Annotated in this window: 202 protein-coding genes, 2 pseudogenes and 1 other annotated feature (1 of these 205 running past the window's edge); of the genes and pseudogenes, 134 read left to right on the top strand and 70 right to left on the bottom strand. The window is 42.4% G+C overall.

Features of this window, described 5'->3' with window-relative positions; all coding sequences use genetic code 11:
- Positions 1-335: 335 nt before the first annotated feature.
- A complete protein-coding gene (locus tag RXV91_RS07145; protein WP_316439301.1) occupies positions 336-995 on the bottom strand; it encodes a hypothetical protein in 660 nt (219 codons plus the stop codon).
- A gap of 280 nt (positions 996-1,275) precedes the next feature.
- Between RXV91_RS07145 and RXV91_RS07140 the strand changes: the two genes are divergently transcribed.
- A complete protein-coding gene (locus RXV91_RS07140) occupies positions 1,276-1,536 on the top strand; it encodes a DUF2187 domain-containing protein (RefSeq protein ID WP_316439300.1) in 261 nt (86 codons plus the stop codon).
- Between the two features lie 217 nt (positions 1,537-1,753).
- Positions 1,754-3,169 carry an MFS transporter gene (locus RXV91_RS07135; RefSeq protein WP_316439299.1) on the top strand — a complete coding sequence of 472 codons (1,416 nt, stop codon included), beginning with the start codon at positions 1,754-1,756 and terminating at the stop codon, positions 3,167-3,169.
- 216 nt (positions 3,170-3,385) lie between these two features.
- Here the strand turns inward: RXV91_RS07135 and RXV91_RS07130 are convergent, their stop codons facing one another.
- Positions 3,386-4,294 (bottom strand): metal ABC transporter solute-binding protein, Zn/Mn family, encoded by a 909-nt coding sequence (locus tag RXV91_RS07130; RefSeq protein ID WP_316439298.1) that lies wholly within the window; start codon positions 4,292-4,294, stop codon positions 3,386-3,388.
- Positions 4,295-4,464: 170 nt separating this feature from the next.
- Here RXV91_RS07130 and RXV91_RS07125 point away from each other — a divergent pair, with 170 nt between their 5' ends.
- Positions 4,465-4,998 carry a CvpA family protein gene (locus tag RXV91_RS07125; RefSeq protein ID WP_316439297.1) on the top strand — a complete coding sequence of 178 codons (534 nt, stop codon included), beginning with the start codon at positions 4,465-4,467 and terminating at the stop codon, positions 4,996-4,998.
- Positions 4,999-5,017: 19 nt separating this feature from the next.
- On the opposite strand, the gene RXV91_RS07120 is transcribed toward RXV91_RS07125, so the two are convergent.
- Positions 5,018-5,176 (bottom strand): hypothetical protein, encoded by a 159-nt coding sequence (locus RXV91_RS07120; RefSeq protein ID WP_316439296.1) that lies wholly within the window; start codon positions 5,174-5,176, stop codon positions 5,018-5,020.
- Positions 5,177-5,222: 46 nt separating this feature from the next.
- Here RXV91_RS07120 and folB point away from each other — a divergent pair, with 46 nt between their 5' ends.
- From folB to RXV91_RS07085, 7 genes are read left to right on the top strand one after another with little or no spacing between them, the layout of a single operon-like run.
- On the top strand, positions 5,223-5,591 hold the full coding sequence (gene folB / locus RXV91_RS07115; RefSeq protein ID WP_033609992.1) for a dihydroneopterin aldolase: 369 nt from the start codon (positions 5,223-5,225) through the stop codon (positions 5,589-5,591).
- On the top strand, positions 5,581-6,093 hold the full coding sequence (gene folK / locus RXV91_RS07110; protein ID WP_316439295.1) for a 2-amino-4-hydroxy-6-hydroxymethyldihydropteridine diphosphokinase: 513 nt from the start codon (positions 5,581-5,583) through the stop codon (positions 6,091-6,093). Before folB ends, folK begins: the two co-directional genes overlap by 11 nt.
- Positions 6,086-6,655 (top strand): GTP cyclohydrolase I FolE, encoded by a 570-nt coding sequence (gene folE / locus RXV91_RS07105; protein WP_316439294.1) that lies wholly within the window; start codon positions 6,086-6,088, stop codon positions 6,653-6,655. Before folK ends, folE begins: the two co-directional genes overlap by 8 nt.
- An 8-nt stretch (positions 6,656-6,663) precedes the next feature.
- Positions 6,664-8,028, top strand: a complete 1,365-nt coding sequence (locus RXV91_RS07100) for a glutamate ligase domain-containing protein (protein ID WP_316439293.1) — start codon at positions 6,664-6,666, stop codon at positions 8,026-8,028.
- The gene (locus RXV91_RS07095) at positions 8,025-8,612 is read left to right on the top strand and encodes a non-canonical purine NTP pyrophosphatase (protein ID WP_316439292.1); all 588 of its coding nucleotides are present in this window, start codon (positions 8,025-8,027) and stop codon (positions 8,610-8,612) included. The genes RXV91_RS07100 and RXV91_RS07095 overlap by 4 nt, the downstream gene beginning before the upstream one ends.
- 24 nt (positions 8,613-8,636) lie before the next feature.
- A complete protein-coding gene (gene folP, locus RXV91_RS07090) occupies positions 8,637-9,785 on the top strand; it encodes a dihydropteroate synthase (protein ID WP_316439291.1) in 1,149 nt (382 codons plus the stop codon).
- The gene (locus RXV91_RS07085; protein ID WP_316439290.1) at positions 9,757-10,305 is read left to right on the top strand and encodes a DNA-3-methyladenine glycosylase I; all 549 of its coding nucleotides are present in this window, start codon (positions 9,757-9,759) and stop codon (positions 10,303-10,305) included. Before folP ends, RXV91_RS07085 begins: the two co-directional genes overlap by 29 nt.
- Positions 10,306-10,638: 333 nt before the next feature.
- Here RXV91_RS07085 and RXV91_RS07080 read toward each other — a convergent pair whose 3' ends face one another.
- Positions 10,639-10,806, bottom strand: coding sequence for a hypothetical protein (locus RXV91_RS07080; protein WP_003642510.1), 168 nt, complete (start codon positions 10,804-10,806; stop codon positions 10,639-10,641).
- Between the two features lie 509 nt (positions 10,807-11,315).
- On the opposite strand from RXV91_RS07080, the gene RXV91_RS07075 reads away from it, so the two are divergent.
- Together RXV91_RS07075 and RXV91_RS07070 are read left to right on the top strand one after the other, a co-directional pair.
- Positions 11,316-11,549: a hypothetical protein gene (locus RXV91_RS07075; protein ID WP_015381027.1), complete on the top strand. Its 234-nt coding sequence runs from the start codon at positions 11,316-11,318 to the stop codon at positions 11,547-11,549.
- A 122-nt stretch (positions 11,550-11,671) separates the two neighbouring features.
- On the top strand, positions 11,672-12,265 hold the full coding sequence (locus RXV91_RS07070) for a helix-turn-helix domain-containing protein (protein WP_015381026.1): 594 nt from the start codon (positions 11,672-11,674) through the stop codon (positions 12,263-12,265).
- A gap of 185 nt (positions 12,266-12,450) precedes the next feature.
- On the opposite strand, the gene RXV91_RS07065 is transcribed toward RXV91_RS07070, so the two are convergent.
- The gene (locus tag RXV91_RS07065; protein ID WP_316439289.1) at positions 12,451-13,338 is read right to left on the bottom strand and encodes a cation diffusion facilitator family transporter; all 888 of its coding nucleotides are present in this window, start codon (positions 13,336-13,338) and stop codon (positions 12,451-12,453) included.
- Between the two features lie 138 nt (positions 13,339-13,476).
- On the opposite strand from RXV91_RS07065, the gene RXV91_RS07060 reads away from it, so the two are divergent.
- The 4 genes from RXV91_RS07060 to RXV91_RS07045 all read left to right on the top strand — a co-directional run bounded on the left by RXV91_RS07060 (position 13,477) and on the right by RXV91_RS07045 (position 15,810).
- Positions 13,477-13,821, top strand: a complete 345-nt coding sequence (locus tag RXV91_RS07060; protein WP_316439318.1) for a metalloregulator ArsR/SmtB family transcription factor — start codon at positions 13,477-13,479, stop codon at positions 13,819-13,821.
- Between the two features lie 284 nt (positions 13,822-14,105).
- On the top strand, positions 14,106-14,744 hold the full coding sequence (locus RXV91_RS07055) for a hemolysin III family protein (protein WP_316439288.1): 639 nt from the start codon (positions 14,106-14,108) through the stop codon (positions 14,742-14,744).
- A 359-nt stretch (positions 14,745-15,103) separates the two neighbouring features.
- Positions 15,104-15,412: a multidrug efflux SMR transporter gene (locus tag RXV91_RS07050; protein WP_003642504.1), complete on the top strand. Its 309-nt coding sequence runs from the start codon at positions 15,104-15,106 to the stop codon at positions 15,410-15,412.
- Between the two features lie 14 nt (positions 15,413-15,426).
- The gene (locus RXV91_RS07045; protein WP_316439317.1) at positions 15,427-15,810 is read left to right on the top strand and encodes a multidrug efflux SMR transporter; all 384 of its coding nucleotides are present in this window, start codon (positions 15,427-15,429) and stop codon (positions 15,808-15,810) included.
- A gap of 85 nt (positions 15,811-15,895) precedes the next feature.
- Here the strand turns inward: RXV91_RS07045 and RXV91_RS07040 are convergent, their stop codons facing one another.
- Entirely contained in the window at positions 15,896-17,014 is a 1,119-nt protein-coding gene (locus RXV91_RS07040; protein ID WP_316439287.1) for a vitamin B12 independent methionine synthase, read from the bottom strand.
- 464 nt (positions 17,015-17,478) lie between these two features.
- On the opposite strand from RXV91_RS07040, the gene RXV91_RS07035 reads away from it, so the two are divergent.
- Positions 17,479-18,525, top strand: a complete 1,047-nt coding sequence (locus tag RXV91_RS07035) for an AI-2E family transporter (RefSeq protein WP_316439286.1) — start codon at positions 17,479-17,481, stop codon at positions 18,523-18,525.
- Positions 18,526-18,853: 328 nt separating this feature from the next.
- On the top strand, positions 18,854-19,798 hold the full coding sequence (locus tag RXV91_RS07030; RefSeq protein ID WP_316439285.1) for a cation diffusion facilitator family transporter: 945 nt from the start codon (positions 18,854-18,856) through the stop codon (positions 19,796-19,798).
- Positions 19,799-19,871: 73 nt separating this feature from the next.
- On the opposite strand, the gene RXV91_RS07025 is transcribed toward RXV91_RS07030, so the two are convergent.
- The 3 genes from RXV91_RS07025 to RXV91_RS07015 form a co-directional block, all read right to left on the bottom strand.
- Entirely contained in the window at positions 19,872-21,914 is a 2,043-nt protein-coding gene (locus RXV91_RS07025; protein WP_316439284.1) for a KUP/HAK/KT family potassium transporter, read from the bottom strand.
- 261 nt (positions 21,915-22,175) lie between these two features.
- Positions 22,176-23,600, bottom strand: a complete 1,425-nt coding sequence (locus tag RXV91_RS07020) for an amino acid permease (protein ID WP_316439283.1) — start codon at positions 23,598-23,600, stop codon at positions 22,176-22,178.
- A gap of 349 nt (positions 23,601-23,949) precedes the next feature.
- The gene (locus RXV91_RS07015; protein WP_165493435.1) at positions 23,950-24,099 is read right to left on the bottom strand and encodes a hypothetical protein; all 150 of its coding nucleotides are present in this window, start codon (positions 24,097-24,099) and stop codon (positions 23,950-23,952) included.
- 135 nt (positions 24,100-24,234) lie between these two features.
- Here RXV91_RS07015 and cls point away from each other — a divergent pair, with 135 nt between their 5' ends.
- Positions 24,235-25,683, top strand: coding sequence for a cardiolipin synthase (cls, locus tag RXV91_RS07010; protein ID WP_021730731.1), 1,449 nt, complete (start codon positions 24,235-24,237; stop codon positions 25,681-25,683).
- Between the two features lie 79 nt (positions 25,684-25,762).
- On the opposite strand, the gene RXV91_RS07005 is transcribed toward cls, so the two are convergent.
- The 3 genes from RXV91_RS07005 to RXV91_RS06995 form a co-directional block, all read right to left on the bottom strand.
- Positions 25,763-26,548 carry a tyrosine-protein phosphatase gene (locus RXV91_RS07005; protein WP_316439282.1) on the bottom strand — a complete coding sequence of 262 codons (786 nt, stop codon included), beginning with the start codon at positions 26,546-26,548 and terminating at the stop codon, positions 25,763-25,765.
- Between the two features lie 157 nt (positions 26,549-26,705).
- Positions 26,706-27,677: a GMP reductase gene (locus tag RXV91_RS07000; protein WP_316439316.1), complete on the bottom strand. Its 972-nt coding sequence runs from the start codon at positions 27,675-27,677 to the stop codon at positions 26,706-26,708.
- A gap of 48 nt (positions 27,678-27,725) precedes the next feature.
- Positions 27,726-29,015: an adenylosuccinate synthase gene (locus RXV91_RS06995; protein ID WP_316439281.1), complete on the bottom strand. Its 1,290-nt coding sequence runs from the start codon at positions 29,013-29,015 to the stop codon at positions 27,726-27,728.
- Positions 29,016-29,331: 316 nt separating this feature from the next.
- Here RXV91_RS06995 and purB point away from each other — a divergent pair, with 316 nt between their 5' ends.
- A complete protein-coding gene (purB, locus tag RXV91_RS06990) occupies positions 29,332-30,630 on the top strand; it encodes an adenylosuccinate lyase (RefSeq protein WP_021730735.1) in 1,299 nt (432 codons plus the stop codon).
- Positions 30,631-30,852: 222 nt separating this feature from the next.
- On the opposite strand, the gene RXV91_RS06985 is transcribed toward purB, so the two are convergent.
- A complete protein-coding gene (locus RXV91_RS06985; RefSeq protein WP_316439280.1) occupies positions 30,853-31,182 on the bottom strand; it encodes a bacteriocin immunity protein in 330 nt (109 codons plus the stop codon).
- Between the two features lie 193 nt (positions 31,183-31,375).
- Entirely contained in the window at positions 31,376-32,710 is a 1,335-nt protein-coding gene (locus tag RXV91_RS06980; protein WP_316439279.1) for an NAD(P)/FAD-dependent oxidoreductase, read from the bottom strand.
- Positions 32,711-32,845: 135 nt separating this feature from the next.
- Between RXV91_RS06980 and RXV91_RS06975 the strand changes: the two genes are divergently transcribed.
- Positions 32,846-33,964, top strand: a complete 1,119-nt coding sequence (locus RXV91_RS06975) for a glycerate kinase (protein WP_316439278.1) — start codon at positions 32,846-32,848, stop codon at positions 33,962-33,964.
- 82 nt (positions 33,965-34,046) lie between these two features.
- Here RXV91_RS06975 and RXV91_RS06970 read toward each other — a convergent pair whose 3' ends face one another.
- The 4 genes from RXV91_RS06970 to RXV91_RS06955 all read right to left on the bottom strand — a co-directional run bounded on the left by RXV91_RS06970 (position 34,047) and on the right by RXV91_RS06955 (position 38,937).
- A complete protein-coding gene (locus RXV91_RS06970) occupies positions 34,047-34,988 on the bottom strand; it encodes an alpha/beta hydrolase (RefSeq protein WP_316439277.1) in 942 nt (313 codons plus the stop codon).
- 359 nt (positions 34,989-35,347) lie between these two features.
- A complete protein-coding gene (locus tag RXV91_RS06965; RefSeq protein WP_316439276.1) occupies positions 35,348-36,223 on the bottom strand; it encodes a phytoene/squalene synthase family protein in 876 nt (291 codons plus the stop codon).
- A complete protein-coding gene (locus RXV91_RS06960; protein ID WP_316439275.1) occupies positions 36,204-37,700 on the bottom strand; it encodes a phytoene desaturase family protein in 1,497 nt (498 codons plus the stop codon). The genes RXV91_RS06965 and RXV91_RS06960 overlap by 20 nt, the downstream gene beginning before the upstream one ends.
- Before the next feature lie 538 nt (positions 37,701-38,238).
- Positions 38,239-38,937: a zinc metallopeptidase gene (locus RXV91_RS06955; RefSeq protein ID WP_316439274.1), complete on the bottom strand. Its 699-nt coding sequence runs from the start codon at positions 38,935-38,937 to the stop codon at positions 38,239-38,241.
- Positions 38,938-39,105: 168 nt separating this feature from the next.
- Here RXV91_RS06955 and RXV91_RS06950 point away from each other — a divergent pair, with 168 nt between their 5' ends.
- The 4 genes from RXV91_RS06950 (at position 39,106) to RXV91_RS06935 (ending at position 42,052) form a co-directional block, all read left to right on the top strand.
- Entirely contained in the window at positions 39,106-39,273 is a 168-nt protein-coding gene (locus RXV91_RS06950; protein WP_316439273.1) for a hypothetical protein, read from the top strand.
- Positions 39,274-39,867: 594 nt separating this feature from the next.
- A complete protein-coding gene (locus RXV91_RS06945; RefSeq protein WP_316439272.1) occupies positions 39,868-40,707 on the top strand; it encodes a DegV family protein in 840 nt (279 codons plus the stop codon).
- A 177-nt stretch (positions 40,708-40,884) separates the two neighbouring features.
- A complete protein-coding gene (locus RXV91_RS06940) occupies positions 40,885-41,613 on the top strand; it encodes an LrgB family protein (RefSeq protein ID WP_021730744.1) in 729 nt (242 codons plus the stop codon).
- Positions 41,614-41,632: 19 nt separating this feature from the next.
- On the top strand, positions 41,633-42,052 hold the full coding sequence (locus RXV91_RS06935) for a CidA/LrgA family protein (protein ID WP_316439271.1): 420 nt from the start codon (positions 41,633-41,635) through the stop codon (positions 42,050-42,052).
- Between the two features lie 437 nt (positions 42,053-42,489).
- On the opposite strand, the gene RXV91_RS06930 is transcribed toward RXV91_RS06935, so the two are convergent.
- Entirely contained in the window at positions 42,490-43,041 is a 552-nt protein-coding gene (locus RXV91_RS06930; RefSeq protein WP_316439270.1) for a GNAT family protein, read from the bottom strand.
- 482 nt (positions 43,042-43,523) lie between these two features.
- Here RXV91_RS06930 and RXV91_RS06925 point away from each other — a divergent pair, with 482 nt between their 5' ends.
- From RXV91_RS06925 to RXV91_RS06910, 4 genes are all read left to right on the top strand, one after another.
- Positions 43,524-44,378, top strand: coding sequence for a metallophosphoesterase (locus RXV91_RS06925; protein WP_316439269.1), 855 nt, complete (start codon positions 43,524-43,526; stop codon positions 44,376-44,378).
- A gap of 49 nt (positions 44,379-44,427) precedes the next feature.
- Positions 44,428-44,667, top strand: coding sequence for a PLDc N-terminal domain-containing protein (locus RXV91_RS06920; RefSeq protein ID WP_316439268.1), 240 nt, complete (start codon positions 44,428-44,430; stop codon positions 44,665-44,667).
- Positions 44,668-44,869: 202 nt separating this feature from the next.
- A complete protein-coding gene (locus RXV91_RS06915) occupies positions 44,870-45,226 on the top strand; it encodes a bacteriocin immunity protein (protein WP_316439267.1) in 357 nt (118 codons plus the stop codon).
- Positions 45,227-45,402: 176 nt separating this feature from the next.
- Entirely contained in the window at positions 45,403-45,759 is a 357-nt protein-coding gene (locus tag RXV91_RS06910) for a YxeA family protein (protein ID WP_316439266.1), read from the top strand.
- A 162-nt stretch (positions 45,760-45,921) separates the two neighbouring features.
- On the opposite strand, the pseudogene RXV91_RS06905 reads toward RXV91_RS06910, so the two are convergent.
- A pseudogene (locus RXV91_RS06905) lies at positions 45,922-47,188 on the bottom strand (transposase).
- Between the two features lie 184 nt (positions 47,189-47,372).
- Positions 47,373-47,855 carry a Fur family transcriptional regulator gene (locus RXV91_RS06900; protein ID WP_316439265.1) on the bottom strand — a complete coding sequence of 161 codons (483 nt, stop codon included), beginning with the start codon at positions 47,853-47,855 and terminating at the stop codon, positions 47,373-47,375.
- Positions 47,856-48,045: 190 nt separating this feature from the next.
- Here RXV91_RS06900 and RXV91_RS06895 point away from each other — a divergent pair, with 190 nt between their 5' ends.
- The gene (locus RXV91_RS06895) at positions 48,046-48,645 is read left to right on the top strand and encodes a hypothetical protein (RefSeq protein ID WP_316439264.1); all 600 of its coding nucleotides are present in this window, start codon (positions 48,046-48,048) and stop codon (positions 48,643-48,645) included.
- A 151-nt stretch (positions 48,646-48,796) separates the two neighbouring features.
- On the opposite strand, the gene RXV91_RS06890 is transcribed toward RXV91_RS06895, so the two are convergent.
- Positions 48,797-50,086, bottom strand: a complete 1,290-nt coding sequence (locus tag RXV91_RS06890) for a hypothetical protein (RefSeq protein WP_316439263.1) — start codon at positions 50,084-50,086, stop codon at positions 48,797-48,799.
- Between the two features lie 560 nt (positions 50,087-50,646).
- On the opposite strand from RXV91_RS06890, the gene RXV91_RS06885 reads away from it, so the two are divergent.
- From RXV91_RS06885 to RXV91_RS06825, 13 genes are all read left to right on the top strand, one after another.
- Positions 50,647-51,198 carry an NADPH-dependent FMN reductase gene (locus tag RXV91_RS06885; protein ID WP_316439262.1) on the top strand — a complete coding sequence of 184 codons (552 nt, stop codon included), beginning with the start codon at positions 50,647-50,649 and terminating at the stop codon, positions 51,196-51,198.
- A 34-nt stretch (positions 51,199-51,232) separates the two neighbouring features.
- Positions 51,233-51,490: a hypothetical protein gene (locus tag RXV91_RS06880; protein ID WP_316439261.1), complete on the top strand. Its 258-nt coding sequence runs from the start codon at positions 51,233-51,235 to the stop codon at positions 51,488-51,490.
- A gap of 104 nt (positions 51,491-51,594) precedes the next feature.
- Positions 51,595-52,125, top strand: a complete 531-nt coding sequence (locus RXV91_RS06875; RefSeq protein ID WP_316439260.1) for an endonuclease III — start codon at positions 51,595-51,597, stop codon at positions 52,123-52,125.
- A 398-nt stretch (positions 52,126-52,523) separates the two neighbouring features.
- The gene (locus tag RXV91_RS06870) at positions 52,524-54,518 is read left to right on the top strand and encodes a glucose PTS transporter subunit IIA (RefSeq protein WP_316439259.1); all 1,995 of its coding nucleotides are present in this window, start codon (positions 52,524-52,526) and stop codon (positions 54,516-54,518) included.
- A gap of 221 nt (positions 54,519-54,739) precedes the next feature.
- On the top strand, positions 54,740-55,606 hold the full coding sequence (locus RXV91_RS06865) for an SDR family oxidoreductase (RefSeq protein ID WP_396426753.1): 867 nt from the start codon (positions 54,740-54,742) through the stop codon (positions 55,604-55,606).
- A gap of 90 nt (positions 55,607-55,696) precedes the next feature.
- Positions 55,697-56,155, top strand: coding sequence for a MerR family transcriptional regulator (locus RXV91_RS06860; RefSeq protein WP_316439257.1), 459 nt, complete (start codon positions 55,697-55,699; stop codon positions 56,153-56,155).
- A 688-nt stretch (positions 56,156-56,843) separates the two neighbouring features.
- On the top strand, positions 56,844-58,460 hold the full coding sequence (locus tag RXV91_RS06855) for a BglG family transcription antiterminator (RefSeq protein ID WP_396426752.1): 1,617 nt from the start codon (positions 56,844-56,846) through the stop codon (positions 58,458-58,460).
- Between the two features lie 15 nt (positions 58,461-58,475).
- Complete coding sequence (locus RXV91_RS06850) at positions 58,476-58,937, top strand: fructose PTS transporter subunit IIA (RefSeq protein ID WP_316439255.1); 462 nt, start codon at positions 58,476-58,478, stop codon at positions 58,935-58,937.
- A 16-nt stretch (positions 58,938-58,953) separates the two neighbouring features.
- Complete coding sequence (locus RXV91_RS06845) at positions 58,954-59,274, top strand: PTS fructose transporter subunit IIB (RefSeq protein ID WP_003642461.1); 321 nt, start codon at positions 58,954-58,956, stop codon at positions 59,272-59,274.
- 32 nt (positions 59,275-59,306) lie between these two features.
- Entirely contained in the window at positions 59,307-60,407 is a 1,101-nt protein-coding gene (locus tag RXV91_RS06840; protein WP_003642460.1) for a PTS fructose transporter subunit IIC, read from the top strand.
- An 81-nt stretch (positions 60,408-60,488) separates the two neighbouring features.
- Positions 60,489-63,119 (top strand): glycoside hydrolase family 38 C-terminal domain-containing protein, encoded by a 2,631-nt coding sequence (locus RXV91_RS06835; protein WP_316439254.1) that lies wholly within the window; start codon positions 60,489-60,491, stop codon positions 63,117-63,119.
- 3 nt (positions 63,120-63,122) lie between these two features.
- Positions 63,123-63,986: an ROK family protein gene (locus tag RXV91_RS06830; RefSeq protein ID WP_316439253.1), complete on the top strand. Its 864-nt coding sequence runs from the start codon at positions 63,123-63,125 to the stop codon at positions 63,984-63,986.
- A gap of 266 nt (positions 63,987-64,252) precedes the next feature.
- Positions 64,253-65,065 carry a Cof-type HAD-IIB family hydrolase gene (locus RXV91_RS06825; RefSeq protein ID WP_316439252.1) on the top strand — a complete coding sequence of 271 codons (813 nt, stop codon included), beginning with the start codon at positions 64,253-64,255 and terminating at the stop codon, positions 65,063-65,065.
- A gap of 147 nt (positions 65,066-65,212) precedes the next feature.
- Here the strand turns inward: RXV91_RS06825 and RXV91_RS06820 are convergent, their stop codons facing one another.
- The 3 genes from RXV91_RS06820 to rlmD form a co-directional block, all read right to left on the bottom strand.
- Complete coding sequence (locus RXV91_RS06820; protein ID WP_316439251.1) at positions 65,213-66,064, bottom strand: NAD(P)H-binding protein; 852 nt, start codon at positions 66,062-66,064, stop codon at positions 65,213-65,215.
- Between the two features lie 313 nt (positions 66,065-66,377).
- On the bottom strand, positions 66,378-66,821 hold the full coding sequence (locus RXV91_RS06815) for a hypothetical protein (RefSeq protein ID WP_251898964.1): 444 nt from the start codon (positions 66,819-66,821) through the stop codon (positions 66,378-66,380).
- 42 nt (positions 66,822-66,863) lie between these two features.
- Positions 66,864-68,309, bottom strand: a complete 1,446-nt coding sequence (rlmD, locus tag RXV91_RS06810; RefSeq protein WP_316439250.1) for a 23S rRNA (uracil(1939)-C(5))-methyltransferase RlmD — start codon at positions 68,307-68,309, stop codon at positions 66,864-66,866.
- Between the two features lie 149 nt (positions 68,310-68,458).
- Between rlmD and RXV91_RS06805 the strand changes: the two genes are divergently transcribed.
- The 3 genes from RXV91_RS06805 (at position 68,459) to RXV91_RS06795 (ending at position 71,022) form a co-directional block, all read left to right on the top strand.
- On the top strand, positions 68,459-69,109 hold the full coding sequence (locus tag RXV91_RS06805) for an ATP-binding cassette domain-containing protein (protein WP_316439249.1): 651 nt from the start codon (positions 68,459-68,461) through the stop codon (positions 69,107-69,109).
- Positions 69,106-69,861, top strand: coding sequence for an ABC transporter permease (locus RXV91_RS06800; protein ID WP_021731082.1), 756 nt, complete (start codon positions 69,106-69,108; stop codon positions 69,859-69,861). Before RXV91_RS06805 ends, RXV91_RS06800 begins: the two co-directional genes overlap by 4 nt.
- A gap of 75 nt (positions 69,862-69,936) precedes the next feature.
- Complete coding sequence (locus RXV91_RS06795) at positions 69,937-71,022, top strand: YdcF family protein (protein WP_316439248.1); 1,086 nt, start codon at positions 69,937-69,939, stop codon at positions 71,020-71,022.
- Between the two features lie 176 nt (positions 71,023-71,198).
- On the opposite strand, the gene RXV91_RS06790 is transcribed toward RXV91_RS06795, so the two are convergent.
- Positions 71,199-72,134: an HTH domain-containing protein gene (locus tag RXV91_RS06790; RefSeq protein WP_316439247.1), complete on the bottom strand. Its 936-nt coding sequence runs from the start codon at positions 72,132-72,134 to the stop codon at positions 71,199-71,201.
- Positions 72,135-72,243: 109 nt separating this feature from the next.
- Here RXV91_RS06790 and RXV91_RS06785 point away from each other — a divergent pair, with 109 nt between their 5' ends.
- Entirely contained in the window at positions 72,244-72,720 is a 477-nt protein-coding gene (locus tag RXV91_RS06785) for a GyrI-like domain-containing protein (protein ID WP_316439246.1), read from the top strand.
- Between the two features lie 158 nt (positions 72,721-72,878).
- Here RXV91_RS06785 and RXV91_RS06780 read toward each other — a convergent pair whose 3' ends face one another.
- The 8 genes from RXV91_RS06780 to RXV91_RS06745 form a co-directional block, all read right to left on the bottom strand.
- Positions 72,879-73,814, bottom strand: coding sequence for a DUF4097 family beta strand repeat-containing protein (locus RXV91_RS06780; RefSeq protein ID WP_316439245.1), 936 nt, complete (start codon positions 73,812-73,814; stop codon positions 72,879-72,881).
- Complete coding sequence (locus RXV91_RS06775; RefSeq protein ID WP_316439244.1) at positions 73,798-74,436, bottom strand: HAAS signaling domain-containing protein; 639 nt, start codon at positions 74,434-74,436, stop codon at positions 73,798-73,800. The genes RXV91_RS06780 and RXV91_RS06775 overlap by 17 nt, the downstream gene beginning before the upstream one ends.
- Positions 74,433-74,750, bottom strand: a complete 318-nt coding sequence (locus tag RXV91_RS06770; RefSeq protein ID WP_021731092.1) for a PadR family transcriptional regulator — start codon at positions 74,748-74,750, stop codon at positions 74,433-74,435. Before RXV91_RS06770 ends, RXV91_RS06775 begins: the two co-directional genes overlap by 4 nt.
- A gap of 374 nt (positions 74,751-75,124) precedes the next feature.
- Positions 75,125-75,940 carry a transporter substrate-binding domain-containing protein gene (locus tag RXV91_RS06765; RefSeq protein ID WP_316439243.1) on the bottom strand — a complete coding sequence of 272 codons (816 nt, stop codon included), beginning with the start codon at positions 75,938-75,940 and terminating at the stop codon, positions 75,125-75,127.
- A 53-nt stretch (positions 75,941-75,993) separates the two neighbouring features.
- Positions 75,994-76,226: a binding site (T-box leader), on the bottom strand.
- Positions 76,227-76,435: 209 nt separating this feature from the next.
- Positions 76,436-77,197, bottom strand: coding sequence for an amino acid ABC transporter ATP-binding protein (locus RXV91_RS06760; RefSeq protein WP_316439242.1), 762 nt, complete (start codon positions 77,195-77,197; stop codon positions 76,436-76,438).
- 11 nt (positions 77,198-77,208) lie between these two features.
- Positions 77,209-77,916 carry an amino acid ABC transporter permease gene (locus RXV91_RS06755; protein ID WP_021731096.1) on the bottom strand — a complete coding sequence of 236 codons (708 nt, stop codon included), beginning with the start codon at positions 77,914-77,916 and terminating at the stop codon, positions 77,209-77,211.
- 66 nt (positions 77,917-77,982) lie between these two features.
- Positions 77,983-78,786 (bottom strand): transporter substrate-binding domain-containing protein, encoded by an 804-nt coding sequence (locus tag RXV91_RS06750; protein ID WP_316439241.1) that lies wholly within the window; start codon positions 78,784-78,786, stop codon positions 77,983-77,985.
- A gap of 302 nt (positions 78,787-79,088) precedes the next feature.
- Positions 79,089-80,315 (bottom strand): PLP-dependent aminotransferase family protein, encoded by a 1,227-nt coding sequence (locus RXV91_RS06745; protein ID WP_316439240.1) that lies wholly within the window; start codon positions 80,313-80,315, stop codon positions 79,089-79,091.
- Between the two features lie 138 nt (positions 80,316-80,453).
- Between RXV91_RS06745 and RXV91_RS06740 the strand changes: the two genes are divergently transcribed.
- Positions 80,454-81,350: a LysR family transcriptional regulator gene (locus RXV91_RS06740; RefSeq protein WP_316439239.1), complete on the top strand. Its 897-nt coding sequence runs from the start codon at positions 80,454-80,456 to the stop codon at positions 81,348-81,350.
- Between the two features lie 461 nt (positions 81,351-81,811).
- On the opposite strand, the gene RXV91_RS06735 is transcribed toward RXV91_RS06740, so the two are convergent.
- Positions 81,812-82,645, bottom strand: a complete 834-nt coding sequence (locus RXV91_RS06735) for an alpha/beta hydrolase (protein WP_316439238.1) — start codon at positions 82,643-82,645, stop codon at positions 81,812-81,814.
- 729 nt (positions 82,646-83,374) lie between these two features.
- On the opposite strand from RXV91_RS06735, the gene RXV91_RS06730 reads away from it, so the two are divergent.
- From RXV91_RS06730 to RXV91_RS06670, 13 genes are all read left to right on the top strand, one after another.
- Positions 83,375-84,658 carry a nucleoside transporter C-terminal domain-containing protein gene (locus tag RXV91_RS06730; RefSeq protein ID WP_316439237.1) on the top strand — a complete coding sequence of 428 codons (1,284 nt, stop codon included), beginning with the start codon at positions 83,375-83,377 and terminating at the stop codon, positions 84,656-84,658.
- A gap of 339 nt (positions 84,659-84,997) precedes the next feature.
- On the top strand, positions 84,998-85,732 hold the full coding sequence (rsmG, locus tag RXV91_RS06725; protein WP_316439236.1) for a 16S rRNA (guanine(527)-N(7))-methyltransferase RsmG: 735 nt from the start codon (positions 84,998-85,000) through the stop codon (positions 85,730-85,732).
- A 17-nt stretch (positions 85,733-85,749) separates the two neighbouring features.
- Positions 85,750-86,601, top strand: a complete 852-nt coding sequence (gene noc, locus RXV91_RS06720; protein ID WP_316439235.1) for a nucleoid occlusion protein — start codon at positions 85,750-85,752, stop codon at positions 86,599-86,601.
- A 2-nt stretch (positions 86,602-86,603) separates the two neighbouring features.
- Entirely contained in the window at positions 86,604-87,371 is a 768-nt protein-coding gene (locus tag RXV91_RS06715; RefSeq protein WP_316439234.1) for an AAA family ATPase, read from the top strand.
- Positions 87,361-88,251, top strand: a complete 891-nt coding sequence (locus RXV91_RS06710; protein ID WP_316439233.1) for a ParB/RepB/Spo0J family partition protein — start codon at positions 87,361-87,363, stop codon at positions 88,249-88,251. The genes RXV91_RS06715 and RXV91_RS06710 overlap by 11 nt, the downstream gene beginning before the upstream one ends.
- 24 nt (positions 88,252-88,275) lie before the next feature.
- Entirely contained in the window at positions 88,276-88,467 is a 192-nt protein-coding gene (locus RXV91_RS06705) for a DUF951 domain-containing protein (protein WP_003639829.1), read from the top strand.
- Between the two features lie 29 nt (positions 88,468-88,496).
- Positions 88,497-89,597 (top strand): redox-regulated ATPase YchF, encoded by a 1,101-nt coding sequence (ychF, locus tag RXV91_RS06700; RefSeq protein WP_316439232.1) that lies wholly within the window; start codon positions 88,497-88,499, stop codon positions 89,595-89,597.
- A 21-nt stretch (positions 89,598-89,618) separates the two neighbouring features.
- A complete protein-coding gene (locus tag RXV91_RS06695; RefSeq protein WP_033610820.1) occupies positions 89,619-90,344 on the top strand; it encodes a DUF1129 domain-containing protein in 726 nt (241 codons plus the stop codon).
- Between the two features lie 332 nt (positions 90,345-90,676).
- Positions 90,677-91,828 (top strand): IMP dehydrogenase, encoded by a 1,152-nt coding sequence (locus tag RXV91_RS06690; protein WP_316439231.1) that lies wholly within the window; start codon positions 90,677-90,679, stop codon positions 91,826-91,828.
- A 583-nt stretch (positions 91,829-92,411) separates the two neighbouring features.
- The gene (locus tag RXV91_RS06685; protein WP_316439230.1) at positions 92,412-93,101 is read left to right on the top strand and encodes a YoaK family protein; all 690 of its coding nucleotides are present in this window, start codon (positions 92,412-92,414) and stop codon (positions 93,099-93,101) included.
- A gap of 90 nt (positions 93,102-93,191) precedes the next feature.
- Positions 93,192-93,881, top strand: a complete 690-nt coding sequence (locus RXV91_RS06680; RefSeq protein WP_316439229.1) for a response regulator transcription factor — start codon at positions 93,192-93,194, stop codon at positions 93,879-93,881.
- A gap of 16 nt (positions 93,882-93,897) precedes the next feature.
- The gene (locus tag RXV91_RS06675) at positions 93,898-95,058 is read left to right on the top strand and encodes a HAMP domain-containing sensor histidine kinase (protein ID WP_316439228.1); all 1,161 of its coding nucleotides are present in this window, start codon (positions 93,898-93,900) and stop codon (positions 95,056-95,058) included.
- Between the two features lie 69 nt (positions 95,059-95,127).
- Positions 95,128-96,462 carry a D-alanyl-D-alanine carboxypeptidase family protein gene (locus RXV91_RS06670; RefSeq protein ID WP_316439227.1) on the top strand — a complete coding sequence of 445 codons (1,335 nt, stop codon included), beginning with the start codon at positions 95,128-95,130 and terminating at the stop codon, positions 96,460-96,462.
- Positions 96,463-96,604: 142 nt separating this feature from the next.
- On the opposite strand, the gene RXV91_RS06665 is transcribed toward RXV91_RS06670, so the two are convergent.
- Entirely contained in the window at positions 96,605-97,279 is a 675-nt protein-coding gene (locus RXV91_RS06665; RefSeq protein ID WP_316439226.1) for a GDSL-type esterase/lipase family protein, read from the bottom strand.
- 131 nt (positions 97,280-97,410) lie between these two features.
- On the opposite strand from RXV91_RS06665, the gene RXV91_RS06660 reads away from it, so the two are divergent.
- The 5 genes from RXV91_RS06660 (at position 97,411) to RXV91_RS06640 (ending at position 100,610) form a co-directional block, all read left to right on the top strand.
- A complete protein-coding gene (locus RXV91_RS06660; RefSeq protein ID WP_316439225.1) occupies positions 97,411-97,824 on the top strand; it encodes a MarR family transcriptional regulator in 414 nt (137 codons plus the stop codon).
- A 221-nt stretch (positions 97,825-98,045) separates the two neighbouring features.
- Positions 98,046-98,543 (top strand): N-acetyltransferase family protein, encoded by a 498-nt coding sequence (locus RXV91_RS06655; protein ID WP_316439224.1) that lies wholly within the window; start codon positions 98,046-98,048, stop codon positions 98,541-98,543.
- Between the two features lie 136 nt (positions 98,544-98,679).
- Positions 98,680-99,465, top strand: coding sequence for an AzlC family ABC transporter permease (locus RXV91_RS06650; RefSeq protein WP_033609395.1), 786 nt, complete (start codon positions 98,680-98,682; stop codon positions 99,463-99,465).
- A gap of 20 nt (positions 99,466-99,485) precedes the next feature.
- Positions 99,486-99,836: an AzlD domain-containing protein gene (locus tag RXV91_RS06645; protein WP_003639819.1), complete on the top strand. Its 351-nt coding sequence runs from the start codon at positions 99,486-99,488 to the stop codon at positions 99,834-99,836.
- A 57-nt stretch (positions 99,837-99,893) separates the two neighbouring features.
- Entirely contained in the window at positions 99,894-100,610 is a 717-nt protein-coding gene (locus RXV91_RS06640; protein WP_316439315.1) for a sulfite exporter TauE/SafE family protein, read from the top strand.
- A gap of 159 nt (positions 100,611-100,769) precedes the next feature.
- Here the strand turns inward: RXV91_RS06640 and RXV91_RS06635 are convergent, their stop codons facing one another.
- From RXV91_RS06635 to RXV91_RS06625, 3 genes are read right to left on the bottom strand one after another with little or no spacing between them, the layout of a single operon-like run.
- Positions 100,770-101,204, bottom strand: coding sequence for a hypothetical protein (locus RXV91_RS06635; RefSeq protein WP_316439223.1), 435 nt, complete (start codon positions 101,202-101,204; stop codon positions 100,770-100,772).
- A gap of 50 nt (positions 101,205-101,254) precedes the next feature.
- Positions 101,255-101,824 (bottom strand): DUF4352 domain-containing protein, encoded by a 570-nt coding sequence (locus tag RXV91_RS06630; protein ID WP_316439222.1) that lies wholly within the window; start codon positions 101,822-101,824, stop codon positions 101,255-101,257.
- A gap of 8 nt (positions 101,825-101,832) precedes the next feature.
- Positions 101,833-102,195: a DUF4064 domain-containing protein gene (locus tag RXV91_RS06625; RefSeq protein WP_316439221.1), complete on the bottom strand. Its 363-nt coding sequence runs from the start codon at positions 102,193-102,195 to the stop codon at positions 101,833-101,835.
- 64 nt (positions 102,196-102,259) lie between these two features.
- Here RXV91_RS06625 and RXV91_RS06620 point away from each other — a divergent pair, with 64 nt between their 5' ends.
- Positions 102,260-103,321 (top strand): protein kinase domain-containing protein, encoded by a 1,062-nt coding sequence (locus RXV91_RS06620; RefSeq protein ID WP_316439220.1) that lies wholly within the window; start codon positions 102,260-102,262, stop codon positions 103,319-103,321.
- A 421-nt stretch (positions 103,322-103,742) separates the two neighbouring features.
- Here the strand turns inward: RXV91_RS06620 and RXV91_RS06615 are convergent, their stop codons facing one another.
- Positions 103,743-104,567, bottom strand: coding sequence for an SDR family NAD(P)-dependent oxidoreductase (locus RXV91_RS06615; RefSeq protein WP_316439314.1), 825 nt, complete (start codon positions 104,565-104,567; stop codon positions 103,743-103,745).
- A 163-nt stretch (positions 104,568-104,730) separates the two neighbouring features.
- Between RXV91_RS06615 and RXV91_RS06610 the strand changes: the two genes are divergently transcribed.
- Positions 104,731-105,252, top strand: a complete 522-nt coding sequence (locus RXV91_RS06610) for a TetR/AcrR family transcriptional regulator (protein ID WP_316439219.1) — start codon at positions 104,731-104,733, stop codon at positions 105,250-105,252.
- Between the two features lie 373 nt (positions 105,253-105,625).
- On the opposite strand, the gene RXV91_RS06605 is transcribed toward RXV91_RS06610, so the two are convergent.
- Complete coding sequence (locus tag RXV91_RS06605; RefSeq protein ID WP_316439218.1) at positions 105,626-106,819, bottom strand: cyclopropane-fatty-acyl-phospholipid synthase family protein; 1,194 nt, start codon at positions 106,817-106,819, stop codon at positions 105,626-105,628.
- 142 nt (positions 106,820-106,961) lie between these two features.
- On the opposite strand from RXV91_RS06605, the gene RXV91_RS06600 reads away from it, so the two are divergent.
- The 6 genes from RXV91_RS06600 to RXV91_RS06575 all read left to right on the top strand — a co-directional run bounded on the left by RXV91_RS06600 (position 106,962) and on the right by RXV91_RS06575 (position 112,389).
- A complete protein-coding gene (locus RXV91_RS06600) occupies positions 106,962-108,002 on the top strand; it encodes a cell surface protein (RefSeq protein WP_316439217.1) in 1,041 nt (346 codons plus the stop codon).
- 372 nt (positions 108,003-108,374) lie between these two features.
- On the top strand, positions 108,375-109,529 hold the full coding sequence (locus RXV91_RS06595; protein ID WP_316439216.1) for an ROK family protein: 1,155 nt from the start codon (positions 108,375-108,377) through the stop codon (positions 109,527-109,529).
- A 155-nt stretch (positions 109,530-109,684) separates the two neighbouring features.
- Positions 109,685-110,758 carry an AI-2E family transporter gene (locus RXV91_RS06590; protein ID WP_316439215.1) on the top strand — a complete coding sequence of 358 codons (1,074 nt, stop codon included), beginning with the start codon at positions 109,685-109,687 and terminating at the stop codon, positions 110,756-110,758.
- 75 nt (positions 110,759-110,833) lie between these two features.
- Complete coding sequence (locus RXV91_RS06585) at positions 110,834-111,526, top strand: 2,3-diphosphoglycerate-dependent phosphoglycerate mutase (RefSeq protein WP_003642405.1); 693 nt, start codon at positions 110,834-110,836, stop codon at positions 111,524-111,526.
- A 153-nt stretch (positions 111,527-111,679) separates the two neighbouring features.
- Positions 111,680-111,928, top strand: coding sequence for a hypothetical protein (locus RXV91_RS06580; RefSeq protein ID WP_251899046.1), 249 nt, complete (start codon positions 111,680-111,682; stop codon positions 111,926-111,928).
- 68 nt (positions 111,929-111,996) lie between these two features.
- Positions 111,997-112,389 carry a hypothetical protein gene (locus tag RXV91_RS06575; RefSeq protein WP_316439214.1) on the top strand — a complete coding sequence of 131 codons (393 nt, stop codon included), beginning with the start codon at positions 111,997-111,999 and terminating at the stop codon, positions 112,387-112,389.
- Positions 112,390-112,752: 363 nt separating this feature from the next.
- Here RXV91_RS06575 and RXV91_RS06570 read toward each other — a convergent pair whose 3' ends face one another.
- A complete protein-coding gene (locus tag RXV91_RS06570) occupies positions 112,753-113,661 on the bottom strand; it encodes a HAMP domain-containing sensor histidine kinase (RefSeq protein WP_316439213.1) in 909 nt (302 codons plus the stop codon).
- A 13-nt stretch (positions 113,662-113,674) separates the two neighbouring features.
- The gene (locus tag RXV91_RS06565) at positions 113,675-114,349 is read right to left on the bottom strand and encodes a response regulator transcription factor (protein WP_316439212.1); all 675 of its coding nucleotides are present in this window, start codon (positions 114,347-114,349) and stop codon (positions 113,675-113,677) included.
- A 152-nt stretch (positions 114,350-114,501) separates the two neighbouring features.
- Here RXV91_RS06565 and RXV91_RS06560 point away from each other — a divergent pair, with 152 nt between their 5' ends.
- The 6 genes from RXV91_RS06560 to RXV91_RS06535 all read left to right on the top strand — a co-directional run bounded on the left by RXV91_RS06560 (position 114,502) and on the right by RXV91_RS06535 (position 119,420).
- Complete coding sequence (locus RXV91_RS06560; protein WP_316439313.1) at positions 114,502-115,416, top strand: ABC transporter ATP-binding protein; 915 nt, start codon at positions 114,502-114,504, stop codon at positions 115,414-115,416.
- A gap of 1 nt (position 115,417) precedes the next feature.
- Positions 115,418-116,188, top strand: a complete 771-nt coding sequence (locus RXV91_RS06555; RefSeq protein ID WP_316439211.1) for an ABC transporter permease — start codon at positions 115,418-115,420, stop codon at positions 116,186-116,188.
- A gap of 556 nt (positions 116,189-116,744) precedes the next feature.
- Complete coding sequence (locus tag RXV91_RS06550; RefSeq protein WP_316439210.1) at positions 116,745-117,512, top strand: hypothetical protein; 768 nt, start codon at positions 116,745-116,747, stop codon at positions 117,510-117,512.
- Positions 117,513-118,170: 658 nt separating this feature from the next.
- Positions 118,171-118,653: a helix-turn-helix domain-containing protein gene (locus tag RXV91_RS06545; RefSeq protein ID WP_316439209.1), complete on the top strand. Its 483-nt coding sequence runs from the start codon at positions 118,171-118,173 to the stop codon at positions 118,651-118,653.
- Positions 118,654-118,704: 51 nt separating this feature from the next.
- Entirely contained in the window at positions 118,705-119,088 is a 384-nt protein-coding gene (locus RXV91_RS06540) for an IS3 family transposase (protein WP_316439208.1), read from the top strand.
- A gap of 26 nt (positions 119,089-119,114) precedes the next feature.
- Positions 119,115-119,420: an IS3 family transposase gene (locus RXV91_RS06535; protein WP_316439207.1), complete on the top strand. Its 306-nt coding sequence runs from the start codon at positions 119,115-119,117 to the stop codon at positions 119,418-119,420.
- A 176-nt stretch (positions 119,421-119,596) separates the two neighbouring features.
- Here the strand turns inward: RXV91_RS06535 and RXV91_RS06530 are convergent, their stop codons facing one another.
- Positions 119,597-120,685: an Ldh family oxidoreductase gene (locus RXV91_RS06530; protein ID WP_316439206.1), complete on the bottom strand. Its 1,089-nt coding sequence runs from the start codon at positions 120,683-120,685 to the stop codon at positions 119,597-119,599.
- A 465-nt stretch (positions 120,686-121,150) separates the two neighbouring features.
- On the opposite strand from RXV91_RS06530, the gene RXV91_RS06525 reads away from it, so the two are divergent.
- The 5 genes from RXV91_RS06525 to RXV91_RS06505 all read left to right on the top strand — a co-directional run bounded on the left by RXV91_RS06525 (position 121,151) and on the right by RXV91_RS06505 (position 125,115).
- Complete coding sequence (locus RXV91_RS06525) at positions 121,151-122,002, top strand: SDR family oxidoreductase (protein WP_316439205.1); 852 nt, start codon at positions 121,151-121,153, stop codon at positions 122,000-122,002.
- A gap of 19 nt (positions 122,003-122,021) precedes the next feature.
- Positions 122,022-123,062 (top strand): zinc-dependent alcohol dehydrogenase family protein, encoded by a 1,041-nt coding sequence (locus RXV91_RS06520; protein WP_316439204.1) that lies wholly within the window; start codon positions 122,022-122,024, stop codon positions 123,060-123,062.
- A gap of 9 nt (positions 123,063-123,071) precedes the next feature.
- Complete coding sequence (locus RXV91_RS06515) at positions 123,072-123,683, top strand: NAD(P)H-binding protein (protein WP_316439203.1); 612 nt, start codon at positions 123,072-123,074, stop codon at positions 123,681-123,683.
- An 85-nt stretch (positions 123,684-123,768) separates the two neighbouring features.
- A complete protein-coding gene (locus tag RXV91_RS06510; protein ID WP_021730759.1) occupies positions 123,769-124,647 on the top strand; it encodes a LysR family transcriptional regulator in 879 nt (292 codons plus the stop codon).
- 96 nt (positions 124,648-124,743) lie between these two features.
- Positions 124,744-125,115, top strand: a complete 372-nt coding sequence (locus tag RXV91_RS06505) for a nuclear transport factor 2 family protein (protein ID WP_316439202.1) — start codon at positions 124,744-124,746, stop codon at positions 125,113-125,115.
- A 378-nt stretch (positions 125,116-125,493) separates the two neighbouring features.
- Here RXV91_RS06505 and RXV91_RS06500 read toward each other — a convergent pair whose 3' ends face one another.
- The 3 genes from RXV91_RS06500 to RXV91_RS06490 all read right to left on the bottom strand — a co-directional run bounded on the left by RXV91_RS06500 (position 125,494) and on the right by RXV91_RS06490 (position 127,630).
- Positions 125,494-125,985 (bottom strand): hypothetical protein, encoded by a 492-nt coding sequence (locus RXV91_RS06500; protein WP_316439201.1) that lies wholly within the window; start codon positions 125,983-125,985, stop codon positions 125,494-125,496.
- A 169-nt stretch (positions 125,986-126,154) separates the two neighbouring features.
- Positions 126,155-127,108: an aldo/keto reductase gene (locus tag RXV91_RS06495; protein ID WP_316439200.1), complete on the bottom strand. Its 954-nt coding sequence runs from the start codon at positions 127,106-127,108 to the stop codon at positions 126,155-126,157.
- 30 nt (positions 127,109-127,138) lie between these two features.
- Positions 127,139-127,630: an RpiB/LacA/LacB family sugar-phosphate isomerase gene (locus RXV91_RS06490; RefSeq protein WP_316439199.1), complete on the bottom strand. Its 492-nt coding sequence runs from the start codon at positions 127,628-127,630 to the stop codon at positions 127,139-127,141.
- A 300-nt stretch (positions 127,631-127,930) separates the two neighbouring features.
- Here RXV91_RS06490 and RXV91_RS06485 point away from each other — a divergent pair, with 300 nt between their 5' ends.
- The 9 genes from RXV91_RS06485 (at position 127,931) to RXV91_RS06445 (ending at position 136,398) form a co-directional block, all read left to right on the top strand.
- Complete coding sequence (locus RXV91_RS06485; RefSeq protein ID WP_316439198.1) at positions 127,931-128,413, top strand: MerR family transcriptional regulator; 483 nt, start codon at positions 127,931-127,933, stop codon at positions 128,411-128,413.
- Positions 128,414-129,237: 824 nt separating this feature from the next.
- A complete protein-coding gene (locus tag RXV91_RS06480) occupies positions 129,238-129,363 on the top strand; it encodes a hypothetical protein (protein ID WP_316439197.1) in 126 nt (41 codons plus the stop codon).
- Positions 129,364-129,633, top strand: a complete 270-nt coding sequence (locus RXV91_RS06475) for a hypothetical protein (protein WP_316439196.1) — start codon at positions 129,364-129,366, stop codon at positions 129,631-129,633.
- A gap of 427 nt (positions 129,634-130,060) precedes the next feature.
- Positions 130,061-130,327, top strand: coding sequence for a Mor transcription activator family protein (locus RXV91_RS06470; protein ID WP_316439195.1), 267 nt, complete (start codon positions 130,061-130,063; stop codon positions 130,325-130,327).
- A gap of 34 nt (positions 130,328-130,361) precedes the next feature.
- Positions 130,362-130,757 carry a hypothetical protein gene (locus RXV91_RS06465; protein WP_316439194.1) on the top strand — a complete coding sequence of 132 codons (396 nt, stop codon included), beginning with the start codon at positions 130,362-130,364 and terminating at the stop codon, positions 130,755-130,757.
- 171 nt (positions 130,758-130,928) lie between these two features.
- Complete coding sequence (locus tag RXV91_RS06460; RefSeq protein WP_316439193.1) at positions 130,929-131,750, top strand: zinc-ribbon domain-containing protein; 822 nt, start codon at positions 130,929-130,931, stop codon at positions 131,748-131,750.
- 46 nt (positions 131,751-131,796) lie between these two features.
- The gene (locus RXV91_RS06455; RefSeq protein ID WP_316439192.1) at positions 131,797-132,900 is read left to right on the top strand and encodes a hypothetical protein; all 1,104 of its coding nucleotides are present in this window, start codon (positions 131,797-131,799) and stop codon (positions 132,898-132,900) included.
- Between the two features lie 478 nt (positions 132,901-133,378).
- Positions 133,379-135,049, top strand: a complete 1,671-nt coding sequence (locus RXV91_RS06450) for a hypothetical protein (protein WP_316439191.1) — start codon at positions 133,379-133,381, stop codon at positions 135,047-135,049.
- Between the two features lie 11 nt (positions 135,050-135,060).
- Positions 135,061-136,398 (top strand): hypothetical protein, encoded by a 1,338-nt coding sequence (locus tag RXV91_RS06445; RefSeq protein ID WP_316439190.1) that lies wholly within the window; start codon positions 135,061-135,063, stop codon positions 136,396-136,398.
- A 57-nt stretch (positions 136,399-136,455) separates the two neighbouring features.
- Here RXV91_RS06445 and RXV91_RS06440 read toward each other — a convergent pair whose 3' ends face one another.
- Complete coding sequence (locus RXV91_RS06440) at positions 136,456-137,403, bottom strand: WYL domain-containing protein (RefSeq protein WP_316439189.1); 948 nt, start codon at positions 137,401-137,403, stop codon at positions 136,456-136,458.
- A 313-nt stretch (positions 137,404-137,716) separates the two neighbouring features.
- Here RXV91_RS06440 and RXV91_RS06435 point away from each other — a divergent pair, with 313 nt between their 5' ends.
- The 5 genes from RXV91_RS06435 to RXV91_RS06415 all read left to right on the top strand — a co-directional run bounded on the left by RXV91_RS06435 (position 137,717) and on the right by RXV91_RS06415 (position 142,025).
- Positions 137,717-137,989: a Mor transcription activator family protein gene (locus RXV91_RS06435; protein WP_131510399.1), complete on the top strand. Its 273-nt coding sequence runs from the start codon at positions 137,717-137,719 to the stop codon at positions 137,987-137,989.
- A gap of 209 nt (positions 137,990-138,198) precedes the next feature.
- Positions 138,199-138,474 carry a Mor transcription activator family protein gene (locus RXV91_RS06430; RefSeq protein WP_316439188.1) on the top strand — a complete coding sequence of 92 codons (276 nt, stop codon included), beginning with the start codon at positions 138,199-138,201 and terminating at the stop codon, positions 138,472-138,474.
- 7 nt (positions 138,475-138,481) lie between these two features.
- Positions 138,482-139,168, top strand: coding sequence for a double zinc ribbon domain-containing protein (locus RXV91_RS06425; RefSeq protein WP_316439187.1), 687 nt, complete (start codon positions 138,482-138,484; stop codon positions 139,166-139,168).
- Between the two features lie 15 nt (positions 139,169-139,183).
- Complete coding sequence (locus RXV91_RS06420; RefSeq protein WP_316439186.1) at positions 139,184-140,887, top strand: serine hydrolase; 1,704 nt, start codon at positions 139,184-139,186, stop codon at positions 140,885-140,887.
- 13 nt (positions 140,888-140,900) lie between these two features.
- Positions 140,901-142,025 carry a PrsW family intramembrane metalloprotease gene (locus RXV91_RS06415; protein WP_316439185.1) on the top strand — a complete coding sequence of 375 codons (1,125 nt, stop codon included), beginning with the start codon at positions 140,901-140,903 and terminating at the stop codon, positions 142,023-142,025.
- 962 nt (positions 142,026-142,987) lie between these two features.
- Here RXV91_RS06415 and RXV91_RS06410 read toward each other — a convergent pair.
- Positions 142,988-143,576: pseudogene (locus RXV91_RS06410) on the bottom strand (type 1 glutamine amidotransferase family protein).
- 109 nt (positions 143,577-143,685) lie between these two features.
- Between RXV91_RS06410 and RXV91_RS06405 the strand changes: the two are divergent.
- Together RXV91_RS06405 and RXV91_RS06400 are read left to right on the top strand one after the other, a co-directional pair.
- Positions 143,686-143,922 (top strand): DUF3781 domain-containing protein, encoded by a 237-nt coding sequence (locus RXV91_RS06405; protein WP_316439184.1) that lies wholly within the window; start codon positions 143,686-143,688, stop codon positions 143,920-143,922.
- A gap of 67 nt (positions 143,923-143,989) precedes the next feature.
- On the top strand, positions 143,990-144,304 hold the full coding sequence (locus tag RXV91_RS06400; protein ID WP_316439183.1) for a MazG-like protein: 315 nt from the start codon (positions 143,990-143,992) through the stop codon (positions 144,302-144,304).
- A 200-nt stretch (positions 144,305-144,504) separates the two neighbouring features.
- On the opposite strand, the gene RXV91_RS06395 is transcribed toward RXV91_RS06400, so the two are convergent.
- The 3 genes from RXV91_RS06395 to RXV91_RS06385 form a co-directional block, all read right to left on the bottom strand.
- Positions 144,505-145,770: a DUF805 domain-containing protein gene (locus tag RXV91_RS06395; protein ID WP_316439182.1), complete on the bottom strand. Its 1,266-nt coding sequence runs from the start codon at positions 145,768-145,770 to the stop codon at positions 144,505-144,507.
- Between the two features lie 423 nt (positions 145,771-146,193).
- Positions 146,194-146,562 (bottom strand): YxeA family protein, encoded by a 369-nt coding sequence (locus RXV91_RS06390; RefSeq protein WP_316439181.1) that lies wholly within the window; start codon positions 146,560-146,562, stop codon positions 146,194-146,196.
- 139 nt (positions 146,563-146,701) lie between these two features.
- On the bottom strand, positions 146,702-147,064 hold the full coding sequence (locus RXV91_RS06385) for a MerR family transcriptional regulator (RefSeq protein ID WP_396426750.1): 363 nt from the start codon (positions 147,062-147,064) through the stop codon (positions 146,702-146,704).
- 88 nt (positions 147,065-147,152) lie between these two features.
- Between RXV91_RS06385 and RXV91_RS06380 the strand changes: the two genes are divergently transcribed.
- Positions 147,153-147,533 (top strand): carboxymuconolactone decarboxylase family protein, encoded by a 381-nt coding sequence (locus tag RXV91_RS06380; protein ID WP_316439312.1) that lies wholly within the window; start codon positions 147,153-147,155, stop codon positions 147,531-147,533.
- A 136-nt stretch (positions 147,534-147,669) separates the two neighbouring features.
- On the opposite strand, the gene RXV91_RS06375 is transcribed toward RXV91_RS06380, so the two are convergent.
- Complete coding sequence (locus RXV91_RS06375) at positions 147,670-148,614, bottom strand: zinc-binding dehydrogenase (protein ID WP_316439179.1); 945 nt, start codon at positions 148,612-148,614, stop codon at positions 147,670-147,672.
- Positions 148,615-148,706: 92 nt separating this feature from the next.
- Here RXV91_RS06375 and RXV91_RS06370 point away from each other — a divergent pair, with 92 nt between their 5' ends.
- The 6 genes from RXV91_RS06370 (at position 148,707) to RXV91_RS06345 (ending at position 154,497) form a co-directional block, all read left to right on the top strand.
- Positions 148,707-149,510, top strand: a complete 804-nt coding sequence (locus RXV91_RS06370; RefSeq protein WP_316439178.1) for a MerR family transcriptional regulator — start codon at positions 148,707-148,709, stop codon at positions 149,508-149,510.
- Between the two features lie 276 nt (positions 149,511-149,786).
- On the top strand, positions 149,787-149,999 hold the full coding sequence (locus tag RXV91_RS06365) for a hypothetical protein (protein WP_316439177.1): 213 nt from the start codon (positions 149,787-149,789) through the stop codon (positions 149,997-149,999).
- A 322-nt stretch (positions 150,000-150,321) separates the two neighbouring features.
- The gene (locus tag RXV91_RS06360) at positions 150,322-150,816 is read left to right on the top strand and encodes a hypothetical protein (RefSeq protein WP_316439176.1); all 495 of its coding nucleotides are present in this window, start codon (positions 150,322-150,324) and stop codon (positions 150,814-150,816) included.
- A gap of 21 nt (positions 150,817-150,837) precedes the next feature.
- Entirely contained in the window at positions 150,838-152,196 is a 1,359-nt protein-coding gene (celB, locus tag RXV91_RS06355; RefSeq protein WP_316439175.1) for a PTS cellobiose transporter subunit IIC, read from the top strand.
- Positions 152,197-152,256: 60 nt separating this feature from the next.
- Positions 152,257-153,690 carry a 6-phospho-beta-glucosidase gene (locus RXV91_RS06350; protein ID WP_316439174.1) on the top strand — a complete coding sequence of 478 codons (1,434 nt, stop codon included), beginning with the start codon at positions 152,257-152,259 and terminating at the stop codon, positions 153,688-153,690.
- Between the two features lie 81 nt (positions 153,691-153,771).
- Entirely contained in the window at positions 153,772-154,497 is a 726-nt protein-coding gene (locus RXV91_RS06345; RefSeq protein WP_316439173.1) for a GntR family transcriptional regulator, read from the top strand.
- Between the two features lie 120 nt (positions 154,498-154,617).
- Here the strand turns inward: RXV91_RS06345 and RXV91_RS06340 are convergent, their stop codons facing one another.
- The 3 genes from RXV91_RS06340 to RXV91_RS06330 all read right to left on the bottom strand — a co-directional run bounded on the left by RXV91_RS06340 (position 154,618) and on the right by RXV91_RS06330 (position 160,620).
- The gene (locus tag RXV91_RS06340) at positions 154,618-155,085 is read right to left on the bottom strand and encodes a DNA starvation/stationary phase protection protein (protein ID WP_316439172.1); all 468 of its coding nucleotides are present in this window, start codon (positions 155,083-155,085) and stop codon (positions 154,618-154,620) included.
- 207 nt (positions 155,086-155,292) lie between these two features.
- Complete coding sequence (locus RXV91_RS06335; protein ID WP_316439171.1) at positions 155,293-158,661, bottom strand: MucBP domain-containing protein; 3,369 nt, start codon at positions 158,659-158,661, stop codon at positions 155,293-155,295.
- A gap of 477 nt (positions 158,662-159,138) precedes the next feature.
- Entirely contained in the window at positions 159,139-160,620 is a 1,482-nt protein-coding gene (locus RXV91_RS06330) for an FAD-dependent oxidoreductase (protein ID WP_316439170.1), read from the bottom strand.
- Between the two features lie 170 nt (positions 160,621-160,790).
- Here RXV91_RS06330 and RXV91_RS06325 point away from each other — a divergent pair, with 170 nt between their 5' ends.
- Both RXV91_RS06325 and RXV91_RS06320 read left to right on the top strand, forming a co-directional pair.
- On the top strand, positions 160,791-161,678 hold the full coding sequence (locus tag RXV91_RS06325; protein WP_316439311.1) for a LysR family transcriptional regulator: 888 nt from the start codon (positions 160,791-160,793) through the stop codon (positions 161,676-161,678).
- A gap of 132 nt (positions 161,679-161,810) precedes the next feature.
- Positions 161,811-162,647, top strand: coding sequence for an SDR family NAD(P)-dependent oxidoreductase (locus RXV91_RS06320; RefSeq protein ID WP_316439169.1), 837 nt, complete (start codon positions 161,811-161,813; stop codon positions 162,645-162,647).
- 8 nt (positions 162,648-162,655) lie between these two features.
- Here the strand turns inward: RXV91_RS06320 and RXV91_RS06315 are convergent, their stop codons facing one another.
- Positions 162,656-163,075: a MerR family transcriptional regulator gene (locus RXV91_RS06315; RefSeq protein ID WP_316439168.1), complete on the bottom strand. Its 420-nt coding sequence runs from the start codon at positions 163,073-163,075 to the stop codon at positions 162,656-162,658.
- Positions 163,076-163,232: 157 nt separating this feature from the next.
- The gene (locus tag RXV91_RS06310; RefSeq protein ID WP_316439167.1) at positions 163,233-163,877 is read right to left on the bottom strand and encodes a TetR/AcrR family transcriptional regulator; all 645 of its coding nucleotides are present in this window, start codon (positions 163,875-163,877) and stop codon (positions 163,233-163,235) included.
- A 99-nt stretch (positions 163,878-163,976) separates the two neighbouring features.
- Between RXV91_RS06310 and RXV91_RS06305 the strand changes: the two genes are divergently transcribed.
- The 3 genes from RXV91_RS06305 to RXV91_RS06295 all read left to right on the top strand — a co-directional run bounded on the left by RXV91_RS06305 (position 163,977) and on the right by RXV91_RS06295 (position 167,828).
- Positions 163,977-164,981: an NAD-dependent epimerase/dehydratase family protein gene (locus tag RXV91_RS06305; RefSeq protein WP_316439166.1), complete on the top strand. Its 1,005-nt coding sequence runs from the start codon at positions 163,977-163,979 to the stop codon at positions 164,979-164,981.
- Between the two features lie 140 nt (positions 164,982-165,121).
- On the top strand, positions 165,122-165,946 hold the full coding sequence (gene nudC, locus RXV91_RS06300; RefSeq protein ID WP_316439165.1) for an NAD(+) diphosphatase: 825 nt from the start codon (positions 165,122-165,124) through the stop codon (positions 165,944-165,946).
- A 280-nt stretch (positions 165,947-166,226) separates the two neighbouring features.
- A complete protein-coding gene (locus RXV91_RS06295) occupies positions 166,227-167,828 on the top strand; it encodes a sodium:proton antiporter (protein WP_316439164.1) in 1,602 nt (533 codons plus the stop codon).
- A 252-nt stretch (positions 167,829-168,080) separates the two neighbouring features.
- Here RXV91_RS06295 and RXV91_RS06290 read toward each other — a convergent pair whose 3' ends face one another.
- Positions 168,081-168,938 carry a LysR substrate-binding domain-containing protein gene (locus tag RXV91_RS06290; protein WP_316439163.1) on the bottom strand — a complete coding sequence of 286 codons (858 nt, stop codon included), beginning with the start codon at positions 168,936-168,938 and terminating at the stop codon, positions 168,081-168,083.
- Between the two features lie 119 nt (positions 168,939-169,057).
- On the opposite strand from RXV91_RS06290, the gene RXV91_RS06285 reads away from it, so the two are divergent.
- The 10 genes from RXV91_RS06285 to RXV91_RS06240 all read left to right on the top strand — a co-directional run bounded on the left by RXV91_RS06285 (position 169,058) and on the right by RXV91_RS06240 (position 181,035).
- A complete protein-coding gene (locus RXV91_RS06285; protein WP_316439162.1) occupies positions 169,058-169,900 on the top strand; it encodes an alpha/beta hydrolase in 843 nt (280 codons plus the stop codon).
- A gap of 284 nt (positions 169,901-170,184) precedes the next feature.
- Positions 170,185-170,454, top strand: coding sequence for a hypothetical protein (locus tag RXV91_RS06280; protein ID WP_316439161.1), 270 nt, complete (start codon positions 170,185-170,187; stop codon positions 170,452-170,454).
- Positions 170,455-170,633: 179 nt separating this feature from the next.
- Positions 170,634-170,831: a hypothetical protein gene (locus RXV91_RS06275; protein WP_316439160.1), complete on the top strand. Its 198-nt coding sequence runs from the start codon at positions 170,634-170,636 to the stop codon at positions 170,829-170,831.
- A gap of 1,033 nt (positions 170,832-171,864) precedes the next feature.
- Complete coding sequence (locus tag RXV91_RS06270; RefSeq protein WP_316439159.1) at positions 171,865-174,039, top strand: BspA family leucine-rich repeat surface protein; 2,175 nt, start codon at positions 171,865-171,867, stop codon at positions 174,037-174,039.
- A 560-nt stretch (positions 174,040-174,599) separates the two neighbouring features.
- Complete coding sequence (locus RXV91_RS06265) at positions 174,600-175,031, top strand: hypothetical protein (RefSeq protein ID WP_316439158.1); 432 nt, start codon at positions 174,600-174,602, stop codon at positions 175,029-175,031.
- A gap of 62 nt (positions 175,032-175,093) precedes the next feature.
- The gene (locus RXV91_RS06260; protein WP_316439157.1) at positions 175,094-177,430 is read left to right on the top strand and encodes a BspA family leucine-rich repeat surface protein; all 2,337 of its coding nucleotides are present in this window, start codon (positions 175,094-175,096) and stop codon (positions 177,428-177,430) included.
- A 52-nt stretch (positions 177,431-177,482) separates the two neighbouring features.
- The gene (locus RXV91_RS06255) at positions 177,483-178,046 is read left to right on the top strand and encodes a WxL domain-containing protein (RefSeq protein ID WP_316439156.1); all 564 of its coding nucleotides are present in this window, start codon (positions 177,483-177,485) and stop codon (positions 178,044-178,046) included.
- Positions 178,047-178,124: 78 nt separating this feature from the next.
- Positions 178,125-179,171 carry a DUF916 and DUF3324 domain-containing protein gene (locus RXV91_RS06250; protein WP_316439155.1) on the top strand — a complete coding sequence of 349 codons (1,047 nt, stop codon included), beginning with the start codon at positions 178,125-178,127 and terminating at the stop codon, positions 179,169-179,171.
- A gap of 456 nt (positions 179,172-179,627) precedes the next feature.
- Positions 179,628-180,569, top strand: a complete 942-nt coding sequence (locus RXV91_RS06245; protein ID WP_316439154.1) for a KxYKxGKxW signal peptide domain-containing protein — start codon at positions 179,628-179,630, stop codon at positions 180,567-180,569.
- Positions 180,496-181,035, top strand: coding sequence for a hypothetical protein (locus RXV91_RS06240; RefSeq protein ID WP_316439153.1), 540 nt, complete (start codon positions 180,496-180,498; stop codon positions 181,033-181,035). Before RXV91_RS06245 ends, RXV91_RS06240 begins: the two co-directional genes overlap by 74 nt.
- Before the next feature lie 96 nt (positions 181,036-181,131).
- Here RXV91_RS06240 and RXV91_RS06235 read toward each other — a convergent pair whose 3' ends face one another.
- Complete coding sequence (locus RXV91_RS06235) at positions 181,132-181,512, bottom strand: MerR family transcriptional regulator (protein ID WP_316439152.1); 381 nt, start codon at positions 181,510-181,512, stop codon at positions 181,132-181,134.
- A 10-nt stretch (positions 181,513-181,522) separates the two neighbouring features.
- Positions 181,523-182,320 carry an SDR family NAD(P)-dependent oxidoreductase gene (locus RXV91_RS06230; RefSeq protein WP_316439151.1) on the bottom strand — a complete coding sequence of 266 codons (798 nt, stop codon included), beginning with the start codon at positions 182,318-182,320 and terminating at the stop codon, positions 181,523-181,525.
- A gap of 317 nt (positions 182,321-182,637) precedes the next feature.
- On the opposite strand from RXV91_RS06230, the gene RXV91_RS06225 reads away from it, so the two are divergent.
- Both RXV91_RS06225 and RXV91_RS06220 read left to right on the top strand, forming a co-directional pair.
- Positions 182,638-183,084 carry a DapH/DapD/GlmU-related protein gene (locus RXV91_RS06225; RefSeq protein ID WP_316439150.1) on the top strand — a complete coding sequence of 149 codons (447 nt, stop codon included), beginning with the start codon at positions 182,638-182,640 and terminating at the stop codon, positions 183,082-183,084.
- A 25-nt stretch (positions 183,085-183,109) separates the two neighbouring features.
- The gene (locus RXV91_RS06220; protein WP_316439149.1) at positions 183,110-183,856 is read left to right on the top strand and encodes an SDR family oxidoreductase; all 747 of its coding nucleotides are present in this window, start codon (positions 183,110-183,112) and stop codon (positions 183,854-183,856) included.
- Between the two features lie 187 nt (positions 183,857-184,043).
- Here RXV91_RS06220 and RXV91_RS06215 read toward each other — a convergent pair whose 3' ends face one another.
- From RXV91_RS06215 to RXV91_RS06205, 3 genes are read right to left on the bottom strand one after another with little or no spacing between them, the layout of a single operon-like run.
- A complete protein-coding gene (locus RXV91_RS06215; protein WP_316439148.1) occupies positions 184,044-185,039 on the bottom strand; it encodes an iron ABC transporter permease in 996 nt (331 codons plus the stop codon).
- Positions 185,036-186,034 carry an iron ABC transporter permease gene (locus tag RXV91_RS06210; RefSeq protein ID WP_316439147.1) on the bottom strand — a complete coding sequence of 333 codons (999 nt, stop codon included), beginning with the start codon at positions 186,032-186,034 and terminating at the stop codon, positions 185,036-185,038. Before RXV91_RS06210 ends, RXV91_RS06215 begins: the two co-directional genes overlap by 4 nt.
- Entirely contained in the window at positions 186,031-186,825 is a 795-nt protein-coding gene (locus RXV91_RS06205) for an ABC transporter ATP-binding protein (RefSeq protein ID WP_316439146.1), read from the bottom strand. The genes RXV91_RS06210 and RXV91_RS06205 overlap by 4 nt, the downstream gene beginning before the upstream one ends.
- 237 nt (positions 186,826-187,062) lie before the next feature.
- Here RXV91_RS06205 and RXV91_RS06200 point away from each other — a divergent pair, with 237 nt between their 5' ends.
- Positions 187,063-187,992 carry an ABC transporter substrate-binding protein gene (locus tag RXV91_RS06200; protein WP_072535361.1) on the top strand — a complete coding sequence of 310 codons (930 nt, stop codon included), beginning with the start codon at positions 187,063-187,065 and terminating at the stop codon, positions 187,990-187,992.
- A 120-nt stretch (positions 187,993-188,112) separates the two neighbouring features.
- Here the strand turns inward: RXV91_RS06200 and RXV91_RS06195 are convergent, their stop codons facing one another.
- Positions 188,113-188,712, bottom strand: coding sequence for a TetR/AcrR family transcriptional regulator (locus RXV91_RS06195; RefSeq protein WP_003642348.1), 600 nt, complete (start codon positions 188,710-188,712; stop codon positions 188,113-188,115).
- Positions 188,713-188,829: 117 nt separating this feature from the next.
- On the opposite strand from RXV91_RS06195, the gene RXV91_RS06190 reads away from it, so the two are divergent.
- The 5 genes from RXV91_RS06190 (at position 188,830) to RXV91_RS06170 (ending at position 194,286) form a co-directional block, all read left to right on the top strand.
- A complete protein-coding gene (locus RXV91_RS06190) occupies positions 188,830-190,308 on the top strand; it encodes a DHA2 family efflux MFS transporter permease subunit (protein WP_316439145.1) in 1,479 nt (492 codons plus the stop codon).
- Positions 190,309-190,639: 331 nt separating this feature from the next.
- A complete protein-coding gene (locus RXV91_RS06185) occupies positions 190,640-190,879 on the top strand; it encodes a hypothetical protein (protein WP_316439144.1) in 240 nt (79 codons plus the stop codon).
- Positions 190,880-191,247: 368 nt separating this feature from the next.
- The gene (locus RXV91_RS06180) at positions 191,248-191,700 is read left to right on the top strand and encodes a MarR family transcriptional regulator (protein WP_316439143.1); all 453 of its coding nucleotides are present in this window, start codon (positions 191,248-191,250) and stop codon (positions 191,698-191,700) included.
- A 67-nt stretch (positions 191,701-191,767) separates the two neighbouring features.
- Positions 191,768-193,183 carry an MDR family MFS transporter gene (locus tag RXV91_RS06175; RefSeq protein ID WP_316439142.1) on the top strand — a complete coding sequence of 472 codons (1,416 nt, stop codon included), beginning with the start codon at positions 191,768-191,770 and terminating at the stop codon, positions 193,181-193,183.
- 149 nt (positions 193,184-193,332) lie between these two features.
- Positions 193,333-194,286: an aldo/keto reductase gene (locus tag RXV91_RS06170; protein WP_316439141.1), complete on the top strand. Its 954-nt coding sequence runs from the start codon at positions 193,333-193,335 to the stop codon at positions 194,284-194,286.
- 174 nt (positions 194,287-194,460) lie between these two features.
- On the opposite strand, the gene RXV91_RS06165 is transcribed toward RXV91_RS06170, so the two are convergent.
- Positions 194,461-195,501 carry an aldehyde reductase gene (locus RXV91_RS06165; protein WP_316439140.1) on the bottom strand — a complete coding sequence of 347 codons (1,041 nt, stop codon included), beginning with the start codon at positions 195,499-195,501 and terminating at the stop codon, positions 194,461-194,463.
- Positions 195,502-195,627: 126 nt separating this feature from the next.
- Here RXV91_RS06165 and RXV91_RS06160 point away from each other — a divergent pair, with 126 nt between their 5' ends.
- Positions 195,628-196,194, top strand: a complete 567-nt coding sequence (locus tag RXV91_RS06160; RefSeq protein ID WP_063723956.1) for a TetR/AcrR family transcriptional regulator — start codon at positions 195,628-195,630, stop codon at positions 196,192-196,194.
- A 158-nt stretch (positions 196,195-196,352) separates the two neighbouring features.
- Here RXV91_RS06160 and RXV91_RS06155 read toward each other — a convergent pair whose 3' ends face one another.
- Positions 196,353-197,081: an SDR family oxidoreductase gene (locus RXV91_RS06155; RefSeq protein ID WP_063723955.1), complete on the bottom strand. Its 729-nt coding sequence runs from the start codon at positions 197,079-197,081 to the stop codon at positions 196,353-196,355.
- A 132-nt stretch (positions 197,082-197,213) separates the two neighbouring features.
- Here RXV91_RS06155 and RXV91_RS06150 point away from each other — a divergent pair, with 132 nt between their 5' ends.
- Positions 197,214-197,579 carry a helix-turn-helix domain-containing protein gene (locus RXV91_RS06150; protein WP_053267558.1) on the top strand — a complete coding sequence of 122 codons (366 nt, stop codon included), beginning with the start codon at positions 197,214-197,216 and terminating at the stop codon, positions 197,577-197,579.
- A gap of 283 nt (positions 197,580-197,862) precedes the next feature.
- Here the strand turns inward: RXV91_RS06150 and RXV91_RS06145 are convergent, their stop codons facing one another.
- Entirely contained in the window at positions 197,863-198,147 is a 285-nt protein-coding gene (locus RXV91_RS06145) for a DUF1905 domain-containing protein (protein WP_316439139.1), read from the bottom strand.
- A 285-nt stretch (positions 198,148-198,432) separates the two neighbouring features.
- Between RXV91_RS06145 and RXV91_RS06140 the strand changes: the two genes are divergently transcribed.
- Positions 198,433-201,048: an SH3 domain-containing protein gene (locus RXV91_RS06140; protein WP_316439138.1), complete on the top strand. Its 2,616-nt coding sequence runs from the start codon at positions 198,433-198,435 to the stop codon at positions 201,046-201,048.
- Positions 201,049-201,396: 348 nt separating this feature from the next.
- Here RXV91_RS06140 and RXV91_RS06135 read toward each other — a convergent pair whose 3' ends face one another.
- Together RXV91_RS06135 and RXV91_RS06130 are read right to left on the bottom strand one after the other, a co-directional pair.
- Positions 201,397-202,809, bottom strand: coding sequence for an NAD-dependent succinate-semialdehyde dehydrogenase (locus tag RXV91_RS06135; protein WP_316439137.1), 1,413 nt, complete (start codon positions 202,807-202,809; stop codon positions 201,397-201,399).
- A gap of 38 nt (positions 202,810-202,847) precedes the next feature.
- On the bottom strand, positions 202,848-202,943 hold the 3' end of the coding sequence (locus tag RXV91_RS06130) for an NAD(P)H-binding protein (protein ID WP_316439136.1). It continues 819 nt past the right edge of the window; 96 of the gene's 915 nt are visible here — the last part of the coding sequence; its start codon lies beyond the right edge, outside the window — the gene reads right to left on this strand; its stop codon occupies positions 202,848-202,850.

Here is a 202,943-nt window from a genome sequence, read left to right as displayed (position 1 = left end):
CGAACACAGAAGTTAAGCTTCTTAGCGCCGAGAGTAGTTGGGGGATCGCTCCCTGCGAGGGTAGGACGTTGCCATGCAACCTAAGGAATCGTTAATTCGATTCCTTTTTTTGTTGCAAAAAACATTGTAAGCACTTAATAAGATGATGCCTATTTTCGCCTCCGCTTTTTTGGTATGCTTAGCATATCAATTAACGGAGGTTTTCCAATGCATAACCAAATTGTTCCGTAAGCACTTAATAAGATGATGTATTGAAAGTAAGCTGTAAATATTATTTTTAATATCCATTTAGCTCATTGAAAAACCTATAAGCTGTATTCAGCCTATAGGTTTTTTCATTTGCTTATTTCGTCGGCAGATTGCTTGGGTAGCTTGAGGTCAAACCAGTTAACATTAAGATAATCATTAGGGAAAGTTTCAATATAGGTTGTTGAGAACCAATCCAGTAAATGGATACCAGCCTCTGTTACATATAATTTGAAGGTGTTATCTGTGGAATGACTAGCAATTAGTGCTTGTGCGTATAGTCGGCGGAGGACTCGGTTATAATCTTCTTCAAAAGCGTGTAACACGACTTGTTTTCCCCGCGGACGACCCAATAGCTGATAAAAGACCATTCCCTGGCTTGCTTCTGAAAAAATCGTATAGGAATCGTCAATTTGAAATTCTGTTCCATGTTGTTTAGCGAAAACAATCATTGAAAGTGCAAGATAATCATGGTAATTAAATTGAAGCCAGCTTGCTCGGCGGAGAAAGTCACTGAGCTTTTCTGTTAATTGGACCTTGTCGGTATAGTCAAACATGGGAATTGACATAAAAACACTAAATGCTTTATGTGTACTAAGACGGATTGCTAGAAATTCGCCCTGATTATTACCTAACAGAACATAGGCCGATTCACTTTTTTTGGTAGTGTGAAAGCTAATTATTCGTTGGTCGTTTGTTAAAACTGATGCAAGTACCACTCTGATTTGGATTTCTTGATGATCCTTCATACTGGAAGTTCCTTCGTGTTAATAAAAATATTTATTTAGTCTAACAGCCAAACCGATGTTTTTATAGTGCTCATAGGCATTATTAAGGGCATATTGATTGATTTTACATTCAACTATAGAGCTAACCAACAATTTGTTTATAGATCAGGTTTAATGTTATTTAATTTGGACGGTATCCGTCGCAACCATGTAAAAATCCTGTAAATTCGGGGGCAATAATTGTTATTCTAGCGGTTACGTGCTATGTTATTAGCATATTTTATGAAGTGGAGTGATAGTTATGGCTCAGATTATTGTGGGGGATCGGGTTAAATGTCAGAAGAATGGCAATACCGATTATGATTTTTATGCTAAAGTTGAAAAAGTTTATGAGAACTCCGCCTTCGTCACAATTACCCATTATGATTTACGGGATGATATCAACGTGGCTGAACTTCAATATCGAGCGGTAATTGCCTTGAAGAAGATGAAACTCGCTAAGCCAACAGCTAGTGAAGCGAAACAGTTACAGGCCGTTAGTGCTGCCATGCTCGCTGAATAATTAATAATGCTCAACGCCGTATAATTCCAGTACGGCGTTTTTTATTGGCTAGTAATCCATACTTGGTAAGCGGCATTAATTAATTGCGTACATAGCTTTGTTTGGACTGGCAAACTTTTTTGTTGGTAATTTCGCACTTACCCTGTACATCACTAATTGGAATGGTACAATAGATATTAGCAGTTAATAACTGTTCTAAAGTGAGGAGGAGTTTTTAATGCAGACAGCTGATCAAGATATAACGTTAACGGGGCATCGTCGTTTTTGGTTTATTTTTACCCTGTTGCTTGGAACCTGGACAATGTCAATCAGCCAGTCTTCCTTGTCGACGGTATACCCAACGTTTATGCGGGACTTTGGTATCTCCGCATCGACAGTTCAATGGCTAACAACAGGTTTTATGTTAACCATGGTCGTGATGATGCCAATTAGCCCATGGTTGCTGAATAATATTGGTTTTAAGCAATTATTTTTAGCCGTCCTGGTTCTGTTCGACGTCGGCTCGATTATTATTTATTTTGCGCCCAGTTTTGGTGTGATGATGGTTGGTCGCTTAATCAAAGCAGCAGCCGTGGGGATCTTATTTCCTTCATACCAATCCATTCTATTAACGATAACACCTGAAGAAAAGCGGGGCAGTACGATGGGCGTAGCCGGTTTGGTAATGGGATCAGCTTTAGCTTCTGGTCCGATTATTTCTGGTGTTGTCTTGAAATTCACGGATTGGCATGGTCTATTCGCCGTATTCATTACCGTAGCAACTTTATTAATTTTAATCAGTTTTGTGACAATTAAGGATGTGATGGTTAACAAGCCATCTAAGTTAGACTTGCTCTCAATTGTGACATTACTGGGCTTTGCTGGAATTTTATACGTCGTTAATGAGATTGGCAAACCGAACGTTAATTGGACGTTAGGCTGGTTACTGTTAGTGATTTCAATATTCGCCGTGGCTTACTTTGCCTATCGCCAATTTCACTTGGAAACACCGTTACTGGAATTACGCGTATTAAAGACATTTAATTATGACTTAGCCATTTTCCTAACAGCTATTTCATACGTAGCTTTGATTGTTGTAACGATTATTTTCCCGTTGTACTATCAAGGTATCTTGAAGGTCTCACCGTTCGTTTCTGGTATGTCATTAGTTCCCGGTGCGGTGTTGCTAAGCATCTTGAATCCACTAACTGGTAAACTGGCTGAGAAGATTGGCTACAAACAAATTATGCTTCTAGGAATGAGTATGATTGTTGTTGGCTGGCTGATCTTAGCGTTGATCAACACGGAATTGAGCCTCTTAACGATGATTTTACTCGCCGCTTTAATTGAAGGCGGAAATGCCTTCGTCATGATGCCGGCCGTGACACTGGGCGCTAATTCGTTGCCTGACGAGTTAATTTCCCATGGGACGGCTGTAATTACGACGGTTCGCCAGATTCTTGGTTCGGCTGGTGTGGCGGTGACAACCTTGGTCTTGTCTAATGTGACGCTTGCGCAGAAACAGGCGGGCGTATCAACCATGGTTGCCAATTTGCGTGGCTACCACACAGTTTTCTGGATGATGTTAGGTATTGAAGTAATTGGACTGATCTTAGCGTTACTCTTACATGATGGTCGTAAGCAGACTCATTAGGATAAGCTAATTTAGGTGTCAAAGCGTGCCATATTGGCAACATCAGTCATTCAACTTTAATAAAGCAATGCTAAAACTCGTTATTAGATATCGGTTAGTTGCAATAGTGAAGACCACCATTCTAGATTTAAGAATGATGGTCTTTTTTACCTAAGTGATGCTATCGTAATTTTTGTCTTGATAAGAAATGGTGGTGCGCGTCAATTAAGACTTGCTTTATTTAGCTGTTGTTTTTTGAATTTTTGCCAATTGGCGATACTGACTTAACATCCAACTTTGATAAGTCTGGTTGGCGGGTAACGTTTCAGTGACTTTAAGCACTGGAACGTGGTACTGTTTAGCGAGTTTGACCATATTGGTTACTAAGTTACTATCGGTCTGAGTATTTTCAACAAACAAGGCAATCCGATGGTGCTTAATGTCTTGTTGCATCTGCTGAATATCCTTAGGTGATGGGTCCGAGCCCTCTTCAATTGCATGTGCGAAATGGGTATTACTGATGCGGTACCCAATGGCCTTCAGCGAATAATCAAAGACTGGTTCACTGACTGCGACCCGCTGATTATTTGCTCGCTGTTTTAGCTGGTTAATAGTGGTTGTTATGGCCTTAGCATTTGCTTGATATTTCTTAGCTTGTTGGTAAAAATAATGCTTGTGTTGGGGTTGAATCTTGCTGAGATCAGCTGCAATTTTAGTCGCCAACTTTGGCATGATCGCTGGGTCATACCAAACGTGTTCATTAGCGCCATCAGTTTTATTAGCGACATCCGTGCCAACCGCGATCACTCGTGCACCCTTGGCTTTATTGACAGTGAGTTTTTCCATCCAGTCGTCATAGCCGAGACCATTGTAAATAATCAGTTGCGCATTACTAGCTTGTTTGGCTGTATTGACGGTTGGCTCGTAATCGTGCGGATCAACACTTGGTCGATCAATAATTGATGTCACTTGACCATATTTTCCCGCCACTGCTTTAGCCGTCTGACCGTAAAAGTCGAGGCTGGCCATGATATTAATTTTGTTGTTAGTTGTTTTACTAGGTGCTGACGTACTTTGACAGCCGGCCAATAGTCCACCGATTCCTAGTAGTAATGCCAAATAAATCCATATCCGTCGGTTAACCATGTTTTGTAACCCCATTTTCTTTAAATCGTAACCATTACTGTTAACTTTACCGAAAGAAGTCGCGGCCGTCAAGTCTTTAAGATATGGTTTAGACTAGGTTAAAACTAACCGCTTGTGGTAAAAAGCTGGTAGAATAAGCGTACCTGAAAAACGGAAGGCGGGGAACGCAGATGATATTTACGATTGTGATTTTAATTTTACTAGCAAGCGCAATTTTTCGCGGGTTTCATCGTGGATTTGTGATTGAAATGCTGCATTTGATTGGTACTGTGGTAGTATTATTATTTGCGCGACTACTTTATCAGCCTTTTGGAACGATGATTAGTAATTTTTTGGCAAATTTACATTTAATTGACGCTTCAGTTGTTAGTACCCTGATTATTAACTTGGTGGCCTTCTTTGTGTTAATTTCGATAGGCTGGTCGGTCATTCGTTTACTTGGTCGGGTTTCACGGAGTATTACATGGCTGCCAGTCATCAAGCAAGTCAATAGTGTCGCGGGTGGCGTCGTGTCGTTTGTTGTGACCTATTTAGTTATTTTTGTGGCGTTATCGTTGGCTAATTTAGTTAATACTAACTTTATTCAGACGCAAATGGCGCAGTCACCACTAGCCACATATATTGTTAAGCAGACTCCTGGTTTGACTAGTCATTATCTCAGTAATTTGATTAAATTTAATGATGGAACGACCGCGGATTCTTAAAGGAAAGCACGGGTTTAATTCAAATGTAAATCAAGATGGAGGCGTAACTGGCTTTTAGTCCAGAAACGTCTTTTTTGATGGCTTGAATACTTGATGTCGCACTTTTTTCGGTTCCCGAACGATTACTAGTTTTTATGGCGTTATTTGGCTGATTACTATCATATTGATCGTCCTTCATGCTATGATTGTAAGTAAAAATGAGCAAGAAAGAGGCTGGGAGACTTATGGGCATGATTCGAATTAATAACTTACGATTTCACACGTTTAACGGGGTACTCCCGGAAGAACGGCGTAACGGTCAACAACTAGGGCTAGATATTGCCATTAAATATCCCATCGAAACGAAGGTTCAACATGATGACGTCCATGAGACGATTAATTATGCAGCCGTGCGCAACGTGGTCGATGACTTTGTAACGACTCATTCATACAAGTTGATTGAATCGCTAGCAAATCACTTATTACAAGCATTACTGACGAGTTTTCCAACGGTGGATGCGATCAATATTAAGATTCGTAAATACAGTGTTCCCATGCCCGGAATCTTTGATAATGTGGAAATTGAGGTGGAGGGGACGCCGGATGGTAAGTAGTGAAGAACGAGTTTATTTGAGTGTTGGGTCCAATATTCATCCCCGCGTCCAAAATATTCAGCAGGCCCTTAGTCGATTACGGGTGGTCAATGGCGTCAACGTGATTGCTGAATCTCATTGGTATGAGACACAGCCATGGGGTAATCGTGATCAAGCGAACTTTTACAATGTCTCGGTGGCCTTGACAACTAGCTTAACCCCGGACGAACTATTGGATGAATTACATACAATTGAGCAAGCTGGTCACCGCCAGCGCTTGATTCATTGGGGACCACGCACAATTGATTTAGATATTATTTTCTGGGGCAATCAGCAAATCAACACACCAGTGCTGACGATTCCGCATGCGCAGGCGGCTAAGCGTAACTTTGTGTTATTGCCAACCGCTGAAATTGCGAGAGCTGATCCGTTGGTAGGGCCCCAAGTGGCCCAATTGATTGCGGCCAATCAGGATCAGAGTTGGATTAAAAAAGTAAGAAATGTGAGTGAGTTAGATGATTGATGAGAAGAACCAAGCAAAGATTGAACACGCGGTACGCGAAATTTTAAGTGCGGTCGGTGAAGATCCTGACCGACCAGGATTGGTCGAAACACCAGCACGAGTTGCACGGATGTATGCGGAAGTCTTTGCGACTAAGACCGCCGCACCATTTGACAATTATAAGTTGTTCAAGGTTGAGAATCCGACCGAAATGGTGTTACTTAAAGATATTCCGTTCTATTCAATGTGTGAGCATCATCTGTTGCCGTTCTTTGGAACGGTTCAAGTTGCTTATGTGCCACAACATGAACAGGTCATTGGGTTAAGCAAAATTCCCAGGTTGATCGATTATTGCAGTCAACAGCCCAATGTTCAGGAACGCTTGACAGTTTCGATTGCGACGGAATTACAACGGATTCTTGATCCGGCTGGAATTGCGGTCTCAATCACGGCCCGGCACATGTGCATGGAGATGCGGGGCGTCAGCAAGCCGGGGGTGCATACTGAAAGTAGCTACTACAATGGCCAATTTAAGACGGATTTAGACTTGAAACGAGAATTTTTACAACGAATTGCAAAGTAGGTGATTGAGTGGACGCATCGGCAATTGAACAGCGATATCAAGACTTATTGTCTCAGCTGAACCAGGCAATGCTTGCTAATAATCATCAGCGCGTTCCGTTACTACGGCGAATCATGGCCCATCTTGGTCACCCCGACCATTACTATCACGTCATTCATATTGCGGGAACTAATGGAAAAGGGTCTACGGGAGCCATGTTGGCCAGTATTTTGCGGGCGCAAGGGTACCAAGTTGGGCGTTTTAGTAGCCCTGCAATCAATGATGCACGTGAACAACTGCAATGTAATGGAACCTGGATTGGTCCGGCAGAATTTATTGATACGTATGATGAGATTTTACCAGTATTACAAAATATGGGACTGGATGCTAGTGACGTGTCTATTTTTGAATGGTTCTTTCTCATTAGTGTCGTTTGGTTTCGTAATCAGGGCGTGCAGTGGGCGGTCATTGAAGCCGGCTTGGGTGGCTTGTATGATGCGACTAACGCCTTAGCCAGTCCCCAACTAACGGTGTTTACTAAGATTGCCCTCGATCACACCGCCATTCTTGGGCCCACGATTACTGCGATTGCGCAGAACAAGGCTAAGATTATTAAGCCTCACACCACGGTTGTCACGTTGAATGACCAGCATCCAGATGCCCTGGCCGTCTTACAGACCGAAGCGCTCAATCAAGGTGTCCGGCTAGTGACCGCTAAACACGCGCAACTGACGGTGACTGAGCAAACACTCACGCAAACGGTCGTTGATGTGCATAGTCAGCTATTTAATTGGACTCAGTTAACGGTCGGACTGAGCGGTACTTATCAGTTACAAAATTTGCGACTGGTTCTGACAGTGGTTACGGTGTTGCAACAGCAACAAGTTAACTTGACAAACGGCGCGATTCGTCGTGGGCTGCAACATGTCAACTTACCGGGCCGACTGACCGTGTTGCAGGAACAGCCATTAATTATTGCCGATGGTGCGCATAATCCGGATGGTATAACAGCGCTAGTCGCCAGTATTAAACAATTGCTAGCTGATCGCCAGCTGATTTGGGTCGTAGGGGTCTTGCAAGATAAAGCCTATCCTAAAATGCTTGCTAAAATATTGCCAGCAGCTGAGATTCTTATTACGAATACCCCGGCGAATCCCGAGCGAGCGTTATCTGCTACTAAGCTGGCGCAAACGGCCACAAACTTATTGACACCAGCATTTATGGCGGCGACCAATTTGACGCAACTGCCAACTATTCTGACGGCCACAACGATTACGGATGCACTGGCCCAAGCAAAACAACAAGCGACAGCTAATAGCGTAATTATTGTGACAGGGTCATTTTACGTTATTCGTGAGTTACAACAGGCTGGCTGGCCGGGGTTGGGCCAATGATGAATACTTGGTTGATTGCATCTAATAATGAGGGGAAAAGTCGCGATTTGATTGCCTGTTTAGATTATTATGGCTTAACCGCTCACCAGTACTTGTCCAGGTATCCCCGACTAACCTTTCCGACTGAAACGACGACTAGTTACAGTGACAACGCCGTGGCTAAGGCCCGTTTTGGCGCGCAACAACTAGGTGTGCCGGTTATTGCGGATGACAGTGGCTTAGAAATCCCGGCGTTACCAGATTTATTAGGGGTAACAACGGCACGGGACTTAGGCGTGGCAGTCGGCGGTTCTGATCGTAATCAAGCGATTTTAGCGGCGCTACGCGATGTTCCTAGTGCTCAGCGACATGCCGTGATGCGCGCAACGTTAGCGGCTGCTTGGCCAGATGGTCGGACCGTGGTCGTACAAGCGGCCGTCGCTGGTTATATCGCGCAATCCCAAGTTGGCCGCTATTCTGGCGGATTCGATCGGATCTTCTGGTTACCCTGCTATGGCAAGACTTTGGCCGAATTACCAACAACGTGGCGCATCCCACTGACGCACCGGGGACAAGCCGCCTTAAAATTAATCACAAAACTTTAAAAATTGGAAGGATCGGTGGAGTAGATGTTAGTACAAGATATCACCAGTTCATTAGCACAAGCAACGGATTTTGCGAGTCAGGCGTTGAATACCCAAGTTCAACGACAACAACAATTAGTTTTGCGTTTTAGTGATTATAATCGGGAGCAGCAGCAAGGCTTAACCCAACTTTGTCAGCAATTAGATGGAGTTGTTCAGGCTAGTCCTGAACAGTTAACAGTTTTATTGAATCAGGCGGCTGGCCGCCAGCTGGCTCACCAGTGGTCGCTGGTCTTTACGGATCAAGCAATCGTTCAAATCCAATTGACTCAAATTATGAAACAATATGATGTTTTCTGGCAGGCCGGTGAGCATCGTTTTAACCTCACGAAAAAGCCGATGATTTATGGCATCATGAATATCACACCCGACTCCTTTTTTGATGGTGGTCAGTACAAGACTAAGGATGATGTGCTCAACCACGTGGATGAGATGTTACAGGCGGGTGCCGATGTGATTGAGGTGAACGGACAAACGACGCGACCTGGTTTCACTGAAGTCACACCAGAAGTCGAATTAGAGCGGACATTGCCATATATTCGGGCAATCAAGGAACGATTCCCAGAAGCAGTGTTAGCAGTCGACACTTATAAGTACGATGTCATGCAAGCCGTCTTGGAAGCGGGTGTCAGCATTATTAATGATGTGAATGCCTTTACGGATGATCCCCGGAAGCTCAAATTGATGGCTGACAGTCGCGTCGGCTTACTGACGATGCACAGTAGTCGTGAGCAGGAGTATACTGATTTGACGAGCAGTATGCGGGACTTTTTTGAGCAGAATCTAGCAACGCTCACAAGTCATGGAATTGATATTGAACGGATTGCTTTGGATCAAGGAATTGGCTATTCACAAGTCGCACATGGTGAGCAGGATTACGTGATGATGCGAAATATTGACGAATTTAATTATTTGCGACGCCCAATGATGGTAGCTATTTCGCGGAAAGGCTACTTAGGTTTGTTGCTAGGATTGAAGAAGGAAGATCGGTTACCGATGACGTTGGTGACCGAAGCAGCGATGATGCTTAAGGGTGGCCGGATCATCCGGGTCCACGATGTGGCTGAAACCAAACAATTGATCACGCTGTTAGGCCGGATTGAGAATGGCTATTGGTTATCGAATAATGATTAGTCCGGATGATTTTGACGATATTACGGCGAATGGGGTTAAGGACTACGATGCTTACTTCGGTACTCCCACGTACGATGATCACGTTTTATTTGAATTGTTAGTGGTTGGAATCTTACAAGTGGGTTTAGGCTGGCGGGTCGCGGCTAGTCAGTTACCAGTATTGCGGCAACATATGGCGGGGCTGCGGGCAGACGCCGTAGCCGCCCTGGACGAACCGGATTTTGAACGGTTGATGATTACGCCCAATGTGATGCACAATGGGCGTAAGTTACGTGCAATTATTCAGGATGCGCGTGCCATTCAACAGTTACAGGCCGAGTATGGTAGCTTTAGTAACTACCTGTGGGCGTTTGTCGATGCGACGCCGGTCATTATGCCGGCGCCCGATGATGAATTACCGACGCGCTCACCCCTGGGCGCCCGCGTTGCGAAGGATTTACACCGGCATGGTTTGACCTTCGTTGGACCAGTCGTCACCCACATGTTTTTGTTGGCGGCGGGATTGATTAAATTGAATTAGGTAGAATTAGGCTGGCGGATGCTGGCCTTTTTTATTTGCTTATGCCTGCGTATTTTTGTGAGTATCAATGTGTGAATGTAAGCAAGGTGGGTGCTTTAATCCGGAGTGGTTATGGGCAGTGTGATTATTAGTCCCATCGCAATATGAAGCGCAAGTTCACAATGAGGGTAAGCGGCAAAAACATATTTGAATGGTCGGTGATACTGGCGTGTAGAACCAGTCTAACCGTTTTCTAAGCAATAGTGAAGTTAGCAAAAAAACGTCGCAAGAGCAAGTTGTAATGGTCTTGTGACGTGTTTTAGAATGAGTTGATTTTGTATCCCTCTGACACGACTAGCGGTTAGCGGTCGTCGAGTCTGGCAACAGCCACATCGTTACCAAGCCAATCAGCCAGGCCACTAAGAAGAACGCCATGGCAGCTGGTAATTGATAGCCAAGCAACCATTGGCATAACAAGATAAGCGTGATAATGATACCGATAACGCGATTGATGATGCTCATGTAAGTGCCTCCTAGGTGGTTAGCTAAGAATGAAGTGAACCAGATTATCTGAATTAATAAATATTACTTAAATTATATAATGAATGACGTTATGTGTGCTGCAATGTGCGTTAATGTCTTAATTTAACGTACGAACGTTGAAAAATGCTGAATATTTGAAAAAACGATACCGCTGAGGTTGCGGTATCGTTGAACCTGTGACTGGTAATTAGCATCGTAGTGTGACTAACTCGGATACTGGTTAGTGATAACTACTTCTAGTACCATAACGTTTCAGCAAACGGTATAGCGTTTGGCGCATAGATTTTGAATGAATAAGCGTTATCCACAAAAATCATGCTCACTGCATCAGACTGATGGTTATACTGTGCTAAATGCCCAGCATGAGCGGGTTAATTGCATGTCTGGAAAATACAGACTAGTTTTTTTACTTAAGAAGGTTGTATTTATCTGATAAGACACCTATTATAAATTGCAAATATAAGTAAGACATTTAGGAGTGATTGGTTATGATTAATCTTGTTTTCTACAAATACTACAGATTCTGGGCTGCAATCGTTTTACTATTGCTAAGCGCTAACGTTTATCCAGCAATTGTTAACGGTAATGTCTTAGGTCGCGAATTTTGGCGAAATGGCACAAATCTGATTAATCTTGTTTTTGTAATTGTTGCTATTGGCTTTTTAATTCAAGTGTTGTTTTTTAAGAAAGGTGAGCCGCGTGCGAATGAACGTGCATTTTGATCAGGTCATGGTAAAAAAGCATGATTTTTAATCGCGTTATGGCAACCAAAGTATGAGGGAGTAGTCGAAAGTCTGATATGAAATTCTCTGAAAAACTAAAAGTGTGTAGGAAGCACGCACAATTGACACAATCGCAAGTGGCCGAACAATTACATGTATCGCGCAAAACAATCTCAGGCTGGGAAAATGACCACAGTTTTCCCGATGTTGGCAGTTTAGTTCAATTGAGTGATATTTATGACGTTCGGCTAGACGATTTAATGCGGGATGATCACTTACTGGCTTATTATAAGGAAGCAGAACGACTTCATCAGAAGAGCCGAAAATGGGTGGTCGTCTCGTATCGATGCAATTTCTTGTTACTGGTACTTGGCTACATTGACTATTTGCGGCCGTTTGGAATACGAACGTTTTTGGTACCGTTTTTAGTACTGGTGAACGCCATGGTATTATTGTCGTATTTTTCAGATTGGCAGCGGTTCAAGTCAGGTAAATTGCGTGTCGGTATCGTCATCACGGTGTTTATTGCATTTATTGCTGAGATTCTGATCAATACAATAGTACCGAGTTATCTGAACGAGTTAGCACATGCCGTTGATGATGGCCCCGCTGCGATAATTGGTGAAGTGGCCGGTCGCTTGCTGGTCACATCAATACTGATATTAAGTTTGGTATTAGCTATCTTTTTGAAGCCAAAACAACGAGAACGGTCGTAGTTTACCGAGCTAGTCAATATTGATGAGTTTGGAAGTGAGCCGTGGCGTCTCAAACTAACGAAAATGTGTAAGACAAAAAACGACCGCATGCTATTAAGCATGCGGTCGTTTAAGGCGGAAGAGATAGTTTATACAGAAACAGATTCGATTTGGATGCTGTGTATCATAACTTAACTCACGATGAACTAAATCGAACTATCCGTTGTTTCATAATCCACCTTGCCAAGTTCAATCTGAATCGTGATATGAGTTAGTGGAAACTGGGCGCTTAGGTCCTTGTTCAGTTGTTCCAAAAAGGCATTATTGTCAGCTAATGTTGAACGACAGAGATGGACGGTCATGGCTGTTTCAGTAGTACTCATGCCCCAAATGTGTAAATCGTGAATCTGGTTGACGGTGGGCTGGCTGGTTAAATAATCAGCGATTGCTTGGCGGTCAACATTGTTTGGTACAGCTTCTAGTGAATAATTCATCGCATCTCGTAAGAGTCCCCAAGTACCAATCAAAATCACGACGGCAATTAGCAGGGAAACGACAGGATCAAGCCAGAACCAGCCAGTCTTCAAAATAACGAAGCCGGCAATCACCACACCGACTGAAACCCCGGCGTCGGCGGCCATGTGAAGAAAAGCGCCCTTAATATTGAGATCGTGCTTTTGACCCTTCATAAAGAGCAATGCGGTAAAGCCATTAATGACGACCCCAACAGCGGCGACGATGATGACGTCCCATTCGGCGACGGGGCCGGGATTACTGAGGCGTTGAATGGCTTCGACTGAAATGGCCCCGATAGCGACTAGTAAAAAGACGGCGTTGAAGAGGGCAGCCAAGATTGACGAGCTTTTGTATCCATATGTGTACTTATCGTTGGCGCTTTTTTGTCCAAGCCAGATTGCCAGCCAGGAGATCAGTAAACCGAGGACGTCACTGAGATTATGTCCCGCATCGGCGACCAAGGCCAGTGAGCCGCTCGCAAAACCGTAGCCAGCTTCCAAGACAATGAATGCAGTATTTAGGGCGACCCCAATCTTGAAGGCACTTGTCTGTTGTTGTATTTGATGGCTGTGTGCCATATGAATCACCTACTTCTTAGTTGAATTTATCCTTGTTATGGCTATAATTTAAATATGAACGAGCAAACATATGAATGTCCGTTCATGTGTATTGTAACACGCTTACATGACAATCTCAATTAGAAATTGGAGTTTATGATGGAAAATGAAATGGACCATGAAATGATCGTCAAACGGCTGGCTGAACTGATGCCACCGACTACTGAGCTCAATCGGATTACCGCAATTTTTAAGGCGCTGGGTGATCCAACCCGCGCCCGAATCATCTACGCGTTGGCAGTATCTAAGCTGAGTGTGGGTGAACTGGCGACGGGATTAGCCCTGACACAGTCGAATGTGTCTCATCAGTTAACGGTCCTCAAACAATTAAAATTAGTGGTGGGGACGCGTAGTGGGCGTAACGTGCACTACCAGTTGGCCGATAAACATATCATTAGTATTTTTCAGCAAGTTGCGGCTCATGCCGAAGAAGCCGGCGATTAGCTCGAATATGAGCTATTACCGATTAGTTATGATGAGTAGGGTAGCTCCGTGGATTCTCGTTGGGTTTGGTCTAGGTTAAACGGTGTCAATGATTTTAAAGAACGGTACGATTACATTCAGTATAGAATTGTGTTTAATATAACACTGCGAAATGACTAATTTTGCAGTGTTATTTTTTAATCAGTTACGCTTTTGTTAATTACCTAGTTTTATAAACTAGATGTATTGATATTTACACCATGTGATGGTATGCTGGTGTCAACAATAAATATGAGGTGATTAACATGGCACAGTCGGCACGACAATATCAAATAACAAATGAAGTCCTTAACTCAGTAACTCATGGGATTGGGATTGTTTTAAGTATCGTTGCATTTGTCTTTTTGATGCTCAAGGCATATGCGGATGGGCAGACCCTAGAATGGGTGGCGTTTATTATTTATGGTTGTTCGTTGTTTGTACTGTATACTTGTTCAACGTTATTTCACGGCTTATATTTTACACGCGCCCGCGAAGTATTCCGTATCTTTGATCACAGTGGCGTGTATGTGCTGATTGCTGGAACTTACACGCCTTACAGTTTACTGGCGATCAAAGGTTGGTTGGGCTGGACGATCTTGTTAACGATTTGGACTTTGGCGATTGCTGGGATTACGGTTAATGCCGTATGGCCCGGACGTCTGAAAAAGGTCGAAACGGTCATTTATGTGTTGATGGGGTGGATGTGTCTTGCCGGTGGTCGGCAGTTATGGAACCATTTAGGCGTCACGGGCTTCTGGTTATTAGTTGCCGGGGGCGTTGCGTTTACCTTGGGTGCCTTACTATATAGTTTCCCACGGATTAAATATTTACACGTCATTTGGCATCTATTCGTGATGGTGGGAACGACGTTGATGTTTTTCTCAATTTATTTCTATATTTAAGGATGACTGTGGGGACTGGCTGACGAGCTGGTCCTTTTTTGCTATAGATGTGGGGGAGAGAACCGTATTTGGTTCACAGGTAACGGTTTAAATAATTTCATGTGGTACTGGCACAATGTCTTCTAAATTAGGTTGGTATCCGAGCAGCAGTTAGTGCGTACGACCGTTGTCTGAATTAGTCACCGTCACTCAGCTAACAATAGTTTTGAAATCAACTGGCTAGCTCGCAATAGCCTAGTACAGAACAGGCTTTATTTTTGTCATCAAACTGTAATCAGCCAGGCGTATCTTTTGATTGCCTTTTTAAATAAACTTCCGTAGAATAGTAGGACAACGAAATTTTTAGTGAGGTGATTAAGATGGCATACGGGTTATTATTTGGTGGCATTTTCATGGAAGTTTTAGGGAGCTTTTTCTTAAAGCGTGCAAACGGTTTTCGGAACTTAATACCAACGATAATGGTGTTGGTTGGATATTTTAGTTCGTTAGTCCTTGTAACGCTTGCAATGCAACGCCTGCCGTTAGGGGTGACGTATGCCATGTGGGCTGGACTGGGCACGTTTGCAACCGTTATTTTAGCGGTCGTCGTTTACCGTGAACGGCTCAGTCTTTCACGTCTGAGTGGCTTAATTGCAATTGTAGTCGGGGCGATTTTACTGAACATTTAAATCAAGGGGGAATGATGATGCGTGCATGGATTCAATTAGTTATTGCGATTGGCGTTGAAATTGCGGGGACCAGCTTGTTGAAGTTATCGGCTGGATTTAAGTACCCCTTGGTTGGAATTGTGGGCATGTTACTATACGGCCTAGCGATTTTTAGTTTCTCACGGGCATTGAACAAAATCCCACTGAGTGTTGGTTATGCAATCTGGGCCGGAGTCGGCACAGCTGCGACCGGCCTGATTGGAATTTGGGCGTTTGGCGAAATCTTGACGGGATTGAAAACGTTGGGATTCATGGCTATTATTACGGGTGTGATTCTATTGAACATGCCTGCTAAGGCGACTAAACCGGCTACTGCGACGCCGCGCTTGGCACGGTGGCGGACCCGGTTTAACCGGTAATTAAAAAGATCGCGAATCTGGATGACTTTTAAAGCAACTAGGCTTGAAAATCATCGTTTGATTCGCGATCTTTTTGGTTATTCAGCTAGGCTTCTGGCCAGATTTCCTTAGCCGTACCAATGACTAACGCCAACTTGGCCCACTGTTGAGCCTCAGTTAACTGGTTACCTTCTTCAGTTGAAGCAAAGCCACATTGGGTCGATAGTGCTAGATTACGCAATGGCACCTTAGTGGTCGCAGCTTGAACTCGTTCTTTGATCACAGTGGTCTTTTCCAATTCTGGAAACTTAGAGGTAACCAGACCTAATACGATGCGTTTGTGATCATCGTGATTCCAAATCTGGTCTAAGACTTCGAAGCCACCTGCCCGTTCGTTATCATATTCCAAGAACAGCCCATCATAGTTAAGCTGGCCAAGGTAGGGTGCGACCACGTCGTAACTGCCCGAGAAGAGGTACGTGGACTTAAAGTTACCCCGACAGATGTGGGTCGTGACGGTCAAGTCGTCCGGTAGGTCAGCTAAGGCTGCGTTGATCACTTTGACGGCATCGGTCGCCCACTTAGTATAGGTCGCGTGGTCAGCTTCAGGGTCATTAAGTTTGCTGATCAAGAAGGCCCACGTCGTATCATCTAACTGAATGTAGCGACATCCAAGGTCGTAAAAATGTTGAATCGTGTCGTGGTATGCTTGGGCGAGATCATCTAAATAAGCGTCCCAGCTATCATAGAATTTGGTCCAATTGTCACTCCGATTATCGCGGAATAACATGGTTGGTGATGGGATTGTTTGTTTAGCGAGTACACCAGCGGGCACGATTGATTGTAAGTATTCAAAGGCAGCAAAGAACGGATGGTCGGGATTATACGCGACTTTGCCAATCAGTTCAGCGTTATCCGTTCGAGTATGGTCCCCCTTGAACTTATAGCTTTGATGGTAGTCGTACTTGCCAACACCAGTTAAGCCCCACAGGAAATCTAAGTGCCACCAGCTGCGTGAAAATTCGCCATCGGTCACGGCTTTAAGCCCGAGCTTAACTTGTTCAGCGACCACTCGTTTGATTTCGGTGTGTTGGATTTCAAGTTCTTGATCACGCGTAATGGTACCGGCGGCTAATTGTTCATGAGCCTTTTTCAAACTAGCGGGGCGCAGTAGGCTACCGACGACATCAAAGCGGAATGGGGCGGTTAAAGTTGTGGTTGTCATTAAATATCAAACTCCTTAAATTTTATTAGGAACGAAAAAAGCGTCGTCCTGAATAATGTTAATCATTATTCAGGACGACGTTGGGCCGTGGTACCACCTGAGTTCTAGGCTAGTGAACTAGTCTACTCGATACAGCTGCCATAAGCTTTTGGCAATTGCTAACGCGGGTAACGGTTGTTAAACCGGCTTTAGTTAATGCTGGTTACCTTAGTGCTCACCAGACACTCACCAAAACGAACTAGGGAGAAGACCATCTTCATTGGTTGTGCCGGTACCGTTTCACCAACCCGATACTCGCTGAACAGCGACACCAATTACTCATCTTTTAATCGTTCTTTAATTATTGACACTTATCATACTGGTAATTATTTTAAATGTCAAATTTAATTTAAGGCCGGAATCGGTGGGCGGGATTAATCCATAGTCATGCTATAATGCAAGTAACATGCGATTGGGGGCAAATTATGGATAGAATCATTCGTTTTTTTAAGCGGGATGACGTTGACTTGTACTTAACGTTGGCGTTATTAATCATCATTATTTATTTAATGCGGGGATTTGCGACGGTTGTTTTATTAACGACGATTTTTGCGTATTTGGGCATTAAGCTTAGTCGGTGGTTAAACCTCCGAACGCACTTACCTTATTGGATTGCCGTCATTGTGGTCTACGTCGGCGTGATTGCGTTGTTTATCGGTGCGTTATCGTACGCGGCACCTACCCTGGTCGATCAGTTGAAGGTCATTCCGGATATGCTGGCTAAAGCAATCACCAATCACCCGGTATTGAATAAGAATATTGATAAATGGGTCAACCAAGCTATTCATAGTAGTGAATTGATTCAAAACGGGAAGGCGTTACTCGTCACCGGTATTAAAGGACTGAGTGAGGTTGGAACTGGCTTTACGCACGTCTTAATGGCAATCTTTTTGAGTTTTATCTTTGCAGTTTCGCGGGGACGAATGATGGTCTTTGGCCGCCAGTTCTTGCAGTCGAAGTTTAAAAAGTTCTTCACGAACGTTTACTATTTAACGCATAAATTCGTTATGATTCTGGGGCGGATTATTGAAACGCAACTGGTGATTTGTACGATCAATACGATTTTGATGACGATTGGATTCATGATTATTGGGATGCCAAGTATCATGGTGTTGTCGATCATTGTCTTTATCCTAGGCTTAGTGCCGGTGGCTGGCGTGTTGATTTCAATGATTCCGCTAACCTTACTGGGGTTTGCGTCGGGTGGCTTGATTCGGGTTGTCTGGATCATCGTGTTGGTTATTTTGATTCACGCCTTCGAGTCTTATTTCCTTCATCCACGGCTAATGGCGGACCGGACTGATTTACCAGTCTTTGTCACTTTTATTACGTTGATTATTATGGAAAGTCTATTAGGGGCCTGGGGCTTGATCATTGGGATTCCAATTGTTTCATTCTTCCTAGACATTTTGGGTGTGCAGAATTCTGAGCCGCGACGCGTGACGTCTCAAATAGAGAAACGTGAACCTTAGTGTGATTGTAACTGGACTTTACCGGTAGCAGGCTTTGTATGGGGTCGGGTGATTTATATGAACAGTAGCTTGTGACTGCGCGTAAAGGTTATCAAGGATAATTGTAAGCTGGTATCTTCGAAGTGGATTACTTTCGAAGGTGCCAGCTTTAATTAATTACTGCTTAAAGATGCTGATAGTGACAATTACAAGTCAGACTGTTAGTGTTAAGCTATCAGCGTTCTAGGTGGTATAAGGTTGACTTATTACGACTAAGTGTTAGAGTGAGCGGTTGGAATCTGTTTAAGAGGAGACGATTACGATTAATCAATCAAATAATCAACATCCCGTGTTAGATGGCTGGCAAGAAATTGAAGCTGACCAAATTAAGCGAATGCAAGGTGCGTTGTGGCATCTGTTGGGCAATGCGATAGCATATTTAAGTCTATTTGTAATCGAACTAGTGCTTGCAACGATTGGTCATTCGCAATCTTTGCACGCGGATGCGTTTAATAATTTTGCGGGTATTGTTTCATCGGGGTTGTTATCGCTTGGTATCTGGGGTGGCATTCATAATCATCAATCACATCAAAGTAAAGTGACCGCTTTGGACGGCTGGGAGGCCGAACGTCGTAATCGATTGATGCGATTTCGTTTACAAGACTTATTCACGTTAATGAGTGGGGTCGTTATGTTAGTTATGGCGGTACAAGTTATTGTGAGTGGTGTTAGTAATTTGTTTAAGTCACACACCGTTCAAGCAGTGAGCGGTGTAACTGTTTGGGGAGCTGCAATCGCGAGCATCGTTATGTTAGTCGTCTGGTACTTTAATCGTCGCGGAGGGCAACAATTAGATAATTCGACGCTATTGGCTGCGGCAAAGGATAGTCTTAGTGATGCGTTAACGAGCATTGGCACTTTAATCTCATTAAGTGGGGTCTTACTATTCAAATTTGCTTGGTTAGATAGTGTTGCGAGTATCGTGATTGGATTCTTTATTTTTGCCGCTGGGTTACAAATTTTTCGGGACAGTGGGTTGCAGCTAATTAATTACAGTGATCCACAAGTTGAAAAAAATTATATTAATACGATTCAACAAATTGATGGTGTGAATCAGGTCAATGCAATTGATGTCCAGTATTCTGGGAGCTTAGTGGCCTTGTCGCTGGTTATAGCAGTGTCACCACGAATGACAGTGGCAGCCAGCTTTCAGCTCAGTGAAAGGATCGAGCAAGTGATGCGAAATCAGTATGGCATTATTGACACTAAGGTAATGTTTATGCCGCAAACATAAGTGTGTTGACTGATAGATTTTAATAAATAAAAGACTAGTTTCAAGGTTGAATTCCTTGAAACTAGTCTTTTATTTATGGTTGGTGCGAATTCCGTTGTGGGGTGCGGGCATGGTGGACCGTCAAATTCGTTAGTGTGGCGTCCGTTGCTGGTTTCGTGAATAATGGAATCGTCTCTTCCAAGACATCGCTAAACGCTAAGCCGTACCAGATAGCAGGAGATGGGGTGATGTTTTGTAGTAGGACGCGGCCACCAATTAGTAGTCGATCGAACTGGCCCATCGTTGGGTTGCTAGCAAGGTCCATGATCTGCTGATTCTGAACGACAAATTTAAAATCGCCAACTTGACGGGGTTGCGTGATTCCGTAACGGGAATATTGAGGATCGATGCTGTGATCGGCAATTAAGTTCGTGACAATTTGGCGCAAGTATAAATTAATGTGTTGTGATTTACGGAAGCCTAAGTTGAGTCGAACCTCCACGATATTTCGAGTGCCTAGCATGTCAACACTGTAACTACAATCATAAGGTCGGTTGGTTTCATTAATGGTAATAAACCAGTAAACCTTAGCGCGTTTAGGTCGCTTATCTAAAATCGAGTACAGAATTGACCGTTTAACCCGGTGCTGGTGGTCAACTTTAGCCAAGTAGACTAAGTTCGTTGCAAATACTGGCAGGTGATCATCATGGCTTAACTGGATCAGTTGATTACGGTAATCTAGCAGACTAATCTGTTCATTTGCTTGGTTGTAACGCAAACGCCGGCGATTACCAAAGAACCAAACGACCATAATCAAGAAAATGACGAGGGTCAGCCCCAAGGTCAAATAGCCACCGTGGATAAACTTGGTCAGACTGGCGGTTAAAAAGACGGTCTCCAGGGCGCCGAAGCCGAATAATAAAGCTAGCGATAATGTTCGGTGGCCCTTCATCTGAATCCACTGGCTGAGCAAGATGGTCGTCATCAACATCGTTAAGGTGATGGCTAACCCATACGCCGCTTCCATGTGGGCGGAAGTTTGAAAGAGCCAAACGATTCCTAAGGTGACCAGACAGAGCAACCAGTTAATCGCGCCAATGTAAATCTGGCTGCGAACATTACTAGGATGTTTGATAATCATACGGGGTAAGAACTTTAAACCGACTGCTTCGTCAACTAAGGTATAAGAACCCGTAATCAAGGCCTGTGACGCAATGATGGCTGCGGCCGTGGCTAAGATAATCATTGCAATTTGACCGCCCGCAGGAACCATGGCATAGAATGGATTGACGTTAGTGGCGTCGCGCCAAGCGGCATCTTGATAATGGTTTAACATCCAAGCCCCTTGACCAAGATAATTAAGAATCAGGGTCGTGTATACAAATGGCCAAGTGGCGTCGATGTTGGCTTTGCCAACGTGGCCCATATCGGAATACAAGGCCTCGGCTCCAGTGGTTGCTAGGAAGACGCTACCAAGAATGAAAATCCCCATTTTATTAGCCGGATTGAATAAGACTTGCACGGCGTAAACTGGTGAGAAGGCTTTGAGAATGACGGGTGCCTGACTGATGTTGATCAGACCGAAGATGCCAATGATGGTGAACCAGAGTAGCATCATGGGACCGAATGACCGACCAACGACGGCAGTACCAAACCCTTGAATCATAAAGAGAACTAGTAAAATAACCGTAACGGTTAGAGGCACGAGCCACGGGTACTGGGAAAAAGCCCCCAGTTTGGGTAATCCTTTTAAGCCTTCAACTGCTGATGTGACTGTCACAGCAGGTGTTAGGGTGCCATCTGCTAACAAAGCGGCGCCGCCAATCAACGCGACGAAAATTAACCATTTGGCCCGGTGACGAACCAGCGCATACAGGGCGAAAATGCCACCTTCATGATGATTATCAGCGCGTAAAGCAATCAGGACGTACTTTACCGTTGTAATGAGCATCAACGTCCAAAAGATTAATGAAACACTGCCGATAACATAATCAGGAGTTGCATTCTTAAGTTGCCCCGCGTCATTGATCAGAGCGTTCATGACGTATAGCGGTGACGTTCCGATGTCCCCATACACGACGCCTAATGTGATTAACATGCCAATCAATGAACGTTCCTGAATCCGTTGCTTACGCATGAGTTATTGACCCCCACTTCAATTAGAACTGTGACTCATACTATACTAGTTTTTTTCAAAAGGAGTTAACCAGACAAACTAGAAATTTGCTCATGTTAACAAGTTTCAACTTACGTTTCGTTAGGTGAACTTTACTTCAAGTTGAGTACAGTAAGTGATTCGGTTGTTTGTACTTTGGGGATAAAAAATGGGCCGTTTCATTCCAGTTGATAACGCTGAAATGAAGCGACCTATTAGTTTTGAAATTATTAGTCTAGTCAATTATTTCTCATCAGTGGCTGTATCCGTCTTCAACTGGGAGTGTTTAACGGAATAACCAAAGTAAACGATCATGCCGATGGCTAACCATACCACGAAGCGGATCCAAGTGACAGGCTTCAGGTTGATTAGTAGGAAGACACAACAGATGATTGACATGATTGGTACAAACGGGACCAACGGCGTTTTGAAGGGACGCCGAAGATCTGGTTGTGTTTTACGTAGCCGTAAGATGGAGAAGGAAACTAGGGTAAAGGCAGTCAAAGTACCGATATTCACCAGTTCAGCTAAGTCAGCTAATGGAATAAAGCCACCCATGATTGCGGCAATCGACCCAAACAAGACGGTTGATTTAAGTGGTGCACCGGTTTTGGCGCTAATATCGCTAAAGACATGGGGGAGTAATCCATCCCGCGACATGGAGAAGGAAATCCGAGTTTGACCGTAGAGACAGACTAACATTACAGTGGTCATGCCAAGAATCGCGCCAAGGTCAATGATTCCGGCCATCCAATTTTGACCGGAGTAAATAAGAACGGCCGAGATCGGATGATCAATGTACTTGGCAAACGTTTCAAATGGAACCACGCCAGTCATGATGGCTGATACAGCCACGTAGAGAATGGTACAGATACCAAGAGACAGTAACATGGAACGTGGGAGTGTTTTGGACGGTTCCAATGTTTCTTCAACGCTAGATGAAATGGCGTCAAAACCGATGAAGGCGAAGAAAACGCTAGAAGCTGCGCCGAAGACCCCTTTGAAGCCAAACGGTAATAACGGACTCCAGTTTGCTGGCTTGATGAAGCGCACCGCGGTAAAGATGAATAAAAGAACAACGGCTAATTTAATCACTACCATGATGTTATTGACGCGTTTAGTTTCTTTGACCCCGAGAGACAATAAAGTGGTAATCAGGATAATAATGGTGAAGGCCGGCAGATTAAAATAGCTGGTCACACCAGGGACGGAACCTGCGGCGGCGGAAAGAACTGTGGGTAGTTTTAACCCGAAGCCTGCTAGAAATGATTGAAAATAGCCTGACCAACCAGCGGACACGGTCGAAACTGCGAAGAGGTATTCCAACATTAAATCCCAGCCAATAATAAAGGCAACGATTTCGCCCAGCGTTGTGTAAGCGTACGTATAGGCCGAGCCACTTTCAGGAACCATGGCTGCAAATTCAGCGTAGCAGAGTGAAGCAAATAGGCAAGCAATTGCCGCTAATACGAATGAAATCATGAGCCCGGGACCGGCTGTTAAGGCTCCGGTCCCGGTTAAAACGAAAATCCCAGTCCCGATGATGGCCCCAATTCCCAACATCGTTAAGTCAAATGTTTTAAGTTCTTTTTTGAGCGGACTGTGATAAGTGGCTAACATGGCATTGATATCTTTTTTGCGGAGTAACCGCGTGTGTGATAAATCCATAATCATCGCCCCATTTCGATGTGATGAATTAAGTTTAACCGGTTTTAGGAAAGCCACGATGGTTAATAGTGCTAAAGTCGTAAATTGAGTTGGCTATAATAGCTAAATCAAGGCCATTGAGGTCCAATGATGATTAATATTAGTCGTTGTTGTTAGTTGTTTGACTAATTGTGATTAATTATCAAATCTGGGTGAGAGCCGTGATTGGTGCGTCGGATGACGATAAGTTGGAGCAGATTTTCGGAAGGTTAACTTATCTTGAAAATGAAATTAATAATAAAGGCTGGGGTGGCTGAACACCAAAAAAGGACTGCCAACTGAGTGTCAGTCCCGGATGGTTGTATATTCATTAACGATGCCGCCGATAATAACGGTAAACAACGGCTAATAAAATAATAATTAGTAAAATTCCAACGGCGGCCCGGGGACCCGCAAAGTGTTCGGTTAAGTGAAACATGCGAATTGGTCCGAGACCGTGAATTCCAAGCATTGCAAGCATTGAACGTGCCCTCCTTACGCATAATTATTAGCTATTTAATGGTTAAATGCAAAAATTATCTTCGCAAAAGATTATTATCTCACTACTATCTGCGGTAAAATAAAACCATCATTAAAAATTAGGTGGGTGCCTCCATTGCAATATATTGAGCCAATTGTCTACACAATTATCATTTTAAACGCGGCCGCGGCGTTCATTACCGTGTTCCGGGATCGTAATCGGGATATCGCAGCAACTTGGGCGTGGTTACTCGTGTTGATTTTACTGCCAATCGTTGGCTTCATTGCGTATGCTTTTGTTGGCCGGAAATTACCGAAGAATCGGTTGTTCCGGTTGCGTAAGGAGACGCAAATTCGGTTGGAACAGATGATTCAGCGGCAACGTGAAGCATTAGGTACTGAATTGATGCCAGCTGATGCGGTGACTAGTTCGGTTCGTGGGATGGTCAGTTTGTTCTTGAATTCGGATGGCGCGCTACTGAGCCGAAAAAACCGCGTCAAGATTTATACGGATGGTCACGAGAAGTTTCATGCGATGTTTCAAGATATTGAAGCGGCTAAGAATCATATTCATATCGAATATTATACTTTTTATAATGACCAAATCGGTAATGACTTATTACACTTATTAGAGCGTAAAGCCGCTCAAGGTGTTGATGTTCGTGTGCTCTATGATCCGTGGGGGTCGATGGGCACGTTTCGCAGTTTCTTCAAGCACTTGGAAGAGCTCGGTGGGCATGCCCGACCATTCTTGGGGGCCCATTCGGCGATTTTGGACTTCCGACTAAACTTCCGTGATCACCGTAAGATCGTAGTGACGGATGGTCGGGTTGGTTACGTCGGTGGTTTTAACGTTGGTGACCAGTACCTTGGGCGTAGTAAGAAGTTCGGCTACTGGCGCGATACGCACTTACGAATCGTTGGTTCAGGGGTTTTCGAATTACAGGAACGTTTCATTCGGGACTGGAACGCCACTGATGCGGAACACCGCATCGTACCAGACGTTAACATGTTCCCAGTTATTCGCGTTAAAGGGAATACGTCGTTACAAATCGTCTCGAGCGGCCCTGACAGTGATGCGCAACAGATTAAGTTGGGCTATATTAAAATGATTATGACGGCCCAACACCGCTTATGGATTCAGTCGCCATATTTAATCCCGGATGATTCCGTACTCGACGCAATTAAAATTGCAGCGATGTCAGGAGTCGATGTCCGCATCATGGTGCCGGATAAACCCGACCATGCCTTTGTTTACCGGGCAACCCAGTACTATGCTCGGGAACTGGCAGATGCTGGTGTAAAAATCTATTATTATAATAATGGTTTTATTCATGCCAAGACCATCGTGATTGATGGTCAGGTGGCTTCGGTTGGTTCCGCTAACTTGGATTTCCGGAGCTTTAAGTTGAACTTCGAAGTGAACGCCTTTTTATACGATGCTGATTTAGCACAAGAATTGGAACGGATTTTCTTAGAAGATCAAAAAATCAGTAGTTTGATTACCGTTCAAGACTTTAAGAATCAGTCATTCTGGCTGAAGTTCAAGCAGACATTTTCACGGCTGTTATCACCAATTTTATAATCAAACAATTGAATAGATGAGGCTAAAAAACTGATTTTGAAAAGTTATTGACTTTCAAAATCAGTTTTTTTAGTGTTCCCTAGTCGTTCAAGTACAATTGGCGCAAATTATTAATATCCGCTACGGATAACCCAAGCACTTCTCGTAAATAACCAATACCATTGCCGTAGAGGTCGTCGAAAACCCGAAAGACCATCTTCATATTGTCGGCTTCAACAGCCATGGCAACGTTGAATTGGCTAGCTAGGTCACCAGCATTGGCCTTTGTAATGATCGTAGCGGTATCCATACTGTCTGCGGCCATGAAGACGGCGTTAGTGAGTAGGTAGTCCTGCATAATTGTCTCGCGGGGGACGTCCAAGGCGGTCATGATAAGGGCTCCTGCCACGCCCGTACGATCTTTACCAGCAGCACAATGAAAGAGCACCGACTGGTCAGACTGGTCGTTAGCGAGGAGGGTCGCAAATAAATTTTGCCAGACTTTCACGGCATGACTATCCGTGATCATTTGTGCATATGTTTGTGCGTTGAAGGAATCATCGACGACCATTCGCTTGATGAGCCGTTTTAAACGGCGATCAAAGCGACGATTGTCAGTGAACGGATAGACGGACGTGTTAATATACTTAGTATTCTTGGGATAACGGTCTGGAGACATCTCAGCTTCATTGGCTTGGCGCAGATCAATATCATAACGGAGCCCGTAGTCATCCAAGTAGGTGAGATCGCGGTTAGTAAGTAGTGACATACCGCCGCAACGCAGCAGCTTTTGCCACTTGATTGTCTGACCAGCGGTGTTCTCATAACCACCCAGTTCTCGAAAGTTAATGCCGTGCTCTAGTCGTAAGACCCGATTGTGTTCCATAGTCTGATTACCTCGATTAGTGATTTAGCTTTATTATAACCGCTTTCATTGCTGATGTCAGGGTAAAGTGAGTGGAAAGATTAGAATTGCACACCTTAAAAAACCTTGTCAGAGTAGAATTGGCTGACAAGGTTTTTGAGGTGTTGGTGGACCTTAATTAGTCCCCATTATAAATCGAGTTCTTAACTACCACGTAGTCGCACTTGGTGATGGCCTTCAAATCCCGGCCACCTGAATACGAGATGGATGATTGTAAGTCTTCTTGCATTTCATTCAAGGTATCGACTAAGCGACCACGGTAAGGGACGAGCATCTGCTTGCCCTCCACGTTTTTATGTTCGCCTTTTTGGGTTTCACTGGCAGAACCGTAGTATTGTTTATAAGTTTTGCCATCAATCTTCAAAATGTTACCGGGTGATTCTTGGTGTCCGGCTAACATTGAACCAATCATGACCATTGTAGCACCGAAGCGGATCGACTTGGCGATGTCACCATTGGTCCGGACACCACCGTCTGCGATGATTGGTTTGCGAGCGGCCTTAGCACACCACCGGACAGCAGCTAATTGCCAGCCGCCAGTACCAAAGCCCGTTTTGACTTTAGTAATGCAGGCCTTACCCGGGCCAACGCCAACCTTAGTTGCATCGGCACCAGCATTTTCAAGGTCGCGAACGGCGGCTGGTGTGGCCACATTTCCAGCAATTACAAAACTATCCGGAAGGACGTCTTTGATGTGCTTGATCATCGCAATGACACTGTCAGCATGACCATGTGCGATATCAATCGTGATATATTCTGGCACGATTTGATTAGCAGCTAGGTCGTCGATAAAGTCATACTCGCTGGACTTAACACCGACCGAAATAGATGCATACAATTGAGCCGCATGCATCGTTTCAATAAAAGCACGGCGGGTCTCGGGGGCAAAGCGGTGCATAATGTAGAAGTAGTCGTTAGTGGCGAGCCACTTGGCAATCTCGTCGTTGATGACGGTTGCCATATTGGCAGGCACCACTGGAATCTTAAAACGACGGCCACCCAATTCTACGGTCGTATCGGCTTCCGAACGACTATTAATGACACACTTGTTCGGAATTAGTTGAATATCTTCGTAATCAAAAATCTCCATGCCCATGATGCAAAACTCCTTTAAGTTAATTCACGGTGTCGCGTTCAATTAGCCCCAAATGTTGTGATCGATAACGTTAGTTTGTTCGCGATCGGGACCAACAGAGAAGGTGGCAATTTTAACGCCGACGAGTTCTTCTAATTTACGCAAGTAGTTCTGTGCATTAGTTGGCAGTTCCTCAAAGGTTTTAACGCCAGTAATGTCCTCGTCCCAGCCAGGAAGTTCTTCATAGATAGGTTTGCAAGCTTCTAATTCCTTCAGACTAGCAGGGTAGTGATAGATGGTTTCGCCGTTTAAGTCGTAAGTGGTACATACCTTGATGGTCTTTAAACCCGTCAAGACGTCTAAGCAGTTCAAACTGAGATGAGTAAACCCAGAAACTCGTTTAGCATGCCGTAATACAACGCTATCGAACCAACCAATCCGTCGAGGACGTTTAGTAACGGTCCCATATTCATGGGCCGTTTCACGAATGAAATCACCGACTTCGTCAAAGAGTTCAGTTGGGAATGGGCCATCACCGACGCGGGAAGTGTAGGCTTTTAAGACCCCAACACAGTTATCGATCTTAGATGGGCCAACACCGCTCCCAATAGTAACACCACCGGCAACTGGGTTAGATGAAGTAACGTAAGGGTAAGTCCCTTGGTCAATATCCAACATGACTCCCTGAGCACCCTCAAATAGGACGCGTTGACCGTTATCTAACGCATCATTAATGACAACGGAAGTATCGGTGACGAATGGTTTCAAAGTCTGACCGTATGCGTAATAGTCATCAAAAATATCTTCAAATTTCAGTGGTTCTAAGTCATAAAGCTTGGTAATAATTTGGTTCTTTTCAGCTAAGTTGCGTTTGAGTAAGGCCGCAAAGGTGTCCTTATCAAGCAGGTCGGCTACGCGAATCCCAATTCGTTCAGCCTTATCCATGTAGGCTGGGCCGATTCCCTTATTAGTCGTCCCAATCTTGCCACCGGCTTTAGCTTTTTCTTGAGCGCCATCTAATGTGATGTGGTAAGGCAAGATGACGTGTGCCCGGTTAGAGATTCTAAGGTTGTCAGGATTAACGCCCTTGTCCCGCAAGTATTGTAATTCTTCAACTAATGACTTGGGATTTAAGACCACGCCGTTCCCAATGACAGCTAACTTATCATGGAAGAAAATCCCTGATGGAATCAGCCGTAATTTGAAAGTTTGCCCATTAAATACGATGGTGTGGCCGGCGTTATCGCCGCCTTGGTAACGTGATACCACATCTGCTTCCTGACTCAAAAAGTCCGTGATCTTTCCTTTACCTTCATCGCCCCACTGGCTACCTACTACTACGACTGATGCCATATTCTTCCACCTCATTAAATAGTTTAATTATGAATAATTAATCCTAAAGAGTAGTTAAACGTTCACCACTCCAACAGGAAAGAGTATAGCAACTTTAACGTCAAAACGCAACCCAAAAACCGAATGTTCTTGTTTTAGTAACAAATAATCGTTCACAATTAAGACGAATTGGTTCGAAAACAAGTCCTTAATATGGAAACGAAGTGAAAAACAACAGTATTTTTTCATTGTTCGTCTCTATTAATTACTCGAGGGGTGTGCTATAATAATGTTCGTGTTTTGTTGGTGAATACCTATATAGAAATGAGGATTAGCAATGATTGATCGTTATACGCGTCCCGAGATGGGCAAAGTATGGTCGCTAGAAAATCAGTATCAAGCATGGTTAGAAGTGGAAATTGCTGCAGATGAGGCTTGGGCTGAATTGGGAAAGATTCCGGCAAGTGATGTTGCTAAAATTCGAGAGAATGCCAAGTTTGATGTTGATCGGATTGCGGAGATCGAAGCCGTGACGCATCATGATGTAGTTGCCTTTACGCGCGACGTGTCTGAATCATTAGGCGCAGAACGTAAGTGGGTCCACTATGGGCTGACCAGTACTGACGTTGTTGACACGGCGCAAGGTTACCGGTTGAAGCAGGCCAATGCGATTATTCGCCAAGACTTACAAGATTTACGGGCGACACTAGCACAACAAGCGAAAAAATATAAATATACGGTTGAAATGGGGCGGACACACGGCGTCCACGCTGAACCAACCACGTTTGGATTGAAGATTGCCCGGTGGTATTCTGAAATTAATCGTGATATCGAGCGTTTTGAACACGCGGCCGCGGGCGTTGAAGCGGGTAAAATCAGTGGGGCCGTTGGGACTTTTGCGAACATTCCACCATTTGTTGAAGAATTTGTCTGCAAACAACTTGGATTGCGCGCACAAGAAATTTCGACGCAAGTTTTACCACGGGACTTACATGCCGAATACATTGCTAGTTTGGCCTTGATTGCAACAAGCGTTGAGGTGTTTGCAACCGAAATTCGTGGTTTGCAAAAATCCGAGACTCATGAAGTTGAAGAATTCTTCAATAAGGGGCAGAAGGGTTCGTCAGCAATGCCGCATAAACGAAATCCCATCGGTTCTGAAAATGTCACGGGACTAGCGCGGGTCATCCGGGGTCACATGATGACGGCTTATGAGGATGTGCCATTGTGGCATGAACGGGACATCTCCCATTCTTCTGCGGAACGAATCATCTTACCAGACACTACGATTTTAGTGGATTACATCTTAACTCGAATCAATAAGATTATTAAGACGCTGACGGTGTTCCCAGAACGGATGAAGCAAAACATGGATGCGACTTACGGGTTGATCTATAGCCAGCGTGTCTTACTTAAATTGATTGATACGGGGATGTCACGCGAAAGTGCTTATGACCTCGTTCAGCCGCTGACAGCTAAGTCGTGGGATGAACAGTTACAATTCAAGCCACTTGTTGAAGGTAACGCCGAGATTCGTGAACATTTGGATCAGGCTGCGATTGATGATGCGTTTGACTATCATTACCATCTTCGCCACGTTGATGATATTTTCAAACGATTAGGATTAGACGATTAATTTAGAAATGATGAAGCCCAAGCGATGAGTAATCGCTTGGGCTTTTATTATGATTAAAATGTGCTAAAAAGATGGGCTGTTTATTCGTCAGCCGATGCGCGTCCTATTCCGACCTCCGGGGCTGGGGACGATTACTGGCTACTTTTGAGCTTGATAATGGCACGGTTTAATCATGCTTCATATTCGACAATAACTAGCGCAATGCGTGTAAGTAACTTAATTTTAGTTCAAGGGACCAAATGTTAGGTGCGTCGCAATCAGACCATAACCAAGTGCCATATTGCGCTGTTCTGTGCGTGTGAAGCGCTGTAATTGGGTATGCACGTATTGGTAGAGGTCACGGTGCTGGCGTGATAGGGTCATTGGTACCATATAGTTACGATAATAGGCTTGATATAGCTTGATGGTTACTTGCTGTGGCGAAACGTTGTTATTCAGGTCGATGGCAGCTGCCAGTAGCGCTTGGCGGTAGGAATCGGATGGTTGATTGGTAATCGGCTGATTATAAGCAGCATCTACTAAGGCAAATAATTTTTGAGCTTCCATATCCATTGTCAGGGCCAACCTTTCAATTGTTAAGCTAAGCGCAATTATAGCACGGTCAGTGTGCTTGACGCGCACTCTCGAGTTGGTTTTTAAAGTAACGAAACGGACATAAATAGAGCCGCCAATGAATCTTGCTCATTGGCGGCTCTATTTATTAGTAAGGGTTAATCAAGCGTCGGGCACAGTGGTATTTTATAGTTTAAGCCCGGTGCCAAGCTGCGTAGCCGATAGTTGGGAAAATGCCAATTAGGCGTTCGATTTGTTCACGGTCTAATTGATATTCGATTGCTGGCAGTAGTGCGTTGACGGCATCTTCAGCTTGATCACTGATTTCAGTCACGCCAACGAGATGGCCGTCTTGGTCATGAACCTGTTTACTAGCGGCAATCGGTTCTTTGGAGACTTGATAATACCAGTAATCAGCTAAGTCGTTATCACTGACGGTTAAACCAGCCTTTTCAGCAGCTGGTATTTTCATGCCAGCTTGCGCAATTCGTGGCGAAGTGAAGACGACCGATGGAATTACTGGATAATCAATCGGGTCGTTGGTTTGACCGGAGAATAAGCGCATCAAGTATTTGGATTCAAAGTAGGCTGCTGGCGTGACCTTTGGCAAGTCATTGGCAAGAACATCGCCGGCCGCATAGATATTAGAAACGTTGGTTTGTAAGTGGTCATTGACGTAAACGCCGTGGTGGTCATACTTGACGCCAATGCGATCTAAACCTAAACCATCTAAGTTTGGAATCCGACCAGTCGCGTCTAAGATCCAATCGGTGGTCAATTGCTGGTGGTCACCATAGCTAACTTGGAGCTGGTCGTCCTGTTTGGTAAATGCTTGCACATTTGCGTTTTTGATGAAGGTTACCCCACGTTCAGTTAAGTCGCCAACCACTTGTGCAACGAATGGTTGGTAAAAATCACGAAGGGCCTGGTCGCTGTGTAACATGACCGTCACCTCGGCACCAGCCGCGTTGGCGATGGTGGCAAATTCCATACCAATATAGCCTGCGCCAATAATCACGATATTTTGTGGCAACTGTTTAAGGTTCATAAAATCACTACTATCGTGGGCGAGTTTGGTACCTGGAATATCCAAACGATGGGGCTTTAAACCAGTCGCAATGACGATTTTTTCGGCGGTGATGGTTTGCTGGTCATCAATGACAACGGTGTGAGCGTCCTTGAACGTGGCGTGACCATGGATGATCGTTGCGCCACCATCTTCCAAGCGGGCTGTCAGGCCTGCTGGTAGGGGATCAATAATCTCTTGTTTGTGGGCCACGTTGGCCGTCCAATTAATGGTCGGAGCACTACTCAAAATATCATTGAGGCGTGCTGCTTCCCGCGTTAATTTAACGGGTTCATCAAGGGTGATTTTGGCGTTACACCCGCGGTTGGGGCAGGTGCCACCAATTAAGCCACTCTCAATAACACCGACCCGGACACCGGTTTTAGCGAGTGGTGCAGCCCCATCAAACGTGGCATGCCCCGCACCAATGTATAATACATCGTAATCATACTTGTCTGTCATGATTTATCAGCCTCCATTAAAGTTTTGATAACTTAAGCTTAACGAGTTTTATGAAGTCTGACAACTGATATGAATTGCTGGCACGACCTGTAATGACTATACTAAAAGTAATTATGTCGATAAGGAGACGTTAACATGCACGCTTTAATCGCGATTGATTCATTTAAAAATTCCATCACTAGCATCCAAGCGAACCAGCTAGTGGCCAAACAGTTCGCGGCTCATGGGATCACAACGACCCAAGTAGCCATCGCGGATGGTGGTGAAGGGACAGTGGCAGCGTGGTTAGCCAATCATGCTGGTGGTCAAGCTATCACAGCGTCAACGGTGGATTTGGCACAACGACCATTAACTGCCGTGTACGGCTACTTTGCCGCCGAAAAGATGGCTGTGATCGAAGTTGCGGCCGCTTCAGGAATTCAGTTCGTAACGCCGACTTTAACCCCGTTGGTAACGAATACTTATGGAACGGGGGTGCTGATCAAAGATGCGATTGAGCGCGGGGCACGTAAAATCATTCTGGGATTAGGTGGTAGTGGTACAGTCGATGGTGGTGCTGGGATGTTACGAGCCCTCGGGTATCGTTTTATGGCTGACAATGGTCAGGAGTTAGACATGACTGGTGCTGACTTAAGTCGCGTCGCTCGGATTGATGACCGGTATATCCTGTCACAATTAGCGAACGTGACGTTTGTTAGTGCGGCAGACGTCACTAATCCGTTAACAGGACCAAATGGCGCAGCGAAGATTTTTGGCCCACAAAAAGGCTTGCCAGTGGATCAAGTTCGGACTCACGACAGCGCCCTGGCCCATTATATGACAGTCGCAAGTGGTACGGTGAGTGCCCATGAAGGCGATGGTGCCGCTGGTGGGATTGGTTTTGCTTTGCGCTACTTTTTACACGCCCAAGTTCAGTCCGGATTTCAACTATTGGCTACAATGAGCCAGCTTAAGACGAAGGTGGCCCAAGCGGACCTGGTTATTTCTGGTGAAGGGCAAGTGGATGATCAGAGCTTTATGGGGAAAGTACCGATACAGCTCAGTCAATTAGCGCAGACGGCCGGTAAACCGTGTTATTTATTGGTTGGGCGGCAAAAAGGAGCTAACGAAACGTTTGCTAAGCAAGGTGTCACGGCCGTGTTACCGATTGTCGATCAGGTCATGACCTTAGACCAGGCAATGGCGCAGGGCCCCGCTAACCTTGAACGGATGGCGGATCGGTTGGCGCGAATTATTAGTTATTCACAAGGTTAGTTACTAGATTAATTGTTAAAATAACCAAACAACCTCATGACTGGTGATTAATTGAGCCGTCATGAGGTTGTTTGGTATAAGCTTAATTGTGTGGAACGTAGTGATCTAAAAATGTTGTAATATGGTTTTGATATTCAGCGGGATCGATCCAAAAACTTTCAGCGTGAGTGGCGTTTGGGACTTGCCACATTTGTTTAGGCTCATTGGCCGCTTGGTAGTTCTTTTTTAGCATCCAACTAGGGACGTAGATATCCTTTTCACCGTGAATGAACAAGATCGGCCGGTGATTAAGTCTGAGTTGCTCAACTGAGCTAACATCACTTAAATAATACCCCATGCGATGACGGTTAATGAAACTGACCATCGGCACGAAAGGATACTTTGGTAGGTGAAATTGGCGCTTTAACAAGTAAGCGAGCTCTTCTTCAACACTGCTGTAGCCACAGTCGGCAATAATTGCCTTAACTTGGTGTGGTAACTGTTCGCCGCTGACCATTTCAACGGTGGCACCACCCATGCTAACACCAAATAAGATGATTTCAGTGTGGGCACCGTTAATACGGATGACTTTGTCGATCCAGTTGAGATAATCACGACGATCTTGCCAGCCAAAACTAATATACTTACCTGCGCTTTGACCGTGACCACGGTCATCAGGGAGCAAGACGTTGTAACCCATCTGATGAAACATGTAAGCATAATTAGCCATAGTTTCGCCATCACCCTTGTAGCCGTGGGAAATAATGACGGTCCGGTCACTAGCTGTTTTTGCTGGTACATACTGGGCGACAAGGTGGTTATTGACATCATTGACGTTCAATTGCCATTGTTGTATAGGCTGCCGATGTAGCCAATCGACATAAGCATAATAGGCATCAGCGTATTTTTGTTTGTCCGCGGAAGTTTCGGGAACGTAATCAACGCGTTTGAAAGCGAAATCGTAGAGTCTTTCACTTGCTAATAAGGCAGTTGAAAAGATGGCCACTGGGGTGCCAATCCCGGCCAGCATGCGTGTTTTATTCATTCAATATCACTCCTAGTCTCTCATAAATATGATACGCCGATTGAAAGTAATATGAAAATATTTATCACGACAACATAAAAGGCCATCGCGGCGGGCGATGACCTATGAATTGCACTGGTCGCTAGGTGGCATCCCCAGCGAGCTTGTTTTTCATTAACTTTGGAGGAGTAAATGAAAAAGGTTCAAGTGGCTGAAGGAGATGTCCAGTCACTATATGTTTAGTATAGTAGTTTGACCGTTAAAAGGTAACTAAATCGCCTGCTTGATCCGGAAAAAGGCAGAAAATTGCTTGTGGGTGGTCAATATTGCGATACGATTATTTGCCATGTAATTGTCATTTTAGTGGCAACTGAAGTTCATCAGTGGATCGTTAATGCTTGAATGGTGGTAGCAACTTGTTGAAGCACCTGCGTTTTTCGGTTGGTTGTTAGGAATACTCGTTGTGTTAATACCGGGTATTGTTGTTCACGAGCAACTATCAATAACTCACGGTAAAGGGCCGTTGCTGCCAGCAGTGATGGCCGAGCGACGGGATCAATTGTCGGCAACATGGTTAAGGCTGATTCATAGTTAGACATTGCAATCTGTGCTTCATGTTCCCAAAGCTTAATGAACTGTTCAGAAGGAGTATGTGCTCCTAAATCTATCGATTGGAGCTGATAATGATGCAGACATTCAGTTGGCAGATAAATGCGGCCATGTTGATAATCTTCACCAACATCTCGCAATATATTTGTTAACTGCATGGCGATTCCTAATTGGATAGCTGGTTGGGCAATGGTTTGATGATTGGTAGCCAGCATTGGTAGGATCATTAGGCCAACTGAGCCAGCAACGTAATAACAATAGCGTTCTAATTCTCGTTGCGTTGCCGGTTGTGTAAAGTTAGCGTCTTGTTCTTGACCGCTAAGCATGTCGAAAAAGGCATCAATGTTCATATCGTAAGCCTCAAATACGACTGCTAGGGCGCGCCACATTGGGTGATTAGGAATGTGACCAGCAGCAAAGTCAGTTAGAGATCGCCGTAGTGCTACCAGACCTGCGATATCGTGGTGAACATCAACGAGATCATCCGCTGTTCGGCAAAAAGCATAGACGGCGTAAATACTCCATGCGCGAGTCTGTGGTAATTTTGAAAAAGCAGTATAAAATGCATTTGAGGACTGTTTTGTGATTGATTGACAATAATCAAAATCGGCACGGTGTTGTTCGAATTTAAGGTTGGTCTGGGTCATCTTTAATCAACTCCTCAACGGCTAATTTAGCGCTTTGCATGACGATTGGAACACCAGCGCCGGGGTGTGTACTGCTGCCACAGAAATAGAGGTGGTCGGCATAATCAAATTTATTATGGGGCCGGTAATAGTTACTTTGCTTTAAGGTTGGTCTTAATCCAAAGGTGGCACCGTTATATGCGCCGAACTGTTCTTTGAAATCAACAGGTGTGAAATGCTTTTCAAGAACAATATGTTGTTCAAGATCATGAAACGGTATGGTCTGTTTCAGTTTGTCGATAATGAGTTGTCGGTAGTGCTGTATTGTTGCTGGTGACCAATCGTCAAATTTTGAGAGTTCCGGGACGGGCACAAGAATATATAGGGACTCGCAATTCTCCGGTGCTAGTTTAGGATCCATCTTTGACGGTAGGTAGACATAATAAGAAGGGTCAGCTGGTAAAGTGCCTTGTTCAAATAAGGCCGACACGTTCTGATTAAAATCTTTAGCAAAGTGAATGGTGTGTAATGCTTCAGTTGGATACTTTTTGTTCAGTCCAAGGTACAGAACGAAACAGGAACAAGAGTAAGCCATTTGGTCAATTTTTTTATCGGTGTACTTGCCACGAGCCTGTTCATTAGGAATTAACGTGGTCATGGCCGTTGGAAAATCAGCATCGCACACAACGTAGTCACTTAGAACGGTTTGATGGGCTAGCCGAATTCCGGTGGTGACTTGATCTTTGATGATAATTTCTTTAACTGGCGTGGCTAGTTTTAAAGTTCCCCCTTGTTCTTTAAATAACTTGACCAGACTTTTAACGACGGTATACATACCGCCCTTCAAAAAATGTACACCGTAGAATAATTCGATCATCGGAATAATGTTGTATAGTGACGGTCCTTGGTAGGGTGAAATGCCAATATATAATGTTTGAAATGCTAATGAATTTCGTAAGTTTTCATTTTTTATGAACTTAGAGATGTTTTGATAAGCGTTATTAAATGTCCGTAATTGCAAACCAGCGTATAAAGATGGAAGATTATAAAAATCTCGCCAACTGCGAAAGGAACGCTCTAAAAAGTTGGGCTTAGCAATTGCATAGCGATGATAAATATCTGCCAGAAAGGCCAATATGCCATCAACATCGTCGGGAGCTATTCGTGTGATTTCGGTAATCAGTGTCGGCAAATCACGGGATAGGTCCAGACTGGACTGATCCCCGAAGACGAGGTGCATCAATGGTTCGACTTCTTCAAATGGAAGGTAAGCATGTGGATCAACCTCACAAAATCGAAAAATTTCTTCGTAAATATCTTTCATCATGACAATGGTTGGCCCAACGTCGAATGTAAATCCTTGACTGATAATTTGATTCATTTTCCCACCGGGTTGGGCGTCTTGTTCATAAATTGTTACGTTATAACCTAACTTTTGGAGACGCACAGCCGCGGCTAAGCCCCCAATGCCAGCGCCAATAATAGATACTGTTTTCATCAGTAAATCCCCCTTTTGAATAAATGATAATTAAATAACATAGTTAGTTATTAGTTTTATTTTGGATGATGATTGTTAAAAGCACAACAATTATGATTATGACAGACTAATTACTAGCATTAGAAGTGTCGAAAACGATGGTTCAAAATTGATTTGATCGTGGTAATTGGGGCGAAACGCAATAAAAAACCACCGCATCGGGGAATGCGGTGGAAAAAGGAGTAGGGTAAACATGTGACGGGGAATCACATGTTACTATGAATTTCATTACTTTGGAGGAGTAAATGAAAAATTTTAGGTTGTGTTATAGCTGATTGAGTTAACCTCAATTGCTATGATGTAATCATACCGAGGTTGTGTGAAGAATCTGTGACTGAACATGTGTAATGTCGTGAAAAAAAGGGAAAGGCTTTATTAAGAGGTATGGAGAATCTTATGGATTTGGCCTGATTGATCCTAAACAGCGATTTAACGATGTTAAACTAAGAAACGCGGGCTGACTTTTCGTTATTAGCATGCGTTTTTGGATTGCGGACCACTAATTATCGTCGCGGTTACCACCGAATAAAATAATCAGTCGGAGCAATTGCAAGAATGTTGATAATGCGGCTGCAACATAAGTTAAGGCCGCTGCAACAAGAACTTTGCGGACCATTGGTACTTCGTCACGGGTTAAGACTTGACCATCGGATAGAATCTGTAAAGCACGTCGTGACGCGTTAAATTCAACTGGTAGCGTGACGAGTTGGAAGAGTAACGCTAGTGAGAATAGTAGAATCCCGATGTGAATCAATGTTTGATTATAGCTGAGTAATACCCCGACAATAATTAAAGGCAACGACAAGGTCGAGCCGAGATTAGCAGCAGGAACTAAAGCCGTCCGTAAGCGCATGGGCCAATAATTAACGTTGTCTTGGACGGCATGACCACATTCATGGGCGGCCACACCAATGGCGGCAACGGAGGTCGAGTCAGCGGTCGCTTCTGATAAGCTTAGAATCTTAGTCTGACCGTTATAGTTATCAGTCAGATCACCGCTGATTTTTTGCACACCAACGTTATTAATGCCCGATTGACTCAAGATGAAACGGGCGGCATCAGTTCCAGTTGTTCCAGATTGACTACGATAGGTATCGTAATGCCGGAAAGTCCGGTTAACATAGCCAGAAGCAGCCATTGAGATAATCAGACCGATGATGACTAACAGATAAGTTGGATCAAAAAACGAATAAAACAAGGGCAAGACCTCCTAATATAATTTGATATTAATCCGATTTTACCAAATTTGGTGGGACATTCCTACTGAAGAAAATCATTGAAAAGTGTCTTTACTATCGGAAAATATCCGCTGATTATATAATTAACCCAGTTAATTGTAATTGGCAAAGTGTGAAGGAGTTTTCTGATGAAAAAGACGTATCGGACCAAAACGTATGGGGAAATGCCGTTAAAGTTAGATACTGGAAAAGGCTGGATTTTTCCGAAAGGGGTCGAAGTTAAGGCCCGTGTTGATTTAGAGACGGGCCAAGTCAGTTTTTTTGTTGCACCGGAGGATCTTGAGAAGATGAAATAAAGTTAAAGGACTAAGCGTACTCCGAATGGGGAATCTAGCCGGCTCTGAATGAGGGGTGTTTTTTATGATGGTAGGATTGGGTGAAGGCATGTCAGGTGATTAACTGCACCCCAAGACATACATTAAGCAAAACAAAGATAGGTATAACGAAAGGGCTCGGTCAGTGACCATACTTTGCAAACGTCTTAGCAATTTAGTACCCAATAAAAAAACCTCCGTATCGGGGAAATACAGAGGAAAAGGGAAGTAAATCGGTAAAATGTAATTAAGTACACACACATCATTACTTGGGGAAGTAATCATTAAAGTTAGGGGGTCGTTAAGGCTTGGGATTTCCTTAATGACTATAAACATAGTATAACGGCGACGCATGAAGAAAGTATGACGGGAAAAGTTTAAAAGCGTGATTTCCTGGCGAAAAAGTAGCGATGCTAGTTGTGTAATTATGATGATTTTTACAAAGTTTATAATGAATTGACGGTATTCAGAAACGTTAATTAATCAAAAAACGCCGGTGTATCAGTACTTATGGCAGCTTCAAGATCATTAGATGCTATAATTGGGCACAAATTGATTGAAAGGTGTTTTCTAAATATGACAATTAAAATCGTCACCGATTCTTCGGTCCAATTAACGGCGGCCGAAATGACACAGTATAATATTCAAGTTGTTCCGTTACTCGTGGGGTTCGGTGGTGACTTAATTGCAGATACGGCGGTTAGTGCGGCTGAATTTGATCAACAAATGGCGGTCAGTCCAATCTTGCCAACCACCAGCCAGCCTCCAATTGGCGATTTTGTTAGTTGTTATGATAAGTTGACTGCCGATGGTAGCCAAGTCTTGTCACTGCACCTGACGGAGACGTTGAGTGGGACTGTTAACGCCGCCCGGCAGGCAGCTAAGCTAGCGAGTGGTGACGTTACTGTGATTGATACACAGGCCGCCGATCGTGGCATGGCTTTTCAAGTATTAACGGCGGCTCGGATGGCCCATGCTGGTGCTGATATGGCAGCAATTCTAGCTAAAATCGCCGTAATTCGACAACACACTAAGACTTATTTGTTTGTTGATACACTCGATAATTTGGTCAAGGGTGGTCGAGTTCCAAAGTTAGCCGGGGTGGTCACAAATTTAATTAAATTAAAATTTGTCTTTGAATTAGTGGATGGCAAATTAAAACTTTACACGCGGGGCCGTGGGAAGAAAGCATTGATTAAAGCGCAAGCCCAAATCTTAGACCAATTAGCGGATGCCACCCGGGTTGAAGCGGCTGGAATTTCGTATGTTGGTGAGCCAAACGTTGCAGATGCTCCAGAAGCGCTACTTCATAAAGTCGTTCCGCAGGCAGATCTACTGGTCGCCCGAACTAGTCCAATTATTGCAACGCATACTGGTGTTGGCGCCTATGCCCTGATGTTCTATACGATTGATTAAATTTGACAAGTGGACTTACTATTAAAAATTACTTTGATGTGTTATAATTAATTAATAATAAATGAGAACCGTGTTGGTGCACTGTTCTGAGCCTAACCACCATTTTAATGATGACTAGACCCGGATGGGTGCACCTTTTTTGTCACTCTTTTTCAACAAAAGAAAGTAGGAATTTATGTGAGTTATCTTCTCAATAATCCGTTTTTCGGGATCGGGTTGACGGTCTTGGTTTATGGGATTGGCGAGTATTTGTATCACAAAACAAATCGCTTTGTGCTATTCCAACCGCTGTTCTTTGGAATGTTGCTCGGGATTGGTTTATTGGTATTGATTGCGTCGATTCTCAAGGCACCCGTGCAAAAAGTATATGAAGCGTACCAAGTTGGTGGTGATTGGTTGTTCTGGTTTGTTGCACCGGCCACCGTCTCGTTTGCAGTACCGCTATATAAGCGAAATGACATCTTCAAGAAGCATTGGGATGTGATCGTGATTGCGTTAGCCATTGGATTAGGACTATCATTATTTGGCATTTACGGTGTTTCACGCTTACTCGGACTGACGGATGCTGCATTAGGCGCCATGTTGGTGCAAGCCGCCACGACGGCGATCGCCTTACCGGTGGCCGAATCAGTAGGCGGGGATCAAGCCATTGCGGCGTTTGCGGTGATTTTAAATTCGGTATTGATTTATGCTTTAGGTGATCACTTTATTCGTTGGTTTAAATTACACAAGAATCCACTAGGCGCCGGATTGGGTTTTGGAATCGCTGGTAATGCGGTGGGAGCGACTAAGGCGATTGAGGTCAGCGAAGCGGCTGGCGCTACTGGTGCGATTGCTTTTGTAATTGCCGGTATCTTAGTTAATTTCATGGTGCCAGGCTTTGCACAGTTGATTGGTTTAGGTTAGATGGTCCGGGAGGGATTCGATGAAAAAAGGCGCATTCATTAAGCAAATTGTTATTTACGGTCTGATTTTGTTAGCAAGTAGTTTAATTGCTAATTTAGCTAACAAGCTTTGGCCAGCGTTTCCAATGCCAACGCCATTAATTGGCATGATTATGTTGTATCTATTGCTAACGTTCAAAGTGGTTAAGCTAGAACAGGTAGCGGGTGTTAGTAATTTCTTCGTCCAGTTTATCAGTTTGATCTTCATTCCTTCAGGGATCGCGTTGGTTACTAAGTTGGACGTGTTAAAGGCCGAAGGAGTTCAGATTGTCATCGTGATCATTATTTCAACGCTAATGTTACTGCTCTTTACAGCTGGTATCGCGTGGATTTTGATTCAAGTTAAAGAGTGGTTTATTGCTCGACGGACCAATGCTAATATGGAAGTTGAGGAAGATTAAATCTTGGTGGCACATAATTTACTTGCGAGTAGATTGGGTACCAGTTGGATCTAATTGAAATGGGTGGTTTGTTTGCAGGCTGGCCTATTTTAGCTATTATGGTGTGTAGTGATAGTGAGCCGTGGTGGGACGTCCCCATCACGGCTTTTTAGGTCAGTAAGCTGGCCTGATGTGTTAAATAAAAAAGCCACCACATCAGCAGATGTAGTGGTCAAGGAGTAGGAAACATCAAAGTGGGGGCTTTGATGAACCCCATTCATAAGACTTGGGGGAGTCTATGAATGAAAGTGATTATTAGTAAGCGTTATGGCAGCAACGCCCTAACAATCTATAAAACTAAAGAATATTAAGAATTGATAGTTAGTTGGTCACTTTCTATCAATCTGCGACTATTATAATTGCAAAAGTTATCGGCTGCAACTAATTGAGCTGATTAATTAGTTTAAAGTGATGCGTGGTTGGAAATCAGCTGCAAATAATCCCATGTGGTAAAGGTCAATCCGTTGTCCGTCACGCTTGATAGCTCGCTTATTGGTACCTTCAAATTCAAAGCCGCTATTTTGATAAACGGCAATCGCAGCAGGGTTTGTTGCGATGACGTCCAAACAGACTTTGTAGAGGTTTAATTCGTTAAAAGCATAGTTCAATATCAAGTTAAGCGCTTCGGTACCGTAGCCATGACCACGTTCTTCAGGATCACCAATTGCAATTGCTAATTGGGCGACCTGATTATTCCATTCAATATTAAAAAGAGTGACGAACCCGAGTAAGTGGTCGTCTTCTAAGCTATGAATGTGAAAGTAGTATTCCGTGTGACGATCAAGGTTGCGATAAGTTTGTTCAAGGTCTTCACCAGTAAGTGGCCGGGCGGTTGCGGTATCCATTTTACGAACAAAATCAGCATCGGTGTACCAGTCACTGATCTCGTCGAAATCTTCTGGCTGGGGAACGGCTAAGCCCACGTGGGGGCCAACAAATATGTTTTTCAAAATAATCCCTCGCTTGTATTGTTAAATCTTATCTTTATGGTGGCGACTAAACGAGAACTTGTCAACCAAAAATTATGATATGACGTAATTGCCCAGTTCGCTTAGTATGATACGAGGTGCTGATTAGTTGGAAAATGTTTGCCAGTATGTACGTGTCCATAGGATGAATCTGAGCATTGATCCGTAAGTGTTGCTTAGGTAAGTCGCTCGAGTGGTTGATGGAGTGTCCACTCAACTTGGCACGGTTGGTCATTGAATACTTTAATATCGGAACTTTGATTGAGCATTAAGTTGACTTTGAATGTTTTTTGAGATGGTTGCTTGTAAGGGTGCTAATGAGTAGTTGCTTTTTAGTGCACGTAAAGGATGTTAGCATAAATTTTACAGTTACTTTATATGAAGGTTAGTAAAACTTTACGTTAGCTCGCTATATTATAAATAACCGATAACCAGTTGGTGATTAAGGTATGGGAGTTGATTGTATGCGTAGCTTACAAGTCATTCAGATTTCTGATTTACATCTAACCCCCCGAGGGCAAGTACCAGTTCATGGTCAGCAGTACGATCCTTGGGCCAAACTAGCGAACATTATTGATGATATTCGTCAATTGTCAATAATGCCAGATCTGATTGTCTTTACAGGCGATTTGATTCATGATGGCAGTGCTGATGATTATCAGCGATTACACGCGATTGTCCATACTATGGAAGCGGAATTTGGTTGCCATGTCCGAGTCATTCTTGGTAATCATGATCGGCGGGCAGCTTTTTATGCGGGGTATTTGCCAGCTAATCCGGGACCGTATTATGCAAGTCGTATGCGAATTGGAAATAATGACTTTTATTTTTTGGATTCCAAGGTAAGCGGGTATGAAGCGGGATGGTTAGCGTTAAAACAATTGCAATGGCTGGGCAAGCACTTACGGCAAGCTCCGACTAAGCGTGCCTTTTTATTTCTTCATCATCCCTTAGACGGCCCAACTATGATGAACATGCATTATACAATTTTACAAAATACGCCGGCGCTGTTGTCGGTGTTACGAGGCCATAATTTAGGTGGAGTGTTTACTGGACATGTTCATTTTTCATCGAGCTATTTAATTGGGGATAATATTTTGAATGTGGTAGCAGGTTCTGTAGCCTATGCAATTGATTGCCGTAACCCGCATCACCATTATATTCATGAGGGGAGTAGTTACCAAATCATTACAATTGATCGTGGGCAAGTCGGTGTGACAACGCGGCAGTTGCTACATAATAAGCCGGTCATTGATGAATTGACGATTTCAAATACTAAGTTTGTGGACCATGTACCCAAAGGTTATGAATCTAAATAGCGCTTTCTCAATTAACAAGGTATAATTATAATTAAAGGAGGCGTCAACAATGGGGTTATTTTGTTTTCATAAGCAGGAACGACGACCACTACCACCACGGATTAAGCATAAATTGCAACAACGATTATTACCAATTGTGGCGATGGAAATTACAGCAACCACAATTGTTGTAGCGGATATTTTACGAGCAAAGTCTTTTCGCCGAGGGCATCGATTAGGTTGGTTGTTGTTGGCGTTCGTCCAACCGATTGGACCGTGGTTGTACTTTACATTTGGGCAGGAACGTTAAGGTAATAAGTGAATTAGAGTTAGCAACAAAAGTTCGAGTGAAAAACTCGGACTTTTTTTTACGATTATAGCCGAATTCTGTACGTTTAGGCAATTTCTTTGAGGCTAATATGTGTAGGTGTAAAATAAAAAGTGTTAATAAAACTAATTATAATCTGGAACTGGTATGGTGTTCTGAATTATATTGAGGGGGAATTTTAGTAATGCAACGAGAAACTGAATTACGACAACAAGCGCAACAAGATATTCGGGGATTAATTGTACGGTTAAGTGATTGGTCTAACCAATCTGGGGATCTATTAGATATTATTGACGTGCTCACGCAAGTTGGTAAGAAAATGACAACAGTGAAAAACCCTGAGGCGTTGGTCAACCGTTTGGTGAACTATATCCGTAGTGTGGCCATTAAGGGGCGGTTACACTTTCCAGACGAAGAAGAAAGGCTGATGATTGATTTAGGGTTCATCGGTCAAAAGGCGGGGCTAAATGGCACTTATATGGCTGACTATTCCGATAAGTCCCAGTTTTATGGCATGCTGGAGAAAATTCCGCGCCATTAGTTCATTAGAATGAAGTGTTTTTTACGTGATAAACAACAAAAAATTTTCTTTTTTCAAAACAAGGGGAAACTGTATTCCGCTCAGGTTCAAGTGCTCTGAACAGCAAAGGTCGAAACCAAAGTCAAGTTAGATTCAAGTGTTTTGATAGGTTATGTTGGGATTAGGGGGAGTTACTTTTGAGTAAATTTGCAATTAAAGAACATTGGATAGAAATAATTTTGGTAGCTTTACTGGTTTGGATAACAATTTTAAGTGTTGGGTGGCATATTTATCGGTATGGTGGCGATTATTACTATATGAGAGTTAATGGTAGTAGTGGGGCATATCCTGTGACAGTTCCAGTGGGGATTACGCAGAATGGCTATGTTTATCATGGCACTGCTAAAGATAAGTACGGAAATCGCAAACAGCTAGAGTTTCGTACAGTTGCTGACGATTTGGGCCCATTTCATAAAGGTCAGATTATTAGAATTACGTATAATCCAAAATTTGGTGTGACTAAGTTAAGAAAAATAATAATGTTGGTAAATTAGATTTTGGCTTGATGGTTGATGATGCCCTGTTTTGGTGTCACAAGAATTTTAAATCTAATAATAATCGGCCAACATGACTAGCATCTATGCTTATCTGGACAGTGTTTTGGAAACACTTAGCTTGTTGGGGTTTATCTTGAATGAAATACCATAATACAGAATTTAAATCTTAATAGAGGCTGTGACATAACTAGCCTCTGTATAAGCAAATGGGACGAGAAACCGAATTTTGGTTTCTCGTCCCATTCGCTTACGCCTTTAATTTTTAAAGTTGGTCCCTACCGTGACCAGTTTCATAATATTTAACGCCAGTATTACGATTCCGGCTTCCTTGGTGACCTTGTCGAAACCTCGCACCGAGAATCGATTGAAATGTAAAGAAGCCTTCATCTTGCCAAAAACTGGCTCAACATCGATCTTACGTTGAGCGTAAATCTGACCAGTTTCTGGAGATGAAAGTAATTCTCGTTGTTTCGATTTGAAATATTCCCAATTTTCGTTCACGGAAATCCTTTTAAAATATCCTTTTGGTGTTAGTGCAGCGGGAATTAGTTGATGATTTTCATCATACTTTTCGGCAATGTATTCTTTAAAGTCACGGGTAAAACCATACTTATCAGTCCGTTGACGATAAGCATTAAAATTAAACCGGACGTTTTGCGGATTGATAAAATAATCATCTTTTTCATGATAGTCCCAGTTCATAACCTTACGGTCATCACTTTGCCATTTTCGACTATTCTCTTTAAGCATTGTGCCGTATGGAATTAAAACGGTATGCTGACCGAATTCATCTTCCAAGTACCGATAATTACTTTCGGAACCGTAGCCGGCATCGGCAACGATGGTGTGACCTAACACATTGTTGGCCTTTAAATGTTCAATAAACGGTTGTAAGGTTCGTGTGTCGGTTGGATTTTGGAAAAGCCGATATCCCGTAATGAACTGATTACTCGTGGCGATTTGAACGTTGTAGGCAGGTTTTAATTGACCGTTTTGCATCGGATCTTCCTTGACCCGCATAAAGGTGGCATCATAGTCCGTCTTAGAGTAACTGTTACGCTGACCATAGATTGCTTGCTGTGCTTGGTGTTCACGCATTTTATCACGTCGTTTGTCCAACTTACGTTTTTGTGATTTAACAGTCCGGCGTTGCTGTTTGGCTGGGTTCGGGGAAACCTGCTTAGTTGCTTCCACGGGCAAACCGTTCAATTTTACGACTGCTGAAAATGCCATAGCTGTACGCTAAAAGGACCAGTTTTAACATGGTACCGAGGTTATATTCCCGCGGACGGCCAAACTGGTAATCATATTTTAGTTTTAAACTCTCAACAAGCTGGTTGATGTAACGAGCAGGATGATGCTCTTCTGGTTGGTAATCCAAGGCGATACTCAAAGTGGTTTGATTCATGTTATAATAATCTTGCATATTAGGAATGTCCTTTCGAGGATAATTTCGTAGAGTATCGGGTGCGACCGATGCTCTTTTTTTATTTTTTATTATATCAAAAGTAGGTCTGGAAAAATTCGAAGATTTTTCCAGACCTACTTTTTTTCTAGAGACTTATGTCACAGCCTCTTTTAAGATTAAGTTTTATTATTACGATTAAACTTTATTCATTATGCGTTAATTTTAGTCGTTTCAAATCAGCTATTTTAGTAACATTGAGTAATTTTTGACAATCTGAACATAATCCGTAGACTTCCATATTGTGCCCGGTGACTAGGTAACCAGAAAGTTCCGCCGCCTTGGCTTCAACACTGCGGAGGTCGGGCTCAAAAACATCAGTGATTTTACCACAATTTTCGCAGACCACGTGGTAATGGGGCCGACCGAAAAAGTCATAGTGGGTCCCGGCATCGCCATTTTGTAATTCAATCACGATTCCGAGGTCGACAAAGAGTTTTAACGTATTGTAGACCGTTGCTAAACTCAGGTTAGGTAACTGAGTCGCTAATTCCTGATAGATGGTTTCAACAGATGGATGATTATGATGAGTGATTAAGTAGTTAAGAATAATTTGCCGTTGCGGTGTTACGCGGATCTTGTGGTCCTTTAATTGTTGCAAGGCTTGAGTTAACATATCTTCTGCCACGACGCGGTTCCTCCTTTTATCATATTCACCCTTATTAAACCACACTTTTTAGAAGGATTCCAATTTAGAAACGTCACTAAATAAAACTTTTGACAAAATTAATTAACGAAATGGCTGAAAGGGCTTTACTAGGGGGGCTAATCTGAGTAGACTAACGATAATTAAGTTGATCGTCATGGAGGTGGCTGAGATGCATCAATTAATTGTTCCCGCGTTGCCTCTGGAACGTAGCCGCTATGAACGCGCCTATGTTTTAGGACTAGAAGCAATGATGGCTATTATCCAGCAACTCGTGGCTAGTAAAAGTGATCAGCAAGCACTGACCGACCAGTTTCCAGTGTTTGAGGTAAGTTACGATGTTCCGCACGCAAATAAGCAAGTAGCAACGATCAAAGCCGCTGTCGCTAATTCAAAAGTCCAACCAATTAGAATAAGTGTGACACGGCGGCAAGTTACGTTACAGTTCATGATACAAATTCCAAATAGTAAGCCGGTGTGGGCACCGTCAGCAGGTGCGTTATGGCGGCTGTATGATGGCTTTTTGAGTAATTTAACGGGCGTAGACTTGCCTGACATAGTCGCCGTTCACATTAGCTTGGAAAGTGTAATTAGCTCGTTGACAGTAACTGTGCCAGTTCGGCCTAGTTTTCAAAATTATGGTATTCAAGCGCCAACAAAATTACAAGTGAGCTGTCTGGAACCGGGCCAAATTTTGCCGCCGGTACCAGCCCAGCGAGCGATAATTTATCAATTAGGCCAGTACTTGAGTGCGACTCACTCCAATGACTAGTAAGTATTACGATAAAGCGGAGTGTCATTAGGAATGTAATCGATGACCACAATCCTGACTGAATCAGATCAGGACACTAAAAAACTTTCCCAGCGTAAGTAGCCGAGAAAGTTTTTTAGTGTGTATATTTTAACGTGATGAATTGTGGCAATTAAGCTTGGTGTCGCAAGGATGGCTGTTCAGGTGTGGCAGTCTGCGGTGTGGCAGTCTGCGATTCAGCTTGCGCCCAAACAAGTAGTTGAGCTTGAATATTTTCCAATATTTTCATGGATAACTGGTAGTCACGCTCTGAGCCAGTACTATTAAAACTTAATGTACAAGTTCCGGCAAACGTGCTAGCAGCAATTTCCATAGTGGGTGATCGATGAAAAGTTCCAGAAAAGACGCAGTTAACAATCGTTAAATCGTGGAAATTCAGACGTTGTTGATCGACAACGCCGAAATTTGTGTAGCGTAATGCTGGTTGCGGTAACCAACGATTTGTCATTTTACGCATAACGGTAATGGGCATTGTATGGTTCATCTTTTGTAAGTTGCTGAGTCGATATAGGAAAGCGACCCGGTTACGTTCAGCTGTTAATAAAGTGTGTACTTGATTGACGAGTTCACTAAAAGGAGCATCGATATCAACTTTAATCGTTAAGAAAACGTTAACTGTTAAATTAGCAACTTGAGTAATGTTAGCATCTTCAGACATAAAACGACGTAAGTCAATCGGGCAAGGCAATGTGACGGTGGTGTGTCCAGTTAGAACTTGGAGAGCTTTAGCATAGGCAGCTAGGATCGCCTCACTAATGCCAACATCCTGAGCCTTGGCGACCCGACGGACCCGCATGAATTGCGTGCTGCTGAGCATGACATGACCGCCGTGACGTAGGTTGATTCCCGGATAATGGGGAAGTTTGATCATCCCGGAGACGATGGGAGTGTGACCACGCGGACGAGCGAATTGGCGCTGTAGTTTGGCAATGACTGGCCGGAGCCGCCGTTCGTTATGCAAGTTCGTGAGGTCAGCGTAATTATATGCTTGTGCAAGTAAATAAAGATATTCTTTAAAGCCCCGATTGTCAGTTAGTAGTCGACTCATAAAGGCTTGTAGAACGTCATAGTCACCGTGATGAATGACGAACAATCGTAGTTGTGGACTATTAGTAAAATCAAAATCGGTGTTTTCAGGACTGTACGGACTCTGGACTTCCTGAATGACTTGGTTGATTGGTTGATCAGTAACAACAAAACGATTGCGGTCAACTTGGTAATGACCAAAAATCTCGGGTACGATTTGTGCAGAGGCAAGAACGGCTGCTTTTAAGCGTTCGACATCAATCTGGCTGGAGAAAACAATCCGTGAACGCATTAATGGCGCGGCGCCAGTGGTATGTAACATATTCAAAAAGTCAAGTGCTTCACCACGATAATACACGATTAACCCCCCAATCAATTTCTCTATTATTAGTATAGCAGACTCTACTGATAGCGATGGTAGTGGACGTTTGGTTTTGAAAAAAGTTAAGAAACATTTGTGAAAGTTTATTAATTTTCACCGGCAATCGGTGAGCGTTATTCTGGGCAATAATATGTGGATATGTCAACTGAGATTAAGCTTTGATTGGACTAAGATACGTATTGTGTGGATGAAAAATGTTGACGTATGACCACTTGTTAGCTCGTTGTTTGGGGGTGATTGTGAATGTTCATATTCGCTAGCTATTCCCATCTAAAGAAGCATTTAAGACAATTCTTAACGTCCCAATAATGTACGGTACGATGAGTTAGCAGATTTAGACTGATCGCTTTGATCTTAAGGCTTTATGCTGCCCAAGCAACGTGCATAAACGACTAGACTCTGATAAGAGATATAAAATGGTCTTAGCATGCCGCCATGATTAATTAAAGCTAAACTTTTGATGAAAGAAGGATATTTTTTGTAACCGGTTCCGAATATTTGCAAAAAAAGGGGTATACTAAAAGTAATTACAACTTAAAGGAGTTTTTCACACGATGAAGATTATCGCACTTGTCGGCAGTATTCGACGTTCATCATATAATCGTAAGTTAGCGGCATTTGTTCAAAAACGCTATGCTGAGAAATTGGATGTTACAATTCCGGACTTGGGCGCCCTACCTTTTTATGATCAGGACATTGAGCTGGAAGCCCCTGAGGATGTGCAAGTCTTTAAACAGGCGGTTATGGATGCTGACGGTGTCATTTTTGTGACACCAGAGTATAACCATAGTGTTCCTGGTGTTTTGGAGAATGCGATTGATTGGCTGTCGCGCGTTGAACGACCACTGATTGGTAAACCAGCCATGATCTTAGGCGCCACGATGGGTCCCTTAGGAACGGTGCGCGCCCAGAGTCATTTACGGCAAGTACTAGATTCACCGGGGGTTGGTATGCGGATTTTGCCTGGTAATGAGTTCTTATTGAGTGCCGTGCAAGATAAGATGAATGCCGCTGGTGATATTACGGATAGTAAAGTTGTTGAGTGGTTAGATCATTGTGTGGCTGATTACCTTAAGTTTGCTAACCAGTTAGCCGTTAGCGACTAATTCGGATAAAATAATTGATAAGGAGAAGTTTCGAATGAATAAAGAACGTAAACTAATTTATGTTATTTTAAATGACGAAGATGTGGAATATGATCTCGAAGAGTTACCAGATCAATATGTGGTATATATTCGCCAACAAGCTGGAGATTCACGCGACTTGTCATTAGTTAATACTGAGATTCAAAACCTGTTTAAAGATGCCGAATTGGACTTTCAAGAAAAGGTCAAGCCTGAAAATCGGCAGGCTGACATTGTGTTAGCTGTTAAGCGCAGTACGGTAGCAGATGACTAAGTGTTAATTTTATGAAATAGTCGTAACGGAGTAAATTGTTTCCGTTATGACTATTTTTTTAGTATCTGATAAGTGAAATGGACCAATCGAAAATGAGGAGAATTATGATGACGATTGAAATGTTGTATCAACAAATGCTAACAGCTATGGGACCGCGACACTGGCTAGAAGCTGGAGTGGCACCTGCTGAGACACCATGGGAGATCCTCTGGGGTGGCATTCTAGTACAAAATACCAACTGGCGTAATGTGGATTACGCGTTAGCAAATCTAAAAACGGCAACTGCTTTTGAACCCGAACGATTATTAGCCTTAAGTGATGCTGACTTAACAACTTTGGTTAGACCCGCGGGCTTCTATACGCGTAAAGTTCCGACATTAAAAGCTTTAGCTGGCTGGTGTGAGCAATACAATTTCGACCTAACAGTGATGCGCGCGTTACCGGCCGAACGATTGCGGCATGAATTAAAGCTGTTACGGGGTATTGGCGATGAAACGGCTGACTATTTTAGCATGTATGTTTTTCATCAGCCGACAATTATTATTGATACGTATTTACGGCGACTATTTGGCTGGCTTAACCAACCATTACCGAGCAATTACTTGCAAGCACAACAACTTGTCATGCGAGCGTAGCATTATGATTTAACGACGGCTTGGGAGTGGCATGCATTGGTTGTTGATTTTGGTAAGCAAGTTAAAACAACGGCTGACTTTGAACAATCATTTCTAGCAACGCAACGATTAACACTTGGTTCACAAGGTTCGGCAAACTAATTAAACAAGCCCGTGATTTGAAGTGAATGGGGCTAAATTAAACGGGTTTAATTGACCGCCCTAATCAGGACGGCTATTATTATATTTATAAAAGAAAGTGCTTTTATCGTTAAGGACATTGCTTAATGAGTTGGGTTAACTTATTGGCCAGTCACTGGGTACTTAAATCAATTATTATATAATTTTATAAAAATCAGTGACCAAGATTAGTTTGTTAACAACGCGATTATTGATTCAGTCAAAGGGGGAGAATCGCTATGAAGCAAGTGCATTTATTAACGCCGGTTGCAGGGCAGTTAGTGCCGTTAGCGTCGGTTCACGATCCGGTGTTTTCACAAGGGATGATGGGGCAAGGATTCGGCATCGAGCCGACAGATGGCCAGGTCGTCGCACCAATCAGTGGCAAAGTAACGATGGTGGCAGCGAGTTTACACGCGATTGGTTTTACGGGGAATAACGGACTGGAGGTGTTGGTTCATCTTGGTATTGATACGGTTGAATTAGCAGACCATCCACCGTTTAAAGTTAATGTGCAAGTTGGTGAGACAGTTACGGCTGGTGACAAAATCGCCATGATGAATTTAGCAGCGATTGCCAGTGCCAACAAAGCGACAACGGTGATTATGGCTGTGACTAATTCTACGGATATGGTCACTAAATTGACACCAGAAGTGGGAGAAGTTCGTGCGGGCGTTGTGGGTGCCGTAGTTGAATTGAAGGAGCACGTTGATGCGCCACCGATTGTTAAAGGCAAAGGTGGTAAATACGCCGAATTAGCAACTCAAATTATTGCTCAAGTTGGTGGCCCAGTAAATATTAAAAGCGTAATTCACTGCATTACGCGGGTTCGGTTTTATTTGAAAGATGAAAGTCAGGCTAACGATGAGGGGATTCGAAACCTTAAAGGTGTGATTGACGTTGCTAAGGCGGGTGGTCAATACCAAGTCGTGATTGGGCCAGCGGTAACTGACGTCTATGATGCAATCGTTGCTCAGTTAGGACCTGGCTTTGGAGATGCGGATGCATCGGCCATTGCCACAGAAAAAGAAGCTAACCGCTTAGCTTGGCAGAAGATGACACCGTGGCAGAAAGTTAAACATGGCTTTAGCAGTCTGATTGGTGTGATTACCGGTTCAATGATTCCAGTAATTGGATTGTTAGCGGCTTCTGGGATTTTAAAAGGGATTCTGTCGTTACTGACGAACTTTAAGCTGGTATCTGCGACGACACCAACCTATGTCATTATTAATGCGATGGGCGATTCGGTCTTCTACTTCTTACCGATTTTTGTTGGTTTTACCGCGGCTAAGAAGTTAGGATCTGATCCGGTCATCATGGGGATTATTGGTGGGGTCCTAACGTATCCAGCAATTGTCGGTATGGCAACAACTGGGAAAGTGACTGGGCATCTGTTAGGGATGGCGATCAATGCCAACTTCTTTGGAATTCCAGTCCACGTTGCCTCCTACACGTATTCGATTTTCCCAATGATTGCGGGTGCGTGGTTAGCAAGTAAGTTGGAGCCGTGGCTCAAACGGGTAATTCCAACAGTCTTACGGATGATTTTCGTACCATTGTTTGAAGTCGTAATTATTTCTGGCGTCATCATCATTGTTTTGGGACCGATTATCACTGCTTTATCAGGTGCATTAGCAGCTGGAATTGTCGCCATTTACAAACTCAGCCCCGCAATCTCTGGTTTAATTATTGGTGGCTTCTATCAAGTCTTGGTTATCTTTGGGTTACACTGGGCGATCATTCCAATTGTCGTCAACGATATTACGACAACGGGGCACAGTTATTTGAACGCCATTGTTTCCGCAACGATGGTTGCCCAAGGTGGTGCGGTCTTAGCGATTGCATTGAAGTCTAAAGTTGCTAATATTAAAGAGCTCGCTTGGCCAGCAACAATTTCGGCCTTTTGTGGGGTCACCGAACCCGCAATGTACGGGATTAACTTGAAATACGGCCGGGCATTTATTACCGCTAGTATTGGTGGGGCCGTCGGTGGTTTCTTGACCGGGCTCTTCAACGTTAATATGTGGGGCTTTGCCGGCTCATTGATTGGAGCAACGTCCTTCGTTAATCCTAAGGGGCTCGACTTTAGCTTCTATGGTTTCTTGATTGCCTCAGCGGCGGATTTAATTGTCGCCTTCGCATTGACTTGGATGTTTGGGTTCTCTGATCATGATGCTAAAAGTGTTAAAACGGCGCCTGAAAAGAAGCATCTTGGTCAGCAAGTTGCAAACTAAATAAGTGCTGATGTATTTACTAAATACACCCTGATTTGGACGATCCGAGCGATTTTTAATCACTTGAATCGTCCATTTTGCTAGTGAAAATGGTCTCTAAAGATGGAATAATCAGCCGCTGGTAAGGTAAATTAAGTCGGTTAGGGAGATGCTTTAATTGACAAGTGGATCTAAATTAGGTTTAATGTAACTAATAAAGTTACATGAAGGAGCGGATTAAATTGAAATATGCGATTACGGGTGCTACTGGTCATTTAGGGCGACAAATTGTTGCAGCTATGAAGCCGTTGATCAAAACGTCGGAACTTTACTTAGGTGTTCATACGCCTAGTAAAGCGCAGGCTTACCAGCAACAAGGTATGCATGTTGCAGCGATTGATTATCAACAGCCGGAACAATTACGAGCTTTTTTTCAAGACAGCGATGTGTTGATCTATATTCCCAGCAAGAGCCATGACAGTTATTCACGAGTACAAGAATTTGAAAATGTGTTGGCAGCGGTTCAGCAAGCTAATGTCCAGCATTTTTTGGTGATGGGCTTTATTGCGGATCAAGTCAACAACCCGTTTGCACTATCAGCCTTTTATGGTTATGTGCCACGGCGATTGGCCGGAACCACTATTAATTATACAATTGTGCGTAATGCGTTGTATGCTGATCCACTGATTCCTTATTTACCAGAATTGATTGAGCGTCATAATGTGATCTATCCGGTAGGTGATCAAGCACTGAGCTTTATTAGTCAGATCGATAGCGCTGCGGCTTTTGCGAAGGTTGCAACAACTCCCGCGTTATTACAAGCGAGGCGGATTTATACGCTGACACAGAGTAAGGCTTACACTATGCCTGAGTTGGCAGCAGTATTGAGTCAGGTCAGTGGTCAATCGATCGGTTATCAACCAGTGACATTGCAAGCGTTCAGCGATTTATATGATCAAAATGGTGAAGGGCAGATGCTGGCGTCGATGTATGCAGGTGGGGCTTTAGGGTTGTTAGCAACGGTTAGTGATGATTATCAAACGATTATGGGTCATCCTGCACAATCATTGGCGGCATTCTTACAGGCAAATTATCACGAAGTTAATTAATCACGGAAAATTCCATGCGAGTTAATGGTGGTGACCAAATTCCATGCTATAATTTACATTAAATAGCACTTTTGGAAAGGAGGCGCCAGCATGGCAAACGGGACGCGTGCAGATTTACGCGAGCTTTTTCATCGGGGACAATTAACAATTGGTATTAGTGAACTAAGTAAAATGACTGGTGTCTCACCACGACAGTTACGGTACTGGCAAAAAAAGGGGTATATTATTCCTAAGAATGAGGATGAACCGGGGCAGGCGCGCATTTATACCATGAAGATGGTTATTAAGGCCGCCGCAATGAGTAACTTGCTACAAACCGGTTATACGTTAAAAGCGGCTGCGGCTCAGGTGGATGAGCGGATGCGACCGGCGCAAACGATGTACCACGTGCTAGTAGACCGGTATCAAGGATATGAAGTGGCGGACGATGGTCAGATTTTAGTTGATTTGGGGCCTTTTGACCCGCAACCTGATCAGGAGTTATACGCTAAGCTCGTGGGGGACCGGGTAACGTTTGAGTTAAAAGACAATTTTAAGATAGATGATTAGCCGTCGGTAACAAGGGCAGCTAATATTAAGTTGTTTTAAATGATATTGTTAAAGTAATTGGATAATCTTAGCAGCGTGATTTCGCGATAATGAAATTACGCTGTTTTTTTGGGTGTTTAATATAAATAGTTAATTAATCCAGTAAATGATTTGTCTTCCTGTAAGGTTGCGTGCAGAATCGAAGTAACATTGGTAATTGTTATCGATATTCTGGGGGGAATGTCGTTCATAATACGATCAAAGGATGAAACTTTAAAACAATCTTGAAGTGCACGACTAGCCAAGCAAATTATTTGTTATTAACTAAAAGGTACACTAGCTCCAAGTGTACTTTTATGAGCTTAAATAATGTATACGGTTACATTACTATATTAATTGTAAAAGTTAGGGAGTGATAAATTTGGCGCCGAATAGTTCACCAGCGACTCTTACACGAATGATTATTGAGTTGATATTGTCAAAAAAGATAGTTCACTATCAAGATATTATGGAGTATACGGGCACATCGCGTAAGACGATTGCTAAGTATCTGAATGAGGTGGAAAAGGTAGTCAACCAGCAAGGTGTACAGCTTGTTAGGAAAAGAGGACAGGGTATTCGTTTTAGTGGTAATACGAAGGGACTGTTGGCTGAGTTTCCGACACTGAAGGACAATAGTCAAAGTGAGCAAGAACGCAGAATTAGCATTATGACATTCTTGACACAGCAATCTAAACCAGTGTTATTAGATGATATTGCTGACCGCTTCTTTATTAGTCGTAGTACGTTGGAACGTGATTTAAATGTTTTAAAAATGGATTATGGGTTGAAGCTGACGGCCACCACAGAAGGCGTTAAATTCAACAGTTCGGAGAGTGATGTTCGTCGAGTGATTGGTCAGCTATTACAGTCATATTGGGGACAAGAGATTAAGCAAAATCAACAGACTGGCAAAATGACACGCACATTTAAAGTGCCAGAGTCCCTGAAACGATATGTCAATAAACAAACTTTAAATCAGATGCAAAAAGTCCTGAATAAATTTGTGAAGATTTTAAAAGTTGATGTAAATGAATATCAATATGAGTCTTTACTGATCCATACAACTATTGCGATTCAGCGAATTAAGAATGGCGAGTTTATTACTCAAACGACGACACAGAATTTTGACACCATGGCAATATCTCCGAGTACCAACAAATTAGTTAAAATGCTTATCGTGGCCTTCAAGTGTGAAGTTCCCGATGAAGAAGTTGCTTATTTAAATATGCATGTCGCGGCCATTGAGGATGGGTACATTGATCTGGATAGAAGTGGCTTAGTTGAACGAGCGATAGTCGACTGGCTACGCAGCGTGCTAACAGATTATGATAATCAATTATTGCGTAATCTAACGTTGCATTTACGTCCGGCGCTGGTTCGCATTAAAAATGGCATTAGTATTACGAATCCGTATTGTAATCAAGTTAAAACGTATTTTCCCGTCGCTTTTGATCAAGCACTAGCATTAGCGATGGCGATTGAAAAGCAATATCATTTACAGCTAACTGAGGATGAAATTGCATACTTAGCACTGCACTTTGAATCGTTCATTGAACGCCGAAAGGTCTTAAAACCAGATGTTGAGCTTGCGATTGTATGCAGTACTGGTTATGGTACGGCAGAGTTACTAAAGCAACGTGTCATGGACAAACTACCGGATGTTCAGATTGTTGGCACTTTGTCTGTGAATGAATTGATGGCTTCAACGGTGACTGCAGACATTATTATTTCGACTATTCCGTTAAAGATGAGCGATACGAGAGTTATTCAAGTCAGTCCGTTTTTGAATGACCAGGAACTCAGCTTATTGGAAAAGTTGAGTCAAGATATTCGTCAAGAAAAGTATGCGCGGAACGCATTTGTTAAATTATTAAGTCCAAACGGTATTATTACAAATTCAAAGGCAACTGAAAAAAAGACGGCGATTATTCAACTAACTGATCGGCTAGAAAAGTATGGGTATGTTGATGATCAAATGCAAAATTCAGCGTTAGCACGTGAACAAGTTGCATCCACCATTATCGATAAATTTGCAATTCCCCATGGTGATATCGACCATGTTTTGCAACCAACGATTGGAATCATGACGTCAAAAAAGGGGATTAAATGGGATCACGAAAATGTCCATGTTGTGTTTTTCGTAGCCCTGAATCGCACGGTTGAGACACAAATGGATGATATTTACAGTTATTTCTATAATTTGATTCAAGATAGACAGCGAATGGCGGCCTTAATAAAGGCTCAAAATGCTCAAGGAATTATTGATACATTAGCACAGCAGTGAAGGGGAAATGCAAATATGACAGAAATTTTTAAACAGAAGTATATTTTTTTAAAAGAACATTTTAGAACACGTGAGGATGTTTTTAGCTTTATTGCACATAAAGCAATTGAACTTGGCTTTGCAGATAGCGAAGACGTAGTTTTGAAAGCGCTGCATCAAAGAGAAAAAGAAGCTTCAACAGGAATGCAGGACGGTATAGCGATTCCTCATGCAATCTCAGAATATCTGCGGCAACCCGCTGTACTATTCATTCGCTCTACAACAAGCATTCAAGATTGGCCGACATTTGATGACCAACCAGTTAATCAGGTAATTGCTATGCTAGTTCCAAAAAATAGTGAGCAGGCACACTTACAGATTCTAGCTAACTTTGCGAGTGCATTAGTGGATGACCGTGAGCGTCAAGCATTGCTTGAAAGTCAAACAGTTCAGGATGTTTACACTGTATTAACGAATAGTTCGGAAAAAATTTTATAAAAAGAGGATGACTGATATGGATTTTGTTGCAATTACATCATGCCCAGCAGGGTTAGCACATACACCAATGGCGGCGAAAGCGCTAGAAAAAGCAGCGCAAGAACTAGGTTTACAAGCTAAAGTAGAACAACAGGGTGCAATGGGACTTAAAAATGAAATTACAGTTGAGGAGGCGAAAAGCGCAAAGTTTTTATTGATTGGTTCGGATCAAAAAATTGAAAAGATGGATCGATTTGAAGGGATTCCAGCAGTTCGAGTTGATATTAATATGTGTATTAAAAAGCCGAAAGCTGTTATTGATAAGGTCAGCAAAGCGGTTGCTGCTCGTGTTAAATAAAATGAACTTAATGAAGAATGGAGGAGTGAGTTATGAAGAAAATATTGGCTGAGTGGAAGGGCTACTTAATGTCTGGTATTTCATATATGTTACCGGTTGTTATTGGTGGGTCCCTCGTAGTTGCAGTTCCTAAGTTGATAGGTCTATGTTTTGGAATTACAAGTTTTGATGCGTATAAAACTGGCTTTTGGTTTTATATGGGACAAATTGAAGCCGTTGGCTGGATTGGTGTTGGCTTAGTTAATTTAGTTTTGGCCGGTTACATTGCGTATGCTATTGGCGATAAGCCAGCTTTGGCCGCCGGGTTTATTGGGGGCTCATTAGCATCTAGTTCTAATATGGGATTTTTAGGAGCCTTGGTTGCTGGGTTTGCAGCTGGTTATACTGCACGTTGGTGTCACAATAAGTTACATGTTGGTGAAAAGTTCGAATCTATTATGCCATTAGTTGTTGTACCGCTACTATCTACAATGGTTGTGGCAATATTGATGGGAGTCATTTTGAAGCAACCGCTGACTTGGATTAATGTATCACTTGTCGCTTGGATTAAACAAATGAGTACAAGCGGTGTAAGTGCTATTACCTTAGCAGTTATCATGGGCGCTATGATTGGTTCTGACTTAGGCGGCCCTGTTAATAAGGCTGCATGGATGGCAGGTAACGTTTTATTAGCTGAAAAGATTTACACCCCTGCAATGATCGTTAATGTGGCTATTGCTGGTATTCCCTTAGGATATGCATTTGCGACGACTTTCTTTAAACATCGTTTTTCTGATGAATTACTTGATGCTGGACGAAGCGACTGGTTCATGGGATTTATTGGAATAACCGAAGGTGCTATTCCGTTTACATTAGTTAACCCGTTGAAATTAATTCCAATTAATATGATTGCTGGTGCTGCTGGTTCGGCGACTACGATTTTACTTGGGGCTCAGGCTAAGATTCCTCCTGTTGGTGGGGTTTATGGATTTGTCACCATTACGAATGGTTGGGCCTATTTAATCGGTCTAATTGTTTGCGCTGCGATTATCGGTGTACTGGCACCATTGGCTGTGGACTTTAACCAAACACAGAGCGAAGAACAAGTCACTGATGATAATGAGGACGACATTAACATTAATTTTGAAGCTTAGATTGACTAAAACGAGCCGCATAATGGTTAAAGAGCCGTAGTGCGGCTTTTGTTACCTAAAATAACAGGGAGCGATACATTTATGACAAAAGCACATTTTGTAAATCATACTCATTGGGATCGAGAATGGTATTTTACAACTGAGGACGCACAGGTGCTAAGTGATCAGCTGTTCTCAAATGTTTTGAAGGAGTTAGAAACGCATCCTGAAGCTAATTTTACTTTAGACGGACAGACATCAATACTAGATGAGTATGTTGAAATGCATCCCGAAGATGTTATCCGGATAAAGAAATTAATTAACCGTAATCAATTATTTGTTGGACCATGGTATACACAGACTGATGCGATGATACCTGATGCAGAATCAATTATTCGTAACTTAGTTATTGGCATCAACGATACCAAACAAAAGTATGGGCAACCAATGATGATTGGCTATTTGCCAGATACTTTTGGATTTAATTCGCAATTGCCAATGCTCTTAAATCAAGTTGGCATTAATGACTTTATTTTTTGGCGGGGCACTAATTTTAAGCGACAAATGGACTCTGTTTATTTTAAATGGCACAGTCTAGGTCATAGTCAAGTCTATGCTGCTAATTTTCCGTTAGGTTACTATACTGGTCAAATCGCATTGGATTCGAAGAAAAACTTACAAGAGTTCGTTGCAAACCGTCTAGATCCAGGAATTGATTTTGAAAGTCAACAGGGTCAAAATAATTCAGTCCTAGTGCCTTCGGGAATCGATCAAATGAATATTATTCATAACGTATCTGAGACTATTAGTAAGATAAATAAATATAGTCATAATCAGATTGTGATCAGCAATTATCCGAAGTTTATGCGAACATTACGACAACGCAACGATTTACCGGATTATCAAGGCGAGTTGCGGTATCCAACTTATGCTAGAGTTCATCGGACAATTGGTTCAGTACGTTCGCGCATTAAACGGCAGAATTTCAAACTCGAACAGCAAATATTACGACGTGTTGAGCCACTGATGGTCATCGCCAAAAGATGTGGTATCGATGTGTCTAAGGGTCTTATTTTGAAACTTTGGAAAAAGTTGCTAGAATGTCAACCGCATGACAGTTTGGGTGGCAGTGTTTCTGATAATGTTGCTATTGATATTGACCATCGATTCAAACAAGGTTTTGAAATTGCAGACGGTATCGAAAACTATATCAAGAAAAGAATCGCACAACGGTTGAAACTGGATGCCAATCAGGTGCTAGTATTCAATACTGATCCACGCCCATTCAATGGATATAAGAAAATCCGTTTCTTAACATCATCGAAAAACATTATGTTTGATGAAAAATATCAAGCAACTATTTTAAGTGCAAATTATGTGGCTAAGCGAGAAAATATCATGCAACAAACGGCTAAAGGCTTTGAATTTAAAGACGAGCCTGGTTACTATGAATTACAAGTACAAGTTGCAGTCCAGTTTGATGGGTTGGGCTACCAAGTAATTGACTTTAAGGATGGTGCAGAAGCTTTGCCAGAATTACAGTCTGAGCAACAAACGGCTATCCAAAATGAAAGTTGGAAAGTGAATTATGTCGATGGTAACTTTCAGGCAACTACTAATGGGAAAACTTACAAAAACATCATTAGTATTGTAGATTCGGGTAATGATGGTGATACGTACGATTATTCACCGCTTCGAGGCGACAAAGAGGTTGACTTGCCTTTAGCCGGTGTTGTAGCCATTTATGTTGGAGCTGGAAGGCAAGAACTGCGATTAAGTGGCAAGTGGCAGTTACCAGAAGGATTGGCTGATAGGATTAGTCACGAACCAAAGCTGCGCGATGTCGCATTTGAATTAACGTTGACTTTAACTGATGGTGACAATGTATTGGCAGGTCGTTTAACTGTCGATAATCAGGTTCTAGATCATCGATTACGGTTAAAAATTAATACAGCAATTGAAAGTGACACTGCAGTTGCGCAAGTTCAAGGCGGCTTTCAAAGAACACGTAATTTACCAATTGCGGAAAATTGGGAAGACGAATTTGTTGAAAAACCGGTTAACCTTTATAACTTTGATAAAATTGTCGGGATGCAAGGGGCTAGCGATGGCCTGTATTTAATTGCTAAAGGAATGAAGGAATACGAGTTAGGAAAGAAAGCATTTTATGTCACATTAATGGCAACCACTGGTCAACTTGGTAAGCCTAATTTACTGTGGCGACCAGGCCGTGCTTCAGGCGATACAACTAGTATTGGGCATCAGATGACACCAACGCCGTTGGCAGAAGAATTAGGAGCAAATACATTTCAGTTTGGGTTAGTTTCTACATCTCAATTGAATGAAAATAAATTGGCAATAATTGCTGAAAAGTGGTTAGCACCCGATGTTAGTTATCAATTACAAAAATTGAATTTATTTGTAAATCGCTTAGACAATAAAATTTGGGATGTTGAATTTGATGATTCATTACCAACTATCTCAGAGTGCGAGTCATTTTTGAAACTCGATCCACATGTCACAATTAGCGCGTTGTATCCGGCTTATACTGTGCCAAATAGTTTTGTTATCCGTTTGGCAAATGAATCTGGTGTGGCTGCTGATTTGACTCCCTTATTAAAACAATATTTCATTCAGGTAAATGCTCTGGAAGAGGCTCAACCATGTTCGGAACAATTAGTGATTCAGCCTTATGATATGGTTACCTTGCTCATACACAATCAGGGGGCATAGCTCATGCGTTTGGGAAGTATTGAAGCTGGAGGAACTAAGTTTATTTTAGCAATTACTGATGAGCACTACCGTATCTTGAAGCGAGAACGAGTAGCGACCACAAAGCCAAATGAAACGCTAGCAGCCTGTGTTTCATTTTTTAAGAAAAATCCAGTCGATGCGTTGGGAATCGGGAGCTTCGGTCCAGCTGATATTAAGGTGGATTCACCGACATATGGTCAGATTTTAAATACACCAAAAGCTGGTTGGTCTCACACGGATGTTGTACAGATGTTGAGGGCAGCTTTGAAAATTCCAATTACTTTTACAACGGACGTAAATGCTTCGGCTTATGGTGAATATATGATTGGACAAGGACAAACAGTGCGTTCACTAGTATACTTTACTATTGGGACAGGCATTGGTGGTGGTGTTATCCAAGATAATCATTTCATAGGTGGTGTGTCTCATCTCGAGATGGGACATACAATGGTTATACCTATGTTAGGCGATAACTTCAAAGGTGTCTGTCCATATCATCAAAATCGGTGCTTTGAAGGCATGGCTTCAGGGCCCGCAATTGAGGCTCGAACCGGCAAACCGGGGGAACAATTGAAGCGAACCAATGAAGTATTTAAGTTGATCAGTTATTATATTGCACAGCTGGTCTTTGATGCATATCTTAATTTCATGCCTGAAAGAATTGTTATTGGTGGCTCAGTAGTAAGTGAAACTGAACTTCCAGTGATTAGAAGAGACGTTGAGCAGCTTAATAACAATTATGTTGAATTACCGAACTTAGATCATTTGATTGTTTTAACGGGAATTGCTAATAATGGTTCTGCAACGATTGGTAATGTTGCCCTAGCTAAAAATTTGATAATGTAAGCAAAGTGAGTCGATAACAAAAAAGTTATCGGCCTTTTCTTTATTGTCAATTAAAAAATAGCCGGAAGTACTTATTTATGACTTGTTTCATGATACAGTAGAGTCGGTAAGATACATGATTTTATCTTGTAAGAGTTTAACGTTTAACTGAAATTGTTGTGTTAAAACCGACTTAGCATACGTTGATTTCAAATGGATTGTTAACGTTACACAATAATTTAGTCTGTGTTAAATATACTTAGAATTAACCTAACGGAGGAAAAGCAATGCTCAAATTAATCGTAAGCGACATCGACGGGACCTTAGTCGACGATCAGGGCCAGTTACTACCGGCTACTATTAAAGGTGTTCAAGCAGCCGTTGCACAGGGCGCCCAGATGGTCCTAGCATCTGCCCGTTCACCAAAAGGTATGTTTGGTATTGCACAACAACTCGGCATTAATTCTACGATGATTGCGTACAACGGCGCCTTAACAGCGACCACTGATGTTAACGACCAACTAACGGTTTATGAGCAATGTGCTGTTCAACCGCCGTTGGCCCAGGCCGTTCAAAGTTTGATTGCGCAAAAATGGCCGGCCGCTTCAATCAATATTTATACGAATAATGACTGGTTAGTGGCTGCTAATGGCCCATGGGAACAACAAGAGGCAGCCGGAATTGGGTATCAACCGCGAGTCACAGATTTGGCTACATGGTTAAAGCGGATGCCAACGCCGGTGCATAAAATCATGATCATGGCGGATCCGGATGTGATTCAAGCAATTGAGCAGCGACTGATGTCAGATGAATTCGAGCAATTAGCTGTTTACCGTTCAAAAGACACGTATTTAGAAATTGTTGCGGCCGGCGTGACGAAGGCCGCTGCGCTGATTAAATTATTACAAGACGATCAAGTCACGCCTGCCGAAGCGATTGCGTTTGGTGATAATTTTAATGATGTGGCTATGTTACAGACGGTGGGTGTGGGAATTGCGATGGCAAATGCGCCGCAAGCGGTCAAGAATGCAGCTAATACTGTGACGACTGACAATAATCATGATGGGATTCAAGCGACGTTGGCTCGATATTTTAGTTGAGAAATCGAGTTAATTGCGGATGAAATAAGCGATTGTGATAAAACGCAAAACAGTGAAAGTTCAACGCCATGTTCGTTGGACTTTCACTGTTTTTTATATTGTAGAAGACAGCTAAGATTATCATTGGTTGTTTAAGTAACCAATCGCTTAGCGTGTCAAAATCTCTTTAATGGCGGCACTGGCAGTCAGTGGCTCGTGTCCCAGGGCGTGGGCCAAGTCCGTAGTGTCTTCAGCCAGAGCACCGTCATTAATTGGTGTTTGAAATGAAGCAAACAAGGCTGCGGTATCATGATTTAGGCCCGTAGCTTCAAGTGATTGCGTGTATGCCGCCTGATTCACTTGAGTCACTGTAAATTGGTTATCCGTGGCTTGTTGTAACGCTTTTCCAAGATTAGCATAGCTGCGTGGTGCTCCTGCCAATTCATAGATTTCTTTAGGATTAGATAGTATAAGAATCTTGGCGGCAGCTTCAGCATATTCACGTTCTAGCGCCCAACCAGCGGTATTGTTGGCCCAATATAATGTTTCTTGATTATGAGCACCGCTTTGTAAGAAGCCCATTTCATTTTCAAGATACCAGTTGTTGCGCAAGAAACTGTGGGCGATATGGGCTGCGGTGATAGCATTTTCTGTATCACGATGGTCGCTGGCAAGCACACTGATTGAAGTTTGAGCTTTAGGAAAGCTAGTGTAAGCGACAAAATCAACGTGCGCGGTCTGAAGTGCAGCAACAACGTTTTGATGGGCCGTAGCACGAGCAACGGGGCCACCAGGTTGTGAGGAAACGAAGAGGACGCGGTCTATACCCTCAAAAGCGGCAGTCATTGAGGCACGATCATCGTAGTCGCCAACTCGAAATTGATTATTGGGAAAAAGCTGTGCGGCTTTTTCTTGATTACGTGCGATAACAATGACATTTTCAGCACCAACCAGGTTGTTAAGGGTATTGACGGCGGATTGACCAAACTTACCAGTAGCGGCAGTGATTGCGTATTGCATAGTTAAGACTTCCTTTCGAATTGCTGTATCAATAAGAATTACAGTGATCAGCTTAACACATGTAACTTGAAAGTCAACAACTATGCTTTGACGAATGTCAATTCTATTTTGATTAACAGTTGATAAATAGCTTTTTAAAATAATTATTATTAACGCTATGACGATAATATAAAGGATTAAATGTTACTAATAAAGTTTCATCTAATGATGATTCCAATTATTAAAGTAGGACGGTTTAAATATAATCAAAAAAGATTAGTCGACATATAGAAAGTGTCCGACTAATCTTTTAGATTAAATCATTTAAGTATGGCTATTTGTTTTTCAATGCTGTTAAGATTCGTTGCGCCGCCTGCCCATTAAAGTCATTGGTTTGTAATCGCTCGAAAACGTCCCTCATAATGTGCATCAGTTGTTGATCGGATAATCCTTGGGCGGCCAAAGTATTGAGCATGACCTGTAAGAGATCCATTGGGAGAACGGGCCGCTGATCAGGATGGGCACTAAAGAATTCCTGCACTGCCTGGTCGTGGAGTCGCCAGTAGACCGGATTTTGAACATCATCAAAAATCGCTTTGAGTTGTTCTAGTGCCGGTGATAATGGTATGTTTTTGGCAATAATGGTGGTTAACATGCCATCGCGTGCTGGGATACGCACATCTGCAATGTAGTCTTTTAGAAGTAAAAAATGGGTCTTAAATGGTGGCCGTAAAGTAAAGGTCATTGTTAATGTAATTTGACTATCAGTAGCTGCCATGATGATTCCCCCTCAAAGTTAATTGGCAGTGATGATGGATAATTAATGACGTTTGGTAAAGCGGACCACTGCTTCACAACGCGCCGTCTGCGGAAACATATCGATTGACTGGATATAATCCACTTGATAACCGCGCGTCAACGATTGTAAATCCTGCGCTAGTGTCGATGGATTACATGAGATGTAGACTAGCTTTTCAGGTGCGCTTTGCAAGATAGCGTCAATCAAGACGTTATCTAGGCCAGTCCGTGGTGGGTCAACAACCATTGCGTCCGGTGCAAAACCACTAGCTAACCATTGTGGTAACAAAACTTCAGCTTCGCCAACTTCATAGTGGGCATTGTTGATCTGATTACGCTGTGCGTTGGCATTAGCATCCGCAACGGCCGCCGGGATCGTGTCCATGCCCCGGACTTCTTTGGCAACATCGGCTAGCGACAAGCCAATCGTCCCAACGCCGGAATAGGCATCAACGAGTGTCTCGTTGGGAGCCAAGTTTAGTGCTTCTCGCGCCAATCGGTAAAGTTGCTTAGTTTGTTGCGGGTTTAATTGGAAGAAAGCACGAGCGGATAAGTCAAAGACGAGCCCGTCGAGTTCCTCTGTAATCGTTGGCTTGCCAGCTAGTAAGGTCGTTTGATCGCCCCAAATCAGTGACGTTTTACCTGCGTTGACGTTTTGCATGACTGAGACGACCATTGGTAATTTTTCAGCAATCTTCATTAATAATTGATGCTTCTTTGGCAATTTGGGTGTATTGGTGATAAAGACAAGTTGGACTTCACCAGTCGCTGCCGCAGCTCGCACAACAATTGTTTTAACAATACCAGAATTATGTGCTTCATCATAAATGGGCACTTGGAGTTCTTCTAGCCAAGCAACGACCTGGCGCATGACTGTCATGGTCACCGGCATTTGAACGGAACAAGTTGGTAAATCAACTAGGTTATGGCTATTTTCTTGATATAGGCCAGCAGCAACGTGCCCATCGATCATCCGAACCTGAAATTGGGCTTTATTCCGATATTCATATGGATCAGCCATACCAATAGTTGGGCGGACATCGTAGTGGCGGTAGCCAGCGGGTCGATACTTTTCAAGTGCTTGTCTGATCAAGTCTTGTTTGAAAGCTAACTGGGCCGGATAGTCGAGGTGTTCGAGTTCAAAACCACCGACTTCCCCAGCGTAAGTATCACGGGGATCAACCCGGTCGGGGCTAGGTTTACGAATGCTACGAATATTAGCTTCGAGGTAACGTGGGTGAACTGCGGTAACTTCAGCAACTACAACTTCATCGGGTAGCGCACCCTTGACAAATGTAATGACGTGTTTGTAATAGCCAATGCCTTCACCGTTAATGCCTAGGCGCCGAATAGTCAGTGGGAAGCGTTGGCCAATGGTGACCGTCGCTTGTACTTTTTCGGTCGGTGGTTGCCGACGACGATCATTGTGTGATCGTGATTGGTGCGAATAATGATTAGATTGTGGCATAAGTTTAATTTTGACCTCGTTTTTCTGTGAACTGTGTTAACCCCCATTATAGCATGCGGTCGTTGATAGGATAACCGGAGAGGATTAGTTGAACCCCTTCTTGTTATTAGGTTATAATGATTCTAAATTAGCAGTGGGGGGTGGATCGTGTGGATTCATTGATTAGACTCAAAAAGGTTAATTATCAAGTTGCGGATCAACATATCTTATATGATATTGATTGGAAGATTCCAACTGGCGCACATATTACGTTGACTGGCCCATCGGGTGGTGGTAAAAGCACGTTATTACGAATTATTGCGGCAATGATTTCCAAAACAAGTGGCGATTTAATTTTCGATGGCCAGCCCATTGAAAGCTATGATCCGATTATGTATCGGCGGCAAGTTTCCTATTGTTTTCAACAACCGACATTATTTGGCGAAACTGTGGCGGATAATTTAGCTTTTCCGTACCAAATTCGCAAACAAACAATGGATGCGAAACGGGTAGTGGCGGCTTTGAATAACGTTGGATTGTCAGAGCGGACACTCCATCAGCCAATCACTGAGCTTTCTGGTGGTGAACGTCAACGGGTCGCCCTGATTCGTAATATCTTATTTTTACCGAAAGTGTTGTTATTGGACGAGGTAACCGCTGGTCTGGATGAAGATAACAAACAAATTGTGCACAGGTGGTTACGTCAGTTAAATACCCAAGCTCACGTAACAACTATTATGATTACCCATGATGCTACGGAGATCGCCGCAGCCGATCAATTAGCGAAAGTCGTCGCAGGCAGATTGGAGGTACACGCATGAATTTAGCGGTTAACAATACGTCGCTATTCTTAGCAGCAATGTTAGTTTTGGTAGCATTAGGAATTAGCTTGTGGCAAAAGCTCGGATTAGACAAGGACATCGTGATTGGGGTTATTCGGGCCGTAGTTCAGCTATTTATTGTGGGCTACTTATTAAAATATATTTTCCGTGTTAATAATTTGTGGCTGACATTAGCGATGATTGGCTTCATTATTTTTAATGCCGCTTGGAATGCAAAAAAACGTGGGCCAGGAATTGACCACGCTTTGTCAATTTCACTACTAGCTATTTTAGTTAGTACGGGAGTGACGTTAGGCGTACTAGTTTTATCGGGAGCGATTAAGTTTGTGCCATCGCAAATGATTCCAATCTCTGGGATGATTGCTTCCAACTCAATGGTAGCTATTGGATTGGCTTATCGAAGTCTCAATAGTCAGTTTCATGATCAGCGCCAGGGTGTGCTAGAACGACTGGCATTAGGTGCTGGGTTGCTAGATGCTTCAATTGCGATTGTACGTGAGGCAATCCGGACTGGCATGTCGCCAACGATTGATTCGGCTAAAACGGTGGGCCTAGTTAGTCTTCCCGGGATGATGTCCGGGTTGATCTTTGCGGGGGTCGATCCGGTGCGGGCCATTAAGTATCAAATCATGGTTACGTTCATGCTCTTGTCAGCGACTAGTTTAGGTTCCATCATTGCGTGTTATTTAGCCTATCGCAATTTCTATAATGAACAAAAACAGTTGAAGTAATGGCTCCTGATTGCAGTCCAGTCGGCACTCCTTTATGATGGAGTCTGGAATAAAACTTAATGCGGGGGTGTTGATGTGAATAACTCAGCGGTTTGGGTGCCAATTCCAGCAATTGTATACTGGGGCTGGGTGGTGCCAATCACGTTTGGAGTCATTTTTGGTTGGCGTTATCATCGTGATAAGGTTCGGCTTGGTAACGGTATTTGGTTTTCGCTATTTTTCTATTCTTTTTTAACAATGTTAGCGATAACGATTTTAGGTAGTAATATCCACTGGTTGATATTGGTAAGTGGGACATTGTTCGTTTTGCTAATACTATTAATTGGCTTGATCTTTATGTTGCAAGCGTTCTTATTACTATGGAACGCGTGGATTATGTGGCGTCATGAAAGTCACACGTTAGCGAATATGTTAACGCTATATTTAGGATTAGCAATTCTGATATTACCGTTTTTAGGTAATTTGTTAAATAATCACGTCCCGCAACCGGTTAGTTATTTTCTGACGGTCTTTCCGAACCTCGTGATTTTTTATCTTGGTTTTTGGTTTTATAACTACCTGACGATGTTGACGATTTATCAATTCAATTGGCCACGTCTGCGCCAAGATTACATTATCGTGCTGGGTGCCGGTTTGTTGGATGGCAAGCGTGTCTCACCATTACTAGGTCAACGTATCATGCGTGGATTGCGCTTTTATCAGAAGCAGCAGCGCAAGACTCACCATCGAGCCGTGATGATTTTTTCTGGTGGTCAGGGTGGTGACGAAACGGTTCCGGAAGGGCAAGCCATGTTGGAATATGCGATTGCACATGGTTTACCGGTTAAGGATGGCTGGGCGGAAACGCAGTCGAAAACGACCTTACAAAACATGCAGTTTAGTAAACAGTTGATTGATCAAGGGCCGGTTAAAAACCCCCGGACGATTTTTGTCACGAATAATTATCATACCTTTCGGGCTGGCATGTTTGCCAAACAAGCGGGACTCAAAGCAGATGGTATTGGTGCGCGAACAGCCAGGTTCTTTCTGCCGGATGCTATTATTCGTGAGTATATTGCGATATTCGTTCGTAATAAGTGGTGGCACGCGGTAGCGATGGTCGGCATCTTGATTGTATCGTTATTGTTGACCTGGTTTGATATTTATCAAGCATCGTTATAATCAATATTGTTGATTAGAGATATTCTGAGCTAGCTAGATGGTGGCTTGGGATATCTTTTTATTACTATGGCCAATGTTATATCAGTCGATTGAAGAGAAATAATAAGTAAATGTTAACGACTTAATGGCGCTAATGAAAATATACAACTGAACCGATTAATTAGCACAACGCGTAACTAGTTTGGATATCGTTCCCGCAAGTATCTTTGTAACTCATCAGGTAGTTGAACTGTTACGACGTCTTGTCCAAGAAATTGCATCCAATCACCAAAAAAGGCGATTTCGTCGCCGCTTAGTGGTAAATGGTGCCGCAAAATACCACGCATTTGATAAGGGTCAGTGTACGATAGTGACAACGAAAAAGGATGGTATCGTTTGAAACGACTAACCGCTGTAGGACCTAGTTGCAGTTCAACATTTGGCGCTGGTGTTGCTGCTTGTAGTTTGGCTTCGATGGCCTGGGAATTCAAATTAACGTTAGCGCTTTCTACATGAGTAATCTTAGTTAAGGGCCATTGCACTAAAACGTTCGTCGCTAAGTTAATAAATTCCAGCCACCATTGACTTTGTTCATGGTAGAGATGCGTAACAGCCACGGTGTAAGTATGCTCATGGCTATCTGTCAATTGCATACACTGGTTAATGATCAATTGCTGAATGAGTGCTTCCAATAATGGATCCGGTAAGTCTGCCCGATCAAGTAAATTTGGATTTTGCGGATGAGTGCCATCAAAAATGATTCGTTGATTTAGGATGAGCAGATCATCTTGTTGAGTCAGTGGAATGAGACCGAGTAATTTTTCGGTCACTGTTCGGCGGCTAGTAAGGTAGGGTAGCTGCTGGTTGCGAGTAGCCATAAATGCGACGAACATCATTTTGATTTCGTCAGTTGTAAAATGAATGGCAGGAAGTACCTGATTACGCATAACGGCGTAGCCACCGTTGCGGCCATTTTCTGCAACTAATGGTAGTCCTAAGTCTTCGATCGTCCGCACGTAACGAATAGCGGTTGATCGTGAGATGTTGAATTCTTGCATCAATTCTTTAAGTGTAAATTGGGAGCGATTGTTGATATAGCGCATAATCATGTTGATTCTAGTTGTTTTATTCATCAGATAGCCTTCTTTTTTACAAAAGGTGTCACTTTTTGAAACCTTTTATCGTTATTATAAAAGCAATCAAACGGAATACCAAGATAATTCCAAGAAAGTAGGCATAATAATGACAGCTTATCAAATCGAAACTAAGAAACAATTTACCGTTGCAGGATTGGAAATGACGATTAATAGTCAATTTAATGATTTTGCAGGTATCAATCGTGAGAAGACCGATTTTTGGACACGAATTAACACGGATGGTTCGTTAGCTAAGTTAGTGTCACAAGCAAAGGATAGTAGTTTGTATGCAGTTAACGAAGTTGTTAATAATAAGATGATGCATTATGCGGCCGTTTTACCTAAGAATGAGCATGTTGTTGCTGACCGACTCATCGAATTTCCAAGTGGCACATATTTGGTCGTGACGGGGAGGGCGGCTTCACAAGAAGAACTAGCGACACAGTTAACTGGTGCAGTATTTGGCGAGATTCTGCCTCAGTTGACAACCTACAGTTATGTTGGTGGACCCAATGCAGTTCAGATGCAAGCAGTTGATGATAACTTTCAAGGAATGGCTTTAGTACCCGTTGTTATGAACTAGAGTAATTGTGAAGCAGCTCAAAATGGGGCTAGTAAATTATTTCGTTGCCTGTTGATAATCGAGATCAAAGAAGCCCTTTAAGAACTTATTGTGAGTTCTTAAAGGGCTTCTTTTTTCTTGAACGATTGAAGTTAACCGATTTTTGGATGTTTGCTAGATTAGTTGCTAGTGACAGTAATATCACCATCGGCAGTCGTTAGGCGGTATTGAATCAATGCTGATTGATTAACTTGGTAATCACTGCCGTCAGATTGGGTATGATCAAAGATGTGTAAATCACCATCGCTGGTACTTGCACGAACACCGATTGTCCGTGATGCAGTGCCGCGAATATCGCCATCGCTAGTTGCGGCAGCTAAGTTTTCGGTAATATGATTATTATTGAGCGTAATATCACCATCACTAGTCGTTATTCCAATCGCTTTGAACCGATTATTAGTCAGGTGAATGTCACCTTCATCAGTAGCAATTTTAGAAGCATTTGCAGTAAAACGACTATCAGTAATATTGACGTCTGGATCACCATTGATTTGTAGACTGGGCGCTGATGTCCGTGTTAAATGCAAATTATCACCGGTCAGCGTCATTGACCGATTAATTTTGACATCAGTCAAGTTGACGTTACTATTGGTACTCAGGTTTTGTAGATGGTTAGTGGTGATACTTTGTAGCGTAATGTTGCCGCTTTGACTTGCTTTGGCAGTGATTCGATTGATGGTTGTCCCCTTAGGTACCGTAATCGTTGTTGTATCAGCAAATTGCCCAACATTGTCGAACATGAAGCCCATGGTTTTAGTATTGTGCGACGTTGATGTAACGGTCACGTGACCATTGTCGGTCGTAATGGTTGGTAAGGCGCGTGCGGCCGTGACGGTAACGTTAGCGGTCGTGCCTTGCTTGATAATAACATTATTAGCAGTCGCTATCGTGATATCTTTTATTTGGCTAACGTGATAATGCTTGGTTTTATGGTGAACGACATGGAAGCCTTGATCCCAATAGACACTCTGAATACCGTTATTTGCAATGCCAAACATGGTCAGAATAAGTCCAAGAACTAATAAGATAACGCCAACTCTAATTGTCTTTCGCATGGTGCCGACCTCCTCGCTCCGCACGATTCTTCTTAACAAATCGGTGGTATAAATTTTGTACGATTTTTGCAATTCCTTGTAGAATAATACTGATCATCCAGATAAATAGTGGTAATACTAATAGTTCAGCGCCGATAATAGCGAGGCCACTGCCAAGGTAGAACAGGGCCACCCATAGTGATTGACTGAAGATCCCAATGCCGGCTGTCAACATGACAAATGCGAGAATGGTAACTCCCACTAAGATGGCGCCTGCCGCGATGACAAATGCAAAGGCGGTAACAGCTAAGGCAAAGAAAACGGCTAAAATAGCAATTAGTGCGGGAATCGTGATTGGTGTTGAGAGTAGTGCTAGCACAATTAGCCAAATAGTACGCACATTGGCCTGTGACTTTTGCCGCTTGGAAAGATTTGCATTAAGATTTTCATTAAAGCGAATCGAATAGTCAGCTAATACTTTACGCGCCAACTGTTTAGGTGTTCCAAGTTCGGCGACACAGTCATCATAACTATCGATTGCCGCATCAAGTAAATATTCGCGATAAAATTCAACGACCTCATCGCGTTCATCATTGTTGAGTTGAACGAGTAACGCGTCAAATTTGGATAAGTAGTCGTTCATGATTCATCCTCCCCCTGAAGTAATTGGTTAATGGCCAAGTAATAAGTCTGCCACTCTTGCTGAATCGTATTTAGTTGAGTCAAACCACTAGCTGTAATTTGATAATAGCGGCGGTTACGCCCTTGATAAGCTTGATCATAGGTAGTGACCCAGTCATTTTTCTTGAGTCGCCGAAGTACTGGATAAAGCGTTGATTCGGATACTGAGATGGCGGCTTGTAGACGTTGAGTCAGCGCATAACCATAGTAGTCTTGATGCTTAAGACAAGCTAAAACACAACCGTCAAGCAATTCGGAACTAATTTGAATGGCCATAGCTATTCCTCCTGTTATATTATATGACGTATAGTATTGTTCAATGAGTAGTATACATTGAAGAAGAATTGGCTGTCAAATATAAATATAGGCTAGCTTGCATTGATAGTAGTGTTGGGCTAATGGTTATTGGCTGCGTTTAAACATTGCATAATTGCTGATGGCAGAAATATTCCGTAGTGATGAGAATAAAACGTACTTGTGTTGGTATGGGAGACTATGAAAGGCTTTTTGGCGCAAAAAAGCCTCCCAAAGTTAAGAGAAATCTTTGGGAGACACAGATATCGTAATGGGTTATGGATTCAATGATCGTAGGTAGTTCTTTTATAAAACTTGGTGAGCAAGCTATTTTTTGTAACATGATGAAGCATCGATTATTTATTAGTGACATTACCACCGAAGTATTTATTAGACAGTTTCTTTAGTGTGCCATCTTGGCGTAATTCTTGAATGGCCTTAGAAAGTTGTTTTTGAAGTTTGGCGTGTTTTTTGGTGACAATGGCGCCTATTTTTTGGGTCTTGATTTCTGAACCACCGCTAATGAATTTTAAGCTCGCCTTGGGGTTCTGCTTGAGGTAGGCGTAGAAAGCTTCCCGCGAGTTAATTGTGCCAGCAACGCGGCCTTGATTCACTAGATCAATTGATTGTTGAAAGCCATCAGTGGGGGTGACAGTAGCCCCTAAGCGCTTAGCATCGTTAGCGTTATTGCTAGTCGTTGTTTGAGCAACTTTTTGTCCCTTGATATCGGTGATTTTCTTAATTGATGATGATTTTTTAACGGCCAGTTGTGATTTAGAGTAAATATAAGGAGTCGAGAATAAATATTTCTGTTTGCGTTGTGCCGTCTCAGCAATATCGTTGATCACGACGTCATACTTGTTAACATCGAGGCCAGCAATCAGTGAATCGAATTTAGTTGGTACGAACTGGGCTTTTAGACCGAGCTTCTTGGCGACGGCCTTGCCAAGATCGACCTCAAAGCCAGTCAACTTACCGTCTTTGCGATAACTGTAAGGCTGAAAAGTGCCCTCTAGGCCAATGGTCAACGTGCCACTCTTTTGTAAGCCAAGCTGACTACTAGCGCTAGAAGGACTACTTTGTGATGAGTTAGAGTTACCACATGCTGTCAATGTAACTGTCAGTGCGAGACCTAAAATTGCTAAACTTAATGTTTTAATCCATTTCTTCATAATTGATTACCCCCGTAGATGTGTTTAGTGACAAAAAAAGTCGTCCCTTAATATAAAAGGACGACTGCTGACCGTGGTACCACCTTAGTTTCCAAGCGTTGTGCACAACACTTGGCTCAATGAGTTATTCACTCGGTACGCTAACGGGTACGACGCGTCACTGGTTTGCTAGTGCTTGCCAAGTACCATTTAGAGACCATCTTCGTGTCACTGTCCGACCGTTTTGCACCAACCAACGGCTCGCTATGCGTGGCAATCACACTACTCATCTCATCACAACGTTTAGATGTTGAGGCTAGTTTACAAGATTAGATTAAAATTGTCAAACTTAAATTACATGATAAATTAACCAAAAAGCCATCTTTTGCTAATTTTATTTGGTTTGTTAATGCATCTGCCAATTAAATTGATACTGTAGTGTCATTAGCAACTAACGTTAAAAAAGCGGGTTCTTAACTAGATACTCTAGTTAAGAACCCGCTGATTGAATGGTAATTATTGATTAGCTTTATCTGAAATAGTTGTAAATGTCATTGCGGCTAAGAAGTCGGCAATCCGCTGAGTTGGTTGTTTGAAGAATTCAGCGGGGGTGCCATCGAACAAGATTTTACCATCTTCAACAAATAGAATCTTATCAGCTACGGCTCGCGCAAATTCCATGTTGTGAGTGACGATAATCATGGAGTCTTCTTCTTGGGCAAGTGCAAGCAGGACGCGCAGAACCCCAGCTTCTAGTTCCGGATCTAACGCGCTAGTTGGCTCATCTAATAAGATAAATTCGGGATTCATTGCCAATGAGCGCGCAATGGCAACCCGCTGTTGTTGACCACCAGATAACTGTTCGGGATAGGCATCGGCTTTATCTTGTAAACCAACCCGGGCTAATAATTCTAAGGCCGTTTTATTAGCAGTAGCGGGGTCTTTTTTCAAGACTTGCACCGGTCCTTCCATAACATTTTTAACCACGCTGAGGTGTGGGAATAAATTGTAGCCTTGAAAGACCATCCCAGTTTTACGCCGAATGTTGAGAATCGTTTTGTTCGTCAACGGTTTAGCAAAGTCAATGGTCTCGTCATTGAAGTGGTACTGGCCATTTTCGGGGCGCTCCAATAAGTTCAGGGAACGCAATAAGGTTGATTTGCCAGAACCAGATGGCCCAACGATTACGGTCGTCTGGTGTTCTTTGAATTCAGTATTAATATCGGTTAACGCTTGGTGATTGCCAAACGTCTTATTTAAGTGTTCTAATTTGATCATTCGACAACCTCCTAATTAAGTGGTCGCAAGTAACGGGATGTACGCTTCTCTAAATAGCTTTGTAACCAGCTAAGCAGTGTACATAGGATTGCGTACAGCGCAGCGACTAAAGAATACATGACGAGTGGCTGATAATTTTGTGCTGCAATTTGCTGACTAACTTCAAACATTTCAATAATTGTGATTGAAGCGGCCAACGATGTATCTTTAACTAAACTAATGAAACTATTAGCAAGTGGTGGTAAGGACACTCGGGCTGCTTGCGGTAGAATAATGCGTTTAAGTACTTGTGATTTAGTCATCCCGATAGAGTAAGCGGCTTCCCACTGACCTTGAGGAATCGAAAGAATTGCTGCCCGAATCGTTTCGGCACAATAAGCTCCGGTGTTTAGCGAGAAAGTCGCAATCCCAGCTGTCCATGGATCTAATTGGACACCGTTGGGAAAAATTCCTTTGATTTTAAGGTAAGGCAGTCCGAAGTAGACAATGAAAAGTTGTACTAGTAATGGGGTACTCCGGAATAGCCACACGTAGAAGTTGGCGATGGCTTTCAGAATTAAAAACCAGCCACGGCGGGTCGAAATCTTAACAAGCGCCGTGAAAATAGCTAGAATCAAACCGAGAATAAATGAAATGATGGCAATAGGGATGGTGTACTTTAAGCCCGCCGCGGCAATTTGCGGCGTTGATGTGACAATAATGTGCCAGATTGAATCCATGGGAGCCTCCTGTAACGCTTAGAATTTGGTGCTATGTATCCCGCCTTGACAGCGGGGAGCGGTACCTTACTTATCAGTAACGTTACCACCAAAATACTTGTTGGACAATCTCTTTAACGTGCCATCTTTACGTAATTCTTGAATGGCTTTAGAAATTTGTTTTTGCATCTTTGGATGTTGCTTAGTAACGATGGCGCCAATCTTTTGTGCTGCAATATGGTCACCAGAGTCAATTAACTTAATGTTAGCCTTCGGATTTTGTTTAAAGTAAGCATAGAAGGATTCCCGCGAGTTAATGGTTCCAGCTACGCGCCCTTGTGAGACTAGGTCAATTGACTGTTGGAAACTGTCAGTGGGGGTGATGGTTGCACCCAAACGTTTAGCATCAGTGGCGTTGTTACTAGTCGTCGTTTCAGCGACTTTCTTACCTTTAATGTCAGTAATCTTACTTATCGATGAATTCTTTTTAACGGCTAATTGTGATTTAGAATAAATATAGGGGGTTGAGAAGAGATACTTCTTTTTTCGTGCCGCCGTTTCAGACATGTTATTCATTACAACGTCGAATTTGTTTGTATCTAATCCGGCAACCAATGAATCAAACTTCGTTGGCACAAACTTGGCCTTTAACCCCATCTTCTTAGCGACTGCTTTTCCAAGGTCAACTTCAAAACCAGTTAACTTGCCGTCTTTACGGTAGCTGTAAGGTTGGAAAGTCCCTTCCAAGCCAATTGTTAACGTTCCCGATTTTTGCAATCCGAGGTCGTTAGACTTAGAACTGTTACTAGTGTTACTACCACAGGCGGTTAATGTAATCGCTAAACCTAACCCGAGAACTGCAACGCCTAATTTTTTAACCCATGACTTCATGATTCACACTCCTAGAAATTTTTCACAACAGTCCTAGTTTATCCGAAAATGAATCTGTTAACAAAAAATAAGCATTGAGTGTCGCAAACGGACCAATGCTTATGTCATAATCAGCTAGTATAGCGTTAGTGTAGCGAATTGGAAGGGGACTGTCAAACTCTTTTTCAAACAGCGAAATCTGACAGATTAATGGTTAGAAAGAATACTGATTGAAATTATTATAGATACACGAAGTTTCGGTGGTAACCAAAAATGTGACTAATTGCAAATGATGCCATTAGCCACATTATGAGTGGGTCGATTTAGAATTGGGTTACCAATGATGTAGTCGGAATGGTAACTGATGCTGGTTGTAAGATGTGGCCAAGGCGCTTAATACCCAGATTAATAGTATCAACATCTAAGTTAGTAAAATTCAACCGGAAGCCATTTTTGACTTTGCGACTGGCAAATTGACAAGCAGCCGGAACATAGGCTACATGTGCTTGTGGTAGAACAACATCGTTAAGCAAAGCTTTAGCATCAACACCTTCTGGCAAGGTTACCCAGATGAAGAAGCCGCCATTAGGCCGAGTGTAGTGCACATTTTGTGGAAAGTATTGATCGAGTGCTGTTAACATTGCATCACGTTTAATCCGGTATGAAGCACTAATTGTTGCCACATGGTCGTTGATGTCATGACTATCAAGGTAGCTGTTAATGGCAGCAAGCGTTACATTGGGTGACTGCACATCAATTGCGGATTTAAGGCCAATTAATTCGTGCATAATGTTGTTATCAGCAACAATCCAACCAGTACGTAAAGCCGGGGAAAGAATCTTTGAGAAACTTGAAATAAAGATAACGCGTCCCTCGGTATCGTAATGTTTAATAGCTGGGATGGTATGACCACTATAACGAAGATCCCGGTAAGGACTGTCCTCTAAAATAATAACGTCATACTGATTGGCAAGGGTAACGAGAGCCTGACGTCGCTTGGCACTCATAGTGGTGCCAGTTGGATTATGAAAATCAGGAACCGTATAGATTAATTTAATTTCAGGATGAGCCTTTAAGGTTTTGTGAAGCTGACGAATATCCATGCCATGATCATCGACTGGAATTTCGTAATAAGTTGGTTCGTAAGTGTCAAAGGCAGCTAAGGCGCCCATGTAAGTCGGGCCTTCAACAACCATAGCATCACCGTGATTTAATATTAGTTTAGCCACGAGGTCGATAGCTTGTTGCCCACCTTGCGTCATCATAATGTTATCAGCACTAACTTGAACATCCGCATGGGTCGCCATGCGATCAGCAATTTTTTGGCGTAGCGCTGGGAGTCCCTGAGTTGATGAATATTGAAAGATACCCTGACCGTCATGTTCAATAGCGTCGCGATAAGCCTGTTTTAAGTCGTCATCGGGAAATAGGTGCTGATCTGGAAAACCACCAGCGAAGGAAATGTTTTTCGGATTGGCACTATTTTTGAAAATTTCATCAAGGTCGGAAGTATCGTTGTTTAATACGCAATTTGCAAATAATTTTTTCATAATAATTTCCCCCACTAGTTTTTTGTACTTAAACTGTTTTATTTGATTATCAATATGATAGAATAAAGCTCGTGATTAGTAAAACTCAACTTTTTCAATAATAAATGAAAATAATTCATCCAAGAGAGGTAAATAGCTATGGCAAACTTTGCGTATGAAGTTTTTTCAACGGTCGTTGCGCAACACACCTTCTACCAAGCAGCTGCCACACTTAATGTTACGCCCAGTGCAGTGAGTCATTCAATCAATCAGTTAGAGAAAGAATTAGGTTTTCCATTGTTCATTCGTAACCGTTCAGGCGTTGAACTTACTAGTGATGGTCGGCAAGTATTACCCTATGTTCAAGAGATTCTGAATACGGAGAGTAATTTGCGCCAAATTGCTGATAATATTCAAGGATTGCACTCCGGATCGGTAAGAATTGGTGGTTTTAGTAGTGTCTGCATTAACTGGTTGCCACGGATTATTCGCGAATTTAATCATCAATATCCAGATATTAAGATTTCAGTCATGCAAGGTGACTTCAATGAAATAACTAACTGGGCAAAAATTGGGACGATTGATATTGGGTTTACGTCAATGCCGGTTAATGAGAACTTACTCGTACATTCCTTAGTTAATGACCCAATCTATTGTGTGACCCCAGCTGACTTCATTCCTGAAAATGGGGAATTTATCACAACTGACGATGTTGCAGATAAGAACTTCATTCTTCAACAAAGTGATTATGATCGGGATACTAAGTTAGCCCTGGATCATTACCACGTGACCAATAATTTTTTGCGATTCTCAATTGATGACCAGTCCATTATTTCAATGGTAGAGTCGGGCTTAGGAATGGGAATTTTACCGCAATTGGCATTGCGCAAGTTAACGGGTGATGTTAATACATTTTCTTTTGCAGAACCCTATAATCGTGAGATTGCCTTAGTAGCGAATAAGACTCAAGCGACCGCACCGTCGACGGCAATGATGATCCGAGCTATTAAGCAATTTCTGACGAAAGAATATCCGGATCAGATGTTGTGGCAATAGAGGATTTAAGTTGTAATTAGGCAGACATCGTTGGCTTGGCAGGCGGCAACATCAAGTGTATGACGATATATTGGATTGCAATTGAATAATAATCAGCATATGAAAAGGGTGGCATAACTGTCAATTACAGGTAAGGTCTTGTTAACGATTTTATGGTGGTTACTCTTAGCAATTGAAATTCTCGGCAAGGTGATGTTTGGTTTATTTGTAGTTAGTTTTAGTCTATCTATTTGATGGGGTAAATTTAAAAACGATATCTAGTTCGTGTTGCCGAAGCTTCTAGCAATTCGTCTGGGGAATAGCGTGACTTGACCATATTAGACTTGCTTTTAGCCTACTTATGGTAGCTTGCATTATCAGCACAGCGCTATGTTAGCGTTTGTTGGTTGTTTTGACATCGCTGTTGATTAGTTAGGTTAGGCTGAGTAATAATGATGGCTAGTCAAGTTAGATCACTGTTGCTAGTTTATAAATGTTTGAATCACATTACCGATTTGCCGATTGTCTAGTAGGCCAGATCTGGTTCGCCATGAGCGTAAAATCTTTTGCTTGTAGACTTTTACCACTGGCTTGAAAATAGATTGGCCGGCCAAGGCACTTTGAAGTGGTAAGAGCTGCTTAGCTTTGACTGTTTTGTCAGCGATAATCAGTACCTGTAACTTGGAATTGATGGACTTTCGGTGCGCTATCAGTTTAGTAAGGGTATTCGTTTGCGACTTAGCCGCAATGGGCGTCGTTTTATGACGATGATTTTTTTGATAACTGGTGCCATTAAACGGAGTGGCTATCAGCACAAGATGTTGTGGTACTAGGGTTGTCGGCGTATGTTCGACATAGTTAGTGGCTGTAAGACCGGTATTGCCATAACTCACGAGGTTAAATCGTTGAAACTTAAAATGTTGTTGGGCGCGTGATAGGCATCGCTCTAACAACTGAACTTGGCGGTCAGAACTCGAATCGGTTGGTAACTGAACTTGTAAGTATGGTCGATTGTCACTATTGAGAAGCTGGCCCTTGAAGGTCACGCTCCCAGTTGGTGTGATTGTGGCAGACACCATGGTTTGCGCTGCACTATTATGCTGAATGCTGGTGGTTAACTGCTGCTTCTGCTGGTGAGTTAAACGATTGTCTAACAAGAGCACCATTGGAATACGTTCAGTCGAGGTCACTGTCATCATGGTGAGCGGTTTAGCTTTACGAATCTGTTGTTGCCAAAGCATGGTACCACCGATCATTGCTAACAGAATCGCTAGCCAGGCAGCACCCGTCAATACTTGTTTTGTCGTTGCTTTCATATTCCAGTTACTCCATATCTTCAAATAAACTGCACTTTTAATGTAAGCTAGTCGTGGACAACTTGCAACTGTTGACAGTCTTTAGACAGCAAAAGTCCCAGCCAAGTATATTTGGCTGGGACTCCTTAAAGGTATCAGTCACGTGCTCCGGATAGGGCAGAGACTGATGCTTTAAGATTAGATATGGTACTCAAAAAGCATCACCCCCTTTCATTAATTGTCCGTAGTTTAGTCCCATTTAATGGTCAGGTCAACTAATTAGTTCGCAAACAGACTAAACGCGGTATAATAGAATTCCTTGGCAGGGGCACTCAGCAGTTGCTGGGTTCTTAATAACTGAATTTTCAGTTGAATTGGGTGCATCGACAGACTAGTTGGGCCCCTTTTTTTATATCACAAAGGTTATAGATAACGTTAAAGGTAACTTAGTCTGTAAAGTTAATGAATTGATTCTAGTTACAATAAGTTGATGATTAATCTCAACGGGTGCTAATGTTAGAACTGTAATTGGCAAAGCCACTGAAGTTTAGTATCAAATTGACCGACGATATTAAACTTATAGCAGTCGCACTTGCTGTCTGGACGGAGCCGATGACCAAATTGGTACGGCCTAATTAAGAACTTAAGCTTTTCTTTAAAAAGTGCTACCGCAAGTGCGTATTAAATGGTAAATTAATAGAAGTAGTTTTGTCATATTTCTTACATTCATAGGGAAGAGGGATTATTCACATGGTCTTTAACTTGGTAGTTAATATTATTGGGATTGTGGTTTTTATTGCCATTGCCTACTTATTCTCCAAGCAAAAGCACGCCATTAACTGGCGTTCAGTTGGTGTCATGTTAGTACTAGAAGTCTTATTGGCATGGTTCTTAACGGGTTCACAAGTCGGTGTCGACGCGGTTAAAGCAGCGGCAGATGGCTTCACTTGGCTCGTCAATGTGTCATACGATGGGATCGCCTTTGCGTTAGCTAGTTGGGTTAACGTTAAGTCGATGGACTTCGTCACTAGTTCATTATTACCAATCTTGTTGATTGTGCCATTATTCGATATTTTAACCTATATTGGCGTATTACCATGGATTATCAAATGGGTGGGCCGTGGGTTAGCTTATATTACTGGTCAACCAAAGTTCGAATCATTCTTCGTTGTTGAAATGATGTTCTTAGGCAACACGGAAGCTCTTGCTGTTTCGCAGTTACAATTGAAGCAGATGAAGGCACAACGAAACTTGACGATTGCGATGATGTCAATGAGTTGTGTGACGGCATCGATCTTAGGGGCTTACATTAAGATGATGCCTGGTCAATTCATTTTGACGGCGGTGCCAATGAACGTCTTAAACGCAGCTATTATTGCTGCAATCTTGAATCCGGTCGAAGTTAAGCCGGAAGAAGATACCATTGCGAAAATCTCAGGTAGTGCGGCTGTTGAAGAAACTACTGCCACCACTGAAACGAGCGGTTCTGAAGAATTAGCTAATGAACAAGTTAAGGAAGCTAAACCAGCTCGCGAACCATTCTTCTCTTTCTTGGGTGATTCAATCTTAGGCGCTGGTCGCTTGATTTTGATTATTGCTGCTAACGTTATTGCTTTCGTAGCGTTAGCCAAATTAATTGATAAGTTGTTAGGTTTAATCAATAGCAATTTATCACTTGAAAACATCTTTGGGGTTGTCATGTTCCCATTTGCATGGCTACTTGGCTTTAATCCTGGGGATGCTTTCCAAATGGCTTCATACATGGGGACGAAGTTAGTAACGAACGAATTCGTTGTCATGGGTGAAGTTTCTAGCAAAGTTAACGATTTTGCACCACATTTTCGGGCAGTCTTGACGGTCTTCTTAACATCCTTTGCTAACTTCTCAACGATTGGGATGATTATCGGGGCCTTCAAGGGAATTGTTGATCGTGAAAAGAACGATTTGATTTCTCGAAATGTTGGTTACATGCTATTATCTGGTATCCTAGTTTCCTTACTATCAGCCGGTGTGGTTGGCTTATTTGTTTGGTAGACGATATAATGCAATCTTGAATTAACTATGAGAGTGTCAGCTATTCGGCTGGCCTCTTTTTTATGTCCAAATATAATCGATTTAAAGCATAAGCAGAAGAAATCTTTTTACGTATTCAGTTCAAAATTGACACATAGTTGTAATCAGAAAAATTGATAACTGACTAGCGGGCAATAATAGCCGGAAAGGTAGACTTTTCAAGGATTATTACGATTTAATCATTGGGGCTGAGCATTGATTTTAAGTGCTATTTACGTTAAAGTTATGAGGTGACGTGAAACATTGAGTTGTTTCACAAAAAGAGGACGAATGTGACCCTTTTAAGGAGAGCTATTACTAATGAATCCAGAAGAATTTAAACAAGCGTTGGCCCAACACGGAATTGCGCTGACGACCAAGCAATTGGCACAGTTTGCGACGTACTTTCAGTTGTTGGTCACGACTAATCAGCAATTTAATCTGACAACGATTACGGCCGAACCAGAAGTTTATCTCAAGCACTTTTACGATTCGCTAACGCCGGCGTTTTATGTTCCTGCGTTACGTGATCAATCGCTCACGATTTGTGATGTTGGTGCTGGTGCTGGTTTCCCATCGATTCCGTTGAAAATTGCGTTTCCACAATTACAAGTAACCATTGTTGATTCATTGAATAAGCGAATCAACTTTTTAAATGATTTAGTACAAAACTTAGGGTTAGATGGTGTCCAAACATTCCATGATCGGGCTGAAACTTTTGCTGGCAAAAAGTCGGTGCATCGTGAAAGTTACGATGTTGTGACGGCTCGCGCAGTGGCACGGTTGTCAGTCTTAAGTGAGCTATGTCTACCGTTAGCTAAAATCGGTGGTCAAATGATTGCTTTAAAGGCTGCTAATGCGCGCACCGAAACTGCTGAAGGAACATACGCTGTTCAGCAATTAGGCGGCAAAATCGTTCAGGATGAAGCCTTTACACTGCCAGTGACCGATGATCCACGTCATATTATTGTTATTGATAAGAAGAAGCCGTCACCGAAGCGTTATCCACGTAAGCCGGGAACTCCGGCCAAACAGCCATTAACGGCACCAATGTAAGGTGGGAGGTAATTTCAATGGCATTTTCATTATTTGGTTCCAATCGTGATAAGCATAAAGCCGAGACGGCTGCAGCATCAACGAATCAACAAATTATTCGCATTCCGGTCACTGCCATTATTCCCAATCGGTTTCAACCCCGACAAGTCTTTGACGAGGCTGGTATTGCTGAACTAGCGGCCACCATCGCAGAGCATGGTCTGTTGCAGCCAATCGTTTTACGGGAATATGAACCACAGAAATACGAAATTATTGCTGGTGAACGGCGTTTTCGGGCCATCTCCTCACTGCACTGGGCGGATGTACCCGCGATTATTCAAAAGATGGATGATGGTGAGACGGCTTCGATGGCGTTGATTGAGAATTTACAGCGACAAGATTTAACGGCGATTGAAGAGGCTCGCGCTTATCAAGAATTGATGGAGCTCAACCAGCTAACGCAATCGGCATTAGCTAAGGAGTTGGGAAAAAGTCAGTCGTTAGTAGCGAATAAGTTGCGATTACTGAAGTTAGCTCAGCCAGTTCAAACGGCGCTACTCCAACGCCAGATTAGTGAACGGCATGGTCGGGCGCTACTCAATTTGGCTGTTGACGAGCAGGAAGCAATCTTAAAACAGGTTCTTGCTGAACAATTGACAGTTAAAGAAACGGAGCAGTTGGTTGCGAAGACCCAAATGCCACCGAAACCTAAACGCAAACGTGCACGGGGATTGACCGGTGATACGCGCATTGCTGTTAATACAATTAAAAAATCAATTAAGATGGTAACCGATGCCGGGTTACCCGTAAAGACTCACGAAGAAAATACGGATGATGGCTATCGGATTACGATTGAGATTCCAAAAAATCAACCAAGGGGTGATCAATAATTATGGGAACCGTAATTGCACTTGCTAACCAAAAAGGTGGCGTTGGCAAGACGACCACGAGTATTAATCTCGGGGCTAGTCTGGTCGAATTAGGCCAAAAAGTTTTATTAATTGATACGGATGCGCAAGGGAATGCAACCAGTGGTTTAGGGGTTCAAAAGTCGACCATTGAGCGTGAAATTTATGACGTTTTAATCAATGACGTTCCCATTAAAGAAACCATTATTCCAACGAGTCATAAAGGTTTAGATATCGTTCCCGCTACGATTCAACTTTCTGGCGCGGAAATTGAATTGACGCCGATGATGGCGCGTGAAACACGGTTGCGTGATGCAATCGATGATGTCAAGAATGATTATGATTATATTTTGATTGACTGTCCGCCTTCGCTAGGTCTGTTGACGATTAATGCGTTTACAGCTTGTGATTCGATTTTGATTCCAGTCCAAAGTGAGTATTACGCGTTGGAAGGATTAAGCCAGTTATTAAATACGATTAAGCTTGTCCAAAAACATTTTAATAAACAATTGCGAATTGAGGGCGTGCTTTTGACTATGTATGATGCCCGCACGAATCTTGGTGCACAAGTTAACGAAGAAGTGCGTAAATATTTCAAGGATGCAGTCTACAAGACAATTATTCCCCGCAATGTGCGGTTATCTGAGGCACCTAGTCATGGCCTATCAATCGTGGATTACGATGCTCGTTCAAAGGGTGCACAAGTATACTTAGCTCTAGCAAAGGAAGTGTTGGCCGCTCATGGCAAGTAAAGATAAAGATAATAAGGCGCTGGGACGCGGTATTGGTGCCCTGTTTGCTGATGTTAACGAACCAGTTAGTGAAGAAACTGTGGTTGATCTCAATCTTCAAGATATTCATGCCAATCCATACCAACCACGGCGGACATTTGACCAGACTGCACTTAAGGAACTTGCCAGTTCGATCGAAAAGTCGGGGGTCTTCCAACCAATCATTGTGCGACAGCCCGATACTGAGCTGAATAAATATGAAATTATTGCTGGCGAGCGCCGTTTTCGGGCGTCTAAGCTAGCCCATCAAACAACGATTCCAGCGATTGTTCGGGATGTCACTGAAGAACAGATGATGGAAGTGGCCGTTCTCGAAAATTTACAGCGAGAAGATTTGACGCCGTTAGAAGAAGCGGAAGCTTATGATTCGCTGATGAAGAAACTGAAGCTAACACAAGCGGAAGTTTCAAAGCGGCTGGGTAAGAGTCGGCCATACATTGCGAACTATTTACGTCTGTTGGGCTTGCCAGATGGTGTGAAGCAATATATTCAAAAAGGTCAGCTTTCAATGGGGCAGGCTCGGACATTATTGTCTTTGAAGGATAAGTCCAAACTGGCTCCCTTGGCAAAGCGGGTCGTTAAGGATAACTTGACGGTTCGTCAGTTGGAACAAATTGTGGCACGTTACAACGGTGAAACGAAACAACCTACTAAAAAAGTTGTGGCTAAGAAGTCGCCCTATATTCGTGCAAGTGAGGAACAATTACAAGAAAAATTTGGAACAGCGGTTTCAATTCAAGCTAAGACGAATAAGGCCGATCAAGGGAAAATTGAGATCCCGTACTTATCAAATGAAGATTTGACGCGGATTTTAGAAATTCTCAGCATTGATTTAAATTAATTAATTTATAAAGGGGCGTTGCGCATGTATGATTTAGGTGATATTGTCGAGATGAAAAAAGCACATCCGTGTGGTGTTAATCGTTGGGAAATTACCCGAATGGGCGCTGACATTAAGATTAAATGTACGGGATGTGGTCACGTGGTCATGATGCCGCGTCGCGAATTCAACAAAAAGCTCAAAAAAGTATTAGAAAGCAAAGCCGATCAAGCTTAATTATTAAAAAGGAAGAGTGAATAACCGATATGGCACTTACAGCAGGTATCGTTGGGTTACCAAATGTTGGTAAATCCACATTATTTAACGCGATTACGAAGGCCGGCGCCGAAATGGCCAATTATCCATTTGCGACGATTGATCCAAACGTGGGAATGGTTGAAGTTCCCGATAAACGACTAGACCGGATCCAAGAACTTATTCCCGCAAAGAAGGTCGTGCCAACGACTTTTGAATTCACAGATATTGCTGGGATTGTCAAGGGTGCTAGTAAGGGGGAAGGACTTGGTAACAAGTTCCTTGAAAATATCCGTCAAGTTGATGCCATTGTGCACGTAGTCCGGGCCTTTGATGATGATAATATTACTCATGTGACGGGAAAAGTGGACCCTCAAGATGATATTGAGACGATTAATTTAGAGTTGAGTTTGGCTGACTTAGAAGCTGTTGACAAGCGCTTGGCCAAAGTACAACGAGCTGCCAAGGGTAGTGATAAGGAAGCTAAAGCTGAATTAGCTGTCTTAGAAAAAATCAAGCCAGCACTTGAAGCCGGTAAACCAGTGCGTTCACTGGAATTCAGTGAGGATGACCAGCAAATCGTGAAGGGGCTGTTCTTGTTAACGTCTAAGCCAGTGCTATATGTGGCCAACATTGCTGAAGATGACATGGCTGATCCAGAAAACTCGAAGTACTTTCAAGTCGTTGCGGACTATGCTCAACAGGAAGGCGCTCAAGCTATTGGGGTCGCTGCTGAAACTGAAGAAGAAATTGCGGAGTTGGATGATGCCGATAAAGCGGACTTCTTGGCGGCTGAAGGCGTTGATGAGCCCGGTTTGAATAAGCTGATTCGGGCTTCTTACAAGCTCTTAGGCCTAGAAACGTTCTTCACGGCTGGTGGCAAGGAAACTCGGGCATGGACGTTTAGACGTGGTACTAAGGCGCCTCAAGCTGCTGGCATTATTCACTCTGATTTTGAACGTGGATTTATTCGGGCTGAAGTCATGTCTTATGATGCATTAGACGAGGCTGGTTCAGAAGCTAAAGTTAAAGAAAATGGTAAGCTCCGTTTGGAAGGTAAAGACTATGTCATGCAAGATGGTGACATTGTTGAATTCCGCTTCAACGTTTAGGGCGAAAGGAGAATTTGTATAGTGAGTGAAAGTGAGACTTCAAAGACACCCAGAAACGCAGCGGCTGGTGCAAAACAGGCCAAAGTTGCAGAACGGCCTATTCAAGAGGCGACCGAATTAACGAAGCGCAATGCCGAATACATGCGACAAATGCGCAAGTCACTTGATGGAACGTCATTAGCTGCTGAAAAGAAAACGGCAGTGCTTAACGAAATGACGACTACGTTATTAGCAGAACAAGGTCGTGGGACTACCGCCCGTCAATTATATGGGACGGTTCAAGAACGGACCGAAGAAATTGTTAATCCGAAGAAGACCCCTGTTGAACGCCAAAAAGCGAACTATTGGGTTACGGCCTTGGATAATGGTCTGATGTTATTCATGATTTTCTGCTTAATGTACGGAATCATGGGCTTTATCGGGACGAATGCTACTAAGAATTCGGCTGGTGCTAATGGGATTACAGCTATTTTGATTACGTCGGCTATCGGTGGTTTAGGGGTTGCTAAGCTGTTCGAGTACTTGATGCCTGCTAAAGACGGCAAGAAAGTTTCATTGTGGAAAAAGATTTTATGGTCTGTATTGGCCATCATTGTTTGGATGTTAGTCTTTACCACGATGTCAATGATTCAAGGACCATTAAATCCTGTCTTACCAGGAATTGCGTACTTGATTATTGCGGTCGTTGTCTTCTTCGCCCGGATGTGGCTGAAGCGGCGCTTTAATATTACGACGAGCATGTTTTAGGTTCGGATTGAAAGACAAGTTGATGTTAAGTCAGCTTGTCTTTTTGTTCTCTACTAGTTGTGAATGGCTTGATTAGTGACACAGTTGACTTGTGAACTAGAGGGAACCGGCTGTGTTAATGATTATAACTTAATTCGTAAATGCAAAGGGAGCGCAACGTGTCCAAACTCAATCCAGATGGCCTTCACACTCTTTTGAAACGTGTTCAGGCATCCAGGGCCTTCACACTCTGAAAATAAGAACTTCCTGAAAATCAGCGTAACCCCTTGCATTTAACGCGATGTTTTGTTACCTTTACAGATAAAAATAAAAACATAAGGAGCTAACGTTCAATGTCTAATTGGGATACAAAGTTTGGAAAAAAGGGTTATACGTTCGATGATGTACTATTAATTCCGGCCGAAAGTCATGTTTTACCGAATGAAGTCAATTTAGGTGTTAAACTTGCCGATAATTTACAGCTGAATATTCCAATTATTAGTGCGGGAATGGATACTGTTTCAGAATCCGCAATGGGAATCGCAATGGCCAACCAAGGTGGTTTAGCGGTTATCCATAAGAACTTAAGCATTGAAGCGCAGGCTGAAGAAGTTAAGAAGATCAAAGCGGTCGTTAAGGATGATGATCATCCACACGCCGCCGTTGATGCCAATAACCATTTATTGGCCGTTGCGGCTGTTGGGGTCACTAGTGACACTTTTGATCGGGCCGAGGCTTTGTTTGAAGCCGGTGCCGATGCCATCGTTATCGATACGGCCCATGGTCATTCCGCTGGTGTGCTTCGGAAGATCAAAGAAATTCGGGCCCATTTTCCGGATCAGACATTGATTGCTGGTAACGTTGCGACAGCAGAGGGCACTCGTGCTTTATTTGAAGCCGGTGTCGACGTTGTTAAAGTGGGTATCGGTCCTGGTTCGATTTGTACGACTCGGATCGTTGCTGGTGTTGGCGTACCTCAATTAACAGCTGTTTATGATGCAGCCAGTGTTGCTCAAGAATACGGTAAGACGATCATCGCGGATGGCGGGATCAAGTATTCTGGTGATATTGTTAAGGCGTTAGCCGCCGGTGGTAACGCCGTGATGCTCGGTAGTATGTTAGCTGGAACGGCCGAAGCACCTGGTGAAGTTGTCTTTGACGATGGTCGTCAATACAAGTTTTATCGGGGGATGGGTTCCGTTGGCGCCATGTCACAAGCTCATGGTTCTTCTGACCGGTACTTCCAAGGTGGCGTGAACGAAGCAAACAAGTTAGTCCCAGAAGGGGTTGAAGGCCGCGTCCCATTCAAGGGTAGCGTTGACGATATTATCTTCCAAATGTTAGGCGGTTTACGGTCTGGTATGGGTTATGTAGGCGCTAAAGATATTGCAGCTTTGATTGAAAACGCTCAGTTTGTTGAGATTTCTGGCGCTGGTTTACGCGAATCACACCCGCATGAAATTCAAATTACAAAAAATGCTCCTAACTATTCAGTTAACGGTTAAACTGACTGTACCAATGGCTTGACTAGCCAGTGGAATTCGGTTTAGAAATAATTTTCAAGTAAGCGTAGAACCTATCTTTTGGTTCTACGTTTTTTTATGTATAGTGCTGATTGGAATTGAGAAAAGCGTGGACTTAACGTTTAGGTAGATTGCCCGTTATTTGCTAGTTTGATTGCAACGCCTGTATTGGTTCTGAATACGATTATGTTACTTATGAAATCTGTTAGAATTTTAATGCTATCGTAGTACTAACTGTTTAAGGGATGGGGTTATTTATATCATGAGGTATCAGTTAGTAGGTTGCGACGATTCGGTCACTTTTCAAAGCGGACATGTTAAGGCAATCGATGGACAATTTGCATCAACGTTTAATGATTATTTAACCACCAAAAATAGCTGACAATAGAATTATCAGTAATGCTGTAATGATTAAGTGTTTTATGAACGCGCCACTTAACCTGTAATGAGCTAACGGCGCGTTTGTGTTAGGCACTGATGAGTAATTGCGCTATGATGGACTTATTAAAATGTACTGTACCAGTTTAGTGAGGTGCCAAATTCAGTATATTAAGTAGGTGAGTAGATGCAACGGTTTCAGTCACGCCATTTATTTCAATTACGAGAGATTGGCTTGGGCTTAACTTTTATCGGTGGCTTTATTGACGCATACACGTTCATACAACGGGGAGGTGTCTTAGCGGCTGGTCAAACGGGCAATTTAATTTTTCTCAGTGTTGATGTGGCCCAGTGGAATTTACCGGGTGTGCTGACTAAATTAGCAACGGTCCTCTTTTTTACGCTAGGTGTGATTGTCGTGGGTATATTGAAACAATGGTTAGGTGCGCACTCACACTATTGGCGCTTGCCCGTTTTGGTAGCAGGACTAGTTGTTTGTTTAATGGTCGGAGCATTACCGGCAACTGTTAGTAATGCTGTAGTTGTCCCGCCGCTCGCGTTCGTGATGGCGATGCAGACGACGGCCTTTAGTGCGATTGCTGGCTATGGCTATAATAACGTGTTCTCTACTGGCAACCTAAAGAAAGCGACAGTGGCGCTGACTAACTATTGGTTAGCAGGTTCACGGACTGATTTGGCAACTGGGCTAGTGTATTGGGAATTAGTATTAAGTTTTGCCGGAGGCGCGATTGTCTCTGCTATCTTGCAACGGTGGTGGACGTTACGGACGATTTGGATCGCAGCGGGACTGTTAGTATTGGTGGGTGGTTACTATACCTGGCTATTAGTTTACCGCGCTGCAAATGGCGAGGAATAGTTGCGTTTTCTCTAAAATCAATCGTTAACTGCCAAGCTCGGCCGCTTTTTTGGTAGAATAAAAATAGAATTATTTAAGGAGAAAAACACTATGAAAATTTTAGTAGTCGATGACGACAAAGAAATTGCACAACTATTAGAAATTTATATTAAAAACGAAGGTTATGAACCAGTTAGTGCTTATAATGGACGCGAAGCCTTAACTAAATTAAATACGAATCCGGACATCGCGTTAATGATCTTGGACATCATGATGCCTGAGATGGATGGAATTGAAGTAATTAAGGAAGTGCGGAAAGATTCACAACTTCCAATCTTAGTCTTGTCTGCTAAAACAGGCGATATGGACAAGATTCAAGGGTTAATTACGGGCGCTGATGATTATGTCACCAAACCATTTAATCCGCTAGAAATTATGGCACGGGTTAAGTCGTTGTTACGGCGTTCTGAAAATAATGTGACCACCACGGAACCAGATGTGTTGGACATTGGGCCACTAACGATCAATAAGGATTCACATGAAGTGAAGACATTGACGGGTAAGGATATTCAATTAACCGCGTTAGAGTTCGGTATTTTGTACTTGCTCGCGAGTCATCCTAACCGGGTCTTTTCAGCTGATGATATTTTTGAACGAGTTTGGCAACAAGAAAGTATCGTCTCAGCCAAGACGGTGATGGTGCACGTGAGTCATTTGCGAGATAAAATCGAAGAAGCCACGGATGGTGAAAAGGTCATTCAGACTGTTTGGGGCGTTGGTTATAAGATTGAATCGCGTTAAAAGTGAGGGCTAGCTTTTGAAATTAACGGGGCGCGAAAAAAGTGAATTGTTTTTTGAAGGGGTAGTGACGGTGATTTTGCTACTCCTTTTGAACTTGTCGATCGTTGTGCTGATCAACAGTACGATTGCGCATAATCCAGGTTTGCAGAGTGGTATTTTTCAAATTAAACGGTCAATTACGATTGGTCCTAATAATTATCAGTTATGGAGTTATGAAAATATCTTTATCGGGCTGATGCTCATTGCGGATGGCTTTGTATTATATTGGCGGTTGATTCGGCGCTATAAACAAATGCAGTTGCGACATATTATTAGTGAGTTGCATTATATTGCCGCGGGGCATTTTGATCATCGAATTGATTTTAATTTGACTGGCGATACGCAACGGGTCGTTGAAAGTGTCAATGCTTTGGTAGATTCTGCTATCCATTCGATGGACGAAGAACGTGAGATTGAACGGTCGAAGGATGCGCTCATCACTAATGTGAGTCATGATATTCGAACGCCACTGACGTCGATTATTGGATATTTAGGCTTGATTGAAAATCAGCAATACCAGTCAGAAGAAGACTTGATCAAATACGCGCATATTGCTTATTTGAAGGCAACTCAAATGAAATCACTTGTTGAAGATTTATTTGAGTATACGAAATCACGTCAGACTGAGACTCCCTTAGCCATTAATCGGTTGAACTTGACGGCGATGCTTGAACAATTAGCGGCTAGTTTTGAATTGGAAGCTAATAAAAAGCATCTGAAAATTGAAGTGGAGAGTGGTTCGCAGCCGATTTATATTGAAGCGGATGCGGAGAAACTGGGGCGAGTCTTCAGTAATTTGATTACTAACGCGTTTAAGTATGGTACTGGTGCTAAAAACGTGGTGTTACAAGCCGAGCAACGTGGTGAAGAAGTTGTGATTCATGTAACGAATGATGGCCAGCGGATTCCAGCCGAATCATTGAGTCGTTTATTTGAACGGTTTTACCGGGTCGAAGAATCACGTTCTAAGGCGACTGGTGGGTCAGGACTGGGCTTGGCTATCGCACAAAGTATCGTGGAACATCACGGTGGCTACATTTATGCCCAAAGTGATGATGAGCAGACGAGCTTTGTCATTCATTTGCCAGTAAAACATGATCAGCCATTAACAAAAAAACAATCGAATATGATAAATTAACTTGTTTCCACAGACATAATTATTTAAACTAAAATTAGCATTAGCAATTAAGAAAGGGATAATTGAGACATGAGATTTGCGGGAAAGTTAAAGAAAGCTATGATTGCCCTCGTTGCGGCAGTTACGTTTAGTACAGCTGGTTTGGGAATTGCGGGGACTGACCTTCAAGCCCAAGCAGCCAGTACACCATCGATTTCTGCGAAGGCTGCGATTGCAGTGGACGCGTCGACTGGTCAGATTCTTTATGATAAAAACAGTAGTCAACCAATGGCGATTGCGTCGATGACTAAGATGTTGAGCACTTATTTAATCCTCAAGGCCATTCATGAAGGTAAATTATCATGGAATCAGAAGATCAGTGTTAGCAAAGCAGTCGCTAAGATGAGTCAGAATACGGAATATGCGAACGTTCCGTTATTATCAACGAAGACATATTCGGTGCGTCAGTTGTATAATGCAACTGAAATTTATTCCGCTAACGCAGCTGTAACGGCTTTGGGTGATGCGGTTGCTGGAACACCACATAAGTTTGTTGAATTGATGCGGAAAACAGCCAAATCATGGGGCATCACGGACGCTACCATTATTAATGCTAGTGGGTTAACCAATAAAGAAGTTGGCAGCACGATTGGGTATAGTAACGTTGCAGCTAGTGCTGAAAACGAAATGTCAGCACAAGATGTTGCTACCGTTGCGCAAAAGCTATTATCAGATTACCCAGAAGTTTTAAAGACTTCCAGCATTGCCCATGCTTGGTTTGAAAAGGGCACTAGTTCAGCAACCAAGATGGATAACCGGAACTACATGCTCAAAGGACTGGTTAAGCATTACTCCGCACTTCCTGTGGATGGTTTGAAGACGGGGACTTCCACTAAGGCTGGGAATGCCTTCACTGGAACCGTTAAGTTTAGCAATGGTAACCGAATCATTACGGTCGTCATGCATGCTGGCGCCGCTAACGATAGTGGGACGGAACGTTTTACTCAAACGGCTGAAATCATGTCGTATGTTTACCACAACTACACGACTACGACGATTAACAAGCATGGCAAGATCAATGGTGTGAAAGCCGTTGATGTCCAAGATGGGAAGTCCTTAACGTCGCAACTCGTTTCAAATAGTGGTATAACCAAGATTTACTTGCCAACCGGGACGGATGCTAGTGCCGTTACTGGTAAGGTCAGCTTGAAGAAGTCGGCGACAACGGCCGGTAAGCTACAAGCGCCCGTTAAGAATGGTAAGACGGTCGGTACTGTTAACTTGAACCTAAGCAAAAAAGCGATTAAGGTAGTTGACGGAACGACAAGTAAAAACCTGACTATCAATGTAACGCCTAAGAAGTCGATCGACAAAGCGAACATTTTTGTTCGGATGTGGCGTGGAGTTAAGAGCTGGTTTAACTAAACAATCGCGTTTGAATACGCTACAAAGTGCTAAATTGGTCACATTATATTAATTAGAATAGCTTGTTAAAAAACGCTTCGCTGGGATACTTATAATTCTAGCGGGGCGCTTTTTCGATGCTAAGTAATATAGCTAAGCATGCCTATTTCAAATAAGGTGATAGATTACTAAAGATAATGTCATAACCAGCTGGTAGTGGGTGAAGACCATCAAAAGTAAGTTCTTTCTTCAAATTACCATCAGTATCAGTTAGTCCGGCATTCAAGTCAATGAAATCAAAGTTATGCTTTGCAGCAAGGGCTTTAACTTTAATATTTGCAGCCCTGGTCATCGCATTAGTCCGATATTGCGCGACATTCGGATGTGAAGCATCGGCGGTGTTAAAGTTAGCAACTGTATTGATAGGATAATAAGCCATAATATAGACTTGTGTCTTCGGTAGTTTACTAGCAACTTGAGTCATGATTTGATCGTAATTTTGCATCATTGTTTTTTCTGACAGGTTGAAGCCCATATCATTGGCGCCAATTTGCAGGAAAAGGATACTGGGCTGGAGATCGAAAATCAGCGTATCCATATGATTAAGCTCGTCAGCAGTCGTTGTTGCGCGAATGCCACGATTATAGATTTTGTGCTTGAGATGCAGTTTTGTTTGGAGTTTTTCGATTGGAAAAATTTCGACGGTCGATGAACCAGTAATGACAATTTGCCCTTTGAGTGCAGTTTGATTAGCAGCGCTATATTTTTCACGAATATTGTTTTGAAATTGGATGATGCGGGGATCGAGATTAGTTAATTGGATTGATTCATTGGTCATAATAAAGCCTCATTTCTTAGCAATGTTAGTTTGATTAACTGTTCGTAATGCTAACTCTTTGAAGTTAGTCTGTCAAACAATTCTAATAACTAATTAAATTTGGTATACTTAAGACCATGGAGTGTGAGAATATGGCAGATATAGAAGCAACAATTGCATTATTTCACCAAGTCGTACGCGGGGAAGAAGTGTTGGTACGTGAAAAAATGACCAACCATGTGCCGACCCAACAACTGATGGTTTTAACATACATTGCTGCCCATCCAGGTATTATTCAACGTAATATCGTTGAACTTATTGGACGCAAAGCAGCGACGGTATCGGTGATGCTTAAAAATATGGAGCAGCAGGGGTTGATTATTCGTCAAATACCGAGTGATAACTCGCGAAATAAAAATATTTTTGTAACTGACGATGGGCAAAAGCTTGCTGAAACGTTCAAAGTAACCCGGCAGCGAATCCATCAAGAAATGTTAACTAACTTATCGGCTGATGAGCGCCAACAATTGCGACAATTAGTTGCAAAAATAAAAATACCAAGTTAGCCGGCTGTTGCAGCAATATCAAAGTGTGAGGAAGGTAGAAGTGTCTTATTTTTTCTGATGATCGAAGAAAAGCGAGCTTAGTTCTGATTCTGCTTGTGCCAGGACACTTAATCTTATTTAAGTCATCTAAAAACAGATGAAAAGTACGCCCGCTTTTAGATGATTAAATGTATAATAAAGACTGATAACAGTAGTTAAGCTGAATGGAGTGGAAGTCACCTATGAGTGTATCATTACGAACTGCAACCATGTCAGATTTACCAATTATTGTAGATATTTATAATCAAACGATTCCGGGTCATCAAGTGACGGCTGATCTTAAACCAGTTACGGTTGAGCAACGTCGAAATTGGTTTTTGAGTCATACCCCTGAACACTATCCGCTGTGGGTTGTTGTAAAGGACGACTCAGTGGTCGGTTGGGTTAGTCTGTCACCATTTTATGGACGGGCAGCGTATGCAAAGACGACTGAAATTTCAGTTTATTTGGATCGCAGTGTTCAAGGACAGGGAATCGGTAGCCAGGTTTTGACATTAGTTCCTAAACAATTACCTGTGTTGGGATTAACAACGATTATCGCTTATATTTTTTCAAGTAATATTCCAAGCATCAAGCTGTTCAAAAAATTTGGCTATGAACAGTGGGGCTTTCTGCCTGAGGTTGCTGAATTAGGTGGTCGTCCTAATGATTTAGTGATTTTAGGACAACATTTCAATTAAAAAATAGCTGTGATACCGCTTACATACAGCTAAAAAGTTAACAAAGTGTAGGATTGCCGTAAAAAACATGTTAAAATTGAGGTCGAGTGTCTAAGTAGTTTGACGCTTGCTGTTGTTGCTAGAATTCTTTACTGGTATGGTACTGGAGGCATTCTTGGTGAAAAAGAACGAGCCAAATTGGTTAGTGGTCTTACGAACAGTAATGCCACTTGGGCTTAGCTATATTCCCATTGGGTTAGCTTGTGGGGTGCTATTGCATGCGGCCGGGTTCAACCATTTACTGACGGCGTTAATTTCGGTAATGGTCTTTTCCGGTGGCGCCCAATTTTTAATTGCATCGATGCTGACGATTAACGCACCGATGACAACCATTATTTTGATGATGTTTTTCTTGGAGTTACGATACGCTTTACTAGGTTCCAGCTTATCGCGGTACTTAAAGGGGCAATCGTTACCGTTTATTTTTACGTTTGCATTTTCGATGAATGATGAAAATTATGCGGTTAATTACTTGAAGTTTGCAACGGATAAACACTGGAAACCGTCGCAAGCCTTATTGGTCGAGCACTATTCGTTATTATTTTGGACGGTAAGTAATATTATCGGTAGCTTGATTGGTAGTGCACTGACGATTAATCTCCAAGTAGTGGATTTTGCTTTAACGGCGTTATTCATTTATATGGCAATTATGCAAACTAAGAGTCGCTTGATTATCTTAGTTGCCGCGTTGTCAGGTGTTCTAACGATTGGTTTTCTGGTCTTAATGAAGAGTACATTGGGACTGGTCGTCTCAACGTTACTTGCATCGTTGACCGGTTACTTTATTGAACGTTACTTGTTAGCACATAAGCCAGAAAGTCATTTACTTTATAAGGTTCACGATCCTACTGGCCAAGCTGCCATGGAAGAATCTGACAAGTAAGGCACAGAGGGGTTTTTCTTATGCAATCAGTCAGCTCAATGAGTAGTATGGACCATTTTTGGTTGGTCATTTTTTGTGCGTGTGTTGCCTTTATACCACGGTTCTTTCCACTACTATTCTTTACGAAGCGCAAAATTCCAGAATGGTTTAATGAATGGATGCGGTTTGTACCCGTCTCGCTATTCACGGCGTTAGTTGTTAAAAGTGTCTTTATCGATAGTAAGTATGCGGTGATCACGTCTGGTAACTTAGGCATGATTATTTCTGCCATCCTCGTTGGGTTTGTGGCTTATCGAACCCGTTCAATGACGTTATCAGTTGTGATTGGCTTAGTTTCAGTGATGGTTTTCGTGTTATTAATTCATATCTAGCTTTAGTTGGAACTGGGTGATCCGGTTCTTTTTTATTATGCCAAAGGGGGGATAATGATGGCGTGGTTACTAGTTTTTTTACCAGGATTAATGGCTGGACTTGTCCAGGGTTTGACCGGGTTTGGTGCGGCAATCGTTATGATGATTTTTTTACCACAACTTTTTCCAATCGCGCAAAGTGCGGCGGTGGCTGGCGTTATTATGGCGGCTAGTGTCCTGACTCTCGTTTGGCGTAATCGGCACCATATTCATTTGCGGCAAATTATCATCCCATTTATCGTTTATGCGAGCGTGGCGGCTTATTCGGTGCATTTGGGTCAGGTACTAGACGTTCAATTGTTGCGCCGCTTGTTGGGGGCACTACTATTAGCATTGGCATTATATTTTAGCTTTAGCAAACGTGCGGCGACCCAAAGCTATCCGTGGTGGTTAGCTGGTCTGTTTATGATTGTCTCCGGCTTTTTTAACGGTCTGTTTGGTATTGGGGGGCCATTAATGGCATTATATTTTCTATCACTTGCTGATACAACTGCGGACTACTTGGGTAATTTGCAGACCTTCTTTTTAATTGATGTCATATATATTTCGACGGTCCGGGCACTAAACGGTATTCTGACCCCAGTCTTGATTCCCCATATTTTGATTGGTATGTTAGGTGCGGTGATTGGGACGGTAATTGCGGCGCGAATTTTACCACGGCTGCCGATGATGGTCGTTCGTCGGTTAATTTATTTATTCATTGGGCTAAGTGGCGGGTATTATTTACTTGCTTAGTTGCGATGAACTGGTAAGGATACATATGCTTAATGTCGATTCTGGATTTCGTACAGTTGTTCAATACTAAACGGGCTTCACAAGAATTTTTGATTCATTCTTGTGAAGCCCGTTTGCTATTGAGATTAATTTATTTCGAATTAACCTGTATTTGGTAGGCTAATCTTCGTCGGTAATCGTTCCTAAACCATACTCATATAACAGTTCGTCTGTTCGATTGAGCGTGAATTGCTGATTAAGCGCGAAGATAATCAGCGCATCCCATTCATCCTTGGCATAAAGGACGGCGTAACCGGTTCGCTTGAGCATCGTGTTGAGCTCGGTTAGGGTTAGTTGAAAACCGAATCCGAGGGCGATGATGCGGGCTCGGTTTGGGCGGCGCTTGCCATCAAAGTACTGATAGCCAATCGAGGGTGTTAGATTAGCGCGTCGGATCACTTGGCTTTTAGTGACGTGCTTGATCTGAATAAGTTCGGCGAGGTATTCCGCCGGATTGGTACGGATAAAACTACTGGCCATATTCGTCATAAATTGGTCGGCCTCACTTGCATGTTTGATTTCGTTAAATAGTTCTCTAGTTGCACGTTCTACCACGGTTAGCGCCTCCTAATACCATTTACTGATTAGTATTAGTGTACCAGAATCTACTGTAATTTAAATGTCAAATGACGATTGCTAAAATAGCTAGGATTGTAGATGAGTTCAACGGTGCCATCGGCTTTAGCTTGGCCGGTCATGGTACCACTGACAGTGCCACCAGCAGTCAGATCACCACTATCCAATTGGTTGTTTTCATCAATGTTGATCTCATCTAGGCTAGTTTGGTTGCCAGCGGCTTTGATTTTAAAGTCAAACGGGTTATAAGAAATTTTTTCTTTACCAATATTTTTTAAAGTAACGGTGACCGTGTAGTACTGATTGCCAGTTTTTGGTTGATCATCATCTAGCGTGGTTGCGGTTTTGACATGATTAACAGTTACTTGAACGTGATCAATAGTAGCTGTTTGACCAACTTTATAGCTCATATTCGCCACTGTTTTCTTAGCTGTGGACTTGCTAGTACTTGTTTTTCGAGCTGACGCCTTTTTAGCCGTGGCTGTTTGTGAACTTTGGCTATCTTGTGGGGAGTTGACAAGGCTAATAACAAAGAAAACACCTAGGACAATTAGGACCCACGCCCACCATTTTTGATACCAAGATTTAGTTTTTTGCATGGATTAACCTACTTTCTTAGCGCTAAGCCGCCTGCAATAACGATGAGCAAACCACTTAGAATCCCGAAGAAACTGACAAAGACGAAGTTAAGAATCCCACAAAGGATGATCAACCAGCCCATTAAAACATGATTACGGTTAATAAAGACACTTAAAATAATGGCTAGGGCAGAAACGATAATACAGCCAATTCCCAGATTGCTAACACCAGCAGATCCACTGGCTTCTAGTGCACTACCGATACCGCCGATGGTCATAGCTAATAGGCCAGCAATGATACCGAAGATGCCGCCGATAATTCCTAAGACTAATTCGGCTGTTCGTGAATGCGATGTGACTGTAGTGACTTCGTTATTATGATATTTTGACATTGTAATTCCTCCAAAAGTATGGTTATGATAAAAGTTAATGATTTGATGAAAGAGGGGTGCCACGGTGTTACCAATTGTTCAAGCAATGCAATTGTTAAGTGAGTCGGGTTATGAACCATTAGGACCATTAATTGCGCAGCGTGAGTTCCCGTTGCTGGTTAAGAAGCAACAGGTTGTTTCGGTAGCCAAATTAGTGCGCTCCGATAATGTTCCCGTTCTACAACGTTTAAAACAACATCCTGTTCCTCGGATGCCCCGAATCGAAGCGTTATTAACAGCGGATGATTGTATTTTGAGCGTTGAAACCCTAATCAATGGTCAAACGCTAGCGGCTTTAGTGCGAGAACAAGGATCGTTTACCCCCAAAATGACATTGGATGTTGCGCAAGAACTGTTGATAACACTGCGGGCACTGGGCGAGCAACAAATTGTACACCGAGACCTCAAGCTAAGTAATATCATGTATTATCGGGAACACTACTATTTGATTGACGTCAATGCGGCCCGACAATACCATGAATTTCAGGAAAGTGACACGCGGTTATTAGGGACGAGTGGTTTTGCCGCACCAGAAAATTATGGCTTTGCACAAACGGATCAGCGTAGTGACCTTTACTCATTGGGCATAGTTCTGAATTGCCTGCTGACTGGCAATGAACCGCATGGGCCACTTGATGCTGAGACGATGACCACAGATCAAACTTGGGCGCCAATTATCATGAAAGCAACGACACTTGATCCACAGCGACGTTATCAGAGTGCAAATGCCATGTTGACAGCATTGCCTGTGTGGCGACAATCTTCACCAAACGAATCAATGTCGAAGACGCGCCACATACGTTATTGGTGGTTGAGAATCCAGCCAACTCTGAAGGTTATGCTTTGGATTGTCTATGCATTCTTCGTTATTGCTGCCATCGGTGCTGGTTTTGATCATGTCACTGTCACTGGTAAAGTGAATTATTGGATAACAAGTTTTATGATCTTGGGTGCACCTGTGCTCGCACATTATGGTAATCGGTGGCTACACCGGCATTGGTTGTCCCAACGGTGGGCCCGTTATCGTTGGTGGCTCAGAGCTGGGGAGGCCCTCGTGATTATTTTGATGATCGACCATTTTTCTTAATGTACGTAGGCTGGTTAACCATTTGCTAGTACGATGATTAGCATAGCTGTTCAATCCGAAAAAAGCTTATGCAAAATGCATAATGATCTGTATTGTGTTAGTTATTAGTAAGCGTGATTAAAATGTGCCAATTAAATGGCTGCATGTCCATCGGCACTTGTACTTCTTATGTCCTCTAGTACAGCCAATCAGCAAAGTCGTTCGGATGGCTGGTGAGCAATCACTTAATGGGTACAATTGATCGTTGAATATTTTGAATAATAAAAATAATGGCGGCGTGAATGCTAAAATTCCGGTGAACAATCATATTGGATGATTGTTCACCGGAATTTTAACATTGGAGATTATTAAGAAAGTGGTATTAGACTGACGCGGCAATACTTGATAATTTAAATACTTGATTTATGGCTGGAGACTAGTCTTACTGCTTAGGCTGTGTAATACTGCGTTGAATTTGCCGACGAAAAAGGTTGGGTAAGGCGCGAGCCACAAAAACGGTTAGTCGGTCATGGAATGTGTTGAAGTAGCGACGATGAGGATGCTTGTCAGTGGCCGCTGCAATAATAACTTGAGCTAAATCAGTGGTGGTTGCTGACATGCCCCGCGCATTATCTGCTAACGTAGTGGTCATCAAATTGACTAAGTCGGTATAAGTGGAATCACCATTGGTATTTTGTAAAATTCTTTGACGCGCGATAGGACCCCAGGTCGAGCGAGTACCACTGGGCTGAACAATGACGGATCTAATATTGAAACGCTGCACTTCTAGATCTAGGATGTCGCTCCACTGTTGAAGGGCAGCTTTTGATGCGTGGTAATAGGCTCCCAATGGTGAATAAATATCGCCACCGACAGAGGAAATGTTTACAATACGACCAGAATGCTGCTTGCGCATGTGTGGTAAGGCTAATTTGGTTAATTCGGCAGCCCCAAAAAAGTTGGTCTCGAATTGTTGTCGAGCGGTGGCCATTGAAATATCTTCAACAGGACCTAACTCACCATAACCGGCGCTATTGATTAAAACATCGATGTGTCCCTGTTCTGCAATAATTGTGTTAATAAAATTTTGATTTGAACTGGTGTCTGTGACGTCTAGTTTTACTGGATGAAGATTTGAAGCTGTCGGAATTTTTTCAATATGGCGGGCACCACCGTAAACGATCCAATTATTGGCAGCCATTAATTTAGCTGTTTCTAAACCCATGCCACTACTTGCGCCTGTAATTGCAACTATTTTTTTCAATATACTAAACTCCTTGTGTGTTTTAAGATAAGTATTTGGACTACTTAGTGTTATACTTATGCCAAGCTGTGAAACAGATGTCTCTTGATTGAGACAAGTGTATCGCGATGAATGAGTAAAAACAATCCTTAGAACTTAAAATGAGACACAAGGAGCTAATTTGTAAATGGTAAAAACTGTTAATTTAACACAAGAAGCATTAGTTGGCGCAATTGACCGGTTAGTTAAAGTGAAGTCCTTTACGAATATTACGGTAAGTGAATTGACTAAGGTAGCCGGTGTCTCCAGACCGACGTTTTACCGACACTATCATAATATAGTGGAGGTTTTAAATTTTGAGCTTGCAACGATGCTAGCAGATTTTAAAGCAACTGTTAGTTTTCATAACAATTCACAATATATTTTACAAATGGTTTATTTTTTTCAACGGTATAGTACCACTGTTAAAATTTTACTGGCGGCGGGTCAAGAAGGACAGTTACGACAAAAAATTGCTAGTGTAATGATTGAATTGAGTCAGAACAAGCCTGCTATTGCAAATCTGACAACGCTAAATCAACATTACTATATCGTTTATCATACGACTGGGTTAATGACCGTTATTGTTGACTGGGTTGCCCATGATCAGCCGGAGACACCAGAGCAGTTAGCAAAATTTTTAGACGAGAATTCTAGGCAAATTAACTAACTTTTGGGAGGCCTTAATTGTGCTAGTTAAGGTAAAATTTTTTTGCTGTGTCTGTATTTGCTGATGTTGGATAAAGCTGATGGTTTAAGATATTCAATCATTGCATTTAGAGAATAATAAATAGTTCGGTTAAAGAAAAAATTGTGTACATGTTGTTGGTAATGTATCTCTAGCTACAAGGGCTTAGTCTGAGGTTATCGGCAGCCGATTATTAGCATTCATTCTGCTGTTGTGGATGTTTGATAAACTTAGCCGGAGTCGACCATTATAATCATTGTCAATAGATTCGGGCCGGTATGAGCAATGGTTAATGAATGCCAAGTATAAAAAATACCAACTACTTTGAGGCGTAGTTGGTATTTTTACATTTTAGTTAGTCTTTGTTAATCCGATTATCCGCATACATGTATTTCCGAGTCATTGGTAAAGTTCGTGATGAAGCACCCTTAGTGACGAGGTACTGCATGACGTCAATGTTACCAGACTGGAAGGAAGCGGCACAGGCTTGTAGGTAGAGATCCCACATGCGAGTGAAACGCACGCCCATTTTTTCTTCGATGGCAGCGCGCTTAGCGTTAAAGTTTTTATCCCAGATTTCAGTCGTCCGTTGGTAATGGCGACGGAGTGTTTCAACGTCAGCGACTTGTAAGCCGGCTTCAACAATGTGTTGTAAGTTTTCGGTCATCCCGGGAACGTAGCCACCTGGGAAAATGTACTTATCTAACCAACCGTTAGTGGCCCCACCTTGTTGGCGAGTAATTCCGTGTAATAAGGCCACCCCGTCAGCCTTAAGATAGTGGTTAACGCGTTCAAAGTACATTGCTAAGTTGTCCTTACCGACGTGTTCGAACATCCCAACACTGGTAATGTAGTCGAATGTTTCGTCGCCAAGTTCACGGTAATCTTGTAACCGGACTTCGGCGACGTCACTGAGGCCTTCATCTTGGATGCGTTTAGCAACCAAGTTATATTGTTCCTGCGATAAGGTGACGCCAACTACTTTTAAGCCGTATTCTTTAGCGGCGGTCAACATTAATGTTCCCCAACCACAACCAATGTCTAACAAGGTTTTGCCGGGTTGTGGATTGAGCTTTTGAATAATATGATGGACCTTATGAATTTGAGCTTCTTCCAACGTATCAGTATCGTGTTTGAAGTAGGCACAAGAATAGGTCATGGTTGGATCGAGCCACATCTTATAGAAGTCGTTACCAACGTCGTAATGGCTTTGAATGTCTTGTTGGCTCTTCTTTTCAGAATGAGATTGTTTAGGCATGAACTTCTTGAACTTGGAATTATTGAAAAAGCTTTCTGCCGATTCATAGGCGGATTCGATTAACTTTTGAATACTGCCATCAATTTCAATCTTGCCATCCATATAGGCTTCACCGAGGGCAATCGAGGCATTCTTAGTGATTTCGCGCATTGGAATAGCTTCTTTAAACGTCACCGTGACTTCTGGTGTGCCTTCACCATAAGTTTCACTACTGCCATCCCAGTAGTTGACTGTGACGGGCATATTGAATGAGTGGCTTAGAAGAGTGTGGTAAAAAGTTTTTTCTAGCATTGCAATAAGGATCCTTTCTTCGTAAAATACACTAATTATTATACGCTTATGAAAACAGTTTTGTAAGCACAACGAATCACGACCTAATTCATAAACATGTTATAATAAATTAATTACAAAATCAGTTGATGGGGGTGTCGTGATGAAAAGATGGATGTGGATCGTATTTGCGATAATTATCGCTGTGGGGGTCGGTAGTTATTCATACACGCGGTATCGTCTACAGGAAGACTCATACACGGCTGAAATGCGAACTGGTGAACAGGCATTACAAGCGCGCAATTATACGTTAGCGGAAACGAGTTTTACACATGCGACGCGGACAAAGGCTAGCAGTGCTGCAGCGCAGCGCTATCTAACTCAGACGCAGACTTACGTTGATGGTCAACAGGCCTTGGATGCGCGTAAGTTTGATGCGGCTAAGCGGGATTTTATAACGGTCAAGAATACGAAGCGTGGTGCAACGACCTTAATTAGTCAGGCCCAAGCACAGCTCACGTTGATTCAAAAAGTTCAACGCAAGCGAAAGACATATCAGCAGGCGTATCAAAAGGCCACTGAGCTGAATAAAGCTAATGAATTTACAGATTCTAACGTAGTGATTGCCCAGTTATTGCAGGATAAGCAGTTTAAGCAACGTTATTATCAAGATATTCGGAAAAATGTACTAGATTTACGGAAACAAAATAATGTTGCACTTAAGACGCTGACAGGATCAACGCCGGCCATTCCCAGTGCATCACAAGCCGCTACGGGGATGACTGGTAGTAATCGACAGACACAGCGAACGCCGGCAACTAATCGACCGGCGACATCTTCATCTGCGACAACTGCTTCAGCCAATCATTCATCGGCTTCATCCAGTGCGACTAGCAGTAGTTATCGTGATAGTCAGGTACAAACGACACGTGCAGAATTAACAAACCAAGGGTTAGATGGGAGTAGTTACAGTGATGCGCAAATTCGTGCGATTCTTCAGCGTGCGACTGATCAACATCTCTCATTAGCTCAGGCGGCACAAACGATGAATTACAGTTCTGATCAGATTCAGGCCACCCGTGCCGAATTAGCTCAAGCCGGCTTCAATGCTAACCAGTATACCGATATCCAAATTGAAGCCATTTTGCAACGAGCAAGTTTACAGCATATGTCACTGGCTCAAGCTGCCAAGTCGTTACAGTAATATAATCAAATTAATAGTGGTATGGAAGCCCACCTAACAATCATCGAGAAAACACCTGCTTTTAGGTGTCAATCGGTGATTTTTTTATAAAAACTGTTATAGAATGTAGGAGTAAGGACGGATGGTTTCCGTTCCTAACATTTTGGTTCCACGGGGGCGGTCATTTTATATTAGTGTTGACCTTTTTTTAACGTTGATATGTCAAGATGGGTATAAAAATGACTATTTTGTGTACTACTTTTATTTGATGCTATAGAATATTAACAGATTAGGGGGTTAAGGTGCCCGTTGATGAGTGAATTAATGGCAGACCAAGTTGACGTAATTTTGGTAAAGTAGTTTGGTCGTCAACGCTGAGCATCGAAATTCAGTATGATTATTAATAAACATGTAATGCGCAGTACGAATGAAAAGCAAGTTCTGCAGCAGGTTATTAATGAAGGACCAATTAGTCGGAGTCAAATTTCACGGAATTTGAGTTTGAACAAAGTAACCGTTTCTGATATTTATAACCAGTTATTGCGGACACAATTCATCAAGGAAATTGGCTGTGGTGTCAGCACGAAAAATGGTGGCCGCAAGCCAGTCATGGCAGAGTTAAACGTGAATTATGGCTTTGTAGCTAGTATCGACATGTCAGCCGATGCGGTTAAGCTGATGTATTCACGGTTAAATGGTAAAATTTTACACTTTCAAAGCTTTAAGACGAGCGATATGACATTGACGGATGTCATTGATTTGATTGAAGACCAATTACGTAATGTTGATGATTATGGCACGATTCATGGATTGATGGGAGTTGCCATTGCGCTGGATGGGATTATTTATGAGAATAAGATTCTCAAGACGCCAATTAAGGGGCTAACCCATTTTGATTTAGCGAAGTATTTACGTGATAAACTGCGAATTCCAGTCGTACTTGAAAAGAAAGCTAACTTAACGGCCGTTTTTGAGCGTGACTTCCATGATAATGAAATCTTCGACAATGTGGTTTCAGTAGTTGTTCGAGATCAGATTCATGCTGGTATCGTAGCCGATTCACGGCTTTATTCCGGTCATGAAGGTGAAGCAGGTGAGGTGGGGACTGCTTTGTTAGAAGACCGGCACATTGAAGATCACTTGGCCTCAGTGAACGATTACGCTTCTGAAACAGCACTATGGGCCCGGTTGAAAGCCATTAAGCAAGTTGAACGACTAGATTTAACAACAGTTAAGCATGATTACATTAATCATGACCCAGAAGTCACAAAGGTTTTTGATGATTTTGTTTACTATCTATCTAAAGTGATTGCGAATGTCTCAACAGCATTTGCACCGGATGTGGTTGTTTTGAATACGACCGTCTTAGAAATCTTGCCACAATTACTAACCAATATTCGGGAGAATACGGGCAAGTTAACATCACCAAGTCGGCAAGTACCGATTATTGCAACTAAGAACGTGCAATCAGCGGCCTTGCTAGGTGGTGCCTCGGTCATTATTCATCAAGCGCTCGGGTTAGAAAGCTTGAAGATGCAATTCTCATAATCGATTGAGTGTCAATATAAACGAACACGCGAAGTTTATCAGGTGATTGGTGATAAATTTCGCGTGCTTTTTGTTGGATTACGACGGCCTTTTAATTTTTATTACTCCGGCTTTCCGTTAGAATAGAGGAAAGGGATAGTAGAGGGGTGGATTTTGTGGAGTTTTGGTCACAGTTAATACACAATGTACGCTGGCGGCGCGCCTGTGTGTTGGCATTAATCATCTTGACGCTGTACTTGGCGTCAAGTATGATGAGCATCATTTTATTAACGTTTATTTTTACGTTCTTGGTGACACGATTGGTGCGTAGTGTGCGCCGGTGGGTGAAAATTCCACCAACAATCATTGTTATTGCCGTCTATGCGTTAGTTATTTTAGGGATTTACTTTGCCGTGTCGATTTACTTGCCACAACTGATTAAACAAACTTTTTTGACGTTTGAATCAGTCTATCGATTTTATCAGAATCCGTCGCACGATACCAACCAGTTGTTGACGTGGGTCACGTCGTATTTCCAAGAATCGGACTTGCTCAAACAATTAAAGGGTGGCATTTCGGTTGTCTTTCAATACATTACGAATATCGGCAATATGGGGTTAACGTTCTTCCTATCATTTATATTAAGTTTCTTCTTTACCATTGAGGATCATCAAATGCGCGTCTTTACAAAGCGCTTTTTGACGAGTACCTTTGGCTGGTTCTTTCAAGACGTCCAGTTCTTTGCCAAAAAGTTTGTGAATAGCTTTGGCGTGGTTTTGGAAGCACAGTTCTTGATTGCGATTGTCAATACGGTGATCACGGTGGCCTTCATGGCAATCTTGAAGATGCCTCAACTGATTAGCTTGGGATTAATGATTTTTATTTTAAGTCTGATTCCGGTTGCTGGGGTGATTATTTCAGTCGTACCGCTAAGTCTGATTGCTTATTCGGTCGGTGGCTTGCGCTATGTGGTCTATATGCTCTTAATGATTTTGGTTGTGCACGCCCTAGAGGCCTACGTCTTGAATCCAAAGTTTATGTCGAGTCGCACGGAACTGCCCATTTTTTATACGTTTGTCGTATTATTAGTGAGTGAGCGTCTGTTCGGTGTCTGGGGCTTGATCGTCGGTGTGCCGATTTTTAACTTTATTTTGGACATTATTGGTGTGAAACCGGTTCACCGGCCACGACCTAACATTAATCTGAAAAAAACGATTACTTGCCACCCGGATTCTGAAAATAAGCGCTGATATTGTTTTGATTTTTCGCTTTTTCAGTGTAAAATAGGGTGAGTAAATAACTTAAGAAAGAGGTCATTAACTGCTATGGCAAAATTAGTATTGATTCGTCACGGTCAAAGTGAATGGAACTTATCTAACCAATTTACTGGTTGGGTTGACGTTGATTTAAGCGAAAAGGGTGTTGAAGAAGCTAAGGCTGCTGGTCAAAAAGTTAAAGAAGCAGGCTTAGAATTCGATTACGCCTTTACTTCAGTTTTGACTCGTGCCATCAAGACTTTGCACTATGTGCTTGAAGAATCCGACCAACTTTGGATTCCAGAAACCAAGACTTGGCGTTTAAACGAACGTCATTATGGTGCATTACAAGGTTTGAACAAGAAGGAAACCGCTGAAAAATACGGTGACGACCAAGTTCATATCTGGCGTCGTTCTTATGATGTTTTACCTCCATTATTGAGCGCTGATGATGAAGGCTCAGCTGTTAACGATCGTCGTTACGCTGACTTAGACCCTAACATCGTCCCTGGTGGCGAAAACTTGAAGGTTACCTTGGAACGCGTTATGCCTTTCTGGGAAGACCAAATCGCACCTAAGTTATTAGATGGCAAGAATGTAATCATTGCTGCCCACGGTAACTCATTACGTGCCTTAAGCAAGTACATCGAACAAATCAGTGATGATGATATCATGGACCTTGAAATGGCTACTGGTGAACCAGTTGTCTATGACTTTGATGAAAAGTTAAAGGTTCTTGGTAAGGAAAAGTTAGGCAAATAATTAATTAGTTATTTACTGATTTTTAGAGCACTCCGCTGTCTCAGGGGAGTGCTTTTTTGGGCGCTGAGTGATCGTGATGTGATTGCTGGAAGTAAAGCGGCTACCAAAACGGCGGAATGAGATTAAAGTAGAGAATTGGAGTTAAGGCTAAATATGAGTGAAAAAGTAGCAGCAGATGAAGTGACACAACGTGAAATGATTCGAATTATTAGCTTGTTCCGCAAGCAAGGTTTCAAGGGGAACTACCTGAGTTTTCAACATGTGGCTGATGAAGGTGCCGCGTACTTTGTGGTGATGGGTGATGAGAACAACGGGAATCAAGGGCTGTTTAAGGCCAACTTGTTGACGGGTGAAGTAGCGTTCCAGTACATGTTGGACGAAGACCACGTCGTAAGTAAATAATTATTAGAGAGCATTCTGACGCATATACAAATATGTCAGAATGCTTTTTTATTAAAAGGAGTAAAATTATGAAACTACTTGATTATATCGAGGAAAAATTAAGAACATATGGAATTATTCTATATAACTGTATGTTGCTTATTGGATGTGATTTGTTCTTATACGGTTTCCTGGAGATGACAGTTTGGCTATTTAGTTTAATTTTTAAAAAAATCGATGTTTATCATTTACCGATGTATGACATTAATAGCTGGGCACTTTGCAGTTTGGTATTCTTTTTGGCTATTATGGTTAATGGAACGATACTTGCGTTGTATCGGTGGTTTTTGTTGCGTGCAAGTGAGTCTTATCAACGTTTTTTTTCAATAGTTGATAAAATCTGTGATACGCTAACACGTTCACTTGGATTAACATTAATAGCGGGATTATTAGTGAATGGAATCGATTTAAAGAAATTGTAGTGGGGCAAATGTTTTCATGGAATATAATGATCCCTGTGTATATGATTTTTGGTACTTACGCGAGTTTTATTACCAGTAGAAGAATAGAACAATTTTTTAATAATTCAGAAGAATTATCTAAAAATCAGCATAAAGGAACTTATCGTATTAAGCAGCATAAAGTATAAAAAATTATCCATCGAGTAAGGTGCAGTAATTATAATCTGATTCTTAAAAATCTCCAAATTTAAAATCGACGTATAAAGGCCATGAAGACCTATTCTTAAATCACCTACGAACGTGGTTTGATAATGGCCCCGAGTTTTCAGATATGTTCCAAGTGAGTGGTATAACTGAAACGAACCTAAAAAAGTATCTGAAGATTTACTTGGTTATCGGTGATATAGTTCTAAAAATCAAGTTAACTGTAAAGATGTCGTTTTCTGACTGAAGGATCATTTTACCATTAAGTGTAGTAACTAGGGATTGTACGATACTTAATCCTAAACCGACGCTTTGAGTGGTTCGGGCAGTATCAGTTGTATAGAAGCGGTTCGTTAATTGGCTAACATCAATTTGAGGTTGCTGAGTTACGTTTTTGAGTTCTAATAAAATGTGATCATTATCTTTAGGTTTTAAGGTGATTGAAACGGAATCAGTAGCATACTTCAACCAATTACCTACTAGGTTTTGAATGATTCGGCGCATTAAAACTTCATCGGTGTTAATGGAAATATTTGGTGTAATCATTGGTGTTAACGTTAAATGCTTCTCGTTTAAATCGTCAAAAAAGTTAAAGAGTTCAATCTCTAAAAAATGCGAGAGGTTAATTGGTTTGAAGACGACGTTGGCTGATTTTTCCTGAAGTAAGTTAAAGTCCATTAAATAATGGAGATAATAATTAACCGATGACAAGTTATGTGCAATTCGCGTTAGAGTTTGTGGAGTTGCAATCGACGATTGATGTTGAATAAGTTGAACGTAACCAATCGCAACCGTAAGCGGTGTCTTAATATCGTGCGTCAGGTTCAACAACATTTGCTGGATCTGATGCTCTTTTTGATACTGGTTTTTTTGAAGCAAACGAGTTTTATTCAAGACGGCATTCAACGCAGTGGTTAGTTGTTGGATGGCTGAAAATCTTGTATTACTAGTTACGCTAGCATTAGTTTCGTGTTGATTGATATACTGTAAATCAGCACTTATTCGGCGTAAATCTATTAATAATAAGATTAGAACCGTTGAAAGAATTGCAATAATAACGATTAAGCTGGTGATAATAAAGTTAATCATGATAGACTCCTAATTAAATTAACCGAATACCAATTCCCCAAACTGAAATCATGTATTGTGGTTTGGTAGCGAGTTCGTTTATTTTAATGCGTAAATTGCTGAGATGAACGTTAAGGGTGTTTTCCGCATCAATATATGGTTCTCCCCAAACCATCTCATAAATTTGTGCTTTTTCAAAAACTTGATGTGGATGCTGAAGTAATATCTTTAAAATGTTAAATTCCTTTTTAGGCAAAATTAATGGGTGATTGTTAATGGAGATTTCATGAGTAGTTACGTTTAAATGAATTTCATTGAACGACAAAATTTTGTTGTTGAGATTATTAATCGAATTAGGTGTTCTTAATTGTACTTGTACACGAGCCAATAACTCATCAATGTCGAATGGCTTGGTTAAATAATCGTTAGCTCCAGCTTGCAGTAAGGCCACGGTTTTTGTCTTATCTTGGATAGCGGTTAACACAAGGATGGGAACGTTTGAAGTTTTACGAATCGTTTTTAAGACACTTTCTCCCGTAATGTTTGGAAGCATTAGATCTAGGATGATTAGGTCCGGTTGATGGTCAGCAAAGGATTGCAGAGCACTGATACCATCTAAAGCTGCAAATACTTGATGTTTTGGACTCAAAATGTCATGAAGTAGTGCTTGGATATCTGTATGATCTTCAATTACCAGAATTTTAGCCATTGTCTGTACTCCTTTATTGAAACCTGATAACTAAATTATAGGTGAGGTTTCGATTTACGACAATTTAGGTTTTATTAAGGTTTATTTATAGCTGTAATTTAGAAAATTTGACTAAGCTAAAGGTGGTAATTAAGAAGGAGGATCAAATCATGATGAATGATGTGATTTTAGATATTAGAGCAGTTAGTAAACGTTTTGGTAATTATCAAGCACTTGAGAACGTAAACCTAACTGTGAAACGTGGGGACGTCTATGGGTTGATTGGTGAAAACGGTGCTGGTAAGACAACGTTGATGAAATTAATTACAGGATTATCCCCCTTGACTCAAGGGCAGATCACATTGTTAGGAGAGTCTGCGCAGCATTATCATTATGCGTTACGACGCACTGGAGCAATTATCGAGACACCAGTAGCCTTTCCGAATTTAACAGTCCGCCAAAATTTAAAGGTTTGTACCATTCAACATGGTTTACAAGATGCGCAAATTATTGATGAAACGCTAGAATTTGTGCATCTTGTAAAAAAACAGCGGACTAGAGCTAAACATCTATCCTTAGGGCAAAGACAAAGGTTAGGTTTAGCGTTGGCGATATTACCGCGACCAGATTTCTTAGTCTTGGATGAACCAATTAATGGGCTTGATCCAACCGGAATCATTGAGTTTCGACAATTAATTAAACGGCTCAGTGAAGAACGCGATACCACCATTTTAATTTCAAGTCATATTTTATCTGAACTTTATCAAGTTTCTAATCGATTTGGTATTATTCATCATGGTCAGCTGATTAAGCAAGTGACAAAGGAAGAACTCGATGAGGCTAATCAAGCTGGACTCATGTTTACGGTGGATAAAGTTCAATTGGCGAGTCAAATCCTAGATCAGGCCGGCTATGGTAACTTCGACGTCTTGGATGACCAACGAATTCTAATTAAAGACAATAATGTCAGTGCCACAAGTGTTAACCGAATTTTAGTGGAAAATGGGGTTGCAGTGAAGGGATTTACCCAACAAGAAGGATCACTGGAACAGTATTACACAGACTTGCTTGCTAGGGAGGGGCAATGACATGCTAAATCAAATTAGAGCAGATGGTTATCGGGAATTGCATACACTTGGAACCTACATTGTATTGCTAGTCACTGTAATTTTCAGCGTATTGATTACATCAGGACAAAGTGTTGGTGGAATTATGATCAATGCGGACAGTATCAGCATGAATGAGCTTAGTAAAAGTGATTGGTCTGTCTTGACCGGTTTAAGAAGTGCAACGTTATCAGCGACAGTATTGTTGTACCTTTACATTGCAATCTTCATTATTGTGATTGGACATGAATTTTCACAAAAGACGTATAAAAATACATTGGTTTCAGGAATTTCGAGGTTACAATTTATTTTGTCGAAATACGTCATGATCTTGTTAGACGTGTTTGTTATGACGCTTTGCTATTATTTAGCTGCCTTAATTACGGGGAAAGTTATGAATCGTTTATGGGGTGGTGAAATTGGGGAAATTATTCGTAATCTTGGTGAAATGACGTTAGTGATTGGCTTTTTTATTAGTGTTATTTTTAGTGTTAGTGTAATCCTCTTGGTTTTATCAAATTCGATTGTAGTTTCAGCGGTATTTATTGTATTATGGCCGATACTGATTGGCTTAGTTGCAATGATGACTACCTGGAAATGGCTAAAATATTTTGATTTTATGGGTGTTGCCCAACGTATTGCGCTCGGGAGTCTCAAGATAGACCAAGTAGGACCGTACATCGTCACTAGTTTGGTTGTTTTAATAGTTGCGATAGTTGGGTCTGCACTGATCGTTAGGCGAAAGGAATTGTAAAAACGTTAATTAATAGTGAATGACAATGTATGCTACTTAGAATCATGAAAACTAAGGTTTAGTTTTTATGATTGCTTTCAAAGGAGTATTCTTACGACAGCAAGCGAAGTTGTGCAACGTGCAATGATTCGGATTGATTAGTCTGTTTCGGAAGAATGGCTTTAAGGGAAGGTACACCGGTCTCTAACATATCATAGATGAAGGTGTTAGTACTTCGTTGTGATGGAAGATGATAATATAATAGGATACAGTGTTAAAGCTGATCTTCTGACTGAGACAATTGAAATTTAGTATATGGTGAATGAAAATCATACGGTAGCTAACTAAATAGATTGATTTTTAAGGAGGTAGTCTTAAACTATCTCTTTTTTATTGAAATATTTAGCAAGTGTATACTTTATAGTAAAAAAACATTTGGTCTATACCTCTAGTTAGTTTGAAAATGCTTATTTTGTAGGAATGGTGATTGCAAAATAGTCTCTCGTTTTAGATTGTTGACAGAGTATTGAAATACCTGTTAAAGCTTGATATGGTAGCCTTAAGAAGGCGGTAAAGTATGACAACTGACAAATATATCATTACAAATCATCTACAAGAAATTTTAGATAAAAAACAGATACCATTGGAAGATTTTGTTAAGTACGCTACTGCGTTTGGATTATCACGTGCTGTAGTTTATAAGATTGCAGCGGATGCCCATTACAGCATGAAGGAGACTATTTCGCATAAGTTGGGATTACTATTGGACGTTTCGCATGATGAATTAATTACATGGAGTCCGAATATGAAGATATATTTGGATGATGATTTGCGTGGATTTAGCCCAAGCCGCTTGAAAGTATTAAGTGATGAGATGTCTAGTGCTGGAGTGGATTTGCAATATCAAGTATATTCTCGAAATGGCGCAATGAATGTTACAACAAGGTATGCACAAAATCGTCGTATGTATTTAGACGGTAATTTTAGGATAGATACAAATGGTTTGCCAGAATTGTGGTTGATAAGCTTTGATGTTATCAACAATCGAATGGATACAACACCGACAGAGCTTAGGAGTTTTCAATATCAGCTATTAAGAAGAGTTGTTAATTTTGCCGAAAAAGTTGGAATTTACAGGATTAACTACTTTGTAACTCGTACTAATAGTAGTCAACATAAAAATATGTGTGTGTCAGTGGAGGAAACTATGCAAATTTGTAAAGAACTTGGATTTAAGAAATCCACCAGATGTAGTTCAGATAGATTCCAACTACATTTTGTAAAAACACTTTTAAGTTATAAGAGACAGCGGTACTCGGTGAATTATGTAAGCATGGACAATTAGTAATGTCAACAGACCCTAATCGAACTAAGTTGGATGATAAGAGGTTTATATCGATAGTGGACTGTGAAGTGAACCCCCTGAGTTGGGGTAAATCCAGACTCAGGGGGTTCACTTCAGTGCCAGCCAGAGATCTTCATCTTTTGATTTTTTAAACTCGACCATCTGATTATACTTAATGTCAGCCATTCTTTTTCTGTAAAAATAGTTCTGATAGCATGCCGTAAAGGCAGATGCCAAGAATAAAGATGGCCCAAAATATATCAATAGTGGATTTAAATCCATGACTGTAATGCATCAGGACAGGAATAAAGAGAAGCAAAGAAATCCAGAATCTAAAGCTACGATAAAAATTTGTTTTGAATTTAAATTTCATTTTTATTGCCTCCAGAATATTTGACCACATATTAATGCTGATGGGAATATTAGTCCAATCATTAATATTTAAAGAGATAGTTAACGAACGAACCCTTACAGTGACTGTTAGTTGTTAAAGATTTCAAACATCAAAATAAATTTTTTTATTGAAGTTAAGTCGCCATTTTTTAATGTTCTTCTATGCTTACTATTTATCAGCATTTCTGGATGATTTGTATCATAATTTCTGTTATATAAAGCGATCCCCTTGAGTTGGAGCAAATCCAGACTCAGGGGTTTTACTATGTTTTCAGCTAAAATAAAGCAACGAGTTTTAAGTAAATATCTCCAGGGAAGTTCGTCCCTGTTACTTATGAAAAAGTGTGGTATCAAAGGAAGTGCGACGATTTATCAGTGGCTCACTCGATTTGAAATTTTTGGCGTCCAAGGATTAGAGCATTGTCGTAGGAAGACATTTTATGACTATTCCTTTAAAATCAAGGTTATCAAATGGCGACAAGAACATCATGTCTCATATCCAGTAATGGATTTCAGATTGAAACAACCGATGATAGTTTGGGACTGGGAACGAAGACTGATTGAGGGCCGTCTTAAGCCAGCCAAAGGACGCTCTTTAAAAATGACAGATAAATCTAAACAATCTAAGACATTGAAACAACTTCAGGAAGAAAACGAGCTTTTACGAATCCGGGTAGCATACTTGGAAAAACTCGAAGCCTTGGCACAGAAAAAATCTCAAACCAAGAAAAAGCCAGCTAATCACTGAGCTAAGGCGTGAATTCAATGTTAAATTAGTTGTGGTTTTAAAAGCGTTCGTTTGGCAAATCCCGATTACGGTTACCGAATCGTGACTTTAGCGCTTAAAAATAAGGGAATCAACGTTAATCACAAGGCAGTACTTCGTATTATGCGTGAAAATAATCTCCTTTGTCAGGCATTCAATCGTCGAACGAAGAAATATAACTCTTATAAAGGAACTGTTGGTACAGTTGCCCATAACTGTTTAAACCGTCGTTTTAAAACGGATCACCCATTTCAAAAAATCGTTACTGATGTAACGGAGGCCCGTTGGGGGAATCAAACAATCAATGAACGTGCATACTTTACAGCTTATATTGACTTTTATAACGGAGAAATTCTTGAATGGGCCATTGGTCGTAGAACAACGGTAGCCTTCGTCACACGCCCCTTGAACGATTAGTGGGACGCTCGGGCTTACCATACCGTATGACAATTCATTCGGGTCAAGGGTTTCAGTATCAGAACTGTCGGTACGTGAATGTTTTGCGGCAAGCTCGCGTTTTCCAAAGCATGAGCCGCAAGGCCACATGCCTAGATAATGCGGTAGCTGAAAGTATCTTTCACATTCTTAAAGTTGGCACGGTTCACAATTATCAATACAAGAACTATGAAGAGCTAGAGTCCGCCATTACAAACTACGTAGATTATTACAATCAGCGTCGTATTAAAACAAAATTGGCTGGTATGTCCCCAGTAAAATACCGGGAATATACTAGCCAATTAGCAGCTTAGAAATTCACTCCAATTTATGGGGTTCACGTTATATTGATTTTGAAACACACTGCTTGTTAATGGTAGAACGTCTTGGGTGAGATAAGCCAGTCAAAAAACCAGCAAATACCAATGTCCCTGATTATTCAGAACATTAGTATTTGCTGGTTTTTAAATTAGATGAATAATCGAACTAGTTAATCAACATATTGCGCGTAGTCGATCCCTAAACGCTTGGCAATTCCGGTAACTTCTGCGAGCGTCTTGTCATCAATCTCGATGCCGTTAGCCGACCGGTCTTGGTATGCGGCGGCTTCCTTATCGCCGGCAACGATGACGGGTTTGCCGGGAACGGATGGTAGGTCGCGAATGGCTTGTAAGTAAGCTGAAAACTTAGCAATAATGGCATCCTTATCGCCAAAGATTGAAGGGTCAATGGCGACAAAGCTCTGACAAGGACCCACGGAAAGGTCGTCCGGAGTAATTTCGTTGGAGGTATTGCCCATTGAAAGAATTGCTGTGAAAACCTCGACGATGACGCCGAGACCGAACCCTTTGTGGCTACCGGTGTCTTCGGTAACGCCACCTAATGGAGCTAAACCAACATTGGAATCTAAATCACGCAGGGCATCTAAGTCTTGCGTATCGCTATGGCTATTAACGGGCGTTTCGCCATCCTTAGCGACCCATAATGCGGGCATATCTTTACCTAATTTACGATAAACCTCAATTTTACCTTGTGGCACCGTCGTTGTGGCCGCGTCGAAGATAAATGTGTTTGGGTTGGCTGGCATGGCAAAGGCAATTGGGTTGGTGCCGACCAATGCTTTGGTAGCATGAGTGGGTAACATCGCTGAACGTGAATTGCACGACGACAGGCCAATCAAACCTTCTTCGGCAGCCATGTTGGCATAGTAACCCGCAATACCATAGTGACCGGAGTTACGAGTCGTAACGATACCGATACCGTGTTGTTTTGCTTTTTCGATGGCTAGGCGCATGCTATAGATACCGTTCAATTGGCCCAAGCCAAAGTGCGCGTCAACGACCGCACTAACATCGGTTTCTTTAACGACTTCTGGCTGATTATGTACGCGAATCTTGCCGTTACGAATAAAGTCATCATACATGATCATTCGCTGGACGCCATGGGATTCAATACCAATCAAGTCGGTGTAGATCAACATGTGGGCGACTTCTTGGCTTTCTGCTTCGGTAAAGCCGTAACCTTTGTAAATATTGTAAATCAGTTGTTCAATTTTTTTATCATCATATCGTTTTACCATTATATTCACCACGTTATTTGAAATAGATCTAAGTGACAATTCAATTATTATAGTATGGTAATAATCAAAAAAACAAAATGTCAATTAAATTTTAATTATTAATTAATCACATACTAATTAAATACGTTATCACTCAAGAAGTCAAGCTAGGTATTCAAAAAGAATTGTCCTAGCGCCAGACCAGTTTGAAGTCAATGCGATGCGACATTTTACGGATAGTAGTTTCGATATTAATCACGACTAAGTCTTGTTATAACAACTATAACGAAATTTAACTGAAAGGTAATTAATCAGCTTGTTGATAAACACTAGCATCCCGGTTCCAAACGGATGAATTTTTAATTGGCACTTTTTGTTGATAAGTAAAACTTATCAATGAGTGCTTAATTAGAAATTGGTCTAACAGTCGGTTGCTTGTAAAATATCACTTGTAATCTAAATCAGAACAAATGAAGAGGTAAATAAATGAATAACGAAGTAATCGTACTTTTTGGTGCTGGTTCAATCGGTGAGGCCATTGTTAGACGAATCGCTGCCGGTAGAAATTTGTTATTGGCAGACTATAATGAAGCTAAATTAGTTGAAATGAAACAACGTTTGATGGAAGCTGGGTTTACCGTTGCAACGATTAAAGCGGACCTTTCATCGCGAGCTTCCATTAAGGCGGTCGTTGCTAAAGCGCAGTCCTTAGGTAGTATTATGGGATTGGTTAACGCAGCTGGGGTTTCACCGTCACAGGCTAGTCCAGAACAGGTCCTCAAAGTGGATCTTTATGGCACGTCCGTTTTACTAGAAGAATTTGGGCAAGTGATGGCTCCCGGTGGTGCGGGTATTGTAATCTCATCACAATCGGGACACCGGTTACCGGCCTTATCACAAGCAGATAATCAAGCCTTAGCCATGACACCGACGGAAGAACTATTAGCTTTGCCAATCTTACAACCAGACGTGATCAAGGATTCGTTAGCTGCTTATCAATATGCTAAACGGACCAACGTTTTGCGAGTCGCTGCCGAATCAGTTAAATGGCAAGCCCGTGGTGCACGGATCAATACGATCAGCCCCGGCATCATCATGACACCATTAGCGGTTGACGAATTGAACGGTCCCCGTGGTGCGGGGTACAAACAGATGTTTGAGTCAATGGTCACGAAACGTCCAGGGACGCCCGATGAAATTGCCAATTTGGCGGAACTCTTAATGGATCGCCGCGGTTCCTTCATTACTGGGAGTGATTTCCTAGCTGATGGTGGAATTACCGCACAGTATTGGTACGGCAACGTTGCAGAAGTTCGTAACAGTGGCGCCCAAAAATAATTTTTAAGGAGATTTTATTATGAAAGCAGCAACGTTTATTGAACCAGGAAAAGTCGAAGTTAAAGAATACGAAAAACCAACCATTCAAAAACCAACCGATGCGATTATTAGAGTGCTTCGGGCCTGTGTATGTGGGTCAGACTTGTGGTGGTTCCGTGGGATTTCCCAACGGCAAGCGGGTTCAACAGTTGGTCATGAGGCCATCGGGATCGTCGAATCTGTTGGCTCAGCCGTTAAAGATGTGCAGGCGGGTGATTTTGTGATTGCACCGTTTACCCACGGTTGTGGACACTGTGCTGCTTGTTTAGCGGGCTTTGATGGGGATTGTTTGAATCAAGAAGCCGGTGGTAATGGTGGTTATCAAGGTGAATACTTGCGCTTTACCAATGCTAATTGGGCGCTGGTTAAGATTCCTGGACAACCAGAAGATTATTCCGATGAAATGTTGAATAACTTCCTAGCCTTAGCCGATGTGATGGCAACGGGATTTCATGCTGCAACTAGTGCGGAAGTCAAACAGGGTGATACTGTCGTTGTAATGGGCGATGGGGCCGTTGGTTTGAGCGGGGTTCTCTCTGCAAAACTACTCGGTGCTAATCGTATCATTGCAATGAGTCGTCATGAAGATCGGCAAAAACTCGCGACAGAATTTGGTGCCACAGATATTATCGCTGAACGGGGCGATGAAGCGGTTGCCAAAGTGATGGCCCTAACCAAAACGGGTGCCGATGCCGTCCTTGAATGTGTTGGGACTGAACAGTCAGTTGATACGGCAATCAAGGTTGGCCGTCCCGGTGCGGTTGTTGGCCGCGTCGGCGTGCCACAAAAGGCTGAAATGAATACTAATAATCTTTTTTGGAAGAATATTGGATTACGGGGCGGGATCGCTTCGGTAACGACTGATGACAAGCAGGTGTTGCTAGATGCCGTTTTGACTGGCAAAATCCAGCCAGGGAAAGTCTTTACGAAACAGTTTGCGCTTGAAGATATTCAAGCAGCTTATGAAGCCATGGATCAACGGACTGCAATTAAGTCGTTGGTGGTTGTCAGTGATAAATAGGAGAAAATCATGAAAAAAGTTTTAATTATTGGGGCCACGGGAACTATTGGCGGTGCTGTTCGCCAAACTCTTTTGAACGAAACCGATGATCAGTTAACGCTGTTTGCTAGAAGTGCTAGTCGATTAAAGACCAGTGAGCGCGAAACGGTTATCGCCGGCGATGTGACTAAGAATAGTGATTTAGATAAGGCGATTGCCGGCCAAGACGTTGTTTTTGTTGCCTTAAGTGGCGCTTTGGGGCGGTTTGCTCAAAAAATTGTTGCCGCGATGGCTCGAAACCACGTTACGCGGCTATTGTTTATCACTTCCATGGGTATCTACGATGAAATTCCTGCTTCGATTGGTGCCAGTGGCAATTTAAGTCATAATTCAATGTTACGGTCTTACCGTGAAGCTGCCGATATTATTGAAGGTTCTAATTTGAACTACACCGTGATTCGCCCAGGCTGGTTCACTGGGGGATCCGTTGATTATGAGATTACGAAGAAGGGCGAGCCCTTTGGTGGTCACGATGTTTCAATCAGTTCAATTGCCGACTTTGTGAAGGATGCTATTGCGGATGACAATTATTATTCACACGATAGCGTTGGTCTAAACTCAAAATCCGGGAACTCAAAATAGTCGCACTAAGGTCATTGGCACATGCTAGTGACCTTTTTCTGTGGCATAATAAGTTAAAAGCAATGTAGAAGTGGAGGTGAAGGCAATGTTTCAACAAATGCAGTATTTTATCGCAATCGTCAAAAACCATAGTTTTACCCAGGCTGCGGTGGATTGTCACATTTCACAATCCGCGATTTCGCAACAAATGAAGGAGTTAGAAAGCCGTCTGGGGTTAAAACTAATCAAGCGTCAGGGGCGAAGCTTTGAAGTGACGGAAGCGGGTCAGTACTTTTATACCCACAGTCAGGATATTTTAGCTGATGTTGAGCAACTCGTTGAAAATACAATTAAGATTGAAAAAAATGATGAAGCTGAACTACGGGTAGGCTATCTAAGAAGTTTTGGAACCACTGAATTCTTGCAAACGGTGTCTGAGTTTACGCGGGAGTTTCCCAAAGTTAAAATCAAAATTAGCAGCGGGACCCATGAAGACCTCTATGAGTTATTAAGGACGGGCCAAATTGATTTAAACTTATCTGATCAACGACGAGCATTGTCGAATGAGTACCAAAATGAATTTTTAACGGCGAGTGAATTTATGGTTGCTGTCAATCATGCGCTACCAGTGGATACTGAAAAAATCGATATTGCGGCGTTAGTTGACCTGCCCTGTATATTGATTATTGATGGTAGCCAACAAGCCGCGGAAGAATCTTATTATCGGGATGTTTTGGGCGTTAAAAGTGAGTTTGTCCGTGCCCAAAATTATGACGAGGCTCAGATGTTGGTTGCCTCTAATCAAGGGTATTTGATCATCAATCAGCGGATGCGAACCCAGTTAGATCAAGATGTCGTCAAAATGATTCCGTTATTCAAGGGGCATCGTAATTTGATTCAAAACTACTATGCTTACTGGCAAGCTGATAATTCAGGCTATTATATTGAGACGTTTGCTGAGTTGTTGAAACAGAATTTTGCATAAGTTGAGCTTATCGAAGGTCGGCAAAAGTGAAATAGCTTTAATCTGGAACTTTCGTTATCATTTTCTTTGTAATCAAAACAAGGAGACGTGGAAGTTATGACAGATGGAGAAGCAATCGTACAATTATATCGTGATGAAAATGAAGCAATGGTCAATAAGGATCTCAATAAACTAAATGAAATTTTGACCGATGATATGCATCTGACCCATATGACTGGCTACGTGCAGCCTAAATTTGAATGGATCGATCAAATTCAGAATGAAGAGATGCAGTACCTTGCTTCCAAAGAAGAAGCTATCAAAGCCATTCAAATCAACGGTGACAAAGCAAGCCTAATCGGTCAAAACCGGGTCCAAGCCAAGATTTGGGGTGGCGGTATTAATACTTGGCCGTTGCAAATGCAGATGTATTATAAAAAGCAAGTCGGTAAGTGGATGATTACTGACCAAGTTGCTAGTACTTACTAATGTTAATTTTTAACGCAAAAGCGATAACGCTTATTGTGCTGAATATTTCAGATCATTTATTTTAGAATGAGCCCGGACTCCATAATTATAAAGTTAATTACTCTGGGATAGTCGTATGGAATGACAAATACTAATGGGGACAAAAGCTATGCGCTTTCTTGGAATTGCTTGTTTTTAAGCCAAGGCGTATTTTGAATCATATTCATTTTTTGAATTTTGATGGCTAATCTGAGATTTTATATTGCCAACCTGGGTTTAAAATGCGGACAGGGTGCCAACTATTTGAAATATGCTTTTGTGCTGTACTTAAGGTCGATTTGATTAACTTCTTGTTAGTTGAATAATTTGTAACTGTTGCAGATAATCTTTGAATGCATGCTATCTGACTTCTTTAACAGTGACGATTCCGCTATATGGCCAGCGTTCTACTTGATGTAGGTCGGTGGCGTATTTAAAGTGACCAATAATTTGAGAATGGGCGATTTTATTTTTTGATGACCAGTTAAAGATAAGTTCGGGTGTAGCAGAATTATAGGCAATCGTCCCATGATTGATTTCATTATTGATGATTGCATGCTTAGCAACACGCGCACTCATGTTTTTATAGTGAATGGTCCTCGGTAACTGAGCGGCTAACTTTTGGACCTTAGTCCCGTGTTCTAGCGTTACTTGAACTTTAAAATGGTTGTTCCTTAGGATTAGACTTGTCGGCTGATTAATTGGTATGGCACGGACGGCTGGGTTAGTAGCAGGATTGGCCTGGTTGAAATTCGTGTTGTTCAGGTTGAACCCAAGACTTAAAATTGCTAAGACTAGCAAAAAAATGGGCATTGGTAACCATGGCCAAAAGTTAGCTAAAAATTTTTTCACAACGTTTCTCCTTATGTTGATCGGTAAAAACAACTAATTAATTTTAAATTTTGAGTATAAAAATATCTATCCCTAAGATTCCATGAAATGGTCAATTAGTGATAGATATTTGTCAATCTCAGAATTAATTCGATAGTGAAAGCTTAAAATTTAGTACTAAGGTATGCTCTTAAGGTAAATCATTCCCAGCAGCGAAATATATGTCGTACCATTCCTGACGAGTCAAGATGACATCAGTTCCGGCTATACTTTCGGCCAAATGTTCAGGATTCATTGATCCCAAAATGATTTGCATTTTTGCCGGGTGACGTAAAATCCATGCAGTTGCGATTGCATTTTTTGTAACGCCATACTTATTCGCTAAAGTTTGTAATTTGTCATTAAGCTCAGGAAATTTTGGACTATCAATAAAGGTTCCTTCAAACAAACCATATTGGTATGGTGACCAGGCTTGAATGGTCATGTTATGAAGCCGTGAGTATTCAATAATTTCGCCATCATGATTGATGCTGGCATCGTCTTGCATATTGGTATGCAGGCCAAATTGAATTGGGCCAGTGTGCATGATACCAAATTGTAATTGGTTGATCATTAAACGCTGACTGAGGGCCGATTGTAGCATTTTGACTTGCATTGGGTTGAAGTTGGAAACCCCGAAGTGCCGTACCTTACCAGTGGCCTGTAATTCATCGAAGGCTGCCGAAACTTCAGCGGGATCCATCAATGGATCAGGCCGGTGCAACAGGAATGAATCCAAATAGTCAATTTGCATTCTTTGCAAGATTTGATCGACAGTTTCAATCAAATGTTCTTTGGAAAAATCATATCGTTGACCAAATACTAATTCACCAGAACTCTTTTCGGGATCAAGGACAATACCACCTTTAGATTGAATGAAGAAGTCTTCGCGTTTAAGACTGGATTGCTTAAATGCTTTTCCAAAAATTCGTTCAGAGTCACCATTACCGTAAATATCGGCAGAGTCGATGAAATTAATTCCCTTATTATGAACAACCTCTAAAACTTTAGTTGCGTCTTTGGAATCTAGACGCACCATGCGCATAATACCTAATGCAACGGTGGATGTTTCTAATTGGCTATTACCCAACTTAATTGTTTTCATCTCTACATTGCTCCTTTAATTAGTTTGCTGTTATTTTTGATGTGAATTAGTGTTGTTAAAAGACGTAATTTTTGCTTCGGTGGCTTGGACGTTCGTATAAGCACCCTTTAAAAATTCAGGATTGGCTTCTGAGAATCCTTCTGAAAATGGTGTGTTTAAAAACACATCGGCCATTTGTTTAGCCATGTAAGGCGTCATAACGATGCCACCCATAGCCAAAACGTTAGCATTATTAATAACGCGGGCAAGCCGGGCAGTTTCAATACTTTCACATAAGGCACTGTAAACACCTTGATATTTGTTGGCAACAATGTTCACACCCATGCCAGTACCGCAGAAGATAAAACCGCGGGTAAATTCACCAGTTGCGATGCGCTTACCTAGTGCTTCACCAACGGAAAAATAATCCACGTCATTGGTTGGTGTGATATCTTCAACTTCAATACCTTGCGCAATTAAATGTGCTTTAATAATTTCCTTTAAATCGTAGCCTAACGGATCGGCACCCATAATAATTTTCATAATATAAAATCGCTCCCTAATTAAGTTGTTTTTGACTTACTTGTTTTCGACGTTTACTAATATAAATGTTAGAGCTAAGTATAAGTCAAGCTTTTTTTAAAACTGTTATTTATTTGATCGCACTGGTAATTATTACTAAAATATACGGTAATAATTTTAGGAGCTCGTATGTAATAGCGTTATCTAAAGCTTTAGATAATACACTAAAAATATTTTTTGTCTTAAAGGTATTAAAGCTTGAGCTTACTTAGGAATTCCATTAAAGTTAGAGCAAACGTTGATAAGAAAGTGAGATAAATTATGTTATATTCGATTGGTCAGGTGGCTGAAAAACTAAATATTAGTACTTATACATTGCGTTATTATGACAAAGAAGGTTTATTGCCGTTCGTTGATCGTAATGAGAGTGGGCGTCGCGTTTTTAAAGATGCAGACTTTAATTATTTAGAAACCATAAGTTGTTTAAAAGAGGCGGGACTACCAGTTAAAAAAATTGCTAACTTCATTGAGTTGTGTCTAGCTGGTGACCGTACATTGGATGAGCGCTACGAATTCCTAGTTGAACAAGAAACTGATTTAGAAGAAAAAATGGCGACATTGCAGCATACGTTGGAGTATCTCCGCTGGAAAAAATGGTACTATAAACGAGCCTTAGCAGCGGGGACTGAGGATGTTAATTATATTCCGGGAACCACTGAAACAGATCCTACATTGCGGGCGAAATTTGAGGCCATGGTAAAAGAAGGGGCAAATTCAAAAGAATTAGGATCACTTGAAAAATAGTATGAGAAGATGCTGCATTAGTAAATAGTAAGTGCTATGATACGTGTTATTTAGAAGTTACGTGTGACCGTGCATAAGGTTTGTGACGTGGGTCAAACTAAAAAGCCAAGGATAATTCGCGATGCTGTATAAGTTACAAGTAGCTTGGGCTAAGGACCAGTTACAAGTGCTTGAACTTGTGGATAAATTAAGGACCTGGTTGTTAATTAGAGGCGACTAATGAGTACAAACGTTAATAACACGACTTGTTTGTGGATAAGTTATTAATTATCTGGGAATCAATAGTGGAAATTGTGACTAATTCAAGTATCCACAGTGCATAACTGTTTCGGCATAGAAGTTATTAACAGGTACAGGTGTGTTGGTCATGATGAGCAATTGATTGCGAATTGAGCGGAAGAATGAGTGAAGTAATACAACGTGGAATGATTCAGATTATTAGTCAGTTCCGGAAGCAGAGATTCAAGGAGCATTATCTTAGTCGGTGCTGATAAAAGCGCAGTGTACTTCGTTGTCGGCGAAAATAATGGCACTCAAGGGTTGTTTAAAATTAGCTTGTTGGCTGTTGAGGTTGTTTTCCAGTATATGCTAGATGAGGATCACGTGGTTAGTAAGTAGCTTGAGGTAGTCATGATTCAATTGGAATCGGTGATTTTTTGGTTGCCAGTAGCTATTCCCGTGATGACATGGTTGTTATTAACGCTAATTGCATGGCAAGCAGTTTTTACCGGAGTGAGGAATAGGTCGGTAGTTTAATATTATGAATGATAAAATGGTATTTTAGTTTGGTTTAGGTATTGATATTTTAGGGGGAGCGGATTGATATGAAAATATATGGGCGAGTTCAGTTGATAGCAGGAATTAATTTAATAGCTTATCTAGCGGCACTCTATTTTTCAACGGGGGTTCATACCGGTTTTAAGTTGGATGATAATCAATTGATTGGTTAAATGGCTTGTGGCATTTTATTAAGCTTACTCGGAATATCCTTGGCAGTTAAGACGATGGCCAAGCGAAAGGTATTGGTGTTACTACTTTTAATAGGGTGCTTTACCCCGTTACTGTTAACAATGTTTAACATGGTTAGCTTTAATGAAGCTTTTTGGTATTTCTTGCCATTTGTTTATGGATTGCCTTTTGTTGAACTGGGAGAAGCGATTGAATTTCTGCTATCCGTCACTTTGGGACACACTAAAGAGCGATATGAAGAAGTTGAATGAATGGCCGTAACATTGACAATAGCTGATGGAGAATATAATAGCGGTGTCGTAAGGTCGTTGGACCGAGCGATACCGCTATTTTTTTGACGTATATTAGAACGCGTCATTAAGTTAGTCATAATCAGTGCCGAATTTAAGCAGGAATGACATGTACTTTGTCCTGTTAAGTGTGACTGTGGCAATGTAGCTGAATTAATTATAATTGGGGACGATGTTGTTGCGTGTATGTTGAATCGTTTCGTCACCGTGATTGGTGAGGGGATTTTTGGAGCCAAATAACTGATAAGCATTGGATAACATCCTGGTTTTGAATAAATAAATGTGTTAGATGGTTAGCCTGCCTTGTGGTGCACTGGTGGTAATCAGAGATCTCGGATTGTGAGTTGAAAACTGGTTGAATGATAGGGAGAACGGAGGGAGGTTATCTATGAAAGAGAATGTGGACGTGGAGGCATTGCATTCGTTTTATCGTGGTATTAGCGAATTAATTGGCGTCGATGGCATGCTAAAAGTTTTTGAACAGTATCGGGGCATGCAAGGCACAATTCCAATTCATCTCTATGACCGACATCTAGCCGCAAATCATGTCGTACAGCAGTATAACGGTCAAAATAGTTATGAATTAGCTAATAAATATGGCTACTCGCAACGATGGGTGACAAAGGTTCTTAAAACGCAACAGCAAGATAAGTAGTACATGATGACACTTTTGGGAGGTAGTGGATACGATGGATTTTTCAGATTGGTTTGATTTTAATAATCGCGTCAAGCAGGACATGACACTGGTCAAGGAAGTTAACGGTCAAGTCGTGACCAAGCAAGTTAAAGGATCGTTTAATTGGATGGCGTGGATATTCAACTGGTTATACGTCTTGCTGACGCAGCAATATAAGACACGGGGATTTGTGAAAAAGGCACTTGTACCAATGGTTGCTATCTATATTGCGGGTGCGGCCGTCATGATGATTTTCGGACAACTAATTGGCGGCATTTTTGGCTTAGTAAGTGGTATCTGGTATGGCATGATGTTTGATACTTGGTTCAAAAATCAACTGATTGCTAACGGTTATCATGTTGATAATCGGTTTCAAGCGGGAAATAACGGACAACAGGACTTTGAATAGTTAGATTCCGGGTGGTGGTTGCTAATTAAGTGAGCATCGCCTTTTTCAGTGTTATCAGTTAGTTATTGATTGACCGTTAAGCGGGCGGCAATGACACTGCTATTAAAAGCGGTGAGTTGTGATGAATCGAGAGCAGGTTGTGGACCAAGGGTCATAGGAGTGGAGGAAACGATGAAGCATTGTACGAATTGTGGTTATGAGTTGGCGCCGGACACACAGTATTGTCCAAATTGTGGGCAGGCTGTACGTGATAACGCGGAACAGGGCGCGTCGAAGAGTGAGGGAAGCACTAGCGAAAATGCTAGACAACATATTACTACAGCGCCAAGCACTATTCAGAAAGCTGAACCAGCGTCAAGGATACCAACTGCTGATGTGAATACTGCACGCCCAGCGACACGCAATAATACTATCATCGTGGTTATTATTGCACTGGCGCTAATATTAGGCGGATTTTTCTTTATCAAGAAGCAGATGGTGGTGTCACGGGACCAGTTGGCAAGTAATCTTACGAAGGCCGTTCAAAATCAAGATGGTAAATTGTTTTTAAAACAATTTTCTAAGGATGACCAAGAACTGAAATTTAGTAATATTGGTGCTAAAAGTATCGTTAAGGATATGCACAATCATTCACGGGATTCAATCAGCGAAGTTGGTCGAATTATTGTCGATGGTCAGCGCGTTGCTGGCACGCATGCCAAGTATCATTTTAACGTGGAAAGCAAGCAGGTACTCGGCATGTTCACGAGTTACTATTTGACCACACGAAGAACGCCTATCCGGGTACTGGACTATACCGGAAGTGGTGGCCCAGTGACAATCAAGCTTGAGGATGCTGACAATCAACAGATTTCTAAAAAGCAACTCAGTAGCGGCTTCTTTCCAGGAAAATATAATTTGAAGGTTCGTTCGGGGGATACGCAAGATGATTATTGGATTTGGCCGAATGGTGATGGCGAGACGATTGATTTAACGCTAACGTCGGATGATTAGTGATTAGTGATTAGTGATTAGTGATTAGTGAGGGGAGTAGGATAAGATGAAGGCCTTTTGGAAAGCATTAAGTTTAGTGGGTGTCCTTGGTTTAATAATGGTGGGACTGACAGCGTGTGGTAACCAACAATCAACAAGTAGCCGTAGTTCGGCGGGGTATGATCGTTCGGTTAGTAAAGGGCTCAACGCGGTGACAGAAAATAAGTTTGATAAAGCCTTAACCTACTTTGATCATGCGCTGACGCAAAAGCCCAAAGATAAGAAGGCCCAAGCTTACCGTGACCAGACGCGGGCTTATTTAGACACACAATCGGCGCTCAAGGATGGTGAAGTTCAAAGAGCAGTGACAACCGTAACAGCGGGAACTAAGATCGCCAATGGTGCTAAGCGCCTAGATACGAAGTTGGCTGATTTGAAGGAGACTACCCAAGTAGACCTAGCCGAGTATCGTCAATTAAAACAAGATGTTGCCAATCAATTGAAAGTGACTGACAGTAGCTATGATAAGGGGATTATTAAGCAATGCCAGGCGATTAATTGGCACAAGAAGCCGTATCTTAAAAAGCTGAAGCCGGCTGTTAATAAGCTATTGAAGCAGGCCAATCAGAGCAGTAGTTCTAGTAGTTCAGTGACTAGTTCAAGTCAGCGTTCGACCACATCTACAAGTAAGACGGTCAGCAGTGCGGATCATAAAAAAGCTGAGCAGATGCGACATAATATTTTTGAAGCTGAGCAAGGGACATATGTGTGGAGCGAATTAGAAAAGGTTCCCGATACTGTTATTTTACAAGCGGAGGACCAGTCGGAAGCGGCCGGGGGCGATGTCGGGAGCACTGGTAATATTATTGCTAAACAGTACCCGAATATTAAGTCTTACACCGGCGCTTCTTCGGATGATGCTAGTACACCGGGTGCTAAGGATTACTTGAATGCCGATGAAGCTAAGCAAGAATTGAGTGCGTTAGATTTCTATAATCAGAACCAGGGTAATCTTGAGATTACGGGTCAAAAGGAATTAGACGATGCTTGGGAATTCACGTGGCATTTTAAAGATGGCAATATGGGTGGTACCTTTACGGTTGAAAATAAAGGGATTGTCTCTGTTCAGAGCGCTAATGGAACCCAAATTGAGACGAAGACTTGGCGGTGAGTGTTCGTTAGACCATTATTAGACGGACGGTCAAATGGGTAACGCTAAATAAGGGGGGGTATCATGATAGGCCATTCGGGTTTCACACTGAAAAGTAGTGTATAAATAAATACAAAAAGAGCATTAGTAGGTGAAAGTGACCTATACTAATGCACTTACATATGCAGTTATGTTTAGTTATTATTAAATAAAATATCTACCAATTATACGTAATTGAGATATAATATAAAAGCAATTGTTTACGCTTTCATTTGCTACAAATTACGCTTTCTTTTATAAAAATCAGCGCTATTTTTGAAGATGCCGATAGATTATTAATCCTTAAGATGTTTTGATAAAGTAGAGCTGTCGTTAATTACATGATCTAACACTTATATATATATACTTTTTTGATTATCAAGGTGAGATACTTGGTTCAAGAAAAGTTGAGTGTAACTATTACTTAATTGATTTTAAATATTATTTTGGAGGAAAATAAATGTCTGCAGAAACAGAATTAGCCAAATTATCGGAGATTCAAGAATTAGATGAACCACACTTACATGTAAAAGAGTTAATCAGTGATGTTGACCAACAAGTTAAGCGTAATCTAGTGTCACAATTTGGGATTACTAGATTCTTAGATGATTTTAAAGTTGGTGGTGGTGTGGACACGATTCATAATGTGCGTGCGGGTATTTACTCCAGTGAGGGTGTAGCGCAACAACTTAAAGATGAAACTTCTGGATATGATAAAGATGTCGCCAGAACATTACATGGTGGTAGTGCTGCATATAAAGAGATAAATCGGCAACAAACAGAATTAAAAAAGAAACATCAATTAACAGATGTCAACACAGGAAAACTTCTGAAGGCTAATCAGCAGACTGATTTAGATCATACTGTTGCAACCAAAACAATTTGGGAAGATCAAGGGCGAGTATTGGCTGGGCTATCTGCAGATGAAATTGCAAATAGTAAAGATAACTTGCACTTAACTGATAAGAGTATTAATCGATCAATGGGCGCTCAAGACAAGACAGAGTATGCAAAAGATTTAAGTCGAAAAAAAGCGATTTGGAAGCAACAGAATAGTCTGGATCAGAATGATTCCAACTTAAGCAACAATAAAAAGCGTAGTAAAGCCGAGAATACACGAAATAGATTAGCAGCAGACGAACAAGCTATAAAAGAGAACGATTTAAATGCAAAGCATGCGATAGATAAAAAAATTAATCAGTATTACCAAAGTGAAAAGTTTTTAAAAGGAATTTTTGTTAACAGTGCAAGCCAGGGATTGAAACAATCAGGAAAGGCAGTCATTGGAATAATATTGTACCAAGTTGAGGATGCGATTATAAAAGCACTTGTGAAAGTGATTAATCAATGGGAAACCTTTAATTCTGTTAAAGAGCGTTTCGATTCTTTGATACAAGCTATTAAAAATAATTTGGCGACAATTGATGTTAGAGTCAGTTCAATAGAGGATGCTGCTGTATCAGGATTGACCGGTGGTTTTATGGGTGCTGTAACTAATACAATTGTAAATGCATTTAGTACGACAGCAGTCAATATTGCTAAGCTATTGAACGATTCACTGATTAGCTTAGTCCAAGCAGCTAAAATCCTATGTGTCCAAGATGCTCAGATAACTTTACGTGAAAGAACCAACCAAGCGACTAAGATAATCACGGCTGCCTTAGTTGCTTCTTTGGGAGTAATGTTAGGTGATGTATTAAGCAAAGATATAATGGTGAAGTTTCCAGTTTTAGCCCCAGTATCTGACTTGATTGGTAACTTGATGAGTGCAGTGATCTCAGGTGGATTGACAGCGATGCTCATCTATACAATGGATAACTGGAGTCAAATTTTATTAAGTGTAAAAGAACAGTTTGACACCTTTATGGTGGGCCTGACAGTTAGTCCTAAAACCATTGAGGCTAGTTATCAACAGGCTATTGCAAAGGTCGAGACTCTTTATCAAGAATTATTGGTGCAAATTTATCAGCGATACGCAGAAACCAATCGTTTGCAACAATTAGCATATGACATGGATTTGCCGACTGCTGACCAGTTTGTCGCTAGTGGTGATTTGGCTCAACATGTGGGTGTAGATCAACAACAGATTTTAAGAAATCGTTCAGATGTTAATAATTATTTTAATAGTTAAGGGGAAAACACATGGCTGAATTGTTTGGTAAAGATTTATTTAATTCTGAATATAAGAAGGATGCGCAGCAACGGTTAGAGAATGATGTACAGGAGTATAATACATCTTCGCAACAGTTGAACAGGCAATTGGAGAGGCTACAGGATAAACGTGATGATTTGTCGGCCAGCTTACAACGAACGGAGACAGTGATAGATGAGTTAAAGAATACTCCTGCAGGTTTTAAGGATAAAGTGGAAACCTTAAAAATAAATCTTCAAAGTTATCAAGTGCTGTTGGATGCTGCCAAAAAGGAATCTGCTAAGATAGCGAAAGGGGCCGGAGCTGGAGCTGCAGGTGGAGTTGTAGCAGGCACTGCAGTCGCTGCCTTTGGAGGAACAGCATTAACTGCTCTAGCAATGTCAATTGGTACAGCTTCCACAGGTACAGCTATTGCTGGATTAACTGGTGCAGCGGCGACGAATGCTGCTTTAGCTTGGCTTGGCGGTGGTGCTATAGCTGCGGGTGGTGCTGGTATAGCAGGTGGCGAAACAATTTTATCATTATTAGGTCCTATAGGTTGGACGATAGGGGCTGCTACATTAGCAACAACAGGGATTATGGCTAATGGAAAAAATAAAAAAGCTGCTGCTCAGATGCTTAGTAATGATACTAAAGTTAAAGCCAGTATCCGCACGACTAATGCCTTAGTGACTGAGGTGAAAAATCAGGCAAAGATGACAAAAAGTAGCGCTGTTGATTTGGAACACCGAGTTTCCAGCGCAGAGGCAACCTGGCCGGATGATTATTTGAAATTTAGTGAAACAGAAATTTTAGATGCGGGAACATTAATCAATAATGCACTGGCAGCTGAAAAGATTCTGAATGCTAAGCTTGGAAAAGCTGGTAAATTTGAAAAACCGGTTGATCTTGATAAAACAAAGTTTGGAAATAGTGAGTCAAGTAATAATGAAATTACTGGAGAAATTAATGCAATCAATATGGACCTGGCAGATGTAATAACACCTGCAGGACAACATTACTATTTTAATACTAAGGTTACGTTTGGAGACTTCAAAGAGGGAGATCAAATTACTTTTCGTATTGATGGTGAGACGGCAAAAGCAGTTCGCGTGGTAGACAAAGGTACCATTCAGTCTAACAAAAATACTATGGCGAAGGAGACCGCCCATAGTGATACCAAAGTGGGGCAAGTAAGTGGCCTTGCGGGTGGTGTGGGTACGATTACGACCAATAGTGGCGAAAGCTACTCCTTTAGTTCCAACGATGCTGTGGATGACATTAAAGACGGTAGTTTAGTTTTCTTTAAGGCTAGCGGTCAAGTAGCCAGAGAAGTCTATAATGCATAATAATTAGTGAAAATTGAAGTTAGAAGGGTAGAACAATTCTACTCTTTTATTTTTCCCTTATTGATAGAGATTTAACATGTTTTCCAGCGTTGTCCGCATCTCCCGTACAAACGAGTCTGGACTAACCACTCGTACCCGCGGCCCTTGACTTAATAACCACATCATTGCCCCGGTATCGAAGACTTCTGCTTCAATCAGGACTCGCTGATGGTTGCTTTGGGTCGTGATGACTTTGGCCGTTGGGAAACGATCTAATGCCGCTTCAACGATGCCGGTAAATTCAAAGCGAATCGTGGTCTGTTCACCCGGCTGCATGTAATGAATATATTGACGTAATTCACCATCGCTAACGCGCTCTGCGCGACTGCGGTGGATTTTTTGTTTGGCGGTGTGATAACCGAAAATGCGATCTAAGCGAAAGAAGCGATTGGCGCGATACTTCGTACTATAGGCGACGACGTAAAAATAGTATTCCGAAAAAATAATGGCTTGCGGCAGAATAGTTCGTGTCTCGGTTTGATTTTGACTGTTACGGTAATCAATATCAATTGTTTGTTGTGTAATGATAAACTGGCTAATTCGCCAGATTAATTTTAGCAATGGTTGTTGATGGTGGACTGGTTGGTAATGGAAGACTTCGTTCTTAACAATCGGCGTGATTTCAGCCTGTTCTGACTTGGACACTAAGCCCATTAAGCCAGTAACCGCATCGTGGAGTTCAGCTTGATTTAGCGAGCGACTAGCAAGCAAGATTTTGATTAGTGCCAAGATAACTAATTTAGAGATGTGATCCTGGGCAGTGGTTAATTGATAGCCATCCAATTGGCGACGATAAGTGAGCTGGTAGGGCAATTGTTGTTCAATGATAAATACCTTGATTTGACTAATATCACGCTGAATTGCCCGCGGATTAACGGCAAAGTGTTCAGCAAGTTGGCCCTTGTTAATGAGATGGTCCGAAATTAGTAATTGAAAAATATAAAGTTGACGATATGCAGCGTTCATAGTTGCCTCCAGCAGATAATGAAATGATTAATTTAACTAGACATATTATGTCTATCTACATCGTTATTATAGCATTAACAACTGCAAGTAAGGTAGGCGATTGAGCACGATTAGGTGCAGTTAATCGTGCTGGTTGAACTGGTGCATCGCACTGCTGAAACAAGGTGATTTCGAGCGTTAAAGCAGGTTAGCGAAATAGACTAGCGAGCTAACGTTCCTCATTCTCGAAATCGATGGGGCTGCCAGCGTGTTCGTCGTCACGCTACTTCGATTGTAAGTTATTTAGATGATGTTAAGGAGAGGATATTAAGTGATGAAAGCCGAGATTGATATGACCGCATTAAACGCATTTTACCGGGGCATTGCAGAGTTGCTAGGAACGGAAGCCATGTTGAAATTACACACGCATTATCGGGGGATGCAAATGACCATCCCGATTCACTTGTATGATCGCCAACTGGTTGCACAGTCGCTGCGCAAGCAATATAACGGACATAATGGGTACGAATTAGCGCGTAAATATGGTTACTCCCAACGCTGGGTGACAAAGATGTTGCGGCAAGCATCACAGACGGATGAAGCCTAGTCCTACTACCAACTAATTGTAGTGAAGTGGGACAATTAGCCTTTATGTTAGTTCTTGTAAAGCGGGGTGCGCTAGCCTTGATATTCGGTTATAAGGATAAGTGACAGGTGATTGTTGGTGTACTTTTCATGGAAAATAACCGGTACAAGTGCAGTTACTAAAAGATTGACGTTCGATTACAATTTAGGCTAAGGAGGTGGGAGCCTATCATGACAGAGAACGTTGAATTAGATGCGCTACACCAGTTTTACAGTAGTCTGAATGAATTAGTGGGTACTGAATCGATGTTGAATATTTATCAACATTATAAGGGGACACAACTTAATTTTCCAATTCATCTCTATGATCGTAAATTAGCCGCCGAGTGCGTCCTACAAGAATTTAATGGTCATAATCAACACGATCTAGCTCGTAAATATGGTTACTCACAAAAGTGGGTTCAAATGGTTGTGAGAGAAGCAAAAGAAAATAATAAAATGGAGTGATTTCATTATGGCAGATTCAAAAATTTTTAAATTAGGCGACGGGTTGGACGTTGAAAAGATTGGACAGGCCGTTCAAAATTGGTTACGGGAAAAGAAACAGTTACACGCGGAAGGCGTTCAGACTAACGAGGGTTACTTAGTACAGGCTAAACAGGAAGATAGTTGGAAAAAAGTTGTTGGGATGGATTCAGCAATTCAGGTGCAAATTTTTAGTGCCGGTGAAGACCAGATTATGGTTAATATTGGCTCAGGAAAGTGGGTCGATAAGGCTGGAGCAGCGACTATTGGCATGGTGGCGTTTGCACCATTAGCCGTAACGGCGGCTATTGGCGCGTGGAATCAGAAAAAATTACCAGAAGAATTATTTGCCTATATTGAACAATTTATTATTAGTGGGGGTAAGTCTGTGACCGTTTCCATGGCTGCAAGTCAGAGTGTGCATGATGGTGAAGTTCTATGTCCTAATTGTAAGGCTATCAATGCGAAGAATGCTAAGTTCTGTGTTTCTTGTGGAACGAAATTAGGAAAAGAATGTCCAAATTGTCATGAGCAAGTGAGTCTGAACACGAAGTTTTGCCCTAATTGCGGAACTGACTTGAATCCTAAACCGCAAGAAGTGACTTGTCCGGACTGTCAACAAGTGGTCTCGTCTGATGTGAAATTCTGTCCGAATTGTGGACACACGTTTAATTAGTGGGGGCCAATCAGTATGAAAATTTGTCCGAATTGTCATCATGAAAATGCGAGTGATGTTAATTTCTGCGAAAACTGTGGAACGAAGTTATTAGTCAATCCCAACCGATGCCCGCGGTGTCAGTATTTAAATCCTAGTCATAATCGTTTCTGGGAGAATTGTGGCTATGACTTTAGTACAGTGGCGGCCAGTTCTGAAGCTGAGGTGAAAAAGCCACTGGGGCAGGTGCAGCCAGCCGGACACGACCAGCCGGCTGAATCAGAAAGCCAACCGATTCAGCAACGTCAATCAGCACCATCGATTAGGTCAGAACAACCGTCGACGCCAACACAGTCTAGTAAGCAAAACCAGCAGTCATCATTACCGCATCAGAACCAGTCAACACATTCGACTTCAGCTTTCACCCCGCGACCGGCGTTAACGACACAGGAACGGCCAGTGGCACAGGCAGGGAAAACTTCGACGGTGGCAAAGCCAGTTCAGAATGCTGATTCGTCAATTGATAGCGACCAGGCGCCAAAGTCTGGGCGTCATGATCAGTCAACTGTTGGCCAGAAAGTAGCGGCAACCAAGCTGCCAGCACCAACGCAGCCCTCAGTAAATTCCGATACTGCCAATCATCAGTTGGATCAGTCGAATCAAGAACCGCCATTGGCCGATGAATCACCAGCACAGGTGCGTGCGGCGGGAAATCCAGATACACGTGCGAATCAAGCAACCGTGCGTTCACCTAAAAAATCCAAGTGGCCCTGGCTCGTGGCGGTGTTGATCCTGATTGCGGCGATAAGTGGTGCGGCCTACTTCTTGTATGCGCAACCATCATCAAATGCGACGACTAGGTCAACGGCAACCCATAAATCGACGACGCAGCGTTCAAGCAGTACGGCTAAAAAGAAGGCTAAGTCAGCGTCTAAGCCGGTAGCGGTGAGTTTTGATACGACGCAAATTAAGGCGGACATTAGTGCGACGGTTGGCGCCATTAGTGGAACTAACTCGGTATACGTCTCACCAGTCGATAGTCACGCAACGGTGCTCGTTAACAATGAGTCACAACGCTCGGCAAGTAGTATCAAAATTTTTATCATGGTCACCGCCTACGCAATGGCTAAGGAAGGCGTCTTTAACTTGGATGATACCCATACGATCGCCGATAGCGAAAAAGTAGGTGGTACGGGTGTGATTCAAAATATGGACGCTGGAACTAAGTTGAGTTATCAAGAAATTATTGAACATATGATTGACGACAGTGATAATACAGCCGCTAATATAATGATTGAAAAATTAGGCGGTTTTCAATTAATTAATAATAAAATCAAAAGTATGGGTGCAACTGATACGAAACTGCGCCGGAAAATGATGGATACCAAAGCATTGGATTCTGGTCGTGATAATACGACGTCTGCGCGCGATATGGGGACAACCCTCAAGAAGATTTATAATCATCAGTTAGTCTCACAACAAGCGGATAGCGCCATGTTAACTATTTTGGCTAACAATCAGAACCACACTAAGTTGCCAAAGCGCTTACCTGATGCAGCAACGGTGTATAATAAGACCGGTGAATACGCTGATTACGGCGTTCAAAATGACGCGGAAATTGTTAAAAATCAGCGGGGGGCTTTTGTTGCCGTTGTTCTTTCGGAGAATGGTGAGGAAACCGATCAAGTCGATGCCATGAATCGGTTGGGCTTGATGCTGTATCAGAATATATTGGAGTAGTGAGGGGAAAGTTATGAAATATTGTCCACATTGTGGTAGTCCGGTGCGGGAGACAGCTAAGTTTTGTCCGAGTTGTGGTCAGGCTTTGAGTGCCACTGGTCAAGTACAAACGCAATCAGAAGCGATGCCAGACGGCAACAATCAATTTAAAGGGATTTACGACAGTGCAACAGCCAAATTAAATCATTATACCGGCGAAGAAGGTGCTGTTAAGGTTAACATTGCAGATTTATTCTCGGAAGTGTTCAAACACCACACTAAAGATGAATCGAATTCTATTTTTATTGCAGGGACTAAGACGACGACACCGGCTTTGGCGGATGTTTCGGACGAATGGGCAAAGCCATGGCTGTTTTCGCGGATTCTGTTAGGTTTTTTACTTGCTTTCGTGGTGTTGCTATACATGGTCGATGGTTTTGATAACAGCAATGCGATTCCTGGATTGATCCTGGTGGGTGCGTTCGCAGTCCCGTTTTCAGGCCTGGTTTTTTTCTTTGAGGCCAATGCATTTAAGGATATTAGCCTATTTGAAGTGGTTAAGGTGTTCTTTATAGGCGGAATCTTTTCAATGGTTGTTACATTGGTTTTATACCAATTTGTTACTTTTAGTTCGACTAGTCAGATCTTTGGGGTTTTGACGCTCAAAGATTCTTTATCAATTGGATTAGTTGAAGAGCTGGGGAAAGTTTTAATTGTATCTTATTTTATCAGTCAATTAGATGTGCGCCACATATTAGATGGTATTCTGATTGGTGCGGCCGTTGGTGCGGGTTTTGCTGCGTTTGAAACGGCAGGCTACATCTATGGTGCAGGTAATCAACTTGTTGCAGTGGCCATCCTGCGTGGCTGGTCGGCCATTGGCGGTCATCTGGTATGGGCAGCCATCGCCGGCGGTGCAATTATGATTGTGAAACGTGACCAGCCGTTTAAGTTTAATCAACTGTTAGATACCCGGTTTCTAGTATTTTTCGTTTTGGCGGTATTAATGCACGCTGCGTGGGACTGGGATATTACGATATTGGGTAGTGATTATCTTAAGTTGATCTTGTTGATTGTCTTAGCCTGGATCGTGGTCTTCGTATTAATGAGTGCGGGACTTAAGGAAATCGCACATTTGAAACAACAGGCCCAGTCTTAAAAGATAAATTGAAATTAACAGACTAGTTTAATCTTGTAAAAAAACAGATATGTGTGATGATATGAAGCTGGGGCAATAAAGATTATCCAGCGAAAGTAATCGGTAGCGCATAAAATGGCAGGTAATTCTGATGGTTGCTAAATAGCTGTCGAATTACCTGCTATTTATTTGGCATGATTTAGTACTATGCTAAAGCTTACGAATAATGTCAACGTTGTTATTGGTTCGTCTTAACAAAGTAACGACTGTCATTATCGATAAGCGAATATTATAATTGAGGCTTTAATAACCTTAACGTTATGTATATATCAAAAAAACTGTGGAATTTAGTGGGGCCTAGATAAAAAGAAAAGAAAAACCTATCTTAGTAACAAGACGCGTTCGTCACATCGTTATCAATTTTATGTTGATCGTCGTGATGACCCTAAATGACGTGAAAATTATTTCAGAATCACAAAGATCAGACAGCAGGAACAGGTGTTGAGAGTTAAGCGACGTCATCGAGAAAAGCTAGTTGGGGGCATAGTTGGTGTCTTTCTAAGTGGAATCATCATAATTGTGATCATTCTATTCCTGAATGTTCAGCAGTCAGATGCACAAGAAAGTGAAAGCGAAATTAACTACTCCAAACAGGTGGCAAAGTCCAGGTCGGAAAGTCACCATCGAAGAAGTAAGTTCCAAAGTTCATCTAAAAAGTGTAGTGAACTTGAAGTAATGGATGCTGAGGGAATTAACACTGATACAGAGACAACATGGCCGACTATCGCAATAAGCAGTAAAAGGCCCAGTAGTAGCCCAGATAATGCTGAAAGTCAGAGACAAAAGCAACGGATAGAAAGTAGTAGTATCAAGGGAAGTTCGACGAGTGCTTTATCGTCAGCAAGTCAAGTTAGTAGTGACGTAACCAGTAGTCATGTATCAGTAAGTAGTTTGGCTCGATGACAAGGCAGGTTCTAAGAAATCTAGTCAAACGGATTACCATATTTTTGACAGTATTGGTAAAATCCTAAGCGGTACAGATCGATAGTTCGGGTTAGTTCTTCATTAGATTGAAAATGAATTAACTGTAAAACAGCGGCAGTAAATGCTAGTGCAGCCGTGCCATTAGCCGTGACTAGATTTTTATCGCTAATAACTTGCTGATTATGAAAGTCATTTGAATTTTGATAATTAGAATAAGTCTGCCATAGTGCCTGTGAATTGCCGGTGTGCTGATAACCAGTTAAAAAGCCGTTTTGGGCCAAGTAATCCACCGCACCACAGATTGCACCAATTGGTTTTGAAGTATTGGAGGTGTTGCTGAACTAACAAATATAATGCTGAATTGTTAATATTCCAAGAGTTACCACCAATTAGGATTAATAAGTCAATCGTAGGTAAATCGTCCAGTTGATAGTCAACTTTAGTGGTGAAGCCACCAATTGATGTAACCAATGATGTTGTTGAAGCCGTTTTAACTTGCCAGTCAGGATTTTGGTTTATTTGGCTAGCCAGGTAAGAACCTTCCCAATCCGCGTATTGATCCAGCATTAGAAATAGTGCAGTCTTCATAGTGACCTCCAGAGTAAGGATATATTTTCGACATCGAATGTGTTATCCTTAATTATACGAACATATGTTCTAAAAAGCAAGCACATGTTTAAATATTGGAGGTCGGCAGATGAGCCAACAATTCGTAGTACTTGATTCAATTAGAGCATATATTTGTTATACACCACGGGTTTTTCAACGTGTTAATAAAAAATTAGCTGTTAATTTGAGTGAAGCTGAAATCAAAGAGCTAGTCAATCGTATCCTGGTACAGCCGGATGAAGTCAAAAGATGTGGGAAAAACTATTATATTCGAAGTTACGAAGCGCGGGTGGAACTGACGGTTAATGCTGGTAATTACGGCTAGTAAATATGGAGAAGTCAGCGGTTCTTAACAAATAGACAAACTAAAAAGATGAATTGAGGTCAATGATTTGGAAATTAAAGAAGTAGAACAGCGCTCAACAGAAATTCGTGAACAATATCATCAATTGAAAATTAAGCAAGACGGACATCCTTGGACAACTGAGCAGGATGCATTGGCCTTTCTGACCGATGCGGCGTTAGTAGGTCGTCAGGTAATGGCCCAGACCGGTAGTTGGCCAGATAATGCAAATCATCAGTTGTTAACTGAAAAGATTGGTGAATCCGTGTGGTGGTTGAGTGTTTTGGCTACTGAAAATGGGATTGACTTTAATGACGCGGTGACACGATTTTTACAGCGTAAAGCGGTGCAATTCAAACGTTAATTGATGCCAGTTGTTGATTGAACACAACTACAGTGGTGCTAAATATTTCAGAAATAATAAATTCACCCCCTATCAACTAGATTTTTACTAGTCTGATAGGGGGTGAATTTAGATGTTAATCTTATTGACGTTGCTTTAGTTACGACCTGTGATTAATTTTTGTGGATGGAATAGCTTATAAAAATGATATTAATTCGAAGCTAGTTCAAATTAAGCGTAGTGTCAAATGTTTTAAAGTCATTATCATCGTCATAGTCATCAGTATCGTAACTAGCATCCCATTTTAGACGGACACTGGTAATGTTTTTGACACTGGATAGCTTTGGCAAAATGAAATACAGATTGCCATCAGAATCGGTACCGCTGTTTAAATCACCATCAAAATCATCACTGTCGGTATCAGCATCGACTTGTTGCCCATCGTTAGTGCTGAGTTTAGCTTGGGTTGGGTACGCTGAAATGTCGCGGCCAGCATGGATACTCATGTGAACTTTTACGATTCCGTTAAAGTCTTGCTTGTCGCTACCACTGCCGCTCGTATAAGTACCGTCTGTTTTGTAGACCGTAACTTTATCGATTTTAAAAGTGGAGCCGGCCCAGCTACTGTCAGTAAATGAGGCCATATAAGCTTGTTGGTCGGCAATATCAATGTCATCATCACCAATGGTAATACTGTCTGAATCTGACTCGGAATCAGAGTCTTCGCTATCACTATCACTGGCTTCTTCACTGTCGCTATCGCTATAACTATCATCAGAGCTAGTTGTAGCTGACTTGGAAGTTGTCGTCAAAGCGGAATCAATGGCGTTATCACGAGCTGTCACGTTAACAAGTGCAGCGTATGCCAATGTAAACAGGACTAGAAGGCACCAAGTCCACCATTTGTGTGTCCAGTGTTTTGGTTGACTAGCTGAACGGTCAAAGCGTTCACCAGCAGCTTTAGAGCGTTGGCAAAGGAACACAATGATTAAAATCGGTCCGACAAGTGGGATCAGCGAGAACCATAAATAGTGCGCTGAGCGATTAGAATCATGGAGACGCCGGGCGCTAGCTGTGAACTGCATCACTGAGATCCAAGACATGAGCGCCGAGTAAACTAATAATAATACGGTTTGTAAAGCATTGACGTGTAATGGATCAAGAATAAATGCTGGGTAACTGTATACTTTAAAGCCAAATACAATCGTTAAAATTAGGGCAATTAACACTAAATCTAAGTAAAGCCACCAATACTGCGGCCGCGTAATTCGTTGTGACCAAGTAAAGGTCTGGCGCATTCCTAACTTGAGCGCAGTCCACATATTGACGTGTTCTGGCTGATTGGATTCATTGTTCTGCTCTGGAGCGCTGGTACTTTGGGCTTTAGCGGAAGTGGCTTTGCCTTGCGTAGCACCACAAAAAGGGCAAAAAGTCGCGTCAGCGGGAATTTCTTTTCCGCAGTTAATACAATACTTTGTTTCGGACATCGGTGTTCCTCCTGGAGTACTTATACTAGGCGAAATATTATGAATATAAGTAGAATTTTATTATATGGCCGGGAAAGTAGTTATGACAGCCGAAAATAAGCATAACATAACTAGTTAAAAATATTAACAAAATATTAATATTAAATTCACATTTTGTTCATTAATGTACATAGATAATTATTGTCTTGGCTTATTGAAAAATTTAAACTGAATTAAGACTTTATAAGCTATTTTTCAACTTCGATGTAGCTAAATGATGAGGCGGCAGATGTCATTTTAAGACATCAATAGCTTATTTCTAGATAATTAGTATTATACAAATTGACTGTATTAAAGTGACCCGTTAGCGTTGCAATCTGTGATTGGACTATAATCGGAACACGATAAAACCCCAGCAAATTAAAGTTTGCTGGGGCTTAACAATTAATCGATTTTATTGAGGGCCGCTTTCGGGACGTCTTTGTGATTAACTTTTTCCCAGTTGATCACTTGTTGACGTTTGTCATTATAGCCGACTTTGAGATAGGCCCCCATCTTTAGTGAGCGTGGCAGAACGCTATCAAAGGAAAGAGCTTTCTTAGCACCATTATCACTGTATCCAGGCTGTGAGTAGTGGTAGTAGACATAAGCCTTGCCGGAATCATCTTTTCCGGTTTTACGCTCACCTTTAGTTGTGATTTGAGTGTAGTAAGCTGTGGTTCCATAGTTTGAGTGGTACCAGTTAAAACCAAGGCCAACTGGAATCAACACAATAATTGTGATGATCAGTCCCCAGATACCCGCTTTTTTCATTAATAATCCCTCCAAGTGATTAGTTGAAATCTGATGCTAATCATAACGGTATGGGAAAACGGTGACCAGCAGTTTATACGATGCTAAACGAAAAACAAGCAATTAAATATAATATTAATAATTTAATGTAAAGCGAGATTTACGGTCGACTCGATTTTTGTATTTTGTGGTAAATGGTCATTTTCTGATGTAGAAAGTCTAGATTAGCTTGTGTTGCCGCCATTACTGCATTTAATTGTGTTTCTTGTTCTTGCAGTAAAGTTAAACGTTCGGGAATCGTTTGATTACCGGCATAGCGTAATTGTGCATATCGTTGCATGTGCAGAATTGACATTCCAGTCTTTTTTAGACGTTTTAAGAAATTAACCCAGTCTATATCGGCAGCACAATATTGCCGACGATTACCAGTAGTTCGCGTTGGGCGTAGCAGGCCGACTTCTTCGTAGTAGCGTAGCGTGTCGATTGTTAAGTCAGTTTTTCGTGAAAATTCACCAATTTGCATCATTGTAAAAGCCTCCTAAAATAAAGCTTGATGTCGGGTGCACCCGAGGTTGTAACCTAAGATTAATCAAATGAAGGAGCTGATCATGATGGAACATAATCAACGATTAATTGATGGTAAAGCGATGTTACAACGAGTGGATGCTGAAGCGGCTGACAGTGTAATGGCGAGTCTGCATACAATTGCACCAGATGTGGCCAAGATGATTCTGGAATTTGCGTTTAATGATATTTATACGCGTCCCGGACTATCGTTGCAACAAAGGGAGTTAATTACCATCACTAGCTTACTAACGCAGGGCGATACAGCTGACCAATTACGGGTGCATCTCAATGGTTGTCTCAATGTTGGACTTAGTCAAAAGGAAATTGTGGAAGCTTGTATTCATTGTATTCCATACGTGGGTTTTCCGAAGGTGCTGAACACGTTAACGGTGGTTAAAGAAGTTGTCATAAAACGCGAATTGTAAAAGGGTTGTTTCTGTTAGTAAGCATATGTTGGATACAATAAGCGTGTTTTACTTATGAAATATACAGAAAAAGCACTACCAGTATCTTATGTGTCGATAAAGGCACATGAGATATTGGTAGTACTTTTAATGTTCCTTAATCATTTGTCACAATAACTTCCCCAATCTTAGGGTTAGCCATCACGTAATCATGCGCAGCAGCAATTTCTGTTAATGGGAAAACTTTTGAAATGGGAATTTCAAGGTGGTACTGATTAATTAAAGCGAACAGTTCGTCAACCATGGCTTGATCAACAAAACCAGAATCGTAATCAGTGATGTAACGATTTTGTAATTCGAAAGGTGAAAAGTCCTTCATAATCCAGTCACCAGCTAATAAGCCAACGACACAGGCCGTGCCACCAACTTTAACGTGGGCCAATGAATCATGAATAGTGGCTGTTCCGACTAGGTCGACAATACCGTCGTATATTATATCATTTTGTAGTTTGCCGTCCTTATCAATCACAACGTCATCAGCGCCATTAGCCGTTAAAATGGTGGCCCGGTCAGCTTTTCTGGTGGTAGCAACAATGTTTAATCCACTTGCTTTAGCTAGTTTGATCATCGCTAGTCCCACGGCACTAGTCCCACCCCGAACTAACATTGTTTGACCGGGCTGTAAGCGCAAGCTCTTGACTGATCCCCAAGCCGTGATGAATGTTTCGGGGTACTGGGCTAGTGTGACCCAATCACCATCAAAGTCAACAGTGTAAAGGGTTTGATTTGGAACTAATGCATATTCTTGTTCACTACCATCGAATTCGCGGCCAAGACCCCCATTGAGTGTAATGACGCGTTGTCCCTTTTTGAATCCAGATTCAGGAGTTGTTTCATAAATTTCGCCAACAGCTTCAACCCCAATGACGCGTGGAAAGGACACGGATGGTGAACCGCCTTCGCGGGTCAACACTTCGTAACGGTGTACGCCAAATGCGTGGATTTTCATTACCGAATGGGTGGCATCGGCATTGGGAATGGGTCGTTCGACAATTTGCAAAACATCGGATTTACCGGGATGATCAATAACAACTGCTTTCATAAGTTAATTCCTCCGTGTCCATAGTTATGACTTCTTCACATATAGAGTGTAAACTGTGACGTAAGGGACACCTCAAGGAGGAATTGACAAGAATGTTAACAATTCGTAAATTTGCTGAATTAGCAGGAACAACGCGCCGGACTTTACTTTTTTATGATCAAGAAGATGTTTTTAGACCAGCACAAGTTGCTGCCAATGGTTATCGATATTATAGTTATGATCAGTTATATCAGTTAAAATTTATTTTGCAATTGCGTCATTTAGGTTTATCGGTAGCAGCCATTAGATCTTTACTGAAGACTAATGATGCAGTTCAATTAAATGCACAATTAGCGAACCTAACAGAACATATCCAGACTGAGATTGATAATTTGACGTTGCTAAAAAAGACATTAGTAGAGCGGTATCAACAACCCGATTTAGAGATGGGCGGACGACTACATACACCAGCAATTATTGAACGCCCAGCGTTGTCTTTCTGGTGCTCACCGCAATCAGTTGGGTGTACCGATGAAGAAATCAGCGCGCTATATGCGACTTTTTATACAATGATTGGTTCCTTAAAATTACTGAATAAACATGAATCCGGCTTCTTAACCTCGTTAGCTGAAAGCGATCCTACTGGTTATCCAACGGCTAATTTTCGAATTATCAAAGCAGTCAGTTTAATTGATGCGCCAGATGTCCCGACCTTGCAACGGCCGGCGGGACGCTATGTTGTCGCAACTGCGTTGAATGATATGGCGAGTATTTTACATGCTTTAGAGAATATTCGCCAATATGTGACACAACAGCAGTTAACGATTGATACGGAGATGTGGCAGCTTAATTTGAATGAACAGTTTACTAGTAAGGCGGGGTCGAAATATATTTCGATTGAGTATCAGGTGATATAGCACAGTTGAATGATAGCGAAGAGGCTAGTATAACGCTAGATTAACTAGTAATGTCGGTGCTTCTTTGCTTCAAGACACATGGTGGTTATAAATTTTGCTTACAAACAGAAAGCGCTAACATATCGATCAATTATTGCGTATACTAATAGTATGCAGAAAGATTGATTGTAAAACTCAGTACCTTCAATCAGAAGCCTCACCGCTTAAAAAGTTAACCGATAGGTAGTGGGCACTATTGTGACATTTGATTGTGTAAATGAAAGGAGTGTTATGAGTATGGGAGTTGTTATTCAAACTATTTTTGGCTTATTACTAGTTGCGCTAGGAGGGTTTCAAGTTGTAGCATCGCGTCGCTACCTGAAACAGTTGAAATTGCATGGCAATGCCGAAACATCGGTTTTTTCGCCTTTAGCTTGGTGGAGTGCACTTGTATTTGGGGTATTCTTAATCTTAGGTGGGATTTCACTGGCATTGGGACTATATCATTAATTTTTATAATGATGAGTGATTGGTTTAGTTGTTTAGCATAATAAATTAGCAGGTTCGGTTATTTCATGTTAGAAATAATCGAATTTTTTTTCGCATCATGCTGAAAAGGAGGGAATGGGTGGATCCCGTGTGAAATGAAAGTCAATTTGTACGAATAGTGCAACATACCATATGAACTGACTAAACTGAGACAAGTCAATCAAAAGTCTTATACAATCAAAAACTTAATTAAGCGTTTACAAAGCTTTATTTTTTTGATATCATTTAGTCATTCGAATGACATTCATTCGAATGACTAAATGAGGAAGGGTGTGATGACAGGATGTTACCTAAAAATAGTAGTAATGAGGCAACGGCTAATCGGCGTGCCTTGAGCCTAACAAGCATGTACTTCAATCGATTTTTATTATTTCGATATGTAACCGCTATCTTTTTCTTTGTAAATCTCTATTGGGCGATTGTTTTGTTCGGTTCCGGTTCACTAGTTGGTCTATTACCAAGTATATTATTGCTCGGGACGGGCGGTGTCATGGTAGAACAAGTTAATAAGTTTTGGAAACAAACGAATCGATTGACTTTTACACGTTGGTTTTACTGGGCACAGCTCATTGCAAATCTAATCGTTGGGTTAGGGGTGGCGTTAGGACAGTTACGAGTGTTCTATCCGTTTTTAAACGGAACGAGTCTACCTTGGGTACTTAGTATGTTAGGTCTAGGGGCATTAATTAGTGGATTTCTAGAGTACCGGGCGTTCTTAATTGAGCATGATAAGGATCGCTATGTTAAACATATTCAGCAATTTGCTGCAAACATATAAAGGATTAGGATGTGAAATCTGATGGATGATACAAATAACAAAATGTTTCAATTTTTGAATAATCATTTGATGGGTCCGATGGGGAAGTTGGCACAATTCAGAATTGTGCGGGCTGTTATGGCCGCGGGGATGGCAACTATTCCCTTTACAATTGTTGGATCAATGTTCTTGATTGTCAGTGTGTTACCACAAAGTTTCCCAGCGTTAGCCGGATTCTTTGCCGTTTCGTTTGATAAGATTACACCGTTATACATGCTAGCGAATACTGCTACGATGGGAATCTTGTCACTTTATTTCTGTTTAGTATTCGGTTATGAATATACGAAGATTCAAGCACAAGAAGAAAAAATTGAGGTCAATCCGTTAAACGGGGCTTTGATTTCCATGATGGCCTTCTTCATGTGTTTACCAGAACTTGTTTTCAAAGGCGGCGCTATGACGCTCATCAATGTTTTTAATAAGAATTCTAAAATCATTGATGGCTGGGAAATGGGTGGTGGGGTCACTCGACTAGGAACCACTGGTATTTTTACGGCGATTATTATGTCAATTATTGCCGTTAAAATTTATGCCACCTGTGTTAAACGTAACTGGACAATCAAGATGCCCGAAACGGTACCTGCTGGTGTAGCGCGTTCATTTACCGCTTTGATTCCAACAGCTTTGATTGCATTAACAGTTATTGTGATCAATGGGTTACTAATTTTAATGGGAACTGACATTTACAAAATTGTCGCAATTCCATTCGGATTCGTAACGAATTTAACTAATACTTGGATTGGATTACTAGTTGTTTACTTCATTATGCATGCACTTTGGCTAGTAGGGATTCACGGTGCGACTATCGTGACCTCATTCCTAACGCCGATTGTATTATCTAACATGGTTAGCAATGCTAAAGGTGCCAATATTCCGTTTGCTGGTGAATTTAATAACTGTTTTGTGACGATCGGTGGTTCCGGTGCCACATTAGGGATGGTAGTCTTCATTGCATTCTTTGCTAAATCGGCTCAATTAGGTGCACTTGGTAAGGCCAGTATTGTGCCCGCATTTTTCAATATTAACGAACCAATTTTGTTCGGGATGCCGGTTGTTTATAATCCTTATACAGCAATTCCGTTTTTCTTAGCTCCTATGTCATCAATGTCAGTTGCGTACTTTGCGATTAAATTTCACTTGGTTAACCCACCAATTGCCCAAGTGGCTTGGCCAACACCAGTTGGTTTGTCTGGTTTCTTAGGTTCTGGTGGTGACTGGCGCGCTGCAGTGTTAGCAATTGTTTGTGCGTTAATTGCATTTGTGATTTGGTTCCCATTTATCAAGTTCTACGACAATAAGCTGTTTGTGCAAGAACAAAATGGCACGGTGCAAGCTGATTAATTATTATTGTCAGTCACGAAGTCATTTCGTGGCTGATTTTTCAAAGAGAGGAAGTTTAATATGAGCAAATTACCAAATGGATTTCTGTGGGGTGGCGCGGTCGCTGCCCACCAATTCGAAGGCGGCTGGAACAAAGATGGTAAAGGGTTAAGCATTGCTGATGTCATGACTGCAGGCAGCAATACGCAAGCGAGAGAGATTACGGATGGCCTAATTCCTGGCAAAAATTATCCAAATCATGAAGCAATTGATTTTTATGATCATTATCATGATGACGTAGAATTGTTTGCGGATTTAGGATTGAAGTGTTTTCGGACGAGTATTGCTTGGACCCGAATTTTCCCAAACGGTGATGAGAATGAGCCAAATGAAGCGGGTTTGAAGTTTTACGATGATTTATTTGATGATCTGCTTGCACATGGGATTGAGCCTGTGATTACATTATCGCATTTTGAAATGCCTTACCACTTAGTTGAAGCGTATGGTGGTTGGCGTAATCGTGAAATGATTCGGTTTTTCGTTAAATTTTCACGGGTCGTGCTTGAACGTTACCGAGATAAAGTTAAGTACTGGATGACATTTAATGAAATTAATAATCAAACGGGCCTAAACGAATGGGGATTATTTACGAATTCTGGAATTAAGGTCACGGCTGATGAAGATGCCGAAACATTAATGTATCAGGCTGCACATTATGAAACAGTTGCCAGTGCATTAGTTGTTAAGATGGGGCATGAAATTAATCCGGAATTTCAAATCGGTTGTATGATGGCGATGGGGCCAACCTATCCTGCAACACCGGCACCACAAGATGTGATGAAAGTAGAACGTGCGATGCAAGCTGGCTACTGGTTAGCGGATGTTCAATGCAAAGGAAAGTATCCGAATTGGTTAAAACGGTATTTTGAACGTCATCATTTTGCTTTAGACATGACTGAGGCCGACTTGAATATTTTAGCAGCTGGAACGGTCGATTATATTGGCTTTTCCTACTATGCATCTCATGTCACTAAAACAACGGCTAATGAACCAGATGATTATATGACGCCTGGTCAAAATCTTGAGGTAAAGAATCCAGCGTTGGAGCGTTCGGATTGGGGCTGGGAAATTGATCCAGTTGGACTACGATATGCGCTTAATTGGTTTAGTGATCGCTATGATTTACCATTGTTCATTGTGGAAAATGGACTGGGTGCTTTTGATAAAATGGATGCTGATGGCAAGATTCGTGATGATTATCGCATTGATTATCTGAGAAAACATATTGAACAAATGGAACTGGCAGTAGATGTCGATGGTGTGCAACTGATGGGCTATACACCGTGGGGCTTTATTGATTTGGTTTCTGCGGGAACTGGGCAAATGGATAAGCGGTATGGTTTGATTTATGTAGATAAAAATGATGATGGTAACGGGACTTTAAAACGTGAAAAGAAGTTATCGTTTGACTGGTTCAAGAAGGTAATTGCCACAAACGGTGCTGACCTCTCTTAATACGCTATAATAAACATGTATGTTGAACGTACTCTGAAATATGGGGGTGCGTTTTTCGATTCATGGAGGAGAGGACTACTGATGACACATCTGGACACGAATCAATTAGTGCAAATAATTCTAGCTGACATTCAGGCTGGTAAATTAGCTGATAAGCAGCGCAAACTACCGCCTGAACCAGTACTAATGGCACAGTATCAAGTAACCCGCTATACATTACGGCAAGCGTTAAAACAGTTGAGTAACATGGGGTATACTTATCAGATGCACGGTATTGGTACCTTTGTTCGGCAACAGCAGACCAGTAATTCAATTGCTTTGCAGCATGATGGTGGCTTATCAGAAGCGGCTGCTCGTGCAGGATTGAAACTGGCAACACGTAAGGCGACTATGACAATAACCATGGTGGCTAATGCTGACTTCTTGCCGGAAACGGGTCATTTTGATGACAATGAAGAACTGATTGATATTCAACGTTTTCGGGAATTAGATGGTCAGCCGTATTTAATGGAACACTCATATTATCTCAGGGCAATGGTCGGAGCGATTCCGGAAGAAGCTTTATATGGTTCGTTATTTAACTATTTTGAGCAACAACGTGATATTAATATTGGCTTTATTGACCAGTTATTAATGAGTGAACCATTACCTAAAGTTGCGGGTGATTTTATGAATCTGTTAGCGGGGGCCCCTAGCCTAGTTGTTAAGGATGAAACTTATTTAACAACTGGAAAGATGTTGGCTTTTTCGAAACAGTATTATGATTATCGACGAGCCCGATTGTTTATGGTTAAAAAGATTCGATAATATTTTGAAGATATGGACTAATAGTGAAATTGACCAGCATTATATGGTTATTCAATACAATGAAAAAATCGGCAAGCATGATAACTTGTCGATTTTTTGTCATTTTTAATAAACAGTTGCTTACGCGTCAATCTCCGGTGCCGATCCAAGCTCTGCCTGAATCATCCAGATTTTCTTTTCAATTGCGGTTTTGAGACCAATGAAAATATCTTGGGTACTGAAGTCTTTTTCAACATCGGATACTTCAATGCCGTGTTGGTAAAGGTCTTCCAAGTAACGATAGCCATCAACTAAGTGTGCGAGGCGTTCTGGGGTTGTTTTGTCCCATTCACCAGGCCAGTCTTGAATCTTAGTGTTTTCGGCCATTTCTTTTAAGGTCGAGTAAGGACTGCCATCAAGCGCAATCAACCGTTCGGAAATGACGTCGAGTTGGCTGTCGATTTCTTCCATGAACTCATCCATCAAGGGGTGCAACTTCAAAAAGTTAGGTCCACGCATGTACCAATGCGTTTGGTGGATGATCATTGACATTTGACTCAAATCAGCAACAAGTTGATTCAATACTTCTTTGGTTTTCGTATATTTCATTAGATTGATCTCCTTTCGATATGCTTATTATAGCTTAGTAGTGACTTAATCTAAAACGTTATACATTGGTGAAATAAGTTATATAGGGCCAGTAGAATTAAGCTGGTTTGAAAAAATGGGTACGCTATATGGTGGTAGTTAGTGCTAATAAAAACGGCTACCGTATGGGGTAGCCGTTTTGGTATCTTAATCAGTGCTGAATTAAATTTATTCCCGTTTCTTAAACTTGTCTGCCAGTCCTAACCAACCCAATCCAGTAAACAACGTGGCCAGGATACCACCCAGTGTTGCGGCGTGTTCAGATTGCTCACTGGTTTGCGGTAATTGACCTGAATTGTGCGTAGTAGCCATTGCTGGTGCTTGCTGTTTTCCTGGTTGAGCCAGGGCACTGACTGGTGCAATCGGTGTTGGCTGTGGACTAGTCGTTGGCGACGATTGTGAAGTCGTAGTGCCTTGTGACACGGGCGCCTTTGCCAGTGACGAACTACCTAGTTGTGGTGCCGGATTTGGCTGCGGCGCTGGGTTTGGTTGTGGTGCCGGGTTTGGCTGCGGCGCCGGACTCGGCTGAGGTGTCGGACTCGGTTGCGGTGTTGGTTCAGGCTGAGGTGCTGGTGTCGGCGTTGGTTCGGGCACAGGTTCTGGTTCTGGACCCGGCGTCGGTTTCTCAGGCCCACTCGGCTCCGGTGTGTAAGTGTAAACGACGTGCTGAGCGGTAGTGCCAAAGGTTCCGATGGTTGGGCCGACAACTTTGTTGAAGACGTAGCCTGGGATTGACAACTGTTCAGTTTGATAGTTTTGACCAAAGTCGCCGCTTAAAACAATATCCGCGCGAAGTGGCTTTCCATCCGCATCTTGATAACTAACGATGACGGGCAGCACTGCTTGTTTTTCATAGACGTAAAGGACATGCTGCGGTTCCTTGGTAAAGCTGCCGGTCGCGTTAGTTGGTGTCTTGATGAGTTGATAGCCTGGAATCTCTAGCGCTTTAGTCTCATACGCTGCGCCGATTTCACCAGTGTGGGTGATGTCAGGTTGTAAGGTTTGCCCATCTTCGTCTCGATAACTGGCAGTCACCGGCTGTGGAATCTGCTTGGTATAGATGTAGGTGACTTGTTGCGGCTCCTTGGTGAAGGTACCAGTAGCATTGCCGATAGTCTTAACTAAGTCGTAGTCTGGAATCTCTAGCGCTTTAGTCTCATACGCTGCGCCGATTTCACCAGTGTGGGTGATGTCAGGCTGTAAGGTTTGCCCATCTTCGTCTTGATAGCTGGCAGTCACCGGCTGTGGGACTTGTTTTGTATAAATGTAGATGACGTGCTGCGGTTCAGCCGTGAACGTGCCGGCCGCGTTGTCAGGTGTTTTTGTGAGATCATAGCCTGCGATTTCGAGTGGCTTAGTCGTGTATGGATCACCTGCCAAACCGTTGCAAGTCGTGTCCGGCTGCAAAGGCTTACCCTGCTCATCCTGATAGCTGACTGTCACAGGGGCCCCAGCTGTTTTATCATAAACGTAAGTGACCGCTTGCGGTTCCGCACTGAAAGTACCTTGTGGGGCGCCTTGGGTCTCGACGTGGGTATAGTTCGTAATATCAGCCGGGGTGCTTTGATAATCTTCACCAACGAGGCCGGTCAATTCTTCCGAGTCGCGCAGAGCGGCACCGTTACGATCGACATGGTGAATGGTTACTGGGGCCGCTTTGGCTGCTAATACATAAGGCTGAAAGACATGGAACACCGGTGAACTGCCATCTGAGCCTTGAGCAACCAAATAAAAGTTTTTATCGTTTGGGACAACGTTGATACTGACCCCGTTAGTGACGAACTGACCATTGGCATCACCAGTGAAGCCTGGAATCTGTGGTACTAGCTGATTGAATGTCAACCCACCTTGACCATCAGGTACCACGTTACTCAGGTCTCCATTTACGGCTTTTCCCGCGCCGTTGAAGTAGAACCGGTAGTAGAATTGGCCGTTAGGAGTTAGTTGAACTGGCTTTAGAAGGGCGGCTTGCGATTTAAGGACAGCTTGCTGCCCGTTTGGTAAATAGAAGCGGTTCTTTAAGGTTGCACTGGTCGTGTCTTGATCGACATAAACGAGCGGTTCTAGAATTGTCTGCCCAACATAAGTAGTTGTCTTAAGGTTTGGTAAGTCTTTAAAGACTGACAAATCAGCAATATTGTTATAAGCGACGTCCAATTCTTGTAGGTTTGTCAAATGCGCAATCGGCGATAAATCACTGACACGGTTATGCTGAATATTCAGCACAGTTAATTTGGTCAGACCGGCCAATGGTGAAATATCAGTCACGTCGCCGTTATAATAACCGCCAAGTGCGTTGAGACCGTTATTGAGCCAAATGGTTTTCAGGTTCGTCGCATATTGCAGCCCTTCCAAGGAGTATGGTGTGTGACCATCAATATAAGTGTTTTCTCCATAGAATTGGGTTAATAATTGCATATCATCTTTAGTAATATCGTTAACAGATTTAAACTGATGATCGGGGAGTTTCAAAGCTTGTAACTCGCGCAAAATGGCTTCTTGAAGGTGCTTGTTCGGCATCCAAGTATCAATAGGTTCAGTCGGTGTCGTCGCTGTGGTCGCTGTGGTCGGCACGATGGTACCAACACTAGTCGCGGGCTTTTCAGCTGTCGTTGCCGCTGAAGCAGCTTCTGCGCTAGCTTGCTCGGCATATTCGGAATAGGCACTGAAAGCTAAGCTATTGATAGCACTGGTAATTTGAAAAGTAGTCGCTGCTGAAGTCGCATTGCTAGCGGACACGGTCGCATGCGAAGTGTCAGGTGTCGCGGCGCTTTCGGCACTAGCAGCACTAGCGTCGGCGGAATATGTGCTGGCAGCGATACTATTGACGGCGCTGGTTATCACGCTAGCCGAGGCGGCGCTTGCCTCACTAGCTGCCATCTTAGCACCACTAGTGGGCGCAGACGAACTGCTTGAAATGGCACTCGTCATTGGATGAATAATCTCTGAACCGTCAGATGCCTGACTTGTACTTGTAGTGCTTGCTGTAGCTGATTTTTCTGAGCTAGTCTCACTGGAAGTCGAAAGCGGCACTGACTCGGCAGCACTATCAGTTGTCGTCACACTAGTTGGGGCCGTGCTGTTAACTGCCGTATTATTAGTGACGCCTGGCTCAGCGGCACTAGCCGTCATGCTGGCTGCCGAAGTTAGTGCCGTGTTATTGGTGCTTGCTACCTCGACCACACTTGAACTAGGGTCAGTAGCGTGACCACTTGCCGCTGGAGTGCTAGCCATTGCCGGCATCAATGAGCCACTAGTAGCCGTTGATTTCGCGGGCATTGCTGCGTTACTGGTTGTAGTACTGCCAGCTGCGCTACTACCAGTTGTTGATGTTAAGGCAACTTGACTGCCGGATAGTGAGGTAGTTGGCACTGTTTGATGGACAGTCGTCGCAGCGGTAGTGGGTATTGTTGGCGAATCAGTGGCCGCAAAGGCATCCTGATTGGTCAAAATAACGCTAGCCAAAATTGTGGCCGCAATTCCAGTAATTAAGTGCCACTTCGGTGGGTTATTAGTGATAATTTTTTGCTTGTTCAAAATAATCATACTCCTTTTGATGATTGATTTAGACATAAGCACGCTAAATTAGTTAAAGTGTAGCACCATTATTTTGGCGGGTCTAGCTAGTTTGATGAGCGTCTTAGCACCTAGTTGTGAGTTGTGAATGGCCGACTGACGGTGCTTTCCAAAATTATAGGACAAACTGTTGTTTGATGGTACTTAACGCTGATATGGAGCTGAGTTAGAACGGATGGACATTAAGAAATGCACGCTGGTAGCGCTAAAATATTTGTTTTTTTAAAGCTTGGTGGTGGTTCGCGGCGACAAGTTGGTAAACTTGCCTAAGAATGCCCCTCAAGCTAGAGCTACTGATCAACTTGCGAGGTTGCGATGAATATCGCATTTATTGGTAGTCACTAAATTGCTTAGTTGTTGTACCAACGTGACGGCAGCGTAAAACGACCTTTCCGGATAACTTCTGGGAAGGTCGGTTTAGGTTTTATAAATAAGGGGTTAATGACTAACGATTGACTGCTGGTGCGTGTATTGCGCCGCGTGCCGACCGGAGTTGCGTCCAGAATAGAAGGCGTAACCAACGCAGGTTCCAGGCATGTTAGGACCATACGTATCACCAGTTAGTCCAGCGGCGTCGTTGCCAGCAGCGTATAGACCGGTGATCGGCTGACCAGCAGTGTCTAAAACTTCATTATTAGTGGTTACTTTGAGGCCGCCCATGGTACAAAAGGCACCAACATTGAGTTCAAAGCCGTAAAATGGACCTTGGGAAACTTTAACGAGATATTCAGGATTCTTGCCGAAATCATCGTCTTGACCATTATCACAATATTGGTTGTAAGTTTGAATGGAGTGGGTGACTTGCTCAACAGGTAGGTGCATTTTGGTCGCCAGTGCTTCAAGCGTATCGGCTTTAAAAATAAATGGTTTTTTCGTGGTCACAGCTGCATCGATTTCAGCCTGGAGCTTTGTCATTTTTTCGCCCCGCCGAACGTAAACACCTAAGCCCATGAAGTTCCCATCCTGAGCCATTTTGTTGATCACACCTTGGTCGAGAATGCTGAATACTTGGTTTTGGGTGTAGAGCGCGTTGCCGGCGTATGAGAAGTTATAAACGACAGCTTCATCGACAAATCGTTCCCCATGTTCGTTTAGCCAGAGCAACGGTTGCTGACCGGCCGCTGTTTCCATCTGGGAGGCCATGTACTTAAAGGAAGGTTCGCTCGGATCTTTGAGATAACCGCCAAAGAGCATCGCCATTCCCGTGCCATATTGTTGTGCACCGGCTTGCCACGCTAGCCGAAGACCGTCACCAGTTCCTTTACCTGAACTAACTGGAATTAAGCGGTGCGTGTCATAGTGGGTCAGTTTCTGCATCATGTCGGGATTATTGAGGTAACCACCGGTGGCAAGGATAACTGCGGCCGTATTGATGACTTGGGTCTCATTAGTGGCGGCACTTTGAATCGTTACACCGGTAATTGCGCCGTCAGTGGCTTGATGTAGCGTGGTGGCAGTCGTGGAAGTTAGTAGTTCGACCCCCAGCTTTTGTGCTTGTGGTTGTAAAACGTCATGTAAGACGGCTTGGCCCATTCCTTTATAAATATGCCACGTGGCTTCGCCGGCACCCATTGCTTGGACGCCTTCGTATTCGACACCTTGATCTTTAAGCCATTGCACCGTGTTGGCGCTATCGTCTAAGTAACGACGCCAGATTCGAGAATCAGCGCGATATTTAGAATAGTCGACTTCTTCTTTTAACACGTCAGTGGCGGAAACGTTGATGTTTTGGGCCCTTTGTAAGTATGAGTCGACGGCAAAGAGACCCTCAGTATAATTGCTGCTACCGCCAGTATGGCGCCCTTTTTCGAGTAATAACACGGATGCGCCGTGTTGTGCGGCTTCTAAGGCTGCCGCTGTTCCTGCTGCTCCGGTACCAACGACGACAATATCGTATGAATCATGTTTTGCTAACGTCATGTCAATTCCTCCAAACCGATTTGTTATCTAATGAGCATTTGACGGCTAAATTCACCATTACTATAATGAAGTAACCGCTATCACACCCTCATCATAGCGGGGGTATGGTGGTTAGCAAACAGACAATTTGGTTCGGCAGGCGAACCAATCGTGCGGATGGAGTTGAAGAAATGGATTTTGACCGGTTACAGACGTTTTTAAAAGTTGTTCAGTATGGTAGTTTTCAGCAAGTGGCTGCTCGTGAATACTGTTCACAGCGGACGGTATCAAAGCAAATGACCCAGTTAGAAAATGAATTGAAAGTGACGTTATTTGACCGTGGACAGAACAGGATTCGATTGACTCCTCAGGGCCGGCTATTTTGGGCATCTGCGCAGGATATTGTGAACAACTATACGACGGCCTTGACGGAGCTACGTCAATTTAATGTTCCTACTGATCAAATCTTACGAGTCGGCTATTTCTCAGCCTTTGAGCAGCAGCTCCTATTACCGGCCTTATACGACTTAAAGCAACAGCATTCGGGGCTGCAACTCGTTGTTCGGCAAGGGAGTAACGAGCATCTGGCGCAGCAAGTAGCTGATGGTTCACTTGATTTAGCACTATCGATTAATTATGGCCGTCCTGCCGTTACTCCAGAATCACAGTTAACAGCTGTCCCAATTTATCATAATCAAATGGTGATTGGGGTGAGCCGGTTAAATCCACTGAGTCAGTTGTCACAACTGCCAATAAGCGCGTTAACAACTTTACCAATTTTGTATTACAGTCCAGAAAGTTCAACCTTTTTATTAGAAAGTTTTTTGGCTAGTGCTCCGTTTATTCAAGACTACGAGCAAATTCGCCGAGTGCCGAGTGCGGAACAGATGCACTTGTTGGTTGCACTGAACCAAGCTTTGGCATTCTATCCTGCGGGGTTAGTGCCAACTGAGCATGATGAACAAGTCGCGTATTTGCCGATTACGGATGCTGCGCAACAAGGCTATGACATTGTGGCTTTGTATCGTAAACCGTTAAATAATACTAGACTGATGCAGTTAGTTAATAGTTTAAGCTGATAATGAGTCTGCCAATAAACGCAGTTTAATATTTTTTTGACAAAAATTAATCGTTTGAAGTTTTTTTCTTGACCTAGAGTTACTCTAGCAAACTATACTCAATCGTGAATTAAAAATTAGGAGGTCATTTTAATGAAAAAAACTTGGTTTATTACGGGTAGTGCACGTGGTCTAGGACGAGCAATGGTTGAACATGTACTAAGTAATGGTGATAATGTTGTGGCGACCGCTAGAAATACGGAACGTCTAGCAGATTTGGTAACCCAATATGGTCAGCAAATTTATCCGGTTTCATTAGATGTGACAGACGTCGATGCGGTTAATACAGCTGTCAAAGCAGCACTTGATCACTTTGGAACGATCGATGTATTGGTTAACAATGCGGGATTTGCCGATATGGACTCAGTTGAAGAAATGCCGTTAACCACGTTTAAAGCGCAGATGGATACAGATTTTTATGGTACTTTATATACTATTAAGGCAATTTTACCAGCAATGCGGAGTGCTAGGTCTGGTCGTATCATTAATATCAGTTCGATTGGTGGGCGTATCGGTGGTGCTGGATTAAGTGCTTATCAAAGTGCTAAGTTTGCGGTCAACGGATTAAGTGAGGTATTATCTCATGAAGTCAAACCATTCGGTATTCAGGTCACTACAGTCGAACCCGGTGGTATGCGTACCGAATGGGGTGGTGATTCCATGGATGCTACCAAGGGTGGAATATATCAAGAAACTGTTGGGCAAGCTATTCGTATGATTCACGACCAGTGGCATGAGGCTGGGGATCGCTATGTTAGTGAACCTGCTAAGGTGGCAGCGGCAATCGACACGTTGAGTAATATGGCAGAAGCACCAGTACACCTATTGATTGGAAAAGATGCGGAACAGGCTGCTCAGTTGCACGCAACGGCATTAGCTCAAAGTGATGAAAAAAATCGCCAGTTGACGGAATCGACAGGTAATATGTAAATAAAAAGTCATACCCATCGTTGGTATGACTTTTTTGCTTTGTCAGGTGTATGTTGCATTGCTTGACGGTAATTTTTAATTTTATTCGCAATAATCTGACGTTGATGTTGCATATCAGCTATTTGAGCGTCAATCTTGGTAGCTTGATCTTCAAGCATTGTTAAGCGCGTCTGGATCGTTGAGTTATCAGTAGTTGTAGTGAGTTCGATGTATTTTTTGACATCCGCAATGGGCATGCCGGTACTTCTGAGTGCAATGACAAAGCGAAGCCAGCCGACAGCATCTTCGGTAAAAACGCGTCGATTTTGTTCATTGCGATAAATGCCAGGAATGAGCTCGATTTTATCATAGTAACGTAAAGTGTATTCGGAAAGATGAAATTGTTTGCAGACATCACTCATGGTATATTCCATGTCAATTTTCTCCATATTAAGTTGAGTTAGGTAGGCGGGGCAATTAGGGCTAAAAGTTGTGAATACGCGGCTAACCATTGACTAGATCACGTTGCGTATAGTATAACGCAAATCAATCGTGCTTATGGCTTTTTTAGCCAGCTATAAGCACTGACAATAATAATTAGACCAGTCAACGTTGAGCGGTCAGCGAATAAGTATCGTAGTACTCATTGATAATGGTATTCTCAAGTGCTACCACAGCTGATGTGAGCTGCGGGGCTGGCGTAACAAGCATGGCTTGCAATTGGAAAACGCCACTTTCTCTGAGATAATGTTCACCTTGTTTCAATGTTAATTCGCCTAACTGAACCTGTTGTAAAATTCCTCGAATATTCAATTTATTTTGAAACATCAAGTATTCTGCGGAGACGTTGTCGATAATTAGATTTGCCGCCTGGGCGTTTTGATAGTATTGCTGGACATCACTAAAGTATTGCGAAATCGTCTGGTTGAGCCGGCGTGCTAGCCGGGGATAGGCTTGCTGCAATTCTTGTTCAAATAACGTAGTGGTTGATCCCATTAGTAGCCAAGCATTGAGTAAGGTTGGTAGTAAGTTAGTCGTATCTGCTTGAGCTGGTACTGGGTACTTTTGAGTAAACAGTAAGTGGCGATCCACAACAGCCGTGACAATTTCGTCTTTGTTTTTGAAATAAATGTACAGTTTGGCGCGGCTAATATTCATCATTTTAGCCAGATCAACCATTGAAAAATGGGTGAAACCTTGAATTAAAATAAGATGGTTGAATTTAATAATCAATTCCTTTTTCGGGTCCATTGCGAACACCTCCATAAAAATAATTATAACAAATAATTGACTAATTAGACACCATAAAGTATTATTTGTCTAAAATAATACTTTGGGAGATTATCATTGATGAAAAAAATTATTGTTACAGGTGGTACCGGCTTTGTTGCAGGGTGGGTAATTGTTGAATTTCTGAAGGCTGGTTATCAAGTCGCTACTAGTATTCGGTCGACTAGTAAAATCAAACAGTTAACGGCGACCTTTGAGAAGGTGGTTACATCGCAGGAATTGGGTAATCTAAGTTTTTTTAAAGCTGATTTAACCCAATCAGCTGGTTGGGTTGAAAATATGCGCGGTGCGCAAGGCATTATTCACGTGGCTTCACCAATGGGTAATGGGACGCAAACAGTTGATGAACTTGTTAACGTGGCAAAGAATGGGGCATTAACAGTGTTACGTGCGGCTAAACAGGCGGGTGTTAAGCGAATTGTGATGACGAGTTCGCAGGCCGTGTCAACACCCGAACACGGTAGTACTGCAGTTTTAGATGAAAGTTTTTGGACAGATGTTCATAATCCGGACTTGGATCCGTATCGTATTTCTAAAGTTGAAGCTGAAAAGGCCGCATGGCAGTATGCACGAAAGAATCAGTTGGCGCTGACTACGATTCTACCAGGTGCAATCTTTGGCCCCATCTTATCGTCACGAGCAGTTAGCTCGGATCGCATTTTAGGTCAGCTGTTGCATGGTATGCCGATGATTCCACATGTTCCACTCGAAATTTCGGATGTTCGAGATTTAGCGCATTTGCACCGGCTAGCTTTTGAAAATGAGGTCGCAGTCGATAAACGTTACTTGGCAGCTTCTCAGACTTTATCAATGGCAGCGGTTGTCCGTTGTTATCAAAATGAATTTCCCGAAAAGAAGCTCAAAGTCCGGATGCTGCCTAATTGGGGTACCAAGGTATTAGCTCGATTTGTACCTAGTATGCGGTCGTTAGTGCCAATGCTCAATCGGCGCTCGCGGCACACAACTAAAGCGGCTGAACATGATCTAGGTTGGACACAACATCGGCCTGAAGAGACGGTTATTGATGCGGCACATTCTTTAATTGATTTTGGCTTGGATCAATAGAACGTGACGGCTTACTAAGTTAAATGAATTGATTGAGGGCATTTGATTGAAACAAAATTATTATCCTGTCACGGTCTTTCCAGGTATAATAAAACCATTGTTCTCAAACTAATGAATTTATACAGGAAAGCGGGCCCAACATGTTTCAAGATATTCAACCACACGTTTTAAAAAATCAGAATGATCAGCAGCGGGCACCCCGGGCGGGCGATTATATCTTAATTGGTCGTCAACAACAGGTGCTTTTAACGAATGGAACCTTGCCCAAGTATGAAGATGTCGATACGGATTACGCGTTTAGTCCTGATCAGTATCAGTACTTGCTGGCTGTCGATCAAGCGGCCTTTTTCTGGGTCGATGTTGATGCGGTTGCGAATGGTAACTATATTGTCGGTACGACCCGAAATTTTCGGGACCTAACGCCGTCTTGGTTGGCTTTCAGCAGTGCGACGGCTGCCCATTTGGCTTGGTGGTATGATACGAAACGGTTCTGTGGGCATTGCGGTCAACCATTACATCCGGGCGCTACGGAACGGTCACTGGTGTGCGCAGCGTGTGGTCAGACGATTTATCCGACGATTATGCCTGCGATTATTGTTGGCGTGACGAATGGTGATAAGATTTTGATGACCAAATTTTTATCCGGCTACAATCATTTTTCATTGATTTCAGGTTATACCGAAATCGGTGAGACCTTTGAAGATACCGTTCGCCGGGAAGTCTTTGAAGAAGTCGGCCTTGAAGTTCATAATATTCGGTACTTCGGTAGCCAACCGTGGGCGCCATCGCACTCCTTACTGGCCGGCTATTTTGCGGACCTTAATGAGAACGTGGCAATTGAGCTAGAGACGGACGAACTATCGAAAGCCCAATGGTTCCAGCGTGATCAAATTCCTCATAATGATACGAATACAAGCCTGACATGGACGATGATTGAAGCATTTCGGCATCATCAGGAGAAGTAAACTTTTTTTGCATTGTCCCGAAAATTGAATGGAATTTTTAATGAGTGAATAAAATAGCGTGCTGAGGATAATCTAAATTCTCAGCGCGCTATTTTGGTATGATGGTCAAGTTTAAGACGACTTTCACTGTAAATAATTATGACTTGAAATGTCAGCAGTAGTGCTTGAAACCATTATTCAGCAAGTCATGGTAGGGTCACAAAGTGTGGTTACTTTACAAGACGGCATAAACTGATAATAATCAATGTTAGTTATATTAATAAAAAAGGGATGAAGCAGAATGGCACTACTTATTTCGACTGGTGTGTTAGTGGTTGCGGCAATGGTCAGCATTGTAATTAACCGCCGTTGGTTACCACGATTGTCAGTCAACTATGTGAGTATGTTTATTGGCGCATTGATCGCCATTATCCCGTTCTTAAATGGTTTTGTTGAAAAGTTCAATTCAGACATCTTTATTGGGCTGATTGTGGCACCGTTATTATATTTTGAAGGCCAAAATACGCGGCTGAATTTAGTTGGTCGTCACGTACGAGAAATTGTTAGTCTTACGGTCGGTATGGTTATTTTATGTGCAGTCGTGGCTGGACTCGGCACTAGCTTGCTAGCGGGTGTTGGACTACCATTAGCCTTTATCTTGGCTGCTATCAGTACACCAACTGACGCAACGGCTACCGAATCGGTGACAATGGGTCGGGTGCTACCGCAGCGCGAACAGACTAGTTTGAAATTAGAATCATTGTTTAACGACGCTTCGGGGATCATTCTTCTAAACATGGCGATTCTTTGGTATGTTAACGGTTATATTAATTATTCGCAAACCTTATGGGACTTTGCCTATTCAGCCGGTGGTGGGATTGTTTTTGGTGGCCTTGTAAGTGCTCTAATTGTTTATATTCGACAACTAATGTTGCGCTCTAAACTTAATTTTATTAATAATACGTATAACAATGGCACCCCGTTAAAAGTAATTTATTTAATGACGCCATTTGTATTGTACTTTGGTGCCGAAGCACTTGGTGTTTCTGGCATCATTGCCGTTGTATTTGCTGGTTTAGTTCATAACGCTGAAGGGGAGCGGAGTGCCTTAGCTAATCCTCAGCTCGCCAGTGATATTTATCAATTAATCGGCCTATTGAGCGATATTTTAAATAGTGTGGTCTTCATTGTATTAGGAATCATGCTATTGCGAACCGCGTTAGATCGTTCAGTCTCTTATAATGGTTCACTAGTTTGGATTGCGATTGGGGTCATTTTGTACGTGACCAATTTATTGGCGCGTTACGGTTACGTTCGATTTGTCCATCACGTTCCTAATCGGGAAGCGTGGGTATTTGCTTTGGGGGGAATCCATGGTGCCGTGACGTTTGCACTGGCCTTTACCGTGGCAGAAACGCAAGTTAAAACGGCTGATTTCAATCTAGTCTTAATGTCTGAAAGTTTATTGATCATTTTGAGCTTGTTAGTACCAACGATTGTTTTTCGCTGGCTATTGCCGAAAATTCAGACTGATACGGATGGTGCGGCCAAAATGGCGGCAATTCGGGAGCAGATGATTGAAGCCGGCGTTCATGATTTGTGGCAAATGCCGATTTCACAAGAATTTAAAGCTGCGGTGACGTTTGACCTGCGCTCACAAAACGGGCACACCACAATTCGACAGTTTATCTCGGAATGGCGTCGGATGGTCCAACATCCTGAATATACCAATGATGAAATGCGAGAACTAATGGTTATTTATCGACAAGTGTTTCAGACGGAACGCATTTACTTACAGCAACAATACGATGCGACACATATTATTAGTGAAGACTTGTTTAACCGCCTGTATCATGAAATTACGATGGCTGAGATGGTTGTGTTGGAGTACGGTGTGAAGTAAGTGAGTAATCCAAGACGGTTGTGATAAGTTGAAGTATGAATTATTGACTATCTCAAAATGTAAAGACGCGCCGAGACTTATCCACTGTGGACAAGTCTCGGCGTGTCTTTAGACTGCATAGAAACTTTCAATTATCAGTCATAAATATTAAGTTGGCTGTTAGTGCTTTAATCAATGAGAGATAATTTTGAACGTCAGAGGAGATTTTTTGTTAATTGTCAAAGCCTGATGGTTCATTGTAAGCAGGTGTAATTAGTTGTTTTGAAAATTCGTAAGTTCATCGATAAATTGCGCGAGTGGTTGACCGATAATATAATCATGACGGTAGATAAACGAAACTGGTAAATTTGCAAATGGTTTTGGCAATGTTACAGTTGATACTGCACCAGTATCGACATAGGGTTGAACCACGCGTTTCGGTAAGATGGTAATTCCTAATCCAGCACTGACACTGGCAATCATAGCATTTAAATAATCAAATTCAATCGGTTGCTGAAGTGTGATTTGTTGATTATCAAGCCAGCGCTCGAGGGTTTTTCGATAAGCACAACCTACTGGAAAAACCAGGATTGGACTATGCTGAATATCGACATTTGGTACATTGGCAGTAATCAGGCAAAGTGATTCTTGCATTAATGGTATTACTGACAAGTCGGTTGTGCTAATTTGACCACCGATAATAGCGCCATCGAGTTGATAATTCAGTACACTCTGAGTACTAGCTAGCGTGGTACCAGTTTGAATGGTTAGTGCGACTTCAGCATATTGCTGATGATAGTGTGAAAGAACTTGGGGCAAAAACGTCGACGCGGCTGTTTGAAGGGTGCCGATTCGGATCTGTCCTCGAATGTCATTCGGATGCTGGATGTCAGCAGTGATATTATCGGTGAGCCGGACGATTTTGATGGCCTGTTTAAATAATTGCTGACCCGTAGCTGTTAAAATAACTCCCCGATTATTACGATAGAATAGTTGGGTGTTCAAGCTAACTTCAAGCTGTTTGATCTTGGTTGAAATATTAGATTGTGCGTAGCCAAGTTGGGTCGCTGCGGCAGAGATGCTACCCGCTTGAGCGACAGTAATAAACATGGTTAATGTTTCTGTATTCATAATTAAATACTTCCTAGACATATTGTTTTGAGATGGTTAACTTCTTATTTTCGTAGTTTATTATATATCAAAAGCGACTTACAATAAATTTATTCAATAAGAAAATGAGGTCAAGTAAAATGAAATTTGCTACGGTTAAGGTGCAAGGACTAAAGATGTTTTATCGGGAAGCTGGGTTACCAGATAAGCCAGTATTCCTGCTATTACATGGCTTTCCAACGGCTAGTCATTTATTCAGGAATCTAATGCCAATACTGGCTAAGGACTTTCACGTGATTGCACCTGATTTCATCGGTTTCGGTCAGTCAGCTGCACCGGCCCATGATAAGTTTGATTATACATTTGAGAATTTGACCAACTATGTTGAAGATTTCTTGACGATCATGAATATTGATAAGTTTTACATGTATGTCTTTGATTATGGGGCACCAATTGGTTTTAGTCTTGCTGTCAAGTACCCGGAACGGATTTTGGGGATCGTGAGTCAGAATGGCAATATTTATCGAGAAGGCCTAGGTGCCAAGTGGGGGGATCGTGAAGCTTATTGGCAACACCCAACGGTGGCTTTACGGAAAAGTTATCAGGCTGCTTTCAAGCCGGCAACGATCATCGGACAATATAAGGATGGCGAGCAACCGCAGACGGTCTCACCAGACGGCTACAATCTAGATATTTTTTATACCAGCTTACCAGATTATGCGGAGCGCCAGTCCGATTTAATCTTTGATTATCAAAATAATGTGAAAAACTATCCCGTATTTCAGCAGTATGTGCGCACTTATCAACCAGAGATAATCGCGGCGTGGGGCAAAAATGATCCGAGCTTCGTCTACCAAGGTGCACAGGCTTTTGCTAAGGATGATGCTAATGCGGAAGTTCATTTATTAGATGGTGGGCACTTTGTTCTTGAGACTCATTGGCAGGAAATTGGACAACTGATTTTGGATAAGTGGGGGAAATAGTAAGTGGGTAGGATATGACTTGTAAATTGAATCGTTATTTCAATGTAGCTGCCGTTCCAGTAATGGCAGCTTTTTATATACTTAGTTAATGCTGACCAAGTTTTACCTGCTAAAAAAGAACATGCGTGCATATAATAATTTATAAAAGGACTGGTGATGAGCATGGAACGAGTCGTCCCTCGTGAGAAGTGGTTATATGATAATCCCAGTATGATGAAGTGGATAGCTGGATTATGACGGGTTAGAGTGCCTACAGTGAAAGTCAGCAGCAATAATACCGTCAAGTGCCAATACAACCAGAAATGCCTGTCGATAAGATTGATCAAGCTTTACAAGTCAGCTGGCAAACGTACGCGGTAATACTCGGTTGGCTGGATATTTTGATGCATTATCAATACGTGGTGGAGTTTGGTGGTCAAGTACTGGGATTTAATGTCAATCAGATCTATTTACAATTATCGGTAGCCCAATTAAAGGCAGTGTATCGTGAAGATATTCGCACCGTTCGACTGGTCACGACTGAAGGGTGGAATCATGACGACATTCTTGGATGATCCCAGTCGGTTACGGTTCGAGATATTATGTGTATGGATTGTGAGCGCTTTTTTACAAGTGCTGAAGCCATTCGATAGGGCGATTATCCGTTAGCGGCCAAATTCTCAGCTCCTGGTTTGCTTACTGACGCTATGAGGATATTCCCGAAACGGTCTTATTCGAAATTATTGACCAAGTCGTGATATTACTACGAAAGCACACTGCTCTAGATGAGACAATTGGAATGTTCGTGGGCTTTGCCACGCCAGATGAACGTGGGTGGCATGGCTGGAGTGCGCCGACAAAAGTTGATTCAACCAATGTAACGGATAATTTGATTCGTGCGGTCCAATATTCATTTGAAACGCGGTGGCCGGGCAACTATTTGTGGATATAGTAAGAAGCTTGCCGGAACAGCCGTGGAACGGTCCACACTATTGGGCGGAAATCAAGCGTGAGTAGCGTCTGATAATTAGTATAGTTGCCGTGGAATCGGTGTCTTCAGATTGACACCAATTATTGTTTATCATGCCCGCCATTACATTCTAAAACAAAGTAGTCACAACGCTTTTGATGAGTACTACTTGATAAATCTTGCAGAAATTCGATGTTTGACATGACAAATAACAACCAAAATTTTGATTTTTCTTGTAAAACCCAGGAGATGTTTGTTTAAATCATCGAAATAGTGCTAAATCCGAGTAACTAGGTCCATATTTAATCGATTAAAGCTAAAAAAGGAGGCCCGAATGAGTGAAAAATTGCAAATAGCTCTCTTTTTTGAGCTTTTATAATGGAAGTCGATTTTATGAATAAATTATTAATAATAATGTTATAATTATATGGTGAACAAGGGTAATGATATTGTTCGTTATCTAATTATTAATGATAAAGGTATCAGCGCGATATTAGGTTTGTTTTTTATACTCAAACATTGGATGAAAGGTTGATGACTGAGTCGTTAGCGCTTAATGAGGGGCGAGGATGATTAAGAAACAATGGTGGATTCTCTGTACTACAATAATTTGCTTTCTAAATTTATCGTTATTGACAGCTTGAACTAATGATATCAGTACTGCAGGGTCACATTTCAGCAAGGTTCCACAATTTCTTCATCAGAACACCAGCGGTCAATAATTAAGCAAAACAAGGGGGGAAGCACGGCTCAAAACCAAAAATAGCCCGTATTATATCATAACTGTTGTGCAGGCTAATCGTTGGCAAGGGCGGTTGCCACAGTCTAGTGAGCAAGTGTGTCAATGGCTACTAGCTGTATTAGGTGTTCTACTATTGGGATTGCGAATGATTGCCGGTTACTATATTTATAAATGTAAGCGTTATCAAAAAACTAAGGCTAAAAGACTAAGGTGTCACATAAGTATTTTTGATCAAAAGGAGGTGGTTAGGTGCGACGGCTATGCAAAGTACTAATGTTAATTATCAGTGTTGTTTTAGGAAGTAGTGCGCCATTAAATATGGCAATACCACCGTTATTGGCGCTGGCCGCGACAGACACTAGTAGTTCTTCGACGACGAGTAGTAGCGCAATTAGCAAAGTTACTGATACCAATGTGATGGCTGTGAGTGCGGATGTGACGAGTACAACAGACACATCTGATACGGGTGGCTCCGACAGTACGGCGGCAACTAGTACCACGGCAACTAGTACCACGACGAGTGATGATACCACTGAGACGGCAGACACGACAGGTACGGCAGTGGAATCTGGAACTGTTGGGACGGTAGCATGGACCATTGATGACGCAGGGGTGTTGACACTGAGTGGTGGTAGTTTTGCTGATTTAACTGGTAAACGTTCGCCTTGGAATGATTATGCTTCATTGATTACGAATATAAAGATTACGGATGAAATTACGGTCACAACGGCTTCGAATTATGCATTCTTGTTTGCTAGCTTCGCTAACGTAACAACAGTCACAGGCTTGAACAAGCTTTCGATGAGTGGTGTAACTAGTACAAAGTATATGTTTTATAGTAATCACAAGTTAACTTCAGTCGATTTTGGCCAGACCGATTTTTCAACAGTGACTACTATGGAATCAATGTTTGAAGGGTGTGATGTGTTAACTAAAGTAAATACTACGAACTGGGATGTCAGTCATGTAACGAGTTTTAAGAAAACATTTTATTTGTGTAAGCAACTCACTATGCTTGATGTGAGCAAGTGGGACGTAACACAAGTAACTAATTTAGAAAGTACATTTTCTGGCTGTTCTTCACTGCTTGAGTTAGATGTCAGTCGCTGGAATACGGCACAAGTAACCAATATGTCTGCTACTTTTATGGACTGTTCTTTGGTAACTGAACTTAATGTTAGTGGTTGGGATACAGCGAAGGTAACTAGGATGTTTCGAATGTTTTTTGATTGTGAAAATGTCATCCAACTAGACGTTTCTGGATGGATTACTTCCCAAGTAACTTCACTGGGGGGTATATTTCAAAACTGTTCTAAAGTAGTAACGCTGGATGTTGGTACTTGGGATACTAGTAAGGTTACGGATATGTCATTTTTATTTGGAGGATGCAGTTCTTTAACGACTTTAAATCTTGAAAAATGGGATACTGGTTCTGTAACAACTCTTTATTCTACCTTTTATAACTGTTCTGGGTTGACTAGTTTGCTGGTTGATACTTGGGATACTAGTAAAGTTACAAATTGTTTTTGGACGTTTGGCGGTTGCTCATCATTAACAACTCTCAATCTTCGTAGCTGGGATCTTCAATCTGCTACCGCCAGTTACGGGAATTTCTTTTATGGTTCAAAAAAATTGCAGCATTTGACACTAGGCCCTAATTTTACGTTTCATAATGATAAGACGATGTACTTGCCAGAACCAAGCAAACAGCTACCATACAATGGGACGTGGCAAAGGAACAATGATGATCCAACCTATACGTCGGCGGAGCTAATGGCTAATTATGATGGCGCAACCATGGCGGGGACCTATAACTGGGTTAAGACAAGTGGAACGGTGCTTGTCAAATACGTAGACGGCGATGGTGTTGAAATTGCGGATGAAGAGACGTCATCCGGGACATCAGGTGATGCTTACCAAACAACGGCCAAAACGATTGATGGTTATACGCTTCATACAACGCCAACTAATGCAACTGGAACGTATGATGCTTCGACGATTACAGTAACCTATGTGTACGATGGTAACTTATTCTTCAATTCGTCACCAACAATGCTCGATTTTGGCAGTCATACAATATCGGGAACAACTGAAACTTATGCGCCTACTCTGGATAAGACACTTGCGGTTCAGAACAATGGGCAAATAAGTTCAACCTGGAATTTGACTGCAGAACTTGATAGTTCAGGCTTTGTGGGAGCGAACACTGGAAAAATGTTGTTGGCTACATTATATTACCAGACTGATGATGGAAAAATGACCTTGTCACCTGGGGTAGCCGTACAAGTCTACTCACAGACAACGACTGATCATAAAAGTGTTAATATTTCGGAACATTGGTCCAACAACGTAGGGTTGCTACTAGAAGTTCCAAGTGGAGCTGCCATGGCCGACGCATACCAAGGCAAAATTTCTTGGAGTTTAGATAATACCGTGGTCAATAATTAATTAGTAATTCATAGTCGAAAACACAGTTTAACTTGAGATGGTGGGCACTTGGTTCTTGAGACTCATTGGCAGCAAATTAGACAACTGATTTTGAATAGGTGGAGGAATCGAGACTAGTATTGGCCGCGACCTTCAAATTGAATATTTGCCTTAAAACGGTTGCCATTTTTTAGTGATGGCAACTGTTTTTGCCAGAATAAGTTGTAGTGGTATAGCGGTTTCCAATTTGTGACTTGAAATTGAGTATAAGTGGAAATTTAATTGCTTGACTTGTCATAGTATTATTGCTTAATTAGTTGGTGGGAATAATCGCAAGCAGTATGTAAACAGAATGACATTTTTGTAAACGCTAAGCATTGATTGTCCCAGCAAGTTTTTTGGAGCAAATACAAAAAACTATTAACCACTATGAAATAATAATGTTATAATTATATGGTGAACAGGTGAAATGGTGGTAGCTGTTATCTATTTCTGTGTGCGAACCTTAATGTCTAAAATGTTGGGTTCACATTTCAACAAACTGTCCACGAAAGTTTAACGATTGAGTAATCAAGCCGTACTTGGAGGCGATTGTCATCAAAAAACGCTGGTTAGCATGGTTAGTTTGTATTGTTGGTATTATCTGTGTCAGCGTTACGCCAACAATGGTTGCTGGAGCCGCTGATACTAGTACAGCGCAAGTAACATTTCAACAAACGACCGCATCTTCAACAACGAATGCTCAAACAACTGAGCGGCAGGATACCACAACTAAAGCGGTCAGGCGACAAGGTAGTAATAAAAATGTAACCAAAACTGGCCGGGATTATCAAAAAAATAATTCCCAAACGACTCAAGTCTCGGCTTGGCAGAAGTACTTACCACAAACAGATGAGCAAGCTTGTCAATGGCTGTTAGTAATGATGGGACTAGTATTATTAATATTATTATTGCTGGCGGCATATTATAGCAATAAATGTGAACGCTATCAGCATTCAATATTACATGAATAAGTGGTATGACAACCAATGTTTAATTAGGGGATGATTGGGTGCGTTGGCGAATTTCAAAATTAATGATTTTAAGTATTGGGTTTGTTTTAGGCGGAAGCGCGCCACTAAGTACGGTTGTGCCCGCATTAGTAACACAGGCTGCCTCAACAGCATCGACGGCTTCATCATCGTCGGCCGACAATACTGCCGTGAGCAAAGTTGCAGCTACAAACGTGATGGCGGTAAGTGCTGATACGACGAGTACAACTGATAGCAGCAGTGCATCAAGCAGCTCTAGTAGCAGCGCAGCTGACAGTAGTTCTAGCTCAACCAGTAGTACGGAAGCGAGTGATACAACTAGTACGACTGGCGAACTACCGGCTTCGGGAACGATGGGAACAGTGTCGTGGACTATTGATAGTGCTGGTGTATTAACGTTAAGTGGTGGCAGTTTTTCACCTTTACCAGCAAACGCGTCACCTTGGGCGGATTATGCGACGGCAATCACGAGCATTAAAATAACGGGCCTGATTACGATCACAACAGCGCCAAATTATGCCTACTTGTTTTCAAACTTAACAAACTTGGCAACGATTACGGGTCTCAGCAATCTATCGATGGATGGAGTCACTAGCGCCAAACAGATGTTCTACAAGGATGCTAAGTTGACATCAGTTGATTTTGGTCAAACTGATTTTTCAACCGTTACTGATATGAGTAGCATGTTTGATGGCTGTACAGCCTTGACATCGATTGGTGACACCGATGATTGGCAGACGGGAAATGTCACTGATATGAGTCGGATGTTTGCCAGCTGCACTGCTTTAACTAAAGTAGGAACGAAAGGTTGGGATGTCAGGCGGGTGACTAACATGAATTCGATGTTTATTTCTTGTTCGAATCTTGCGACTGTGGATGTAAGTGCCTGGAAAACAAATAGCTTAACAATTGCCCGGTATCTGTTTAGTGGTTGTAAAGCCTTGACAACTCTTGATGTAGCTGACTGGAGCATGGCGAAAGTGACTGATTTTGAAAATATGTTTGCTAGTTGTGGCAAATTAGTGACTTTAAATGTTAGCGGGTGGAACACCAGTGCTGCGGTTGATATGTCTTACATGTTTCAGAATTGTACGGCCTTGACAACACTAGATGTTAGTGGTTGGAACACATCGGAGGTTACAAATCTAGCTAATACATTTCAAGGTTGTTCAAGTCTCACGCAGCTCGACATAAGCAATTGGAATATTGGTAAGGTGGCTAGCTTAGCTTATACTTTCACAGGCTGTAGCAAAGTAACCACATTGGATATTGATAGTTGGGATACTAGTAGCGTAACGACTATGGATCATACATTTTATAATTGTGTTGCCTTGACGAGTGCCAATGTAAGTAATTGGCAAACTAGTAACGTAACAACAGTAGCTGATATGTTTGCTAATGATAAAGCGTTAACTAAATTGGATTTGTCAGGTTGGAATACCAAGCTTGTGACCAGTATGCAGGAAGTATTTATGAATTGTACTGGGCTGACAACGTTGGATTTGTCAGGTTGGGATACGAGTAAGGCAACCACGTATACGAACGTCTTTGATCGTGATACTAATCTTCAGCATCTGACCCTAGGTAGTGACTTCACTTTTCATGGTGATAGTACGATGGCCTTGCCAACACCTAGTAGCACTGCTCCCTATACTGGTGAATGGCAAAAGGGTACCAGTGGTGAGACGTATAAATCGGCTGACTTGATGTCAAGTTATGACGGTAGCACAATGGCGGGAACTTATAACTGGGCGAAGGTTGGTGGTGCAGTGACTGTTAAGTATGTGGATGAAGACGGAACCGAAATTGCGGCCGAGCAAACGCTATCTGGAACAGCGGGTCAGGATTATACAACGACTGCTGAGGACATTACTGGTTATACACTTAGCGTGACACCGGATAATGCCACTGGGACATACGGTGACGAGCCAATTACAGTGACCTATATCTATGCTGGTAATTTATTCTTTAATTCGACACCAGCCACCCTCGATTTTGGGAGCCATGCATTATCAGGAACAACTGAGACGTATGCCCCAACACTCGATAAGTTGTTGGAGGTTCAGAATAATGGTAAGTTAAATTCGACATGGAATTTAACGGCTGAACTTGGTAGCACGGGCTTTGTCGGTGCCAATACTGGTCGCACCCTAGGAGCTACGTTGTATTATCAAACCGGAGACAATCAAACAGTATTATCTCCGGGGGTAGCTGCCCAAGTTTATTCACAAACAACGACTAATCATGAGGGCGTCGATATTTCCGGTAGTTGGTCCGATAACGCTGGGTTGTTACTGAAGGTTCCGAGTGGTGCGGCCACGATTGATGAATATCAGGGCACGATTTCGTGGAGTCTAAATGATACCGTGGCTAATAATTAATTAGTGATTCATAGTTAAAAACACAGCTTAACTTGAAAGGAAGCGTATTGTAATGAAAAAATTCGTTTTTGGATTAATGATTTCTGCAGGACTTTTGGGAGCCACGACGGTGGTGGCTAATGCTGATACTTCGACAGGTGATGTAACGTTTACTGGGGGAACACTGTCAATGAGCGTTGATACCACTAATTTGGCTTTCGGTAGCAATGCAATTACCTCAAGTAATGCCACCTTAGATGCTACGACTACCCCAACGGTTACGGTAAGCGACTTGCGTGGGACTAGTGCAGGTTGGACCTTGACAGTTGCTCAGGGGCAACAATTCAATACAGCCCAAGATGGAACTGGCTCAGCTTTGACGAATGCGGCTTTGACAGTTGCCGGTACTGAGAGTGATTCGGCAGTGACGAATGGCAGTACTACGTTAGCGCCGGGGACGACTGAGGCCGCAGGTGCAGCCGGGACCGTCGCTTCTGCTAAAAATGGTACTGGTAACGGAGATTCAACGGTGACATTTAGTGATTCTAAGTTGGCTGTTCCCGGAGCAACCACTAAGTTAGCTACGGGTTACACCACTACGTTAACTTGGAACTTAAGTGACACACCAGGTAACTAATCTAGATGAATAGAATACTAACCGAAATTGGCCATGGTCAATTTCGATACATAATCTGAGAGAAAAGGCGTGGTTAGCGTGCAGAAACAATTGCGATATATTTTGGGAATATTATTGGCCGGTGTTATTAGTTTATTAGTGATGAGACAAGTAGCGGCCGCTGATCAGGGTGTCGGTTTTGAAATCACGCCAATCCAATCTAGCAGTCAGGTCGATAAGCGTCTCTCCTATTTTGATTTGAAGTTAAAACCGCGACAAACACAAACAATTGCGGTCAAGATTCATAATACGGCTAGTACGCCCATTACAATCAATATAGGCATTGCAAAGGCCACGACGAATATTAATGGTGTTGTGGAATACAAACACACGAATAATCGCAGTGCGAGTTTGCCATATGATATCAGTAAATTGGTGACAACTGACGAATCACAAGTCAAGTTAGCTAAGGGGCAAGTCAAGACGGTCAAGTTTCAAATTAAGATGCCGGCCAAAAGCTATCAAGGCATTTTAGCAGGTGGGCTAACTTTCTTGAAAAAGGTCTCGGCAACTGATAGCAAAAAGGCCGTAGCAGTCAATAACCAATACGCTTATACTGAAGCCGTAATTTTGCATGGTAGTAAAGATCTAACAACCAATCAGCTAACAATGAATAAGATTGCGGTCAAGCAAATTAATGGGCGCAATGTCATTAATTTTCCGTTGGTTAACCATACGGCGGCTTACCTAAATAAAGTACAGACTAACATTAAGATTTATCATCGGGGAGGCAGTAAAGTTGTCTACCATCAAAAGTTAGCAAACGGCCAGATGGCACCTAATTCAATCTATAAATTGCCATTACGGACGGGGAAAAAAGCGCTAGCGGCCGGTAAATACACAGCGGTCGTGAAAGTCACTTCCAAGAAGCAACACTGGCAGTTTAAGCAGAACTTTGTCATCACGAAGGGGCAAGCTGATACTTTGAATAAGACGGCGGTCTTGAAGCAAGGGCCTAACTGGTGGTTATATATCGGGATTGGCTTGTTGTTATTGTTGTTGATTGTGTTGGTAATTTGGTACATCCGCCGCAAGCAAAAGCGGATTAAAGCGTTAGAAAAACAGTTAGCAGAGAAAGATAAATAGTTCTGATTAATAAAACAACTTCTAAAAACTTGTACTGTTTTTTAGAAGTTGTTTTATTATACCTTTAGTAACACATAATAATGATTGATTTCGAGAATTATTACAAACTGGTACCACGCGTACAGTTAATTCTTTCTCTCAATAAAGCTGTTTATAAAAAGTCAAATGATTGATTTTTTATAAACGGCTTTTTCATATATGTATGAATTGGGTGTCAGTAACTGTTAATGGCTCATTTATAGTAAATTAGGAGATTCGTGTCAAATATGTGTAATGGCTGATGCCTTTGTTAGGCTAATAGTGAATGGATGGTGTGGTTATTCACTATCAGCACAATGATAAAAGTAATATTTGCGTCATGAAAAATTAATAAAAGTAGTATACTTATTGTTAATATGAAGTATATCGATAGTTAATATAAGGGTGGTAGTCGAAATGCTTTCGGAGGGGAATAAAATGCAAAAACGGCGGTTGCAACGAGCTAGACTAACTGAAAAACGGGCTTATAAAATGTATAAAAAGGGAAGACTGTGGTTGGTGGCTGGTCTAAGTACTTTTACCCTAGAAACCGGATTGGTACAACTTCAGGCGATGGCGGATACGACCAGTACGCCTGTGAGTCAGGTGGAAACAACGACGGATCAGGCTCATAACAGTGCAACGTTAACCACTAAAGTAACTACTAGCAAAAATGACACGGCTAATGTGGATACTAAATCGAGCGATAGCAGTAGTGTGCACGCAACAACTAATAATACTAGTAGTGCGGCTACGGCTAGCGACGATGGGGCAAAAACTTCAGTAGCAGAGCATACGCTTACTTCAGCGGCTGATGGAACAAAACCCACCAACTCGGCAACGACTGATTTGACAGATTCGACGACTAGTCATTCAAGCAGTGTGACCACGGCTAACGTTTCGGCTACGAGTGTGGCTCAAACTGCGCGAGCAGTCAACGGTACGACTGATAGTGCCGTGAGCCCTAATAAGGTAACGGCGAGTGGTGCGGCTACTGAAATTGAATCAGATTCGGTTAAAACAAAAGAGATAACTAAGACAACTGGTACAGCAAAGGCGGTCAGTCTTGCAGCCACAGATACAAGTATGTCGCAGACCAAGTTAAGATCGGCACGGGCGGCCGTTGCCACTGTCGCAACGATCAGTTCAACGACTAAGATGTATGATGGGGCCGCGGGGACACCAGATCGTTACACGGTTACACTAGCTGATGGGGTTAAGGCACCTACGGATTGGGCAGTTACGAAGGATCCTAACGTTTATACGGATATTGATCTAAGCGACTTTGATAAGAATCAATTTGGCCGTGTCTGCGCCAACGATTGCGAAATACCATGCGTTGACGGCGACCACTCAGGCCGTGGCAATCACGGCCACTAGTGCTGATGATGTCCAAACGCTAACATATGCGCTGGACGTCCCAACATCGATAAAGCCAGGTAAGCCTATGAAACCGGCCAAACCGACTAAGCCGACAACATCAGACGATTTAATCAAGCCAACGACGAAACCAATCACGGCTGCTAAACCAACGCAACTCACTAAGCCAGCAACGGTTGTGAAGGCTGTTCAAGCCACAACTGGCAACCAGCCGTCAGCTAAATCGACAAGGACGTGGGTATCGAGTCGCATTAAGGCTGTCAAAACAGCTCCGGCATCAGCAATTATCAAGCCGGGAAGTAAAGTAACGGAGCCGGCTCACAAGGCTCAAGCAGATACAACGAGGCGATTGCCACAGACCGGTGAAACGCGGCGGTCTGAAGCAGCTGCTGAAACACTAGGGCTAACACTAGCAACATTATTGCTAGGCTTTGGTGGTTTGAAGCGTAAGCGGCATGAAAAGTAATGAATTTATTTAACTGTGCATAATAAAAAAGCGCTTAACATCCTAGCATTGGCGAAAAGTCAATGGGAATAGGGTTTGTTAAGTGCTTTTTTGTGTTTAGGTATCGATGGATTGATGTTCAAAGTAGTCGATTTTAGTTGCCAATAACTGATCGATTGCTTCCAGATGTCGGATGCGATCCCGAATGACTTGTTGGTACTGTTTGAAAACGACTACCTTTGCTTGATCATCTAATGCAAGATTGGCTGGTGTCAATAGACTTAAATCGAGATCTAAGTCCCGAAATATTTTAATGAGTTGGAGTGTTTCCAAGTTTTTGCGGGAATATTGACGGTAATTGTATTGGTTTCGCTGAACATCAAGTAGAATGCCAAGATGTTCGTAATACCGTAAAGCATCTTTGGTCATTCCAGTAATCGTGGTGACTTCCTTCGTAGTGAAGTAATGCTGTTGCTCAGGAATTTTAAACGTTAACACGAGCGTCTCCTTAATATTGAGAACTGAGTCGCCATAAGTCGTTGGCCTTAGAGCGAGTGTACTGCTTAGATAACCGAACTTGACGTAGGCGGTCATCGTAGAAGTGTCCACTTGTGTGAGTGAGTTCGGGAGCAGTAGCTAACCATGCACCAATCGGGGAATTTTTGCGAGAGAAACTTTCACCCAGTATCCGACCAGCCAAACGACTCACCCAACTACCGCCAGCACCAAAGCCAGAATCTGGGACGTAGCCGGGGTGGAAAATGTTGATTGTCACGTTGGTTGCTGTTAAGCGTTCACTGAGAGCTAACGTGAGTAGTACGCGCGCAGCAGTGGCCTGGGCGTCAAAGTCTGGAAGACTCACTTTAGCATGGTTAATCACGAATGGCAAGGCACCAACCAATAGAATGCGCGCCTGGTCACTGTGCTTTAGCAACGGTAATAAGGCTTGAATGGTCCAAAAATGGGTGAGATAATTTAAAGCTAGGTTTAAATCATAACCATCTGCCGATAAATGTCGCTCAGGTAGCATCACACCAATACTATTGAGTAGGATATCGATGTGATCCGTCATGGCTGCAAGCTGACGAGCAAGTTGTTGAACACCAGTTTTGGTACTCAGATCGGCCAAAGCCAATTGGACAGCCTGATTGCCAGTTGCTTGACTAATATCGGCTTGAGCCTGACGTCCTTTGTTGGCCCGACTGCCGACGATAATCACATGATAGTTTTGGTTAGCAAGGTCAATTGCGGTGTGTTTACCAACGCCAGAAGTCCCACCAATAATAACAGCTAATTTTGATTGCATGTCAGTCACTCCTTCAATTCAATGATTATGCACAAGTATAAACTATGGGGTCGACCCGATAGCAAGCATTAAATTAATCATGACATGCAGTAGCTATTGGCGATTTAGAACATAATCATCAGAGTTCTTACATTCTTCTATGCTTTAAACCTATGAATATGTATTTAACATAAGTATTTCACATATAAAGTGAACGCTCGTATACTGAATTTAACTTAATAAGGGAGGGACATACCATCAAATCAAAGTATTTAGATCAAGATTATCTACAAACAATTCAGCCAATTGTCGATGCTAATCAGCGCCGCATTCAAGCATTGAACGCGACACGGAAACCAAGTGAAATTCGTGAACGTCTTGCGGAGATAACGGGTCAAACTATCGATATTTCAGTCGAGATCCGCGTGCCATTGTGGACAGACTATGGGCGGAATTTAAAAATCGGCAAACGTGTTTTTATTAATGATAATGTTCAGATCACTGATTTGGGCGGGATTGAATTAGCGGATGACGTGTTGATTGGTCCGGGTGCGATGTTACTATCCGTTAATCACCCGTTAGATCCTGCTAAGCGGCATGCGGTTGAAGTTCAGCCAATTCACATTGAACGAAATGCCTGGATTGGGGCTGGGGCCAAGGTCTTAGACGGGGTCACAGTTGGTGAAAATGCCGTTGTGGGTGCTGGTGCGGTCGTGACAAAATCGGTGCCAGCAAATACGGTGGTGGCTGGTGTTCCTGCTAAGGTGATTAAAAGAATTGATTAAGCAAGTTAACGGAGGTTATTAACAAATGAGTATTGAAAATAAAGTTGTCGTTATTACGGGTGCGTCTAGTGGTATTGGTGCTGCAACCGCCAAGTTACTAGCAGCTAAGGGTGCCAAAGTCGTTTTGGGCGCCCGTCGAGAAGACCGACTACAAGCTTTGAGCCAAGCGATTGGCGATAATGCAGTCTATCAAGTAACTGACGTGACGGATCGCCAACAAGTTCGGGCATTGATTGACTTAGCCGTCGCCAAGTTTGGGCGCGTCGATGTGCTATATAACAACGCTGGTACGATGCCGCAAGGTAACTTGAGTGACCGGGATTATGATAAGTGGCAGATGATGCTCAATGTTAATATCATGGGTGTTTTGAATGGCATCGGTGAAGTCTTACCAATCATGCAAAAACAACACGATGGATTGATTATTGCCACGGACTCAGTAGCTGGTCATGTCGTTTATCCCGCATCGGCTGTGTATAATGGGACTAAATATGCGGTGCGGGCTATTATGGAAGGCTTACGCCAAGAAGAGAAGGATCATGGGATTCGGTCAACCATCGTGTCACCCGGTGCAGTGCGGACTGAGTTAGTCAATACGATCGGCAATACACAAATTCAGGCCGGCATCAGCGAGTTGATGAATGCGGATGATAGTCAAGGGTTGGCTTTAAATCCAGAAGACATTGCTAACGCAGTATTATTTGCGATCGATCAGCCTAAACACGTCGCCATTAGTGAAGTGTTAGTACGGCCAGCGCAACAGGAAGTTTAACTACGAGTTAAGGTACGAAGATATATCTAAAAATCACCATCACCAATTATCAGTTTCAGTTATTGATAAGAGGTGGTGGTGATTTTATTAATGATTGGGATTTGTTGAACTGTAATAGTATTAGAAATAGCAGCTAGAAGATTTAATAAATAAGGTTATACCTCACTAGTTTGGCTGTTACGGATGTTTACCCTCGTACCAATAAGTAAATAAAATATGGCGCTCCAATCAATGCGACGAGCACGCCGGCTGGCAGTTCAGTGGTCGTGGTGATTAGTTTTCCTAAGGTATCGGCAGCTAGTAATAACGTACTTCCTAACAGGCCAGCTAACGGCAGTTGGTAACGTTGACGAGCGCCCACGATTCGTCGTGCCAGGTTGGGGGCAATCAAGCCAATGAAGCTGATCCCGCCACTAATGGCGACACTAACGCCGGCTAACATAGCGGCTACGCTAATCAATCCCAATTGTTGGCGTTTCAAGTTGATTCCCAATGTTTGGGCAGTGGTCGTACCGAGTGTAAAGGCGTCGAGAACGGGTAATTGAATGAATAGAATACCACTACCGACTGCGAGCCATGGAAGCGCCCAGCCGATATAAGACCAATCAGTGCCCCACAAACTACCGGCCAACCAATTCATGACGAATTGATAGTTATCGGGTGATAATTTTAGTGTCATTAGCACCATTAAGGCTGAAAAACAGCCGGACAAGGCGACGCCGACCAGTAACAGGCGCTTAGACGAGATCCCTCGTTGGCGCTGATTCGCTAATAAAAAAATCAAGGCCGTACTTAACCACGCCCCAGCTAGCGCAACGATAGGTAAACTCAGCGTTAATGAAGCGTTGGTGCCTGCACCAATAATGAGTAACATAACGGCTAGTCCAGCGCCGTTATTAATTCCGAGTAGACTAGGGTCGGCCATTGGATTATTGGTGACCGTTTGTAAGATGTTACCGGATAATGCGAGGGCCCAGCCAACCATGATGGCAAGCACGATCCGTGGTAAGCGGAAGTTGACTAAGACTAACATATCGGTCGCATTACCGTGACCCGTTAAAATTCCCAGTAGAGCGGGCCAGCTGATGGTCATTGTACCCGTACTAAGGTTAAGAACAGCTAGTCCGAGCATGCTAGCAGTTAAGAGCAGTGACCAAATAATTAAGCGACGATTAGGGCTCATGCTTTCATCGGCTCCTTTCGTGCAAGGTAGATGAAGCACGGTACCCCGATTAAGGAGATAATGATGCCAAAGGGCGTTTCATGTGGCGGATTAACTAGCCGTGCAATCAAATCCGCACCGACCGTCAGTGTTGCACCAAGGATCAACGTTAATGGCATGCTATTGCGGTAATTAGCGCCCACTAACCAACGCGCCATGTGGGGAATCATCAGGCCAACAAAAGTAATCGTGCCAACTAATGCCACTGAGATCCCGGATAAAATGACGGCACAGACAAGGGCTAAGCCTCGCAGTAGCGGGAGACTTTTCCCTAAACTCTGGGCATTGTCGTCAGTAAGATAGGCTAAGTTTAGTTGCGGTGCGAGTAGTAGGGTCAGTAGCAATCCCAAGACTAGTCCTGGACCGAGAAACTTTAATTGTGTCCAGCTGACGGCACCCAGTCCACCGAAATACCAGAACGCGAGGTCCTGTTTGAGCTGCAACACAAGGGCCAGCCCTTCACTCAGAGCTGTTAATAGGCTACTGATTGCAATCCCAGCGAGTACCAGAATCGTGGGATCGAGTTGAACGTGGCGGGCGGTGCTGATACTAAAAATCAGTCCGACACTGGCTGCAGCACCAATAATGGCCCAACCAGTCGTTTGTAAAGTTGATAACTTTGGAAAAAAGGCTAAACACAGCGTTAGCATTAAGCCCGCTCCCGCGTTAATCCCCAGTAAGCCTGAATCCGCTAACGGGTTACGCGTCACTGCTTGCATTAGAGCGCCGCTACCAGCAAGAGCTGCCCCAATCAATGCCGCTCCAAGGACGCGGGGCACACGAATGTGCCGGATAATTTGTTGATCAAGATTGCCAGTGTGTGTGGTCGTCAGGGCGTGCCAGACGGTGGCCATACGCATCTGGTCAGCGCCAAATCGCAAACTGAGCCCCATGACGAGAATGAGTACGCCGGTACTAAGTGCCAGCCACCTCCAATATCTGGACGTTGACTTCATGCGGGGGCCACTTCCTGACAGCCGTTATAGGTCAAAATCAGTGGGGTACCGTGGTAGTCAACGAGGGTGGCGTCAATGTTGAAAATTGTTTTTAAATTAGCGGCCGTCATGACAGTTGCAACGGGACCATGGGCTAAAACATGACCGTCCTTGAGCGCGATCAATTGGTCAGAGATGCGAGCCGCGTGGTTCAAGTCGTGTAACGCCATAATGATAGTTCGGTGGGCCTGTTCGTTGAGCTTTTTGACGAGTTGCATCACTTCTAATTGGTGAGTCAAATCTAAGTAGGTGGTGGGTTCATCCAGAATAATCGTGTCAGTATCTTGAGCAACGGCCATGGCGATCCATGCCCGTTGACGTTGTCCGCCAGAAAGGGTGCTTAGGGGCCGTTGGCGTAAATCTTGGAGGCTGGCCTGCGTGAGCGCCCATTCGATTTTTTGATGGTCAGTTGTGGTGAGTCCACTTAACGGCCGACGATAAGGTAAGCGGCCGAAACTCACCAGTTCTTCTACGGTGAGGTCGTTAGCCGTTTGGTTCGTCTGTGGTAAGACTGCAATTTTTTTTGCGAAAATTTTGTTTTTGATGTGTTGAATATTTTGATGATCCAATAGAATAACACCGGTCGTTGGCTTTAATAAGTGTGCGATGGCACGAATGAGGGTTGATTTACCACTCCCATTCGGGCCAATCAACGTAGTGATCTGATCATGCGGAATCGTAATTGATAGCTGATCGACGATAACCTTGTCGCCATAGTCAATACTAATATTTTGGGCTTCAATGGTATTCACAAATAGGATTCCTTTCTTAAAGTTAAGCGTTCAAGGGAGGTTCACTTGATAAGTTAACTAATTTTGTTTAGTTGTGCACAACCTTATTTTGCTAGCTTGTTTGTTGGGAAATGTGATTACAACAACTGCTAACTAATAATTAGTGTTCAATTGATAGTCTTATCTTAAATGTTTTTATTGACAATTGATAGTGTTTTCACTAATAATTTTGGTAGCGCTTGAAAGGTGGAGACAGTTGTGACAAAACGGTGGCAAATTGTAAAATTGGGATTAGTATTGGGGTTAACGGGAAGCTTACTATTAGGGGCGTGCGGTGCGAAGCAGCCGACAAGCACGACAGTTACACGAACCGATTATTTGAAGCATAAGGTCAAGGTGCCGAAGCATCCGAAACGGGTCGTGGCGAGTTATTTGGAAGATGATTTAGTGGCTTTAGGCATTAAACCGGTCGTGCAGTGGTCGGTCAAAAATGGTAGTGGTACGCAGGCTTACTTGAAAAAACAGTTGAAAGGGGTGCCGCTAATTGACTATTCGTTACCATATGAAGCGGTGACCAAGGCCAAACCGGACTTGATTCTGATGGGGACGAGTAGTGCAGTCGCCAATGGCAAGTATGCGCAATATAATAAAATCGCCCCGACCTACGTGGTCAAAAATGGGACTACGGTAACGTGGCGCCAAACTTTCCTTGATGTGGCTAAGGTGGTTAATCGCCAGGCTAAGGCCAAAAAAGTCCTTGCTAAGTATGACAAGCAGGTCCAAACGACGCGGCAAGCGTTGAAAAAGTCGGGTCAGCATAAAGTGGCGGTGTTGTGGGTCACCAATAATACCGCCTACATGGTCAATGACAATTCAGCCAGTGGGGCCTTACTGTATCAAGATTTACAATTGGGTGAACCAAGTTTAGTTAAACAAGTGTCTAAGTCGGCCACGGCGGATTGGTCGGCGGTCTCGTTGGAAAAACTCGCTAAGTTAGATGCGGATGATATTTTCTTAGTGAATAGTCAAAAGAGTGCGTCGCTATTTAAGGACCCGCTGTGGAAAAATATCAAGGCCGTGAAGAACAACCATCTGTACCAGTATGGTGACAGTAGCAGTTGGCAGTATTCGGGACCAATTGCTTATTCACAAATGATTGATATGGTGAAGACGGACTTGTTGAAGTAATGGTTAGTCAATCATTATAACGAAAAATAATAGGATTGAGATAAAAATTTAAAACGCGTAAATTACTCACAGTAAAATAAGTAATTTACGCGTTTTATTGTCTATAGACAGCGGTAATCATCATCCCAACGCGTGTTGATAGGCGGGGACTAATAAATCATCGACAAGTAGATGAAGGGTGGCATCGGTAATCGGTTCATTAGCAAAAGCACGGTAGCGAAGCCAGTCGAATGGCATCAGTTGTAAGTCGCACGATAAAGTCCCCGTACGCAGTTCCCCACGTTGCTGTGCACGCTGACACACGCGTTCAATCGCATGGGCGTCAATCTTTTTCACAGCATTGAGCAAGTCCTTAACTTCTGGATTTGCTTGTTGATCTAGGTGGTGAAACCAAGTGATGACCAAAGCTTGATTGAATGTATTAATACTGACAGTGAAGCGCTTGAGTACTTGGAATAAATCTTCAGAAAGTGTCTGACCGGTCAAGTTCACTTCGTCTAGTTGACCATGGTTTTCCGTAATGATTTGGTCCTGGATAGCCGCAATTGCAAGCTCTAGTGGTGAACGCCAGCGTCGGTAAATGACAGGCTTACTGGTGCCGGCCTGTTCCGCGACGTTAGCGAACGTCAATTGTTCAAGACCATCTTGATTTAAGATGTCACGGGCGGCTTGATAGATGGCGTTTTCGAGTTCAGCGCCACGACGACGTGTTTTTGTCATGTAATCCCTCTTTTCTAAATAAGATACTTTAAGTTTCTTATTGACTTTTTCTTTATATAGCGTATTATACCAGTTATGCGAATAAGACACTTTAAGTTTCTTAATTGGGAGGATAATATGCAAGCAAAAGCAAAAATTTCAAAAGCAACTATGACGATTGCCTGGGTCGTCGTGTTTGGTGCGATGGCACCATTATTAGATTCAACCATGATCAACATTGCCATTAACAACTTAGTGACTAGTTTTCATAGTAGCGTGACGACGGTCCAGTGGGCAGTTACAGGTTATTTACTGGCAACGGGGGTCGCGGTGCCATTTTCCAGTTGGTTACTCAATCGATTTGATGGTAAAGCAGTCTTTGTGGCTGGTGAGATTTTGTTTGGTTTTGGCTCGATATTTGCAGCCGTAGCACCGAATATTCAATTATTGATTATCGCTCGGTTAGTTCAAGGTTTTGCGGGTGGCTTGATTATGCCACTCTTGACGACCTTGCTTGTGCAAACTGCGGGTGCAGCTGTGATGGGCCAGATGATGGCAACAGTTGGGCTACCCATGATTTTAGGACCATTAATCGGACCAGTCATTGGTGGAATTATTATCAAATTTGCATCGTGGCATTGGATTTTTTGGATCAATGTCCCAGTAGTCTTGATTTCAATCGCTTTGATTTTGTGGAAGATGCCGAATTATCCAGCACAAAATCGAACAGCGAAAATGGACTTTATTGGTATCTTGCTACTAATTGTGTCCTCAAGTGCTATCATTTATAGTTTGGTTAATGTCGCGCATACTGACCGTTTTAATAACGCTACAAGTATTGAGATGTTAATTCTAGGGGCGATAGCGTTGATTAGTTATGTCGTATGGGCCGCTTGGCAAAAAGAACGGGCGGTAGTGCCACTGCACTTATTTAAGTTTGCATCATTTGATGGTGCTGGTTTAGGATTATTTATCGCTGGGACGGTATTGAACGGTGCAATGTTATTACTACCGCTCTATTTCCAAAACGTTCGGGGAATGAGCGTGATTAACGCCGCCCTAGCGCTATTACCTCAGGGAGCGGGAATGCTAGTTTCGCGGACGTTAACGGGAAGGCTAACAGATCAAATAGGCGCTAAGTACGTGGTCCTGGGAAGTGTCGTCATCACGTTTGTCGGTACCTTACCGTTTTATTGGTTTGGTCAACAGACGTCTTACTGGATTTTGGCACTTATTTTATTTGTGCGGGGAATTGGTGCTGGTGGTATTTTAATGCCGTTAATGGCCGATGCTTATACAGGAATGCAACCTGGACAAGTGTCAGCTGCAACAATTGGGACCAGAATTATCCAAAATATTGGGAGTGCGTTTGGATCCGCTTTGATTACGACGATTGTAACGGCGTATTCCACACACCAAGTGAATGTGTTTGAACGACACCTAAAAGCAGGAACGTATCACGTCGACGCAGCTCACTTACAAGTCTTTACAACAAGCCATTTGCAAGCAATTCGCTTAGCAGCGTTTCAACAAGGCTTTCTAGTGATTGCAATTGCCGCAATAGTTATTATTTTGCCAACCTTATTGCTGACTAACAAATTGAAGGCGGCGAAGTAACCCATGGAGCATTTCATTTATTGTTAATCAGCCAAGCCGTTTTCGGGCCTGTATTGAGTACCAGGCTAAAAATTCGCGGCCCGTTCAGAGCTGCTTACTACGAACTGGTTAAGCAACGATTGATTGCGACAGGGCATCTCGATTACCTAAGTGCGTTTTTGTGGCACTGGCTTAAGCCGTTAATATTCCTTATAGAATTGAAGGACCCAACTGTATAAGCTTTTGAGACTAATAATCATAACTTCAAGACAACAGTGACAAGCGCAGCAGTTCATTGATATGATGGTATTAAACACATCTTGCGAGGCAATACTTTTTTGGGGGGATAAGATTGAAAAAGGTCCATTTACGATATCAAAAACAAGTTGATAGTTTTATCAATATTAATAAGATTATGTTGATGCTTGAGTTTGTTTTACTATTCGTAGTGAAAGGTAGTATCGATCGTTATAACCAGCTACCATACGATTGGTTTGCTTATTTAACAACGTTGATACATTATTTTTTAGGAACTTTTGCTTTTTTCGGGATTATTTTAGTTATTGAATGTGTCTGGAACAAGTTCAAATAATGATTGTGTATGTGTAAACCTAGTATAAGCTAGCGCGTGACAACTTAATGTTACGCGCTTTATTTTTTGATATTTAGTTTTAGTTTTGATAATTTTAGTTGTCTTTCATTTTTTATTTGGCTATTTAAAATAGTCATTGTGCTATCGATGGTATTCGAAGTTGGTCGCTTTAAGACTAGTGATATTAAGCCGTTAATTACAGAATTCAATGTTTGAAGCATTTGTCAGGTGTTGAATGGGGTGAAATGGTGGAACAAAAATTAACAGATTTGACAAGGTTTAGTACCTATTTTCACTAAATTATTGATGGGAATAATTGTAAATTTTAAAATATGTAGTATACTACATATTTATTGGGAGTTGATAATATGACAAAACAATTTGGAATCAATAGCCTTGGCCAACAGTTAAAACTAATCAATATCTTAACAGAGAAGGAGTTGAAAGCTGGTTTACAAAATTTAACGCCAAAATTAACTGGAACACAGGTTGCTGTATTAATGTACTTGAATGACAATCGGACAATAGTGGTAACTCAGAAGCAAATTGAGATGACATTGCAGCTCAGTCATCCGACAACGCGAGGGATTATAAAGCGATTAGTAGCAACCGGGTTAATTAATACGTCAACGGCTCATAATGATCGGCGGCAGGTGGTATTAACTTTGAGTGCTGCTGGACAACAATTTTTGCAATACCACATTGACTTGATTGAGGATCAACTAAGCACAGTTGAAAATAAGTTGATTTTTGGTATTGAGCCTGAAGCGTTACAAACTTTCCGAAACGTACTGGTAATTATGCTTAAAAATATGCAATAGGCCTTGTAGGAGGCCATTATTTTTCGTTAAAAGTGTAGCTAGCTATACAAAATCAAGGAGTGTTGTTATGATTACTATAAAATCATCAAATAAACAAAAAATAACCATGATGGCGGTGCTATTAATTGGTGCTTTTACAATGTTATTAACGGAAACGTTCTTCAATAATGCATTACCGACAATTATCAAACAATTTCAGGTGAGTCAAGCGACGGCTCAATGGGTCAGTATTGGTTATCAACTGGTTGCTGGACTGATGATACCAGTATCTGCATGGATATTTCACCGTTTTAATATGCGTTATACGTTTCTAGTATTAACTGGCTTCTTCTTAGTCGGATGTCTGTTTGGCTTTTACGCTACTAACTTTGGCATGTTACTTACTGGTCGACTTGTTCAAGCAGTTGCAGCAGGATCGATGATTCCACTAATTCAAAATGTGGTGTTGACATTATATCCAGTAAAGCAACGTGGAACTGTCATGGGAATTATAGGGTTAGTTGTCGCATTTGGTCCGGCACTTGGTCCTACAGTTGGTGGTTGGATTATTGATAACTTAGGTTTACGATGGCTTTCAGGCAGCTTAATTCCTTTGACCTTAGTGATGATCATAGCTGCGCTTGCTTTTGTGCGTCCAGTACTTAGACCTGCGAATGTTTCCGTTGACTGGCTTTCTATCGTAGAATCAACATTAAGCTTTGGAATGTTGTTGTATGGTTTTTCAGTAATTGGTAATACTGGTACATTGAATTGGACAAGTACGGTATATTTAGTCACAGGTGTTGTGATTTTAATGACATTTGGGTTTCGTCAATTGCGGCTAGCTAATCCGTTGATTGATTTAACAGTTTTCAAAAATCATATTTTTGGCTTAACGACACTTCTTAGTGCTTTGAGTAACATTGCTTTATTAGGAGTTGAACTAGTTTTGCCGCTATATTTGCAACGTGTTCATGGCCTATCTGCATTAACTTCGGGATTAATTTTATTACCTGGGGCACTTTTGGAAGGATTGGTTAGTCCAATTTCAGGTAAGTTATATGATAAATATGGAATCAAACCAATTTCCCTCATCGGCTTTAGCATTATTGTTTTAGGAACGTTGCCAATGTTATTTTTCACATCAACGACTAATTTGGTAGTAGTCGCGGTGGCATATGCCTTTCGAATTGTTGGGGTGGCAATGGTGATGATGCCAACTTTCACTGAAGGAATCAATTCACTAGAACCAGCGCTGTCAATTCATGGGAATGCTGCTTCATCAACGGTTCGTCAAATTGCAGGCTCACTCGGAACGGCAATTTTAATGATGTTAATTTCTTTTGGGACGAATGCAGGGAGTCAAACTAACGTCTCTCATGTAGTTCAGCTCAATCATGGCTATTGGTATTCATTTTTAGCTGCATTTGTCATGGCATTATTAGGACTGGTTTTATCTTTTGGGTTAAAGGCTCGAACAGCTGCAACCAGCGATTCGAAGTAGCCAACTAGTGAATTGATATTAACTGGGAAATTAGTATACTAATCAAATTTTTTAAGGATTTTCTTGACTTATAGTCGGCTCTAACAACTATCATTAGTCTCGTTGGCAGATGTTTTTAACTATAATTCATCGAAAAGGGGACAATAATCATGAAAACAATTCAAATCGGCGCTAGTCAGCTCAAAGCGTCCGCGGTTGCGTTAGGCATTATGCGGATGGTTCGCTTAGACGCACCAGCGGCGGCGAACGTTTTAGAGATCGTTCATGACCGTGGCGTTAATTTTATTGATTCGGCGGATATTTATGGCAACGGTGATTCTGAACGAATCTTTGGGCAAGCGTTAAAACAGTCGAGTTTAAAGCGCGAAGACTTTTTCATTCAATCTAAGGGTGGCATTGTGCTCGATCCTGAAAAGAGTTCTGGTGAACTAGTCTTTGGGCAACGCTACGACTTTTCTAAGCAACATTTGATTGCAACGGTCGATAAGATCTTGCAACGGATGCAGCTGGACTACCTAGATTCATTTCTATTACACCGGCCTGATCCATTGATGGATCCCGCCGAAGTCGCCGCGGCGTTTGATGAATTGCAAGCTGCTGGTAAGGTGCGCCACTTCGGTGTTTCCAACTTTAACCCGATGCAAGTCGAGATGTTACAAGCGGCAATCAGTCAGAAATTGATGATCAACCAATTACAATTTGGGGTTATGCACACCGGCCCAATTCAGTTTGGGTTGCACACGAACATGCAAGATGCCGCTAGTCTTAATCATGATGGTGAAATTATCGAATATTCACGGCTACACCACATGACGATCCAAGCTTGGTCACCCTATCAATACGGCATGTTTGCTGGGACCTTTATTGATAATCCGAAGTTTCCAGAATTGAATGCGAAATTACAGGAATTAGCCGATCAGTATCATGTGACTAAAAATGCGATTGCGACGGCTTGGATTTTACGTCACCCGGCCAATATGCAGGTCATCTTAGGTTCAATGAATCCGCAACACCTTGATGAGAGCATTGCGGGGACCGATGTGACGTTGACACGCCAGGAATGGTATGACGTTTACTTTGCAGCCGGGAACGATTTGCCTTAATTGCAATTAATAACAGCAATAATGAAATCCCCTTGTGGATAACTGCTTAAAAGAGCAGTTATCCACAAGGGGATTTTTGTGTACTAAGTTAGGCTAGTGGGTGCGTCTGGATGTTAATCGGTTATGGTGGGTTGCCTTCCGCAGTCAGCCTGATCAGTACGAACAGCCAGAATGTTATTGTGGTTTAGTGACGATGCCGAGGTCGATCATTGACTGCGCCGTTGCAATAATAGCTTCTGCAGCGGGACGGGGATGCCAATCCAACAATGTTTGGGCTTTATGATTGCTCGTTTCCGCGTAGGTGCCAACTAGTGAGGCGACCATTCGCAATTCTGGTCGGGCCTTAGCGGCTAGCTTAACCGCTGCATTGGGGATGGTTTTGGTTGGTAGCTGACTGGCAAAAGCTGGAAAGGCCTGTCTTAAGACATTCGCAACGTCAAGCATGGATAGTGTCTCACCTGTTGTGGCTAGAAAACGTTCGCCGTTAGCTTGCGGTGCGGTCATGGCAAGCAAGTGCAGACTAGCCACGTCACGAACATCAACATAACCGGAATCAACGTTTGGAACGGCTTTAACTTGGCCTTCTAAGAATTGTTGGATTTGAATATTGGAATGTGAATATTTGGCGGACAACACCGGACCCATGACGGCAACGGGATTGACCGTTGTTAATTCTAACCCGCGGCCCTCATGGTTAATAAAGTCCCAAGCTGCTAATTCAGCACGTGTCTTGGATTCTTGATAAGGATGGATCGCTTTCCAGTTGAGATCAGACCAGTCAGCTTCAGTGTAGGGGGTCGTACGATTTTTGTGACCAGCAAAGATGGCCCCGTACGCAGACGTTAACACGACTCGTTTAACGCCCGCATCACGACTAGCAGTTAGAACCCGCCGAACACCGTCAACGGCTGGTCGGATCATTTCGGCTTTATTTTTGAAGTTGAGCTTTGGGGTTGGGGAAGCGACGTCGATCGCATAAGTGGCACCGGCCATCACTTCCGACCAGTATTCATCATGCGCCAGGTCGGCCACAACAATTTCGAGAGCTGATAAGTCGGTGATACCACCATTGGTCAGCATTTCTTTAATAACGGGTGCTTTGGCTAATGAACGGACCGTTGTGCGGACGCCGTAGCCTTGTTGTAATAATTGACGAATGATATGAATGGCGATGAAGCCACTGCCACCAGTGACGACGACTAATTGTTTTTGCATGGGACTACCTCCAAATGAATTTGTGAATTACCGTTACACTTGTAACGTCTGTGCCAGTATCTTACAATGGGGTTACGACGAATACAAGGTAATCACGAGCATCTGTGACAGAATGGAGGAATTGTTATGGCAGCGACCAATCACGCGCAAGCAATCAAAAAGGATTCACAAACTTATTTAACCACGGCCTTATTACAATTATTAAGGACTCATGATTTAGATACGATTACGGTGACTCAAGTTGTCAAACGAGCTGGGGTCAGCCGGATGGCCTTTTACCGTAACTTTACGACACTCGAAGATCTTTTAGACGCGTACTTCGCCCCGGCGATTGCAGCGCGGTTTCAGGACGTCTTGCAGCATGTACCGGCCAATCAGAAGTTATTAGCGATGGGTCAATTTTTCAGTGATTTTGCGCCGACGTTACGACTGGCTGAGCAACGTGGTTTTGAAAATATTATTCAACAACTTTTTAACACTAATATGACTAATTATTACCAAGCAACGATGGCAAATGGGACGCTCACGGCGGTGCAACTTAAGTATTGGACAAGATTCATGAGTGCCGGGGTATACGCAATTTGGCGCGAATGGCTACTGGGCGGACAGTTGGAGTCCTTAACAACGATTCATGAATTACTAGCAACTTTGCAGACGGCAACGATGCAGGCGCTGACTCAGGCTCAAAAATGAACAGTGGAGGAATGCTCCTAAATTAGCGATGTTAGGAGGTCGGAACGCCGATTTTAGCGTGTTGATTGGGTACTTATGAGCAATTGTAAAAGCCACCTAGCCATGCACCGGCAGAGCCCGGTGCGGTTAGGTGGCTTTTTTAATCAAATGAGCTGAGATTAAGCATCTTGGGCCGTGGCAGCAATGTCAACTTCACGGATATTGACATTTTGCGGCATGTCATACATGAACTTGACCGTGGCAGCCACGTGCTTGGGGTCCAAAGTCAGGCCACCCATGGAAGCTTTCCATGCTTCGTAATCGGACAGTGCCGACTTGCTAGTAACGTGGGTTAACAGTTCAGTTTCGGCTGCACCGGGGGCTACCAGCATGACGCGCACGTTCTTCGGCGCATTTTCTTCACGGAGTGTCTCGGATAGCCCGTGGACGCCAAACTTGGATGCAACGTAAGCCGCGTGATTGACGAACGTTTTCTTGCCAGCTAATGATGACATATTGAGAATCGTCCCATGTTCCCGGTCACGCATGTCATTTAGGACGATTTGAGTGCCGTTTAAAACACCCATTACGTTCGTATTAAGCATGGTTTGCCACTCTTGTGGGTCCTGATTTTGAACATTTCCTAGTAACATTAATCCCGCATTATTAACTAGTAAATCGGTCTTGCCATACTTGGCTTCGGCCTTACGAATGGCAGTTTCGAATTGGTGATAGTTGGTCACATCGACTGTGTCGATCATGGCATTTTCAAAGTTCGCAGCTAAGGCGGCTAACTTTGCTTGGCGACGCCCTAATAGTAACAGTGGGTAGTTGTCAGCGGCGAACAACTTGGCGATCTCGGCACCAAAGCCAGAACTGGCTCCAGTAATGACGACTAATGGTTTCATCTTATAATTCCTCCGTAATTTTGGATAATGGTTTTCGTTTGAATTTTCAACGATTTACAGTATACTTGGCTAGATTAAACGCGACAAGTACGCACTTTTAGGTAACCACCAATTGAGAGCAGGGAGTTAATAATGTTAAAAGAACGGGTAAATGCGCAGCCACGCTACCGAAATGAATTTGATGCCACGATGCAGTTGATTCGTGGTAAGTGGAAAATCATGATTTTGTTTGAACTGGCCGAGGTTAAAGTCAGCCGTTTTGCTGACTTGCAACACCATATTCAAGCGGTATCGCATAAAACACTGGCGAGTCAATTGAAGGAATTGGAACAAGATGAGTTAATCGAACGGCATGATTTTAAGACCGCTCAGCCGCATGTCGAATACCGGTTGACCGCTAAGGGGCAGAGCTTGATTCCCATCCTAGATGCGATTTGTACCTGGGGTGATCAACATGTTGATCCAGCTTTGATTGAACGTTCATTGTGTGATGAATAGGCTAGTCTAAACGGGAGTGTGGGCTTTGTACGGCGCCATGGGAAAAGTACGTTGTCAGTCAAAAGCAACTAGCGGCGCTGTTTTGATGACCATTACTAAATAATCGCTTCAAGAATTTCTAATGACATTCTTGAAGCGATTATTTGTTATTCAATTAACTCGTGCTGTTTGAAAGCTGACAGCCAGCTATACGGGCTGTTTTATAAGATGAACCAACTATTGCCGCCGGGATGGGGGTGGGTCGCTATCATGGACTAGTACAACGCGGAATCGATGATTTGAATTAATCGATTGCCGTTACGGTGACAGCGACGACATCGCCAATGCTTTTGTGGAGTTTTGCACGAATATCCTTACGAATACCTAAGATATAACAAATACTACCATCAAGGTTTTTAACACCCATATTAACGATAGAACCGTTGTAAGGGACCTCATCGAAAGTGGCATGGACTTTGACGCGCCCCTTACCGAAAAGGTCGCGAATATCGAAGGGACAGGCCAAGTAAGCACCACCTTTGCCAATTGTTGCGGCTTGAATCGGTGCGTCAAATTGATAAGTCTTCATTATTATATGGCCTCCGCCTAAGCGTAATTATGGAACGGCTTCATTTTTATAATCAGATTTCCATATTATCATAGCAAATTAGCAATTGTTGGTGAACTAAGTGGTCATTCACAACTAATTATAATTAAGGTGAACCGCTATTTTCGTGAAATATTAACCGTGTATATCGTTGGTATCAAAAATATTTATCTAAAAGTACAATTATTATACTAAATCCCCTTGCGAGCGGGGCAATCAACCGCTTATAATTAAACTGCTTTAAGTAAATTAAAAAAGGGTGTTCACATGAATTTTAAATCACAAAATCCAATTGATGCAAGTCAGTCGGAAAGATTCAAGCTTTATAAGTCGGGGAAACTTTGGCTGGTTGCTGGATTAACTTTCTTCTCATTTTTAGGAGGTTCAGTTCTTAACAATACAAACGTGCACGCTGATGCTACAACTGCAACGACAACATCGTCTTCAGCTGCAAGCACGGCCTCTAGTGCAAGTGTTGCAACGAGCTCTGCTGCTAGCGATGCGACGACTAAATCGACCTCAGTTTCGTCAAGTGCTGCGACTCAAGTAACGAGTGCGGCAACAACTAAGACGACCAGTCAAGCAGCGACGGCATCGTCGAGTGCGGCCACTAGCCAATCGACCAGTACAGCATCTAGCTCGACTAGTCAAACAACTAAAACGGCTTCGAGTTCGAGTGCAGCCACTAGTACTTCTGCAAAGGCTACAAGCCAAGCAACCAGTGTCGCTTCTAGTACGGCAACCACTACTCAAGTAAGTCGTACCGCAAGCAGTACTGCCGCCAGTGCTGCTTCAAGTACTGCAACGGTCAAAGCTGTTACGCCCGCTTCAAGTACGGTAAGTAGCACGGCGACGACCGCTACTAAAGCCACAGCTAAAGTTGCTGCCGTTGCTTATACCGCAGCAACGACGTCTTCAACGGATGTCTGGACGATTGGGGATACGACTCGGCCACGCGTTGATGTTGTTGACGTGGCGTCATATCAAAGTACCATGACGCAATCTGATTTCAATAAGTTAAAGGCTGCGGGTGTTAAGACGGTCATCGTTAAGTCGACTGAAGGCACTGATTACACGAACCCAGCTGCACTGAACCAAGCAAAGATGGCTAATAAAGCTGGCTTAAACGTTGATTTCTACCACTATGCAACGTTTAGCACGGCTGATGCGGCTAAATCTGAAGCGACTAACATGGCAGGTTTCTTAGTTAAGAACAATGTTTCAACCAAAGTTCTCTTGTTCGCTGACATGGAAGATTCATCTTCATACTCAGTTAACGCAACGGCGAACTTGAACGCGTTCTGGTCAACGTTAGATTCCTTTGGTTACAAGAATCACGGCGTTTACACGTCAAACTCATACTTATATCGGGATGCTGTTGTTAAGACAGTTGGCCAATCACGTGTATGGCGGGCCCAATACCCATACACGCCTTCTGCTAATAACCTTTGGAACACCAATGATGGTGCATGGCAATTCTCCGATACGGCACTCTTACCATCTGGTTCAGATTATACCGGTTACATTGATGTCAGCATCGATTATAATGGTTTAACTGAAGATAGTGCCGGGACCAATACGTTTGTAACGATTACGAGTAGTGACGATACGACGGATTCTGACACAACAACTGATAATACAAGCAGTAATACTAGTACTAGCAATACCAGTACTAGCAATACCAGTACCACGACCAAAAAAGCTTCTGGTTGGTACACTTTTACTAAGACAGCGGCCATCAAGAGCGCCGCTAGTGATAGTGCCACTACGGTTGGTTCGTACAGTAAGGGTAACAAAGTTTACTATAATGCCAAGGTAACGACTGCGGGTGAAACTTGGCTCCGTTACTTGAGTTACAGTGGTACGGAACACTTCGTTAAAATTAGTGATGCTGCTAAGACTACAACGACTACCAAACCAACGACGAGTACGAGTAAGACGGTGACTAAGGCTGAAACCGGCACTTACAAGTTCACGAAAACCACAGCCATCAAGGGTTCTGTTAGTGATTCTGCGAAGACGTTAGGCAATTATTATAAGGGCGACACGGTTTACTATAATGCTAAGGTAACTAAGAACGGCCAAACTTGGCTTCGGTATTTGAGTTACAGTGGTGCGCAACACTATGTTAAGATTAGTAGTGCTGCTAAGTCTACAACAACCACTAAACCAACGACAGGCACGAGTAAGACGGTGACTAAGGCTGAAACCGGCACTTACAAGTTCACGAAAACCACAGCCATCAAGGGTTCTGTTAGTGATTCTGCAAAAACATTAGGTAATTACTATAAGGGCGACACGGTTTACTATAATGCTAAGGTAACTAAGAACGGCCAAACTTGGCTTCGGTATTTGAGCTACAGTGGCGCGCAACACTACGTTAAGATCAGTGGGACAGCCGCAACGACCGCGCCAGCAAGCAAGTCTAAGACTACGGCTAGTGCTAAGACGGTTGCGCAAACCGGGACTTACAAGTTTGCTAAGACGACTGCCATCAAGTCTTCAGCAAGTGACGCCGCTTCAACGGTCGGAACTTACTATAAAGGCAACAAGGTTAACTACAATGCCAAAGTAACGACTAACGGTCAAACTTGGTTACGCTATACAAGTTACAGTGGTGCGCAACACTACGTTAAAGTTAGTGGTGATACTGCAACGACCACGTCATCTTCAGCAAGTAAGACGACAGCGGCTGCTGGCACATACACGTTTAAGACCACAACGAACATTCGGACTGCTGCTAGTTTGAATGCCCAAGTTGTTGGTCAATACTATGCGGGCGAATCCGTTTATTATGTTGGTACGGTTTCCGCTAATGGCTACCAATGGCTAAAGTACTTATCTAACTCTGGTGCTTACCATTACGTTGCTAAGCTAGGCTAACCAATTAGTTACCAATTACTAGCGCAATAACAAAACAGGCTTTGAGATCACGTCAAGCGACGCGATTTCAAAGCCTGTTTTGTTGTGTGACTGAGTTAGTGTCCTATTCATCTTATTCCGACAAACGTTTGGTACGCTGTGTCGGTCATTCGAATACCATCCCGACTGGAGGACGTTCCGCAATTGGCAGCAATGCCTGCAAGTCGGCGTAGGACGTACTTACCAAAAAGTTTACACAGATTCGAACTTCTTTCAGCGGGATTAAGCTGGCAATTTTTGACGCTAAAAATTTTAAGCATACTTCGGATTCAAGCATGTGTAATCGGTGCTGTAGTGATGGGCTAATGTTTATAAAACAACTAAGCCACCAGCACCGTTGTCGTAGTCAGGTTTCTGAGCAGTTACGACTAGTTTTTCGTTAACAAAGGCCATTAAGCCAAGACTGCTCAACTCACGACCATAGCCAGATCCCTTGACACCACCAAATGGTAGTTCTGGTAAAGAGCTAAGGAAGGTGTTAACAAAGACCATTCCAGTTTCAATTTGTTGGGCAACCGCTTTGCCGTGGGCCGCGGTCCCGGCGAAGACGATGCCGCCTAAGCCCAGTTCAGAATTGTTGGCTAAATCGATAGCTGCTTGTTCAGAATCGACTTTGAAGACTTGGGCAACTGGGCCAAACATTTCTTCATAAAAGAGTGGGTTGTCTTGATCGATGTCCGTCAAGATGGTTGGCTGGAAGAACTGACCGGGTAAATCGATTGGTTCATTGCCATAAGCAACGGTTGCACCACCGGCAATGGCCCGGTCAACTTGGTCTTGTAGCTTTTCCTTAGCACGCTTGGAATTCATCGGTGCCAGGGTAGTTTGTGGGTTCATAGGATCGCCAGGGACTAATTTGGCAAAGCGTTCTTTCAACTTCGCTAAGAAATCATCATACACATCCGCAGCGACAATAAAGCGTTTTGATGAGGTGCAGACTTGCCCAGCGTTGTATAACCGAACCCGCCATGCTAAGTTGACTGCTTCGTCAATATCAGCATCCGCTAAGACAACGAAAGCATCCGAGCCTCCTAGTTCCATGGAACTCTTCTTCAAGTTAGCACCGGCTGCTTTGGCAACCGCTTGACCACCACGTTTGGAACCAGTTAGCGCTACGCCTTGAATGCGAGGGTCGGCAATGATATCGCTAACTTGATCATAGTTTAAGAAGAGGTTTGTCAGACTGCCTGCGGGGGCGCCAGCTTCTTCAACGATCTTGGCAAAGGCTGCGGCCGAGCCCGGCGTATTAGAGGCATGCTTTAAAATCATTGGGTTGCCGACCATATAGTTCGGTGCAAAGACCCGCATGATTTGATAGTATGGGAAGTTCCAAGGTTCGACTAGCATCAAGACACCCGTTGCTTGTTTTTCAATTTCGGCATCGCCCGTTGCTTGGGTGCTGATTGGAGTTGGAGCCAACAATTCAGCACCATGATCAGCGTAATAGTCAGCAATCATAGCACAGAGCTCAACTTCCCCCTGAGATTCGGTCAGTAGTTTACCCATATCGATTGTTGCGATTTTAGCTAATTCATCTTTATGTTCACGTAATAGTGTGGCAATTTTATGGAGGCTGGCTACACGGGAACTAACAGGTTCGTGCCGCCATTGGTGATAGAGAGCGTCGCCGGTAGTTAAGGCCTGTTCGATTTGAGCATCTGTTGCGTTATCGTAAGTTTTGACAACTTCATTGGTGTAAGGATTGATTGTTTGATAAGCCATAGTAAAATTCCTCCTAAATTAGTGTGTGATGTAAACGGTTAATCTGCGATTGTATGGGACTGGTAACCGTCTTCACTATTGTACGCTACCACAAAAGTACGGACAAAGTCAGCTAATTTGACTTGACCAGCGCT

This window comes from Lactiplantibacillus sp. DA1 (assembly GCF_032681335.1).
Lineage (GTDB): Bacteria > Bacillota > Bacilli > Lactobacillales > Lactobacillaceae > Lactiplantibacillus.
The sequence above is the reverse complement of the archived record's forward strand: the minus strand, read 5'-3'. Positions and strand labels throughout refer to the sequence as shown.

Coding starts and splice junctions, on each gene's coding strand:
- RXV91_RS07145 (WP_316439301.1), bottom strand. CDS start 995: ATGAAGGATCATCAAGAAATCCAAATCAGAGTGGTACTTGCATCAGTT.
- RXV91_RS07140 (WP_316439300.1), top strand. CDS start 1,276: ATGGCTCAGATTATTGTGGGGGATCGGGTTAAATGTCAGAAGAATGGC.
- RXV91_RS07135 (WP_316439299.1), top strand. CDS start 1,754: ATGCAGACAGCTGATCAAGATATAACGTTAACGGGGCATCGTCGTTTT.
- RXV91_RS07130 (WP_316439298.1), bottom strand. CDS start 4,294: ATGGTTAACCGACGGATATGGATTTATTTGGCATTACTACTAGGAATC.
- RXV91_RS07125 (WP_316439297.1), top strand. CDS start 4,465: ATGATATTTACGATTGTGATTTTAATTTTACTAGCAAGCGCAATTTTT.
- RXV91_RS07120 (WP_316439296.1), bottom strand. CDS start 5,176: ATGAAGGACGATCAATATGATAGTAATCAGCCAAATAACGCCATAAAA.
- folB (WP_033609992.1), top strand. CDS start 5,223: ATGGGCATGATTCGAATTAATAACTTACGATTTCACACGTTTAACGGG.
- folK (WP_316439295.1), top strand. CDS start 5,581: ATGGTAAGTAGTGAAGAACGAGTTTATTTGAGTGTTGGGTCCAATATT.
- folE (WP_316439294.1), top strand. CDS start 6,086: ATGATTGATGAGAAGAACCAAGCAAAGATTGAACACGCGGTACGCGAA.
- RXV91_RS07095 (WP_316439292.1), top strand. CDS start 8,025: ATGATGAATACTTGGTTGATTGCATCTAATAATGAGGGGAAAAGTCGC.
- folP (WP_316439291.1), top strand. CDS start 8,637: ATGTTAGTACAAGATATCACCAGTTCATTAGCACAAGCAACGGATTTT.
- RXV91_RS07085 (WP_316439290.1), top strand. CDS start 9,757: ATGGCTATTGGTTATCGAATAATGATTAGTCCGGATGATTTTGACGAT.
- RXV91_RS07080 (WP_003642510.1), bottom strand. CDS start 10,806: ATGAGCATCATCAATCGCGTTATCGGTATCATTATCACGCTTATCTTG.
- RXV91_RS07075 (WP_015381027.1), top strand. CDS start 11,316: ATGATTAATCTTGTTTTCTACAAATACTACAGATTCTGGGCTGCAATC.
- RXV91_RS07065 (WP_316439289.1), bottom strand. CDS start 13,338: ATGGCACACAGCCATCAAATACAACAACAGACAAGTGCCTTCAAGATT.
- RXV91_RS07060 (WP_316439318.1), top strand. CDS start 13,477: ATGGAAAATGAAATGGACCATGAAATGATCGTCAAACGGCTGGCTGAA.
- RXV91_RS07055 (WP_316439288.1), top strand. CDS start 14,106: ATGGCACAGTCGGCACGACAATATCAAATAACAAATGAAGTCCTTAAC.
- RXV91_RS07050 (WP_003642504.1), top strand. CDS start 15,104: ATGGCATACGGGTTATTATTTGGTGGCATTTTCATGGAAGTTTTAGGG.
- RXV91_RS07045 (WP_316439317.1), top strand. CDS start 15,427: ATGATGCGTGCATGGATTCAATTAGTTATTGCGATTGGCGTTGAAATT.
- RXV91_RS07040 (WP_316439287.1), bottom strand. CDS start 17,014: ATGACAACCACAACTTTAACCGCCCCATTCCGCTTTGATGTCGTCGGT.
- RXV91_RS07035 (WP_316439286.1), top strand. CDS start 17,479: ATGGATAGAATCATTCGTTTTTTTAAGCGGGATGACGTTGACTTGTAC.
- RXV91_RS07025 (WP_316439284.1), bottom strand. CDS start 21,914: ATGCGTAAGCAACGGATTCAGGAACGTTCATTGATTGGCATGTTAATC.
- RXV91_RS07020 (WP_316439283.1), bottom strand. CDS start 23,600: ATGGATTTATCACACACGCGGTTACTCCGCAAAAAAGATATCAATGCC.
- RXV91_RS07015 (WP_165493435.1), bottom strand. CDS start 24,099: ATGCTTGCAATGCTTGGAATTCACGGTCTCGGACCAATTCGCATGTTT.
- RXV91_RS07005 (WP_316439282.1), bottom strand. CDS start 26,548: ATGGAACACAATCGGGTCTTACGACTAGAGCACGGCATTAACTTTCGA.
- RXV91_RS07000 (WP_316439316.1), bottom strand. CDS start 27,677: ATGGAGATTTTTGATTACGAAGATATTCAACTAATTCCGAACAAGTGT.
- RXV91_RS06995 (WP_316439281.1), bottom strand. CDS start 29,015: ATGGCATCAGTCGTAGTAGTAGGTAGCCAGTGGGGCGATGAAGGTAAA.
- purB (WP_021730735.1), top strand. CDS start 29,332: ATGATTGATCGTTATACGCGTCCCGAGATGGGCAAAGTATGGTCGCTA.
- RXV91_RS06985 (WP_316439280.1), bottom strand. CDS start 31,182: ATGGATATGGAAGCTCAAAAATTATTTGCCTTAGTAGATGCTGCTTAT.
- RXV91_RS06980 (WP_316439279.1), bottom strand. CDS start 32,710: ATGACAGACAAGTATGATTACGATGTATTATACATTGGTGCGGGGCAT.
- RXV91_RS06975 (WP_316439278.1), top strand. CDS start 32,846: ATGCACGCTTTAATCGCGATTGATTCATTTAAAAATTCCATCACTAGC.
- RXV91_RS06970 (WP_316439277.1), bottom strand. CDS start 34,988: ATGAATAAAACACGCATGCTGGCCGGGATTGGCACCCCAGTGGCCATC.
- RXV91_RS06965 (WP_316439276.1), bottom strand. CDS start 36,223: ATGACCCAGACCAACCTTAAATTCGAACAACACCGTGCCGATTTTGAT.
- RXV91_RS06960 (WP_316439275.1), bottom strand. CDS start 37,700: ATGAAAACAGTATCTATTATTGGCGCTGGCATTGGGGGCTTAGCCGCG.
- RXV91_RS06950 (WP_316439273.1), top strand. CDS start 39,106: ATGAAAAAGACGTATCGGACCAAAACGTATGGGGAAATGCCGTTAAAG.
- RXV91_RS06945 (WP_316439272.1), top strand. CDS start 39,868: ATGACAATTAAAATCGTCACCGATTCTTCGGTCCAATTAACGGCGGCC.
- RXV91_RS06935 (WP_316439271.1), top strand. CDS start 41,633: ATGAAAAAAGGCGCATTCATTAAGCAAATTGTTATTTACGGTCTGATT.
- RXV91_RS06925 (WP_316439269.1), top strand. CDS start 43,524: ATGCGTAGCTTACAAGTCATTCAGATTTCTGATTTACATCTAACCCCC.
- RXV91_RS06920 (WP_316439268.1), top strand. CDS start 44,428: ATGGGGTTATTTTGTTTTCATAAGCAGGAACGACGACCACTACCACCA.
- RXV91_RS06915 (WP_316439267.1), top strand. CDS start 44,870: ATGCAACGAGAAACTGAATTACGACAACAAGCGCAACAAGATATTCGG.
- RXV91_RS06895 (WP_316439264.1), top strand. CDS start 48,046: ATGCATCAATTAATTGTTCCCGCGTTGCCTCTGGAACGTAGCCGCTAT.
- RXV91_RS06885 (WP_316439262.1), top strand. CDS start 50,647: ATGAAGATTATCGCACTTGTCGGCAGTATTCGACGTTCATCATATAAT.
- RXV91_RS06880 (WP_316439261.1), top strand. CDS start 51,233: ATGAATAAAGAACGTAAACTAATTTATGTTATTTTAAATGACGAAGAT.
- RXV91_RS06875 (WP_316439260.1), top strand. CDS start 51,595: ATGATGACGATTGAAATGTTGTATCAACAAATGCTAACAGCTATGGGA.
- RXV91_RS06870 (WP_316439259.1), top strand. CDS start 52,524: ATGAAGCAAGTGCATTTATTAACGCCGGTTGCAGGGCAGTTAGTGCCG.
- RXV91_RS06860 (WP_316439257.1), top strand. CDS start 55,697: ATGGCAAACGGGACGCGTGCAGATTTACGCGAGCTTTTTCATCGGGGA.
- RXV91_RS06855 (WP_396426752.1), top strand. CDS start 56,844: ATGACATTCTTGACACAGCAATCTAAACCAGTGTTATTAGATGATATT.
- RXV91_RS06850 (WP_316439255.1), top strand. CDS start 58,476: ATGACAGAAATTTTTAAACAGAAGTATATTTTTTTAAAAGAACATTTT.
- RXV91_RS06845 (WP_003642461.1), top strand. CDS start 58,954: ATGGATTTTGTTGCAATTACATCATGCCCAGCAGGGTTAGCACATACA.
- RXV91_RS06840 (WP_003642460.1), top strand. CDS start 59,307: ATGAAGAAAATATTGGCTGAGTGGAAGGGCTACTTAATGTCTGGTATT.
- RXV91_RS06835 (WP_316439254.1), top strand. CDS start 60,489: ATGACAAAAGCACATTTTGTAAATCATACTCATTGGGATCGAGAATGG.
- RXV91_RS06830 (WP_316439253.1), top strand. CDS start 63,123: ATGCGTTTGGGAAGTATTGAAGCTGGAGGAACTAAGTTTATTTTAGCA.
- RXV91_RS06825 (WP_316439252.1), top strand. CDS start 64,253: ATGCTCAAATTAATCGTAAGCGACATCGACGGGACCTTAGTCGACGAT.
- RXV91_RS06820 (WP_316439251.1), bottom strand. CDS start 66,064: ATGCAATACGCAATCACTGCCGCTACTGGTAAGTTTGGTCAATCCGCC.
- RXV91_RS06815 (WP_251898964.1), bottom strand. CDS start 66,821: ATGGCAGCTACTGATAGTCAAATTACATTAACAATGACCTTTACTTTA.
- rlmD (WP_316439250.1), bottom strand. CDS start 68,309: ATGCCACAATCTAATCATTATTCGCACCAATCACGATCACACAATGAT.
- RXV91_RS06800 (WP_021731082.1), top strand. CDS start 69,106: ATGAATTTAGCGGTTAACAATACGTCGCTATTCTTAGCAGCAATGTTA.
- RXV91_RS06790 (WP_316439247.1), bottom strand. CDS start 72,134: ATGAATAAAACAACTAGAATCAACATGATTATGCGCTATATCAACAAT.
- RXV91_RS06785 (WP_316439246.1), top strand. CDS start 72,244: ATGACAGCTTATCAAATCGAAACTAAGAAACAATTTACCGTTGCAGGA.
- RXV91_RS06780 (WP_316439245.1), bottom strand. CDS start 73,814: ATGCGAAAGACAATTAGAGTTGGCGTTATCTTATTAGTTCTTGGACTT.
- RXV91_RS06775 (WP_316439244.1), bottom strand. CDS start 74,436: ATGAACGACTACTTATCCAAATTTGACGCGTTACTCGTTCAACTCAAC.
- RXV91_RS06770 (WP_021731092.1), bottom strand. CDS start 74,750: ATGGCCATTCAAATTAGTTCCGAATTGCTTGACGGTTGTGTTTTAGCT.
- RXV91_RS06765 (WP_316439243.1), bottom strand. CDS start 75,940: ATGAAGAAATGGATTAAAACATTAAGTTTAGCAATTTTAGGTCTCGCA.
- RXV91_RS06760 (WP_316439242.1), bottom strand. CDS start 77,197: ATGATCAAATTAGAACACTTAAATAAGACGTTTGGCAATCACCAAGCG.
- RXV91_RS06755 (WP_021731096.1), bottom strand. CDS start 77,916: ATGGATTCAATCTGGCACATTATTGTCACATCAACGCCGCAAATTGCC.
- RXV91_RS06750 (WP_316439241.1), bottom strand. CDS start 78,786: ATGAAGTCATGGGTTAAAAAATTAGGCGTTGCAGTTCTCGGGTTAGGT.
- RXV91_RS06745 (WP_316439240.1), bottom strand. CDS start 80,315: ATGAAAAAATTATTTGCAAATTGCGTATTAAACAACGATACTTCCGAC.
- RXV91_RS06740 (WP_316439239.1), top strand. CDS start 80,454: ATGGCAAACTTTGCGTATGAAGTTTTTTCAACGGTCGTTGCGCAACAC.
- RXV91_RS06735 (WP_316439238.1), bottom strand. CDS start 82,645: ATGAAAGCAACGACAAAACAAGTATTGACGGGTGCTGCCTGGCTAGCG.
- RXV91_RS06730 (WP_316439237.1), top strand. CDS start 83,375: ATGGTCTTTAACTTGGTAGTTAATATTATTGGGATTGTGGTTTTTATT.
- rsmG (WP_316439236.1), top strand. CDS start 84,998: ATGAATCCAGAAGAATTTAAACAAGCGTTGGCCCAACACGGAATTGCG.
- noc (WP_316439235.1), top strand. CDS start 85,750: ATGGCATTTTCATTATTTGGTTCCAATCGTGATAAGCATAAAGCCGAG.
- RXV91_RS06715 (WP_316439234.1), top strand. CDS start 86,604: ATGGGAACCGTAATTGCACTTGCTAACCAAAAAGGTGGCGTTGGCAAG.
- RXV91_RS06710 (WP_316439233.1), top strand. CDS start 87,361: ATGGCAAGTAAAGATAAAGATAATAAGGCGCTGGGACGCGGTATTGGT.
- RXV91_RS06705 (WP_003639829.1), top strand. CDS start 88,276: ATGTATGATTTAGGTGATATTGTCGAGATGAAAAAAGCACATCCGTGT.
- ychF (WP_316439232.1), top strand. CDS start 88,497: ATGGCACTTACAGCAGGTATCGTTGGGTTACCAAATGTTGGTAAATCC.
- RXV91_RS06690 (WP_316439231.1), top strand. CDS start 90,677: ATGTCTAATTGGGATACAAAGTTTGGAAAAAAGGGTTATACGTTCGAT.
- RXV91_RS06685 (WP_316439230.1), top strand. CDS start 92,412: ATGCAACGGTTTCAGTCACGCCATTTATTTCAATTACGAGAGATTGGC.
- RXV91_RS06680 (WP_316439229.1), top strand. CDS start 93,192: ATGAAAATTTTAGTAGTCGATGACGACAAAGAAATTGCACAACTATTA.
- RXV91_RS06670 (WP_316439227.1), top strand. CDS start 95,128: ATGAGATTTGCGGGAAAGTTAAAGAAAGCTATGATTGCCCTCGTTGCG.
- RXV91_RS06665 (WP_316439226.1), bottom strand. CDS start 97,279: ATGACCAATGAATCAATCCAATTAACTAATCTCGATCCCCGCATCATC.
- RXV91_RS06660 (WP_316439225.1), top strand. CDS start 97,411: ATGGCAGATATAGAAGCAACAATTGCATTATTTCACCAAGTCGTACGC.
- RXV91_RS06655 (WP_316439224.1), top strand. CDS start 98,046: ATGAGTGTATCATTACGAACTGCAACCATGTCAGATTTACCAATTATT.
- RXV91_RS06650 (WP_033609395.1), top strand. CDS start 98,680: ATGGTACTGGAGGCATTCTTGGTGAAAAAGAACGAGCCAAATTGGTTA.
- RXV91_RS06645 (WP_003639819.1), top strand. CDS start 99,486: ATGCAATCAGTCAGCTCAATGAGTAGTATGGACCATTTTTGGTTGGTC.
- RXV91_RS06640 (WP_316439315.1), top strand. CDS start 99,894: ATGGCGTGGTTACTAGTTTTTTTACCAGGATTAATGGCTGGACTTGTC.
- RXV91_RS06630 (WP_316439222.1), bottom strand. CDS start 101,824: ATGCAAAAAACTAAATCTTGGTATCAAAAATGGTGGGCGTGGGTCCTA.
- RXV91_RS06625 (WP_316439221.1), bottom strand. CDS start 102,195: ATGTCAAAATATCATAATAACGAAGTCACTACAGTCACATCGCATTCA.
- RXV91_RS06610 (WP_316439219.1), top strand. CDS start 104,731: ATGGTAAAAACTGTTAATTTAACACAAGAAGCATTAGTTGGCGCAATT.
- RXV91_RS06605 (WP_316439218.1), bottom strand. CDS start 106,819: ATGCTAGAAAAAACTTTTTACCACACTCTTCTAAGCCACTCATTCAAT.
- RXV91_RS06600 (WP_316439217.1), top strand. CDS start 106,962: ATGAAAAGATGGATGTGGATCGTATTTGCGATAATTATCGCTGTGGGG.
- RXV91_RS06595 (WP_316439216.1), top strand. CDS start 108,375: ATGATTATTAATAAACATGTAATGCGCAGTACGAATGAAAAGCAAGTT.
- RXV91_RS06585 (WP_003642405.1), top strand. CDS start 110,834: ATGGCAAAATTAGTATTGATTCGTCACGGTCAAAGTGAATGGAACTTA.
- RXV91_RS06580 (WP_251899046.1), top strand. CDS start 111,680: ATGAGTGAAAAAGTAGCAGCAGATGAAGTGACACAACGTGAAATGATT.
- RXV91_RS06575 (WP_316439214.1), top strand. CDS start 111,997: ATGAAACTACTTGATTATATCGAGGAAAAATTAAGAACATATGGAATT.
- RXV91_RS06570 (WP_316439213.1), bottom strand. CDS start 113,661: ATGATTAACTTTATTATCACCAGCTTAATCGTTATTATTGCAATTCTT.
- RXV91_RS06565 (WP_316439212.1), bottom strand. CDS start 114,349: ATGGCTAAAATTCTGGTAATTGAAGATCATACAGATATCCAAGCACTA.
- RXV91_RS06560 (WP_316439313.1), top strand. CDS start 114,502: ATGAATGATGTGATTTTAGATATTAGAGCAGTTAGTAAACGTTTTGGT.
- RXV91_RS06555 (WP_316439211.1), top strand. CDS start 115,418: ATGCTAAATCAAATTAGAGCAGATGGTTATCGGGAATTGCATACACTT.
- RXV91_RS06550 (WP_316439210.1), top strand. CDS start 116,745: ATGACAACTGACAAATATATCATTACAAATCATCTACAAGAAATTTTA.
- RXV91_RS06545 (WP_316439209.1), top strand. CDS start 118,171: ATGTTTTCAGCTAAAATAAAGCAACGAGTTTTAAGTAAATATCTCCAG.
- RXV91_RS06535 (WP_316439207.1), top strand. CDS start 119,115: ATGACAATTCATTCGGGTCAAGGGTTTCAGTATCAGAACTGTCGGTAC.
- RXV91_RS06530 (WP_316439206.1), bottom strand. CDS start 120,685: ATGGTAAAACGATATGATGATAAAAAAATTGAACAACTGATTTACAAT.
- RXV91_RS06525 (WP_316439205.1), top strand. CDS start 121,151: ATGAATAACGAAGTAATCGTACTTTTTGGTGCTGGTTCAATCGGTGAG.
- RXV91_RS06520 (WP_316439204.1), top strand. CDS start 122,022: ATGAAAGCAGCAACGTTTATTGAACCAGGAAAAGTCGAAGTTAAAGAA.
- RXV91_RS06515 (WP_316439203.1), top strand. CDS start 123,072: ATGAAAAAAGTTTTAATTATTGGGGCCACGGGAACTATTGGCGGTGCT.
- RXV91_RS06510 (WP_021730759.1), top strand. CDS start 123,769: ATGTTTCAACAAATGCAGTATTTTATCGCAATCGTCAAAAACCATAGT.
- RXV91_RS06505 (WP_316439202.1), top strand. CDS start 124,744: ATGACAGATGGAGAAGCAATCGTACAATTATATCGTGATGAAAATGAA.
- RXV91_RS06495 (WP_316439200.1), bottom strand. CDS start 127,108: ATGAAAACAATTAAGTTGGGTAATAGCCAATTAGAAACATCCACCGTT.
- RXV91_RS06490 (WP_316439199.1), bottom strand. CDS start 127,630: ATGAAAATTATTATGGGTGCCGATCCGTTAGGCTACGATTTAAAGGAA.
- RXV91_RS06485 (WP_316439198.1), top strand. CDS start 127,931: ATGTTATATTCGATTGGTCAGGTGGCTGAAAAACTAAATATTAGTACT.
- RXV91_RS06480 (WP_316439197.1), top strand. CDS start 129,238: ATGAAAATATATGGGCGAGTTCAGTTGATAGCAGGAATTAATTTAATA.
- RXV91_RS06475 (WP_316439196.1), top strand. CDS start 129,364: ATGGCTTGTGGCATTTTATTAAGCTTACTCGGAATATCCTTGGCAGTT.
- RXV91_RS06470 (WP_316439195.1), top strand. CDS start 130,061: ATGAAAGAGAATGTGGACGTGGAGGCATTGCATTCGTTTTATCGTGGT.
- RXV91_RS06465 (WP_316439194.1), top strand. CDS start 130,362: ATGGATTTTTCAGATTGGTTTGATTTTAATAATCGCGTCAAGCAGGAC.
- RXV91_RS06460 (WP_316439193.1), top strand. CDS start 130,929: ATGAAGCATTGTACGAATTGTGGTTATGAGTTGGCGCCGGACACACAG.
- RXV91_RS06455 (WP_316439192.1), top strand. CDS start 131,797: ATGAAGGCCTTTTGGAAAGCATTAAGTTTAGTGGGTGTCCTTGGTTTA.
- RXV91_RS06450 (WP_316439191.1), top strand. CDS start 133,379: ATGTCTGCAGAAACAGAATTAGCCAAATTATCGGAGATTCAAGAATTA.
- RXV91_RS06445 (WP_316439190.1), top strand. CDS start 135,061: ATGGCTGAATTGTTTGGTAAAGATTTATTTAATTCTGAATATAAGAAG.
- RXV91_RS06440 (WP_316439189.1), bottom strand. CDS start 137,403: ATGAACGCTGCATATCGTCAACTTTATATTTTTCAATTACTAATTTCG.
- RXV91_RS06435 (WP_131510399.1), top strand. CDS start 137,717: ATGAAAGCCGAGATTGATATGACCGCATTAAACGCATTTTACCGGGGC.
- RXV91_RS06430 (WP_316439188.1), top strand. CDS start 138,199: ATGACAGAGAACGTTGAATTAGATGCGCTACACCAGTTTTACAGTAGT.
- RXV91_RS06425 (WP_316439187.1), top strand. CDS start 138,482: ATGGCAGATTCAAAAATTTTTAAATTAGGCGACGGGTTGGACGTTGAA.
- RXV91_RS06420 (WP_316439186.1), top strand. CDS start 139,184: ATGAAAATTTGTCCGAATTGTCATCATGAAAATGCGAGTGATGTTAAT.
- RXV91_RS06415 (WP_316439185.1), top strand. CDS start 140,901: ATGAAATATTGTCCACATTGTGGTAGTCCGGTGCGGGAGACAGCTAAG.
- RXV91_RS06405 (WP_316439184.1), top strand. CDS start 143,686: ATGAGCCAACAATTCGTAGTACTTGATTCAATTAGAGCATATATTTGT.
- RXV91_RS06395 (WP_316439182.1), bottom strand. CDS start 145,770: ATGTCCGAAACAAAGTATTGTATTAACTGCGGAAAAGAAATTCCCGCT.
- RXV91_RS06390 (WP_316439181.1), bottom strand. CDS start 146,562: ATGAAAAAAGCGGGTATCTGGGGACTGATCATCACAATTATTGTGTTG.
- RXV91_RS06385 (WP_396426750.1), bottom strand. CDS start 147,064: ATGCAAATTGGTGAATTTTCACGAAAAACTGACTTAACAATCGACACG.
- RXV91_RS06380 (WP_316439312.1), top strand. CDS start 147,153: ATGGAACATAATCAACGATTAATTGATGGTAAAGCGATGTTACAACGA.
- RXV91_RS06375 (WP_316439179.1), bottom strand. CDS start 148,614: ATGAAAGCAGTTGTTATTGATCATCCCGGTAAATCCGATGTTTTGCAA.
- RXV91_RS06370 (WP_316439178.1), top strand. CDS start 148,707: ATGTTAACAATTCGTAAATTTGCTGAATTAGCAGGAACAACGCGCCGG.
- RXV91_RS06365 (WP_316439177.1), top strand. CDS start 149,787: ATGGGAGTTGTTATTCAAACTATTTTTGGCTTATTACTAGTTGCGCTA.
- RXV91_RS06360 (WP_316439176.1), top strand. CDS start 150,322: ATGTTACCTAAAAATAGTAGTAATGAGGCAACGGCTAATCGGCGTGCC.
- celB (WP_316439175.1), top strand. CDS start 150,838: ATGGATGATACAAATAACAAAATGTTTCAATTTTTGAATAATCATTTG.
- RXV91_RS06350 (WP_316439174.1), top strand. CDS start 152,257: ATGAGCAAATTACCAAATGGATTTCTGTGGGGTGGCGCGGTCGCTGCC.
- RXV91_RS06345 (WP_316439173.1), top strand. CDS start 153,772: ATGACACATCTGGACACGAATCAATTAGTGCAAATAATTCTAGCTGAC.
- RXV91_RS06340 (WP_316439172.1), bottom strand. CDS start 155,085: ATGAAATATACGAAAACCAAAGAAGTATTGAATCAACTTGTTGCTGAT.
- RXV91_RS06330 (WP_316439170.1), bottom strand. CDS start 160,620: ATGACGTTAGCAAAACATGATTCATACGATATTGTCGTCGTTGGTACC.
- RXV91_RS06325 (WP_316439311.1), top strand. CDS start 160,791: ATGGATTTTGACCGGTTACAGACGTTTTTAAAAGTTGTTCAGTATGGT.
- RXV91_RS06320 (WP_316439169.1), top strand. CDS start 161,811: ATGAAAAAAACTTGGTTTATTACGGGTAGTGCACGTGGTCTAGGACGA.
- RXV91_RS06315 (WP_316439168.1), bottom strand. CDS start 163,075: ATGGAGAAAATTGACATGGAATATACCATGAGTGATGTCTGCAAACAA.
- RXV91_RS06310 (WP_316439167.1), bottom strand. CDS start 163,877: ATGGACCCGAAAAAGGAATTGATTATTAAATTCAACCATCTTATTTTA.
- RXV91_RS06305 (WP_316439166.1), top strand. CDS start 163,977: ATGAAAAAAATTATTGTTACAGGTGGTACCGGCTTTGTTGCAGGGTGG.
- nudC (WP_316439165.1), top strand. CDS start 165,122: ATGTTTCAAGATATTCAACCACACGTTTTAAAAAATCAGAATGATCAG.
- RXV91_RS06295 (WP_316439164.1), top strand. CDS start 166,227: ATGGCACTACTTATTTCGACTGGTGTGTTAGTGGTTGCGGCAATGGTC.
- RXV91_RS06290 (WP_316439163.1), bottom strand. CDS start 168,938: ATGAATACAGAAACATTAACCATGTTTATTACTGTCGCTCAAGCGGGT.
- RXV91_RS06285 (WP_316439162.1), top strand. CDS start 169,058: ATGAAATTTGCTACGGTTAAGGTGCAAGGACTAAAGATGTTTTATCGG.
- RXV91_RS06270 (WP_316439159.1), top strand. CDS start 171,865: ATGTTAATTATCAGTGTTGTTTTAGGAAGTAGTGCGCCATTAAATATG.
- RXV91_RS06260 (WP_316439157.1), top strand. CDS start 175,094: ATGATTTTAAGTATTGGGTTTGTTTTAGGCGGAAGCGCGCCACTAAGT.
- RXV91_RS06255 (WP_316439156.1), top strand. CDS start 177,483: ATGAAAAAATTCGTTTTTGGATTAATGATTTCTGCAGGACTTTTGGGA.
- RXV91_RS06245 (WP_316439154.1), top strand. CDS start 179,628: ATGCAAAAACGGCGGTTGCAACGAGCTAGACTAACTGAAAAACGGGCT.
- RXV91_RS06230 (WP_316439151.1), bottom strand. CDS start 182,320: ATGCAATCAAAATTAGCTGTTATTATTGGTGGGACTTCTGGCGTTGGT.
- RXV91_RS06220 (WP_316439149.1), top strand. CDS start 183,110: ATGAGTATTGAAAATAAAGTTGTCGTTATTACGGGTGCGTCTAGTGGT.
- RXV91_RS06215 (WP_316439148.1), bottom strand. CDS start 185,039: ATGAGCCCTAATCGTCGCTTAATTATTTGGTCACTGCTCTTAACTGCT.
- RXV91_RS06210 (WP_316439147.1), bottom strand. CDS start 186,034: ATGAAGTCAACGTCCAGATATTGGAGGTGGCTGGCACTTAGTACCGGC.
- RXV91_RS06195 (WP_003642348.1), bottom strand. CDS start 188,712: ATGACAAAAACACGTCGTCGTGGCGCTGAACTCGAAAACGCCATCTAT.
- RXV91_RS06190 (WP_316439145.1), top strand. CDS start 188,830: ATGCAAGCAAAAGCAAAAATTTCAAAAGCAACTATGACGATTGCCTGG.
- RXV91_RS06180 (WP_316439143.1), top strand. CDS start 191,248: ATGACAAAACAATTTGGAATCAATAGCCTTGGCCAACAGTTAAAACTA.
- RXV91_RS06175 (WP_316439142.1), top strand. CDS start 191,768: ATGATTACTATAAAATCATCAAATAAACAAAAAATAACCATGATGGCG.
- RXV91_RS06170 (WP_316439141.1), top strand. CDS start 193,333: ATGAAAACAATTCAAATCGGCGCTAGTCAGCTCAAAGCGTCCGCGGTT.
- RXV91_RS06165 (WP_316439140.1), bottom strand. CDS start 195,501: ATGCAAAAACAATTAGTCGTCGTCACTGGTGGCAGTGGCTTCATCGCC.
- RXV91_RS06160 (WP_063723956.1), top strand. CDS start 195,628: ATGGCAGCGACCAATCACGCGCAAGCAATCAAAAAGGATTCACAAACT.
- RXV91_RS06155 (WP_063723955.1), bottom strand. CDS start 197,081: ATGAAACCATTAGTCGTCATTACTGGAGCCAGTTCTGGCTTTGGTGCC.
- RXV91_RS06150 (WP_053267558.1), top strand. CDS start 197,214: ATGTTAAAAGAACGGGTAAATGCGCAGCCACGCTACCGAAATGAATTT.
- RXV91_RS06145 (WP_316439139.1), bottom strand. CDS start 198,147: ATGAAGACTTATCAATTTGACGCACCGATTCAAGCCGCAACAATTGGC.
- RXV91_RS06140 (WP_316439138.1), top strand. CDS start 198,433: ATGAATTTTAAATCACAAAATCCAATTGATGCAAGTCAGTCGGAAAGA.
- RXV91_RS06135 (WP_316439137.1), bottom strand. CDS start 202,809: ATGGCTTATCAAACAATCAATCCTTACACCAATGAAGTTGTCAAAACT.